The sequence below is a fragment of the Desulfovibrio sp. X2 genome (assembly GCF_000422205.1).
In the GTDB taxonomy this organism is placed as follows: domain Bacteria; phylum Desulfobacterota; class Desulfovibrionia; order Desulfovibrionales; family Desulfovibrionaceae; genus Alkalidesulfovibrio.
In genome coordinates, this window is record NZ_ATHV01000064.1 from 115344 (window position 1) to 338246 (window position 222903).

Below are 222903 nucleotides of genomic sequence, written 5' to 3' on the forward strand. Positions count from 1 at the left end.
CCGGATCAGCCATGAAAGCCCCCGAGACCGCCTCCGAGCCCCTTGAGCAGGCCGAAGCAGCCGGCCAGCATCATGTCGCCGCCGGGGTGCGGGAACTCCACGGGGAAGCCGGCCAACAGGTCGCGCTGCGGCCCGATGACCCAGGTGGAGGCAAAGCCGTTCGCCTCCTTCGGCAGGTCCAGGGTCATGCAGCCGTGCCCCTTGGCGTCGAAGACCTCGGCGAAGGTCAGCTCGCCCGTGCGGAAGCGCGTCAGATCCTCCCACAGGGCCGGGCCGTCCTTGATGCCCGTGTGCTGCTCGTACACGCCCCACATGCGGCCGCCGTGGACCAGGAAGGCGATGGTGTGCGAGTTGCCGATGTTCACGATGCAGCCGCCCTCAGCGTGCGCCCGGGCCTCGATCTCGGGCACCGCGAGCACGCCGAGCACCGCGGCCGGGCCGGAGTCCGCCACGGGACCGCCGCCGATGGCCCGCTGGACGGCGGACAGCCGCGTGAGCTCGGACGGGAGACGATGATAGATGAGCGCCTCGGGGCGCCCCTCGGCCTCGGTCAGGAAGCGCTGCCAGAGGCGGAAGCGCCCTTCCCTGTTGCTCTTGCCGGGGTGAAAGCCGTGGTCCTGGGCGCAGGCCACCACCATGTCCGGCTGCGCGAGCCCCGCTGCGGCCAGGAAGGCCCGCCAGAAACCCGCGTCGTAGTCGGCCAGCTGCACGGGCACGTGGCCCTCGGGCATGGTCTCGGAAAGGGTCACGCCCATCTTCTCGACCAGGGAGAGGTCGTCTCCCAGGGAGTAGGCCGCCTCCGGATGGGCCGCGGCCGGGAGTCCGGCAGCGAGGTGCGCCTTGAGCGCGCGGTAGAAGCCGCCGCCCATGTTCGTGCCGCAGAGGTAGACGGCGCGGCCCGCGGCGGTCATGGCGCTTATGCGCGCGGCCACGGCGCGGGCCGGTGCGGGCAGCACGAACTTGGGCCAGTTGTTCTGGACGAGCGACGGCTCGACGTAGAGCACGTCCTGGGTGCCGCTGCCGATGTCGAGGACGAGCGTGCGCGCGGTGGATGCAAAAGAGGAGGATGCGGACATGAGGATTCCCGTTGCTGACGTATTCTTAAAGTGTTCCTTCAATGGACGGAGCAGGTCAATGGATGCGCGCACCGAGCGGCACGTCGCGGTCCGGCTGCAGCAGGGCCACGCCGCCTCCCGCCTCGAGGCAGCCGAGCACCAGCACCTCGCTCGTGAAGCCCGCGATGCGCCGCGTGCCGAGGTTGGTGGCCGCGACAACCAGGCGGCCGACGAGATCCTCGGGCGCGTAGAGCGCGGTCAGCTGGGCGCTGCTCCTGCGCGTTCCGAAGTCGCCGAAGTCGATGGTCAGCTTGTAGGCGGGCTTCCTGGCCTCGGGGAAGGGCTCGGCGGCAGCGATGCGGCCGATGCGCATCTCGACCTTGAAAAAGTCCTCCGCGGCTATCTGCGGCGCCTGGTCCGTCTCCTTCGCATCGGCCATTGCGACCCTCCCGGCATGTCGGCGTGTTGTGCGAAGGTGTTGATGTAGTATAGGGAGGGAGTGCTGACAAGGCGGACCGAAACGTCCATGGAGATCCCTGCATGACCGAACTGCTCACCCTGCTCGCCCTGCTCGCGGCCCTTGCCGTGGTCATGGCCCTGTTCACGGCCGGGGTCAGCCACGCCATGCTCTGGTACGAGTGCCGGGGCACGCCGCACGAGAAACGCCTGCGCGACCTGGCGAAGGGCGGCGTGCGCGTCTGGCTGCTCGGGCGCATCGTCGTCTCGGCCGCGTGCCAGCTGTTCCTCTACGCCACCTACCCCCTGGGCTGGCTCGGCCGCCATGCCCCACCCGCCTTCGGCAAGGAGCCGGAGGCCGGACCGGACGAGCCCTGCATGCTGCTCGTGCACGGCCTCTACCACAACGCGGCGGCTTGGCTGCGCTTCGCCCCCCGCCTGCGCCGCGCGGGCTACAAGGACCTGCGCGCGGTCTGCTACGGAAGCTTCGCGCGCGGCTTCGACGAGGTGGCCGACGACGTGGCCGGACGGATACGGGAGATCGTGCGGGAGAACGGAGAAAGGCCGCTGCTGCTCATCGGCCACAGCCTGGGCGGACTCTTCGTGCGCCGGGCCCTGGCCGATCCCGGGATCGCCGCGGCCTGCCGCGCCGCCGTGACGCTCGGCAGCCCCCACCAGGGAAGCCGCCTCTCGGCCTTCGGCATCGGCCGTCTGGTGCGCGACCTGCATCCGAGCTCTGCGGCAATCCGGGCCATGCGGGAACTCCCCGGCGCGCGGGGCGTGCCCTGCCTGGCGCTCCGCTCACCCGCGGACGGCATGGTCGTGCCGCCCGAGGGGCTCGAGCCGCCCGAGGGAGCCGGGTTCGAGACGATCACCACCCCGCCCTGCGACCACATCCAGATGCTCTACCACCAAGGCGTGGCCGCCCTGGTCGCGGACTTCCTGCGCCGCGCGGCGCCCGCGCCGAGAAGCTGATCATCACCGAGCGGCCCGAGCGGCCCGCTGCCCGTCCCCGCTGTTCCAGCTAATCTATGATGCCGTGCAGCGGCCCGCCGGGAGCCGCCAGGGCGTCCACGCGCGCCTCGGCCTTTGGGTCGGGCGTGAGCTCGGGCGCGTGGTAGCTCTTCAGGCGCGCGTCGATGACCAGCGGCCCCTTGCAGCCCCAGTGCTTGCAATGGGTGGAGGAGGCGCCGCCGTAGATGTCCGTTGCCGGGTCCGAGCGGGTGAAGGTGACCCAGAGGAAGTTGTCCCAGTCCGCGGCCGTGAAATCCGCGTCGTCGCAGACCACCACCAGGGGAAGGCCGGAAAGGCCCTCCGTGGCGCCCAGCGCCTTGGCCAGGGACTGCAGCCGCGGATCGTGGCGGTCGCGCCCGGCTGTGTGCGGCGGCCCCTGGAGGACCACGATGCCTGCCGAGAAGACGCGTGCGGCGCCGAAGGGCTCGGGCACGGCGAAGCCCTCGGGCAGCCTCGCGGCGAGCTCGCGGCGCGGTTCGCCCGCGGCCGCCACGATGACCTTGGAGCCCTGGTTCAGGCTGATGCCCGAGTAGTCCAGCGTGTCCATGGTCGTGCGCGTCACGAAGTGCAGGTCGCGCGAAAGGTCGATACGCTCGAGCACGTGGGCCAGGAACTCCGGGATGTTGTGCGCCGAGAGGAGCCCCGAATCCTCGGCCGCGGCGATGAGCACATACTTGGAGAGCGAGGTCTGCGTGGAGCCGAGCAGCGCCATGGCCTGGGTCAGGAGCTCCTGGGGCTGGCGCGCCGCGGCATAGGGCACGTAGCGCTCGCTGCCCACGGCCAGGAGCAGCGGGTGCACGCCCGCCGCGTCCACGGCGTGCACCTCGCGCACGCCGGTGAAGACGGTGGGGATGAGGGCGCCGGTCAGCTCGTGGATGAACTCGCCGAAGACCGTGTCCTCCTGCGGCGGACGGCCCACGGTGGTGAAGGGCCAGACCGCGTCCGGGCGGCAGAGCACGCGCTCCACGGTCATCACCGGGAAGTCGTGCGTGAGGCTGTAGTAGCCCAGATGGTCGCCGAAAGGCCCCTCGGGCGCGGTGCGGTGCGGCTCGATGTAGCCCTGCAGGCAGAAGTCCGCCTCGGCCAGGACCGGCAGCATGCCCGGCCGCTTCACCATGCGCACGCGCCGCCCTCCGAGCAGACCGGCGAAGAGGATCTCGGGCATGCCCTCGGGCAGGGGCATGACCGCGGCCAGGGTCATGGCCGGGGGACCGCCCACGAAGACGTTCACCGGCAGCCTCTCCCCCCGGCGGATGGCCGCGGCGTGGTGCGGGCCGATGCCGCGGTGGATCTGGTAGTGCAGCCCCACCTCGCGGCCGGGCTCGAACTCGTTGCCGTCCAGCTGCACCCGGTACATGCCGAGGTTCGAGCCGCCGTAGCCGGGCCTGTCCGGGTCCTCGGTGTAGACCTGGGGCAGGGTCACGTAGGCCCCGCCGTCCATGGGCCAGGAGCGCAGCTTCGGCAGGGTGGAGAGATGCGCCTCTCCGGCCATGATCGGGCCGTCGGAGACGTTCTTCGGAAAGACGTGGGAGAGCGATGCGGGCAGGGAGGCGAGCTGCCAGGGCTTCTTCAGGAGCGGCCAGGGATCGGCCTTGAGGCGCATCAGCCGCTCCACGTTCGCCAGCGTGTCGCGGAAGATGTGGCGGATGCGCTGACGCGTGCCGAAGAGGTTGCCGACCATGGGGAAGGCGCAGCCCTTGACCTGCTCGAAGAGGATGGCCGGGCCGCCCGCGCGGTATGCGCGGCGCTGGATGATCCCGGCCTCGAGGTTCGCGTCCACGGGCTCGCGCAGCCGCACCAGCCATCCCTTGGCCTCCAGGTCGCGCAGGCACGTCCCGAGGTTCGCGTATCCCATAGTCCGCCTCCTTTGTCCCTGGTCGGGGAAAAGATGCTGGTAGCAACCTTGCAGGGAGGGGGTCAAGGCGCGGGTCAGGGGGCCGGGATGGCCCTGCGGCGTTCCGGCGGAGCCTTGTCCGGCGGGAAGTAGAGCAGGCGGCCACGGTCGGTGCGCCAATCGTCCGGGTCGATCAGGGCGATGCCGGAGGCGAGTCCCGGATCGCCGAAGCCCTGGGCCGCGCAGAGGAAGAGGGAGACGAAGGCCTTGGGATCCACCGGGACGATCTCGCTGTAGGGCCAGGAGGCCGGGTTCCCTGCCCAGGAGGCCACGTAGTCGAAGGCCTCGCGCAGGGAGCGGCCGTCCGGGGTGTGGAAATGCCAGAGATCCACGCCGACCGACCGTCCCATGTCCGCGAGGGCGAAGGCCGCCTGCAGGGTGAACAGCGTGTAGCGCAGCGACTTGGTACGGGAAAGCTCCAGGGGAAGGCTCCCGTCCGGCGCGATCTGCGCGGCCAGGCGTTCGGGCGCGCTCGTGCCGAGCACCCGCCGAGCCACGTCCGTACGCCCGGTGTAGAGGGCCATGGCCGCGACCTGGGCGTCGTACCACATGCCGTGGTTGTTCGTGGCCTCGGCCTCTTCCCTGCCCAAGGGGCTGTCCAGGAGCCAGTCGAGGAAGGCCGAGAACCAGGCGCGAAGCCCCGCCTCGTCCTCGGGAGTCCAGAAGGACGACCCGGCCAGCAGGCGCGCCGCGTCCACCACCGGGATGAAGAGGCGCGAGTCGATGATGCCGCTCTTGGTGCCGCGCGCGCCGCCGGGCACGCCCTGGGCGTAGTCGAAGTCGGGATTCATGCGCGTGGCCGGGTCGAGGAACCAGGCGCGCAGGAGCACGGCCGCGCGGTCTGCGTAGGCGTCGTTCCCGCCCAGGTACCAGGCCAGGGCCAGGGTGGAGACGGCATAGGACATCCTGCCCAGGCGCGCGGAGTCGTAGCCCTCCCCCCTGCTCTCGGGATTGGTCTTGCCGTCGCGCACGATCCAGGGCAGCCCGTTGGGCGAGGCGGGATCGGGCCAGCGATAGGGCCCGACGCTCATGTAGTCGTGCTTGTCGCCGCTCGGCGGGGTCTTCTGCTTGTCCACGACCGAGTACGGTCCGGCGCGCAGCGCCCTGTCCGCGTCCTCGAGCAGCGCCTCGTAGGCCGCCCGCGGCCCCCGGCCCGCGAGCAGTGCCGCGCGCGCCGCGGCAAGGCTGAGCGGAGGCAGGGAGATCGTCGCGGGCGGCTCGGCCGCAACGCAGAAGGCCCCGGCGAGCAGGACGAGCAGGACGAGCAGGAAAGATGCGAGAAACGTCGTGGCGAAACGGGGCATTTCTGTTCTCCGGGCGCGAACGGGCGGCAGGGCCGATTTGCATGTGTACACCGCCCGGGCGCGGAGTGGAATCCCGGTTCGGCCGTTTTCATACCATCGTGCGTTGCTTTTGTCCCGGCCGTGGGCTATCCGTACAGGCTGCACGGCGCGCGCAGTGCGCCGATCGAGCCCGAGGCCATGATGAAACTCTCCACGAAAAGCCGCTACGGCACGCGCCTGCTGCTGGACATCGCCCTGCACGGGGACGACGGCCCGGTGCGCATCCAGGACACGGCCGCGCGCCAGGACATCTCGGTGAAGTACCTGGAACGCATCGCCCAGATCCTGCGCAAGGGCGGTTTTCTCAAGAGCCGCCGCGGCAAGAAGGGCGGCCACGCCCTGGCCATGCCGCTCGAGGGGATCACGGTCGGTGCGGTGGTCAGGCTGCTCGAGGGCGACAGCCTCCTGGTGGAGTGCTCGGGCGCCTCGCCGAGCTGCACCATGGCCGAGACCTGCGTCACGCGCCTCGTCTGGCTGGAGGCGAGCCAGGCCATGTTCGAGCGCCTTGACTCCATCACCTTCGCCGATCTCGTGGCGCGCGGCAGGGACATGGCCTCCTGCGGGATGCCCCAGGACGCACTCCTCCCGGACCGATCCTGACGCACCCCCGGCAGGGTCCGGCCATCTCCTCGACCCGCTTCCAGATCGCACCAACAATACCCAATGATTCCAGGTGATAGGCCTGCCGTACGCCAGAATCCGCTTGCCTTTGGGCCTGCAACATGTGATGAATATCTATGAGTCGTCGGGCAGGCATCGACTATCACATAGGCCTGTGCGGCGGCCGGACAACGTGCGAAGTTTCATCCGGCACGAAAAAACGGAGGTGATGGATATGGCGAAAAAGGTTCTGATCATTGACGACGACCCGAGCATCGTGAGCTATCTCCAGGATATTCTGCAGGACGCCGGCTACGCCACGGCCGTTGCCACCAACGGTCTGGAGGCCATGGACAAGCTCGAGAGCGAGAAGCCGGACCTCATCACCCTGGATATCGAGATGCCCGAGATGTCCGGCCCCAAGTTCAACCGCGCCCTGACCAAGGACGGCAAGGCCAAGGGCGTGCCCATCATCGTGGTCACCGGCCACATGGGCCTCAAGTACACCATCCCCAACGCCGTCGCCGAGTTCGACAAGCCCTTCGACAAGGACGTGCTGGTCGGCAAGGTCCGCGAGATCATCGGCAAGTAGCCGCAGGCCTCGCGACCGGGCTGCACAGCCGGACTTCACGAGACTTCATATCAGATGCGAGCGGGGCGGCCCTTCGGCCGCCCCGTCCCGTTTTTGCCGCTGCGCGCGGCACCGCCCTCCCCTTCCGCACGGCGGACCGCCGGACCGCCTTCCCTAGCCCGACAGTCCCTCGAAGATGCGCTCGCCTTCGCCGCCCTCGCCCGTGCCGTTGTCCTTCGGCTGGATCTGGGCCATGTGCTCCACGGCATCGAGGTAGCTGTTCCAGTAGGCCAGGTAGAAGGCCAAGGCGCGGGAGAAGTCCCGGCCCACGAGGCCGTCCAGGAAGAGCTGGCTTATCTCGCGTTCGCGGAAGAGGACCATGTGCGAGAGCAGGAAGACGCGCCGCTCCTCGCGCGTCATGCGGCGCATGAGCCTTTTCAGGACCACGCGGGCGCGCGGCTGGTACATCCAGAAGTAGAGCAGGTCCAGGGCGTTGACGATGGCGATCTGCACCAGGTCGCCGCGCTCGAAGCCCACGGTGCGGAAGAACTCCTTGTCAGACTCGAGGAGCGCGGAGACGTCCTCCAGGGGATAGAGCAGCTCGAGCCGGGCGTAGAGGTCGAAGACCTGGTGCAGCTTGACCTCGTAGTCGAGGAACCGCATGCGCAAGAACTCCATCTTGTCGACCACGCCCTCGAGAATCCCGGCCACGGTGTCCGAGGCCAGCTTGGAGATGATTGCGGCGCACTTCTGCAGGATGAGGTCCACGCCCGGCACGCCCGCCATCAGCAGCAGATAGCCGAAGGCGTCGTTGAAGAGCAGCGAGAGCGGGATGGCGAACAGGCTGCGGAAGAGGTTGCCGATGATCGCGGTGCGCGGGAAGCCGCGCAGGTAGTTGTGTCCCGCCAGATACAGGCCGTTGACCAGCGAGACCACGGTGTAGAGCAGCAGCGCGTTCGAGCTCACGGTCACGCCCATGCCCCGCTGCAAAAGCTCGACCTTCACCAGGTATTCGAGCAGCGGCACGGAAAGCCCGGTGTAGAGCAGCGAATCCGCCAGCCTGTTCCAGCTCACGAGGCTGCTCCAGTGCACCAGGGAGGAGCGGTGGACGCCGCCGCAGCCGAGCACGGACTGGATGATGTTGCGCACTCCGGTGATGGCGAACCAGATGGGCGCCCCGAACCAGGCCAGCACCCACCAGCTCTGGCCCAGGTAGAAGGTCAGGAAGGCGGGAATGAAGCCGAGCAGGATCTTCAGGGTGATGACGAGCCGCGTGTTCATGTAGCTCAGGGGCACGCGGCGGCGGTCCTCCGTGCGGGGGAGCGCCGGGGTGCCCGAGGGGGCCGCCGCATCGTCCGGAGCCCGGCTGGGCGCTCCCGCCTCCCGGCCGTCGAGCGAGAAGCCGTGCCCCTCTTCCTGGACTCCGCCCACGGTACAGATGTTTCCGCCCTCGGCCGCGATGCGGTAGTCCGAGAGCACCCAGTCCGCGCGGCGCGCGAAACCGAGGGGCCGAAGCCCCGGGATGCGGCGCAGGAGCCCGAGCCAGGCGTCCATGCCCCGGCCGGAGGCGTGCTTGGGCAGATAGGTCTCCCGCCGCAGGGCCTGCACGCTGATGGGCAGGCTGCACAGCGCAGGGTTGTCCCTGGTCAGTCGCGACTGCACCCAGCGCGGCAGCGTCTCCTTGACCACCAGTCCCATGCCGGGCACGCGGCCGGACTGGCCGGTGGAGTCGGAACCGATGCACGAGCGCAGGTGCTTGTCGCTGTAGAAGGACTGCAGGGTGGGGATGTCGTAGAGGATGTCCACGAGCGCGGCACGGCGCGCGGCGCAGGCCTCGTCGTCCCCGGCGCACGAGAGGTCGTCGACGATGGCCATGATCAGGCGCTTGAGGCGGATGACGTTGCCGGTGTTCAGGGCGTCCTGCAGTTCCAGGATGCGTTCCGCGTCCAGTTCTCGGCCCAGGCTCTTGTTCTTGAGGTTCAGTATCTCCAGATGGGTGACGCCGCCCCCGCACGAATAGAGCAGCTCGAGCACGTCCTCGGCGCGCAGATAGGAGAGATTCAGCACCACGTTGGCCTTGGGGGGCAGCTCGCGCAGCCGCTCGAGCAGCCTGGGCGCGGGCAGGGTGAGCAGCGAGGGAACGTGCTCGCCCTCGGACGCCATGTCCGGAGCGGGCGAGAGGGAGGACTCGCCCCTGCGCAGATGGCGCTCGATGATCTCGTAGACCCCGAGGTGGTTCATGCGGCCGACCAGGGCCTCGATGCGCGCGGCCTCCTCGGGCGTGGCGCCCGCGTGCCGCTCGCGCAGCTCGGCCACGCGGCGCCGCATCAGCGGCAGCATGCGCTCCAGGATGCAGCGGCCGAGATGGTGGATGGAGACCTGCCCGGCGCCCACGAAGGCCCTGAACTCGGCCTCGCTCAAGGGCGGCAGGTCGATGCCGAGCTCTTCGGACAGGACGTTGCGGTCCTCGTCGTTGAAGCGCGCGAGCAGCCGCAGCACGTAGGCCTCGTGGTAGCGGCCGACCTCACGGCCCTCCTCCATGAGTTCCTGCACGGCGGGCAGGCCGAGAAAGTCGATGAAGCCCCTGGAGTTGCCGAAGCCGCGCGGCACCCAGATGAGCTTGGCGAACTTGTCGCGCAGGCGCACGTAGAACTCGATGCCCACGCGCACCTCGATGCCCATGATCTCGGCCGCGGCCAGGAGCTCCTTGGCCGCCTCCACGGGAACGTGGCTGTAGTAGATGACCGTGAGCGAACGCAGCCCCTTGATCCAGGCGTCCATGACCAGGTGCGTGGCGGACTTGCGGCCCTTGGTGTTCACGTCGTGGACGTGGTCGTCGAAGGAGACCTGGTTCCACTCCTCGGGCATCTCGATGAGATGGTACCTGCGCAGCTGTGCGCGCACGTCGCGCGGGCGTCCGGAGGTCACGAGGCGGAAGTCGCGGGCGAGCATGAGCTGCGTGGCCAGATCCTCGCCGCGGCTGCGGATGAGGTTCTTCATGATCTCGACCAGCACGCGCGCCGCGTTGACGCGCAGGCTGCCCCGCGAGGTGTAGAGCACCTCGTCGCGCAGCATGCGCAGGGCGCTCAGCCGGTCCTCGGCCTTGCCTATCTCGAGCGAGCCCAGGAGGTGGGCCACGGCGTGCGCGATGCGCAGCGCGCGCTGCGCGGCCATCTCCTTGATGCCGTGGGGGTGCATGTAGGGCGCCAGCCGCCGCCGCTGCCCCGGGATGTCCTCGCGCAGGACGACGTCCTGCACTATCCGCAGCAGTTCGTGGTCGCGCCTGTCGAAAAGCAGCGGGGAGACGCGGCCGGAGTGCGGCCGGGGGTCACGCTGCACGGCTGCGGCGCCGCCTGGTTCTCTTGTCATCATCGCGGTCCGGCACTATATCCTTTAACATGGCAGCCGAGGAGCACGGATGCGGACCTCCGCCGTCCGTGCCGGGCGTAACCTTTTCGTAACATTCGCGCCCATTAATTCACAATCAAAAAACACACCGGAAGTCGGCGCATGAACACCTACGTGATCCACCCCATCGTCATGGGCAGCAAGCTGTTCGACCAGGGCATGATGACCTACCAGCACGGATACGGCAGGCCGTTCGCCATCCCCATCTATGCCTGGTACCTCGAGGGCGGGGACAAGCGCGTGCTCGTGGACACGGGCGAGATGCAGCCCATCCGCTCCGAGGACCGGGAGCGGGCCGTGGGCGGCCGCATCTACACCTTCGAGGAAGGCCTCGCCCTGTACGGCCTCACGCCCGAGGACATCGACGTGGTCATCCACACCCACCTGCACAGCGACCACTGCGAGAACGACTACAAGTGCGTCAACGCGCAGATCTGGGTACACGAGAACGAGCTCGCGCGCATCCACGATCCCCACCCCCTCGATTACCGCTACAACGAGGAATACATCGAGGACGTGGAGGAGCGCGGACAGATCCGCGCGCTTTCGGGCGACGCGCAGATCCTGCCCGGGATACGCGTGGTGCACACCCCGGCGCATACGGACGGCGGCCTGACGGTGCTCGTGGACACGGCGCAGGGCGTGGCCGCCATCACCGGATTCTGCGTGATCAAGGAGAACCTCTTCCCGCCCAGGGAGGTCGCGGCCATGGAGATGGAGGTCATCCCTCCCGGCACCTGCGTCAATCCGTACGAGGCCTACGACGTGATGCTGAAGGTCAAGGGCATGGCCGACATCCTGATCCCCCTGCACGACCCGGGCTTCGCCTCGGGCGCGCCCATCCCCGGCCCGGCCTGAGCCCCGCCGGGGGGGGCAGCTCCTCCAGGCCTGAAAATCAGTGCGCCGCACGGGCCTTTCCGGCCTGTGCGGCGTCTCGCGACTTGCCCACGGCGACGGATGCGGCTTCGTTGCGTGGGCGGGCGGGGCTCAGGCCGTGGGAGCCAGCTCGGCGCCGCCCGCGGCCACGAGCCCGGCCCAGGCGCCGACGACCTGCGGGTCCCACTGCGTGCCCGCTCCGGCATTCAGGGTCGCCAGGGCGTCGGACACGGCCATGCCGTGGCGGTAGGCCCGGTTGGAGACCATGGCCTCGAAGCCGTCCGCCACGCTGACGATGCGCGAGAGGATGGGAATGTTCTCTCCGGTGAGTCCGTCCGGATAGCCGCGCCCGTCCATGCGCTCGTGATGGTGGTAGATGATCGGCAGGACCTCTTCCAGCGAGGCCACGCGGCTGACGATGTCGCGGCCGATGGTCGGATGGCGGCGCATGACCCCGAGCTCCTCGTCGGTCAACCCCTCGGGCTTGTTGAGCACGCTGTCCGGCACGCCGATCTTGCCCACGTCGTGCAGCAGTCCGGCCACGCGCAGGAGCTCCAGGTCGCGCGGGCCGAGGCCGCAGGCCTTGCCGAGGCGGAAGGCGTATTCGCCGACGCGCTCCGAATGGCCGCAGGTGTAGGGATCCTTCGCCTCCACCGCGCGCACGAACGAGGTGATGACGCCCATGCTGATGTCCTCGATCTGGCGGTGCTTCACGGTGCAGTCGAGGACCGCGGAGGCGTGCGAGGCGAGGAAGGTCAGCAGGCGCAGGTCGTTGACCGAATAGGCCCCTTCCGAGCCGCCGCGCATGAGCACCACGGCTCCCAGGCGGTGGGCTCCATTGGAGAGCGGCGCGATGAGCAGCGACATGTCCTCCAGGGAAGCGGGCAGCGAACGGCCGGAGGCGCGCACGGCGCGCAGACTGGCCGGGTCGATGAGCTTGGGCGCGTTGCGCTCCATGAGCCGCCGGGCCAGGGCGCCGCACCAGCCGAGCAGGCCGGGCGCCAGGGAGGTGCCGTTGCAGGAGACCGGGGCGCGGCCCGCGTAGGGCCCCTCGTCGGCAAAGTAGAAGGCCATGCCCTCCGGCGCGAAGGCCCCGCGCACCCGGACCAGGAACTCCCGGAGGAGATCGTCGAAATTCTTCTTTTCCTTGAGCGCCTCGCCCAGACCGAAGACGGCCATGAGCCCCGCACCGTCCGGCGCGGCGCCGCGCAGCCGCCGCTCCTGCAGCGCCTTGTCCACGCGGGCCATGAGGTCAGACACGTTGAAGGGCTTGAGCATGTAGTCCACGGCCCCGAGCTGCAGGCACTCCACGGCGTTCTCGATGCAGCCGTAGCCCGTGAGGAAGATGACCTCGACGTCGATCTCGCGGCGCTTGATCTCGCGCAGAAGATCCATGCCTCCCATCTCGGGCATGCGCATGTCCAGGACGGCGCAGTCGATGCCGCCGGTCTCGAGGATCGGCAGGGCGCGCCTGCCGTTGCCCGCGGTCAGCACCTCGTGCCCCCGGTCCGCCAGCGCCTCGCGGCAGACCTCCACGAGCGCGGGCTCGTCGTCCACCAGGAGTATGCGGCTGCCGATCATGCGTTCAGCTCTCCGGACATGGCGGCTGCATGGAAATGAAGGAAGATGCGGACAGAAGATACGCGTCCGACAAAATCGGACGGATGGTGACGAAAATCGGGCGCGCATCGCCACGTTGCAGGGCGCAAAGCGAATTTCTCCTGCATGTCGTAATGGCGATACCCAAATCCATTAGTATTGTCCAGATTGGCGGCCGAGGTCCATGATACTTTCTTTTTTTGCCGTCTTCCGGTAAAGAACCCGCGTATCCACGCCATCATCCAACGGGGAATCCTCTTGGCACGAATCGACACCGCCCAGGACCAGGTCGAAAGCGAAACCCTCAAGTCCCTGGTCACGGCCGTGGAAGGCCTCCCCTCCCCTCCCCCGGTCGCCGTATCCATCCTCTCCAAGGTTTCCTCCGACACGGACATGGAAGAGGTCTCGCGCTACGTCGCAGCGGACCCCGCCGTGGCGCTCAAGGTCCTGAAGCTCGCCAACTCGCCGGTCTACAACCGCCAGTCCAAGGTCGCGAGCCTGGAGAAGGCCATCGTCATCCTGGGCATCTCCGCGCTGAAGACCATCCTCCTCGGCTCCTTCATCCGCGAGTCCCTGCTCCACGAACGCAAGGCCGACGACCCCTTCCTGCAGGACTACTGGAAACACTCCCTGGCCTGTGCCGTGACCGCGCAGCTCCTGGCGGAGCGGCTCCGTCCCGAGGACAAGGAGGAGGCCTTCATCTGCGGCATGATGCACGACCTGGGCAAGGCCGTGCTCCTACTGCTCAGGCCCGAGACCTACGAGCGCATCCTGGAACTTTCCTCGCACACGGGCGACGACCTCTGCGACCTGGAGCGCATGGCCTTCCAGGCGGACCACGGCCTGGTCGGCAAGTGGCTGGCCGACGCCTGGGGACTGCCGACGCAGCTCGTGGAGGCGGCCTGGCTGCACCACCAGCCCGAGTCCCTGCCCGAGAAGCCGGGGGGCCGCGTCGGCATGCTCGGCATCGTCATGCTGGCCGACAGGCTCTGCCAGGACGTGATGATGGATTTCGGGGCCGCCGATCATCCGGCGGGCACCCTGGCCCTGGCCAAGCGGCTCGGGGTCAAGGAAGAAACGCTCGACAACGTCAGGCCGCTCATCGCCGAACGCTACGCCGCCCAGGCAGGCCTCTTCGACCTGAACGGCGACCAGTCGGCCTTCTACGCCGAGGCCCTGCAGCGCGCCAACGCCAAGCTCGTGAACATGGGGCTCGAGAAGACCCGCAAGAAATCCCTGCTCGCCCGCTCCCAGCGTCTTCTCGGCGCGTCCTCGCGCCTGGCCGCCGCCCTGTCCGGCGCGAGCACGGAGAAGAACATCGTCGACGCGGTGCAGCGCGAGGTCTTCCAGGGGCTCGGCACGCCCTGCGGCGCGCTCGTCCTGTTCGGGCCGGACGCCTCCTCGCGGGGACTCCTCTGGGACGGCCGGACAGTCCGCCGCTTCACCGCGGACAAGGGCAAGCGCATCGAGCTTCCCGGCTGCCCGGACGACATCACCGTGCTCCTCAACCACCGCCTGTCCGGCGGAAACGGCACGCGCGAGGCCATGGAGGAGAGGCTCGGCCAGGTGCTGGCCCTGCCCCTGGAATTTTCCGGCACCCACCTGGGCGACCTGCTGGCCGAGCTGCCCTGCGAGCCCGGCCTGCCCACGGGCGACCAGGACGTGGCGGGACTGCGCCAGATCGCGGGCCATCTCTCCGCCAACCTGCACCGCCTGCATCTCACCGCCCAGCTCGAGCGCCGGGCCGAGGACCTGAGCCAGGCCCTGGCCAAGCTCGGCCGCGCCAAGGAGAAGGCCCTGCAGGCCGAGCGCCTGGCCGCCGTGGGCCAGCTCGCCGCGGGGGCCGCGCACGAGATCAACAATCCGCTGTCCATCATCTACGCGCGCGCCCAGATCATGGAGCAGAAGGAGACGGACCAGCAGAAGAAGCGCAGCCTGCGTCAGATGTGCGACCAGATCGAGCGCATCACGGGCATCCTGCAGAACCTCATGGATTTCGCCCGCCCGGCTCCGCCGCGCCTGCAGGACATCTCGCTGAACGACGCCGTGGACAAGAGCCTCGGGCTTCTGCGCGACGGACTGTCCCAGGCCGGCATCCAGGTGGAGAAGAAACTCGCGCCCGACATGCCCATGGTCAAGGCCGACCCCACGCAGCTGCAGTCGCTCATCGTCAACCTGGCCATCAACGCCCAGCACGCCATGCAGGACAAGGGCGGGCAGCTGCGCGTGGCCACGCGGCTCGACGAGACCGGCCACCGCGCGATGCTCACGGTGCGCGACGACGGCCAGGGCATCCCCAAGGACATCCTCGGCCGCATCTTCGAACCCTTCTTCACCACCAAGGAGGCGGGCAAGGGCACGGGGCTCGGCCTGTCCATCTGCTACGGCATCGTGCAGAGCCACAACGGGACCATCGAGGTCAAGAGCGAGGAAGGCGCCTGGACCGAGGTCTGCGTCGCCTTTCCCCTCGATTCCGCGCTGGCGCGTCCGGCTCCCGCGCCGCGCAGTGAGGAGCCCGTTCGCCACGGTCCGGCGGACATCCTGGTCGTCGACGACGAGCAGCACATCCGCGACATCCTGGTGGAATCCCTGGAGGCCGCAGGTTTCCGCACCGACACCGCCACCGACGGCCATGAGGCCCTGGCACGCGTCGCGGAGCGTCCCTACCGCCTGATCCTCCTGGACATCGTCATGCCCAGGCGCGACGGCCTCTCCGTGCTCAAGGCCGTGACCTCGACCATCAAGGACACCCCGGTCATCGTGCTCACCGGCCTCGCAGGCCAGGACGAAATGCGCCGGGCCGTGGAGCTCGGGGCCGCGGCCTGCCTGCGCAAGCCCTTCCAGATGGACGCCCTGCTCGGCAAGGTGCGCGAGCTGCTCGGCCAGGGGACTACGGAACAGACCGCCGGGCAGGCCGCCCGCACGGGCAGGGACGCATGACCAAGGACCGCCTGCCCACGGCCGCGGCCCAGCACGCACGGGTCATCGCCATCGCCAGCGGCAAGGGCGGCGTGGGCAAGACCAGCGTGGCCGTGAACACGGCCGTGGCCCTGGCCGAGTCCGGACAGCGCGTCTGCCTGCTCGATGCGGACCTGGGCCTCGCCAACGTGGACATCCTGCTCGGCCTCTCGCCGGACAAGACCCTCGAAGACGTGCTCTTCGACGGCCTGCCGCTCGAGCGCGCCCTGGTCCCGGTCTGCCGCGGCCTGGACGTGCTGCCGGGCAGCTCCGGCGTGCAGCGCATGGCCAACCTCTCAGCCCAGGCGCGCACCCGCCTCGTGCGCGAGGTGGAAAAGCTCGCGGACTACGATTTCCTGATCGTCGACAACTCGCCCGGCATCAGCCCGCAGATCGTCTCCCTGTGCCTCGCCGCGCAGGAGGTGGTCGTGGTCACCACGCCCGAGGCCACCTCCGTGACCGACGCCTATGCGCTGATCAAGGTCATGAAGGGCCGGGGGCTCGCGCGGCGGCCGCTGCTGCTGGTCAACCGGGCGCGGGGCGAGGCCCAGGCGCGCCTCGTCTTCGAGAAGGTGGACCAGACGGCGCGCCGCTACCTGGGACAGGATTGCGCCTTCCTCGGCACCATCCTGGACGACCCGAGCATGGCCCGGGCGGCGGCCCTGCGCCGCCCCGTGTCCGACGTCTCGGCCGCCTCGCCCGCGACCACGGGCTTCCGCCATCTGGCGGCCACCCTGTCCGCGGCCAAGGGCCCCTACGCCCGGCCCGCGCGCGGCGCCTCGGCCTTCTTCCGCGATTTCCTGGTCAAGGCCTCGGAAGCCTCCCTGGCCCAGGAGCAGGCCCAGCCCTCGAAGACGCAGGGCGCGCTCGCGGCCCTGCGCCAGAGCCGCCCCCTCGAGCGGCTCGAGGCCATCGCCGGGCTCGTGGAGAACCTGCCGGGCGCGCGCGACCGCGACGAGGCCCTGGCCACATGGCAGCGCCTGCGCGACGAGGTCGCGGACCTGCGCACCTCCCTCACGCCCGCCCTGGCCGGAGTCCTCTCAGAGAACGAAGGCCGTGCCCAGCAGGGACCGCGCGGACGCGCGGCCATCCTCTGCGACGATCCTTCCATGCGCGAGGTCCTGGCCGAGATCGTCATCGAACTCGGGCTCATGCCCATCGACGCCCTGACCCCGCCGCCGATCCGCTCTCCCCTGCCGGGCCCGGCCCTGCTCCTGGCCTGCTGGGACGGCCCGCGCGAAACCCTGGAGAAATTCGTCCGCGACCACGGCGAGGCCCCCCTGGTGCTCATGGAGGGCTACCCCGGCAGCCGCGCGCAGAAAAGCGCAGCGGTACAGCGCGCCGCAGCCGTCGTCCGCCGCCCCTTCCGCATCGACGAGCTCAAGCGCGTCATCGCGCGTTTCTCCTCGGCCGCTCGCAACGCGGCGACCTGATCCGGAAAAAAGAAAAGGGCTGCGAACGCTTTGGCGATCGCAGCCCCGTGATCTTCGTGGCGGGCAATGCAGGACTCGAACCTGCGGCCTTTGGCTCCGGAGGCCAACGCTCTATCCACCTGAGCTAATTGCCCGAAGGGAAGTGGTTCTATGGCCTGGACGCCCGCTTGTCAAGACGGATTGCCGAGTCGGCGCCCCGGCCGCCTTGGCAAGCGGCGCGGGCTGTGTCAGAAGACGGGGTTCTGAAATCGCAGCCGAGGGTTACGCGTCCATGTACATCGCCCCCATCCATCCGCGCCCGGACGAGCCGCCCCTGCGACGCACGGCCAAGGGCGCGTTGCGCGCGCTGCTGCACCTGCCCGTACGGCTGCGCATGGCCCTCGATCCCGACTATCCCTGGCTCGTGGCCGGTGCTGTGCGCTTCCTGGAGGGATTCCTCACGCCGCAGATGCGCGTCTTCGAATGGGGCAGCGGCCGCAGCACGGTCTTCTTCGCCCGCCGCACGGCCTCGGTCGTGAGCGTGGAGCACAAGGCCAAGTGGCAGCGCCGCGTGGCGGCACGCCTCGTGGAACTCACGATCGCCAACGCGGACCTGCGCCTCGTGCCGCCCGCCGGGCCGGACATCCCGCCTTCGCCCTCTCCGTTGCGCCCCGCGCGCTGGACCAAACAGGGCATCGTCTCGGCCAAGCCGGAGTTCACGGCCTACGCGGACGCGATCCTCGCCTTCCCGGACGACGCCTTCGACCTCGTGAGCATCGACGGCCGGGCGCGCGTGGATTGCGCGGCCAATGCCCTGGACAAGCTCAGGCCCGGCGGCGTGCTCCTGCTGGACAACAGCGAATGGCCCAAGTACGCGCCGATCTTCGCCATGACCGAGGGGTGGGCGCGGCAGGCCTGGGCCAACGGCGTATGGGAAACCACGGTATTGCGCAAACCTGTTCCGTAAATTTCCGCCTTCGTATATCATCCTTTCAAGTCACCTTCTCCCGGGAGCGTCCAGTGAACACGCGCACCATCCTTCTCGCCGTCACCGGGGCCAGCGGCATGCCCTACGCCGTCCGCCTGGCCCGGGCCCTGGCGGCCGTTTCCCGGCTCAGCCTGCACGTCATCGTCTCGAACGCCGCCCGGCGCGTGCTGGAACTCGAAGCGCCGGGCAGCGAAAAAGCCATCCTCGATGCGGCCGACGTGGTCTACCGCGAGGACGAGTTCGCCGCCTCCCCGGCCAGCGGCTCGTGGCTGCACGACGGCATGGTCATATGCCCCTGCTCCATGAAGACCCTGGCCGCCGTGGCCACGGGCCTGGGGACCAATCTCGTGCACCGCGCGGCCGACGTGGCCCTGAAGGAGCGGCGCAGGCTCATCCTGGTGACGCGCGAGACGCCGCTCTCGCTCGTGCACATCGAGAACATGGCCGCGGCCACGCGCGCCGGAGCCACGATCATGCCCGCCTGTCCGGGCTTCTACTCGGGGGACTGCACAGTGGACGGGCTGGTGGACTTCATGGCCGCCCGCGTTCTCGACCATCTCGGCATTCCCCAGGACATCATGCACCCGTGGAACGGGTAAAGGAGCCGACCATGCCCACGAAGCTGACCTGGAACGGCCACTCCAACGTGCGCATCGCCTGCGAGGCGGCCGCGATCCTCATCGACCCCTTCTTCGAGGGCAATCCGACCGCCCCCATCCCGGCGTCCGAGGCAGGTCCCGCGGACGTGGTCTGCGTGACGCACGCGCACGGCGACCACCTCGGCTCGGCCCTGGCCGTCTGCCGTGCCACCGGCGCCACGCTCGTGGCCATGCCCGAGATCTGCGAGAAGCTCGTCGCGGACGGGCTGCCCGAGTCCCAGACGATCGGCATGAACATCGGCGGCACCGTGGAGCTCAAGGGCTGCCGCATCAAGATGGTCCAGGCGGTCCACTCCTCCCCCTTCGGTGCCCCGGCGGGCTTCATCCTGACCCTGCCCGACGGCCTGTGCTGCTACCACGCGGGCGACACCGGCCTGTTCTCGTCCATGGAGCTGTTTTCCGTCTTCCACACCATCCATCTGGCCCTCCTGCCCATCGACGGCCACTACAACATGGACGCCCGCCAGGCCGCCTATGCCTGCAGACTGCTCAAGTGCGGACGCGTAGTGCCCATCCATTGGGGAACCTTCCCCATCCTGGCCCAGGGCACCGGCGAATTCCGCGCCGCCCTGGAGGAACTTGCGCCCGACACAATGTTCACGGAGCTTCGGCCGGGCGAGAGCCTGTCCCTCCCCTCGCCCGGTCCGGCGGGCGACTGCGGCTGCGAATAGCCGGAAACGAAAAAGGGCGGCCCTTCTGGACCGCCCTTTTTCGTTTCTTTGACCCGCGTTGCCCGGGCCTACTGCTGCTTGTCGCCCTCGTGGCTTTCGAGCTCGGGGTTCTTGCCCTGGTTCTTTTCCAGGATCAGCTTGTAGGCCTCGAGAACGGAACGGGAGCTCAGGCCGCCGGTTCCGGTGTACGTACGCAGGAGCACGCACAGTTCCTGGTGGCCGTCGCCGTCGATGTCGGCGATGGCGTAGTCGACGACGGTACCTTTCAGGCGGCGCGTCTTCCAGATGAGCGAGAGCCCGGTGCCGTCCCAGTAGAGGGAATGGATCTCGCCGTAGGGGAAGTCGCGGTAGTTGGCGAAGTAGTCCGCCGCGGTGGAGATGTTGCGGCCGACGATGAGCTCCTTCTTCTTGGGATCGGCCAGCGAGGTCACGATCATGCGCATGGGCACCCAGTACGTGTTCTCGTTGGATGCCGAGTTGGGAGTGAGGCCCGCGACATGGTTGGCGTAGACGAAGCCCACAGGGGAGTTGGCGTATTCGTCGCCGGTCGTGGCGATCAGTTCGCCCGCGGAGGTGTTCACCCGAATCTTGTCCATGTCGTTGGCGACCAGGATCTTGTCGCCGTCGCTGGTGGGCAGATAGCCGAGGTCGAAGACGTTGCCATAGGCGGGGGTGAGGATGCGCGCGCCCTCCTCGATGCCGTCGCGGGTGACGATGGCCTGGTAGACCGGCGCGCCCAGCATGGCCGTGCCGGCCGCCCTCTGGCAGAGGAGCATGGGACGGTACGTGGGCGGCATCTGCACGGAGCTGAGGAACATGGGGATGTTGTCCTTGACCATGCTCAGCTTGCTGCCGTCGTACATGATGATGGCGGCCCAGGGAGTGCCGTCCCGCAGGGTGGTCGCGGAGGACGAGAACTCGTCCTGCAGGCCGGAGACCACGAGGGCCGGCTTGTTGTCGATGCCGCGCGGTACGAGGCTCAGGCGCAGGGTGCGCACGCGCCGCGGCAGGGGCAGGGTGGCCAGCTTCTCGAGCATCCCGGCCCGCTGCCGGTACACGGAGAGGCTCTCGTCGGCCAGCAGGGCGATCTTCACTTCGCCGCTGCCGTCCAGGTCGCCGATGACCATGCTCCTGGCCTGGACGGGCAGGGCCTGGCTCTTCCAGCGACCGGACTGGTCGGGATTGGCCTGATACTTGAAGTAGGGGTTGAGGAAGAAGTCCTGCTGCGAATCGCCCTGCTCTTCATTGAAGATCAGGCCGGGGTTCATCTGCTGTGCGGAGTTGTCGCCCAGCACCTGCGCCGGTTGCGCCGCGGCCTTGGGCTGCGAGCCCGGACGCTTGAAGATCTCGGCGTTGATCTCCTGGGCGATGGCCTCCATCTTGGGCGGGATGTCGTTCATCTTGACCGTGGCGCTCTTGGGCCAGCTCTTGCCTTCCTTGTCCATGACCCGGACATCGAGGCTCGTGCTGTCGCCGACCACGGTGACGGTTCCCCAGATCAGGTAGTCCACGCCGAGGGACTTGACGGAGTCGAGGGCCGCGTCCGGAGACGCGGGCATCGCCGCGCCCGAGGAATCCTTGAAGTTGAAGTGGCCGGGCCAGGTCAGGCGCGAGGCGAGCATGGTCTGGATGGCCGGGCCGAGATAGGCATACTTGTCCGGTCCGAGGACCTTGAACGGCAGAACGGAGAAGGTCTTGGCCGCGTCCTGCGCCCAGGCGGGCTGGCACAGGGCAAGCGCGGCCAGGAGCAGCAGCGCCGTCGTACGCACGAGTCTCATCTGCATTTTCCTCCAAAACACCCGAAAGACATTGAGGAGCGCGTCCCGGCCGTGCGATCACGTCCGGCCGCCTCCCGGGATGCCGTGCAATAGCAGGTTCCGTTTCGGAGTGCAAAGCCGTCGGTCGGTCAGGATATGCCTCAGCCCCCGGCGTGCAGGCTCTGCAGGGCGGCGTGGACGACGCGTGCCTTCTTGCGCCCGAGGCCGGGCACGGCGGCCAGATCCGCCTCCGAAGCGGCGAGCATCTCCTCGACGGATGCGAAATTGTCCCACAGGAGCTTGGCCGTCTTGGGGCCGATGCCCGGCAGGGAAAGCAGCTCGCTCTGCATGAGCCCGCTGCGCCTGGCTCTGCGCTGCCTGCCGATGACGAAGGCGTGGGCGGCGTCGCGCAGGCGCTGCAGGAAGAGCATCTCCGGGCTGCCCGGCCGCAGGGGGAGCGGATTCTTGCGACCCGGCAGGAATATCTGGTCGCCGAGCTCTCCGGCGCGTCGCCCGGCCTTGGCGATGGAGGCCAGGGCGAAGAGTCCCTCCTGCCCGGCCTCGGCCAGGGAACGGCGCACGGCCTCGAGCTGTCCGCGTCCGCCGTCGATCAGCACGAGATCCGGCCAGGGCGGACCGCTCACGAGCCTGCGCTCGGTCCACTGCCCGAGGGCGCGGTAGTCGTCGCCTCCCGTGTCGTCCAGGGCGTAGGCCCGGTTCTCGTTCCGTGCGGGCTCGCCTTGCAGGAAGACCACGTGCCCAGCGCGCGTGGCCTCGCCCTGCAGGTGCGACACGTCGACGCATTCGATGCGTCCGGGGGGCTCGGCCATGTGCAGGGCCCTGGCCAGGGCCTCGGCCAGGCCCGGCTGGTCCTGGCGCGGAGCGGCCTGGGCCGCGTTGCGCCTTGCCATGTCCAGAAGCTGCTTCTCCACTGTCGAACGCGGCGGCCGAAGGGATATCCCCGCCCCCCGGCGCTCGGCCAGGACCTGCTCCACGGTCTCGTCCTCTATGGGCCAAGGCAGCAGGACCAGACCGGGGATCAGGCGTTCGGGACCATAGAACTGCACCAGCGCGGCGGCCACGGCTTCCGGCCCGTCCTCGGGCCCGAGGTCGGGCCAGAAGAAGGTCTTCTGGCCTATCATCCTCCCCTGACGGACGAAGAGCAGGCAGAGTCCGAGGCCTCCGGCGGCGGGTGCCACGGCGGCCGCGTCCAGGTCCCCTCCCCCAGGCAGGACCGTGGCCTGGCGCTCCAGGGTGCGGCGCACGGCCCGCACCTGGTCGCGCAGGATGGCGGCCCGCTCGAAGGCCAGGGCTGCCGAGGCTTCGCGCATGCGTGCCTCGAGGTCTCGGATGAGCTCCTCGGAGCGCCCGCCGAGGAGCATCTCGACCTTCTCGACCAGGCCCGCGTATTCGTCCCGCGGCACGTCGTTGACGCAGGGAGCCAGGCACTGACCTATATAATGATAGAGGCAGGGGCGGACGCGGTTGTGCAGGGTGCGGTCGGTGCACTTGCGCAGGGGAAAGACGCGGCCGATGAGCCGCCAGGTCTCCTTGGCGTCCGTGGCGGAGGTGAACGGACCGAAGTAGGCCGCCCCGTCCCGCTCGGCCTTGCGGGCCACGGTCAGGCGCGGATAGTCCGTCTGCTTGGTGAGCTTGAAGAGGAGGTACTGCTTGTCGTCGCGCAGCAGGATGTTGTAGCGCGGCCGGTGCTTCTTGATCAGGCTGTTCTCGAGAAGCAGGGCCTCCTTCTCCGTGGCCGTCAGCAGGGTGTCTATGGACAGGACCCGGGCCATGAGCGCCCTGGTCTTGGGCGCAAGATCCTCCGGCGAACGGAAGTAGGAGGCCAGGCGGCGGCGCAGGCTCTTGGCCTTGCCCACATAGAGGATGCGGCCCTTGGCATCCTTCATGAGATAGACGCCCGCGGACTCGGAGAACTCGTCCGGGCGGAAGAGTGAACTCGGCGGCATGTCGGTTCTCTACCGTCAGGTGGCGGGAAAGGTCCAGCCCTCTGCCCCGTGCGTCGTGAGAGTCACGAATTTTTACAATCAGGTTACAGAAAATGACTGGGGTTCAGTTCTTTGTACCGTAAAAAAATCTTTACCCTACGTCAAAAAACGGATTGCCGAGACTCGGGGAAGGAGATAGAAGAGATCCCAACAAGGTGTTGGAGATTCTGCTGGATTCACGCCTTTCATACGAGAAAAAAGAAGGAAGGAAACCCAACCATGAAGAAGATCTTCGTGCTCTTCGCCCTGGCGGCGATGGTCCTTGGCGCGGCCGGTCTGGCCCACGCCCTGGACGTCAAGGCCAAGGGTCAGTTCATCGCCAACTACACCTACTGGTCCACCGCCAAGAACTTCAGGGACGGTGACAGCAACGCCAACACCATGCACAACAGCATGCAGCACCGTGCTCGTCTGTACATGGACTTCCGCGCCAACGAGAACGTGAACATGCAGGTCGCCTTCGAAATCGGCGACGTGACCTGGGGTAAGAGCGGCTCCGGCTCCGTGGGCGGCGACGTCTCGGCCGACGGCAAGTCCGTCGAGGTCAAGCGCGCCTACCTCGAGTTCAAGATGCCCGGCTACACCTCCCTGGTGACCACCGTGGGCACCATGGGCGCCGTCTTCCCGAGCTCCGGCTTCTTCGGCGGCTCGGCCATCTTCGACGACGACGTCACCGGCATCACCGTGGCCAACAAGTGAAACGACATGGTCTCCACCGTGTTCGGCTACTGGCGCCTGGACAACAATGAGGGCGGCGCCGCCGGCACCGACAAGACCACGATGAACACCGACGTGGACGCCGAGCTGCTCGCCATCCCCCTGACCTTCGATGGCGTCAAGCTCTCTCCGTTCTTCGCGCTGGTTGAATACGGCGCCAATTCCAAGGCCGGCTCCCTGAGCGTCAGCAACGTCACCTCCGTGCCCTCGGCCAACGGCCAGCATCTGGACGACCAGGGCACCATCTGGTACGCCGGTTCCGGCTTCAACATCTCCCTGCTCGATCCCTTCATGATCTACGCCGACTTCAACTACGGCTCCCTGAGCGCCAAGGACACCGAGTCCGAGCGCGCCGGCTGGCTGGCCGACCTGGCCGTGGAGTACAAGGGCCTGTCCTGGTTCACCCCGAGCGTGTTCGGCTGGTATTCCTCCGGTCTGTCCAGCGACCACTCCGATTCCGACGGCCGCATGCCTGTGGTCGACGGCTCCTGGACCGCCAGCACCATGTTCCACAACGGCGGCCGCATGCTGAACGACGACCGTGACGCCTTGGGACAGTTCGTCGGCTCCTGGGGCATCGGCCTCAAGCTGGCCCAGATGTCCTTCGTCAAGGACCTGAGCCACGACCTGAGCTTCTCGTACATCACCGGCACCAACGACAAGGACGCCCTGAAGACGACCTCCAGCTCGAACCCTGCCATGCTGTACGGCCGCGACCTGACCACCGAGGATCACGTCTACGCCATCGACCTGAACAACACCTACAAGCTGATGGAGAACCTCTCCGTCCTGGCCGACCTCGGCATCGCCGTGCCCGACCTGGACAAGGACACCTGGCGCTCCACCGTCGGCAACGACGCCGTGGAGAACCAGGCCACCATGTGGCGCGTGGCCACCGGCTTCGTGTACAACTTCTAGGCTCTCTCCCTGCCAACACCTTGAGCCGGGGCCGCAAGGCCCCGGCTTTTTTTGTACCTTCCTGCCGGGCGCGTCCCTTTTTTTCTTCGTGAGAGCGGCATGCGTGGAGAGGTCAAAAATTTTATACTCTTTGTCAAAAAACCATTGCACTCGCCAAGGCGCTTGTGTAGACAACTTTACAGTTTCGGCTGGCATGATCACAAAAAAGGAAGGAAGGTTTTAACCATGAAGAAGCTCTTCGTGCTCTTCGCCCTGGCGGCGATGGTCCTGGGCGCGGCCGGTCTGGCCCACGCCCTGGACGTCAAGGCCAAGGGTCAGTTCGTCGCCAACTACACCTACTGGACGAACTACAACAATCCGTTCCAGGACGGCAGCAGCAACGTCGACACCCAGCACAACAGCATGCAGCACCGCGCGCGTCTGTACATGGACTTCCGCGCCAACGAGAACGTGAACATGCAGGTCGCCTTCGAGATCGGCGACGTGACCTGGGGTAAGAGCGGCTCCGGCTCCATGGGCGGCGACGTCTCGGCCGACGGCAAGTCCGTCGAGGTCAAGCGCGCCTACCTCGAGTTCAAGATGCCCGGCTACACCTCCCTGATCACCACCGTGGGCACCATGGGCGCCGTCTTCCCGAGCTCCGGCTACTTCGGCGGCTCGGCCATCTTCGACGACGACATCACCGGCATCACCGTGGCCAACAAGTGGAACGACATGGTCTCCACCGTGTTCGGCTACTGGCGCCTGGACAACAAGGAAGGCGGCGCCGCCGGCACCGACAAGACCACGATGAACACCGACGTGGACGCCGAGCTGCTCGCCGTCCCCCTGACCTTCGACGGTGTCAAGGTCTCCCCGTTCGTCGCGCTGGTTGAGTACGGCGCCAACTCCAATGTCGCCGCCCTCACCACCTCCAACCTGTCGTCCATCGCCTCGGCCAACGGCCAGAACCTGGACGACCAGGGCACCGTCTGGTACGCCGGTTCCGGCTTCAACATCTCCCTGCTCGATCCCTTCATCATCTACGCCGACTTCAACTACGGCTCCCTGAGCGCCAAGGACACCAAGTCCGAGCGCGCCGGCTGGATCGCTGACGCGGCCGTGGAGTACAAGGGTCTGTCCTGGTTCACCCCGAGCGTGCTCGGCTGGTACGCCTCCGGCCTGTCCAGCAGCAGCTCCGATTCCGACGGCCGCATGCCTGTGGTCGACGGCTCCTGGATGGCCAGCAACATGCTGAACCCCGGTGGCCGCATGCTGAACGACGACTCCACCACCATCAACTACACCGGTACCTGGGGCCTCGGCTTCAAGCTGATGGACATCTCCTTCATGAAGGACCTGTCGCATGACATCGGCTTCGCCTGGTACACCGGCACCAACGACAAGGACGCCACCAAGGGCGGCGCCTTCGGCATGCAGTACGGCCACGACCTGACCACCAAGGACAACGTTTACGCCATCGACTTCAACAACACCTACAAGCTGATGGAAAACCTGTCCGTGCTGGCCGATCTCGGCATCGCCATCCCCGACTTCGACAAGGACACCTGGCGCTCCACCGCCGGTTCCGCCGTGGACAACCAGAAGACCATGTGGCGCGTGTCCACCGGCTTCGTCTACAACTTCTAGTTTCACACAGCCGCCGAAACACCGGCCGGGACCTTCGGGTCCCGGCCTTTTTTTTGCCGTCGGCAGGCCTCTTTCCCGCTCCCTGACGGCCCACGGCTCGACATTCGACGCCGCCTTGGCTATAGCCTTGCGCGAGGAAGGGCCGGTCTTTCGAGGACCGGTTCCCAACCCGGCCTTTTTGGAGAGACGCTGCACAATGCCCTGTCGTACAATTCGCCACAACGGCCCCGATTCCATAGCCGACATCCGCTGCTGGCTCGACGCCCGCCGCCGGACCGACGCCTCCGTCGAGAGCACGGTTCTCGAAATTCTCGCCGACGTCGCCCGCCGCGGCGACGAGGCCCTCGTCGAGCGCACCCGGCGCTTCGACTGCCCGGATTTCGACCTCGGGCGCCTGCGCGTGCCGGTCGAGGAGATCCGGGCGTCCCTCGCCCACATCCCGGCCGAGGACCGCGCCATACTCACTGAGGCGGCGGCCAACATCCGCTCCTTCCACGAGCGCCAGCTCCCCAACTCCTGGGTGCGCACCGATCCCGACGGCTCCATGCTCGGCCAGCTCGTGCGGCCGGTGGACCGCGCAGGCCTCTACGTGCCGGGCGGCAAGGGCGGCGAGACGCCGCTCATCTCGAGCCTGCTCATGAACGCCATTCCGGCCCAAGTGGCCGGAGTTTCGGGTGTGGCCGTGATCTCGCCGCCGCGCAAGGACGGGACGCTGAATCCTTACATCCTCGCCGCCGCGGCCCTGCTCGGCATCGACGAGGTCTACGCCGTGGGCTCTGCCTGGGGCGTGGCCGCGCTGGCTTACGGAACCCGGACCATTCCCTCCGTGGACGTCATCGCCGGGCCGGGCAACATCTTCGTGACCACGGCCAAGCGCCTGCTCATCGGCCGCGTGGGCATCGACATGATCGCCGGTCCCTCGGAGATCGCCATCCTGGCAGACGACTCCGCCCGCCCCGACTTCGTGGCCGCGGACATGCTCTCCCAGGCCGAGCACGACCCGCTCGCGGCGAGCATCCTGGTGACCACCTCCGAGGAGCTGGCCGCGGCCGTGCCTGCGGAACTCTCGCGCCAGCTCGCCGCCCTGCCGCGCGCGGACCTCGCCCGCACCTCGCTCAAGGAATGGGGCGGCATCGTCCTCATGCCGGACATGGACACCGCGCTTACGGTCATCAACCTCATCGCCCCGGAGCACCTGGAGCTCCTGACCCGTGATCCGCAGGCCCTGCTCGGCCGCATCCGCCACGCGGGCGCCATCTTCTCCGGCCACTACGCCCCGGAGCCCGTGGGCGACTACTTCGCCGGGCCGAACCACGTCCTGCCCACGCTCGGCACGGCCCGCTTCTCTTCCGCGCTCTCGGTGGAGACGTTCCTCAAGAAATCGAGCCTCATCGCCACGAGCAGAGAGTTCACCCTGGCCGCCGCGGACAAGATCGCCCGCCTGGCGCGCCTCGAGGGGCTGGAGGCCCATGCCCGCTCCGTGGAGATCAGGAAATAGTCCCGTTCACGCGCCCAATCGTGTAGAAGACTCCAAAGGACACATTCATGAAGATCGTCAGTAAGACAAACATTCCGGAGTACCCCCTCCTCTCCCGGGGCAAGGTACGCGACATCTACGCCGTGGGAGACGACGAACTGCTCATCGTGACCACCGACCGGCTCTCGGCCTTCGACGTCATCCTGCCCGACGCCATCCCCTTCAAGGGCGCCGTGCTGAACCAGATCACCCTGTTCTGGATGGAGCGCTTCAAGGACCTCGTGCCCAACCACGTGGTGGCCGACCGCATCGAACTCTTCCCCGAGAACCTGCGCGCTTACGCCGACGAGCTCGAAGGCCGCTCGGTGATCGTCAAGAAGGCCTCCCCGTTGCCCATCGAGTGCATCGTGCGCGGCTACATCACCGGCTCCGGCTGGAAGGACTACAAGAAGACGGGCAAGGTCAGCGGCCATGCCCTGCCCGAGGGGCTGCTCGAGTCCCAGGAACTGCCCGAGCCCCTGTTCACCCCCTCCACCAAGGCCGAGATCGGCGCGCACGACGAGAACATCACCGTCGACCGCGCGGGCGAGCTCATCGGCGGCGACGTGCTGCGCGAGGTGGAGCGCATCTCCCTCGAGATCTACCGCCAGGCGCGCAACTACGCCCGCAACTGCGGCATCATCATCGCCGACACCAAGTTCGAGTTCGGCATCAAGGGCGGCCAGCTGCTATGGATCGACGAGGCGCTGACCCCCGACTCCTCGCGCTTCTGGCCCATGGACGGCTACGAGCCGGGTCACGGCCAGCCGAGCTTCGACAAGCAGTTCGTGCGCGACTACCTGGAGGAGATCGGCTTCAACAAGCAGCCCCCGGCCCCCCATCTTCCGCCTGAGCTCGTCGAGAAGACCAGCCGGACTTACATGCGGATCTTCGAAATGCTGACCGGCTCCAAACTCAAGGTCTGATCCACCCAAGGAGGATACCCCATGCTCATGAAAGACAAGAAAGCCCTCATCTTCGGCGTGGCCAACGAGCGTTCCATCGCCTACGGCATCGCCCAGCAGTTCAAGGAGCAGGGGGCGAGGCTGGCCTTCAGCTACGCCAACGACGCCATCAGGAAGCGCATCGAGCCCATCAGCGAGGAGCTCGGCGGCGAGTTCATCGTGCAGTGCGACGTGCAGGACGATGCTGCCCTGGCCGCGACCGCTGCCGAGGTCAAGGAGAAGTGGGGCGACGTGGACGTGCTGGTGCACTCCGTGGCCTACGCCGACAGGAACGACCTGGCAGGCCGCTACATCGACACCAGCCGCGCGGGCTTCGCCCTGGCCATGGACGTCTCGGCCTACTCGCTCGTGTGCCTGTGCAAGGCCTTCGAGCCCCTGCTGCACGAGGACTCCACGGTCATGGCCATGACCTACCACGGCGCGCAGAAAGTGGTGACCAACTACAACGTCATGGGCGTGGCCAAGGCCGCTCTGGAAGCCTCGGTGCGCTACCTGGCCGTGGACCTGGGCGCCAAGGGCGTGCGCATCAACGCCATCAGCGCCGGTCCCATCAAGACCCTGGCCTCCAGCGGCATCTCGGGCTTCAAGACCATCCTGCACACCATCGAGGAGCGGGCCCCGCTGCGCCGCAACGTGACCATCGAGGACGTGGGCAAGACCGCCCTGTTCCTGTGCTCCGACCTGAGCCACGGCGTGACCGGCGAAGTGCTCTACGCGGACTCCGGCTACAACATCATGGGCATCTAGGCGACATGGATCAGATCCCCTTCGGCGCCCTCTCGCCGCAGCTCGAAGCCGACGCGGACGCGCTCCGCGCGGCCTTCGAGCGGGTGCTCCAAAGCGGCTGGTTCCTCTCCGGTCCCGAGGTTGCGGCCTTCGAGCAGGAGTTCTCGGCCTGGCTCGGCCTGCCCTGGGCCGTGTCCTGCGCCAACGGCACGGACGCCATCATCCTGACGCTCTCCGCCCTGAACCTGCCGCCCGAGAGCCGCGTCGTGCTGCCCGCCTTCACGGCCACGCCCTGCTACCACGCGGTGCTGGCCGCGGGCTGCATCCCGGTCTTCGCCGAGGTCGACGAGAGCTACTACACCATCGACCCCGAAAGCCTGCGCCGCCAGGCCGAGGCCACCGAGGCGCGGGCCGTGCTGGCCGTGCACCTCTACGGCCAGTCCTGCGACCTCGCGCCCATCGAAGCCGTGTGCCGGGAACAGGGACTCTTCCTCATCGAGGACTGCGCCCAGGCCCACGGCACCACGTACCAGGGCCGGGCCGCCGGGACCGTGGGCGACCTCGCGGCCTTCAGCTTCTACCCGACCAAGAACCTGGGCGCGCTCGGCGACGCCGGGGCGCTGGCCGGAAGGAGCGAGGAATGGCGAGACCGCGCCCGCCTGGTGCGGCAGTACGGCGAGAACCCGCGCTACGTGAGCGTCATGCCCGGCATGAACAGCCGCATGGACGAGCTGCAGGCGGCCTTCCTGCGCGTGCGCCTGGCCCGCCTCGAGGCATTGAACGCGGAGCGAAGGCTCCTCGCCGCGCGCTACAAGGCAGGCCTCGCGGATACCCCGCTCGTCCTGCCCGCGGAGCGCCCGGGCTGCAACCACGCCTTCCACCTCTTCGTCGTGCGCGTCCCCGGCGCGCGCGGCAAGCGGGAGGCCTTGGCCGAATTCCTGAAGGAGCGCGGCATCGGCACGGCGGTGCACTACCCCGTTCCCGGACACCGCCAGCCCATGTTCGGGCTCGGCCGAGCCGACGTGGACGGCGAGTTCTCCCTCGAGATCACCGAGCATCTGGCCGACGAGGTCCTGTCCCTGCCGCTCTGGCCGGGGTTGGGCGAGGCGGCCGTGGACCGGATCTGCGCCGCGGTGCGCGAGTTCTACGGGATGTAGCGCGAGGCGTCAGGCCCACGTCACGGCGGACTGGCCCGCGGGCAGAAGCCGTGATATGCTTTCGGGAAATCGCGGCACGGAGGTGTGCCCATGAAAGATCTGCTTCTGCTGGCCGCGCTCGTGGCCGTCTGGTGGCTTCTGGCCCGCTACGTCCTGCCCAAGTTCGGCATCCAGGGCTGAGCCTCCCTGCCGAGCTGCAGTCTGCAGCCCAAGGAGCCCCGGCAAAAGGACGCCCACGGCGTTGACAAGGGCAAGGAAAACGACTAACGACACCCCTTCCTTGCTCGCGCCCCTTCACGGCGCGGGCCGTAAGACCGCAAGGAGGATACCACATGCGTCATTACGAAACGCTTCTTCTGCTGAGCCCCGAGCTTGCCGCCGAGGCCCGCAAGGAAGTGCTCGATGCCCTGACCGGCATCATCGAACGGGAAAACGGCAAGATGCTCCTCACCGACGAGTGGGGCATGCGCGATCTGGCCTACCAGGTCAACAAGCAGTCGCGCGGCTTCTACGTCCGGCTTGAATATGCCGCCATCGGCAACTGCGTTGCCGAGCTCGAGCGCAACATCCGCATCATGGACGGCATCTTCAAGTTCATCACCGTCAAGCTGAACGACGAGTTCAAGCCCGAGGAGGCCTAGCCATGGCGTTCAAGAAACGGTTCACTCCCCGCAAGAAGTTCTGCCGCTTCTGCGCGGACAAGAAGCTTCCCCTGGACTACAAGCGCCCGGACATCCTGCGCGACTTCATCACCGAGCGCGGCAAGATCATCGCCCGCCGCATCACCGGCACCTGCGCCAAGTGCCAGCGCAAGCTGACCCGCGAGATCAAGCGCTCCCGGCAGATGTCCCTGCTGTACTACACCACCGTCCACGCCACCTACGTGCGTAAGCGGACCATCTAGGGGGAGGGATAGACATGCCCGTCCAGATCATTCTCAGGGCCGACGTGGACAATCTTGGCCGCGTTGGCGACTTGGTCAAAGTCAAGCCGGGCTTCGCCCGGAACTTCCTGCTCCCGCAGGGCCTGGCCATGATGGCCTCCCCCTCCAACCTCAAGCGCTTCGAGCTCGAGCGCAAGAAGCTCGAGGCCAAGATGGCGGGCATCCGCTCCGCCGCCCAGGCCGAGGGCGACAAGCTCTCCGGCGCCGCCGTCGAGCTGCGCGTGCGCGTGGGCGAGGGTGACAAGCTGTACGGCTCCGTGACCTCGGCCATGATCGCCGAGAAGCTCGCCGAGCAGGGCTTCGACATCGACAAGCGCCGTATTCTGCTCGAGGCCCCCATCCGGGCCCTGGGCGACTACGCCGTCCCCGTCAAGCTGCACCAGGACGTCAAGGTCGACGTCAGCGTGCGGGTGCTGCGTGAAGGCGGCATGTTCGACGAGGAAATCGCCGCCCCCGCCGGCGCCGCTTCCGACGCCGGTGAGGCCGAGGAGGTCGCAGCTGAGCCCGTCGCCGAGCAGGCCGAGTAGCCCCTCTTCCAAAGGGACTCGCGCCCCTGTCGAGCAGGAGGCCCCTGAGCGGGCCTCCGCCGATCTCCTGCGCAAAGTTCCCCCCCATGACCTCGAAGCCGAACAGGCGGTCCTGGGGGGGATTTTTCTCAACAACAAAGCCTTCCACAACATCGTCGAGATCCTCGACGAAGAAGATTTCTACTCCCCGGTCCACAAGACCATCTACAAGGCGTTCCTGGAGCTCGACCGCACCGGGAAGCCCATCGACCTGCTGACCGTAGCGGACATCCTCGACCGCGGCGAAGAGCTCGAGACCGTCGGCGGCCGCGCCTACCTGGGCGACCTGGCGGCCGGGATCGTGCCCTCGGCCAACGCCGAGTACTTCGCCCACCGCGTGCGCGACCTCTCCCTGCAGCGCAGCCTCATAAGCGTCGCAGCGGGCATCATCCAGGAGAGCTACCGCCGCGGCGCGGACGTCGAGAAGCTCATCGACGAGTCCGAGCAGTCCATCTTCCGCATCGCCGAGCGCCGCGCCACGGAGTCCTACTCCTCGAGCAAACAGCTGGTGGAGGCCGTCTTCGAGCAGCTGCAGCGCCGCGCCGAACGCCAGGACGTGATCACCGGCATCACCACCGGCTACACGCGCCTGAACGAATATCTCGCGGGCCTGCAGCCCTCGGACCTCGTGATCATCGCCGCCCGCCCCTCCATGGGCAAGACCGCCTTCGCGCTCAACCTGGCGCTGAACGCGGCCACCAAGGGGCTCGAGGAGACCGGCGTGGTCGTCTTCTCCCTGGAGATGAGCAAGGAGCAGCTCATGTCGCGCTTCCTGTGCATCCAGGGCGAGGTGGACCTGGCCCGCTTCCGCCGCGGCTTCCTGGACGACGGGGACTGGGCCAAGCTCTACGACGCCGCCCAGGTGCTCACGCGGGCGCCCATCTTCATCGACGACACCCCGGCGCTCTCCGTACTGGAGCTGCGCGCCCGCTGCCGCCGCCTGAAGAAGGAAAAGAATATCGGCATGATCATCGTGGACTACCTGCAGCTCATGCGCGCCAGCCGGAACATCGACTCGCGCGAGCAGGAGATCTCCGACATCTCGCGCAACCTGAAGGCCCTGGCCAAGGAGCTGCACGTCCCGGTGCTCGCGCTCTCGCAGCTCAACCGCAAGGTCGAGGAGCGCTCGAACCGCAGGCCCATGCTTTCGGACCTTCGCGAGTCCGGCGCCATCGAGCAGGACGCCGACGTGATCATGTTCATCTACCGCGACGAGGTCTACAACAAGGAATCGCCCAAGAAGGGCACGGCCGAGATCATCATCGGCAAGCAGCGCAACGGCCCGGTGGGCGAGGTCGAGCTGGCCTTCCTCGGGCAGTGCACCAAGTTCGGCGACCTCGCTTTCGTGCCCGAGCCCTCGGAATACGGCCATTCCGGCTGAAACGCCTGAAGGAGGCACCGGTGTTCTACGATCCCGCAGAAGGTCTTTCCCGGGACGAGCTCGACCGCCTGCAGACCGAGCGCCTGCGCGCGGTCGTCGCCCGCGCCGCGACCTCGCCCTTCTATGCCGCCCGCTTCGAGGAATGCGGCCTCACGCCGGATGACATCACCTGCCCGGCGGACATCGCCAAGGTGCCCCTGACCACCAAGCAGGACCTGCGCAGCAACTATCCCTACGGCCTGCTGACCGTGCCTGTGGACGACCTGGTGCGGCTGCACGCCTCCTCCGGCACCACGGGCTCGCCCACGGCCATCTTCTACACCAGGAAGGACCTCGCGACCTGGGCCTCGCTCATGGCGCGCTGCATGCACATGTGCGGCATGCGCCCCTCGGACGTCTTCCAGAACATGAGCGGCTACGGCCTCTTCACCGGGGGTCTGGGCATCCACTACGGAGCCGAGACCCTCGGCTGCCTGACCATCCCGGCGGGCGCGGGCAACTCGCGCCGCCAGATCAAGCTCATCCGCGACTTCTCGGTCACCGCGGTGCACATCATCCCCTCCTATGCGCTCCACTTCGCGGACTTCCTGCAGGCCGAAGGCATCGAGCCCGCCTCCCTGCCCATCCGCATCGCGCTCATCGGCGCGGAGCCGCACACCGAGGAGACCCGGCGGCGCATCGAGGGACTTTTCGGCTGCAAGGCCTTCAACTCCTACGGCCTCTCGGAGATGAACGGCCCGGGCGTGGCCTTCGAGTGCCCGGAGCAGTCCGGCATGCACCTGTGGGAAGACGCCTACATCGTGGAGATCCTGAATCCCCAGACGCTGGAGCCCGTGGCCGTGGGCGAGATCGGCGAGCTCGTGCTGACCACGCTCACGCGCGAGGGCATGCCCATACTTCGCTACCGCACGCGCGACCTGACCCGCTTCCTGCCGGGCGAATGCCCCTGCGGTCGGGTCCACCGGCGCATCGACCGCATCGCGGGTCGCTCGGACGACATGCTGATAATAAAGGGCGTGAACATCTACCCCATGCAGGTCGAGCAGATCCTCATGGGGCTGCCCGAGGTCGGCGGCAACTACCTCATCGAACTCAGCCGCGACGGCCACATGGACCAGTTCACGGTCAAGGTGGAGATCACGGACGAATTCTTCGTCGAGGATATGCGCGGCCTGAACGCGCTTCGCGGCCGCATCGTGGCCAAGCTGCGCGACGAGCTGCTGATCACCCCGCGCGTGGAGCTCGTGCAGCACGGCAGCCTGCCCGTGTCCGAGGGCAAGGCGGTGCGGGTGAACGACCTGCGGCCCAAGGAGTAGCGGGCCATGCAGGAATTCTACGCCATCCTCTTCCTGACGCTGCTCTTCCTGACGCTCGGGATGCACGTCTTCAGCCTGCCCGGCAACTGGACCATGCTCGGGCTCATGCTGCTGTGGCGCTGGGCCCATCCGGAGATGACCCAAGGCGTCGGCTTCTTCGTCCTCCTCGGACTCGTCGCCGGAGTCGGAGAGCTGGTGCAGTTCTTCACCCAGACCTATTCCGTGCGCCGCTTCGGCGGCTCCGGCCGGGGCAACTGGTCCTCCATTATCGGCTCGATCATCGGCGCCATCCTCGGCGCGCCGATCCTCTTCGGCCTCGGGGCCATTCCCGGCGCCTTCATCGGGGCCTACGTCGGCGGGCTCGCGGGCGAACTCTCCCTGCACAGGCCCTTTGCCGAAGCCCACCGCTCGGCCGTGGGCGCGCTCTTCGGCACGATCCTCGGCGTGGTCTCCAAGTTCGGCCTGGGCGTGCTCATGTTCTGGATGTGCGCCAAGGCCGTCTGGCCCGCATAGCGAACTTCCGCCATCAAACCGGAGAATAGACGATGTCTTCCGCCCCCTCTTCCGCTGCACTCGGCGCCAACGACTTCCCCGCCTACCGCGGGCGCATGGAATACGTCTGCCTCGGCTGCGGCCAGCGCTTCGGCGTGGACCGGCTCCTCTACACCTGCCCTTCGTGCGGCGACGTCTTCCTGCTTCAGGACACCGAGTTCGGCCGCCTGAAGGAGACCCCGGGCGCTGCCTGGCGCGAGATCTTCGACGCCCGCGCCGCGACCAAGCGCGACGCGCTGCGCGGCATCTTCCGCTTCTACGAGCTGACCGCGCCCGTGGTGGAGCCCGGGGACATCGTCTGGCTCGGCGAAGGCAACACGCCCATCGTCGAATCGAGCCCGGCGCTTCGCGCCCAGCTCGGCGGCCAGCGCATGGCCTTCAAGAACGACGGCCAGAACCCCTCGGCCTCGTTCAAGGACCGGGGCATGGCCTGCGCCTTCTCCTTCCTGCGTTCTCTCATGCGCGAGAAGCAGATGAAGAGCCTGCTCGCGGTCTGCGCCTCCACGGGCGACACCTCGGCCGCCGCCGCGCTCTACGCCTCCTACGTGGGCGGCGGCATCTCCTCCGTGGTCATCCTGCCCCAGGGCAAGGTCACCCCGCAGCAGCTGGCCCAGCCGCTTGGCAGCGGCGCCACCGTGCTGGAGGTGCCCGGCGTGTTCGACGACTGCATGAAGGTCGTGGAGTACCTGGCCGACAACTACGACGTGGCGCTGCTCAATTCCAAGAACGCCTGGCGCATCCTGGGCCAGGAGTCCTACGCCTTCGAGGTCGCGCAGTGGGCCGACTGGGATCTCTCGGGCCTGTGCGTCTTCGTGCCCATCGGCAACGCGGGCAACATTACGGCCATCATGTCCGGCTTCCTCAAGCTCTGCGAGCTCGGCATCATCGCCAGGCCACCGCGCATCTTCGGCGTGCAGTCGCACCATGCGGACCCGGTCTACCGCTACTACGCGCAGGAGCCGGGCGCGCGCACCTTCGCGCCGGTCACGGTGCAGGCCAGCGTGGCCCAGGCAGCCATGATCGGTTCGCCGGTCTCCTTCCCGCGCGTGCGCCATTTCGCCGAGAAGATCGAGAAGCTCGCGGGCCCGGGCTCGTTCCAGGTCGTGCAGGTCAGCGAGCAGGAGATCATCGAGGGCATGCTGCTGGCCAACCGCCACGGCCACATCTCCTGCACCCAGGGCGGCGAGTGCATGGCGGGACTGATCAAGGCCCGCGAACTGGGGCTCATCGACAAGGACGAGACCGCGGTGCTGGACGCCACGGCGCACATGCTCAAGTTCATCGGCTTCCAGGACATGTACTTCAGCGACGCCTTCCCGCCCGAGTTCGGCATCACGCCGAACAAGGAGCTGGCCAACGCGCCCGAGGCCGTGATCTCGGCCGAGGAGAAGGCGGCCCTCTCGCCCGCGGACTTCACGGTCAAGACCGCGGAGAACATCGTCAAACGGCTCGGCCTGGCCAGGAAGTAGCTCCGCAGCATGGCCCGCGCGCGCGCCGACCAGCTGGCCGCCGAGCAGGGGCTGGCTGAGACCCGGGAGCTTGCGGCCCGCCTGATCATGGCGGGCCGCGTCTTCCTCGAGGACGAGGACGGCAGGCGGACCCGGGTGGACAAGCCCGGGCAGCAGCTGAAGCCGGACGCCCTGCTCGTGCTCGAGGGCGGAAAGCGCTTCGTCAGCCGGGGCGGCCACAAGCTGCTCACGGCCATGGAGCATTTCGGGCTCACCGTCGCCGGGCTCGTCTGCCTGGACGCGGGCGCCTCCACCGGCGGCTTCACGGACTGCCTGCTGCAGCACGGCGCGGCGCGCGTCTACGCCGTGGACGTGGGCAAGGCACAGCTGCACGAGAAGCTTCTCGCCGACCCGCGCGTCGTCTCCATGGAAGGCGTCAACCTGCGCCTCGCGCCGCCGGACCTGCTGCCCGAGCCCGTGGACCTGATCACGGCCGACCTTTCCTTCATCTCCCTGACCAAGGTCCTGCCCGCCCTGCTCCCCCTGCTCGCGCCCAGCGGACGCATCGTGGCGCTCATAAAACCGCAGTTCGAGCTGCCTCCGGCCATGGTCGGCCACAAGGGCGTGGTGCGCGAGGAGTCCGCGCGCAGACAGGCCGTGGACGAAGTCACGGCCTTCTGTCGCGACGAGCTCGGCCTTGCGGTGCACGGCGTGGTGCCGTCGAGCATCAAGGGACCGCAGGGCAACCAGGAATACCTGGTGCTGCTGCAAAAGCCCGCCTAGCCCCGATCTCTCCGTCCGCCTTCAGAACGGCGTTCACCATTCGCCGCACGGACGTCGCCCGGCCTTGCCGCCGCCCGCGCCATTCGTTCAAAGGCCGCAAAAAGCCACGGAAAGCGTTGCCAGCCAGGCTGCGGCCTGATAGGTCCGCGCTCTGCGAGGTGAGAATCATGGGCGCCGGAGCGCTGATGTGTCTGTTGTCCGCGGTCTGCTACGGCTCCATGGCCGTGATGGTCAAACTGGCCTACGGGCTCGGGCTCGACGAGTGGCAGATGCTGCTCTGCCGCTTCATCTTCGGCTCGGCCTTCCTGGGGCTGTGGATCGCCCTGCGCGATCCGTCCGCCTTCCGCATCCGCCCCTCGCGCCTCGCGGCCATCGCCTGCGTGGGGGTCTTCATCTACACCGCGCAGAGCCTCTTCTTCTTCCGCGCCCTGCGCTACGTGCAGGCCTCGACCACGGCGCTCATCTTCTACGCCTATCCCGCCCTGGTCACCATCCTCTCGGCCTGCTTCCTGAGGCTCCGCCTCTCGCGGTCGCTCGTCTGCTCCGTGGTCCTGGTCTCGGGCGGCTGCGCCCTGGTCTTCGCGGACGCCTTCGCCCGCCGCGCGGATCCCACCGGCCTCCTCTACGCGATCCTGGCCACCTCGGTCTTCTCCGGCTACCTGCTGCTCTGTCAGCTGGTCATGCGCGACGTGCGCCCCCTGACCGCAACCTTCTACATGATCCTGTCCACCACGCTCGGCTTCTGCCTGCTGAAACCGCCCACGGCGCTGCTCGGCTTCTCCCTCCCGCAGATGGCCCTGGGCGCGGCCCTGGGTCTCGTGCCCACGGCCGTGGCCGTCTCGCTCCTCTTCGCGGCCATCGAACGGGTGGGCAGCGCCTACGCCTCGGTCTTCTCGTCCTTCGAGCCCGTGGCGACCATCCTCTTCGCCGCCCTGCTCCTGGGCGAGCCGCTCATCGCCTGGCAGATCGCGGGCACGGCGCTGATCCTTGCGGGCATCGCCCTGCCGAACCTCGTGCTCCGGCAGCAGACCAAGGCCCTGCGCAACAGCCGGACGGCCTGAACCACTCTTCCCTAGGCGTCCTCGCCGGAGGCGCCGAGCCCGGCCAGCATGCGGTCCAGGACCTGCAGATGGCGCTTCTCCTCGTCCGCCAGGGTGCGCAGCAGCCGCGCGGCCTCCTCCCCCTCGGCGCGCGCCGAGGCGCGCATGTAGAGATCCAGGGCCTGGGCCTCGAAGGCCATGGCGGTCTCGAGGACGTCCGCGGCGGGAGCGGGCATGGCGCACAGCCTTGCCGAGGCCTCCTGGGGCGCGAAGCCTCCCTCCACCGCGGCCGTGTCCGCGGCGCGGGCAAGCAGGGCGTCCTTGTCGAAGACGGGATCGTGCTCCCTGGCCAGGCGCAGGACCATGGCCTTGTGCCCCTCCTCGAAGCGGGCCAGCCGCTCGAAGGCCTCACGGGCCCCGGCGTCCGCGCTTTCGGCGCACATGGCGTAGAACGTGCCCAGGTTGGCCTCCATGGCGTAGGCCAGGGCAAGCACGTCCGCGGCCGAGGCGTCCTCGGGCAGGTATTCGAGTCCCTGCGCGGTGTCGCCCTCGGCCGCGGCACCCTGCCAGGCCGACATGCCGCCGAGGATGTTCAGGACCTCGTAGCCCTGTCCGGCGAGCAGCCCGGCGGCCGCCGCGCTGCGCTTGCCCGAGCGGCAGTAGACCATGGCGGGCCGGTCGCGCGGCACCTCGGACATGCGGTCCGCGAGCTCGGCCAGGGGCAGAAGCCTGGCGCCCGGCACGTGCTCCTCCTCGTATTCCCAGTCCTGGCGCACGTCGATCAGGCTGTACTGCCCGGCCTCATGTCCGCGCAGGTACTCCTGGGCCTCGGCGGGCGTCACGTCCGTGGGAGTCGTGGGGCGCGGGGCCATCCCCGCTGCGGTATCCTTGGATTCAGTCTTGGATTCGGGCATGGAAACTCTCCGTCACATTCCCTTGGTTGCGGTCGTCACCTCTCCCGTGCTATCGGGCACGTCGCACTTCAATGAAACGTCTACCCCAAATCACGGGCCGAGGCACCCCCTCATGAAGCCCCGTCCACTTCTCCGTCTCGGACTGCGCGAGGCCCTTCTGCTCCTCTTCGTGGCGCTGTGCCTGTCCGCGGGGCTGAACGCCGTGCGTCCGGACAACATTCCCTGGACCGAGCACTGGACCGACAAGAAGCTGCGCGAACTCGGGGACAAGGGAGTGGACGCGGCCCGGGCCAAGACGCTGTGGGCCGCGAAAAGCGCCCTCTTCGTCGACGCGCGCGACGCGGAGAGCTTCGCGCAGGGACACATCCCGGACGCCGAAAGCCTGCCCTACGACCCCTTCGACCCGACGGCCGAGCAGCGCATCCTGGCCCTGCCCAAGGACCGCTGGCTGGTCCTCTACTGCTCGTCCGCGAGCTGCCCGCTGTCCAAGCAGATGGCCGAGGCCCTGACCTTCAACGGCTACGACAAGGTGCTGGTCCTGGCAGGCGGCTACGACGCCTGGGTCAAGGAAGGCGGGCCGGTCGCGGGCAACGGGGGGAAGAAAAAATGACGCCGCGCGCGCTCCTGCGCATCGCCCTCGGCCTCGTCTTCATCGTGGCCAGCCTGGACAAGGCCCTGAATCCCCAGGCCTTCGCCTCCATCGTCTACGACTACCAGCTCGTCCCCGATCTGCTGGTCAATCCTCTGGCCCTGCTCCTGCCGTGGGTCGAGCTGCTCGCGGGCCTGTGCCTGGTCTTCGACATGCTCACGCTCGGCGCGTCCTTCCTCGCCTTCGGCCTGATGACGGTCTTCCTGGGGGCTCTTGGAATTAACGCCGCGCGCGGCCTGAGCGTGGCCTGCGGCTGCTTCTCCACCAAGACGGGCGGCGGAGGCGACAACCTCTGGTACCTGCTGCGCGACACGGGCCTGTTCGTGCTCTCGGCCCTGGTGCTGCGCCTGGAGTGGGCCCGCGCCCGCTCCAACATCCGCCTCTCCTGATCGCGCCCGGCTCCGGGCACTCTCTCCGATTCTTCGCTTTTTTCAGAGCCAGACGCTCGCGGCCATGGCCGCGGCGGGCAGCAGCGCGGCCAGCCATTCGGCCGCGCGGACCCGGCGCGCGGGCCGCCAGGCGGCGGGATCGTCGAGCCCCCGCGCGGCCACGGCCAGGGCCTGGGTCCAGGTGGCGCGCGAAAGGACCCTGACCAGTGCCAGGGGCACGAGCACGGCGCGCTCGCGCCAGGGACAGCCCGGCCAGCGCAGGGTGAGGGCGCGGGAGAGGTCGGCGGCCGACTGCAGGGCCAGGGGAATGAAGTGGAGCATCAGGGCCACGGCCAGGGCCGCCTCGAAGGAGCGCCTGCCGAGCACGGGCCGCAGATACCAGGCCAGGGCCACGCCGAGGCTGCGGGCCGAGGCCGCGAGCGCCAGGGCGAGGCCGAGGGCCAGCAGGACGCCGAGGCGAAGGCCCATCTCCCCGCCCGCCAGGAGCGCCGCATCGGGCGGGTGTCCGGCGAGCAGATCGAGCCCGGCCTTGATCGCGGCCCAGGGGAGGACGAAGAGGAGATAGCCGAGCCAGAGCCTGCGCCCGGGGCCTGTGAGCCCGCCGAGCGCGTGACAGGCGAGGAGCATGGCCGCGCCCAGGACGCAGAGCCCGGGAACGGGCAGCCGCCACATGAAAAGCCCCACCGCCACGGCGAAGAGAATCTTCGGCCGCGCGTCCAGGCGCAGCAGCGCCGCGCCCATCGGTCCGCGCGGCATGGGAGCCGCAAGGGCGAAGCCGCCCATCTATCCTTTTCCCACCTTCGGGGCTTCTCCCCCCTTCGGGCCCTCTCCCGCGTCCTGCTGCGCGTCCCAGGGCCGCACGCCGAGCCCTGCCTGCCAAGCGCAGGGAGGGCGCACGCCGAGGCCACGCAGGCGCGGGAAGACCTCCTCGGCCGTGCCGAAGGCGGCCTGCCGCCCGTCCGCGAGCACCAGCCAGCAGTCCGCGAGGTCCGCCAGGGGCTCGAGGTCGTGCACGGCAACCACCTGGGTCAGACCGGCCGCTCGCCCGGACGCCAGCAGCGCGCGCATCTCGCGCGCGCCGGGGTAGTCGAGCCCGGCAAAGGGCTCGTCGAGCAGCAGCAGGCGGGGCTTGCGCAACAGCGCCGCGGCCAGGCAGAGCTTGCGCTTCTGGCCGAAGGAAAGGGTCTGCACCGGGACATCGGGCGCGGCAAGCCCCAGGCGCGCGGCCAGGGCCAGGGCCTCCTCGCGGCGCGAGGCATCGAGGCCGAGCAGAAGGTCCTCCTCCACGGTCGAGCCGATGATGGCGAGGTCCGCCTCCTGGAAGACCATGGCCGAAGCCCTGCGCACGCCCGCGGACTCGCGCGCCGCGTCCAGCCCGGCGACGAGGAGGCTGCCCGCGCCCGGCTGCAGGATTCCCCCGAGCAGCGCCAGCAGCGTGGACTTGCCCGCGCCGTTGGCCCCGGCCAGGCCGAGGATGTCCCCCTCGCGAAGGCGCAGGGTCACGTCGCAAAGCCCCTTCCGCCCGCCCGCGTAGGCATAGCCGAGGCCTTCGGCCTCGACCGCGAATCGTCCGGACGGCGTCCCGGCCGCCATCACACGGCCTGCCCGGGCAGCAGCCCGCGGCGATGCATGAAGCGCCAGACCGCCACGGCCAGGACCAGCTTGACCAGATCCTGCAGGATGAAGGGAACGAAGCCGACGAGCAGGGCCTTTCCAATATCCGCGCCGAGCACGCGCATGAGGTTCAGCACGCCCAGGGCATAGATCACCGCGAGGCCCGCGAGGCCCGCGACGATGCCGCGCAGCCAGCCCGGACGGCCGCGCGCGGCCAGGCCGATCAGGGGCGCGGCCAGGAGATAGCCCGCAAGGTAGCCGCCCGTGGGGCCGAAGAGCACGGCCAGGCCGGACTTTCCGCCCGCGAACACGGGCAGCCCCACGAGCCCGCTGCCCACGAAGACGCACAGCGCCGCGAAGGCGTGGCGCGGACCGAGCACGAGGCCCGTGAGCAGGACGAAGAAGGGCTGCATGGTGAAGGGCACCGGGCCGAGGGGCAGGGAGAGGAAGGAGCCGACCGCGATGAGTGCGGCCATGAGGGCGGTCCAGACCAGCCGGTGCAGGGCGAAAAGGGTCGTCTCAGGCCTGTCGGGAATCTCTGGCATGGGAGCATCACCTCGGGAAGGCCGCGGCGCGGGCCGGAGAACCCGGCGCGCGGGGCCCGTCACACCGGCTCGTATCCCAGGGAGCGCAGGGCCGCAACCGCCCCGTCGGCAGGGCTGCCCGCGGTGGTCAGGTAGTTGCCGACCATGAGCCCGTCCGCGCCCGCGTCCAGCACCGCGCCGAGATCCTGGCCGAAGACCGTCTCCCGGCCGCCGCACACGCGCAGCACGGCCCGGGGCAGGATCATGCGCAAAAGGGCCACGATGGCCGAGGCCTCCAGGGGCGGGAGCGTCGGCCGCCCGGCGAGCCGGGTACCCGGGATGGGGGTGAGGAAGTTCACCGGCACGGAGCGCACGCCGAGCGAGGCCAGCAGGAGCCCAATCTCGGCGCGGTCCTCCCAGGACTCGCCCAGGCCGAAGAGTCCGCCGCAGCAGACCTCCATGTCCTGGGCCAGGGCGGCGCGGACCAGGGCCACGTCCTCTTCGTAGGCGTGGCTCGAGCAGATGTTGGGAAAGAAGGAGGCCGAGGTCTCCAGGTTGTGGTGCAGCCGCCGCATGCCCGCGCGGCGGAGCGCCTCGAGCTGCTCCGCCTCCAAAAGCCCCACGGAGACGTCCGCGTCCAGCCCCAGGTCGTGCACGCGGGTCACGGCCTCGACCAGCTCGGCGAATTCCCGGGGCGTGGGGCCGAGCCCGCTGGCCACGATGCCGAAGCGCCGCACGCCGGCTGCCTTGGCCTTGGCCGCCGCCTCGCACACGGCGTCGGCGCCGATGAAGGGGTAGACCGGCGCCTCCGTCTGGTGGCGCGCCGACTGGGCGCAGAAGGCGCAGTCCTCGGAACAGCGTCCGCTCTTGGCGTTGACGATGGCGCACAGCGAGACGCGTCGGCCGCGATGGCGATCCCGCACCTCGCGGGCCAGGGCCAGAAGGCGCCTGGGCTCGTCCCTGGCCGCCCGGACCAGGCGCGGCACGGCGTCCCGGCCGGGCGTTTCCCCGGCCAGGGCTCTATGATAGATCTTGTCGAGTCGCATGGATTTTCCTCAGGGAACCTGAAGTAGCCACTTTCCGGAATTGAGGCAAGGAGATAGGCATGTTTTCGGAGCAGACCGCCGCCCCTGGCGAAAACGGCGGCAGCCAGGGCGAGACGCTGCTGCAGGCCACGGACCACGACCGCGAGAACGTGCTCGGCCGCACGCTCGACTGGCCGGCCATGCCCGCGCCCTACAAGTCTTACGCGGCCGACGTCCCCACGGTTCCCCTGCCCCGCCCGGCCTCCTGGCCCGAGGCGGCCTGCGGCGAAATCTTCTGCGGCGCGGAGGCTGCCCCGAGCCGACCCGACGCGGCAACGGTCTCCACCCTGCTGCAGCTCGCCTGCGGCATCACGGCCTCGGTGCGCCGCGCCCTGGACGAATACCACCTGCGCGCCGACGCCTCGGCCGGGGCCCTCTACCCCTGCGAGCTCTATCTCGCCGCACGCGGCACGGCAGGACTGCCTGACGGGCTCTTCGCCTTCGCGCCCGAACGCCACGCCCTGCGCCTGCTGCGGCCGGGCGAAGTCCTGGCCGGGCAGGGACTTCGCGCCTGGCTCACGGTGATCCCGTTCCGCAACGCCTGGAAATACCGCTCCCGGGCGCTGCGCTACCTCTTTCTCGACAGCGGCCACGTGCTCGAGAACCTGTGCGGCGCGGCGCGCAGCCTGGGGCTTGCCTGCAGCGTGACGCGGCCCGCAGATCCCCCGGCCGTGGCCGACCTGCTCTGCGTCGATCCCGCGCGCGAACACTGCGTTGCGGAGATCGCCCTGGGCAGCGGCTGCCCCACCCTGGCTGAGTCCCTGCCCGCGCCGGGCTCGCCCCATCTGCCCCGGGCGAGCGCCGTCTCGCCGCGCGAGAAGGCCTACGAACTCGTGCACCAGGCGCTCGATCTGCCAGGCATGAATCCGGCGGACGCGGCAGCCCCCGGCGAGACGGCAACGCCAATCCGTTCCATTCCCGCTCTCTCCCTTCCCTTCGCCCAGGCGGTCCTCAAGCGGCGCAGCCGCCGCGCCTACACCCTCTCGCAGCTTCCGGCAGGCGCGCTCGCGGCCCTGACCGAGGCACTCTGCGGACCGGCTGGCCCGGACTGCGGCCTTGGCCTGCGGCTCCTGGTGCAGAACTGCCCCGATCGCCCCGACGGCGTCTGGCTGCTGGACCGGAGCCAGGGAGATACCCGCGGCGAACTCACCCGCCTCTCCGGGGAGAACGAGGACGCCCCGCACGCGCGCCTCGCCTCGGCCGCGCTCGGACAGGCCTGGATGGCCAAGGCCGGGGTGCTGGTCTGCTTCAGCGCCGACGTGCCCGCGGCCGAACGAACCTTCGGCCCGGGCGCGCTGCCGCAGCTGCTCCTGCAGGCCGGGCGCCTGGGGCAGCGCGTGTATCTCGCGGCGGAGGCCCTGGGAGTCGGGGCCTGCGGGGTGGGCGCGTTCTACGACCAGGAGGCAGCCGCGGCCCTCGGCCTCGATGCCGCCCAGGGCCAGGGAGAAAGGCTCCTCTACGTCGTGGCCTTCGGCCCCACGGCCGGTCACTGAGGCTTGCGTCCGACGAAGGCGGCCACGAAGCGCGGCGGATTCTCCCGGCGTCCCTCGAAGCCCGCGATGGGCTCGAAGTCCGCGAACAGGGTGCGCAGCTCGCCCTCGCGCAGCAGGAAGTCGGGGTTGGAGGGTTTGGTGGCGATCTCGAGATGGCGCCGGGTGAAGGTCTCGTAGACGATGATCCCGCCGGGCCTGAGCGCCGCCTTGATGGCCGGGATCAGGGGACGGTGCAGGTACTTGACCACCACGACGGCGGAATAGGCGTTCGCGGGCAGGACTGCCCCGGGCGCGCCCGATTCCAGGTCCGCGCGGCGCAACCGGACCGTCACCCCGGCCTCGCGCGCCCGGCCCGCGGCCACGGCCAGGGCCTCGTCCGACACGTCCACGCCCTCCACCTCGAAGCCGAGCTCGGCCAGGAAGACGGCGTTGCGCCCGCCGCCGCAGGCCAGGTCCAGGACCGGCCCGAGCACAGGATTTTGCGCCAGCAGCCCGACGTGCTCGCAGACGATCTCGGAAGGCTTGTCCACATACGTCTTCACGCGTTCCTCCGTCCCCGCCCATCTTGCCGACGCCTGCCGAATCGCCCGCCGAATCGCTTGGCGGTGAGCCCCTGGTTCATGCTACACCACTCCCATCACGGATCGCCACCCCAAACACGCACGCCCAGCCCAAGGAGCCGCCATGCGCAGTCTTCCGCCCCGTCTTCCCGTCCTCGCCTCCCTGCTCTGCGCCCTGCTCGCGCTCGTCGCCGGTCCCGGTACGGCGCGCGAGGCGCGGGCCGAGGAGACCTCCACCATCGTTCAGATCACGCTGCACCCGAACGCGGCCGTCTTGGAGGAACGCGTTCAGGCACCCGTGCAGAGCACCGCGCAGGGCCCGGCCGTGACCTTCTCCTTGCCCCGCGGGGCAGAACTCCAAGGGCTCAAGGTGGCGTCCCTGACGCCTGGGCTGGCCGTGACCGGCGTCACCTGGCAGGAGGCGCCGGGCGCCGACACGCCCCGCGTGACCGAGCTGCGGCGTCGCCTCGCACAGGCGGTGGCTGCGCGCGACGCGGCCAAGGCCGAGGCCGGAGCCCTTGCCGCCCAGGCCGACTTCTGGCGCGAGCTGCGCACGCAGGCCGCATCCGGCACCACGCCCGAAGGCGCGGCGAGGCTCGCCGCGGCCGTGGGCACGAACCTCGGTCCCCTGCTCGAACGCCTCTACGCCGCGCAGGCCGGACTCGAGGAGAAGGAGAAGGCGGTCAAGGCGGCCAGGGATGCGCTCGACGACGCCACCGGGAAAGAGCGGTCGGTCTGGCAGGTCCGCGTCGGCCTCTCGGGCGATGCGCAGAAGGCCGAGCTGGCCCTGGCCTATGCCGTGTCCGGCTGCGGCTGGAGTCCCGCCTATCGCCTGAACGCCCTGCCCGGCGCAAACGCCGTGGAGATCTCCTTCGAGGCCGTGGTGCGCCAGTCCACGGGCCGCACCTGGAACGCCCCCCTGCGCCTGGCCACGGTGCCGCCCCTGGTCCGGCTCGATCCGCCCGCCCTGCGCCCCTGGATCATCGCCCCGTGGCAGGAGCCCACGCCCAGACCCATGGCCGCACAGCGGGCCTTCAAGGCCGCCAACGCCGACACGGCCGCGGAGATGGCCGCGCCCGCCCCTGCGCCGCGTGAGGACTACGGCGCCTTTGCCGCCTACGACCTCGGCAGGCGCGTGGTCGAGCCCGGCGAGCCCGTGCGCCTGCCCGTGCGCGCGGAAAAGGCCAAGGCCGAGTTCGTGCACCTGCTGCGTCCCTCCGAGGGGCCGGAGTCCTACCTCAAGGCTGCGCTGACGCTCGAAGGCACCGCCCGCCTGCCCGAGGGCCCGGCCCTCTTCCAGGTGGACGGGGCCATGGTCGGAGAGGGAAACTTCGCCGTCCAGGGCAGCACGGCGGACGTCTTCTTCGGCACCGATCCCCTGGTGCGCTGCACCGCGACGCTGGAAAACAAGGGATCGGGCGAGTCCGGAATCTTCAAGAAGTCCCAGACCTACGTCTGGAAATGGCACCTCGTGGCGGAGAACAAACGCGACGCGCCGGTGCGCGCCGTGCTCGAGGAGCCCCTGCCCGTGGCGCGCGACGCACGCATAGAGCTCACGACCACGGCCGCGCCCGAGCCCACGCGGCGCGAGAAGGGCACGGTCGTATGGGAGCTGACGCTCCCGGCCAAGGGCACCTCCGCCGTGGACTGGCAGGTCTCGCTCAGCGCCCCGCCGGAGATGCGCCTCGACCTGGGCGGACGCTAGGTTTCGTCCGCGTCGCCCCGCGTTCCCGGGCTGTCTCCCGGCACGCTTTTCGCAGCCCATGCCTCGCCGGGGTCCGGGCGGTAATTGCTGCCGCCCGGACCCGCGCGGCGGCCACGGGACGTGGACGGAGCACGGGCGGATTCAGGATGCATCATAGACGAATCGTGGACGGAGCATGAGCCTGGAAGAGTGGGACGAATCCCTCGAGGACATCGACTACGCCGAGCTGACCCTGCGCGAGGCCGCGCGTGCCAAGGCACTGTCCGTCCTGCGCGCCAAGTGCTTCGGGGCTCTGGCCTCGCTCGGCGCAGGCGCGGGCGCCATGGAGGCATGGTACGCGGGGGCCGGGGCCAGGACGGCCTTCTACGACATCCTGACCGGCATGGTCGCGGTTCTCCTGGCCGGGTTCCTGGGCGGGCTCTTCGGCTCGCTGCTGCACGGCTTCCTGACCTGGCTCGGCCGGGGTGATCTCGAGGAGCAGGAGGACATCAACGATGCCGTGCTCATGGCCGGGACTGCGGGCGGATTCCTCGGCCTGCTCCTCGCCCTCCTTCTCTGGAACCTGCCCGACAGCCGTGCCCTGGTGGCCGCTGGCGCCGCGCTCGGCGCGTTCCTCGGCGCGCTGCCCGGCGAGACCGTGGGCATCATGCTGCGCATGATCATCGTGCACGAGCACATGGAACGCCAGGCCGCCCGCGAGGAGCGCCGGGTTCCGGCCGCGGCCGAGGCCTCCGGCCGGGACGGCTAGGAGCGGGTTCGCGCGGGCCGGCGAAGGCTGCGCCCTGCGGGTAGCACTTTACAGGAAAACGTGCCGGGCGTAGGTGTCTCTCAGACTGCCTTGAAAGGAGAGCCTGATGTGCACCAAATGCGGTTGCGGGCCCAAGAAGGAGTCCCGCTTCGAGAAGTTTCAGCATGAACACGGGCATGCGCACGATCATGACCACGATCACGGCCATGCGCACGGCCACGACCACGAGCACGTCCACAGCCATGCGCACGACCACGACGGCCATGTGCATGACCACGAGCATGCCCACCATCACGACCACTCCCACGACGACCACCACCATCACCACGACCATCTGCACGAGCACGGAGAGCACCACCATCACCACCACGAGGACGACTAGGCGGCGCGCTCTCCGAACCGGCAGGCGAGAGACGGCTCGGCCGGAAAATGAAAAAAGCGCGGACTTTCGTCCGCGCTTTTTTTGAAGGAACCAGGCACCCGGCAACAACCACTACCGCTGCTCCCTTTCGGGCCTGACGGGGTTCATGGCGCAACCGCCGCCTGGCTCCCTCGGAAATTTCCGCCTAAGCGTTCCGGGGACGGTCTTCATACGATCCGCCACCGGCCTTGTCAATGCCGCGTGCGTCCCGGCCGCCCGCGGCGCCCCCCGTCCTTCACTAGAACACGATGGTCTTGTTGCCGCTGACGATGACCCGGTCCTCCAGGTGCCAGGTCACGGCCCGGGCCAGGACCTGCCGCTCCAGGTCGCGGCCGACCTTGCCCAGCGCCTCCACGCTGTGGCGATGCCCCACGCGGATCACGTCCTGCTCGATGATCGGCCCGCAGTCCAGGTCCTCGGTCACGTAGTGGGCCGTGGCCCCGATGATCTTCACGCCCCGCTCGTAGGCCTGGCGGTACGGATCCGCGCCCATGAACGCGGGCAGGAAGGAGTGGTGGATGTTGATGATCCGATTCTCGAAGCGGGAGACGAAGTCCGGGGAGAGTATCTGCATGTAGCGCGCGAGCACTATCAGGTCCGCATCGGCGCACAGTTCGACCATGCGCGCCTCGGCCTCGGCCTTGGTCTCCTTGGTGACCGGCACGTAATGGTACGGGATGCCGAAGCGCTCCACGCTCTCGCGGTGGTCCGGATGGTTGGAGACGACCATGGCGACCTGCCCGGGCAGGTCGCCCCGCGCGAAGCGCCACAGAAGCTCCATGAGGCAGTGGTCCGAGCCGGAGACGAACACGGCCACGCGCTTCACGTCCGCCGCGTAGTCTATCTCCCAGTCCATGTCGTACGGCGTGCCGAGCACGTTGCCGAAGGCCTGCTCCAGGGCGGGCCGGGCCACGTCCAGATGCGGGGTCTGGAACTCCAGGCGCAGGTAGAGGGTGCCGCCCAGGGCCTTGGTGGCGTGCTGGTCCAGGGCCGTGATGTTCACGTTGTGCGAATAGAGAAAGCTGGTGATGGCAGCGATGATGCCGGGCCTGTCCGGACAGGTCACGCGCAGGCGGGCGATGGTCGAAGCGTCCATGAAGGCCTCCGGTCGCGGGATGAAAAAAGGGGCCGCAGCGTTCGGCTGCGGCCCCTGGTCTTGCTATGGCGGAGAGGGAGAGATTTGAACTCTCGACACCCGTTAAGGTGTACACGATTTCCAATCGTGCGCCTTCGGCCGCTCGGCCACCTCTCCGTGAAAACGGAGCCACTGGATAAACTACAACATCACCTTTGGCAAGCGCGGGATGCGCCTTTGCGCGATTTTTTTCCGCGACCGCCCCTTTGCGCGGGCATCCATGGGAGGGTCACTCGGGCAGGAGGTAGTCCGCATCGTCCGTGGACGGGCGGGGAGCGCCCTGCTCGCGCGGCAGGAACACGGCCAGGACAAGGCCCGGCTGCAGCCCGTGCACGCGGGCGGGCATGGCGGGCTTCCAGGCATGGAGCATGCCGCAGAGCACCACCAGGGTCCTGTCCGGGCGCGGCGCCTCGGCCGCCGTCCGGCCCGGCGCCCGGGCGTCGTCGGGCACGCCGGTGAGATAGCGCACGCCATAGTAGGCCATGGCCGTGTCCCAGACCACCTGGGCCTCGCAGAAGTGCTCGAAGCTCCCTCCGCCGTGTCCCTCGTGTCCGTGGGCCTCGTACATGCGCTTCAGGAAATCCTTGTACCCGGGGTCGATCACGCAGGCCACGGGCGGCAGTCCGGCGGCCTGGGCGGGCGTGAGCGAGGAGAAGCCCTTCTCCGCCACCTGCCGCGCGATCTCGCTGGGCACGTTCAGTCCGCGCATGGGAATCTTGTTGTCGCGGCAGAAGACGAAGATGGGCCGGTAGAGCTCCCAGGGCTCGCCCCAGTCGCGGGCGAAGGTCCGGCGCATGGCGTCCTCCCCCAGGGAACCGGCCACCCAGGCGTCGAGCGCGGTCTGGTCGGTGTGGGGGATCATCTCGAGCCCCACGGCGAGGGGGCGGCCGGTGGCGGCCAGCGCCTTGATGACCGCGAGCTGTCCGGCGTGGTCGGCGCGGGAATCATGGCGCTCGCCCAGAAAGACGACGTCCGCGTCGCGCAGGCCGAGCGCGGCCTCGTTCAGGGGAAGCTCGCGCCCGGAGGAGAGGTCGAGGACGGTGTCCGTGGCCGTGTCCGCCCCGTGTCCGCCGCAAGCGGCGAGGAATGCGGCTCCGAGCAGCGCCGCCAGGAGCAGCGCCGCGCGCATGATATTCCCCGCCTTCCCTGCCCTCACTGCGCCTCCGAGAGGGCCACGGAGAGCGAGGAGGAGGACGGCTCGAAGGTGCCCTTGAGTTCGTTCACGCCGTCCTTGAAGGCCAGATAGCTGTACTTGCCGTAGTGCGGAATCTTGCGCACCGCGTCCAGCAGGGCCTGCGGCGAGGCTCCCGCGGCCGGAAAAAAGCCCGCGGTGAAGCTGCCGTCGCGCGCGGGCGAGGGCAGGACCGTGAAGAGCGTGTCGGCGCCGCTGTTCGCGCCCGTGCCGGAGGTCACGCCGTTCATGCTGAAGGAGCCGGGGGAGAGCTTGAGCCCCGCGGGCAGCGAGCCCAGGCGCGCGCGCCAGGCGGCGGTCTCGGGATAGCCGCAGAAGAGCACGCTCTCTCCCCTGCCCACGTACGCGTCGGTCCGCTCCTCGCGCACCGGCACGTCGCCCCGGCGGCCGAGCGCCGTGAGCAGCGAGCCGCAGGCGTCGCGCCACTGCGAGGCGAAGGAGCGGCTGAGGACCACGACCAGCCGCCCTGCCCCGCGCACGCTGTTCACCGTGGGCGGCACCTCCTCGGGCGGGAGCAGCCTGAAGACGTCCGCGTCCGGGTCCACAGTCAGCCGCTTGGGCTGGCCCTGCACCTCCAGGGCGAAATTCTCGTGCTCGTCGTCCATGTCCACGGTCCGGCTCTCTGTCTTCTCCTGGCCGCCTGCCGTCGCCTGCACGCTCACGGGCAGCTCCAGGCTGTAGACCGGATTGCCCTGGGATATCTCTCCCTTCACCGTGTACTCGCCGTTCCTGCGGTGTACGCTCGGCCTGCCGAGCGTGAGGATGGGCGCGCCCGCGCGGTCGATCCACTGCGCGAAGAAGGTGCGGCTGTCCGCGTCGTTCCAGCCGGAGACGCGCTCGAAGGTCTCGCGGAAGTCGTCCCAGGTCACCGCCTTGAACATCCTCTCCCGGGCCAGCGTGCGCAGGCCTTTCCAGAAAGCCGCGTCGCCGATGTGGCGGCGGATCATGTGAAAGACGAACATGCCCTTGCCGTAGCCGATGACCTGGGAGGCGGGCGAATTGCGCGAACCGAAGGCCGAGAGGGGGAAGTCGCGCTCTCCGGCCGCCAGGCTCGCGTAGTCGCGCAGCACGCCCAGGCGGTAGTCGCGCGCGTCAGAGGGGGATTTGCGCTCGCGCGTCAGGTAGTCGGCCACGTAGGTGGCAAGCCCCTCGCTCCAGTTGCCCTCCTCCGGATCCACGAGCACGCCGTTGCCCCACCAGCAATGCGCGATCTCGTGCATCAGGCTCGTGTCCAGGATGAAGGGCAGGCGCAGGATGGAGCCGCCGAGCACCGTGTAGGAGGGGAAGCCGTAGCCGGTGGGGAAGAAGTTCTCCACCACGGCGAACTTCTCGAAGGGATAGGGGCCGAAGAGCTCGCGGTAGAAGTCGATGTCCCGGGCCGCGGTCTCGAGATAGCTGTTCATGAGGTCGCGGTCGCCCGAGGTGAAATAGGCGTAGACGTCCGTGTCCCCGCTGCGCGTGCGGCCGACCACGTAGCGCCCGGCGCACAGGGCCAGCCCCTCCACGGGCTTGTCGGCCTGCCAGGTGGAGATGCTGTCCTCCCCCTGGTCCTCGTGCCCCACGAGCCGCCCCTGTGTCACGGCGTACATGCCGCGCGGGGCGCGCACCGTGATGCGGAAGGCGCGCCTGTCGGCCTCGATCTCGGGATACCAGCCGCAGCCGGGCAGGAGGAAGGCACCCTTGTCCGTGATCGCGCCCTCGACACCCTGGCCGGGATTGTCCACGGACAGGGGCCGCGTGTCGAAGGCGTCGTTGAACACCGCGGAATAGGTCACCGCGACGGTGATGCGGCCGGTGCGGCGCTCGGGCGGCAGGTGCAGGTAGAGCATGTCCCCGTCCTGCACGAAGCGGGTCGCGCGGCCGTCGAGCGTGAGGCTCGAGACCTGCGCGTCGCCGGAGAGCGCGAGGAACAGGGACGATTCGTCCGTGATCTCCAGGCGCAGGGTGTCCACCGCCTCCAGGCGATGACCGGCCGGAAACAGGCGAACGGAAAGATCGTGGTCCGCGGAGACGACGTCCGCGGCCGCGGGCCGGGAGCAGCAGAAGACAAGGAGTGCCAGGCACAGGACCCGGCCGGAGATGGGCAAGCGCATCGTTTTCGATCCCGCACGGCTGTCGCTGCCGCGCACTTTGGACCACTATTGTACCCCAAATAGCGGGGAATGCAACGGGCTTGAGGATTTTCGACCCTTAGGCCGGGCGGCCGCAGGTTCCCCCTGCCCCGGCACAGCGCCGAGGCGTGGGCGGCGTTATCCGAAAAGCGGAACTCCCGCAAGAGGCTGCTTTCCGGCGCCAGGCAACGGTTCGCGGGCCATGAGGCCGGACAGGAAAAGAAGAATGCGCGCGGACGCCGCGCAGAAGCTCACGCGACGGCGGGCTTGCCTCCCGAGGCGCCGGGAAGCGGCAGCCGCACGAGGAAGGTCGCGCCCTCGCCGGGATGGGAGCGCACCGAGATCTCGCCCCTCAGATCCATGACGATGCGCTGGCAGATGGACAGGCCGAGTCCGGTGCCCCTGCCCGGGTCCTTGGTCGAATAGAAGGGATCGAAGATGCGCGACTGGTTCTCCTCGGCAATGCCCACGCCGTGGTCCTCGACCTCCAGGCAGACGTGGTCCTCCTCTGCGTAGAGGCGCAGCCGGACCTCGCCTCCCCTGGCCTCCTCCGCGTCCAGGGCGTTGTCCAGGAGCACCCCCAGGATCTCCTCGATCTCGGCCGGCGCGATGCGAAGCCGCGGCAGGTCAGCCCGGATGTCCACGAACACGCGCACGCCGAGCTGCTCCGCCTTCTCCCCGAGCCCCAGGACGACGGTGCGCACGGCCTCGCCCAGGTCCACGTCCCGCTTGCGCGTGTCCAGCGCGCCGCAGTACTTGAGGAGCTTCAGGGTGATCTCCTTGCAGCGGAGCCCCTGGCGATGGATGAGCTCGGCGCTCTTCATGAGCTCGCCCGCGCTCCCGCAGCACGCGGCCCCCTCGTCCTCCAGCAGCTCCCTGATCCAGCCAGCCGTGGTGACCATGACGTTGACCGGATTGTTGATCTCGTGCGCCACGCCCCGCGCCAGCACGCCGAGCGAGGCGAGCTTGGCCGTCTCGAGCATGCGGCGGCTCTGTTCCAGCCCCGACTTGCGGGCCAGGGCCGTGCGGATGGCCTTGTCCAGGGCGGCGATGTCGACCGGCTTCAGCAGGTAGTCGGCGGCGCCCCCCTTCATGCCCGTCACCGCGGACTCCACGCTGCCCTGGCCGGTGAGCAGGAGGACCTGCATCTCCGGCCGGGCCGCAAGGAAGTCCTCCAGGAGATCGAGCCCGCTGCGCCCGGGGAGCATCACGTCGAGCACGAGCACGTCGTACGGCTCCTCGGCCACCCGCTCCAGGGCGGTCTCGCCGTCGTAGCACGCCTGGGCCAGGTAGCCGCGCAGCGCCAGGCGTTCCACCAGGGCGTCCACGAACTCCCGCTCGTCGTCCACGCACAGGACCCGTGCGGCCATGCGCTACTTCCCCCGCTTGTCCTTCAACCCCTCGTCGACCATCAGCTGCTCGGCGTCGTCGAAGTCGCCGGCCTGGGCGAAGGTCGCCGCGACCATCATGTCTTCCATGCGCTTGCGGTAGGCGTTCTTGATGCTGAAGACCAGGGCGTCGATGTCCACGGGCTTCTTGTGGTACTCGAAGGCGCCGATGCGCGTGGCCTCCTCCTTGTCCTTGTCCGTGCCGTGGCCGGTGAGGATGATGACCTGGATGTTCGGCCGGTCGCGCTTCACGCGGCGCAGGACCTCCATGCCGTCGATGCCGGGCATGCGCAGGTCGAGGACGATGACGTCGGGCGGCTCCTTGTCCAGGAAGGCCAGGGCCTCCTCGCCGGAAAGGGCCACGTTCGAGCCGAGATCGCGGATCTGCAGGCGCTCGGCCAGGGTCCTCACGAAGTTCTCTTCGTCGTCCACGAGCAAGAGCTTGATCTTCTTCATATGCCACTCCTTTTCAGTTGACGTCCGACCCGGCGGCGCGGCTCAGGCGCAGGGAAAGCAGACCCTGGCCGAGGCGCTCGTCTCGGGCTCGAACGTTATGTCCTTCTCGGTGCAGGCGAGCAGGGAAGCGGCCCAGCCGTCCCCGCCGTCCTCTCCCTTGGCCGGTGCGAAGCGGATGAAGCCCCGTCCACCCTCGGAAGAAATGCTCAGGCGCACGACGGCGCCGCCGGGCAGGTGCTCGAGGCAGCAGTCCAGCGCCCGCAGGATGGGCCCGGCAAGGCAGGAGGGCGGCACAGAGGCGCGCAGCCCGCGCGCTCCGGCGTCCTCCAGGACGAAGGAGATCTTCTTGCCCCGGGCCTTGCGCCGCACCATCGTGAGGAGCAGGCGCAGCAGCGGCGCGGGCTCCACGGTCCGGCACATGGCCTCGGCGCCGAAACGCTTGAGCGCCTCGGCGAGGTCGCTGCCCAGTCCCACCTGCTCCTGCACCACGCGGCAGACGTCCTTCAGGCGGGCGCGCCTGGCCTCGGGCAGGGAGGCCTCGAGGCCGAGCAGGTCGTCCATGAGCCCCGAGTTCTCCTTGATCACGGCCAGGGCGTTCAGCATGTCGTGCATGGCCATGGCGATCAGGCGGCCCATGAGGGCCTCGCCGTCGGCCGGGGCAGGGTCGTTTCCGGTGTAGCGTTCCGTCATCGCCCTACCCGCCCTTGCCCGCCTTCTCCATGGCCTCGGCGATCTTGCCGAGCAGCGCGTCAATGGAGAGCGGTTTCATCATGTAGTCGAAGGCCCCCTGGCGCATGCCCTCCATGCCGTCCTTGGTCGAGCCGTGGCCGGTGAGCAGGATGACCTGGATTTCCGGATGGCGGACCTTCACGGCGCGCAGCACGTCGAGCCCCTTCATGCCCGGCATGAGCACGTCCAGGACCACGACGTCGGGCGGCTCCTCCTCGACCAGGCGGAGCGCCTCCTCCCCGTCCAGGGCCACGCGCGGGGAGAGCCCCCGCAGGGTCAGGCGCTCGGCCAGGGTGCCGATGAAATCCTCCTCGTCGTCCACGAGGAGTATCTTCCAGTTTTCCTTTGGCTGGCTCATATGCGCGCTCCCTCGGGCGGGGTCTTGGGCAGGAAGAGGGTGAAGGTCGTGCCCTGTCCGACCTTGGAGAGCACGGAGATGTCCCCGCCCAGGCGCTTGACGATCCCGTAGGTGATCGACAGGCCGAGCCCCGTGCCGGAGCCCTTCTTGGTGGTGAAGAAGGGCTCGAAGATGTGGCGCTGCGTCTCCTCGGACATGCCGCAGCCGTCGTCCTTGATGGACACGCCCACGGTCTCGATGTCCTTCTCCCAGGTGGTCACGGAGATGGCCCCGCCCTCGTTGACCGCGGCGAAGGCGTTGTTCAGGATGTTCAGGAAGACCTGCTGCAGCTGGCCGCGGTCCGAGGCGATGTGCGGCAGGTTCTCGCCCAGGTGCAGCCCCAGGACCACGTTGCGGTAGCTCGCCTCGCGCTCGAGGAAGCTCGCGGTCTCGCGAATGATCTCGTTGACGTCCAGCGTCTCGATGGCCACGTCCATCTGCCGCGCGAAGCCGAGCATGCGGTGGGTGATGGTCCGGCAGCGGCCCACGGCCTTGATGATCGCGTCGATGAGGCCGAGGAAGCGCTCGCGGTCCGGATAGTCCTTGCGCATGGCCAGGATGTCCTGCATGAGCCCGGCCTTCTCGTTGATGATCGCCAGCGGGTTGTTGACCTCATGGGCCACGCCCGCGGCCAGGCGGCCGATGGAGGACAGCTTCTGGGAGTGCTCCACCTGGCGGAAGGCCAGCTCACGGCGCTCGTCGCTCTCGCGCAGCCGCTCCACGAGGCTCGCGGTGATGCGGTAGGCCACGGCCAGGATGAGGATCACGCCGATGACGAAGACCACGGCCATGTCCGTGCGCAGCGAATGCCAGGTGCGCATGATGTCGCTCCTCGGCTTCACGACCATGAGCACGTAGTCCGTGTCCGGGATGTAGACGTAGGCCAGGAAGAGGCTGCGGCCCGAGGGGTCGGTCATGGTGCGCACCGTGGGCTCGAGGCTTTGCGGCGGCATGTCGAAGGGCAGCGGGTCCAGGACCTTGCCGTAGAACTTGGAGACCGTCTGCAGGACGCCCGAGCGGTTGACCAGGAAGGCGTCGGCCTCGGGCTCGAGCCCCATGGAGGCGATCAGGCGGTCGAACTGGCCGGTGTCGATGGTCGCGCGCAGCACCCAGGAGGTGCCGTCGTCCGCGAGATGCTGCACGGCCACGATGAAGTGCGGAAACTTGCGGAAGCCGAGGAAGATGTCGCTTATGTAGCGGCCCTTGAACTGGACCTCGTTGAACCAGGGCTGGTCAGTGTAGTCGCGGCCCTTCAGGCTGTACGGCCCGGCATAGGTCACCTGCACGCCGCCCGAGCCGATCAGTCCGAGGTCCACGAAGCCCTCGAACTTGTCCTTCATGACCTGGAAGATGCGGTTCAGGTTGCGGTCGTTCGCAAGGTCCTGGAAGGAATAGGCCGCCGCGATGAAGCTGACCGTGGAGGTGCGCTCGGCCAGGAAGAGCTCGAAGGAGTTCTTGGTCTTGTTGAGCATGGCGCGCAGCGGCGCCTGCACCTCGCGGTCGAGCGTGGCGTGGTACTGCTGCAGGTTGATCATGGTCATGGCCAGCAGCGGGACCACGGAGACCACGACCATGAGCAGCACGATCCTGCGCCTGAGAACGCCGTAGCGGGTGGGGGAGACCACGGCGTCCACTTCGCCCGCAAGCGCCCTGCCGCCCTGAGGTGCCTTGATTTCCTGCGTCACGACGCATCCCCCCTCGCGTAGAGGATGTCCCCGGGGGCGAGCTCACCGGCGAAAAGCCTCGCGAGCACGGCCTCCACGGGCCCCATGACCTGGTCAATGACCTCCACCCGCTTCCAGCGCAGGTAGTGGTAGTATTCTTCCTCTATTCCGTTGACCACGACAAGCCCGACCTCGTGGCGCAGGATGAAGTCGCACAGGCCGTCGGCCGAGGCGTGGTCCAGGAGCACGGTGTCGCGTCCCCTCTCCTCGCCGTCGTCGCCGCGGCGCAGCAGGAGGAGCTCCAGGGCCTGGTCGAAGCGCGGGGCCACGGCGTCGCCGAGCAGCGGAACGAGCACGTTGTTCCTAGCCATTGCGCCGTCCCTCGCGGGGTTCAGCCTGGCCGCGCGGCCTGCGCCGGGCGATCTCGGCCTGCTCGAGGACGTGCATGGGCAGGTGCGCGGGCAGGATGCGGGATTCCTGGCAGACCATGACCGCGTACTCGACCACGTTCTTCAGCTCGCGCACGTTGCCGGGCCAGGGATAGGCCACGAGCACGCGCAGGGCCTTGGGGGAAAATCCGGCCACGTTCTTGTGGAAGACTCCGGCGTATGTCTCCAGGAAATGCTGCAGCAGGTACTCCACGTCACCCTCGCGCTCGCGAAGCGCGGGCAGGTGCAGGCGCACAGCGGCCAGGCGGTGCAGGAGATCCTGGCGCAGCCTTCCCTCGCGCACCAGCTCCTCGGGCACGCGGTGCGTGGCGGCCAGCAGGCGCACGTCCACGCGCACGGGCGACTGCGCGCCCACGGGAGTGATCAGCTTCTCGTCCAGGAGGCGCAGAAGCTTCGCCTGCTGGGCCACGGGCAGGTCGGCCAGCTCGGCCACGTAGATCGTGCCGCCCGAGGCGGCCTGGATGCGGCCCACGGAGTCGGACTCGGCCCAGGGAAAGGCCCCCTTGCAGTGGCCGAAGAGTTCGGAGTCGAGCAGCTCCTCGGGCATGGGGCTCGTGTTCAGCCGCACGAAGGCCTCGCGCGCCCGGGCCGAGTGGGCATGCAGCGCCTCGGCGGCCAGGTCCTTGCCCGTGCCCGTCTCGCCGGTGATGAGCACCGGGGCCTCGCTCTGGGCGATGACCGGCAGCACGTCGAAGATGCGCTCCATCTCGCGGGAGCGCCCGAGCAGACGGCCGCCGCCGTGGCCCGCGGCCGAGGCCAGGCTCTTCTCCAGGTCCTTGACCCGGCCGAGGTCCTCGATGAGGAGGAGACGCAGGCCCTTCCCCCCGCCCAGGCACAGCGAGGTGATGCCCACGGGCAGACGCCTGCGGGAGGCTGTCAGCACGTCGCTCTCGCGGCGCATCACGGATGCTTCGCCATGCACGGGGCAGTCGCGGCCGCACAGCCCGCTGCGCACCACCTGGGCGCAGGGGAGCCCTTCCGCCCGTTCGCGGGAGAGGCCGCACAGGGCTTCCATGCGCTTGTTCAGGAAGCGCACGCGGTGCTCGGCGTCCACGACCATGAGGGCGTGGGGGAAGAGGTCGAAGGCCTCGAGCAGGACCGGTCCGCTCAAAACCTCCGCAAGGTCGCCGTGGACCCCGGAAAGGGAGGCGCTCTCCGGGACGTTTCCGGCGACACTTCCTGCGATTCGCGTGGACATGGCGTCTTCTCCTCCACCTTCGGCAGCAGGGACGATTCGGACGCCGCCCGGCGTTCCGCCCTCTCGGGGACGGACCGGACGGGACCCTTTCCGCCTAGTGGCCCCCGCCGCTGACGATGCCCGAGGCGGCCAGCAGCAGGACCAGGACCTCGGCCGCGGCGATGGCCGCGAACACGGGCTGCTTCTGCTTCAGGTAGGCCGGAATGAGCGGCACGAAACATATGATGGTCATGCCCGCGAGGATGGCGATGCCGACGAAGTTCAGGAAGTCGCCCGAGCCGACGAGGCTGACCCAGCCCCAGCCCTGGGGCACCTGCCCGACCTCGAGGTAGTTGTGCACCGGCGTGCGCCAGAGCTTGATCAGCTCCTCCAGCGGCACGTGGGGCGCGAGGATGCCGAAGACGTAGACGAGATAGGTCACGAGCATGATGGCCAAAGAGGCCCAGGCTCCGTAGAAGAGCATGTTGGCGTACTTGATCTGCTCGGGCGAAGTCTTGGAAGACATGGCGTTCTCCTTAGCGCGTGCGCGAATCGTTTCGTTCTGGAACACTGCCGACTGCGACAGCTAGATGCCGAGCCCCTTGAGGAAGGCCTTGCCGCCGGCCAGCAGCAGCACGCCGATGACCATGTAGCGGATGAACTTGGGCTTGGCCTTGGCCAGCAGGCGCACGCCGACGAAGGAGCCGAGCATCAGGCCGATGATCGAGGGAATGGCCATCAGCGGGATGACGCAGCCGTTGTTCAGGTAGACCCAGGCGGCCGAGGTGTCGGTGATGGAGAGCAGGAACTTGGAGGTGCCCACGGCGACCTTGAGCGGCGCGCCCATGAGCAGATTGAGCACGGGCACGTTGGCCCAGCCGGCGCCCAGGCCGAACATGCCGGCCATGATGCCGATGATGATGAAGAGCAGGAGGCCCGGCAGGGTGCGATGGGTCTTCCACTCGATGTCCTCGCCCGTGCCCTCGTCGCGGTAGAAGCCGTTCATGCCGAGCGCGAGGCCCACGGCATCCTGCGTGGTGACCACGGGGCGCGTGACGTTCTTGGAGAGCAGCAGCAGGCCGCAGATGAAGAGGATGGTGCCGCCCAGGCAGAGCTGGACCACGTTGGTGGGCAGGGCCAGGCCCATGAAGGCGCCGACGATGGCGCAGGCCGAGGCGATGAGGGCCACGGGCAGGGCCAGGCGCAGGCTGGCGAGATTTCGCCGCAAGAGGCCCGGACCGGCGGCCAGGGCTCCGGCCAGCGCGACCAGGAGGCCGGCGCCGCGCACGTAGTCCAGGTGGAAGGGGAAGAAGCCGCTGACGAGCGGCACGTAGAGCACGCCGCCTCCCACGCCCGCGAGCACGGCGATGATGCCGAGCACGAAGCAGAAGACGGAGAGCACCGCGGGCCAGAACCACCAGGGCTTAAGCGCGATGGCCTGTTCCGTGGCGGCCTGGGCCGCCTGCCCGGCCGCGTCGGTGGAGGCGTGGGCCAGGTGGGGAAGGAAGACCGCCAGGGCCGCCACACCCAGAAGCATGGCGGCGACAGTCGCCGTTGTTGCCGATCCGCTCGTCAGTTTCATTGCAGTCGCACTCCCTCAAGAAGATGTTTAGTCGGTTCCGCGGCCCTGCCGTGAGCCGCCCCTCCCGTGTGCGCGGCCCCCGGCTGCGGTGGCCGGTGTTCGCCTTGTTCCAATAAGAACAAACAAAACCCGTACCAACATAAACTCTGCTGAAATAATTGATGTTTCTAAAACAGATCAAAATGGTTAGCGGCAAATTATTGCCGCTGATCGGCAAATTCTTGCCGCGTACCGCGAGTCATGCTAGATTCGGTAACAACGCACGGATGAACCCCTCCCCGGAGGGCAGCCCGACGAGTCCTTGAAATCGCCCGCGCGGCCGCGAGGAATGCGGCCAAACGGCCTCAAGGCGGGCGAAAGGCGCATCCGGCAAAGGATCTGCCCATGACCACCCTGATGCGTGATCACAAGGACCGCAGCGGCAAAAATTTGCCGCTCGACTTGGACGACGACGCCCTCTCCGACCTGCTGCCGGGCGGCACGTCATTCCTCTTCAGGTCCGTGAACATGCGGGCGCTTCGCCGCGTGGCCGCCCAGGTGGCGGCCTCGGACGCGCCGGTGCTCATCGTCGGCGAGTCCGGCACCGGCAAGGAGCTCTTCGCCCGGCTCATCCACACCCTGTCCGGCAGGCGCAACAAGCCGTACGTGCCGGTCAACTGCGGCGTGCTCAAGGGCGAGCTCTTCGCGGACAAGTTCTTCGGCCACGAGCCCGGGGCCTTCACCGGCGCCAACCGGCTGCAGAAGGGCAGCTTCGAGCTGGCCGAGGACGGCACCCTCTTTCTCGACGAGGTGGGCGAGATCCCGCCACAGAACCAGGTGGACTTCCTGCGCGTGCTCGAGGAGAAGCGCTTCAAGCGGCTGGGCGGCGAGAAGGACATCGCATTCCGCGCGCGCATCGTGGCGGCGACGAACCGCCGCCTGCAGGACATGGTGCGCGACGGCACGTTCCGCGCGGACCTCTTCTACCGCCTGAACGTCATCCCCATCTCCGTGCCACCCCTGCGCGAACGGCGCGAGGAGATCGCGCCGCTCGCCGAGCATTTCATGGAGGTCTTCGGCCACCGCTACCACAAGAAGGATCTGATCCTGTCCGAGGACACCAAGAAGGTCCTCTACAACTACTCCTGGCCGGGCAACGTGCGCGAGCTCAAGAACCTCATCGAGCGCATCGTGCTCATGGCCGAGAGCGGGGTCGTGCGGCCCACGGACCTGCCGCTCGAGATGGACATGGAGGTCGCGGCCTCGGCCCTGGCCGACGGCCCGGCCAGCCTCTCCCTGGATGCAGCGGTCAAGGAGGCCGAGATAAGAGCCATCCGCCGCGCCTTCAAGGCCGCCGGGGGCAACAAGACCGAGACCGCGCGGCTGTTGCAGATCAGCCCGCGCACCCTGCGCCACAAGGTCAGCGCGTACGGGCTGAGGCTTTAGCGACGCCCGGCGACGGCCGGGAACGGAGGGAGGGGGGAGATGCAGGGAGTGCGCATCCTACTCGTGGACGACGAGCCGGAGTTCGTGGAGGTGGTGGGCAAGCGCCTTGCCCGGCGCGGGGCGGACGTGCGACGTGCCACCAGCGGCGGGGATGCCCTGGCCGAGGCGGCGCGCGAGGCGCCCGACGTGGCCGTCGTGGACCTGCGCATGCCGGGCATGGACGGGCTCGCGGTGCTGCGCGGGCTGCGCGCGGCGCACCCGGGGCTGCCGGTGATCCTGCTCACGGGCGACGCCTCGGACGGCATGGCGGCGGAGGGCAAGAAGCTCGGCGCGGCCGCCTGCCTGGTCAAGCCCGTCACCCTGGAGGAGCTGGCAGACGCCGTTCGCGCGGCCCGCGGAGGGGCGAAGGCCGGTCAGCCCACGGAGTGATTCCGGGTCATTCGCCCTGCCATCCGTTGGCCCGCAGCCGACTGTTCCCCTCTTCGTCATCGCAGCGCAGGGCCGCGCGGTCGAGCGCGGCCGAGGCCTTGGCGCCGAAGGCCTGGAAATCGAACGGCTTCGGCAGACAGTCGTCCGCCTCCACCTCGAGCAGGCAGCGCTCGCCCGGGGGCACAGGCCCCGCGTGCAGCACGAGGATGGCCATGCACCCCACGGGGTCCGGCTCTTCACGAATGGCACGGATGAGATCGGCCCCGGAGAGGCCCGCGAGGAGCATCTCCGTGACCAGGAGGTCGAAGTTTCCCGTCAGCGCGAGCTCCAGGGCTTCCTGCCCGGTGGCGACGCACCGTGCCCTTGCCCCCCAGCGCTCGACGAGAATCCGCGAAATGACGGCGTTGGCCGAATCGCTGTCCGCGATGAGAATGTTCTTTCCTTGAAGCATGCTGGCTCCGTCAGCAGTTCGCTGCCGGGCGCTGCGCGAATGCGGGAATCCCATGGGGGGAAGCTCGGGTTCCGGAACATTCGCGCGAAGGCCTCGGCAGTTTGCCCGCATGCGCGGGCACGGCGAGCTGTTCGCCCTGCTCTTCTGTCCTACTAGGCAGCGGCGAAATGGAAGTCAATATTTTTCAGACTGGGATGGTATATTAACTCATCGCTCGACACACCTTCCGCCGGGCGGCCAGGGGATGGCCGCGCGCGGACCGGCACCATGCACCGGCAAAGGAAAACCTGCAGCGGCGAACTTTCTCGCCTGCAACGGGCACGTCCTGAACGAAGGGGGAATGGAAGAGGAAATGCATAAAAAAACGGGCCGTGCCCCCGGCCTGGGGGAACGGCCCGTAGTACTTTCGTGGTGGGCTACCGGTGACTCGAACACCGAACCAACTGATTAAGAGTCAGCTGCTCTACCTATTGAGCTAGTAGCCCGTCGCCAAACGCGAGAGACGTATCTAGAGAGACGCGGCTCATTTGTCAAGCGCAATTGAGAGAAAAGTTGCGAATTGTTTTTCGAGCCAGCATTTACGGGGGTTCCCGCTTCTGCTAATCTTCGCGTCAGACCGTGCCGTGCGGCCTCCAGCGGGCGCCCGGCGCTTCCAAGGAACGAAAATGCCCCGCACTCCGCACGCATCCGTCTTCCGCACCCTTCTCATCACCATCCTCCTGCTCCTGGGAATCCGGGCCGCACCGGCAGGCGCGCAGACCCTGCTGCAGCCTCCGGCAGGCGCGGCCGACAAGAACCCCGTGCGCGTGGAGACGGCCTACTACGCCCTCCCGGCGGCCGGGACTCCCGGCCGGGGCCATTTCCCGGCGGGGGCATCCGGGCTGCTCGTGGTCACCCTGACCCCGGAGAAGGACTGGTACTTCTACGCCAACGATCCCGGCCCCCTCGGACAGCCCACGCGCATCGCCGCGGCCACCGCAGCGGGTCCGCTGCCTTTCGCCACGCTCTACCCCGAGGGCCGCGGCAAGCCCGATCCCTTCGGCTCGGGCCAGACCGTGCGCGTCCACGAGAAGGCCACGCGCTTCTTCATCCCCCTGCCCGCGGGCATGACGGAACCCGTGCGCCTCACGATCTCCATGCTCATGTGCTCGCACACGCGCTGCCTGCCACTCTCGTTCACGCAGAGCGTGGCGCCCTCCCCTGCCCGGCCCGAGCCCGCAACGGCCCAGCCCTGGTGGAAGGATGCTCTTTCCGCGAAGCCGGGAACCGCACCCGCCTCCGGCACGACATCACTGGAAGGCACGACTGGCCCGGTCCCCGTCGGGGCGACCCCGGGGGCAGGAGGAGCCAAGCTCGGCCCCACGCCCTACTCCCCGCGATTCATCGAGCCGGTCATGGAGGTCACGGGGCTCTTCAAGGCCGCGCTGCTGGCCTTCCTGGCGGGCCTCGTGCTGAACCTCATGCCCTGCGTCCTGCCCGTGGCCAGCCTGAAGCTCAAGGGGCTGCTCTCCGGCTGCACGCGCGAGAGCCACCCGAACCCGGTGCGCTGCTTCCGCACCTTCAACCTCTACTTCGCCCTGGGCGTGATCACCTACTTCCTCTTCCTGGCCGGACTGCTGGCCTCGCTCGACCTGGCCTGGGGGCAGATCTTCCAGAACCCGCGCACGGTCCTGGCCCTGGTGGTCATCGTCTTCGCTCTCTCCCTCTCGCTCTTCGGCGTCTTCACCCTGCCGATAGTGGACCTCAAGGCCCCGGCGGGCGGCGGGCCGCAGTCGCGCGCCTCGTCCTTCTTCGCGGGCTGCCTGGCCACGCTCCTGGCCACGCCCTGCTCCGGCCCCTTCCTCGGCGGCGTGCTGGCCTGGACGCTCATGCAGCCGACGCAGGTCGTGGCCGTCGTCTTCGCCTGCATCGGCCTGGGCATGGCCTCGCCCTATCTCCTCATGTGCGCCAGGCCGCACATGCTCTTCATCTTCAACCTGCCCGGCCGCTGGACCCTGTTCGTGGAGAAGCTGGCCGGATTCTTCCTGGCCGGAACGGCGGTCTACCTCCTGGGAACCTTGCCCGCATGGTCGCTCGAGCGCGCCGTCATCCTGCTTCTGATCACGGCCTTCGCGGCCTGGATGTGGGGAAGCTGGACCTCGCTCTCCCATCCCCTGCGCCACAGGATCTCCGTGCGGCTGGCCGCCGTGGCCCTGGTCGCCGCGGCCTGGGTCTGGGCCGCCCATCCGCCCGTTCCGGACGCGGGCTGGCAGCGCTACGAGCCCGCCGCCTTCGAGCAGATGCTGGGCAAGGAGCCCATGCTCGTGGACTTCACGGCGGACTGGTGCCCGAACTGCAAGTTCCTGGAATTGACGGTGCTGACCGAGGAGAACATGGCGCGCTGGAAGCGGCTCTACGGCCTGCGCTTCGTGAAGGTGGACCTGACGCGCTCCGACCCGGCCGCTGAGGCGCTGCTGGAAGCCATGGACAGCCGCTCCATCCCGGTGGTCGCGCTCTTTCCCGCGAGCGGGCAGGCGCGCTCGCCCCTGGTGCTGCGCGACTTGTTCACATCGGCCACGCTGGAAAAGGCCCTAGAGAAGGAATTCGCGCGGCGCCCCGAAACGACCGAGGCGCCCGCAAAGATGCACTCAGGGGTGCAGCCGGGGACGCAGCCCGCGGCGCAGTAGGCCGCCCGGGCTACTCCAGGCAGATGATGGAGTAGTCCGAGCCGGTGATGCACTCGCCGCCGCGCGGCGTGACCACGAAGGTGTTCTCCACGCCGACCATGCCCAGGCCGGGCACGCCGAACTTGGGCTCGAGCGCCACCACCTGGTTCTCCTCCAGCGGCTCGTCGAAGCCGTCCGCGATGACCGGCCAGCCGTCCACGGCCAGGCCGATGCCGTGGCCCACGAACTTGACGGTGTTCGGCGCCAGGGCCATGAAGCCCTCGCTGAGCCCCTCCCTGGCCGCCCAGTCCGTGCAGTGCAGGTACAGCTCGCTCGGCGTGGCGCCGGGGCGCAGGTTCTCGGCCAGCCACTCCTGCACGGCCACGCAGAAGTCGTGGCCGCGCCGGGCCTCGTCCGTGATGGAGGATTCGGGCCCTGCCCAGAAGACCTGGGTCTTGTCCGTGATGTAGCCCTCGAGCGCGAAGCCGCAGTCCACGGCCAGGGGCTGCCTCTCCTTCCAGATCGTCCCGCGGTACCCCATGAAGGGCAGGGCCGGATGCTCGCCGCGCAGTCCCAGCGGGCCGTCGAAGGCGCTCGGATAGTTGCCCGAGTCGCCCGCCGAGACGTGGCCCAGGAAGATCTCCTCGCCGAAGGCGTTCATGCGCATGTGCCCCATGTGGCCGAGCTCGAAGAAGACCTGCCAGGTGGCGAGGCTGATCTCGCGCTCGTTCATGCCGGGGCGGATGCGCTGCGGCAGCAGCTCGTGCAGGGCCTTGTGGTGGCGCGCGCCGCACAGCCGCATCTTGTCCAGCTCCCAGGCGCTCTTCACGCCGCGCGCCCGGGCCAGGATGCCGTCACCGGAGAGGAAGGCCGTCTCGGAGAGGTTCTTCTGCAGCGAGTCGGCCAGGTTCCAGGGCAGTCCCCCCTTCTCCGCCGCGATCACGGTGCTCAGGGGGCAGCCCGCCTCGGCGGCCAGGCGGGGAATGTCGCGGTAGGAACGGAACTCCACGATGTTCGCCATGGGCGATTCGAGCCGCGCCCGCTCGCTTCCGCGGCGCAGGAAGAGCACCGGGTCGCCCTGGCGCGGCAGCCAGAAGACGCCCTGGGTGAGCGTGCCGGAGAGCCAGTAGATGTTGGTCTTGGTGAAGGCGAAAAGCCCACCGGCCTCGGGCATGGAGACCTCGAGAAGATCGCGGCAGCGCGCCCAGCGGGCGGTGATTTCCTCGAGCGGGATTCTTTCCAATGCTTCGAACATCGTGTAGTGCTCCGAACGAACGTATCGTGAAGGGGTAATGATGTTTCCGCCAAAGGATACCGAGCTAACCCCCCTGCTGGCCTCAGTCAAGACGATCGCCGTGGTCGGGGCCAACGACAGGCCCGGCAGGCCGGTGGACAGGATCGGCCGCTATCTCATCGGTGCGGGGTTCACGGTCTATCCCGTGCACCCCAAGCGCACGGGCGTCTGGGGACTCACCACATACCAGGACCTGGGCTCCCTGCCCGGCCCGGTGGACATGGTCAACCTGTTCCGCGCCTCGGAGCACTGCGCGGCCCACGCCCGCGAGGTGCTGGCCATGCCCGTGCTGCCGCGCTGCTTCTGGATGCAGCAGGGCGTCTTCAGCCCGGAAGCCCGCGCCCTGCTCGAACCCAAGGGCGTGATGGTCATCGAGGACCTCTGCCTGATGGTCGAGCACCGCAGGCTCCTCGAACAGATACTGGACCCTCGTTTCTCCGGATAGGACCATGCAGAACGTATTCACCTGCAAGCGGTGCGGCCACTGCTGCCACGGCAGCGGCGGCATCATCCTCATGCGCAAGGACGTCGCCCGTCTGGCCGCCCACTTCTCCATGGAGGCCCCGGCCTTCCTGGCCGCCTACGCCGAGGAGAAGGCGGGGCGCGAGCGCCTGCGCTGCTCGGACGACGGCTACTGCATCTTCTACGACCACGGGCTCAAGGGCTGCGGCGCGCACGAGGCCCGGCCGGACGTCTGCCGGGCCTGGCCCTTCTTCGCGGGCAATCTGCTCGACGAGACGAGCTTCGACATGGTTGCCGTGGACTGTCGCGGCATCCTCCGCGAAGCCGGGCACGAGGCCTTCCGCGACGCCGGACTGGCCTACGTGCGTGAGCACGCGCTCGGCCGGGGCCGCGAGGACGGAGAAGACCTCCCCGGCGCGCTGCGCTTCGCCATGGTCGCGGGCGGCGGCGCGGGAAACGACGGCACGGGCGGAGACGACGGGAACGGCGCATGACCCTGACCGAGTGCTACCGCATCCTCATGGTGGAACAGGGCGCCACGCTCGAGACCATCAAGACCAGCTACCGCCGCCTGGCCTTCAAGCTTCACCCGGACCTGAACCCCGACGACCCGGAGGCCTCGCGCAAGTTCCAGCGCCTGAACGAGGCCTACGTCGTCCTCACGCGCAGCGCCGAGCAGGGAGCCGGCCCGGGCGGCCCCGCGTCCGGCGCCCGCGCACGCAGGCGGCAGAGGCCCTCCGAGCCCGCGGGCAACGCCCGGCAGGCCGACGAGGCCTACGCCCGCGAGGCGGCGCGCGACGTCTTCGAGAAGAAGCGGCAGGCAGAGACGCGCAGCGAGACCAGGACCGAATTCTCGGCCGGGAGCGCGCGCTTCGAGTTCCGCCAGGAGGAGGTGCTGCGCGACATCCTGCGCGACCCCTTCGCGCGCAAGGTCTTCGAGGACATCTACGCACAGGTGCGCAAGGGCACGGGCCAGCCGCCCAAGAAGCTGCAGCGTCGCGCCCTGGAGCTGGCCTGGGGCGGCCGCAAGGTCACGCTCGACCTCTCGCAGGGCATCTTCGGCGGCATCAAGTCCTGGTTCAGGGGCCAGCTCGACGACGAGCACACGGCCTACCTCCCCCCGGGAAGCCTCCTGCCCGGCCGCACCGTGCGCCTCAAGGTCCGCCTGGGGCTGTCCGGCGAAGAAAAGCAGATCGAGGTCCGCCTGCCCGTGGATTTCGTGCCCGGCAAGCCCATCCGCCTGAAGGAGCTCGGCCGCCACCTGGGTCCCTTCAAGGGCGACCTCTACCTCCGCCTCCTGCCCAAATAGCCCCTTTTCATCCCCCAAAAGGCGCCGCGGTCCGTGTCGCCGCCCTTTTCCACCGGCCCCGTCGCAGGACGGCCGCGCAGGGACGTCGTTCCGAGGAACGGCTCAGCTCTTGAGCGTCCCGTCCATGAGCAGGTGGGAGACGTATCCGGCGACGGCGGCCAGGTAGTAGGGCAGGAAGCGGTGCCAGTCCGGCCCCAGGAAGCGCGAATCGAAGAGGTAGGGCGGCAGGAGCAGGAGCGGCAGGGGCACGACCAGGGCGGCCCACCAGGTGTGGGTCCAGCCCCGGTGCTGCCCCACGGCCGGGAGCATGGCGAAGAGCCCGAGCAGCGCGGCCCAGACGTAGCGGCCGAAGGCGATGAGCCCGAGGTCGCCGATGAAGAGCGCGCCGTAAAAGAGGTGCTGCCCCTTGGAATCGGTGTCCACGTCCGGAAAGAGCGCGGCCAGGGCGGCGATGGCCAGGAGCACCGCGGCCTTCTCGAAGCCGGGCCAGTAGACGCCCGCCCAGAAGAGGATGCCGAGCCCCCCGGCCGCCAGGATCAGGCCGCCCGCGAGATGGGTCTTGTACCCCGGCATGCGCCGCCCGTCAGGAGACCTTCGAGCCCGGCGCGACCGAACCCGAGGCCGTGAGCAGCTCCATGCCCGCCTCGGTGCGCACGGCCAGGATCATGCCCTGGGACTCGTGGCCGCGAAGCTTCCTCGGCTTCAGGTTCGCCACCAGCACCACCTGCCGCCCGGCCAGATCCTCGGGCGTGAAGAACTCGGCCAGCCCGGCCACGACCTGGCGTGGCCGCTCCTCGCCGAGGTCCACCTGCACCAGGAGCAGGCGGTCGGCGTCCGGATGGCGCTCGACGCTCGTCACATGGCCCACGCGCAGGTCGAGCTTCTGGAAGTCCGGGAACTCGATCTCGCCCGGCGCCTCGGCCGGAGCCTTGGCGGAGGCGTCTGCCTTGGCCTTGGGCCCGGCGGCGGGCTTGGCGGCCTCGGCTTCCTTGGCGACCTTGCCCTTTCCGCCCATTTCGCCCTTGGCGGACGTCGGGCAGGCGGCCGCGTCGTCGGCGGCGGGCAGCTCGATGCGCGGGAAGAGCGTGGAGGCCTGGGCCAGGACGTTGCCGGGCTTGAGCAGGCCCCAGGCGTCGGCCTCGTCTGTCAGGCCGGGCGTCCCCATGACGCCGAGCTGCTCGAGCATCTGCCCGGCAGCCTGGGGCATGACCGGCACGAGGCAGGCCGCGACCTTGCGCATGCACTCGAGCATCCCGTACATGACCTCGGCCAGCCGCTCGGTCTTGCCCTCCTTGAAGAGCGCCCAGGGCGCCTGCGCGTCCACGTACTTGTTCAGGCCGCGCACGAGCTCCCACAGACTCTCGAGCGCCTGGGAGAAGTTGCACTCCCCGAAGAGGCGCACGAAGTTGCCCACGGCGTTGGCGGCCAGCCCGCGCAGGTCCTCGTCGCCCGAGGCGTCCTGCGGCGCGGGCACGCGGCTTCCGAAGTACTTGCCCGCCATGGACAGGGTGCGGTTGAAGAGGTTGCCCAGGTCGTTTGCCAGGTCCGAGTTGCGCCGCGCCACGAGCGCCTCCTCGGAAAAGGAGGCGTCGTTGCCGAAGCGCATCTCGCGCAGCAGGAAATAGCGGAAGGTATCCAGGCCGTACTTCCAGGACATGTCCAGCGGCTTGACCACGTTGCCCAGCGACTTGGACATCTTGGTCTCCTTGACCAGCCAGTAGCCGTGCACGTTCAGGTGCTTGTACGGCTCGATGCCCGCAGCCTTGAGCATGGTCGGCCAGAACACGGCGTGGGGCTTCAGGATGTCCTTGGCAACGAGGTGCTGCACCGCGGGCCAGTAGCGGCCGAACTTCTCGCCGTCCGGCCAGTCCACGGCCGTGAGGTAGTTCACCAGGGCGTCGAACCAGACGTAGCAGACGTAGTCCGTGTCGAAGGGCAGCTCGATGCCCCAGGTGAGGCGCGACTTGGGCCGGGAGATGCACAGGTCCTCGAGCACGCCCATCTCGAGCATGCTCACGACCTCGGAGCGGTAGCGCTCGGGCCGGATGAAGTCCGGATTGGCCTTGATGTGGTCCAAGAGCCAGCCCTGGTACTTGGACATGCGGAAGAAGTAGTTCTTCTCGGCGATGTACTCGGGCTTGGTCTTGTGGTCCGGGCACAGGCCGTCCACCAGCTCCTTCTCGGTCAGGAAGCGCTCGCAGCCCGTGCAGTAGTGGCCGCCGTACTCGCCGAAGTAGATGTCGCCCGCGTCGTAGATCTGCTGCAGGAGCTTCTGCACCACGCGCACGTGGCGCGGCTCCGTGGTGCGGATGAAGTCGTCGTTGCTGATGGACAGCTCCGGCCACAGCGCCCTGAAGTGGCCGCTGATCTCGTCCACGTAGGCCCTGGGCGTGAGCCCGCTCTTCTCCGCGGCCTGCACGATCTTGTCGCCGTGCTCGTCCGTGCCGGTCAGGAAGTAGGCGTCCCGGCCCATGGCCCTGTTGAAGCGGGCCATGCAGTCGGCCACGGTGGTGGTGTAGGCGTGTCCCAGGTGGGGCACGGCGTTGACGTAGTAAATGGGCGTGGTGATGTAGAAACGCTCCACGGATGACTCCTCGTCGTATGCGCTGATGCTCGCGTATGCTGGATGGCTGAGGGCCGCGCGGGCGGCCCGGTAAAAATCAGGACTCGGCCTTGTTGCCGCCTCCGCCCTTGCGTCCGCCGCGGCGCCGGGGACGCCGTCCGCGTCCGCCGCGGCCCTGACCCGGCCTGCGCTCGCCCTGCTGCTCGCCGGGCTTGTCTCCGCCCTGCCTGTCGCCCTGACGGTCGGCCTGACGGTCGGGCTGACGGTCGGCCGAATGCTCGGACTGGCCCTCGCCCTGTCCCTCGGACTGGCGGTCGCCCTGGCGGCCTCCCTGACGGTCGGGCCCCCTGCGTCCCGAATCCTCCCGCGGCTGGCGGGGAGGACGGGGCTCGCGCCCTTCGCCGCCCGCAGGCTGCGCCTCGGCGCCCCCCTCGGTCCCGGCGCCCGCTCCGGACTCGGTTCTGGGCTCGGCCTTGGGTTCGGAGGAGGCGGCGGGCGCCCCGCTCCCCTGCCCGGGGGATTCGCCGCCCGGCTCGCTCCGGCTGCTGATCTCGATCCACTCGTCGAGCGTCATCTCGCGCTCCTCTCCCTCCTCCGTGAGCACGGCCAGCGTCTCGCGGAAGAAGTTGGAGCGCAGGACCTTGACCATGCCGATGGAGGTGCGGAAGCGGCGGCCGATGCGCGGACAGCGGCGCTGGAACTCCTCGTAGTTGTGCTGTTCGTAGCCCAGACAGCACAGCAGGCGGCCGCAGATGCCGGAAATCTTGGTCGGGTTCAGGAACAGGTTCTGCTCCTTGGCCATCTTGATGGTCACGGGGTCGAACTTGCGCAGGAAGCGGCGGCAGCAGCAGAGCTGGCCGCAATTGCCCACGGCGCCGATCATCTGCGTCTCGTGGCGCACGCCGATCTGCCGCAGCTCGATGCGGGTGCGGTACTCGCGCACCAGATCCTTGACCAGTTCGCGGAAGTCCACCCGGCCGGGCGCGGTGAAATAGAAGATGACCTTGCTCTTGTCGAAGAAGACCTCGACCTCGACGAGCTTCATGTCCAGCCCGCGCTCGGAGATGCGCTCGCGGCAGAAGCGGTGCGCCTGGCGGGCCAGCGCGTCGTTTTCGTCCTGCTGCGCGAAATCCGCGTCGGTCGCTGGTCCGAAGATGGGCTTCATCTGCTCCGGATCGCACTGCGGCGGAACGTCGTCCTGGATCGAGGCCACGCGGGCGAGACCTCGTCCCTGCTCCGTCTCCACGACGACCGCGTCGCCGAGCGCGAGGGCGTAGCCGCCGTCGTCGAAATAATAAACCTGACCGTAATCCTTGAACTTGACCCCGACCGTGCGGCTCATTCTGTGGTCCTTGGCGATCCTTGGCAGTAGTCGCCCCTGCAAAAGGCCGGGGCGAAAGTGGATCAGCATAGACAAAAGCCCGCAAAACTTCAATTCCGCCAGCCCCTGTGCGACTTGCTTTTCCAGACACGGGGCGGTAGACCCCACGTGACGTTCCGGCCTGGGGGGGTGACGCGGACGTCCCTCTCCCCTGACCGCATTCTCCTGCTATCCGCGCTTTTCGAGGCCGACATGACACGGACGCGCGCCCGCACCGCCCTGCCCAGAACCTTCTGGCGCTTCTTTCTGCCCATGCTCTGCGTGATGGCGGCGGCCTTCGTCACAGCTTCGGCCGTGACGTACGTCAAGGGCCTCAGGGTCTTCCGCGACATCCACGCCCGCACCGCCGTGGCCCTGCTCGCCGGCACGACCTCGGGCATGGAGCACCTGCACCAGGACATCGACGAATTCCGCCGCACGCGCCTTCAGTCCTTCCAGACCTCTCTCGCAGACCGTGCCACGCAGTACAGGGACATCTGCGCCATCTACCGCCGGGAAGCGCTGGCTGGACGCATGACGGCGGCCCAGGCCAGGGAGGAAGCGCTGCGAAGCGTCGCATTGCCGCCCGCGCCCTTCGCCCGGGCCGATCTCCTGGTCTTCGAGGCGGACGACGCCGGCGACTGGCGGCTCCTGGCCTCGTCCCTGCCCGCTTCGCACATTTCCCGGAGCTTCCTCTCCAAGCTCGACCGGGCCCTGGACGATGCAGGCTCCGTTCCCGTCTTCGAATACGCCACCTCTGCCTTCTCGTCGCCGGACTCCATCCGTCCTGCCCTGGCCTCCGCCGTGCGCGTCGCACAGTGGGGCTGGCTCGTGGTCAGCCTCGCGCCCCTGGACGTCTACAAGTACGAAGTCGCGGACGCGCAGGCCAAGGCGGCCAGAGACTACGCCCGCTATCTCCAGGAAATATCTGCAGGATCCGGCGGCGAGCTGACCGTCTTCGGGGAGCAGTGCGACGTCATGGCCTCCACGAGTCCCGACCCGGGCAGCAAGGAATACCTCCTGGACTCCGGCCCCTGGCATGCGCGCTGCAGGGAGATCATCGCCGCCGCGGCGAGGCAGACGGCCCCGTTCGTCCCCGCGCACGGCGAGCTTCCGGGCGACGGGGCCTTCCCGCAAAGCGTCTTCTGGACCGTGCGACTGCCCGGAGGCAACCAGTACGCCGTCTTCTCCATGCCCTCCTCGCGCCTCGCCGCCCAGGTCTCCGGGTTCGTGGACACCCTGACAGTGACCGGCCTCACGGCCGTCGGGGTGCTCGGGCTCGCCCTGGCCCTGCTCCTGGCGAACCTGCTCAAGCCGGTGAACTCCCTGTCCAACGCCTACCGCCGCCTCAAGGCAGGCGACTTCACGGTGCGCGCGGACGAGAACCTGCGCGGAGAGATCGGCGACCTCTGCCTGCAGTTCAACGGCATGGTCCGCTCGCTGCAGGAGCTCATGCAGACCGAGCAGCTGCGCCAGGTAGAGCTCGACGAGATCAACCGCACCCTGGAGAGCCAGGTCCGCCTGCGCACCGAGGCCCTGGCCAACAAGGCCAGCGAGCTGGAGGAGGCCAACCGCCGCCTGCAGGAGATGGACACCCTGAAGACCAACTTCCTGCAGAACGTCTCGCACGAGTTGCGCACGCCGCTGACCGCCGTCCTCGGCTTCGCCAAACTCATCCACAAGGACTTCGCGCGCCACTTCGCCGCCCTGGCGCAGGGCAACCCCGCCCTTTCCGAACGCGGCGAGCGCATCCTGCGCAACCTCTCGATCATCATCAGCGAGGGCGAGCGGCTGACCAGGCTCATCAACGACGTGCTCGACCTGGCCAAGATCGAGTCCGGCCGCATGGACTGGCAGGACGATGTCTTCGACCTGAGCGGCCTGCTCGCGGACGTGGCCGCGACCTTCCAGGCCCGCGCCCAGGACTCGGGAGTGGCGCTCAAGCTCGAGCTGCCCGAAAGCCTGCCCGCCGTGCGCGCGGACAAGGACCGCATGACCCAGGTCCTGATCAACCTCCTGGACAATTCCTTCAAGTTCACCTCCAAGGGCGCGGTGACTCTCTTCGCCACGGACGCGGGCGGAGAGGTCACGGTCCGCGTAACCGACACCGGAGTCGGCATCCCGCCGGAAGAACTGGACAAGGTTTTCGACAAGTTCCACCAGACCATGCGCCGCGACACCCTGCGCGACAAGCCGCCGGGCACGGGCCTCGGCCTGGCCATCTGCAGGCAGATCGTCGCGCACTACGGCGGCGAGCTCACGGCCGCCTCCACGCCGGGGACGGGCACGACCATGACCATGACCCTGCCCGCGGCCAGGAAGTCAATATAATGCCCCAACCCCTCGTCTTTTTTTCTCTTTACCGTCGAGGAATGAATGGATACGATCGCGCCCATTCCTGACTCCGGGACCATTCCCGGGCGCCCCACGCCAGGCCTGCGAAGGAGAAGATGATGTCTGGAACGATTCTGGTGGTCGACGACGAGGTGCACATCCGCATGCTCCTCGAGCAGACGCTCGAGGAACTCGAGGACGACTTCGGCGTCGACATCCTCACCGCAGGCGACGGTGTCGAGGGCATGGGCATCATCTCCCGGGAAAAACCGAACGTCGTCTTTCTCGACATCATGATGCCGAAGATGAACGGCTACGAGGTCTGTCGCCAGGTGCGCAGCGACCCGGCCCTTTCCGGGGTCAAGATCGTGCTGCTCACGGCCAAGGGGCAGGAGGCGGACAGAAAGCACGGCCTGGACGCCGGCGCCTGCATGTACCTGACCAAGCCCTTCGATCCCGACAAGGTTCTCGAAGTCGCCAAGGAGCTTCTCCGGGGATGAGGCCCGACACCTCCCGGATGCTTTCCCTCAAGCGTCTCCTCAAGCCCGCGCGCGTCCGTCCCCTGATGGACGGCGCCCTGGCCCTGGCCCCCAAGGGCACCCGCATGGCCGTCTTCGAGCAGGCGGGAGCCTTCATCTGGTCGGGCGAGGAGGCGGGCCTGGCGGCGCCGAGCGAGGATCCCACCCTCTGCGTGCCGCTGTGCTGGGACAACGCGCAGCGAGGCAAGCTCTGCTTCTATGCGCCGAGCGGAACCTCGCCGCGCGAGCTGGCGGGACTGGGCGACCTGGCCGAGCTCCTGCGACGCGCCCTGGAGGAGCTGCTCCTCTCGGAATGCGGACGGCGCAGCATGACCGCCGAGACCCTGGACAAGTACCGCGAGATCGAGCTCCTGCACCAGGCCACGCAGCACCTGAACACCTCGCTGCGCCTGCGCGACGTGACCCGCGCCTTCATCATGGAGTGCCGCAGGGGCGCCATCCCAGCGGAGATGGGCATGGTCTTCATCACCGAGTCGCGCAGCGGCAGCGGTCATCACGTGGACTCCTTCGGCCCGGCCTCCGAAGCGGCCCTGCACAACGTGCGCACGAGCCGCCTCTACCGGGAGGCCATGGGACGCAGCTGCGGCGAGATCGTCAACGAACTCACCCTGGATCCGCGCTGGGACAACGAGGTCCCCTCGCTGAACTCGCTGCTCGTCATCCCCCTCGTCTCCCCGAATCTTCTCGTGGGCTCGCTGGTCCTGGCCTCGACCAAATCCGGCGCCTTCGAAGCCGCGCATCTGAAGCGCATGACCACCATCGCCGCGGCAGCGGCGACCTCCATGGGCAACGCCTACCACTACGAAGGCACGCGCGTGCTCATGGACGCCCTGCTCCAGGCCCTGGCGGCGGCCATCGACGCCCGGGACCCCATGACGGCGGGCCATTCCCTGCGCGTGGCCAGCCTCTCCGTGGCCTTGGCGCGGCAGATGAACGGACAGGACGGCCCCTTCGCCCAGATCGCCTTCAGCGACACGGAGCTGCACGAGATATTCTACGCCGGACTGCTGCACGACGTGGGCAAGATCGGCGTGCGCGAGGAGGTGCTGACCAAGAACCGGCGGCTCTCCGGCCGCAACATGGACATCATCGCCATCCGCCTGGCCCTGCACGGGGCCATGAGCGAGGGGGACTGGCGCGCGGATTTCGAGCGCCTGGAACGCATCAACGCCGCCCCCTCCCTCTCTGAGGAGGACGCGACCTTCGTCAGGGGGCTCGGCAACCACCGCGTCGGCTCGCCGCAGTACGCCATGCCGCTCCTCACCCCCGCAGAGATGGAAGCCCTGCTCATCCCCTCGGGCAACCTGACCTGCGAGGAGCGCCGCGAGATCGAGCGCCATCCGGAGAAGAGCTTCCGCATCCTGCAGCACATCCCCTTCACCGAGAACTACAAGAATCTCCTGACCATCATCCAGCAGCACCACGAACGGCTGGACGGCTCCGGCTACCCCAAGGGGCTCCGCCGGGAAGCGATCTGCACGCAGGCGCGCATCCTGGCCGTGACGGACATCTACGACGCCATCACCCAGGCCCGCCACTACAAGCCCGCGCAGCCGCGCGACGCGGCCCTGGCCATCCTGCGCGAGGAGGCCGAGAGAGGCCGCATCGACCACGAAATGGTCGAGCTCTTCTGCACCTGCATCGAGGAGATCACCGCGCAGGCGGACGCCCTCGGCGCGGCGCTGAAGGACGGCTCGGCCGCCGGACTGCGCGGCCACCTGCCCGCCTTCCGGGCCGATGAACGAAAGGGACTCGGTCTATTCGGAAGCGCCTGAGGGGAAGGAGGCGCCGATGCCGACCACGACGAGCCCGGCCTTGTCCGCCATGGCCAGCGCCTCGTCGCGGTCGAAGAAGAGGCTCCGGCCGGCCTCCACGGCCAGGCAGCCCGCCTGAAGCCGCGCAAGGAGCTCGATGGTGCGCAGGCCCACGGAAGGCAGGTCGACCCGCTCCTCCTGGCCCGGCTTGAAGACCTTGACCACCACGGCGCCCGGCCCGGCCAGGGTGCAGCCGCGCTCCACGGCCACGTCCGTGCCCTCCAGCGCCTCCACCGCGACGACCACCTGCTTGCGGACCACGATGGTCTGGCCGATGTCCATCTCGCCGATGCGCTTGGCCATGGGCCAGCCGAAGCGGATGTCCGCCCACTCCTCCTCGCTCGGCGAGCGGCGCGTGAGCACGCCCTCGGGCGTGAGCAGCCCCGGCACCACCTCGTGCGCCCGAACCACCTGGAAGCCCTCGGCCTCGAGCTCCTCCGCCACGGCCCGGAGCAGGGCGTCGTCGCCCTTGCCTGCCAAACGGAAGAGCAGCTTGGCTGCGCGCAGGTCCGGCCGGATATCGAGCGCCCGCGCCTTGTTCACGCTCCCGGCCATGATCACCCGGCGCGCGCCCTGGGCGCGGAAGAAGGCTATGAGCTTGCCGAGCTGGCCGAGGCGCAGCTCCTGGTAGGCGTCCACGCGGGACGCGAGGGAGGGGTCCGTGTTGCGGGGAAAACCCACCGCGGCCACGCGGCAGCCCTCCGCCCTGGCGCCCTCGGCGACCAGGAACGGGAACTGCCCGCCGCCCGCGATGATTCCGACCGTCTCGGCCATGTGCCCGGAACTCCGGCTACTCGTCGGAGTCGCCGTCGTTGACGTCGCCGTCCTCGGCCGGCAGGCCGTTGGTCCCGGTGCGCGCGGACGGGGTGACGCCGCGCGGGCTGTTCTTGACGAACTCCACGAGCTTCATGACCTGCGGCACGTGGCCCAGGCTCTCCTGGACCTCCTCGAGCGCCTCCTCGCGGATCATGTCCGAGCGGAAGATCTTGCGGTAGGCCCGCTTGAGCGCGGTGATCGTGTCGCGGTCGAAGCCGCGGCGACGCAGCCCGATCTTGTTCAGACCGTGCAGCTTGGCGCGCACGCCCGTGGCGATGGTGTAGGGCGGGATGTCCTGCCCGAAGCCACCCATGGCGCCCAGGAAGGCGAACTCGCCGATGCGCACGAACTGGTGCACGCCGCTCATGCCGCTGACGATGGCGCCGTCGCCGATGGTCACGTGGCCGGCGAGGCTCGACGCGTTGGACATGATGACGTTGTCGCCGAGGATGCAGTCGTGGGCGATGTGCACGTAGGCCATGAGCAGGCAGCGCGAGCCGATGACGGTCTTGCCGTGGCCCTGGACCGTGCCGCGGTGGATGGTCACGAACTCGCGCACGATGTTGCCGTCGCCCATCTCCACCCACGTCTCCTCGCCCTTGAAGCCGAGGTGCTGCGGCTCGCCGCCGATGATGGCGTAGGAGTGGATGTGGTTGTTGGCGCCCATGCGGGTGTACGGCTTCACCTGGGCGAAGGCCTCGAGGACGGTGCCGTCGCCGATGACGACGTTGTCCCCGACCATGCAGTAGGGGCCCACGACCACGTCGGCGCCGAGCTTGGCGCCGGGATGGATGCGGGCGGTTTCGTCGATGCTGGTAGCCACTAGATATCCCCCCTGCTCACAAGGGCGGCGGAAAGGGCCGCCTCGGTCACGACTTCGCCGTCGACCAGGGCGGTTCCGCGCATCTTGAAGAGCTGGAATTTGCGTTTGAGTTCGTCCAGGCGAAGCACGATCTGGTCGCCGGGCACCACGGGGCGCCTGAACTTGACCTTCTCGATGCCCGTGAACATGAAGATCTTGTCGGTCATGTCGAGGTCGAAGCTGCGGAAGACGAGGATGCCTCCGGCCTGCGCCAGGGCCTCGATCTGGAGCACGCCCGGCATGACCGGCAGGCCGGGGAAGTGTCCCTGGAAATACGGCTCGTTGATGGTCACGTTCTTGATGGCCTCGAGCGATTCGCCAGGGGTGCAGGCCACCACCCGGTCCACGAGCAGGAACGGGTAGCGATGCGGGATGTACTGCATGATCTGCCGGACATCGATGGGAAGCGTGTTTGCGTTCTCAACCGTCATTGTCGTCTGTCCCTCGCTTGCGCAATTCGGAAATTTCCTTCTCCAGCGCGTTCACGCGCTTGACCAGTTCCGGAAGCTTCGGCAGGAGAACGGCGTTGCGCAGGAACGCGCCGTGGTCGTAGGCCGGAGAGCCGCTGACGCGCGCCCCGGCGGGCAGGCTCTGCCCCACTCCGGACTGCGCGCCCACGATGGCGCCGTCGCCGATCTCCAGGTGCCCCACCACCCCGACCTGCCCCGCCAGGATCACGCCGCGACCGATGGTCGTGCTGCCCGAAACGCCGACCTGGGCGACCAGGATGGAGTGCTCGCCGATGCGCACGTTGTGCGCGATCTGGCAGAGATTGTCGACCTTGGCCCCGCTCCTGATCTCCGTGGTCCCGAGCGAACCGCGGTCCACGGTGGCGTTGGCGCCGACCTCCACGCCGTCCCCGATGACCACGGGACCGATCTGGGGCACCTTGACCAGTCCCTCCGGCCCCTGCGCATAGCCGAAGCCGTCCGAACCGAGCACGGCGCCGGGATGGCAGATGACGCCTCGGCCGAGCTTGACCCCGGCCATGAGCGTCACGCCGGGGTAGAGCGTGGTCCCTTCGCCGATCTCGCACTCCTCGCCTACGTAGCAGTGGGGGAAGATGCGCGCCCCGGCCGCGACACGGCTGCGCGGGCCCACGAAGGCGAAGGGATAGACCACGGCCTCGGGCGAGACCGAGGCCTCCTCGTGCACGAAGGCCAGCGGGCTCGTCCCGGATCCCTGGCAGCCCTGCGGCGGCGCGAAGAGCGTGGCGATGCGGGCCAGGCTCAGGTAGGGATTGTCCGAGACGAGCGCGCAGGGCACGTCACCGGCGTGCTTCTCGGACACGATGACGCAGCCCGCCTGCGTGGTCTTCAGCGCAGGGGCATACTTGGGGTTGGCCAGAAAGCTCAACTCGTCGGGGGACGCCTTCTCCAGGGTGTTGACCCCCTGGATCTCGCGATCCTGCCCGACGAGCCGAAGCCCGAACCGAGAGGCCAGCTCGGACAATGTGATGCGCATACGCCTACTTCTTGTTTTTCCAGGCCGTGTTCAGCGCGGAGATGACGTCGTTGGTCACGTCGACGGAATCGTCGTAGTAGAGCACGTTGTTCAGCGGCCCGGCAGCGTCCAGGATGACCGTGAACTTGTTGCGCTTGGCGTAGTCTTTGACCACGTCGGAGAGCATCTCGAGCACCGGGGTGGTGGCCTCCTGCTCGTCGGACTTCATCCGGCGCTGGTAGGCCATGACCGTGTCCTGGTAGTCGCGCACGCGGCGCTTGAAGGCCATCTCCTTGTCCTGACGGGCCTCGGGAGTCATGGCCATGCTCTGCTTCTGCATGTCGTCGCGCATCTTCTCGATGTCGCCCTTCTGCTTCTCGATGTCGGCCTTCATCTTCTCGAACTTGGCCTGGAGGGTCTTCTGCACCGCCATGCCGGGCTCGGACTTCTCGACGACCGACTTCAGGTTGACCACGCCGATCTTGAGCCCTTCGGCAAAGGCCGGGGCCTGCAGGGCCAGGAGGCAGAAGAGTGCAAGGCCGATGACTTTGCGCATACCATATACTCCTTGATTGTTTGACTCGTACGTCGTTAGTGCGTTCCGGGCGCCTAGAAGGCGCCGCCGATCTTGAATTCGATGCGGCCGGTGCTGGAACTGTGGCTCAGCTTGTCCAGCGGATAGCCGTACTCGATGCGCAGCGGGCCGAAGGGGGAGTTCCAGCGCATGCCCAGGCCCACGCTCTTGTACATGCCGAGCGGCAGATTGGAGCCGCCTTCCTGCTTGGTGTCGTAGAAGAACGACTGGCCGTCGTCCCAGGCGTTGCCCATGTCGAAGAAGGTCAGGCCCCAGATGTTGAGTTCCTTGGCGATGGGGAAGAAGTACTCCACGTTGAAGAAGAGCTCCTTGTTGCCGCCGATGCGGTCGTCCGAGGCCGCGTCGCGCGGGGAGATCTTGTTGCCCGAGTAGCCGCGCACGGTGTCGATGCCGCCGAGGTAGAAGCGCTCCCAGGGCGGGACGTCGTCACCGTTGACGTTCTCGCCCACGTAGCCGATCTGGCCGTGAACGTGGAAGATGGTGCCGGCGAAAAGCTTCGTGAACCAGTGGCTGCTGTAGACGTACTTGACGAAGCTCGTGGTGCCGCCGAGCGGACCGCCGTCATAGTACATGTTGACCTTGTTGACCGTGCCCTTGGTGGGCATGAAGTTGTCGTCCGTGGTGTCGCGGGTCGCGCCGACGTCCACGGTGCTCGACCAGTTGACGCCCTTGAATTCCTTGAGCAGCGCCGCCGAATCGTCGTCGATGTCGTAGATGTCGAAGCGTTCGAGGGAGTAGCCGGCGGACACCCTCGTGTACTCGCCGATGGGATAGGACACGCCCGTGCGGCCGCCGATGGTGGACTGCTCGTAGTCGTCCCAGTTGTACTTGCGCAGGTAGATGGAGTTGGACCACGACCACTTGGTGTCGTTGACGCTCGGGTTGATGAAGGTGACGGTCGAGTTCTGGCTCACGCCGCCCAGCGTGCCGGAGACGGCCAGGGTGTAGCCCCGCCCGAAGAGGTTCTTCTCCTGCACCGTGGCGCCCACGAAGAACTGATCCACGCTCGAGTAGCCCACGCCCGCGCTGACGCTGCCGGTGGGCTTCTCCTCGACCTTGACCTTGAGGTCCATGAGCGCCGGATCTCCGGTGGGCACGGTCTCGATGTCAACGGTCTTGAAGTAGCCGAGCTTGTTCAGTCGCTCCGAGGAGCGCGAGAGTTTCTGGCCCGAGAACTTGTCCCCGTCGCCGAGCAGCATCTCGCGCCTGATGACGTTCTCGCGCGTCTTGGAGTTGCCTTCCACGAGCACGCGGCGGATGTATACTTTCTGTTCCTTCTGGATTTCGTAGGTGATGTTGATGCGCTTGGCGTCGCGGTCGACCTCGGACTGGACTTCGGTCTTGGCGAAGGCGTAGCCGAAGTTGGCGTAGAACTCGTTCAATCTGTGCAGGTCGTCGCGCAGCACTGAGCGGTCGAAATAATCGTCGTCCTTGGCGAGGTCGTCGAGCTTGGTGTGCTCGAGGAGCTTCTCCTTGGGCTCGATGAGGTCGCCCTCGATGTTCACGGTGCCGACCTTGTAGCGGTCGCCCTCCTCCACCGTGAAGGTGATGTAGATGCCGTCTTCCTTGTACTCCACCGTGGGCGGCGCTACCTTGGCGTCGATGAAGCCGCGGTTGGCGTAGTAGGCCTCGAGCACTGCGGCGTCACGATCGAGCATCTCCTCTTTCAGGATGCCCGAACCCGTGATCCAGGAGAACATGCCGCGCTCGGACAGGGCCAGCTCGCCCTTCAGGTCGTCCTCGTCGAGCTGGTGGGCGCCCTTGATGGTGATCTTGCGGATGTAGAGCTTCTGGCCCTCCTTGACGTCGAGGACCAAGCGGGCCGTGCCCTTCTGCGATTCGTCGAGGTGGTAGGTGACCTCGGCCAGATAGTAGCCCTTGCTCTTGTACAGGGCGCGGATCTTGTTCAGGTCGTCGGAGAGGATCTTCAGGTTCAGGACCGAACCGGTCTTGGTGCCCATGACCTCGAGTATGTCGCTGTCGGAGACGGCGTCCGTGCCCTGCACGCTGATGGCAGCGATGCGCGGCTTCTCCTGGACCTTGAAGATGACCTTCTTGCCCTCGGGCTCGTCCTGGACCTCGATCTTCACGTCGTCGAAGTAGCCGAGGTTGAAGACCTCGCGCAGGTCGTTGTTGGCCGTCTGGGGATCGTAGATGTCGCCCTTCTGCATCTTCACGCGCATGAGCACCACGTCGGGATCGAGGTACTTGAGCCCCTCGACCGTGACCTCGGCGATCACGTCCTTGTGCATGAGGGCCATGCGCACGTGCTGCGCGGCCTCTTCGACGGCCGGCAGGACGTTGATCAATCCCTTCTTGGTCACGGAAACGGTCTGATCGGGCTTGGCGCCGAAGCCGTCCACGATGCGCAGATCCAGGTTCAGGGTGTCCCCGATCTGGGAGAACGTCCCGTAGACCGCGTCCTGGGCCTTGGCCAGCAGGGTCAGCTCGCGGATGGTCTTGTCGTCGAAGGTGGTCGCGCCCTTGGACTTGACGAGGTTCGCGGTCTCGTCCTGGGAGACGACCTCGAAACCCTGCTCCTTGAGCTTGTCGCTGAGGAGCTTGGGCAGGCTGTCGCGCATGTAGGCCAGGTCGGGCCCGGCGTTGACCGCGAAGGGCAGGATGAGCAGCCGCGGCGCGTCGACGCCCGGCGCGGAGCCGAGGGCCGATGGCTGGGCGCACAGGGTGGACGGAGCGAAGGATGCGGCGAGCAGCGAAAAGGCGAGCAGCAGCGCGCGAGCGGGATTAGATCGGGCAGGGAGTGTGGGCATTGAGCTCTCCGGCGTGCAGTTCCAGTTGCCTGTCCATCTTGCTGGCCAGTTCCAGGTTGTGCGTCACAACGACCAGCGTCATATCGAGTTCACGGTTGAGTTGCAAAAGCATGTCCCCCACACTGCGGCCGGTGGCCTCGTCGAGGCTGCCGGTAGGCTCGTCGGCCAGGAGCACCTTCGGGCTCAGCAGGACGGCGCGCGCGATGGCTGCCCTCTGGCGCTCCCCTCCGGAGAGCGTGGTCACGGCGAAATCGGCACGCTGGGACAACCCCACGTGGGCGAGGGCCTCCTCGGCCATGCGGCGGGCCTCCTTCCAGGGCAGGTCGGCGATCAGGCCGGGCATGGCGACGTTTTCCAGGGTACTGAATTCCGGGAGCAGATGATGCTGCTGAAAGACGAACCCGAGCTCGCGGTTGCGGAAAGCGGCCCGCTGCCCGGTGGAAAGTCCGGCTAAATCTCTCCCCTCGAAAACGATCTCTCCCCGCGAAGGGGTATCGAGAGTTCCCAAAAGATGCAAGAGTGTCGTCTTGCCAGAGCCAGAGGCGCCCAAGATGGCGAGGGCCTCTCCGCGAAAGATTTTCGCCTCGATGTTGCGCAGGACGTGCACGGTCTCGGTCGGTCCGGCGAACTCCTTGACCACGCCGCGCAGCTCGTACAGGGGCTCGCGCAGGCTATTCATAGCGCAGGGCCTCCGTGGGGTTCAGGGAGGAGGCGCGCTTGGCCGGATAGAGGGTGGCCAGGAAGCAGAGCAGGAACGAGGCCAGGCCGATGATCACGAGGTCCCAGGTCTCCAGCCGGATGGGCAGGTAGTCCACGGGGTAGACGTTCTTCGGCAGCTTGATGAACTCGTACTTCCGCAGCAGGAAGGCCACGGGAAGCCCCAGGCCGAAGCCGAGCACGGTGCCCACGGCGCCGATGATCGTCCCCTGGAGCATGAATATCTTTCTGATGCGCGACTCGGACAGGCCGAGCGACATGAGCACCGCAATGTCCCGGGTCTTCTTCATGACCAGCATGACCAAGGTGGTGACGATGCTGAAGGAGCCGACGAGCACGATGAGCGCGAGGATGATGAACATGGCCGTCTTCTCGAGCTTCATGGCCGCGAAGAGGTTGGCGTTCATCTCCATCCAGGTGCGCACCCACAGCGGGTACTCGATGATCGAGCGGATGGCGTCGCCCACGCTCGCGGCCTGGTCGAGATCCTTCAGGCGCACCTCGAGGCCGGTGACCAGGTCGCCGTCGATGCCGAGCAGGTCCTGGGCCGCGGACTTGGAGACGTAGACCAGGGAGGAATCGTACTCGTACATTCCGGTGCGGAAGATGCCGACCACGGTGAAGAACTTGATCTTGGGCGTGAAGCCTGCCGCGGACTTCTCGCCCGTGGGCGAGAGCAGGCTCACGCGGGCGCCGAGGTGCAGGCCCAGGCGTTCGGCCAGCTCGCGGCCGACGACGACGCCGGGGAACGGCCCCCCCTGGTCGAGGTCGTAGAGCGATCCGGCGACCATGTCCTTCTGGATGGCGAAGACCTTGGCCGCGCTCTTGGGCTCTATGCCGCGCAGGATGACGCCCTTGACCCCGCTGTTGTTGGACAGCATGACCTCGGCGTAGACGAAGGGCGTGACGGCATCCACTCCCGGGACCTTGGCGATCTTTTCGGCCACGTCCTGATAGTCCTTGATGGCGCCCCGGAAGCTGCCGACGATGACGTGCGAGGTGACGCCGACGATCTTTTCCCTCAGGTCGTGGGAGAAGCCGTTCATGACCCCCATGACCACGATCAGGGAGGCCACGCCGAGGCAGACCCCGAGCACGGCGAAGAGGCTGATGAGGGAGATGAAGGCCTGGCGCCTGAGCGACAGCAGGTAGCGCAGGGCGATGAAGAGCTCGAACCGTCCGGTCTTCATGCGGGCGCCCCGCAAAAAAGGCGGAAATCCCCGAACAACCGGATTCCCGCCGCCAGGCGCGCCCGTAAGGGCTTCAGATCGATGGTCTGCTGCAACCAAGCCTCGTCAGGATACGCGAAACATCTGCGGATCATACACAAACACACGGCCGCAAACACACGGCGCCTTGTAGCACCAAGCATGTCCGAGGGCCAGCCCAAAATGGACGGCCTCGGCGCACGTCGGCGGCCCCTCCCGTGCCTAGGATTCGGGGCGCAGGAGGGGAAAGAGAATGACCTCGCGGATGGAGGCCGAGTCCGTGAGCAGCATGACCAGCCGGTCGATGCCGATGCCCTGCCCGGCCGCCGGGGGCATGCCGTATTCCAGGGCGCGCACGTAGTCCTCGTCCATGTAGTGGGCTTCCTCGTCGCCCGCCTCCTTCTCCCTGACCTGCTCCATGAACCGGCTGCGCTGGTCCACGGGGTCGTTCAGCTCGGAGAAGGCGTTGGACATTTCGCGGCCGGTGATGAACAGCTCGAAGCGGTCCGTGACCTCCGGGTTCTGCTCGTTGCGGCGCGAGAGCGGAGAGATGTCCGTGGGATAGCTGTAGATGAAAGTCGGCTGGATGAGCTTGGGCTCCACGTGCATGTCGAAGAGCTTGGCCTGGACCTTGCCCAGACGATCGCCCGAGTAGACCTTCTCGCCCTTCTCCGTGACGTACTTCTTGACCGCGTCGAAATCGTTGTAGAACTCCGGCGTGAGCCCGCCGATCTTCTCCAGCGACTCGTGGAAGGTCAGGCGCTGCCAGGTGCCCGCGGTCAGGTCGACCTCCTGCCCCTGGTAGGTGATGCGCGTGGTGCCGCAGACCTCCTGGGCCAGGTGGGCGAAGAGGTTCTCGGTCAGGTCCATGAGGTCGCGGAAGGTGGCGTAGGCCCAGTAGAACTCACACATGGTGAATTCCGGGTTGTGCTGCGTGGAGATGCCCTCGTTGCGGAACTGGCGGCCGATCTCGTAGACCCGCTCGAAGCCGCCCACGAGCAGGCGCTTGAGGTACAGCTCGGGCGCGATGCGCATGAACAGGCGCATGTCGAGCGTGTTGTGGTGCGTGACGAAGGGCTTGGCCGTGGCGCCGCCGGGAATGGACTGCAGGATGGGGGTCTCGACCTCCATGAAGCCCTTGGCGTCGAGGAAGCGGCGCATCTCGGAGACGATCTTCGTGCGCTTGCGGAAGATCTCGGCCGCGCGCGGCGTGACGATGAGGTCCACGTAGCGCTGGCGGTAGCGGGTCTCCACGTTGGTCAGGCCGTGGTACTTCTCGGGCAGGGGGCGCATGGACTTGGTGAGCAGGTCCAGCTCCTCGGACTTGAGCGTCAGCTCGCCCGTCTTGGTCCGGAAAAGCCCGCCGCGCACGCGCACGATGTCGCCCACGTCGAGCTTCTTGAAGACGCTGTACGCGGCCTCGCCGAGGTCGTCCCGCTGGGCGTAGACCTGGATACGGCCGGTGGAGTCCTGCAGGTGGAAGAAGGCGGCCTTGCCGAAGGAGCGCAGCGAGACGATGCGGCCCGCCAGGGCGAAACGCTCGGCGAGCGTCTCCAGCTCCTCGGCCGGGGTCTCGTTGTACGTCTCCCAGATGCGGCCGACGTCGGTGTCCTTCCGTTTGTCGTTGGGAAACAGGGAGACGCCGTCGTCCTCGAGCAGGACGGCCTTCTCCACGCGTCCCTTGATGACTTCGTTGAGTTCGTCCTTGGCGGCCAGGGCCTGCAGCATGGGCTGGAAGCGCTCGACCGTGGGCGACTTGACCTTGAGCTTAATGGGCTTCGGCGACTTGCCGGTGCTGTCGTTCAACTGAGAACTCCAATGGTGTATCGGTGAACCCGCCTTGGGTATGCGCATTCGATCCCAACGTCAAGACTGGCGGGATGCGAAGGCTGAAGGGCAAAAAAAGTCGCCCCGGCACTTGACGTTGGGGGCCGGATTTGAGTAAAGGCTTTCCTCCGCGAGCACGGATGTTCCCCGGTAGCTCAATCGGCAGAGCGGATGACTGTTAATCATTAGGTTGGGTGTTCGAGTCACCCCCGGGGAGCCACGAAAATCCAAGGCTGGTGAGGGTTAAATACCTCACCGGCCTTTTTCGTTGCTTACCCAAAATTGCCACTTCCTACCCGAATCGGCCGCACCCCGCGACCGTTCCGCGCCCTGGGCGTTTCGGGGGGCAGGAATCGCCGCTTCCCGATTCGGATTTGACCCAGGTCAAGGACAGCCCTTTCGCCGGATGCTAGCGGATGGCCGAGGAGTACTGTCTATGACCGCATCCATGCTCGCCACCACCCTCTTCTCCCTGCTCGTCTTCGCTGCGCACTGCCTTCGCGGCGGCGCCTGGGGCGCGACGGCCGCCCTCGCTGTCCTCGCGGCCGCCCTGTTCACGCGCCGTGCCTGGCTGCGCTGGCCCGCGGCGGCGGCGCTCGGCCTCGGGGCCTTCGTCCTGGCCGCCGCCGCGCGCGACATGCTCCTCTTCCGCCTGGCCGCCGGTCTGCCCTGGCTGCGCATGGTCCTGATCATGGCGGCGGTGATCGCCGCCTCCCTCCTGGCCCTCGGCCTGCTCCTGGGCCCGGCGGGAGGGCGCTGGTTCTCGCGCGACCGGGAATGGTCCGCGCCGCGCGGCGCGGCGGCCGTGATCTGCGCGGCCCTGCTCGGCATCGCCCGGGCCAAGAGCCCCTTCCCGGTGCTCCTGGCCGACCGCTTCCTGCCCGGCTCGGGCTGGATCGAGATCGCGGCCGTGGCGGCCTACGCCTCCTTCGTCGCGGGGCTCGTCCGGGAGCCCAGGGCCGCGGCGCGGCTGCGCCCCCGCATCTGGGGCCTCTTCTCGGCCGTCTTCTTCGCCCAGCTCGTGCTCGGCCTTGTCGGCGTGCCGCACATGCTCATGACCGGGCGCCTGCACCTGCCCGTTCCCGCGCTCATCGTGGCCGGGCCGCTCTATCGCGGCGACGGCCTGTTCATGCCCATCCTCTTCGCCTCCTCGGTGCTGCTCCTGGGGCCTGCCTGGTGCAGCTGGTTGTGCTACATCGGCGCCTGGGACGGCAACGCCGCGCTGCTCTCCGGGAAGAAGCCGAGGAGTCTGCCGGGCCGACTGCTGTGGCTCGGCCGGGGCGGCTCGCTCGTCCTCGCCGCGGGTGCGGCGCTCGGCCTTCGCGCCGCCGGGGTCCAGCCGCTCGCGGCCCTGGTCCCGGCCGCGCTTTTCGGCCTCGCTGGGCTCTACCTCATGCTCTTCACCTCGCGCCGCCTGGGCTACATGGTCCACTGCACCACCTTCTGCCCCATGGGCCTCGTGGGCAATCTGCTCGGCCGCCTCTCACCCTGGCGGATGCGCATCGCCGAGGGCTGCACGCAATGCGGGGCGTGTTCCCGCACCTGCCGCTACGGCGCCCTCGGTCCGGCCGATCTGGCCCGAGGCAGGCCCGGGCTTTCCTGCACGCTGTGCGGCGACTGCCTGCCCGCCTGCCGCGAGCAGCACCTGGGCTACACGCTTCCCGGCGTCGCCGCGCCGCGGGCGCGGGCCGCGTTCCTGGCCCTGGCCGTGGCCCTGCACGCGGTTTTCCTGGCAGTCGCGCGGATTTGACCCAAGTCAATGTACTTGGGGGAAAACCGCCCTACCCTCTTTCTCGTGAATGATGTTATGAAACCACGTTGGAGGACACCATGAAGACGATCAACATTTTCGAGCAGGGAACCTTCAAGCCCCAGGGCTTCGGCAAGCTTTTGGTGCACGACTCCCCCTATTTCCGCATCCTGAACTTCAACTTCGAGCCCGGGCAGGAGCTGCCCGTGCACAACCACGACGTGGAGGGCCAGCTCTCCATCCTGGTGGTGGAAGGCGAGGGCGAGTTCCTGGGCAAGGACGGGGCGGCGATCCCGGCCAAGGCGGGCGACGTGCTCATCGCGGACATCGCGGAGCCGCACGGCATCCGCGCGGCCACGCGCATGCGCGTCATGGTCACCATCGCCCCCACGCTCTAACGCGAACGGCTCAGACTGACAGGAGAATTCATTGAAGGCGAACGTGGAAATTCCCAAGGGCGCCATCATGCAGCGCGGGGGCAAGGTGCTGGGCGTCAAGCCCCGCACCCCCCTCGGCATGATGGGCGCGGACGAGCTGGAGCGGATGGCCGCGGTCATCCGACGCTTCGAGATCCCCTACGTCAAGCTGACCTCGGGCCAGCGCTTCCTGCTCTCCGGGCTCCCGCCCGAGGACATGGAGGCGGCCCGCGGGATGCTCGGCGACATGGCCGGATTCACGCCGCACTACGTGCAGGCCTGCCCGGGCACGGACGTCTGCGAGTTCGGCCTGCGCGACTCCATGGAGGTGGGCCGCCGCCTGGAGGAGCTGCTCGTCTCCCTTGACCTGCCCGCCAAGGTCAAGGCCGGGGTCTCCGGCTGCCCGCGCTGCTGCGGCGAGAGCATGGTGCGCGACCTGGGCCTCGTCGGCCGCCGTTCCGGCTGGACCCTCGTCTTCGGCGGCAACGCGGGTATCGCCCCGCGCGTGGGCGACGTGCTGGCGGACAAGCTCTCGGACGAGGAAGCGCTTGACCTCGCCGCCCGTGTGCTTCATATTTATATAGACAAAGCCCCCAAGAAAATCAGAACTGCCCGTTTCGTGGAACGCATGGGACTCGACGCCTTGAAACGGGAATGTGGATTGTGAACGACGCAAGCATGCCCCCGCCTCCTCCGCCGCCCAGGGCGGCCGGGGAGGCTCACAAATACTTCCAGGACCTGTGCGGCCCGCCGGACTGCCCCCGTTGCGGCACGGCGCAGAGCTACGCGCTGAAGGGCGGCCGCCTGCGTTGTTCCGGCTGCGGCTACACCTACCACCGCTTCTCGCTGCGCTTCATCAACCGCGGCGGCCTGCCGGCGGAGTACTGGCACGCAATCCTGCACTACTTCGAGCAGGGCCTGCCCCCGCGCGAGGCGGCAGAACGGCTGAGCCTGACCTATCCCACGGTGTTCAAGGCCTACTCCACCATCAGGCTGGCCGTGACCGCGGCCTCGGACGACGGCCGCCGCCTGCTCGACGACAAGGGGGACGCCCTGCGCTTCTGCCCCGGGGTGAACGTGGAGGAGGACCGGCCGCTGTGCCTCACCTGCCGCTCTCCGGTCCTCGGCGTGCGCGAGAACGGCAACGGCGCCCATCTCCGGGTCATCCCGCGCCTCAAGGCCCAGGCGGTATTCACCATGCCGCTCGAGCTCAAGACCTGGCGCACCCTGGTCTTCTCCGGCCCCATGCAGGAGTGGGACGGACTCATCTTCTGCTGCTGCCGCACGGCCCGCAGCCTGTTCCAGGCCAAGTTCACGCAAGGCCCCCTGCGCATGGAGGAGACGGGCTTCTACGCCTTCGCCGAGCAGTGGTTCGCCCGCTACCACTGCCTCGCGCCCGAGACCTCCCTGCCCTACCTGAAGGAGATGGAGCTGCGCTACAACCTGCGCGGCGATTCCCTCTACCCGGTCCTCTCCGACGCGCTGTGCGCCCTGGTGTCAAAACGCGCACACTGATTTTCTAATCCCACCTCCCGTCTTTTTTCCGTATTCTCGCCATACTCAGTCATGAACTCTTGACCAGCGCCCCGGCCACGGCCGGGAGAAAGGAGACCTCTATGGCGCCCCGCGCGTGGCTCAAGCCCCTCGTTCTCGTCCTCGTCGGCGTGGTGGTGGCTTTCCCGCTGTTCATCGGCACCATGCGGGCCATGGCCGTGACCTCCACGCCCGAGTTCTGCGGCTCGTGCCACGAGATCTCGCCCGCGGTCTCGCAGTGGCGGACATCCCCGCACGCGGCCAACAGCCGCGGCCTGCAGGCGCGCTGCATGGACTGCCACCTGCCGCGTCCCGAGGACACCGCCTCCTTCTTCATCATGAAGACCTACCACGGGCTCAAGGACGTCACCGCCCACGTGCTGCACGGGGCGGACGCCTACGACGCCCAGGAAGCGCGCGAAAACGTCTGGCGGACCATGGACAACGAGAACTGTCTGAAGTGCCACAAGGACATTCTCTACATACCGACGAGCCGCGGCGCCATGCTCGCGCACAGAAGCGTCCTCTACCCCCGCCCCGGGGAGAAGGAGCGGCGCTGCACAGACTGTCACTACAGGCTGGTCCACGAGGAGAGGGCCGCCTACGCCAACGGAAGGGACCGGCTTCCCTACCAGGCCCGTGGCCTGCGTTCGGCCGCCGTTCTGAGCGTGCAGTAACCCATGCGGAAAGGAGGAAGGACAATGTCATCCGGAACGTGGCCCAAAGTGATGCTCCTGGTTGCAGGGCTTGCCCTGGCCTGCGCGGGCGTGGCCTTTGCCCAGGCCCAGGCGCAGGGCAACGGGAGCAGGAACTTCTCCAAGCCCAAGGAATTCCGCATAGCGCGGGGCATGTCCGAACAGGCGGTGGCCTGCATCGAATGCCACAAGGCGACCACGCCCGGCATCTTCTCGGACTGGGCCATGAGCCGTCACGCCTCGGCCAACATCAGCTGCCTGGACTGCCACCTGGCGCAGCCGGGCGACAAGGACGTGGCCACCGAGCATGCCAAGTACTACTCGCGCAGCGACATGCCCTACGGCAAGAAGCAGTACGAGGTGCCCATCGCCACCGTGGTCACGCCCAAGGACTGCTCGCGCTGCCACCCCGACGAGGTCGAGCAGTACTCGCGCAGCAAGCATGCCCACACCCTGGAGATCCTCTGGAAGATCGACCCCTGGCTGAACCAGGGCTTCAACTCGGAAAACGAGCGCAAGACCGGCTGCTGGACCTGCCACGGAACCATCATCTCGGTGAAGGACGGCAAGATCGATCCCAAGAGCTGGCCGAACGTGGGCGTGGGCCGGGTGAACCTCGACGGCTCGCTCGGCAGCTGCACCTCCTGCCACACCAGGCACCGCTTCGCCGTGTCCGAGGCGCGCAAGCCCGAGGCCTGCGGCCAGTGCCACCTCGGCCCCGACCACCCGCAGATGGAGATCTACGCCGAGTCCAAGCACGGCGCGATCTACACCGCCTTCAAGAGCACCTACAACTTCGACGCCGCTCCCGGCACCTGGACCGCGGGCGTGGACTACCGCACGCCTACCTGCGCCGCCTGCCACATGTCCGGCTCCGGCAAGGTCCTGACCACGCACGACGTCACCGAGCGGCTCTCCTGGGAGCTGCAGGCGCCCACCACCGTGCGGCCGCAGGACTTCAAGCCCTTCCCGGCCAAGATCGACTGGCAGACGGCGCGCAAGAACATGCAGCAGATCTGCAGCCAGTGCCACAGCGACGCCTGGATCAACGACCACTACAAGGACATGGACAAGACGGTGGAAGAGTACGACACCGTCTACTTCAAGCCGGTCAAGGCCAAGCTCGACGAGCTGTATTCGAAGGGTCTCCTGTCCGACAAGGACCTCTTCGACGAGGCGCTGGAGTGGGAGTACTACGAGTTGTGGCACCACGAGGGCAGGCGGGCGCGCATGGGCTCGGCCATGATGGCCCCGGACTACGCCTGGTGGCACGGCTTCTACGAGTGCAAGCACCATCTCGTGACCTTCATGCAGGAGGCCGAGCACCTGATCTCCACGGGCCAGAAGGCCTACCTCCAGAAGCCCTTCCCGAACGCCACGGGCGACCCGAACAAGCCCGCGATCCTGTTCGAGAAGAAGCAGCAGTAGCCCAAGGGCCGCAGGCCTGAAGACGACGAACGCCCCCGCGCATGATGCGCGGGGGCGTTTTTCGTTGCCGGGGAGGTCCTTCGCCGTTCAGGAAAGGGCGCGCAGGCGCTCCAGGATGTCCTTGGGCACGGTCACGGGGCCGCGCGGCAGGAGGCCGGGCACGAACAGGGGCAGGAGGTCGCGCGCGGCGCAGGGTGCAGGCGCGGGCAGGAAGCCCGCGGCTCGGCCGAGCCAGCCGACCACCGCCTCGGGCGCGACGCCCGCCTCGCGCAGGGCGGCCAGGGTAAGGCTGGCATGGCGCTTGGCGAGCCGCTCGCCCTCCTCGTCCACGAGCAGCGGGACGTGCAGGAACTCAGGCGGGACGTGGCCGAGCAGCCGAAAGAGCCGCACCTGGCCGGGAGTGGAGTCGAGCAGATCCTCGCCGCGCACCACCTGGGTCACGCCCATGGCCGCGTCGTCCACGACCACGGCGAGCTGGTAGGCCCAGACGTGGTCCGAGCGGCGCACGGCGAAGTCGCCGAGCCCGGCGGGCGAGAGGCAGAGCTCGCCGCGCGCGAGGTCCACGAAGCGTTCCTCGCCGCCTTCTCCCGGCGGACAGCGCAGCCGCAGGGCCGGACGGCGGCCAAAGGCCTCGCGCGCACGGCATTCCTCCTCCGAGAGACCGGCGCAGGTGCCGGGATAGGCGGGACCCGCCTCGCCCGCGTGCGGAGCCGAGGCCAGGGCGCGCAGCTCCTTGCGCGTGCAGTAGCAGGGATAGACGAGCCCTTCGGCCCGAAGCCGCGCCACGGCTTCCTCGTACAGATGGGAGCGCCCGCTCTGGACGTAGGGCGCGTGCGGCCCGCCCTTGTCGGGTCCCTCGTCCCAGTCCAGGACGAGCCAGGAGAGGTCGCGCAGGATGGCCTGCGCGAACTCGGGACGCGAGCGCTGCGGGTCCAGGTCCTCCATGCGCAGGACCATCTGCCCTCCCCGGCTCCGGCAGGCGAGCCAGGCCAGGAGGAAGGACCAGGCGTTGCCCAGGTGGATGAAGCCCGTGGGGCTCGGCGCGAAGCGGCCCCTGGGGAGCTTCGCGCCGTTTCCGCTCGTGTTCGTCATGGGGATGGGGCTTGGGCAGGCCGGGCCGCAGCGGCCCGGCCGGGACGGCTACTTGTAGAAGACCTTGATGGTGTTGGTGTGGATGCGCGACTGGCCCGCCGAAGGCTGGCCCGAGGTGATGATCACGTTCTCGCCGGACGTGAAGAGCGGGCTCTTGCTCACCCAACTCTGGGCGCGCTCGAGGTGGCTCTCGAGGGAGGTGTCCGCCAGCCGCGGCCGCACGCCCCAGAAGAAGTTCAGGTAGCGCTGCACGGGCTTGCTCGTGGTCAGGGCGTAGATGGGGTGCGCGGGACGGCGGCTGGAGAGCAGCCGCGCCGTGGCCCCGCTGGTGGAGTGGGCCACCAGGGCCGAGCTGTCCGCCGTCTCGGCCAGGAGGCAGGCGGAATAGGCCATGTACTTGACGAGGTTCTTCTCCTTGCGCGGCGCGTAGGGGCCCTGCACCCGCTCGAGGAAGTACGCCTCCGCGTTCTTGGCGATGTCGCGGATGAAGGCCGTTGCCTCCACCGGATGCTGGCCCACCGCCGTCTCCTCGGAGAGCATCATGCAGTCCGCGCCGTCGAGCACGGCGTTGGCCACGTCCGTGGCCTCGGCCCGCGTCGGCACGGGGTTGTTGACCATGGAGAGGAGCATCTGCGTGGCCACGATGCAGCCCTTCTGGGCGTGGCGGCAGGCGCGGATGATCTTCTTCTGGATCACCGGGACCTCGGAGAGCGGGCATTCGAGCCCCAGGTCGCCGCGCGCCACCATGACCGCGTCTGCGAGCTCGAGGATGGACTCGATGTTCTCCACCGCGTTCTGGCGCTCGATCTTGGCCACCACAGGGACCCACAGCCCGTGCCTGGCGATCTCCTCCTTGATGTCCTCGATGTCCTTGCGCGACTGGACGAAGGAGATGGCGAAGGCGTCGATGCCGATCTCGAGCCCCTCGTGCAGGTCCACGCGGTCCTTGTCCGTGAGCGCGGGCAGGGGGTGGGACTTGCCGGGGAAGGCGATGCCCTTGTGCGAGGTCAGGAGGCCCGAGTTGTGCGCGCGCAGGAGGAAGCGCCTGTCCGGCTCCAGGACCTCCTCCACGTCGAACTGGAGCATGCCGTCGGAGAGCGTCACGGGCATGCCCTCGGAGAGGCCCTTCAGGACCTCGGGCACGTCCACGGTGATGAAGGCGCAGGCGTCGCCGCGGGGCATCTCGCCGGTCAGGGCCAACTCCACCAGGCAGGTCTTCTCGATGGTCAGGGGCGAGCCCTGGACCTCGCCGATGCGGATCTTGGGGCCGCAGAGGTCGCCGAGCACGGTCAGGGGCACGCCCATCTCGTCCTCGATCTGGCGGATCATCTGGACCACGGGGATGAATTTCTCGGCCGTGGAGTGGGAGAAGTTGAGGCGGAAGATGCGCACGCCGTTCTCGGCCATGGCGCGCATGATCGTGCTGTCAGTCGACGAGGGGCCGAGCGTGGCCACTATCCTGGTCCGCATGGGGTCCATCTTCATCCTCCGAAAAAGCTTTCCGAAAACTGTTTCGCGCCGGATGCGCGTTCACGTCGTGTCAGTCAGCTTGCCTAGCATACTTCCCGCACGAATTCACCTCCCGGCCGCGACGATAAAATACCTTGCCCGCCCTTCCGGTTGCGGTAGTATCGTCAGGCTGCGGGGTCTTTTCCCTCGAAGGCACCCGCCTCAACGCCGCAGACCGCCCCCTGAGGAGAAACGACGAAATGCTGCGCCATCCGCTCATTACCGGCATCGCCCTGGCCGTCGTCCTGGCGGGCACCCTTTGCCTTTCCGCGCCCGCCCCGGCCGCGTCCTGGGACTGGCTCGCAAGGTCCAAGGATGCGCCCGACACCGAAATCATGCATTCCGAACGCCAGGACTTCCACGTCCAGGTCGTGGCCGAGGGGCTCCAAAGCCCCTGGGGCATGGCCTTCCTGCCGGACGGCCGCATCCTGGTCACGGAACGGGCGGGCAGAATCCGCGTCGTCGAAGAGGGCGGGCTCCGGCCGGGGGCGCTCTCCGGGGTGCCCGAGGTGGATGCGCGCGGCGAGGGCGGGCTGCTCGACATCGCCCTGCATCCGGATTTCGCGCGCAACCACCAGCTCTTCCTGACCTACGTCGCCCCCACGCCGAAGGGGAGCATGACCCGCGTGGCACGCTACCGACTCACGGACGAGGGGCTCGCGGACGAAAAGATCATCTTTCCGGGCGCGCCCGACGGCAACAGGCACATACACTTCGGCAGCAGGCTGCTCTTCCTCCCGGACGGGACGCTCCTCGTGACCATCGGCGACCGGGGACAGGGACGCCGGGCCCAGGACCTCATGGACCTGAACGGCAAGACCCTGCGCCTTTCCGACGACGGAGGCGTGCCCCAGGACAACCCCTTCGTCGGCAGAAAGGATGCCCGGCCGGAGATCTATACATACGGCAACCGCAATTCCCAGGGCATGGCCATCCATCCCGTGTTGGGCATGGTCGTGCAGACCGAGCACGGCCCCTCGGGCTTCGACGGCCCGGGCGGCGGGGACGAGATCAACATCGTCAAGCCCGGGGCAAACTACGGCTGGCCCCTGGTCCATCACACGCAGACCAGGCCGGGCACGCTGGCACCCGTGCTCGAATACACGCCCGCCGTGGCCCCCTCGGGGGCCTGCTTCTCCCGCGGCGGCCTCCTTCCCGGCTGGACGAACGACTTCTTCTTCGCCTGCCTGGTAGGAGAACGGCTCGTGCGCGTGCGTTTTTCAGGTCAAAAGGTCACCGAGCAGGAGGTCCTGCTCAAGGGCGTGTACGGCCGCCTGCGGGACGTGGCGAGCGGACCGGACGGAGCGCTCTACGTCCTGACCTCGTCCACGGACGCCTACGGGCCGGGGCGCAAGGGCGGCGACCGGCTGCTGCGGCTCGCTCCCGCACCCTAGGCTTCCTCGCGGAAGGTCCCGGAAATATGGGGCCTCGACATTCAGCCAAGTCCCCAGGAGGTCCCGATGTCCCCATCCACTACGTTCGTCCCCGCCCGGCAGCTGGCCGAGCGCCTAGCGGCAGAGCCCAAACTGCCCGTGCTCTGCCTGCTGCCGCCCGAGGTCCACGCCGCCAAGCGCCTGCCCGGCGCGGCCTGCACCTGCGTCTACGAGGTCATCTTCCCCCAGTTGGTGGCCAAGGCAGCGCCCGATCCCGCGCGCACCGTGGCCGTGTACGGCGCGGGCGAGGGCTCGCGCGACAGCCATGCCGCAGCGGCCAAGCTCGCGGCCCTCGGCTACGGGGACGTGCTCGTCCTGGAAGGCGGGATCGAAGCCTGGGAGCGCGCCGGACTGCCGCTGGAAGGCGGCGCGGCCGCCGTGCCGCTCGTCGACGCGGCGGTGCTGCAGCCCGTGCCCGGAACCTACCGCCTGCGGCCCGGGGAGTGCTCCCTGGAATGGGTGGGCCGCAACCGCAAGAACCGCCATCACGGCTCCGCCGCCATCGAGTCGGGCGAGCTGGTCTTCGAGCCCGAGACCATGCGCGGCACGGTGCGGGTAGACATGACCTCCCTGCGCAACCATGACCTCGAGGATCCCGAGCTGAACACGCTGCTCGTCACGCACCTGAGCTCCGAGGACTTCTTCCTCACCGCCCTCTTCCCCAAGGCCAGGCTCGAGATCACGGACACTGTCCCCCTGCCCTCGGCCACGCCGGGCACGCCCAACCGGCAGGTCCACGCCCGCCTCGAACTGCGCGGCGTGACCCGCCCCCTCTGCTTTCCCGCGACGTTCGCGCGCACGGACGAGGGGCTGCTCACGGCCGAGGCCCACTTCGACCTCGACCGCACGCTCTGGGGCGCGGACTACGGCTCAGGCAGGCTCTACCGCTTCCTCGGCTACCACCTGGTCTACGACGACGTCTCCGTGTCGGTCAGCCTGAACGCGGAGCTCGTCACCCCTTGAGCCTTGGCCCGGGCCGGGCTAAGGCACGGGGGAGGACGAATTCCGCAAACCGCATCCAGGAGCAGGCACACACCGCATGAGGCAGCTTCCCGATCCCATCTCCCTGGCCCGGACCCTGGTCCGAACGGACACGAGCAATCCCCCCGGCAACGAGGAACCCGCGGCGCACCTGCTCGGCGGCCTCCTCGAGGAGGCCGGGTTCTCGGTGCGCTATCCCGGGTTCGCACCCGGCCGCACGAACGTGGTGGCCGAGCTTCCCGGCGCCGACATGGACGGCTGCCTCTGCCTCTCGGGCCACATGGACACCGTGCCCGCGGGACAGGGGACGTGGTCGCGCCCGCCCTTCTCCGGCGAGCTGGCCGAGGGCAGGCTCTGGGGCCGGGGCAGCGCGGACATGAAGGGCGGCGTGGCCGCCCTGGTCTCGGCCGCCGTGCGCGTTGCCGCACGCGCCGCAAGAAGCGGCAGGCCGCTCGCGCGCGGCCTGCGCGTGGTGCTCTCGGCGGGCGAGGAGACCGGCCTGGACGGCGCGAAGTTTCTGGAGACGCAGCCGGGGCTGCTCGGACGGGCCGGGGCGGTCGTCGTGGCCGAGCCCACGGACTGCCGCCTGCTGCTCGGCCACAAGGGCGTGCTCTGGCTGGACGGGACGAGCCTCGGCCGCTCGGCCCACGGCTCCATGCCCGAGCAGGGCGACAACGCCCTGTACAAGGCCTGCGAGGCCGCGCTCAAGCTGCGCGACGCCTTCGCGGAGGCGACGCAGAGCGCCGACCATCCGGTCATGGGACGCCCGACGCTCTCCGTGAACACGCTGCGCGCGGGCGGGAAGATAAACGTGGTGCCCGCCCGGGCCGAGCTGGAGGTGGACATCCGCCTGACCCCGGGGCTTTCCGGCCTCGCGCTCATGGGGCGGCTGCAGGAGACGGCCGGGGAGCTCTGCGAGCTCAGGCTGCGCGACTGCCACGGCCCGGCCTGGACCGAGCCGGACCATCCCTTCGCCCTGGAGGCGGCCGAGGCCGCGAAACGCGCCACGGGCGCCGCGCATCCGCCCGCAGCGGCCCCCTACTTCACGGACGGCTCGGTGCTCGCCCGCGCCTATCCGGGCGCCGGGCTGGTGCTCTTCGGTCCCGGCGCGCCCTCCGCCTGCCATACCACGGACGAATCCTGCCCCGTGGAGCAGATCGCCACGGCCGCGACCTTCTACGAAGATCTCGCAGCGGCCTGGTGCCGCCCCTGAAGGGCCTGCCGGAAGGCAGCTACAAGGTAGCTCGGATCTTCCGATCGCTTCGGACAAGAAAACGGCCGGGAGGCAAAACCTCCCGGCCGTTTTCCGAATTCACGCGAATTCGCGCGGATCTGCGCTATTCCCAAGAGATGCACTGTGCGGGGCAGGTATCGATGGCCTCCTGGATCTCCTCCTCGGAGTTGCCGTCGGGATTGGTCACGTAAGCCTTGCCGATGGACTCGTTGAAGGCGAAGGTGTTGGGAGCGAGCTCCACGCAGGTCTCGCAACCGATGCAGGCGTCCTCGTCGATGACGACATTCTTGCCCATCACAAAACCTCCTAAGGTTATAGTCTCTCGCGTAAAGATGCCAGAACTCCCGGCGGAAGGCGAGTTCTTTCCTCCACCCGGCGGGAAGTTATTCCTCCCAGGAGATGCACTGCACAGGACAGGTGTCGATGGCCTCCTGGACGTCTTCCTCGCTGCTGGCGTCCGGATCGGTCACGTAGGCCTTGCTCGTGGATTCGTTGAAGGAGAAGGTGCTCGGCGCTATTTCCACGCAGCTTTCGCAGCCGATGCAGGTCTCTTCATCGATGATGACCATCTTTCCCATGATAAACCTCCTGAAAATAAAGACTTTTTAGGCCAGCACAGTTTGCCTTTGTTCCAGCATATCACCATTTCGGGTGATGACAACATCCTTCACCGGAACATGCGAGCCGGCAAGCTGTGCGGCACGGTGCACGAGGCCGGAAAGCCCGGTGCAGCACGGCACCTCCATACGCAGCACGGTCACGCTCCTGACCCCGCCGTGCTCGAAGATCTCCGTGAACTTTGCCAGGTAGGCCTCCACGTCGTCGAACTTGGGGCAGCCGATCATGACCACCTTGCCCGCCAGCACGTTCGGGTTGAAGCCGGCCAGGGCCACGGGCGCGCAGTCCGCGGCCACGACCAGGTCGGCGCCGCGCAGGAAGGGCGCGTTCGGCGGCACGAGCTTGATCTTCACCGGCCAGTGCGAGAGGGCGGAGGCAGGGGCCGGGACCTCCTCCTCGTCACCGCCCATGCAGGCGCAGGGGCCGGACGCGGCGGCACGGGGCTTCATCTGCATCATGGCCGAGCCCGGGCAGCCGCAGCCGAACGTCGGCTTCTCCTCGGCTTCCTCGGCGTTCATGCGGGCCACGTGGGCATGGGCCGCCGCCTCGTCGAAATCCTCGGCCTCGCGCTCGATGACGCGCAGCGCGCCCTGGGGGCAATGGCCGAGGCAGGCGCCCAGGCCGTCGCAGTAGATGTCCTTCACGATGCGCGCCTTGCCGTCCACGATGGCCAGGGCGCCCTCGGCGCAGGAAGGGATGCAGGCGCCGCAGCCGTCGCAGCGTTCCTCGTCTATCTCGATGATCTTGCGAAGCACTTTCGTCTCGGTCATTTTTTCTCTCCTTGTCGTCAGCCTCGACCCACATATAGCGACTGCACGCCCGCGCGCCATTGACCCAAGTCAATCTCCCCGCTTTTTTTCAAAAAAGATGTCTCCTCCTGAGGCGTGCTGCGTATCGACGGCGTTCTCCGTTGTCCATGTCGCTCGGACCGTTCGCGGAAATCCGGCGGCTGCGTTTTTTCCAACGGCAAAAGGCGCGCTCCCTTGCGGGAGCGCGCCTGGCTATGGAGGAGGCGGAATGCGGAAGGCGTGCCTTACCCGAGGATGGCCTTCAGGTCCTCGTCGGGCGTGGTGATGGGCATGATGTTGTAGTTCTTGACCAGCACGTCCAGGACGTTCGGGGTCAGGAACGCGGGCAGGGAGGGCCCGAGGCGGATGTTTTTGATGCCGAGGTAGAACAGCGTCAGCAGGATGGCCACGGCCTTCTGCTCGTACCAGGAGAGCACCATGGAGAGCGGCAGGTCGTTGACCCCGCAGTCGAAGGCATTGGCCAGGGCCACGGCGATCTGGATGGCCGAGTAGGCGTCGTTGCACTGGCCCACGTCCAGCAGGCGCGGGATGCCGCCGATGTCGCCGAGCTGCTTGTCGAAGAAGCGGAACTTGCCGCAGGCCAGCGTCAGGACCACGGTGTCCTTGGGCGTCTTCTCCACGAACTCGGTGTAGTAGTTGCGGCCGGGCTTGGCGCCGTCGCAGCCCGCGACCAGGAAGAAGCGCTTGATGGCCCCGCTCTTCACGGCCTCCACGACCTTGTCGGCCACGGAGAGGATGGCGTTGCGGGCGAAGCCGGTCATGATCGTGCCCCGGTCCACGTCCTCGGGGAAGCCGGGCATGTCCAGCGCCTTGGCGATCACCGGGCCGAAGTCCTTGCTGCCGTCGGCCTTCTCGCCGATGTGCTGCGCGCCCGGCCAGGCGACGAGGCCCGAGGTGAAGATGTTGTCCATGTACTCTTTGCGCGGGCGCTGGATGCAGTTGGTGGTCATCAGGATGGCGCCCGGGAAGTCGGCGAACTCCTTCTGCTGATTCTGCCAGGCCGTGCCGTAGTGGCCGAAGAAGTGCGGGTGCTTCTTGAGCTCGGGGTAGCCGTGGCAGGGCAGCATCTCACCGTGGGTGTAGACGGAGATGCCCTTGCCGGCGGTCTGCTCGAGGAGCATCTGCAGGTCCTTCAGGTCGTGGCCGGAGACCACGATGGCCTTGCCCTTCTTGTAGCCGAGGGGCACGGTGGTAGGCACCGGATGGCCGTAGGTGCCGGTGTTGCCCGCGTCCAGGAGCTCCATGGTGCGCAGGTTGATGCGGCCGCACTCGAGCACCAGGCCGACCCAGTCCTCGAGGGAGATGTCGTTGCGCTCGGTGGCGGCCAGCCCCTTCTGCATGAAGGCGTAGACCTCGTCGTCCTCCTGGCCCAGGATGGCGGCATGGTCGGCGTAGGCGGCCACGCCCTTCAGCCCGTAGATCAGGGTCTGCTTGAGGGCCTTGATGTCGGGGTTCAGCTCGGGATCCTTCTCGATGCCGTGGGCCTCGCCCTGGGCGACCATTCCGGCCACGTCGGCGGCCGGGACGAAGGTGGCGGAACCGGCGGGAATCTGTCCGCCCGCGGCCTTGACCTTGGCGGCCAGGGCATCGCGCCTGGTCACGGTCTCGCGGCAGAGTTCGGCCAGACGCTCGGTGTCGAAATCGACGTTGGTCAGCGTGGAAAAGGTGGCCTTGGCCATGAAGTGGCCGAGCGAGGGCTCGTAGACGCCCTTCTCTCGGGCGGCCAGGGCCACATGGGACAGGCCTTTCTGGAGGTAGACCAGAAGATCCTGCATGGCCGCGACGTCCGGCTGCTTGCCGCACACGCCGACCTTGGTGCAACCCGTTCCGGCCGCGGTCTGCTCGCATTGGTAACAAAACATGATGAACCTCCTTGCTGATTCGGGAAGTGTGGTTTCCTTGCTCGTTGGGGCCACATTGCCCCGGAGTGGGGATTCACACCTTGACTTAGATCAACTTGGAGGGTTTTTTCAAAAAAAATCTTCGGGGCAACGAAATGACACAGACGGATCTGGTTCGCGCCATCGACTTCTTCAACGGACTGCCCGACGCGCAGGCCGCCGCGCTCTCGGCCATCGCCCACACGGAGCGGGCCCCGCGGGGCAAGGAGATATTCCGCGAGGGGGAGGAGGCGGCGGGCCTCTACGGGGTGCTCGAGGGCCGGGTCAAGATCGCCAAGCTCTCGCCCACGGGCAAGGAGCAGATCCTGCACATACTCGGCCCGGGCGAGCTCTTCGCCGAAGTGCCGGTCTTCGCGGGCAAGAGCTACCCGGCCACGGCCGCGGCGGTGGACGACTCGCGCCTGCTCTTCATACCGCGCCGGGCGTTCCGCGACATGCTGGCCGGTGATCCGGACCTGGCCATGGGCATGCTGGCCATCCTCTCCACGAGGCTTCGCGAGTTCGCGCGCAAGATCGAGGCGCTCTCGCTCAAGGAGGTGCCGGAGCGCCTGGCGGCGCACCTCCTGCTGCTGCGCGGCGAGCAGGACAGCGACAGGCTGCGCCTTGACCTGCCCAAGGGCCAGCTCGCCGCCCTGCTCGGCACCATCCCGGAGACGCTCTCGCGCGTGCTCAAGAAGATGGCCGAGGCGGGCTACATACGCGTGGAAGGCAGCCAGGTGACCGTTGCCGACACGGACGGGCTCTCCGCCCTGGCCCAGGGGCTGGAGCGGCTCTAGTCCGGGACGCCGCCCTGGCGCCCTAGTCCCTGCGCAGCGTCTCCACGAGCTCGTCCAGGCTCTCGGAGGATTTCTCGAGCGCTCTCAGGGCGTGGCCGCAAGCCTCCATGCTCTCCGCCGTCTCCCGGGCGATGACGCTCACGTCGTCCACGGCGCGGGTGATCTGCTCGCTGGCCGCGGACTGCTCCTCCGAGGCCGCCGCGATGGAGCTGACCTGCTGCGAGGAGGCGCCCACGATCTCCACGATGGAGCGCAGCGAGACCCCGGCCTCCTCGGCCAGGGAGACGGCGCCGTCCACGGAACGCGCCGCGACCTCGACCTCCGAGACGCTGCGCCTCGCCCCCTCCTGGATGGAGGAGACGGCCGCGCCGACCTCCTTGGTGGCGACCATGGTCTTCTCGGCCAGCTTGCGCACCTCGTCCGCGACCACGGCGAAGCCGCGCCCGGCGTCACCGGCCCGCGCGGCCTCGATGGCGGCGTTCAGCGCCAACAGGTTGGTCTGGTCCGCGATGTCCGAGATCACGGACATGATGCGGCCGATGCCCTCGGCCTGCGCTCCCAGACCGTCTATGACTTCCTTCACGGTCCCGGTGTGGCGCTTCACGTCCATGACCGCCTCCACCACCCGTCCCACCACGGCCGAGCCGTCGTCCGCGCGCGTCCCGGCGGCGTCTGCGCTCTGGGCGGCCTTGGCCGCGTTGCCTGCCACCTCGAGCACCGTGGCGTTCATCTGCTCCATGGCCGTGGCCACCTCGGTCGTGCGGTCGCGCTGGCGCTCGGTGCCCCCGGCCACCTGCTCGATGCGCTCGGACAGGCTCCCGGTCGCCTCGCCCAGATCGCGGGCCACGCCCGAAAGACGCTGCGCGGCCTCCAGGAGTCCGGCGCGCCGGGCCTCCTGCGCGCGTTGACGCTCGGCTTCCGCCTCGGCCAGCGCAGCCTCGGCCCGCGCCTTCTCGGACTCCGCCTTGGCCTGGCTCGACCGCGCCTTCTCCACGCCGGCCTTGATGGTGCGGGCCATGGAGGCAATGGCCGCATGCACGCCGTGCGCGCGGGAGACGTCGATGCCGTCGGCCGCGTCGAGCTCTCCTCTCGCGATGCGCGCCGTGAGCCGCTCGAGGTCGTCGGGCTCTGCCCCGAGGCGGCGCCCGAGCTGGCGCACGACCATCAGGCAGCCGATCCCGGCGAGAACGGCGGTGACGAGCAGCAGGGCGAACTGCAACCTGTTCGTGTCCTGCAGAGAGGCGGACAGTTTCCGGCTCGTCTGCTGCGCCTCCTGGCGCAGCTCCTCGACCAGGGGGTCGATCATTCCGGCCGTGGCCTCGGTCCTGGCGTCGAACTCCTTCATGATCGCGTTGCCAGCGTCGATTCCCTGCGAGACATAGGCCGCGGCCATGCGCCTGCCCATCTCGTGCAGCTCGTGCAGGGAGGTCCGAAGCTTCCCGATCCGGTCGAGCATCTCCCGGTCGCCCTCGTCGCGCGCGATGGCCTCGATCTTCGAGGCGGCATCGTCGAAGTCCTGCACGGACTTCTCCGCCTCCTCGTAGCCGCCGTCGTCGTGCGTCGCGGAGACGTCGGTGAGGAACTGCTGCACGTTCACTGCGTCGAGCTTCATGCGGTCGGCAAGGACGATCTGCCGGATGTTCTCGTCCGTCAGCCGCGAAAGCTCCCCGCCCGCCTTGCCGATGGACCAGGACATGATGCCCGCGGCGCAGGCCATGAGCGCCAGGACGAAGACGACGAGACCGCTGATGCGCATCCCTACTGTGAGACGCATATGATTTTCCCCCCTTGCGTGATGTCCAGAGGATGTACCGGAATTTATCCGGATTGATTAGATCAGGATATTGCCGGTGCCCAGAATGATAGTACGCCCATACACGGAGACAAGTATTTTTCAGTCCGCGCCGGAGTGCCGCGCGCCGCAGGCGCCTTGCCTTCGGATATGCGAGCGGGTATGTCTGTCCCGCCTTCACGGCAAGGAGGTTTCATGGCCCAAGACGACGCCACGCAAGCATTTCTGGACAGTCTGCCCGAGGTGAAGCCCGGCGAGAGCTTCCGCTTCGCCTGCCACCCGGGCGTGAAATGCTTCAACGCCTGCTGCGGCGACCTGACACTGATGCTCACGCCCTTCGACGTCATGCGCCTGCGCCGCAACCTCGCCCTGTCCAGCCGCGAGTTCCTGGCCTCCCTGGCCGATGTGAGCGTGGCCCCGGACACGGGGTTCCCGTTGCTCAGGCTGCGCATGACCGACGCCCCGGGCAAGCCCTGCCCCTTCGTGCGCCGCGAGGGCTGCTCCGTCTACCCGGACCGGCCCGGGGCCTGCCGCACCTACCCCATCGGCCGCGCCTCGCGCCTCGACGCCGAGGGCGGCATCATCGAGCAGTTCTTCCTGGTGCGCGAGCCGCACTGCAAGGGCTTTGACGAGGACAAGGACTGGACGCCCGGGGAGTGGCTCTCCGACCAGGGGCTCAAGATCTACAACGCGGCCAACGACCGCTACGTGCGGCTCCTGGCGCGGCAGAAGAAGAGCGGCGCGGCCATCGACCACAAAAAGGCCACCATGGTTCTCATGGCCCTCTACCAACTGGACAATTTCCGGTCTTTCGTGAAAGACATGGGCCTGTTCAAACGGCTGGACGTGGACGCCGAACGCCAGGAAAAGGTGCTTGCGGAAGACGAGGCGGCGCTGGACTTCGCCCTGGACTGGGTGGAGCTGGCGCTCTTCGGAGACGCAGAAGGCCTGAGCCGCAAGGGGTAGCCGGGCGGCACACCGAACCGTAACGCGGCCGGCGTATCGTCCGGCCGCGCACACAGCCTGAACGCAAAGCCTGCAAGGAGCCATGCAATGCGCCGTATCGTACGCCTTCTCGCGCCGCTGTGCCTGATCCTGGCCCTTTCCGCATGCGGACTGACCGACCGCGGCGGTCCGTGGTGGGAGCCCGAGGACCACCCCTACCAGATCGACCCGACGACGAACGTGCAGGCCGAGCTCCCGGCCGGCGACTACCTGACCGTGATCGTTCCGCTCAAGCGCAACGAGCCCGTGTCCGAGCAGCCCGACTACAACCCGCGCCTCATGCACTTCGCGGGCTTCCGCTTCAGCCCGCCCACCAAGCGCGAATACGACGAAGGCAAGAACGGCCAGTTCATCTTCTCCTTCATCACCCTGGAGGCGGGCGATTCGGAGGTGGTCATCCACCGTCTGGGCCCGGACAAGAAGCCCGCGCCGGTGGTCTATGCCAAGCTCTCCGTGAAGGTCGTGAACGGCGACTAGCTTCCACCGCATGAACGGCCCCACAGCGGGGCCCGCGGCGCGCCCGGCGCCCCTTCGGGGGACCGGGCGCGCCTCTGTTTCCGATTCCTGCCCGGCTCCGGCGCGCGGCTGCGCGGACGGCTACCGGCCGGTGCTCGGGCTGCGGATGAGCCGCGGCCGAAGCCCGGCCGACGTTCACGCAAAGCATTGGGGAAGTCGGCGCGGAATCCGCGACGAAACCGGAGGCGGAGGCGAAAATGCGAGGCGGGTGCGGCAGAGGGGGCGTGAGCGGAGCGGAGAAGTGAAAACCTCCGCCCGGCCAGCCGGGGAGGCCGACCGGGCGGAGGGGCTGTTATGCGCCAGCATTGGCGCATGACAGGAGGGGGTAATGGAGACTTACCCCCTCCCGTCGACAAAATCCACAAAAAAGCTTCGGACCCCGAAGACTTTTTTTCATCGAATGCGCGGTCTTAGTGCCGCAACAAGATATCGGAGATCATGTCGGGAGCGTCCGCTGCGAAGCCGCCGCGCAGGGCGCGCGGCAGGGAGGGAAAAAAGTCGGGCCGCCGTCCGGGTGCGCTTCCCCCGTGCGCCCGGACGACGGCCCTTTGAGACACCATGGCGGTCGAGAGACCGAAGCTATGGTGTGAATGCTACGCTGCCGGGGTCGGCTTCCCCCTCGCTGTCATAGGCCCATGCCCCGACGCGGCTGCGTCGGCCGGTCCCGCCGCGGACTGCCCGCGAACGGCCGGATATGTTCTGCGATACCGAAACCGGCAGCATAATCTCGTGGCGCGATTTCGCGCTGTCAAAGAACCCGGCTGAGATCCGCGAACCCCTGGTTTCTGTCGGAGCGCCCCCCCAGGCACTCCTGGACGAACCTGCACAGGGATCCCGATCCAGCCTCCCCCAGGTAGCGGTCCCGCTCTTTTCCCCCATGGTAGAGCAGGAAGGTCGGCGTTCCGAGGACGTTGAACCTGCTGCGTGCCGCAGGCATTTCGTCCTCTCCGAGGATCACGACCTGAAGCCGCTCCCCGAACCGTTCCGCCACCATGCCCAGGGCTTCCAGCTGCTTCGCGGCCCTCTCCCTGCTCCCCAGGCAGGCTACGAGCACCGGCGTCGCGCCGTCCGAATCCTGAGCCGTGCTGTCAATCCCCCAAGAGACATCGGGCATGAAAATCATCCCCCCCTCGCACTCTGAAATAGCAACCGGTGTGCCAATCCGCATGGCAACTGCGACATTTTTGAAATAGTCAAAGAATTTATCACGTTATAAAAACAGAAAGTACAATGGCTATGCCACGATAGGCATAGAAAACATGTGACATGGCACATATGCGTGCCAGCGCACATGTGTGTCATGTCACATGTACGATCAGCGGGAGACGATGCGCAGTTCGTCGAGTTTGCGGTAGAGCGTGCGGCGGGAGATGCCGAGCAGGCGGGCGGCCTTGGCCTTGTTCCAGTCGGTGCGGGCCAGGGCGTCGAGGAAGTCCGCGCGGCCGAGGTCGGCGGGTCTGCGTGCTCCCTCCCCCGAAACGGCCGCCGCATCGCCCGCTGTGCCGAAGAGCGCGCGAGGCTGGTTCGTGCCGTGGGCGAAGTCGGCCAGCTCCTGAGGCAGATCGTCCACCACCACCCTGCTGCCCCGGCTGAGCAGCGCGGCATGCTCGAGGGAGTGCTTGAGCTCGCGCACGTTGCCCGGCCAGGGATAGCGCATGAACAGGGCCAGGGCGGCCTCGTCCAGGCCGTCCAGGGACTTGCCGAAGGACTTGGCGAAATGGCGCAGGAAGTGGTCCGCCAGCAGGGGGACGTCCTCCTTGCGCTCACGCAAGGGGGGCAGGCGCACGACGACGACCTTCAGGCGGTAGTAGAGATCCTCGCGGAACTGGCCTTGGCGGACCTTGTCCAGGAGGTCCACGTTGGTCGCCGCGACCACGCGCACGTCGGCGCGGTAGGTGCGGTTGTCGCCCACGCGCTCGAACTCCTTGCGCTCGAGCCCCCGCAGCAGCTTCAGCTGGATGCGCGGCGAGATGTCGCCGATCTCGTCCAGGAAGATGGTCCCGCCCTCGGCGGCCTGAAAGCGTCCGGCCTTGTCCGAGACCGCGCCGGTGAAGGCCCCTTTGACATGGCCGAAGAGCTCGCTCTCGAGCAGGCTCTCGGACAGGGCCGAGCAGTTGACCTTGACGAGCGGCCCCTTGGCGCGGGGGCCGCCGTAGTGCAGCGCGTCCACCACCAGCTCCTTGCCCGTGCCCGACTCGCCGAGCACGAGGACCGTGGTGTCCACGGCCGCGAGCTGCTCGAGCAGGCCGTACACGGCCTGCATCTGCGGGCTCTTGCCGATGATGTTCTGGAAGCGGTGGCGCTCGGAGAGCTTGCGCTCCAGGTCGTCCAGGCGCGTGATGTCGCGCACCACGACCACGGCGCCGGAAAAGGTCCCCTGGTGGTCGAGCAGCGGCGAGGAGTTGGCCACCAGCACGCGCGGCAGGTCGTCCTGCAGGCAGTCGATGCGGAACTCGCTGACCCCCTCGCGGGAGCGCAGGGTCTGGCGCACGACCTCCATCAGGGCCAGGCGCCAGGACTCCTGCCCCTCGGCCAGGCTGCGCCCGGGCTCGAGCGGCTCGCCGCCGCCGAGCATGTTCCGCGCGGCCTTGTTGGTGCGCACGATGTGGAAATCCTGGTCCACGGTCAGGATGCCGTCGGGGATGCTCTGGAAGACCGCCTCGAGGTTCAGGCGCAGGCTTTCCTTCTCGGAAGTCACCTGCAGAAGCGCCTCCTCGGCCACGCGGCGGGTGGTGATGTCGCGGCCCACGGCCTGGTACTCGGCCACGGCTCCGTCCTCGCCGAACAGGGCGCGCACGTTCCACTGCAGCCAGCGGGTGCGGCCGCCCGAGTCGAGCACGCGCTGCTCGAGGCTGCCGGTCGGCGCCTTGCCGGTCAGGCCGGAGAGGGAGAGGCGGATGCGGGAACGATCGGAGACCGGAGCGAGCTCGAAGAAGCTCTGCGGAAGGGGCTCCCCGGCGCCGAAGAGCCGGCTGAAGGCCTGGTTGGCGAACGTCAGCGAGCCGTCGGGCAGGAAACGGCACACGGGCTCGCTCTGTCCCTCCACGATCTCGCGATACAGCGCCTCGTCCGACGCCTTGCTGTACTCCGCCATGTGCTCAAGCTCCGGCCGCACGTGAACCCCCTCGGCTGCCGCGCCCCACGCCGCACTGCCTACCCGATGCGGCGATGCGGCGCAAGGACAGGAGTGCCGGGGCGGAGAGCCCCCGATGGACTTCAAGGGGAATATCGTCTATGAAACTTCTCTTCATCCGCCCCAGGCGCACGCCCGGCCTCCCGCGCCGACACGGCCGCGCCCCCGGGGACGAGCCATTCTTCACCCAAGGACGACGAACGCTATGGACACCAAGAAGGCCCTGCTGACCATCGACGGCAAGACCCTCGAGCTGCCCCTCCTCGAAGGAACGGAAGGAGAGCGGGCCATCGACATCACCTCCCTGCGCAGGGAGACGGGCCTCATCACCTACGATCCGGGCTTCGCCAACACGGGCTCCTGCCGGAGCAAGATCACCTTCGTGGACGGCGAGAAAGGCATCCTGCGCTACCGAGGCTACCCCATCGAGGAGCTGGCCGAGCACAGCTCGTTCATCGAGACGGCCATGCTGCTCATCTTCGGCGAGCTGCCCACGCAGCCCGAGCGCGCCGCGTTCCGCGACATGCTTTCCGCCCAGGAGCTCCTGCACGAGGACCTGCTGCACCACTTCGAGGGCTTCCCGCCCTACGGCCAGCCCATGTCCATCCTCTCGGCGGTCATCAACTCGTTCGCCAGCTACTACCCGGACCTCCTGGACATCCAGACCGACGAGGAGTTCCGCCTGGCCGTGGCCAAGATCATCTCCAAGGTGCGGACCATCTCGGCCTTCGCCTACAGGAAATCGATGGGCCGCCCCTTCATGTATCCCGATCCGAACCGCAGCTACTGCTCGAACTTCCTGCACATGATGTTCTCCATCCCCTACAAGGAGTTCGAGCCGACCCGCGCCCAGATCAAGGCCCTCTCGCTCTTCCTGGTCATGCACGCGGACCACGAGCAGAACTGCTCCTGCTCCACGGTGCGCATGGTCTGCTCATCGCAGGCCAACCTCTTCGCCTCCATCGCGGCGGGCATCTGCGCTCTGTGGGGCAGGCTGCACGGCGGGGCCAACGCGGCCGTCATCGAGATGCTCGAGAACATCAACGCCGGCCGCCTCACGGTCAAGGACTACATCGAGAAGGTGAAGCGCCGCGAGATGCGGCTCATGGGCTTCGGCCACCGCGTCTACAAGAGCTTCGACCCGCGCGCCAAGATCCTCAAGAAGGCCGCGCACAAGCTGCTGCACGACCAGGACATGACCGGCGACCCGCTGATCGAGATCGCCCAGGAGCTCGAGGCCACGGCCATGTCCGACGACTTCTTCATCGAACGCAGCCTCTATCCCAACGTGGACTTCTACTCCGGCATCATCCTGCGCACCCTGGGCATCCCGGTGAGCATGTACCCGGTCATGTTCGCCATCGGCCGCATGCCGGGCTGGATCGCCCACTGGTACGAGGAGTCGCGCGCAGGCGGCAAGATCCACCGCCCCCGCCAGGTCTACATGGGCCCGGCGGAGCGCAAGTACCGCTCCATCGAGGAGCGCTAACCCGCCTCCCCTTCAGGAAGGCTTCCTGCACGACGAAGCCGCGCGGTTCCATGAGCCGCGCGGCTTTTTTTCGCGTTCCGGCCCCGGCGGCCGGGAGATATGCGGTCGTCCTCAAAGCGCCGTGCGCACGGCGGCGAAATCGTCCTCCCCGTGTCCCGCCTCCGCGGCCCGCGCGAAGACCTCGCGCGCCGCGCGCAGGGAGGGCGCGGCCGCGTTCACGGCGTCGGCCTGCTGCACGGCGAAGGTCAGGTCCTTCAGCATGTGCTTGAGCGGGAACTGCACGGGGTATTCCCCCTGCACGAGCATGTCGCGCTTGAGCTGGAAGAGCCCGCAGGAGAGCGGCCCGGCCAGCACGACCTCGAGCATGGACTCCACGGAGAGGCCGCCCTTCTCACCCAGCGCGAGCATCTCGCCGAGCCCTTCCATCATCACGGCCAGGAGCTGGTTCACGGCCAGCTTCATCATCGTGCCCGCCCCCGCGGGGCCGCAGTGCACGACCTTCCAGCCCATGGTCAGGAGCAGCGGCTCCCAGCGCTCCACGGCCACATCCTCACCGCCCGCCAGAATGACCAGCGAGCCGTCCTGGGCCGGTTTCTTGGAGCCGGAGACCGGGGCGTCGATGAAAGTGCAGTCCAGCGCGGCCAGCCGGGCGGCGAGCGCCGTGGTGTAGGCCACGGAGACGGTGCTCATGTTGATGAGCGTCTTGCCCCGAAGCCCGTCCTCCCCGACGCCGTGGGGGCCGAAGAGCATGGCGTCGCAGGCTTCCGGGCCGGTGAGCATGGTGATGAGGGCGTCCGCGCCCGCCGCGCACTCCGCCGGGGTGGCCGCCACGGCCACGTTCAGGCGCTCGAGCTCGGCCACCTGGCGGGGCGTGCGGTTGTAGACGGTCACGTCGTATCCCTTGCGGGCCACGTTGGCGCTCATGGCCTGGCCCATGATCCCAAGACCGAAGAATCCGACTCGCATTCCGCTCCTCCTTGCCGCCGACTTTTTTTTCTGCGAAACAGTACCATACCGATTTCCTTCTGATAACCCCTGAAAAAGAGGTCCGGCCGCAATGCATTGGCTCTCCGTGGACACCCTGGCCGCCCTGCTGACCCTGACGGCGCTCGAGATCGTCCTCGGAATGGACAACATCGTCTTCGTCGTGGTCGTCACCAGCCGCCTGCCCCAGGGCCGCCGCGAGACGGCGCGCAGGCTCGGCATGGCCATGGCCATGCTCACCCGGCTGGCCCTGCTCTTCGCCATCAGCCGCATCATGCGGCTTTCCTCCCCGCTCTTCTCGGTCCTTCACCACGCCGTGACCGCGCGCGACCTCGTGCTCCTGCTCGGCGGGCTCTTCCTGCTCTACAAGGGCACGGCCGAGATCCACGACAAGCTCGAGGGCGAGAACGGCTCCGAGCCGAGGGCGGGCCGGGGCAGACTGGGCACGGCCGGGGCGGTGGCGCAGATCGCGATCCTGGACATCGTCTTCTCCCTGGACTCGGTGATCACGGCCGTGGGCATGGCCCGCGACCTGTGGGTCATGTCCGCGGCCATCGTCGCGGCCGTGGCGGTCATGCTCTTCTTCGCCCGCGTCGTGAGCGACTTCGTCTCGAACCACCCGACGCTGCAGATGCTGGCCTTCGCCTTCCTGCTGCTGGTCGGCGTCTTCCTGGTGGCCGAAGGGCTCGGCCAGCACATCGACCGCGCCTACATCTACTTCGCCATGGCCTTCTCGCTCTTCGTGGAGACCCTGAACATACGGATGCGCAGAAAACGGGAAAACGGCTCCCATGGCCGTGGCGCGGGACGGAGCCGGCGCCGCGGCGGTCGTTGACTGCGCCGCGCGCCTCTGCGATAGCTCTGCCTGGAGACCATACCGTGTCGGAGAACCTGCCGCCCTGCCCCGAAAGCCCCAACTGCGTCTCGAGCCAGGAGACGAGGCCCGAGAGGCGCGTCGCGCCCATCGCCTTCGCCTGCCCGGCCGGGGAGGCCGCCATGGCCCTGCGCAAGGCCGTCGAGGCGACGCGCGGGCTGCTCGTCGTTTCCAACGAGGAGGAACTGCGGGCGCAGTACCGCAGCAGGCTCGGCTTCGTGGACGACGTGCGATGCATCGTCGATGCCTCCTCCGGCCTGATCCACATACGCTCCGCCTCGCGCCTGGGATGGTGGGATCTCGGCGTCAACCGGCGGCGCGTGGAGCGGATCAGACGGGAGTTCGCGCGTATCGCGCCTTCGGCCGACCAAACCGCAACCGGGAAAAAGGACGCGAAATGAAATCCTTCCGCAAGGAACTGTGGTTCGAGATACCCAAACGCCGGGCCTTCATAAACATCACCGGACAGTGCGAGGAGGCCCTCGCCGAGTCCGGCATCAAGGAAGGCCTGATGCTGGTCAACGCCATGCACATCACGGCCAGCGTGTTCATCAACGACGACGAGCCCGGACTGCACCAGGACTACGAGGACTGGCTCGAGGAGCTGGCGCCGCACGAGCCCGTCGCGCACTACCGGCACAACCGCACCGGCGAGGACAACGGCGACGCGCACCTCAAGCGCCAGGTCATGGGCCGCGAGGTGGTCGTGGCCGTGACCGAGGGCAAGCTCGACTTCGGCACCTGGGAGCGCATCTTCTACGGCGAGTTCGACGGCAGACGCAGGAAAAGGGTGCTGATCAAGATCATCGGCAGCTAGCCGCGCCGCACACGCCGAACGCAACAACGCGACAAACGCGACGGACCGGCCTGAACGGCCGGTCGGCAGAACCGGCGCGCCCCGGGGCATTCGCCGCACTCCGCGGCCTGCCCGGGGCGCGCAGGACTTTCACGCCGCAATTCGGAGCGGATATTCCGTGCGACGCAGCGCCCGGGCCCTCGACCAACGAGGGCCGACCACGGCCTGAACGCGCCGTCCACCACACGAGGAGAGAGAATCGTGGCCTTCGATTTCGACCGCATCATCGAGCGCAGGGGAACGGATTGCGAGAAGTGGGACGGGCTCGCCGGACTTTTCGGCGTCGACGGGCCGGACGTGCTGCCCCTGTGGGTGGCGGACATGGACTTCGCCGCGCCGCCCGCGGTGGTCGAGGCCCTCTGCGCGCGCGCAGCGCACGGCGTGTACGGCTACACGGCCATGCTTCCGCAGTTCTTCGCGGCCACGGCCTCCTGGATGCGCCGCCGCCACGGCTGGGAGGTGGAGCCCGAATGGATACGCTATGCCCCGGGCGTGGTGGCGGGACTCTCCATGTGCATCCAGGCCCTGACCGAGCCGGGCGACAAGGTCCTCTTCCAGTCGCCGGTCTATCCGCCCATCTTCCTGAGCATAGAGCGCAACGGCCGCGTTCCGGTGAACAACCGGCTGGCGATACGGGAGGACGGAAAGGGGCGGCACTACGAGATGGACTTCGACGACCTCGAGAAGAAACTCGCCTCCGGCGTGAAGCTGGCCGTGCTGTGCAGCCCGCACAACCCCGCAGGCCGCGTCTGGCGCAACGACGAGCTCTCCCGCTTCGTCGAGCTCTGCCTGCGCCACGGCGCGACGCCCGTGTCCGACGAGATCCACCACGACCTCGTCTTCGCGCCGCACAGGCACACGGTGCTGGCCGCGCTCTCGCCCGAGGCGGCCGACGCCTGCGTGGTCTGCTGCGCGCCGAGCAAGACCTTCAACATCGCAGGGCTGCAGACCTCCAACGTGATCATCAAGAACCCCGAAATCCGCACGCGCTTCATGCGGGCCCAGGCGGCCAACGCGGTCTTCGACCCCAACCCCTTCGGGGTGGAGGCGCTGAAGGCCGCCTACACCGAGGGCGAGCCCTGGCTCGATGCCTTGCTGGCCTACCTCACGGCCAACCTCGACCATCTGCGCTCCCGCCTCGCGGCCGAGCTGCCCGGCGTCACCCTCTTCCCGGCAGAGGCCATGCACCTGGCCTGGATAGACTGCTCCGGCCTCGGGCTTTCGGACCAGGAGCTGGAGAAGAAGCTCCTGCACGAAGCAAGGCTCGTGCTGAACATGGGGCCTCGGTTCGGGCCGGGCGGCGAGGGCTTCGTGCGGCTCAACTTCGCCTGCCCCCGCGCCACCCTCGACGCGGGCATCGACCGCTTCGTGCGCGCCCTAGGCTAGACGCCCGGCCCTGTGCCCAGATCGACCCGTCCCGCAAAGAAGGCGCGCGCCGTGTCCGCCGTGCGGGAGAGGGCCTCGACCACGCGGGGATCGAACTGTCCGCCCGCGCAGCGCGCCACCTCGGCCAGTGCCTCGTCGAAGGTGAGCGGCGCGCGGTAGGCGCGCGCCTGGAGCATGGCGGAGAGGGAATCCGCCACCGCGATGATGCGCGCGCCGAGCGGAACGGCCTCCCCGGCCAGTCCGTGGGGATAGCCCCGCCCGTCGTAGCGCTCGTGGTGGTGCAGGATCATCTCCGCGACCCCGGCCGCGCGCAGGCAGCCCACCGGCTGCACGATGGCGTGGCCGGTCACGGGATGCAGGCGCACCAGGGCCCATTCATCGGGCGTGAGCGGCCCGGGCTTGCGCAGCACGGCGTCGGGCAGACCGATCTTGCCTATGTCGTGCAGGTGCCCGGCCACGTGCACGGCCTGCACCATCGCGGCGGAAAGCCCCATGCTCCCGGCCAGGAGCTCGGAAAGCACGGCGACCTCGTCGGAATGCTCGCGCGTGAAGCTGTCGCGCGCGTCGATGGCCGCGCCCAGCGCCTCGGCCATCTCGTGCAGCGGAAGCATGGACTGCGCGCAACCGGATCCGCCGCAGCCGCCGTCGCCCCGGCACGGCTGTACCTTCGCGGCGGGACATCCCCCGCCCTGGCCTCCGGCCGCTGCGAGCGCCCGGACTATGATCCTCGGTTCCATCGTCCCCTCCCTTCGTGTCGCGGCATCGCCCCCGCGTCCAGGTCCGCCTCACCGGCCTGTTCGGACTTTCGGCCTGACCGGTCTGATGCACCAGTCGCTTGATACCGCCGCGCAGAGTGAAAGCGTTGCTGCACAGCGTCTTTTAATGAAAATGATTTTCATGGTCAACAAAAATCGCCCCCCTTGTTTCACACCGGCCGCATGCGGTATCAGAAAGTCCTCACGGAGGACGCACGACATGCCGACAGCCCCCGCCTTTCCCCCCGCCCTGTTCGCATTCTTCCGGGAACTTCGCACGAACAACGCCCGGCCCTGGTTCCAGGCCAACAAGACGCGCTACGAGCGTGACGTGCTGGCCCCTTGCCTGGCCTTCGTGCAGGCAATGACGGCGCCGCTCGCGCGCGTGAGTCCCTGGCTCGCGGCCGACGCGCGCGTGGGGGGCACGCTGTTCCGCATCTACCGCGACGTGCGTTTTTCCGCGGACAAGTCGCCCTACAAGCTGCACGCGGGGCTCTGGTTCTACCACCGCACGGCCGGGCGCAGCTCCGACGCGCCGGGCTTCTACGTGCACCTCGAGCCGGACGGGGTCCTCCTGGCGCTCGGCTCCTACCAGCCCAGGCCGCCCGCGCTGGCCGCCATCCGCCAGGCCGTGGCGGACGATCCCGACGCATGGTTCGCGGCCCGGGACCGAGCGGCGCGCGTCCCCTGGTCCCTGGCGGGCGAGGTCCTGAAACGGACGCCCAAGGGCTTTTCCCCGGACCATCCGGCAGCCGCGGACATCAAGCGCAAGGACTTCTACGTTGTCGCGCCGCTTTCCGAGGACGAGGCCTGCGCTCCGGACTTTCTCGAGCAATGCCTGGCCCTGGGCGAGAAAGCCAAGCCCCTCGGCGGCTTCCTGGCATCCGCCCTGAATCTCCCCTGGTAACCGGGCTTCCCGACTTCCCGCGAAGTGCATCCACGGCAGCCCGCGAGCGCCTTGCCTTACGCCCTAAATCCGTCTAAGAGCACGCGGATACGTGCGGCTACGTTCTGTTTCGGTTCAAAGACTCACGACGGCGGATATTCGATGAGCAAGACTGTTCTTTCGTTCGGGCTCACGCCCGGTGACATTGCCATGGGCTGTGGCGGCTCCGTGACCCTGCTCACTGACCAGGGCTGGAACGGCGTGAACATCTTCTGCGCCTACTCGGGCGAGAACCTGAACACGCTGGCCAAGGAAGCGCGCCTGGCCGCACGCCTGCTCGGCGTGTCCGAAGTCGGCTTCCTGCTCGTCGATCCGGGCGCCGAGATGTTCGGCCGCGAGGCGGTGCTCAGGGCCGCCCACCTCATCCGCAAGCACAAGCCCGACCTCATCTTCACATTTTCTTCCCAGGATCCCTCCCCGGACCGCACCGGGCTCTCCTGCTGCGTGCGCGCCGCCGTGCAGGCGGCCTCCGCGGCCACGCCTGAGATCGAGGGCACCCCGCACCAGGTGCAGACCGTGTTCGGGTACGAGATCGCGCCGCCGCTGTGCCGCTTCGGCCACGCGGTGAACATCACCGAGACCGTGGGCCGCAAGATGGACGCCATCAACTGCTACGAGACCCTGATCGGCCGCAAGGTCGAGGAGGCCATGCAGGGGCTGGCCCGCTACCGCGGCCGCATGAGCGACGCCGGGGAATTCGCGGAGGTCTTCGAGATCCTGCACGGCGAGCACGACCCCTTCCACGACTGGCGCGACGACTAGCCGGAACCTTCGGGCAGGACTGCCTGGCCTGGCTGGCGCCTGACTCGCGAAAGACTGGTGAAAGAAGACCGGCTGCGTCGGTCCACGAAGAGAAACGACAAGGGGGAGCCGCGGCGCGCGCCGCGGCTCCCCCTTGTCGTTTCCGGCGCCCAGGCCAGTCGAAGTCTATTCCGAGACCTGGATGCCGTAGGCCTTGAGCTTGCGGTAGAGGGAGGAGCGGTCGAGCCCCACCAGATCCGCCAGGCGGCTGATGTTGCCGCCGCACTCCTGGAGCTTGACCTCCAGGAAACGCGCCTCGAACAGAGCGCGGGCGGTCTTCAGATCCGAGGTGGAACCGAGCCCGGCGAGGTCCATCCCCCCGAGGTCCACGTCGGCGGCCGCGGCACCGGCCACGGCGATCTCCGGCGGCAGGTCCGCGGCCTGCACCTCCCGGCCGCCGTACATGATCAGCATGCGCTCGGTGAAGTTGCGCAGCTCGCGCACGTTGCCCGGCCAGCGGTAGGCCATGAGCACGGCCAGGGCGCCCGGCGAGAAGATCACGGGCTTGAAGCCGTGCTCGCGCGCGAAGCCGGCCATGAACTCCTCCATGAGCATGGGGATGTCCTCGCTGCGCTCGCGCAGCGGGGGCAGGATCAGGGGAAAGACCTTGAGCCGGTAGTAGAGGTCCTCGCGGAAGCGGCCCGCCGCGATCTCCTGCGGCAGATCCTTGTTCGTGGCGGCGATGACGCGCACGTCCACGGTGATGGTCTTGCGGCCGCCGACCCGCTCGAAGCGCTGCTCCTGCAGGATGCGCAGGATCTTGGCCTGGGTCTTCATGCTCATGTCGCCGATCTCGTCGAGCAGCAGCGTGCCGCCGTCCGCCAGCTCGAACTTGCCCTCGGCCGCGCGGTCCGCACCCGTGAAGGCGCCCTTCTCGTGGCCGAAGAGCTCGGACTCGATGAGCTCCTCCGGAATGGCGGCGCAGTTGACCGCGACCAAGGGCTTGCCCGATCTGCGGCTCTGGGCGTGGACCATGCGCGCCACGATCTCCTTGCCCGTGCCGTTCTCGCCCGTGATGAGCACCCAGGCGTCCGTGGGCGCCACGCGGGATATCTGCTCAGCAAGACGCGTGATGACGGGCGAGCTGCCCGTGAGATTCTGCGAGAGGTCGGACGAGATGCGCGCCCGAAGCGCCGTGTTCTCGCGCCGGAGCTGCCGGAACTCCAGGGCCTTGGCGGCCGTGATGACGACTTTCTCCAGGGACAGGGGCTTCTCGATGAAGTCGAAGGCCCCCTTCTTGATGGCGTTCACCGCGGTCTCGATGCTGCCGTGGCCCGAGATCATGATCACTGGCAGGTCGGGCTGGTCGGCGCGCAGGGATTCCAGGGCCTCCAGGCCGTCCATGCCGGGCAGCCAGATGTCCAGGAAGACCAGGTCCGGCACGTGCCCGGCGGCGAGCTCGAGCGCCTTTTCCGCGCTCTCGGCCTCGGCCACCTCGTAGCCTTCGTCCTCGAGGATGCCGCGCAGGGAGTAGCGGATGCCCTCCTCGTCGTCGACCACGAGGACAAGGCTCATACCGGGGTTCCCTTCTGCCCCATGGCCGTGTCGACGGCATCCAGGACCTTGTTCGAGCGCGCGGGATCGCCGATGTGCCCGACCCAGACCTCGACCAGGGTCACGCCGCCCTTCTTGGGCCTGAGCGAGACGCGGAAGTCCGTGCCGTCGTCGAATTCGGAGTAGATGGAGAGATGGCTGCCGCCGTCCTCCTCGCTCACCTTCTTCTCGTCGAGCACATGCAGGTGCATGGAGGCGATGGCCTGGCGCACGGCCTGCTGCACGCGCTCCACCGAGCCGGTGTAGTCGCGCGCCGTGTAGCCGCGATAGGCCATGGCCCCTGTGCCGCCCACCGCGCCCGCGGCGACGAGGCCGCAGCCGGAGGCGGCAAGGGCGAGCACCAGGCAAAGGGCGACGCAGGCCGCCGACAGCAGGGTCGGCAGCGTCCTCGTCCGTGGGAAACGTTTCATGGTGATCATCTCGGGGGGAATATCCTACGCGCTCGTGAACTGGAACCCCTTGCGGAACAATTCGAGGCAGACGTCGACCATTTCCGCGTCGTAGAGCTTGCCCCTGTTGCGCTGGATCTCGCCCAGGGCCCGCTCGATGCCGAGCGCCGCGCGGTACGGCCGATGGGAGGACATGGCCTCCACCACGTCTGCCACGCAGATGATCCGCGCCTCGGGCAGGATATCCTCGCCCGAGAGGCCGTTCGGGTAGCCGCTGCCGTCGATGCGCTCGTGGTGCTGCAGCACGAAGTCGGCCACGGCCCAGGGGAACGGCACTTCCTTCAGGATGTCGTAGCCCACCTCGGAGTGGGTCTTCACGAGTCCCATCTCCATGTTCGTCAGCCGCGCGGGCTTGGCCAGGATCTCCGCCGGGACGTAGATCTTGCCGATGTCGTGCAGCAGTCCGGCCACCCGGATGCCCTCGACGCGCTCCTCGTCGAAGCCGAGCTCGTGGGCGATGGCGCAGGCGAGCTGCGTGACGCGCTGCTGATGCCCCGCGGTGTAGGGGTCGCGCTTCTCCGAGGTGATGGCCAGGGCGTTGACCGTCTGCTTGAGGGTCAGCTGAAGCTGGCGCACGCTGTCCTTCAGCTTCTGCTCGGCGCGACGGCGCTCGGAGACGTCGCGCACCACCAGGACCGTGCCCTGGGCCCCGCCGTCGCCGCGCGCGATGAGCGAAATGTTGAGCTGCACGGGGATCTTCTCGCCCCCCCTCGTCACCAGGATGAGGTCGCCGTCGAGCTCGCCCCGCTGCTCGCCGCGCAGCGCCTGGCCCGCGATGTCCAGATGGAGGTCGCCGGTCTGCTCGTCCACGATGTGCACCACGGCGTCCAGCTCCCGGCCCACGGCGCGGTTGTCCTCGAAGCCGAGCAGGCGTCGCGCGGCCGGGTTCAGGAAGGTCACGGAACCGCGCGCGTCCGTGGCCACCACCCCGTCGCCGATGCTGTGCAGCGTCGTGGTCAGCCAGCGCTCGTGGTCGCGCACGCGCCGGTCCATGTCGTGCTTGTAGAGCGCCATCTCGATGTTGATGGACAGCTCGCGGTCCTCGAAGGGCTTGATGATGTAGCCGAAGGGATCGGTGACCTTGGCCCGCTGCAGGGTGGTCTCGTCCGCGTAGGCGGTGAGGTAGATGATGGGGATGTGCATCTCGGCGCTGATCATGCCCGCGGCCTCGATGCCGTCCATGGGCCCCTCGAGCATGATGTCCATGAGGATGAGGTCGGGCCTCAGTTCGCGCGCGGACGAGACCGCCGCCTCGCCGGAAGCGACCTGGCGGACAACGTCGTAGCCCATGCTGCGCAAACGGCTCTGGATGTCCAGGGCCACGATGGCCTCGTCCTCGACGATCATGATGCGCACGCGCGGGGATGGTGTCAAAGCGCCGCCCCCTCCTCCCGGGCCACGGATGCTTCGCTCCAGACGGGATGTCGTCTCATGTCGCTGCCTATCCTTTTCCGAATATATGCTCAAGTGCTTCGCCGAGGTCGGGATGCCTGAAGACGTACCCTTCGGCCCGCAGGCGCGCGGGTGAGACGAACTGCCCGGAGAGGAGCATCCCGTCCGCCATCTCGCCGAGCAGGAGCCTCAAGGCGAAGGCCGGGACGCGCAGGAAGGCGGGCCGCCCGAGGGCGCGCGCCAGCGTCCGGGTGAAGGCGGCGTTGTCCGCGGGATCGGGAGCGGCCAGGTTGTAAGGGCCCGAGGCGCTCTCGCGACCGAGGAGAAAGAGGATGGCGCCCACCTCGTCCTCGATGTGGATCCAGGGGAATCCCTGCGTGCCGCTGCCGAGCTCTCCGCCGAGGCCGAGCCTGAACGGCGGCAGGATCTTCTGCAGCGCGCCCCCTTCCGGGGCCAGGACGGCGGCGGTGCGCACGATCACCCGGCGCACGCCCAGCTCCTCCACCGAGGCGGTGGACGGCTCCCAGGCCTTGCAGACCTCGGCCAGAAAGCCTTCGCCCGCCGGGTCTGACTCGTCCGCCGGGGGCAGACCGCGCGGGCCGTAATAGCCCACGCCCGAGGCCTGCACGAGGACCCTGGGCCGCCTCTTGGCGCGGCGGATGGCCTCGGCCACGGCATGGCCCGCGTCGACGCGGCTGTCCAGGATGCGCTTCTTGCGGGAGGCGGTCCAGCGGCCCGCGGCAATGTTCGCGCCCGCCAGGTTGATGACCGCGTCCGCGCCGTCCACGAGCTGGCTCCAGTCCCGTGCCGTGCGCCCGTCCCAAAGGGCGGCGCTGGCGCGTCCGTCGAAGAGGTCGCGGACCTTGGACACCGAGCGCGTCAGGACCACGACCTCGGCGCCGTCCGCGAGCAGCGACTCCGTCAGGCGGCGGCCGATGAGTCCGGTGCCGCCCGTGATGACGACCCTCATCGCGGCCCTCTGTCCTCGGTTGGAGGATATCTTTCCATGGGACGTAAATAGCCCCTTTCGGATTCGCTGTCACGGATTCCGATGCGGGGAAGCGATGCAGCGCGGGCTCTGCGGGGTTCAGGCCAGGGGGAGCTCGATGACGAAGACGGTGCCGTTCGGCTCGTTCGGGCGCACGCGCAAAAAGCCGTGGTGATCGCTGACGATGGAGCGGGCGATGGTCAGGCCGAGGCCGGTGCCGCCCTTCTTGCGCGAGAAATAGGGCTCGAAGATGCGCGAGCGCTCCTCCTCGCTGAGCCCTGGGCCGTCGTCGCGCACCTCGACCACGACCAGGCGGAGGATGGGGTCGTGGAAGGCCGAGACCTCCACGTGTCCCCGGCCCTGCAGGGCCTCGGCCGCGTTGCCGAGCAGGTTCAGGAGCACGCGGCGCATGCCCTCGGCGTCGAAGGAGAGGCGCGGCAGGTCCGCGGCCGCGTCGAGCGACCAGGCGATGCCGGTGTGGCTCGTGGAGAAGACCGCGACGACCTCTTCCAGGAGCGGACGCAGGTTGCCGGGGCGCAGGACCATCTCGGGCAGCTTGGCGAAGGCCGAGAACTCCTGCACCATCTCCTGCATGTGCTCCACCTGGCGCACGATGAGCCGGGTGGATTCCCGGAACACGGGGTCCTCGATCTCCGGGCCGAAGCGCTTCTCCAGGCGCTGCGCCGAGAGCTTGATGGGCGTGAGGGGGTTCTTGATCTCGTGCGCGATGCGCCGCGCGACCTCGCGCCAGGCGGCCACGCGCTGCATCTTCTCGAGCTCGGTGATGTCCTCGATGAGCGCCACGAGCCCCGCCCGGCCGCCGTCCGGCAGCCTGAGCTCCACGACGTTGATGAGCAGTTTCATCTCCCGCGAGCCGAGGGAGATGAGCGACTGCTCCTGCCACTGCCCCCCGGGCTGCGTCGCGGGGATGTCGATGAGGCGCTGCATGAGCCTTCTGTGCTCGCCGACCAGCCCTTCCAGGGGCGGACGGCCGATGAGGGAGCGGGCGTCCAGGCCGAGCATGGACTCGGCCGCGCGGTTGACCGTGTTCACACGGCCCTCGCTGTCCAGTGAGACGACCGCCGCGGTGATGTTGTTGAGCAGGGCCTCGATGTAGGAGCCGCGCGCCTCGAGCTCCATGTTCTGCTGGTTCAGGCGCTGGTTGGCCTGGGTCAGCCGCTCCTGGCTCTCCTGCAGGTCCTCGGCCATGCGGTTGAAGGACTGGACCAGGAAACCGAGCTCGTCCGTGGACTTGTCCTCCAGGCGCACGGAGAGGTCTCCGCGCGCGATGCGCTGCGTGCCCACGGCCAGGGCCTGCACGGGCGCGGAAATCTCCTTGGCCAGGCGGAAGCCGAACCAGACCGAGCCCAGGATGATGCTGCCGGTCATGAGCCCCATGGTCAGGTAGAGGGCCGCCTTGAGCGGGCTCTTCAGCGCCCTGAGCTTCTTGTACTCCTCCACGCCGTTCACGACCCGGTCCATCTTGGCCAGCATGCCGGCCCCGAGCCCCTCGCCGAGCACGAGGTAGCCGGTGTGCCCCTTGTCCACGGCGAGCACGGCCACGACGACGTCCTGGCCCGGCCCGGAGAGGAGGTTCGAGACGTAGCCCCTCCCCTCGGCCAGGGCCTTCCAGTCGATGGAGGCGCGGAACTCGCGCCAGGGGCCCTCGAAGTCCGGGTCCTGATGCCAGTTCTGCTCGCGCCTGTCCGGGGTGAGCACGCCGATGAGGCCGAGCCCGAGCTGGTCCTTCTTCTCGCCCAGGAACTGGTCCATGCCGCTGCCGCCCCAGGTGTAGCGGCGGGCGCGGATGTCGGCCTCTATGCTGCGGGCCACGAGCAGGGGACGCTCGCGCAGGATGGCGTAGATGTCCTGGCCGAGCCCGAGCGACTGCTCCATGGAGCCCTCGATCTTGGACTGGAACCAGTAGTCGATGCCGGTGCGCACGTACTGCACGGCCACGACGAACATGAGCAGCGTCGGCACCAGGGTGAGGACCATGAAGGACAGCACGAGGCGCGTTCGCAGCCGCGAGCCGAGCACCCGGCGCTTGCGGTCCAGGAGCAGCTTCACGACGTTGCGCACGACGACGAAGAGGATGACCGCGAGGAGGACGAAGTTGAAGTTGAAGATGGGCAGGAAAAGATAGGAATCGAGGCCGATGTACTTGAGCTCGCCCCAGGTCAGGGCCACGATGAGCAGGGCGCCCAGGGCGGCCAGCCAGAGTTCGCGCTGGCGGCGCTTGCGCTCCTGCGTGGGGATGTCGCTCACGCGGATGGGCTCGCCGTTCTGGCCCATGTCGCCCTGCGGCGCGTCGTTTCGCCTGTCCTGACGTTTCGCCATGGGCCCTCACCCGCTCTAGTAGGCGAATTCCAGGCGGTAGGTGGTGGGCGGGATGACGTCCCAGGACCAGAAGAAGAGCGTGGTCCGAAGCCAGGTGGGCACGTCCTTGCGCGCAAGGCGCATCTCGAAGTCGAGCAGGTAGTCGTGGCCGCGTTCGAGCACGCTCCACGGCGCCATGTCGAGCTCCACGTCGCTCCACAGCTTCTCTATCAGGGGAGCCAAAGAGGGACCGCGCAGGATCTTCTCCACGCCGGGACGGGAGGCGTGGAACTGACGGCTCAGCGCGTCGTAGCCGACGAGCCCCACGAGCTCCTTGTGGGCCACAGTGGCGTCGGCCCAGGCCGTGCGCTTGCGCTTGAGCGTCACCTGGACCACGAGGCCGAGCTCGCCGCCGTTGGCGAGCTCCTCCTCGACGCGCGAGATGTCGTCGATGTGCAGGCCGAAGCGCACGCTCACGGACTGGGCGTTGTTGGCCAGGAGGAAGCGGTCGAGGATCAGGTGCTGCGCCCGGGCAGGCGCTGGATGGAGCAGCAGCGCCGCGCACAAAAACGGCAGCAGCGCTAGCAAGAACCGGCGCGAGGCCGGAAGGGAGTGAAGGATTCGTGATATCTGCATCGGTCGTCCGCCGGGCGCCTGTGAACCTACGTGAAGCCCAGAGCTTTGACAACTCGCCGCGCCGAAGCTAGTCTCCCCCACCCTGCGGTCGCGCCCTGCGAAGGGTCCCGGCCGGAAACACCGCCCCGAACGCCCGGCACGTCCATGAAGCGCATCACCGTCATCGCCGTCGGACGGCTCAAGACCTCCTGGTGGAAGGAGGCCGCCGCCCATTACGAGAAGCTCGTCTCGCGCCACTTCCGCATCGAGGCGGTGGAACTCAAGGACGCGCCCGCCAAGCTGCCGCCCGAGGAGCGCGTGCGCCTGGAGGGCGAGGCCATCCTGGCGAGGCTCCCCGAGCGCAGCGCCGTGGTCTGCCTGGACGAGCGCGGCCGCACCATGCCCTCGGTCGGCTTCGCGGACTTCCTGCGCGACGTGGTGGAGGGCGGCGAGGAGCCCGTCTTCGTGCTCGGCGGCCCCTACGGCCTGGCCGAGGCCGTGCGCGCCCGCGCCCGCGGCCTGCTGGCGCTCGGCCCCATGACCCTGCCGCACGAGCTGGCCCGCGTGGTCCTCTACGAGCAGATCTGGCGCGCCGTGTCCATCTGGCGGGGCATCCCCTACCACAACGCATGAGCTGCGCCGCGCCGTGCCGCCCGGGCCCGTCCCTTTGACCGGGGCCCCGGGCTGTGGCATGTCCCGGACAGTACGAAATTCCTGGGAGCAAACGAGATGATCGATCCCGACTACCTGACCCGGATCAGGGAATACATGGAGAGCGGCAGGCTCGAAGCCGAGTTCGCGGACGCCTCGGAAGAACGGCGCTACGCCATCCTCGACTTCCTCGAGCAGCTGATGGACCTGGCCGAGCTGGCGGACAAGACGGCCACCCGCGTCATCTTCAAGGACAGCTACCTGGAGATGGCCTCGGGCGTGAAGCTCCAGAAGTAGCGCTCCTGGCGCCCTTCCCCGGCCTCAACGGCATAGGCCGCGCACTCCGAGGCCCGCCAGCCCTGCACCGGCCCGTCCGGCGGCGGCCCGCCCGCCATGACCACGCAGACCCCGCCCGGCGCGAGCAGCGTGCGCGCCACCTCGAGATATTCGCGCCAGGGCATGAAGGCGCGCGAGACGACGAGATCCGCGCCGCGAAGCCCCTCGGGCAGTTCCTCGGCCCGGCAGCGCTCGACGTGGGTGCGCGGCAGGGAGAGCCTGGCCAGGGCCACGCCCAGGAACAGGGCCCGCTTTTCCCTCGGCTCCACCATGTGGTACTCTCCCTCCTGCCAGAAGAGGCGCAGCGGAATGCCGGGCAGTCCGGCGCCTGCGCCGAGGTCCAGGCAGAGCGGGTTCGCGGGCAGCAGGGGATGTCCCGCGAGGAAGTCGGCCAGGTGCCAGGAGTCGGCCGCGAGTTCGGACAGGGCGCGGCGCCAGTCGCGCGCGCCCACGAGGTTCATGCGCGCGCTCCACTGCATGAGCAGGCCCAGGTAGAGGGCGAGCCCGGCCGCCTCGCCCCCGGACGGCTCGCGGCCGAGGGCGCGCATGGCGGCGGCGGTTTCGGCGGCCGACGGGGCGATTTGCTGAACGCCCGAAGCGGGCTTGGGCTGTTTGCGCGCCATGGCGATTCCCCTTGAAAGGCGGGCTGGAATCCACTATTCCGCTCGCACGGCAATGTTATGATCGGGCATCAGGTCCGAAAATGCCGCGAGACGGCCGGGACCACGACGGCCCCCGCCGCAGCCCCGGGCTTCCGGGGCGTCCGGACGGCCAGATGCCTAACCGATAGACCAGTCAAGGAGCAAGCGAAAGTGAGCGACGCGAAGAAGACGGCCCTCCTCTTCCCGGGCCAGGGATCCCAGGAAAAAGGCATGGGCCGCGCCATCGCCGAGGCCGACGCCGAGGCCATGGAACTGTGGGTGAAGGCGGAGAAGATTTCCGGCGCCGAGCTGCGCGCCGTCTACTGGGAGGGCGAGGAGGCCGACATGGCGCAGACGCGCTGGCTGCAGCCCGCCCTGACCGTGGTCAACCTGAGCGTCTTCCTGGGCCTTGCCGGTCGCGTGGCGCCGCTGTGCGCCGCGGGCCATTCGCTGGGCGAGTTCGCCGCCCTGGCCGCGTCCCGGGCCCTGTCCATCGACGCCGTGCTCACGCTCGTTTCCCTGCGCGGCCGCCTGATGTCCGAGGCGGGCGACGGCACCGGCGCCATGGCCGCCCTGCTCAAGGTCGACCAGTCGGGCGCCGAGGAGCTCGTGGCCGCCGCGCGCGAGTCCACGGGCAAGGAGCTGCGCATCGCCAACTACAACACCCCGGCCCAGTTCGTCATTTCCGGTCACCGCGACGCGGTCGAGGCCGCCTCCGCCCTGGCCAAGGAGAGGAAGGCCCGCGCAGTGCCCCTGGCCGTGTCCGGCGCCTTCCACTCCCCGCTCATGGCCGAAGCCGCTGCCGAGTTCGAGAAGGCCCTGGCCAAGATCGACGTGCGCGACGCAGCCTTCCCGCTGGTCATGAACGCCACGGGCGCGCCGGTGCAGGCGGCCGCGGAGATCCGCGCCTGCGTGGCCAGGCAGATGACCTCCTCGGTCTTCTGGACCCAGGGCGTGCGCGCCATGTGGGAGCTCGGCGCGCGCAGCTTCGTGGAGTGCGGCCCCAAGGGCGTGCTCACGCGCATGCTCTCGCCCATCCTCGACCCCATCGTCACGGCGGTCGCGGGCGAGACGCCCTACACCAGCGGCTTCTGCGCCGATCCCGAGCAGATAGAGACGCGCATCGCGGAGATTTCCGACGGCGGGGAGGCCTAGTCCATGCGCGCCACGACCTTTCTGAGCGAAGCCCTCTCCCGCGCCCTTTCCGGCCTCGGACTGGCCCTGCCCGAGCGCGTGAGCATTGAGCCGCCCAAGGACAAGAAGTTCGGCGACCTGGCCTGCAACGCGGCCATGCTCCTGACCAAGGAGGCCAAGATGCCGCCGCGCGCCCTGGCCGAGAAGATCGCCGCGGCGCTCGAGGAGAGCGAGGCGGACGTGGCCAAGGCCGACGTGGCCGGGCCGGGCTTCCTGAACGTGACCTTCACGCCCGGCTTCTGGCAGCGCACCGTATCCGACGTGCGCGCGGCAAACGGCGAGTACGGCCGCTCGGCCATGGGCGCTGGCCGCAAGGTCCAGGTCGAGTTCGTCTCGGCCAACCCCACCGGCCCCCTGCACATCGGCCACGGCCGCGGCGCCGCCATCGGCGACTCGGTGGCGCGCATCCTCCGCTTCACCGGCCACGACGTGACCACGGAATACTACATCAACGACGCCGGGCTCCAGATGCGCCTGCTCGGCGCCTCCATCTTCCGCCGCTACCAGCAGCTCTTCGACCCCGACCTGCCGATGCTCGACGAGGGCTACAAGGGCGACTACATCATCGACCACGCCCGCGTGATGCAGGAAAAGCACGGCCGCGCGCTCCTCGACATGCCCGAGGAGGAGGCCAGGGAAATCTGCTACCAGTACGGCATGGACGCCATCATGGCGGGCATCCGGAAGGACATGGACGACTTCCGCGTGCACCACGACGTCTTCTTCTCCGAGAAGTCGCTGCACGCCGCGGGCAAGGTGCAGGAGGCCTTCGACTTCCTCACCGAGCGCGGCCTCATCTACGAGCAGGAGGGCGCGCTGTGGTTCGCCACCACGCGCTTCGGCGACGACAAGGACCGCGTGCTCAGGAAGTCCTCCGGCGCCCTGACCTACTTCGCGGCGGACATCGCCTACCATCTGGACAAGTTCCGGCGCGGCTTCGACCTCGTCGTGGACGTCTGGGGAGCGGACCACCACGGCTACATCCCGCGCATGAAGGCGGCGGTGCAGGCCATGGGCAAGGATCCCGAGCAGCTGCAGGTCATCCTGGTGCAGCTCGTGAACCTCCTGCGCGGCGGCCAGCAGGTGGCCATGTCCACCCGCTCCGGCGAGTTCGAGGAGCTCTCGGCCGTGGTGCGCGAGGTGGGCACGGACAGCTCCCGCTTCACCTTCCTCTCCCGCAAGTCGGACAGCAAGCTCGACTTCGACCTGGAGCTCGTGAAGCAGCAGTCCATGGACAACCCGGTCTACTACGTGCAGTACGCCTTCGCCCGCATCTCCTCCGTGGGCCGCAAGGCCGCCGAAGAAGGCATCGCGATCGACGCGGCCGGGGCCGACCTCGCCCTGCTCGACACCGAGGCGGACCTCGACCTGCTCAAGTGCCTGGAACGCTGGCCCGACATCGCGGAGGTCGCGGCCCGGACCCTCTCGCCGCACCACGTGAGCTACTACCTGCAGGAACTGGCCGGGCTGCTGCACCGCTACTACTCGGTCAACAAGGTCCTGGACGCCGCAGCCCCGGCCCTGACCGGCGCCCGCTTCGCCCTGCTCGAAGCGGTCGCCGCAACCATCAAGAGCGGCCTGGCGCTGCTCGGCGTCGAGGCCCCGGAGCGCATGTAGCATGTCGCAGGACAAGGCCAAGAAGAACGGCAACGGCGGGGAGAACGGCAAGGCCCCCCGCCGCGCGCTGACCATCGAGCTGGGCTTGGGCAAGGCCACGGCGCTCGGCGTGCTTGCCATCTTCGTCGTCGCCTGGGCCTTCGCGCTGGGCGTGATCATCGGCCGCGGCTACAAGCCCGAGAAGGCCGTGCCCGAGATCGCGCGCATCATGCCCACGCCGCCGCCTCCCGCGTCCGAGGGCGACACCGGCGTGCTCAAGCCGGAAGAGCTCCATTACATGGATTCCCTGACCAAGACCCCGGTCATGCCGCCCAAGGCGGCCGAGGCCGTGCAGGACTCCCACCGGGCCGAGCAGCAGAAGGCCGCGCAGCGGGCGCAGCAGAAGGCCGAGCAGAAGGCCGAACAGCAGAAGCCCGAGCCCCGGAAGACGACCACGCCGAGCATGGTCGCCCGGGTCGAGCCCGCGCCCACGGCCAGGAAGGAAGCCCCCGCGGCGCAGCAGAAGGCGCCCGCCCCGGCCCCGAAGCAGCCCCAGAAGCAGGCCGAGAAGCAGGCCCCGCAGACACAGGCCGCGGCCGAGGGGCGTTTCTCCTACATCTACCAGGTGGCCTCGTTCACGGACAAGACCCAGGCCGAGGCCATGGTCAAGCGCGTGAAGTCCACCGGACTCTGGGCCCAGACCGAGAGCACCGAGATCAAGGGCAAGACCTGGCACAGGGTCATCGTGCAGTTCCGCGGCACGCCCGACGAGACGAACGAGATGAAGTCCCGCCTGGGCAAGATCGGCATCACGCGCGTGATCATGCGCAGCAAGTCCCCGCTCTAGCCGCCGGATAGCCATACAACACACGGTACGCTCAAAACGTACATGCGGTTTCCGACGGGTGCATCCCGTTCATGCGCCCGCCGGGGACGCCCCCCGGCCCCTCCCTCCGGCCTTGCGCACCTGCCCTCCTCCGTTTAGAACACAGGCAACCGGCAATCGACCGCGCCGGACGTTCCGCGGGCGCCCAAAGGGGACCCGCTGACGTCCGGCGGACACCCCGCGACCGCAGCGTTCCAGGCGCGCGCCCGCGAAACCATCAGCCGCCCGCGGGCGAGCCCGCGCGACACGCCATGCCCCACGACCGAAACGATCCCATGTCCGGCACCGCGCCCCACACAGGGAACGACGACATGAGCGACGCCGAGCGCCCCTGGTTTGCCCACTACGATCCCGAGGTGCCCCACCACCTCGACTACGAGGACATCCCCCTCTTCACCTGGCTCGACCGCTCGGCCGACGCGCACCCCGACCGCACGGCGGTCATCTTCAAGAACACCACCCTGCGCTACGGCGAACTCAGGCGGCTGGCCGAGGTCATGGCCCACAACCTGCGGGAGCGCGGAGTGCGCCGGGGCGACCGCGTGGCCCTCATGCTGCCCAACCTGCCCCAGACCGTCATCGCCTACTGGGCGGTGCTCAAGGCAGGGGCCGTGGTGGTCATGGTCAATCCGCTGTCCATGGAACACGAGCTCGTGCACCAGATCCCGGACTCCGGCTCGCGGCACATGATCACCCTGGACCTGCTCTGGCCCAAGATCGCGCCGCTGCGCGACACGCTCGGGCTCGACACGATCCACGTCACGACCATCCCCGACGCCCTCTCCTTTCCCATGGACTGGCTGGCGCGCATAAAGCTCTGGCGCGAGAAGAAGCACGTGCACGTGCCCTACGACGGCAAGGCCACGGTGCGCTGGCGCGACCTCGTGAAGAGCAGCGGGCGCTACTCGGCCCCGAACATCCTGCCCCACACGGACCTGGCGCTCCTGCAGTACACGGGCGGCACCACGGGCCGGGCCAAGGGGTGCATGATCACCCACGCCAACCTGAACGCCAACGTCACCCAGATCCAGGGCATCCTGCACGCCGTGGGCCAGCATTCCGAGGTCTTCCTCGGCGTCCTGCCCTACTTCCACGTCTACGGCCTCACGGTCTGCCTGAACTTTCCCATCTCCGTGGGCGCCACCCTGGTGCCCTTCGCCCGCTTCGACCCGCGCGACGTGCTCGCGACGGTCAACCGCGTGCGTCCGACCATCTTCCCCGGCGCGCCGAGCGTGTACCTGGCGCTCATGCAGCAAAAGGAGTTCGCCGAGGCGGACTGGAGCGCGCTGCGCTACTGCGTCTCCGGCTCCGCGCCCATGCCCCACGAGCTCCTGCGCCGCTTCAAGGAGATCACCGGCGCGGAGATCCTCGAAGGCTACGGCCTGACCGAGGCCTCGCCCGTGACGCACCTGAATCCGCTGAACGGAGTGCGCAAGGAGGGCTCCATAGGCCTGCCCTTCCCGGACACGGACTCGCGCGTGGTGGACATGGACGGCGGGGGGCCCGAGCCCCTGCCGGCGGGCAAGGCGGGCGAGCTGGTCATCCGCGGGCCGCAGGTCATGAAGGGGTACTGGAACAGGCCGGACGAGACCGCCTCGACGCTCAGGAACGGCTGGCTGTACACCGGCGACATCGCGGTCATGGACGAGGAAGGCTACTTCAGCATCGTGGACCGCAAGAAGGACATGATCCTGGTCGGCGGCTACAACGTCTACCCGCGCGAGATCGACGAGGTCCTCTACGCGCACCCCAAGATCAAGGAAGCCGTGGCCGTGGGCATCCCCCACCGCACGCGCGGCGAGGCCATCAAGGCCTTCATCGTGCCCCACGAGGGCGAGGAGCTCACCCGCCACGAGGTCATCGCCTGGTGCAGGGAGAAGCTCGCGAGCTACAAAGTCCCGCGCGACGTGGAGTTCCGCGACGAGCTGCCCAAGACCCTGGTCGGCAAGGTGCTGCGGCGCGCGCTGCGCGACGAGGAAGTCGCCAGACGCGAGAAGAGCGGGGACTGAGAACCGTTCAGGAAACGGAGGCTACGGGCAGCGGCCGTACCAGAGGTCTATGGCCGGACAGGCCGAACGGCCGGGCAGCGTGCAGGTCGCCGCGGACGTGCCGAGCCCGGTCAGCTTCCCGCCCCGGATGGCGCACAGCGCCCTGGCCTCGCCCTCTGCCGTGCCGTCCAGATAGCCCGTGATCTTGCGCCCTCCGTAGGGGCACTCGCCCCGGAAGAAGGCCCACTCCTCGCACTGCCTGTTGTCCTCGAAGAGACAGACGCCGTACTGTCCGCCGTCGCCGCGCGTGCGGATGACGAGACGGCCGCCGTGCTCGGCGCAGTAGACCGAGGCCGGGTTGGCGATCCCGAGCGGGGACTCCTGCGGCGCGGGCCGGGCCGAAGTCTGCGCGGATGTCTGGGCGGATGTCCGGCCGGATGTATTGCCTGATGTCTGGGCGGATGTATTGGCGGCGGTCGTGCCCTGTCCGGCTCCGCAGGCGGCGGCAAGGCAGAGGGCCGCAGCGAGCAGGACGAGGCGTGCGGCGTGCAAACGAAGGCGCGTCATGGCGTGCTCCCCGGTTGTCACGGCCCGGGGCGCGCCCGGGCCGCAGGGTGTCCGGCGGCGTAAAAATCAGGCCTGAAGCAGCTCTTCCAGGGCGGCGCGGATGCCGTTCTTGTCGAGCCCGGTCTCGGCGCGCAGCTCCTTCTGGGTGCCGTGCTCCACGAAGTGGTCCGGCAGGCCGAGGCGCTTCACCCGCACCGAGGACAGATCGCCCTTGTCCGCGAGGAGCTCCAGCACGGCCGAGCCGAAGCCCCCGGCCAGGGCGTTCTCCTCCACGGTCAGTATCTTCGGGAAACGCGCGGCCAGGGCGAGGATGGCCTCCTCGTCGAGGGGCTTCACGAAGCGGGCGTTGAAGACCGCGACCTTCTTTCCGGCGGCCTGCTCCAGCTCCTCGGCGGCCTCGAGGGAGGGATGCACGCGGCTGCCCGCGGCCAGGATGCAGGCGTCCGCGAAATCCTCGCCGTCGCGCAGGAGCTCGCCCTTGCCCAGGGGCAGGACGCGCATGGGGCCGGAGATGTCCGCACCCACGCCCACGCCGCGCGGGTAGCGCACGGCCACCGGGCCTTCGTGGGCCAGGGCCGTGGCCAGCATGTCGCGTAGCTCGGCCTCGTCCTTGGGGGCCATGACCACCATGTTCGGCACGTGGCGCAGATAGGAGAGGTCGAAGACGCCGTGGTGCGTGGCCCCGTCCTCGCCCACCAGGCCGCCTCGGTCCAGGCAGAGGGTCACGGGCAGGTTCTGCAGGCAGACGTCGTGCACGATCTGGTCGTAGGAGCGCTGCAGGAAGGTGGAGTAGATGGCCACCACGGGCCTGTACCCCTCCTTGGCCAGCCCCGCCGCGAAGGTCACGGCGTGCTGCTCGCAGATGCCCACGTCCACGAAGCGGTCGGGGAACTCGTCGGCGAAGCGGGAGAGCCCGGTGCCCTCGGGCATGGCCGCGGTGATGGCCACGATGCGCTTCTCGCGCGCGGCCAGCTCGCACAGGGCCCGGCCGAAGACCTCGGTGTAGGACGGCAGGGAGCAGCCCGCGAACTTCACGGCCTTGCCCGTCTCGGGCTCGAAGCAGCCCACGCCGTGGAAATAGCTCGGGTTGCTCTCGGCGGGCTCGTAGCCCTTGCCCTTCTTGGTCAGCACGTGGACCAGGGTGGGGCCGGAGAGCTCCTTCACCTGCTCGAAGACGCTGATCATCTCGCGCAGGTCGTGGCCGTCGATGGGGCCGAGGTAGTTGAAGCCGAAGGACTGGAACAACGTGCCCGGGGTGAAGAAATGCTTGAAGGAATCCTCGCCGCGCCGGGCCAGGGCGGCAAGCTCCTCGCCGATGCGGCCGAAGGTGCGCAGCCGCTGCTCCACGTCCTTCTTCAGGCGCATCATCCACGGCGTGGAGAGGTTGCGCGAGAGGAAGGAGGAGAGCGCGCCCACGTTCTTGGAGATGGACATCTCGTTGTCGTTGAGCACGACGATGAGGTCGCGCTCCATGCCGCCCGCCTGGTTCAGCCCCTCGTAGGCCAGCCCGGCCGTCATGGAGCCGTCGCCGATGACCGCGAGCACCTTGTTGCGCCCGCCCGAGAGGTCGCGCGCCACGGCCATGCCGAGCGCAGCGGAGATGGAGGTGGAGGAGTGTCCCACGCCGAAATGGTCGTAGAGCGGGCTCTCCTCGGGCCGCGGGAAGCCGGACAGGCCGCCGTGGCGGCGCAGGGTGGCGAAGCGCGAGCGCCTGCCGGTGAGGATCTTGTGGGCGTAGGCCTGGTGTCCCACGTCCCAGACGAAGCGGTCGTTCTGGGGATCGAAGACATTGTAAAGGGCGAGGGTCAGCTCGACCACGCCGAGCCCGGGCGCGAGATGCCCGCCCGTGTGCGACACGGTGTCGATGATCAGCGCCCGGATCTCCTCGGCCAGCCGGGAAAGATCCTCCACGGAGAGGTCGCGCACGCCCTGGGGCAGGGCCACACTGTCCAGGAGCGGCTTCTTGGGCGCAGCGGGCCTGCCCGGGGCCTGCCCGGCGGGCTGTCCGCCGCCTTGCGCAACGGGCCGGACGGCGGCCGGACGGGCGGCGGGCTTCTTCTGCGGTTGCTCCGCCGCGGCGGCGGTCCCCATCTTGTTCAAAGCCTTGCTCACTGCACACGCTCCACGATGTACCGGGTCAGGCGGCGCAGAAAATCCGCGCGCGGCCCGTGAAAGGTCTCGAGGCAGGAGAGTGCGGCGGCCACCCGCTCCTCGGCCAGGCAGCGGCTGCGGTCCAGTCCCACGAGGCTCGGGTAGGTGTGCTTGCCCTGGGCCTCGTCGCTGCCCACGGGCTTGCCCAGCGCCTTCTCGTCGCCCACCACGTCCAGGATGTCGTCCACGATCTGGAACGCCGCGCCGAGATGGATGCCGAAGTCGCGCGCCAGGATGCGGCGCTCCTCGTCCGCTCCGGCCAGGACCGCGCCGGACTCGCAGGCCGCGCGGATGAGCGCGCCGGTCTTCATGGCGTGCATGCCCGAGAGCTGCGAAAGCTCGATGTCCGCGGCACCGGTGTACTCCATGTCCAGGGCCTGGCCGCCGACCATGCCGCCCGCGCCCGCGGCCACGGCCAGCAGCCGGGCGGCGTCGAGCACCCGTCCCGCCGGGATCTCCCGGGCGCTCTCGAACATGCAGGTGAAGGCCTCGGTGAGCAGGCCGTCTCCGGCCAGGATGGCCGTGGCCTCGCCGAAGACCTTGTGGTTCGAGGGCTTGCCGCGCCGAAGATCGTCGTCGTCCATGGCGGGCAGGTCGTCGTGGATCAGGGAATAGGTGTGGATCAGCTCGAAGGCGCAGGCGAAGGGCATGGCCGCCTCGACGCGCCCGCCGCACAGCTCGGTGAAGATCAGGCAGAGCACGGGACGCAGCCGCTTGCCGCCCGCGGCCAGGCTGTAGTCCATGGCCTCGCGCAGGCGCGGGGGAATCTTGCGCCCGGCCAGGCAGCCGGCCAGCCAGGTCTCGACCCTGGCCGCTTCCTGGGCCAGTTCCTCTTTCACGGAAAGCGTCACTCCCCTACCCCTCCTGCGCCCTCGGCCCCGGCCGAGTCGGCGTTTGCGAAATCCTTGAGCAGGCCGTCCTGGTAGATGCGCACCTCGTTCCTGGCCGCGTCCAGCTGTTCGCGGCAGGCCTTGGCCAGGGCCAGCCCCTCCTTGTACAGGGCCACGCCCTGCTCAAGGGGCAGCTCGCCCTGCTCCAGACGCTCGACGATGGCGCCGAGCCGCTCCAGGCGCTTCTCGAAATTCTCCGCGTTCTCGCTCATAGGTCCCCGATCCTCGTGTCTTTCCCGCGGGCGCGGCCTATTGCGCGGCCTGCCGCGTGTCGGAGGCTTTCTCCATGAGCGGCAGCGGGTCCACGCACCGGCCCTGCAGGCAGAGGCCGAAATGCAGATGCGGGCCGGTCACCCGGCCGGTGGCCCCGACCAGGCCCACGGCCTGTCCCCGGTCCACGACCTCGCCCTCGCGGACGAGCACCTTGGACAGATGGAAATACATGCTCACCACGCCCTCGCCGTGGTCCACGTAGACGCTTCGCCCCGCGAAGTAGTGCTCGCCGACCAGCACGACCCTGCCGGCGGCCACGGCATCGACACTCTGACCCTGGGGCGCGTGAAAGTCCACCCCTCTGTGGGGGGAGCGCGGCTTGCCGTTCAGCACGCGCCTGAGCCCGTAGACGCTGCCCGTGGAGCCGGGCACCGGCCGGACCAGGGGCAGGCTCCACAGGCGGCTGCGGGTCATGGTCGCCAGGGCCTCGTGCACCGCCTCGTGCTCGCGCTCGATGCGCGCCATGACCGATGAGGGCGGGCTGACCATCTTCTTGGGCAGGGTCAACGCCTCCACCGGGTAGTCGCGCTCCACCACGCTCACCTGGGCGCGCAGGGAGAAGGCCTTGGTCCCCTCCACGCCCGAAACCTCGATGCTCTGCACGCCCGCCGTGTCCTTGCCCACGTCCGTGCCGAGCAGGGCCTCGCCCAGCCAGCCGTCCCGGGCCTGGCGCACGTCCAGCGGCACCTCCTCGCCGAGCCAGCGCACGTGCACCGCCTCGAGCGGCGCGCGCGAGACGAGGCTCACCAGGAAGGGCTCGCCCAGGCCGATTCTGTCCGGTGCCTCCAGCACGGGCTGCGCACGGGCGGCGCTCGGCGCGCAGCAGAGCGTGCCGAGCAGCAGAAGGAAGGCGCAGAGAAAGGATGAAAAGCCGGTCAAGCGGCAGCGCGAAATGATCATGATTCCCGTCCGGTCGTGTCTTCGTCCCCCGAATCGTCCGCGGGCGCAACCACGGCCGCGACCTCGCCGTGCTGCACGCGGATGTCCAGCATCTCACCCGGCGCCACGTCGTCCGGCGCGCGCAGGAAGCGGCCGGTGCGCCGCACGCGCACGAGGCCGTAGCCGCGCGCGAGCGGCGCCTCGGGGCTTGCGGCGCGAAGGCGCGTCGCGAGTCCGTCGAGCGCCGCCTCGCGACCGGAGAGCCACGTCGCGGTCCCGCGCGCAAGGCGCTGGGAGAGGACCGAAAGCCGCTCCTCGCGGCGCTCCGTCTCCTGCGGCCCGAAGGCGCGCAGAAGCCGCGCGGCCAGGGCCTCCTGCGCGCCCGCGCGCGCGGCGAGAAATCCGTTCGCGGCCCTGGGCAGCCGCTGCTCGAGCTCGGCGAAGCGCTCGGCCAGCCGCTCGAGTGTCCGCGCGGGCGAGAGCCAGTAGAGCGCCCGCCGAAGCTCGGCATAGCGCCGTTCGCGCTCGGCCAGGAACGTGCCGCCCGTGGCCGTGAGGGCCTGCACGGCCTCGTCCAGGCGCTGCGCCAGCACCCGGCGCGGCGTCCACAACCCCTGCGCGGCGTGCGTGGGCGTGGCCGCGCGGCGGTCGGCCACCAGGTCCGCGATGGTCACGTCCACCTCGTGGCCCACGCCGCTCACCACGGGCAGGGTGCAGCGATGGACGGCGTCGGCCACCTCGCGCGTGTTGAAGGCCCAAAGATCCTCGAGCGAGCCGCCGCCGCGCAGCAGGCAGACCACTTCGGCCCAGCCCTCGTCCGCGGCCCGGTCCAGGGCGCGGGCGATCTGCGCGGGCGCCTGCTCGCCCTGCACGAGCACGGGCAGGATGCGTATCTCGGCCCCGGCCCCGCCCTCGGAGGCGATGCGCAGGAAGTCGCGCACAGCGGCCCCGCCCGGCGCGGTGATCAGCACCACGCGGCGCGGGTCGTGCGGCACGCGCATCTTGCGCTCCTCGTCGAAATACCCGAGCCCCGCGAGCTCGCGCTTCAGCGCCTCGAAGGCCACGGCGAGCCGCCCCACGCCCTGCTCCTCCACGAGCTCGGCCACCAGCTGATAGGCACCGCGCGGCGGGTAGACGGTCAGCCGCCCGGCCACGAGCACGGAGAGCCCGTCCGCAAGATTTGCGGGCCCGGCCTCGCAGACCTCGCCGGTCAGGGGGTGGATGCCGCCCGGGCGCGCGGCCTCGCGCGTCTGGCGGAACCAGACCACGGAGAGCACGGACTCGGCGTCCTTGAGCGTGAAATAGGTGTGTCCGGAGCCCGGCCGGGCCAGGTTGGCGATCTCGCCGCGCACCCAGACCAGGGGGAAGTTGCCCTCCACCACGTCGCGCAGGGCCTGGGTCAGTTCGCGGACCGTGAAGACGTGCGCCATGCGCGCCCCTCTCCGGCTCAGGGCCGGAGCATGACCCTGCCGATGACCTCGGCCAGGTCGGCCGTGTCGAAAGGCTTGCTGATGTAGTCGTTCATGCCCGCCTGCAGGAAGCGGTCGCGGTCGCCCTTCATGGCGTAGGCTGTCAGGGCGATGATGGGCACGTTCGGATCGAAGGCGCCGCTCGCGTCCGAGCGGATGAGGCGCGTGGCCTCCACGCCGTCGAGCTCGGGCATCTGGATGTCCATGAGCACGAGGTCGAAGGGGCCGCGACGCGTGAGAGCGGAAAGGGCCTCCTTGCCGCTTGAGGCGCAGACCACCTGATGGCCCTCCATCTCCAGGGCGCGGCGGGCGAAGACCTGGTTCACGCGGTTGTCCTCGGCCAGGAGGATGCGCAGGGACGGCAGCTTGATCCCGCCGAGCGCCGCCCCGGTGCCCGCGGCCAGGGGCGCGGGCCGGGCCAGCTCGAAGGCCGCGGTGAAGAAGAAGGTCGAGCCTTTTCCGGGCTCGCTCTCCACCCAGATCTCGCCGCCCATGAGGTCCACGAGGCGCTTGCAGATGGCGAGCCCGAGGCCCGCGCCCTGGTAGCGCCGCGAAAAGGAGGTGTCGGCCTGGGCGAAGGAGTCGAAGATGGAGGCCTGCAGCCCTTTCTCGATGCCGCAGCCCGTGTCGCGCACCTCGAAGAGCAGGCAGGCGCGGTTCTCGTGGTCGTCCGGGCAGGGCCAGGGCTTGGCCTCTATCTCCACCGCTCCGCTCTCCGTGAACTTGATGGCGTTGCCCACGAGATTGGCCAGCACCTGGCGCAGCCGCACCGGGTCTCCGTAGAGCTCCTGAGGCGTCTCGAGCGACTTCACGTAGCGCAGCTCCAGCCCCTTGGCCCGGCTCTCTATGGAGAACATGCGGGCCGTGGTGGAGAGCACCCGGTCGAGGTCGAAGAGCTCGGGCACGAGGCCCATCATGCCGGATTCGATCTTGGTGATGTCCAAAATGTCGTTGATGATCGTCAGCAGGTTGCGGCCGGAGTCGCGCACCATGCGCAGGTTCTCGCGCTGCACGTCCGTGAGCTCGGTCTTCAGCGTCAGCTCCAGGAGCCCCAGGATGCCGTTCAGCGGCGTGCGCATCTCGTGGCTCATGTTGGCCAGGAAGCGGTTCTTGGCGCGCGACGCCTCCTCGGCCTCGCGCCGGGCGCTGTCCAGCTCCTGCTCCAGGCGCTGCTGTTCGGTGAAGTCCACCAGGGCGCAGTGGTAGAGAAACTCGCCTTCCGCGGCGTCGGGCGGCAGGACCGTGGTGTGCATGCGCACGACCCGGTCCGCGGGGCCCGTCAGGGTCAGCACCTCCAGGGTCGGCCGCTCGCGCAGGCCCGCCGCCGCCAGATGGGCGGCGAGGCGCTCGCGGTCGCCCGCCACCAGGAGTTCGTCGAAGCGCCTGCCGATCAGCTCGGCGCCGGGGAGTCCGAGCAGCGCCGCCGCCTCGCGGCAGACGTCCCGTATCCTGCCCCCGGCCGAGAGCAGGACGAGGCCCACGGGCGCGTGCTCGAACACCGCCCGCGCCAGATCGACGCGCCGTCCGGACTCCTTCTCCACTGCGCTCTCCTATTCTCCCGGCCGCGCGAGCCCCCAGGACTTCCAGACGTCCGCCCTGAATTCGGCGAAGGCCTGGGCGAAGCCATCCAGGGGCAGTTCGGTCTTGGTGCCGGTCTTGCGGCACTTGGCTTCGATGACGCCGCGCTCGAGCCCCTTGCCGCCCAGCACGAGCTGGATGGGCAGGCCGATCAGGTCGGCATCCTTGAACTTCACGCCGGGGCGCTCGTCGCGGTCGTCGAGCAGCACCTGCAGGCTCGCGGCCTCGAGCTCGCGGCAGAGGTCCTCGGCCCGCGCGGCCACGGCCGCGTCCTTGCCCGCGAGGGCGATCAGCGCGACCTCGAAGGGCGCGATGGTCGGGGGCATCATGAGGCCGTCGTCGTCGTGGTTCTGCTCGATGGCCGCGGCCACGATGCGCGAGACGCCGATGCCGTAGCAGCCCATGACCATGACCCGTTCCTTGCCGTCCTCGTCGAGGAAGGTGGCGTTCATGGCCTTGGAGTACTTGAGGCCCAGCTTGAAGACGTGGCCGACCTCGATGCCCTTGGTCAGCGTCAGGGCCGTGCGGCAGCGGGGGCAGAGGTCGCCCTCGGTGACGCTGCGCAGGTCCGCGAAGAGGTCCACCTTCGCGTCGCGGGCGAGGTCCACGTCCACGAGGTGGGCGTCGGCCGCGTTTGCCCCGGCCACGAGGCCGGTGGCGCCGCACAGCTCGCGGTCCGCGACCAGGCGCGAGACGGAAAGGCCGACCGGCCCGGCGAAGCCCACGGGGGCCTTGGTCCAGGCCTCGACCTGCTCCGGGGTGGCGAGCCGCACGTCGGTCGCGCCCAGGGCGTTCTTCAGCTTGATCTCGTTCAGCTCGCGGTCGCCGCGCACCAGGGCGGCCACGGCCGCGCCGTCCACGTCGAAGAGCAGCGTCTTGAGTATCTTCGCGGCGGGCAGGCCGAGGAAGGCGGCCACCTCCTCCACCGTGTGCTGCCCGGGCGTGGGCACCAGGCGGTGCGGCGGGCAGGGCTCGGCGGCGGACGCCTCGGCGCAGACGGCCTCGGCCTTCTCCAGGTTGGCCGCGTAGTCGCAGCCCTCGGCCGTGCAGGCCGCGATGGTGTCCTCGCCGGTGGCGGCCAGGACCATGAATTCGTGCGAGAAGTTGCCGCCGATGGAGCCGCTGTCCGCCTCAACGGCCTTGAAGCGCAGCCCCAGGCGGCGGAAGGCGCGGGTGTAGGCGTCGTACATCCCCTTGTAGGAGACGTCCGCGCCCGCGTCGTCGCGGTCGAAGGAGTAGGCGTCCTTCATCACGAACTCGCGGCAGCGCATGAGGCCGAAGCGGGGCCTGATCTCGTCGCGGAACTTGGTTTGCACCTGGAAGAGGTTCAGGGGCAGCTGCCTGTAGGAGCGGACCTCGTTGCGCACGAGGTCGGTGATGACCTCCTCGTGCGTGGGACCGAGGCAGAACTCGGAGTCCTTGCGGTCATGGAAGCGCAGCAGCTCCTTGCCGTAGAACTCCCAGCGGCCGGTCTCCTTCCAGAGTTCGGAGGGCTGGACCATGGGCAGCAGGACCTCCTGGGCGCCCGCGCGGACCATCTCCTCGCGCACGATGTCCGCCACCTTGTTCAGGGCGCGCAGTCCCAGGGGCAGGAAGGTGTAGATGCCGCTGGTGAGCTGGCGGATGTAGCCGGCGCGGGCGAGCAGCTTGTGGCTGACCACCTCGGCGTCGCGGGGCGCCTCCTTGAGCGTGGGGGCGTAGAGCCTGCTGAAACGCATGAATGTCTCCTCGAGAATACCGCGTTAGATGCCGCTTTGTGTCCGTTCTTCCAGAAATCTGTCGAGCTCCGCCATGAATCCGGCCAGCAGGTCGTCGAAGGAGCCGCGCAGGCTCTTCACGACCTCGCCCTTGCGGAAGACCACCGCCTTGCCGCGTCCGCCCGCCACGCCGATGTCGGCCTCGCGGGCCTCGCCCGGGCCGTTGACCACGCAGCCCATGACCGCGACCTTGAAGACCTCGGGCACGGTGCGCAGCCGCTCCTCCACGGCCGAGGCCAGGGCGATGAGGTCTATCTCCGTGCGGCCGCAGGTGGGGCAGGAAATTATCTCCGGCCCGCGCGCCCGGATGTTCAGCGAGCGCAAGATCTCCCAGGCCACGTCCATCTCGGCCACCGGGTCGTGCGTCAGCGAGACGCGCAGCGTGTCGCCGATGCCGTCCGCGAGCAGCACGCCGAGCCCCACAGCCGACTTCACCGAGCCGCGAAGCAGGGTCCCGGCCTCGGTCACGCCTATGTGCAGCGGGTAGTCCGCGCGCGAGGACATGAGCCGGTAGGCGGCGATGGTGTCCGTGACCGAGGAGGACTTGAGCGAGATCTTTATCTCCGAGAAGCCCCGCCTCTCGAGCATGGCCACGTGGCCGAGCGCGCTCTCCACCATGGCCTCGGGCGTGGGGCCGCCGAAGCGGGCGAGGAGCGTCTTCTCCACCGAGCCGGAATTCACGCCGATGCGGATGGGCAGGCCGTGCGCGCGCGCCGCGGCCACCACGCGGTCCACCTTTTCCTCGCCGCCGATGTTGCCGGGGTTGATGCGCAGCCCCTTGACCCCGGCCTCCGCGGCCATGACCGCCAGGCGGTGGTCGAAGTGGATGTCCGCGACCAGGGGCACGTCGGTGGCGGCCACGATCTCGGCCAGGGCCTCGGCGGCCTGCTCGTCGATCACGGCCAGACGCACGATCTCGCAGCCGGCCGCGGCGAGGCGGGCGATCTGCGCCAGGGTGGCGGGCACGTCGCGCGTGTCGGTGTTGCACATCGACTGCACGCGTATGGGGTTGTCTCCGCCGATCAGATAGGGCCCGAGACGGACGGCTCGCGTGGGGCGACGGGTGGGAGCGGTGATAAGCATGGCCTCCGGGCTCGAATCACGCAATTTATGAGCCGTTGACCATAGCCGAAAACAAGCGCCAAGCCAAGTCCGCGCTCACGGTGCCGGTGCCTTCGCCGCATCGCCCGGAAGCGGCGCCGGGGCGGGCTGCCCGGCTTCCGCGTAGGGCACGAAGCCCAGGATGGTGCGCGGGTAGGTGTCCGTGGCCAGGAGAAAGCCCTTGCCCGGCAGCACGGCCAGCCCCTCCCAGTTGCGCGGCTCGGCCGCGGGCACGAGGTCCACGGGGGCGACGTTTGCGCGCTCGATGCCCTTCGGGCCGAGCTGCAGGCAGACCAGTCGCTCCACGGCCACGCCCGGGCCGGGGTCCTCGCCCGCGGCGGGCTTCAGCATGTCGCGCTCGCCCGGCCAGAGGTAGTTGATGACCCAGAAGCGACCCTGCGCGTCCGGGCGGCTCGCGTCGGTCAGGCGGTATTCCAGGGGCGCCAGCGGCAAGGTGCCGCGCGGCGCGAGGTCCGGCCCGAAGAGCCAGGCCTTGGGCGCGGGATTCACGTTGCGCCCGTTGGCCTCGTAGAAGGCGGCGATCTTCGTGCCGTCGAAGACCAGGGCCTCCACGCCCATATTGCGCAGGTTCACCTCCAGCGGCACCTCGGCCAGGGTCCCGGGCAGGATGCGCAGGGTGCGGCCCCCGGCGTCCAGCTCGGCCCTGACCAGCCGGCCGTGCATGCGCGGCGCGAGCGCGAAGTCGCCGTGCGACTCCACGGAGAGCACGGCCTCGCGCGCCGAGAGGAAGACGATGGACTCGAAGCCCTCGAAGCCGGGCACGAGGCCGCGCAGGTCAGCGCCCCGGACCTCGATCTCGCGCGGCCGGACCGGGGCGGGCGTCCTTCCCGCCAGGGCGTCGGCCACGGCCCGCTCCACCTCGGCGCGGGGGATGGCGAAGAGCACGCCGGGCTGCCCGGGCGCGCGCCAGTCCGGATACTGCGGCAGGAGCACCAGCTCGTCGCCGCGCCAGTCCATGCCCGATATCTCGGCCGAGCGTTCGGCGGCGGGCCCGGCCAGGGGGATTTCGTGGACCGGGACGGCCTGTCCCGCGCGGGCCGCGAGCGGCAGCAGGAGCACGGCGAGCAGCAGGAGCGGGAACACGGGGCGACGGGAATGCGGCAGACGTTTCGTCATGGCTAGAAATACCCCAGGGCGCGCAGCTCGGCCATGCGCGCCTCCTTGTCCGCGTCGCGGCCGGAGCGCTCGCCCCCGTCCGCGACATGGGTGCAGGGAGCGCAGCCGAGCGAGCGGTACCCCTCGTCGTAGAGGCTGCAATAGGGCAGCCGGGCCTGCATGATGTACGCCCAGACGTCCATCTCGCTCCAGGCCAGGATAGGATGGCCGCGCAGGTGGTCCGGGGCGGTGCGGGGCTCGAGCGGGCCGAGCCCGGCGCGGGCCGCGTGCTCGTCGTGGCGAAGCCCGGTGAGCAGCAGCGTGAGACCCAGGCCGCGCACCGAGGCGAGCAGGGGCTCGATCTTGCGCGCGCGGCAGCAGGCCTCGCGGCCGTCCCCGGGCCCCACGACACAGCCGGGCGCGGGCCGGGCGATCACCAGCCGCGCGCCGAAGGACGCGGCCATCTCGTCGCGCAGCCGCGTGACCTCGGGAAACTTGAGCCCGGTGTCCAGGGAGAGAGCCAGGAGGGGCGCGTCACCGGCGCGTCCGCCCCGTTCCTCGCGCAGGGCGCGGCGCCAGAGGTCCAGGACCACGCTCGAGTCCTTGCCGCCGGTGAAGGCCACGGCCGTGCGCGCGGGATCGTGCTCCCGGGCGAGGGTGCGCAGGAAGGCGAGGCTTCCGGCCACGAGCTCGTCCAGCGACTTTTGCGCCGAATCGCCTTTCCCTTGCCCCTGTCCGGAAATGTGCGCTACAGAAGAATCGGAGTCTTTTCGTTTCAGGGTCACCGCTTCAACCTTCACGAGGCCGTCATGCTCGAAACCATCCGCACGCTCATCCTCTCCAACGACACCTGTGCGCTGGCCACCGCATCCGACAACCAGCCCCACTGCTCGCTCATGTCCTACCTGCCCTCGGCCGACGTCGGAGAACTCTATCTCCTGACGTCGCGAAGCACCAAGAAGTACCGCAACTGCCTGCGCAATCCAAGCGTCTCCCTGCTCATCGACACGAGGTCCCGCAACGCGAACAGCGCCTGGGCCGTGTCCGCCCTGACGCTCGAGGGCGAGAGCCGCCAGCCCGCCACGAACGAGGAGCGCGAGCGCATCAAGCAGGAGATGGTGGAACGCCTGCCCCACCTGGCCAGGCTCGCGGGCCATCCGGACTCGGAAGTGCTCATCGTGCGCCTGCGCTCGGCCCTGCTCCTGGACGGCGTGGAGAACTCCCATTTCGAGGCGCTTTGAAATTTTTTTTCAGGGACGGCAAAGAAAATCGCTTGACGAAGGAGAGCAGCCTGCGTAGATACCTCTCCTCCGATGCGCCCGTAGCTCAGCTGGATAGAGTAGCAGACTACGAATCTGTTGGTCGCACGTTCGAATCGTGCCGGGCGCGCCAGAAAATACCGAGGGATCGGCTGGAATCACCAGCCGGTCCCTCTTTTGCTTTTGCGGCGATGCCGCGCTCTCCGAGGGGAGCGACCCGTGCCCGGAAGCCGCCCTTCCCTCCCCACCCCCTGCCGCTTCTGCGCGCCCCCCCTGGGCCGATCGCCTCAGGGGCATGGCCAATGGCCTGACCGCGGGTCGGCCGTCCTCGGGTGCTTGAAAACTCCCTTCCCGGCATGACAAAACAGGATGAAGGAGATGCGAGGGCATCCTCGATGCAGGCAGGAGACTTTCTCGCCGAAAAGAGCATATTCCCCTCGATCCCGGCTGAGTGCCCGATTTCGCGCCCGTTCTTCCGACCGGCCTTTCGCGAACACGGAGAGCCCCCGGCGAGGCAGGCGATGACGGCCGGGACCTTCAAATCTCAAAACGGCAGCAGGAGGCGCCGCACATGAACGACGAAGACACGAAAGCATCCGCCGACAAGACCCCGGGCCCCAGAAGAGCCCTCGACCATCTGCGGTTCCATAGCCCGTACGGCCACCTCGGCTCCGTTTTCGGCAACGACTGGTTCGCGCTGAAGGCCGAGGCGTTCGCCAGATTTTTCGGCACGCCCCTCTTCCTGGTGGCCCAGACGGTCATCGTCGGCATCTGGATACTCCTGAACGTCGTCGGCCCATACAAGTTCGACGTCTACCCGTTCATCCTCCTGAACCTGGCCTTCAGCCTCCAGGCCGCCTACGCGGCCCCGCTCATCCTCCTGGCGCAGACGCGGCAGGCCGACAGGGACAAGGCGCATGCCGAAGCGGACGCCCAGCACAGGGAGGATCTCGCCAACTCCATGGAAAAACGCCAGATGCAGATGTCCGTCCAGGCCGATCAGCTCTTGGAACTGCTGCGGCAGAACACCCAACTCACGGAGATGGTGAAGGACCTCAGCCAGCGCATCGAGGAGCTGACCCTCGAGATGCACGACAGGGTCGTAAAGCAGGAGTAGCGGCTCCCGGCTCCTCGCGCCGGGCCCAGGGCCTGCGCACCGGCAGCGTGGCCGCCGCCCGCCCGCTCAGAGGGCTTCCTTCTGGGGCGGCCCGGGCGACGCACCGGGTTCGACAGGCGTCAGGTCCTCCAGAGAGGACGGACCGGTCAGGACGAGCTTGCTGAATTTCCTGTATTCCCTGGTGGCGAAGAAGAACTCTCCGGTTCCGATATCCTTGCCGTTGATATTCAGCTTGGCGGAGAGCTTCGCGAAATTCGTCGGGTCCCGGAGCTCGAATCCGCTGATGAGCGCTTTGAATTCGTGCCTGCCGTTCCCGTCCGTGATGGTCATCGGGACGTTATCCTCGAGGATGGACAGCACGAGCACCTTCTGTCCGGAATGCTCGCCGTATCCGTCCACCTTGTAGCAGACAGGGCCCTCGACCTTGGCGTGGCGAAACAGCGTATCGCCGCGATAGCAGTGCGAGACGTCGCCCGACTTCAGCCTGTCTTTCTCGAGCCCTGTCCACGAATCGACGACCAGCTTGGCCGCCTCCTTGAATTCCGGGTTCTCGGAGCCGACGCCCGAGAGCGTCTCGCTTTGGCCGTCGTAGACGGCGCCGCGCGCGCCCATCCTGCCGGCGCGGTCCGTCAGGAAGGCCACGGATGGAAACGGCCCCAGATCTTCCCACATGGGGATCTTCCGTCCCAGCACGTGGGGCTGCGGTTCGGGGGCCACCCGCCAGAAGAGGGAGTTTTCGCCGTACGCCTCCACCGAGTAGACGACGGGCTCTGCCCATCTGAAGAACTTCTTCGCCTTCAGCCCCTCGGTCGAGACCGACACGGTGCCGGAGTCCGGTCCGTAGGAGACGGGGATGGGCTCGGTGATGGGCGTCACCGTTCCGGAGTACTGGACCATGTAGGGCGGCTCATGGCGGGAGGTCGAGCACGCGGCCAGTGCGCCGGACAGGAGAAGGAACGAAAGAAGGAGCGGAAACGTGCGCACCGGTCACCTCGACAGATTCTTATCGGCCCCTCTGATAGACCAGCCTATCGTTCTTCGCAAGCCGGAGCATAGCCTCTCCCGCTGGGGATTCCGGGCGGATGACAGCATAGCGGCAGGCGGGGCGGCGCGTGCGCGGGGTATCTCGAGCAGCACGCTCGGCACGAGTTTCTCCCCTTCTCTGTCTATGGACAGATGGCTGCTCAGCCCGCCCGGGCCGTCAGCAGGAACACAGTGAAATCGCGCACCACCTTGTCCGCGCCGGGCTTGGTCACGGTGGCGGCGGTCGTGTCGCGCACGTCGGCGAAGCCCGCGGCCTCGAGCATCGCGCGCAGCTCGGCGCGCTCGAAGCCGTCGTGCATGACGCCCGTGGCGTCGTCGTGGAACAGGCCGTGCTCGGAGTCCAGGTCGGCCAGGCAGATGCTGCCGCCGGGCGCGAGCGCCGGACGCAGCCGGGCGAGGAGCCCCGGGACGTCCTCCACGTGGTGCAGGACCATGCTGCTCACGATGAGGTCGTAGCGGCCGGGCACGGCCTCGCCCCGGGAGACGTCCACGAGCGCGGTGCGGACGTTCCCGATCCCGAGTTCCGCGACCTTTTCCTCGAGCCGGGCGAGCATGCCGGGCGAACTGTCCAGGCCGGTCACGCTGCCCACGTGGGGCTGCAGGCGCAGGGTCAAAAGCCCCGTGCCGCAGCCGAAGTCGAGGACATCCATGGACGGCGCGAGCGCCACGGCCTCGCGCACGGCCCGGGCCACGTCGTCGGCCAGCTTCACACGGGCCGGGACCTCGTCCCAGGCCGCGGCTTCCTTGTCGAAATCCTTCTTCGCGTTCTGCATCGTCTTCTCCCTGCTCTCTTCCGGGATGGTTCCCGGCATGGCCGCGCGGGCCCGGCAAGCGGATCCCGTGGCATCGCAGGGGAATAGCAGGGCCCGGCGGCAGCGGCAAGCGATCCGCGCGCCGGGTGCGGCATGTGCGAGCCTACCGGCGCGACCGTATTGACGATCCATGCCGGCTCGGGAATAAAGGTGGCGGACGAGGGACGGCCGCGGGCCGCTTCGGCGGTGCGGGCCATCCGGCGAGAAGCATCGGGCGAGAACCATCCGGCCGAAACCATCCGGCCCCGAACATCCGGGGCCCGAACATCCGGAAAACACCCAGCGGAGACCATGCATGGACGACAAGCGGACATTCAGCCCGGAAGAGCTGGCGCGCAACGACGGCAGCGAGGGGAAGCCCGTCTACGTCGCCGTGGACGGCAAGGTCGTTGACCTGAGCGAGAGCAAGCTGTGGAAGAACGGCAGGCACATGAACCGCCACACCGCGGGTGGGAACATGAGCGAGGAGATCAAGGCCGCGCCGCACGGACCGGAGCTTTTGGAACGCTTCCCTCAGATAGGGGTCATGCAGGAGGAGGGGCAGGCCGCCCCGAAAAAACGGGAGACGAAGCAGAACGAGGCGGACGACCAAGGACTCCCTGCCATCGTGCGCCGCTTCCCCATCCTCAAGCGCCATCCGCACCCCATGACCGTGCACTTCCCCATAGTCTTCTCCCTGGCGGCCGCGGGCTTCACCCTGCTCTACCTGCTCACCGGGGCCAAGACCTTCGACGCGGGCGCGCTCGACTGCCTGGGCGCCAACGTGCTCTTCACGCCCGTGGCCATCTTCACCGGCCTGGCCACCTGGCGCTTCAACTACGGCACGCGCTTCATCCGGCCCGTGCTGGTCAAGCTGGTGCTCTCCCCCCTGCTCTTCCTGGCGTCGCTCTCGGCCTTCATCTGGCGGCTCGGCGTGCCGGACATCCTGGAGGCGGGCGCACCGGGCCATCTCACGTACGTCTGGCTCGTCCTGGCCCTGGCTCCGGTGGTCTCGATCATCGGCTGGTTCGGAGCGGGACTGACCTTCCCGTCCGAGAAGTAGCGGGGGGCCGGGCGCTCCCCGGCCCGCGGCGCAGGCCCCGGCGTCAGCCGCGCGGCGGCAGGCTGTACAGGTCCTGGTAGTAGCGCATGTCGCGCGTTCCCCGGGCGATGGCCTCGCGCATGCGGCCGTCGCGGCTCTTGGATGAGCCCTTCAGGGGGACGTGCACGTGGCGGACCATCTCTCCGTGGCGGAAGGACACTCGCCACCATTCGGTTCCGGCGTCGGCACCGGGGGCAGGATTGAGGCGACAGCAGGAGATGAGGTCCACGGCTTCCTCCTTGGCGGCAGCGTGCTCTGGCCCGACTGGCCAGGAGATAAAAGCACGCGGATACGTATCGCTCTATTATTTTTTCCCCGCGCCTACGCATGGTGCCATCCCCTCTTGGCAAGAGGCATGCCCTTTGTGCCGATCAGGTTTCCTCACGGCAAAGAATCATTGCAAAAAACCCCTGCATGGGTGAACATCGTTCCATCAGCCACGAATGTCCCGGCACCGGGCCTACTCCAAAAGGGGAAGCTCACATGAGCGGGTGTCTGTCGGAATTGCGCAAGTTCGTCGCCCCTGAGTTCGTCTTCGGCCAGGGGGCAAGCGAGCTGACGGCCCGCTATGCCCTGAATTTCGAGGCCAGACGCGTGCTGCTCGTCTCGGACCCCGGCATCATGGAAGCGGGCTGGACCGCAAAGGTGGCAGACAACCTGCGCGGCGCGGGGGTGGAGTCGGTGCTGTTCGACGCCGTATCCGCGAACCCGCGCGACACGGAGGTCATGGCCGGGGCCGACGTCTACCGCGGCCGCCGCTGCGAGGCCATCGTGGCCGTGGGCGGCGGCAGCGCCATGGACTGCGCCAAGGGCATCGGCGTGGTCACCACCAACAAGGCCCACATCCTCTCGCTCGAGGGGGTGGACAAGGTCCCGGTGCCCGGGCCGCCGCTCATCTGCCTGCCCACCACCGCGGGCAGCGCGGCCGAAGTCTCCCAGTTCGCCATCATCACCGACACCACGCGCAAGGTGAAGATCGCCATCGTCAGCAAGACCATGATCCCGGACACGGCGCTGCTCGATCCGGAGCTGACCGCGAGCATGCCGCCCTACCTCACCGCATGCACCGGCCTGGACGCCCTGACCCACGCCATAGAGGCCTACGTCTCCAACGCCAGCTTCGCCATCACCGACCATTTCGCCCTGGCCTCCATGCGCCGCGTGGCCGCGAACCTGCTGCAGGCCATAGCGAAGCCGCAGGATCTGACCGCGCGCAGCGAGATGCTCCTGGCGAGCCTCGAGGCCGGGCTGGCCTTTTCCAACGCCATCCTGGGCGCGGTCCACGCCATGGCCCACTCCCTGGGCGGCCTGTTCAACCTGCCGCACGGCGAATGCAACGCCCTGCTCCTGCCCCACGTGGTGGGCTACAACTTCTCCGCCTGCCCGAAACGATTCAGGGACGTGGGCGAGGCGCTCGGGCTGTCCCTGACCGGCCTTCCGGACGAGGAAGCGCGCGCGGTGCTCGTTGCAGGCATCGAGGAGATCAGGCGGGCCGCGGGCGTCACGCGGACGCTCTCGGACATCGGCGTGCGCCGCTCCGATCTCGCCCAGCTCGCGGCCAACGCGGCCTGCGATCCGTGCCTGCTCACGAACCCGCGCAAGGCCTCGGCGAAGGACCTCGAACGCATCTATGAAGAAGCGCTCTGATCGCCCAGCGGAAAACGATCGCCTGAGGCTCATCGGGCTCGGGGAACGCTCCCTGCACAAGAGCTATTTCCCCGAGCTCAAGAAACGGCTCGAGGAGCTCGAACGCTTCCGTGCCCTGCTCGACAATTCGAGCGACATGCTCTTCCTGGTGGATGCGGCCAGCGGCCGCATAGAGGACGCCAACGAGACGGCCTGCGCCCGCTTGGGCCGCACGCGCGCCGAGCTGCTGCGCATGACCATGGGCGACATATCCGAGGGCGCGGGCGGCGGATTCTGCCTGCAGCCGCGCGCGGACCGGGAGGCCCCGTTCGAGACCGCCTTCCACACCTCCTCCATGGAACTCATCCCGGTGGAGATGACCTTCAACTTCACCCGCGAGGCCGAGGGGGCCGATGACACGACGGCGGAAGGACAGGACGAGCTGCGCCACTGCGTCATCGTGGCCCGCGACGTCACCAGGCGCAAGGCCATGGAGGACGCCCTTCGCCTGACCCAGCACACCATGGACTCGAGCAACACGCCCATCTTCTGGCTGCGCCAGGACGGCAGCCTGACCTACGTCAACGAGGCCGCCTGCCGCCATCTGGGCTACACGCGCGCCGAACTGCTGGCCCTGAACCTCGACGAGATCGATCCCGACCGTCCGGTCCATCACTGGGGCGAAGGCGAGTGGAACAGGATGCGCGCCATGGGCAGGCGCACCTTCGAAGCGCGGCACAGGCGCAAGGACGGCAGCATCGTCCCTGTGGAGGTGCAGTCCGACCCCGTGTCCTTCGCGGGGGAGGAGTACCACTGCGCCTTCGTCACGGACATCACCGAGCGCAAGCAGGCCGAGCAGCGCCTGCAGGACTCCCTGCGCGAGAAGGAGACCCTGCTCAAGGAGGTCCACCACCGCGTCAAGAACAACCTGCAGATCGTGGTCAGCCTGCTGAACCTGCAGATGCGCGACCTCACTGACCAGACGATCCTCGAGCCGCTGCGCGAGAGCGCGAGCCGCGTTGCGGCCATGGCCCTGGTGCACGAACAGATATACCGCAGCGACACGCTCTCGCGCGTGGCCCTGGACGACTACCTGGGACGGCTGGCCACGCAGATACTGAAGACCTTCAAGAGCGCCACGGTGGTGAGCCTCGAGGTGCGGATCCCCTCCGTGGACGTGAGCCTGGACAAGGCCATTCCCCTGGGCCTTCTGGTCAACGAGGTGCTCACGAACTCCCTCAAGCACGGCTTCGTCGGACGGGACACGGGCGCCATCACCATCCGGCTCGCCGTGCGCGGCGGCATCATACGCCTGACCATGTCCGACGACGGCGTGGGACTGCCGCGCGGGATCAGGCCAGACAGACTCAGCAGCCTGGGACTGCAGCTCGTCTTCAGCCTGGCCCGGCAGCTGGACGGAAGCATCGCCCTCAAGCGTTCGGGCGGCACGACGTTCTCCCTCACCTTCCCCGCCGAGGTCGACGCCTCGTTCTGATCCCCCGCCCTTCCCCGGGCCTCTCCTTCCTCTCGACAACCGGCGGCCCTGTCTCTATATCCTGCCCACGGATCGTCGAAACGGCCGCCGGATCGTGACGGACGTTCCGGTCCCCCGCTCCCGCGCGCACGCGGGAAGTGCATCGTGCAACGCCTTTGCTGGAGGATTTCATGCGGCACATCCCTGCCCGACTTGCTTCGCTCACGTCCATCGTCGTCCCGGCCGTGGCCCTGGCCCTGGCCCTGCTCGCCTTCCCCGGCCCGGCCAAGGCCCAGAGCGGCATTCGCCTGAACTCCCTGGGCAGCAACATCTTCGAGGTCGCCGACCTGGAGCTCGACAAGTCCGCGGGCTACGAGTGGAAGTATTCCGTGGAGCCCGCAGGCGCCGTCCGGCTGGCCGACCAGTCGCTCAAATGCCCGGGCGGCGTGAACAACGCCTGCCAGCTGGGCATGCTCTTCGCGGTGGAGAAGCGCGTGCCCTCCATCCTCACCCTGCGCTACGTGAAGCCCGGCGGCGCGACCATGAAGACCATCCGCCTGAGCGTGACCTTCCTGCCCGAGGGATCGAGCGTGATCAAGGAACTGCCCTAGCCCGCCGCTCCCCGGTCACCGTCCGAAAAAACCGCGCGAGAAGCGCGGCCGACATGCCCCCACCCTGGTCTTCGCCGTAATTCTGCGCTAGGATGGGGGTATGTCGTATTTTCCAAAGGACGGGCCATGACCACGAGCCCCTTCGGCCATGTGCGCATTCCCTTCAAGCGCATCCATCTCGAGCTGACCAACGTCTGCGACTTCAACTGCCTGTTCTGCCCGAAGTCCCTGATGACGCGCGGATACGGCTACATGGACGAGGCGCTCGCGCGCCGGGCCATCGACGAGATCAGCCGAAAGGGGCTGGCCGAGAAGATCACCTTTCACGTCATGGGCGAGCCCACCCTGCACCCGAAGTTCTTCGACATCCTCGCCTACGCCCGGGACGCGGGCATGCCCGTGGGGCTGACCACGAACGGCGGCGGCCTGGGCGGCGAGGCCGGAAAGCGGCTGCTCGACTACGAGCTCAAGCAGGTGGACGTCTCGCTGCAGACCCCGGACGAGGAATCCTTCAAGCTGCGCAGGGCGGGCCGCCTGGACTTCGACGGGTTCCTCACCGGCATCGTGGACTTCTTCGCGGCCTACAGGGAGCGCTGGCCGGAGACGATCTTCAAGTTCCGCTTCCTGAACACCACCTTCCGGCCGAAATCGATCGAGGAGAGGCAGGGCCCCATGCGGGTCATCTCGTCGACGCAGGAGCTGCGCGACACCTTCTCCGCGTGGGTCGAGCGCATCTACGAACTCATGGACCTGGGGGCGGAGGAGCGCAGGACAGCGCTCGACCGGCTCCGAAAGCTCAAGTCCTGGAAATGGAACGTGGTCGAGATCCTGCCGAACACCTTCTTCGAGACCTACATGCTCGGGGACTGGGGCAACGCCTTTTCGGACGACGCGGTGCGCGAGGCCTGGGCAGGCTACTGCTTCGGCATGCGCGACCACTTCGCCGTGCTCTGGAACGGCGACGTGGTCCTGTGCTGCATCGACTTCGACGGCAAGACCCGGGTCGGCAGCATCGCGGACAGGAGCATCGAGGACGTGCTGAAGAGCCCGGCCCTGGGCAAGGTGATGGCGGGCTTCAGGCGCTTCCGCCCGGTGCTGCCCGCCTGCCGCCGCTGCCTGGGCGCGCGCTCGGCGCTCTCCTGGCTGGTCAAGCCGTTCCTGCAGGTGGGCGGGCTCTCGCTGCTCAAGCCCTATTTTCACAAGAAGAGCAGGCTGTTCGACGACACGAAGGCGGCCTCCTAGACCGCCCGTGACATACCCAAGACGGCGCATACCCAAGGAGGATGCCATGCGTATCGCAGCCCTTACCCTCGTCCTGGCCCTGTTCGGCCTCACCGCCGTGGCCCTGGCCCAGATAGGCGACCCCGCCGCGGGCGAGGCCGTGGCCAAGCGCTGCACCTGCCACACGGCCAAGCACGACCTCGACGGAAAGAGCGCCGACTGGATCGCGCAGAAGATGCGCGACTACAGGAACGGCCAGGGCACGCCCTACTCCATGGTGGTGATGTCCAAGAACCTCACCGACCAGCAGATCAACGACGTGGCCAGCTACTTCGCGTCGCAGCCCAAGCCCTAGCAGGGCAGGCTCCCCCGCTCCCGAGGGGCCGTCCGGCTCGGCGTCCGATTGCCGACGCCGGGCGGCCCTGCCGGACGGACCTGGCGACCGCCCCCCCTCGCCGGGGCCTGCCTGCCGTGCCCTGGCACGCTTCGTGCTTCGGCAGCCCCCATGCGCGAGACGATCCAGAATCTGCCGCCCGCCCCGCCGCTCTCCGAGCTCTGCGCGCGCCTCCTGCACCGTCCGGCGCTCGGCGCGCCGCTGCTCGCGGACGAGGACTATTCCGACCGCCCCCTCCTGGCCGAGATGGAACGCCTGGCCGCTCCGGGAACCGAGATCGCGGACAGCGACCTCCTGCGGCTGCTGGCGAAATTCTTCCACGCCTACGTGCACGACTCGGCCGCGCAGAGCGTCCCGCTTCCCGCGCTCGGCCTGCTCTTCGACCAGTTCCACAACCGCCGCCGGGGCGCGGAAAGCCTGGACGGGCGGGACGAACTGCGCGCCCGCCTGCTGTGCCGCGGCTTCGCCCTGTGCATGGTGGCGGACCTGCCCAAGAGCGCCCACATCCTGCGCGAAATACTGCGCGTTCCCCTGCCTGCGCCGCGGGAGAAAGGCACCCCGTTCCTGGGCCTGGACATCGGCACGGGCACGGGCGTGCTCATGCTGGCCATGTACCTGGCCGCCCGGCGCGCAGGCTACGCGAACATCCGCCTGGTGGGCGTGGAGCGCGACCGGCCGACCTGGGAGCGCACCGCCGCCTTCTGCAGGGGCCTCGGCATCGGGCTCGCCCTGCTCGGCGACGCCAAGGCGCCCGAGACGTACGCGGCCCTGCCCGAGGGAAAGCTCTCCTTCGTCTGCAACGAGACCCTGCCGAGCCTGGGCCGCCGCCTGTGGAAAGAGGATTTCGTGCCCATCGGCCAGGCCATGCTCAAAGCCCTGGGCGAGCGGCTGGACGGGACGCGCCACTTCCCTGCCGCGCTCTGGGCGCACGACGGCCGGGGCTTTGCCGTGCGCCTCGCGCCGGACAACGGCTTCAATCCGGAGGCCTCGGTGCCCCTTACCCTCCTGCGCGCCGCGGCCATAGAGATGGGCGGCGCGCCCGTGCCGCTCGACCGCATCGGCGAGCCCTTCGCCTCCCTGATCCATCCGGACTGGCTGCCCCGACTCGCGCATCGCTGGTAACTTTACAGTCCGCCCTTCTCTCTGCTATTCGCGCTCCCTCACACATGGAACCGGACTAGCGCCGAACCGGAGCGAATGCGACATGACCGCCCGCGAACTCATTCCCTATCTCGTCGGCCCCGTCATCTGCGGCCTCATCGGCTGGGTGACCAACTGGCTGGCCGTGAAGATGCTCTTCCACCCCCGCCTGCCCCTGCGCATCGGCCCCCTGACCATCCAGGGCGTCTTCCCCAAGCGGCAGGAGGCCCTGGCCGCGCGGCTCGGCGCGCTCATCGAGCGCGAGCTGGTGAACATGGAGGAGATAGCGGACGCGCTGCGCCAGCAGGATCTGGCCGCGCGCTTCCGCGGCACGATCGAGCAGGAGGTCGAGCGCATCCTCACGGAGCGTCTGGTGCAGGCCGTGCCCATGGCGGGCATGTTCCTGACCGGAGCGGTGCTCGACAAGGTCAAGAACATCATCGTCCCGGAGATCGAGAAGCTGATCCCGCTCTTCGTGGACAAGGCGGCGGCCGAACTGACGGCCTGCTACGACGTGGAGTGCGTGGTCCGGGAGAAGGTGGCGGCCTTCCCGGTGGAGAAGCTGGAGGAGATCCTCTTCGCCATCATGCGCAGCGAGTTCCGTTTCATCGAACTCACCGGCGGCGTGCTCGGCTTCCTCATCGGCGCGGTCCAGTCCCTGGGGCTCTGGCTGCTGCGCTAGGCCCGGCGGCCGCTGCGCGCGGCCGAAAGTCGTCCGGCCGCCCGGGGACCACGAACGAGTCGTGATCGCCCGGACGGCCGCGCAAAACGACGGGGCCCCCCTCGATCCGCTAGAACTTCTTCCCGGCGCTGTTCAGGGACTTCTTGAGCTCGCCCAGGGCCGAGTCCACCCCCTTCCTCAGCTCGCCCAGGGCATCCGCTCCGCCGCGGCGCAGCAGGTCGAGCCTGTAGCGCGCGTTCTCCAGAAGCTCCCTGGCCTGTCCCAGGTTGCGCTCGTAGGCAGACCTGGCATCCTGCGGCAGCGAGCCCGCCTGCTTCAGGTAGGCGCCCATGCGGCCGCGCAGCTCGTCGAACTGCTCCGTGGCCTTGCGCACCGCGTCGCGGCGCTCGAGCCAGGCCTTGCCCTTGCCCTTGTCCAGGGCCTCGGTGGTCCTGCGCAGCTCCTCGCCGGGCAGGAAGACGGGCACGGTGCGCGGGGGAATGGGCACCGCCTCGCCGGTGGAGGGGTTGCGGCCGGTGCGCGCGGCGCGATTGCGCACCGCGAAGGTGCCGAAGGGGCGCAGAACGACCTTTTCGCCGCTCGCCAGAGCGATGCCGATCTCCTCGAGGATCGCCTCGTAGCACTGCTCTGCCTGACGGTTGGTTTCGAGCCCGGCGCGCGTCTTCATGTATGCGGTAAGATAGTCTTTCGCCATGGGAGCCTCCCGGCTTGACGTTCGGTAAAAAGGAGTTACCTATTGCCTTCAATAACACAGCCCGCAGGGTTTTTCCACGCCCCGCGCGCAAAAAGGCGGGAAAAATGAACGATTGCTACGAAAAATTGCAGCAGACGCTGGAACAGTGCGAGTCCTGGCCGTGCGACTACTGCTTCAAGTTCATCGTGCCGACGCCGCATCTTCCCGTGCTTCTTGAGCTTTTCCAAGGCTTCGAGGTCAGCACGCGCGAAAGCGCAAACGGCCGCTACACGAGCATCACGGCCAACGCCAGCATGGAGGAAGCCACCGCGGTGGTGGCGGTCTACCGTCAGGCCGCGACCATTCCCGGCGTCATCAGCCTCTAGTCCTCCAGGCCGTCCCCCCGGCTTGGCCAGCGAAATCCGCAAGCAATCCGAGGCCCCGGTTCACGGGGCCTTCTTTCTTCCCTCCCCGCAACATCACTTGGCGCCCCCGGCCGCCTGCCCGGCCGCCTGGCGGTAGAAGCCGCGCGCATCCGAGAGCAGCGCGGCGCGGGCCGCGGCGTGCGTGTACATCATGTGCCCGCCGTCGTAGTAGTCCGTGGTCAGGTTCCTGCCGAGCCCGCCCGGAAGGAAGAGGTGGCCGATGGTATGGCGCGCCGCGAAATAGGGCGTGGCCAGGTCGTAGCGGCCCATGGCCCAGAAGACCTTCAGGTGCGGGTTCAGCACCAGGGCGCGGCGCAGCGCCCGCGAGACGTCCACGAAGCCCTGTCCGTCGTCCAGCCCGCTCTGGAAGTCCCAGGCGCTGTTCACCTTGCCGGACAGCGGCTCGTAGATCATGTCCGAGGAGAACTTCAGCTCCTCGCGCAGATAGGCGTTGACGGCCCCGGCGAACGGACCGGAGAGGGAGTCGAGCGAGGGGTCGTAGGTCGGCCAGGGCGAGGCGGGGTCAGGGTCCGGTCCGGTCACCGTGGTGTCCATGCGTCCGAGCACGAGTCCCTTGTCGCGCAGAAGCTCCTTGCAGAACCGCCCCGGCCCCACGCGACCGTGCAGTCGGGACACCAGCTCCTCGGGCAGCCCGGTGTACTCCGCCTCCCGCTTGAAGACCGCGTCGCGCTCGGCCGCGGGCGCCTCCTCCCCCTCGTAGAGCACGCGCAGGAAATCGTGCGTGCAGAAGGATTCGACCTCGGCCAGCAGCTGCGGAAGCGGCAGGGCCTGTAGCCGCGCGGAGAGCCGCCCGTGCTTCCAGGCCGTGGCCGCATAGGTCGGCAGGGCCACCACGTAGGGCAGGTCGTTTCCTTCCGTCCGCAGGACCGTGGCGTAGTCGAGGATGGGTGAGAGCAGCACGAGGCCCGAGAGCTCCGCGCCGTACGCCTCGTAGAGATGGGCCGAGAGGGCCGCGGCGCGCAGCGTGCCGTAGCTCTCGCCTGCCAGGAACTTGGGCGAGAGCCAGCGGTTGTTGCGCGACAGCCACAGGCGGACGAACTCGCCCATGGAGGAGAGGTCCTGCTTCACGCCCCAGAACTTGCGCTCGGCCGCGGCATCGTCCGGAATGCCGCGCGAGAAGCCCGTGCCCACGGGGTCCACGAAGACGAGGTCGGTGAAGGCGAGCCACGTCTCGGGGTTGTCCGCGAGGCGGGCCGGGGGCGGGGGGGCCGAGCCGTCGCCCGGCAGGACCACGCGGCGCGGGCCGAGCACGCCGAGGTGCAGCCAGACCGAGGAGGAACCCGGGCCGCCGTTGAAGGCGAAGGTCACGGGACGGTCGGCCGGGCGCGCGCCGTCGAGGACGTAGGAGACGGAAAAGATGCGCGCCTTGGCCTTCTGCCCGGGCAGATCCACGTTCAGGAAGCACGCCGTGGCCGTATAGCGCAGCTTGCCCGCGGGCGTGTCCACCACGTGGTGGGTGACGGAGCGCGTCTCCTCGGGCAGGGCGGACTGGGCCTCGCCCTTGGCGGAACCGCCCTGCTCCGCCTTGTCGGCGTGGCCGCCCGGAGCGGCCTCGGCGGCCGAACCCTCGACAGGAGCGGCGAAGAGGCACAGGGCGATGAGGAAGGCGACGAGCAGGACCACGACGGGCAGGGCGAAGGGCGCGTCCGGACGGCGCGGCATGGCTGTTCTCCTTGGGGCCGCGTCCGGATGGACGGGCGTTGCATGAGCAGGCGCTTCATGGCGGATGTTCTGCACGGACCGGAGGTTCCCGTCCGGCAGGAAGGACAAGGCGTGTCGGTGGACATGCCTTCAGTATGTGCCGCGAAACAGCGGCGATGGCAAGGCGGGGGTGGCGAGCGGATGCTGACCGGACAGCGGTCAGGAGGCGGCTCCGGAGAGGATGGCGAGGGACGACGAGCAGCCCAGGCGGTCGGCCCCGGCCTCGAGCATGGCCCTGGCGTCCTCGAAGGTGCGGATGCCGCCCGAGGCCTTGACCGACACGTCCGGCCCGACCACGGCGCGCAGGAGTTCGACGTCCCCGACCGTGGCGCCGCCAGGGCCGAAGCCCGTGGAGGTCTTGACGAAGGCCGCGCCAGCCGCCTTGGCCAGGGCGGCCCCGATGATCTTCTCGTCGCGCGAGAGCGCGGCGGTCTCGAGGATGACCTTGACCGCGAAGGGAGCGGCCGCCGCGACCACGGCCCCGATGTCCCGGGCCACGGCCGCGTGATCGCGGCCGCGAAGCGCGGCGAGGTTCACGACCATGTCCAGCTCGCGCGCCCCGGCGCCCACGGCCGCCAGGGCCTGGGACACCTTCTCGGACGTGGGCTCGAGCCCGGTGGGAAAGCCCACCACGGCCGCGACCAGCACCGGGCTGCCCGCAAGGAGCTTCGCGGCCCGGGCCACGTGCACGGGATAGACGCAGACCGCCTTGAAGCCGTGTTCGAGCGCCTCGCGGCAGAGCTTCTCGATGGCCGCGGGCGAGGCCGAGAGGTCGAGCAGGGTGTGGTCGATACGGGCCGCGAGCGCGCGCGGGGTGAGGTCCTTCTGGTCCATGCCCTCTCCTTACGCGCCGCGCCGTGCCTTGCCAAGCGGGGTCGATGTGATATGCTCCGGACAGCCGTGGCCTGTGCCGCGGCGACTTGCGGAAAAAACGAACCACCCGCCGGAGGTTTCCATGCGGTCCTTCACTGCCACCGTTTCCGCGCGCGTTCCCGCCTGGGCGCGCTTCCTCGCCGTCGCCATGCTGGCGCTCGCCTGCGTCTCCTGCGCCCAGAAGCTCACCCTCTTCCCGGACTACACCGAGCCGCTGCAGGAATTCACCCTGCAGGGCGAGGGACAGGACAAGGTGCTGCTCGTTCCCGTGCGCGGCTTCATCGGCGAGGAGCCGGACAAGGGGGTCTTCGTCACCCGGCCCTCCACGGTGCAGGAGGTCGCCTCGCAGCTTCAGAAGGCGGAAAAGGACAAGGACGTGAAGGCCGTGATCCTGGTGGTCGACTCGCCGGGCGGATCGACCACGGCCTCGGACATCGTCTACCACGAGCTCGCGCAGTTCAAGGCGAAGACCGGCGACAAGGTCGTCTCCTGCATGATGGGGCTCGCGGCCTCGGGCGGCTATTACGTCTCGCTCGCGGCCGACCGCATCGTGGCCCATCCGACCACGATCACGGGTTCCGTGGGGACCATCTTCCTGCAGCCGCGCATCTCCGGGCTCATGGACAAGATCGGCGTGGAGGTCGAGGCCTACAAGTCCGGCAAGGAGAAGGACATGGGCTCGCCCTTCCGCCCCGCCACGGCCGAGGAGAAGAAGCTCTTCCAGGAGCTCATCGACGACATGAACTCGCGCTTCCTGGCCCTGGTCAAGGACCGCCGCCATCTGACGGACGAACAGCTGGCCTTCGTCGCCGACGCGCACGTCATGACCGCCTCGCAGGCCAAGGCCGCCGGGCTCGTGGACTCCATCGGCTTCATGCAGGACGCCATCGCCCAGGCCAAGTCGCTCGCCGGGCTGCCCGAGGACGCCAGGGTCGTGGCCTACCGCCGCACCGCCTACGCCGACGACAGCATCTACAACCCGGCCACCTCCTCGGTTCCGACCGGAAACATGAAGCTCGTGGACCTCGGCGCGGCGCAGGCCGCCCTGTCCATGCGGCCGGGCTTCTACTGGCTCTGGCTGCCCGAGACGCGCTAGCTCGGACCGCGCACCACACGAAGCACCACACGGCGCACCACACGGCGCGAAGCGAAGCGAGGAGCCGCATGGGAATCTTTTCCAAGGACGATCCGAAGAACGACCCCAAAGACAACCCCAAGGGCGAACCCAAAAGCGGGCCCAAGAGCGGGAAGAAGCACCAGGCGCACGCGGGCAAAGGAGCGGGCAAGGGCGCGGCCGAGGCGGCAGGCGGGGACGACGAGTGGTTCATCCCCGAGGAGAGCCGCACCTACCTGGAGAAGCTCTTCGCCGGGCTGCGCTCGCCCGTGGCGCTTTGGCTCTTCACCAAGAAGGGACTGAACGACGAGTACAACGAGTTCACGCACAAGTTCACCCGCGACCTCGCCCGTCTCACGGACAAGATCGAGATCACCGAGTTCGACCTCGGCGACACGGAGGCGAAGGAGCGGGGCATCGAGGAATCGCCCACCCTGCTCGTGGCCCCGGACCGCTACGACATCCGTTTCACCGGCGCGCCCGCGGGCGAGGAAGGCCGCTCCCTCATCGAGGCCGTCGTCCTCTGCTCGCTCGGCGAGAGCGGCCTGCGCAAGACCTCGCGCGACCTGCTCGCCGAGCTGGACGAGAAGCGCCAAGTGCGCGTCTTCGTCAGCCCCACCTGCCCCTACTGCCCGGGCCAGGTGGGCACGGCCGTGCGCACGGCCGTGGAGCGGCCGGAGCTCATAAGCGTGCAGGTGGTGGAGATCACCGAGAACCAGGGGCTCGCCCGGCGCTTCAACGTGGGCAGCGTGCCGCATACCGTGATCAACGACACCCTGCCCGTGCTGGGCCTCGAGCCCGAGGAGCGCTTCGTGGTCGAGCTGACCTCGCTCACCCCGGCCGAGGAGCTGCTGCTCTCGATCGGCCGCAAGGGCACAGGGGCGCCCGGAGGCCAGGAGGCCGTGGAGCGCGACGTGGTCATCGTGGGCGGCGGCCCGGCCGGGCTCACCGCGGCCATCTACGCCGAACGCGCCGGGCTGCGCTCCGTGGTGCTCGAGAAGAAGACCGTGGGCGGCCAGATCGCGGTCACGCCCATTGTGGAGAACTATCCCGGGATCATCGCCACGGCGGGCGGCAAGCTCGTGGAGCTCCTCTCCCAGCACGCGCGGGAGTACGTGGACATCCACGAGTTCGAGGAGGTCACGGAGATCAAGGTCGGCCGCAGCGTGGAAGTGGTCACGCCGCGCGCCCTGTACCGCTGCCGGGCGCTGATCCTGGCCACGGGCGCGCAGTGGAAGATGCTCGGCGTGCCCGGCGAGAAGGAATTCTACGGCAACGGCGTGTCGCACTGCGCCACCTGCGACGCCGCGCTCTACAAGGGCGGCAAGGTGGCCGTGGTGGGCGGCGGCAACACCGCCCTGACCGACGCGCTGTATCTCAGGAACCTCGGCGTGGACGTGACCATCGTGCACCGCCGCGCGGCCTTCCGGGCCCAGGAGTACCTGCAGAAGTCCGTGCAGCGCGAGTCCGTCCCCGTGCTCTGGAACACCCGGGTCACGTCCATGATGGGCAAGGAGAAGTTCGAGGGCCTGCGCCTGGAGAACACCCTGAGCGGCGAGACGAGCGAATTTTCGTGCGACGGGGTCTTCCTGGCCATCGGCGAGCGCTCCAACACGGTGCTGGCGCGCCAGGTCGGCCTCAGGATCGACGAGGACGGCAACATCGACGTGGACCGCGCCATGCGCACGAGCATCCCGCGCGTCTACGCGGCGGGCGACGTGACCGGCGGCCTCCGCCAGATCGTCACGGCCGTGGGCGCGGGCGCCACGGCGGCCATGACCGCCTTCGAGGACCTGAAACGCTTCGAGACCGAGGAGCAGGAGGCGGAAAGCGCACCGGCCTGAACGGAGACGGCGCCCTCCGAACCACGAGGACCACGGGGTCCGCAAGGCCCCCCAAGGAAAGACGAACGATGATCGAGGCCTATTCCTTCGGCTCCATGACCGTGGACGGCCGCGTCCTGCGGCGCGACCTGCTGCTCGTGGGCGGACGGGTTGTCGAGAACTGGTGGCGCGGCGAGGGGCATCTGCTGACCATCGGCGACCTCGGCGCGATCCTCGATGCGCCGGGCCCCTTGCCCGAGGTGCTGGTCGTCGGCACCGGCGCCCAGGGCGTCATGCGGCTGGCAAAGGGGCTGGCCGAGGAGCTTGGGGCGCGCGGCATGGAACTCGTGGCCGAGCCCACGGGCCAGGCGTGGAAGACCTACGATTCCCTGCTCCGGGCCGGACGCTCCGTGGCCGGGGCCTTCCACCTCACCTGCTGAGCGGCTCGGCCGCGCCGTCCTCGGCCCTGACCCCACGCGGACAGCCGGATAGCCCGCTCCTCGCGCGAACCGGCGCCGGTCGGCCCCGAGAGGAGCCCTCCACGCGATGGGGGCCGTCCCTCATCGAGCAGCGTTTCGATCTCGCTCGGGACTGAAGACGAAACAAGGCCGCGCGGCGTTCCGCGCGGCCTTGCCGCTTTCCTCGGTATCCACCGCCCGCTAGGACTGCATTTCCTCGATGAGTTCCTTGAGCTTCCCGGCCTGCTCGGCCAGGTTCTGGATGGCCTCGGAGGCCTGGATCATGCCCTGGCTGGTCTCGGCCGTGATCTGGCTGATGTCCTCGATGGCCCGGCTGATCTCCTCGCTGGCCGCGGACTGCTGCTCCGCCGCCGTGGCGATGGAGCGCACGCCGTCCGTGGTCCCGCCCACGAAGCTGACGATCTCCTTCAGCGCCTGGCCCGAGGCGTTGGCGAGGCCGGTGGCGTCCTCGATGGTCTTGCCCGCCTCCTCCACGCTCTGGATGCTGCGCCGCGCCCCGCCCTGGATGGCGTCGATGGACTGGCCCACCTCCTTGGTCGCGGCCATGGTCTTCTCGGCCAGCTTGCGCACCTCGTCGGCCACCACGGCGAAGCCGCGCCCGGCGTCTCCCGCCCGCGCCGCCTCGATCGCCGCGTTCAGCGCCAGGAGGTTGGTCTGGTCCGCGATGTCCGAAATGACGTCGAGGATGCGGCTGATGTCCTCGGCCTGCTTGCCCAGGCCCTGCATCTCGCCCTTGAGCGACTGGGCCTGCTCGTAGACGCGCTGGATGGCCTCCACGGCCCGGGCCACGACACTGGCCCCTTCGTTCGCCTTGGCACTGGCCTGGTCGGCGGTCTCCGCGGCCTTGCCGGAATTCTGCGCCACCTCGAGCACCGTGGCGTTCATCTCCTCCATGGCCGTGGCCGTCTCCGCGGTGCGGCGGCTCTGCACCTCCGCGCCCCGGCTCACGCTGTCCACCTGCCCGGCCAGGGCGGTGGCCGCATCGGCCACGGTCTCGGCCACGCCCCGGGCATCCGCCGCCACGTGGGTCAGCCGCGCCAGAAGCTCCTTGACCTTCCCTTCCTGCTCCCTGGCCGCGGCCAGGGCGTCCTCGGCCTGCTCCTTGGCGCGCGCGGCCTCCTCGCCCTTGCCCTTGGTCTCGAGCATCTTGCCGCGCAGGTTGCCGACCATGGACTCGATGGCGTCCTTCATCTCGCCGACCTCGGCCACGGAATCGCAGGCGCAGACCGCGTCCAGGTCGCCCTCGGCCACCTTCTCGGCGTAGCTCTTGACCCTGAGCAGCGGGCCGATCACGGCCCTGTTCGCGATGAGCCAGCCCACGACGATGCACAGCGCGAGGATAGCGGCGCTCACCCCGCCCGCCCTGAGCTCGGCGGCGGCGATATCCTGCTTGGCCCCGGCCAGGCTGTAGGTGATCTTGAACGCGCCGTGGCGCTCGCCCACCTTCCAGCCCTCCTTGATCCCGCCCGTAATGTCGCGCGCGCCCCTGGGGTCGCCGTGGCAGGTCAGGCATTCCTTGGTCAGCTTGATGGAGCGGTAGTAGGTCACCGCGTCGTCGCTCACGATCAGCTTCTCGCCGATGTCCTTATCCCGGAACTCCTCGAGCACGGCCCTCTCCGCGGGCGTGGGCTCGTCGCGAGGATTGCGCGGGCTGATCTTGGGCACCCGGAAGGTGTAGCCGGCCTTCTCGGCCTGCATCTCGGCCATCTGGATGGCCGTGATAACCGGAATGGCCTCGATGATCTGGTCGGGGGGAATCTGGTCGAAGGGCTTGATGACGCCGAGCTCGAGCTTCTGGGCCATCTTCTCGCGCGCGGCCTCGGCCATGAGCACGATGGCCTTGCTCTTCTGGGTAATGGCCTCGATGCTCTGCCGCTTGATGGTCCGGTTCTCGAAGACCCCGGCGGCCACGGCCACCAGGAACGGCCCGAGCGCTGCGATGAGCAGGATCTTCCACTTGAGGCTCAGCTTCTTGAACATGCTCTGCCCCCGGTCACACGCCCCGGCCGTGCGACCCGGCGAGCGCCATCTGCGTCACGGCCGGGGACGATCCTCCGGCCGCGGGATAAGGGGACCCCCGGCAAGATGCGGCGCCGGGGATAATCCCCATCCCCCCGCGGATATTTCTACGCAGGAAGCAGAGCCGGACAATTATAGTTTGTCATGAGGAAGCGGGGGCGGGGCACCCGGGCGGCTGCCCCAGCAGAGGCCTCTACACGGCGAGAAGCCCGGCGTAGAGCGCGGCGTGGTCCGCGACCATGCGCGGCAGGGAGAAGCGGGCCCGGCCGTGGGCGAAGACGCCGACGCGCGCGCGGCGAAGGTCCGACGGCGCCGCCAGGATCCGTGAGGCCCGCTCGGCCATGCCCCGCCAGTCGCCCGGCCGCACGAGAAAGCCGCTTTTGCCGTCCACTATCTGCTCCACGATGCCGCCCACGGCGAAGGAGAGCGTGGGCAGTCCCTCCGCCATGGCCTCGAGCACGATGAGCGGATGGTTGTCCGCCAAGGTGGGATAGAGCATGAGGTCGGCCGCGCGCATGAGCCGGGAGAGCCGCTCGGGCGGCAGGTAGGGCAGGCGCAGCAGGCCGTCCTCGCGGGCCACCTCCTCGCCCCCGGCCTGCACGAAAAGCGTGCCCGGCAGCCTCTGCGCCACGGCGGCGCGAAGCTCGGCCCAGCGGTGGCCGCCCTTGTACTGCGCCGCCTCGGCGCCGTGCGCCGCGAACAGGACCACGCGCGCGTCGTGCTCGATGCCGAAGGCGCGGCGGGCCTCGGCCCGCTCGGCCGGGCCGGGCGGGCTCGCGGGAAAGGGGACGCCGTTCGGCAGCACCCGGATGGCGAGCCCGTCCCCCAGGGATTCGAGGAACGGCGCGGCAAGGTCGCGCATCCAGCGCGAGGGCGCGAGCAGGAGGGGCGAGAGCCCGGCCAGGGCGGAAAGCTGCGCGGCCCGACGCGCCGTGCTGTCCGGGAAACCGCGCGGGCAGGGATCGGGGCAGCCCGAGTCGAGCCCGGCGCAGCCCAGGGGATAGGGGCAGCCGCCCGTGAACAGGCGGCAGTCGTGCAGCGTGAGGACGGCGCGCCCTCCCGCCCCGGCGCGGCCGAGGGCCGCGAGCAGCCCCGCCCAGTCGAGGCTCGCGTGCAGGTGGACGAGGGATCCGGCGGCGGCCGCCTCCGCGGCCTCCTGCGCCCCCGGACGCTCGGCCAGGCGGGCCGCGCCCGCCTCGCTCTCGGCCAGCTCGAAGGTGCGGCGGCACCTGGCGCCCTGCGCGGCGATTCCCCCGCAGAGGAGGTCTGCCACGCGCGCCGCGCCGCCCCTGGATTCCAGGAGGCTGTGCTGGACGATGCAAACCCCGGCGGGCAGGGAGGCGCTCACGAGAACTCCAGGAAACCCTGCTTCAGCGCCCAGAGCACCAGGGCCTCGGCCTCCTCGGCCGGGAGCGAAAGCCGCTTTGCCGCGCGCAGCGAAAGCTCCGCCCCCTCCAGGGGCGCGCGGGCCAGGACCAGCAGTCCGTGCAGCCGCTCCGGCGTCACGACGTGGCTCACGCCCGCGTAGATGAGCGGATGCTCCTGGCCGCGCCAGGCGGCCTCGCCCGAGCGGCTGCGGCGGATCGTCAGGCCCGAGAGCCCGGAGCGCGTGGGATGCCCGGCAAAGGCGCGGGCGAAGTGCGGCTGCAGGGGGTGTTCGCCCGCGGGATTTCCAGCGGGCTCTTCCCACAGCCGCTCCCAGAGCGAGAGGTGCCCGCGGACCACGCCGTCCCAGGTAAAGCGTTCCTCGATCCGGGCGCGGGCAGCGGCGCCCATGCGCGCCCTGAGATCCGCGTCGCACGCGAGCCGCACGAGCCCGTCGGCCAGGGCGGCAACGTCCACGGCCGTACGCTGGGCCAGGAGCAGATGGTACTGGTTGTCCGCCACCAGGCGGGAGAGGGCGTCCACCCCGGCGGTGTCCGAGGGGCCCACCGTGGGCGCGAGCAGCCCGGTCTCGCCGTGGACCACGATGTCCCGGTAGCCGTCCCAGTCCGAGGCCAGCACCGGCAGGCCGCTGGCCCCGGCCTCGAGCAGGGTCAGGCCGAAGGTCTCCTGGCAGTTGTCCGAGGGGCTTACGAGCACGTCGGCCGCGGCCAGGAGCCGCAGCTTGCGGTCCTGTGCGGGCTTCAGCACCACGGAGAGGCGAAGCCCCAGGTTCGCGGCCAGGGCGCGCACGATGCGCACGATCTCGTCGTCCTCCTCCGCCCACCCCGCCAGGACCAGATGCGCGGCGGCCTGCGCGAGGCCGCTCGCGAAGGCCCGCTGGAAGGCGCGCAGGAGCGGCAGGAGGTCCATCTTGGAATGATGTTCGAGCCGCCCGAGGGCCAGGAAGACCGTCTCGCCCTCCCCTGCGCCGATCTCGGCGCGGGCCGCGGCGCGCGCCTCGGGCGTGGCAGGGCGCAGCGCGGAGGCGTCCACGCCGAGGGGGATGAGCTCCAGGCGCGGGTCCGGCAGCCGCGCGGGGTCGAGCCCGAGCCCCCGGCGCAGGTCGTCCAGCATGGCCCGCACCGTGGCCCGCCCGGCCGTGGAGGTGCAGACGACGGCGTCGCGCGGGCAGACGCCCGGCCAGAAGTGCTGCGCGAAGGCGAGCGGGGTGTCCGAACGCGACAGCGAATGGATGCCCCCGGTCACGGGGAAGCGCTCGGGCGCGTGCAGGCTGCGCAGCCGCGCAAGGTGCGGCTGGGAGAGCAGGCAGTCCGAGAGGTGGAAGCAGTGGTAGCGCGTCGTCTGGAGCATTTGCGGGAGCTCCAGGCGGTGCAGCACGGCCACGCGGCCCGAGGCCACGAGGTCCGGGAAGTCGCGCGAGAGGTCGCGGCGCAGCACCCCGGCCACGGTCTCGCTCGGGGGAAAGAAATGGTAGGCGGCAAAGGGATCGGCCGCGAGCAGGGCCTTCAGGAAGGCGGCGTTGGCCACCTTGCGGCCCATGACGTCGCCGCCCTCGTAGAACGGATCGAGTGTTCCGAATATCCCGGTTTCGCGCATGGACGGGATAGGACACGAAGCGGCCCTCCCTGTCAATTCGGCGTTTCGGGTCACGGCGGCCGGTCGCGGAACTGGGCAAGCTTTTCCTACCGGCAGCCAGAAGATTGGCAGGAGACGGCAGCAATAAATCCTGTTTTTTCGGATAGAAAAGACTTCCACCAAGTGGCCCGCCTCTTGCATTGCCCCCAGCGGGAATCCCCCAAGAGACGACAGGAGACGGGAAATGCAACGTGGCGAACAGCCTGAGCTGATGTGGGGACTCGGCCTGACCGGCCAAGAGGAGAAGATCATCCGTGCCGCGGCCGGAAAGGGCTTCCCCCTGCGCGTGTGGAACGAGACGGAGATTCCGGGCGGAAACCCCGGCGAGCGTCAGGAGCCTTTCCTGATCTGGATACCGCAGCGCGTGTGGCAGGCCATGCGGCCCGAGACGCGCGAGTTCTACGAGGGATGGGAAGAGCCGCAGCGCGTGCTCATCCTCGAGGAGGACGCGGACGAGATGGAGTTCGAGCATCTCGTGAAGCGCGGCTTCCTCACCGCCGTGCGCGCTCCCCTGAGCAAGACGGGCGTGCAGGAGGTGCTGCACCGCGCCAACGAGATCAGGAGCCTGTACGCGGACATCTTCCGCATGACCCGCGAGATCTTCCTCGAGCGGGAACTCCTGGCCCGCAAGACCGACCAGCTCCTGTTCCTCAACCAGATCTTGACGCGGGCCACTGAATCGCTCGACGCGGGCACCATCCTGGCCAATGCGCGCGAGGACATGAACACCCTCTTCCCGGTCAGCGCCGTGCAGGCCGCCCTGTGGACCACCACCGAGGGCGACGCCGTGGGCGCGCACCTGCTGCTCTGCCCCCTGTCCAAGGGCGGGAACCGCGAGGCCTGGGTCGAATATTTCCTGGAGAACGCCGCCAAGCTCGCGGCCACCCCGGTCAAGGACTTCCAGGTGGAGCTCTTGCCCGGCTACCCCGAGGACGGCGAGCTTTCCGCGCCCGAGGCCGGACGGACCATCCTCCTGCCGTTGCGCTCGGGCTTCGAGTACTTCGGCTGCCTGGCCCTCACCGCGGCCGAGAAGCCGAACCTGGCCAAGGACCAGATCCAGACCGTGCGCGCCGCGGTCAACCATTTGGCGCTGGCCCTGCGCAACGCCATGATCTACTCCCAGGTCAAGACGCGCGCCGAGTACGACGGCCTGACCCGCATCCACAACCGCTCGAGCTTCGACGAGCGGCTCCTGGAGGAGCTGAAGCGCCACCAGCGCTACCGCCACCCGCTCTCGCTCCTGCTGCTGGACCTGGACCACTTCAAGTCCATCAACGACGACCACGGCCACAAGGCGGGCGACGCGGTGCTGCGCACCATCGGCCGCATCCTCTCGCAGAACCTGCGCGCCACGGACTTCTCCGCCCGCTACGGAGGCGAGGAGTTCGTCGTGCTCCTGCCCCAGACCAACGAGGACGAGGCCTGGCTCCTGGCCGACCGCCTGCGCGCCGAGATCGCGCGCCAGTCCTTCACCTTCCAGGGCAAGACCTTCGGCGTGACCACGAGCATCGGCGTGGCCTCCATGAAGCCCGGCGCCCTGGCCAAGGTCCGCGACCTGGTGCAGGAGGCGGACACGGCGCTGTACATGGCCAAGTCCGCGGGCCGGAACATGGTCTGCCTCTCCGAGCATTGCGACGGCACCCACGTGCGCCAGTAGCCGCCCGGCAACCCCGCCGACGGCCGCCGCGGCGGCGGCCCGGCGAAAGAGACACCCCAGGCCCCGGACACTGTCCGGGGCTTTTTTTCGGCCCGCAGGGCGCATTGTCGGCCTTCGGGAAATGGGCTAGAAAAAACGTAACCGGCTCGCCTCACGGACGAATCGCAGGCCGCTCACAAAAGGCGGCGAAGCGTCCCGGCAGGCCGGGGGAGCCACCTCCGGCACGCCCGAGGGGAAGCAGCGGCCCGGCGCCGGACCGGGCAAAGGAAGGACGAGCAGACATGGAAGCCCAGGCCGAAGCGCAAACCAACGCGCAAACCGAAGCGCGGATCGAGGCACCCGAGAAATCGCCCGAGGAGCCGACAGCCGACCGGGTACGCGGGGCCCTGCTCGAGGGCATCCGCAACAGGAACGAGCCCCGCGTCGCGGCCCTGCTGCCCGTCGTGCTGGACGAGTTCCCCGGCTACGAGCCCTCGCCCCTGGAGGTCCAGGACATCTACGCCCTGGCCCTGAACCTTCTGCCCCCGCGCTACGCGCAGAGCTTCTCCTTCGTCATCCGCGAGGAAGTGAGCGACGACGACATCCGCGAGCAGCTGCGCGCAGCCGCGGAGCGGGTGCGCACCCACCCGAAGGCCGACCAGTACTGAGCCCGCCGCCCTCCCCGGCCGGGCTCCTGCGGGATCGTCAAGGGACGTGCGCTCGCCGCCGCGACGTGCTATCATCCATCCTCACGACCCACACCGCAAAGGGAGGCGCTCCATGACCGACACCGCCACGTCCGTCGAACTGTGCATCGTCGGGGCCGGACCGGCCGGAATCTCCGCGGCCATCTACGCGGGCCGCGCCGGGATATCCGCCGCGCTCATCGGCTGCACGCCCAAGTTCGCGGGCGACTACGAGATCGACAACTACTTCGGCTTCCCCGAGACCATCACCGGCCGCGAGCTCGAGGAACGCGGGCTGCGCCAGGCCGCACGCTTCGGCATTGCGGCCGAGTGCCGGCAGGTGCTGAACGTGCACGCCCAGGAGAACGGCCGCTTCGAGATCCGCACGGCCGACCGCGCCATCGACGCCTGCGCCCTGATCCTGGCCACGGGCGTGACCCGCGGCCATCCGAACATCCCGGGACTTGCGGACTTCGAGGGCAAGGGCGTGTCCTACTGCGTGAGCTGCGACGGCTATTTCGTGCGCGGCAAGCCCGTGGTCGTGGTCGGCGAGGGCAATTTCGCGGCCAACCAGGCCCTGGACCTGCTGACCTACACCCACCAGGTCACCCTCTGCCTGCACGGCAAGCCCTCGGGCATGGACGCCGGATTCACCGAACGCCTGGCCCGCGAGGGGATTTCCGTGGTCGGCCAAGCCGTGGCGAAGCTCGAGGGCGGCTCCGGGCTCGAGCGCGTGGTCCTGAGCGACGGCACCGCCCTGCCCGCCTTCGGCCTCTTCGTGGCCATGGGCGAGGCCAGCAGCGGCGACTTCGCCCAGACCCTTGGCCTCGTGCGCGAGGGCAACTTCATCGCCGTGGACCGCGAGCAGACGACCAACGTGCCTGGCGTCTTCGCCGCGGGCGACTGCACGGGCGGCTTCCTGCAGATCAGCAAGGCCGTGGGCGAAGGGGCGGTCGCCGCACGCTCGGCCATCGCCTACGTCAAGAAGCAGTGCCGCAAGGACCCGGCCGGGGCCGCGGCCAAGGGTTCTTGACATGGGCCGCTTCCGGGTATAAGTAGGCCGACTTCGCATGACATCGGATGGTGTCATGGGCCAATAGCTCAGTTGGCAGAGCCACCGGCTCATAACCGGTTCGTCCCAGGTTCGAATCCTGGTTGGCCCACCACTTGAAAGGGAACGTGTTGAACGCCGCGTCGTTTGAGACTCAGAGCCGGGCCGACAGGGCCGTCAGAATACCGAAGGTGCTTCCCGAGGGCCATCGCCCCGGCAAGCACCTTCGCATTTTGAAGGGATGATGAAGGCACAGGAAATCATCCGCCGCATCGAACGGTCGGCTCCGCTCCATCTCCAGGAAGACTGGGACAAGAGCGGGGTACAGATCGCAGGAGACAGGGAGGACGTGCATCGTCTGGCCCTGAGCCTGGACCCCACCCCCGCCTTCGTCACCGCCGCCCTCGCCTGGGGCGCGGACTTCCTCTTAAGCCACCACCCCCTGACCCTCGCCCCGAGGCTGCCCGCGGCGCACGACTCCTACCGCGAGACGCTGCGCCTCGTGCTCTGCTCCGGGGCCTGGCTCTACGCCGCCCACACCTCCCTGGACAGCATGACCGGCGGACCGGTGAGCTGGCTGGCGGACGAGCTTTCCCTGCGAAACCTCGCGCCGCTCGTGCCCTCTGCGGCCGATCCGGCCGTGGGGCTGGGCTTCGTGGGCGACCTGCCCGAGCCCGAGGACGCGAAAGGCTTCCTTGCCCGACTGCAGGGGCTCACGGGGCGCGGCTTCGCCACGCTGTGCGGCCCCGAGGCCGGACGCGACGGGGGAAGCATCCGCCGCGTGGCCTGCTGTCCGGGCTCCGGGGCCTCGCTCATGGAGCGCGCCGCGGCGGTTCACGCCGACGTCTTCGTGACCGGCGACGTCAAGTACCACCAGGCCCAGGAAGCCCCCCTGCCCGTCGTGGACGTGGGGCATTTCTGCCTGGAGGAGGAAATGATGCGGCGCCTGTGCGCCGCCATGGCCGACGATCTCGGCGCCCTGGGCGTCGAGGTGCGCTTTTTCCCGGGCGTCGAGCCGATCAGGCTGCTTTCGGGCGGCCCGCGCGGCGTCCGAAACGGGGACTGACGCCCCGCAGAACGTTGTTTACCAAGCGTCCACGGGCCCGAGTCCCGCCGGACGGAAGCGAACGAGGGAGAGCATGTACCAGAAACAGATCGAACAGCTTGTCATCCTCCAGCACATCGACCAGGAGATCCTGGTCCTCGAAAAGGAGCTGGAGCTGGCGCCCCAGGAGCTCGCCGAGCTCGAGAGCCGCCACCAGGCCGAACTGGACCAGCAGAACCAGGTCCGCGAGAAGATCGAATTCCTCAAGGCCCAGCAGAAGCGCCTCGGCTCCGAGATCGAAGAGGATTCCCTCAAGATCAAGAAGAGCAAGAACAAGCTGATGATGGCCTCCAACACGCGCGAATACCACGCCATGATGCGCGAGATGGACAACATGGAGAAGCTGAACAGGCTTCGCGAGGAAGAGCACGTGACCCTGACCGAGGAGCTGTCCCGGCAGGAGGAGGCCCTCTCCGACCTGCTCAAGGGCGCGGAAAGCCTCTCCGAGGAGCTGGCGGGCAAGCGCGAGAACCTCGACAAGCGCCTCTCCAAGGCCAACGACCAGCTGGCCAAGTTCCAGAAGGACCGCTCCGCGGCGGGCAAGATCATCCCCGCGCCGATCCTGGCCCGCTACGAGTTCATCCGCTCGCGCCTGCGCACCCCGGTCATCGTGCCCGTGCAGGACGGCATCTGCTCCGGCTGCCACATCTCCATCCCGCCCCAGACCTACAACGAGCTGCAGCGCGGCAAGCAGATCCACAGCTGCCCCAACTGCCAGCGTCTGATCTACTGGGAGCATCACCTGCCCAAGTCGGCCCTGGAGAAGCTGCCCGGCGCCACCAAGACCGCCGACGTGCCCGTGCCGGACAACACCCCGATCGCCGCGCCGTCCAAGGTCACGATCGACTAGCGTGATGTCCGCAAAATACGCAAAGCCGTATTTTGCGGAAGATCGCTGCGCCGAAAACGTGGTTTTCGGCTTACTCACGCCGCCGTCGGCGGCGGAACCGTGCATTCGCCCGGTTCATGTGTCGTGTACGACCACTGTGTAGCGTATCGACCTTTTTCATGGACGCGACACGGGCACGCTCCCGCCGCCGCGCCGTCCGGCCCGCATCGCGGGGTGCATGGACAGGCGCGCGGCCGGGCGTTACTCTTTATCAGAGAGCCTCCCGCCTCCGGGCGGGTGCAGATATCTGGAGTCGGACGAGCCGCCGCCGCGAACGCGAGTTCGGGGAGGAAAGTCCGGGCTCCGCAGGGCAGGACGCTGGGCAACTCCCAGGGGGAGCGATCCCCGGAAAGCGCCACAGAAAACAGACCGCCCGGTTCGCCGGGTAAGGGTGAAAAGGTGGGGCAAGAGCCCACCAGCGGGCGTGGCGACACGTCCGGCTAGGCAAGCCCCGTCCGGAGAAAGGCCAAATAGGAGCGCGCTCGAGGTCGGCCCGACCGAAGCGCTCGGGTAGGCTGCTCGAGGCGCGGAGCAATCCGCGCCCTAGAGGAATGGCGGCATAGAACAGAACCCGGCTTACGGTCCGGCTCCAGGTTTCGCGCGGCGCGGCGGGCACTGTCCGCCGCGCCGCATTTTTCTCCTCTCTCCGTCGGAAAAACACCTGCCGCGCGCAGGGCTCGGCAGGCGAGACATCCCGCGGCTTGACCCCGGCCGGGGTTTGCCGCATGGTGCGCGCATGTCACTGTGGTCCATCATCCTCGCGGCGGGCAGCGGCTCTCGGCTGGCCGCGGCCGGTCTTTCCGTGCGCAAGCAGTTCCTGCACTACCGCGGGGCGCCGCTCTTCTGGCATTCGGCGCGCACCCTCTCCCGCCTGCCCGAGCTTTCCGGCATCGTGCTCGTCTTTCCGGCCGAGGCGCTGGACGAGAGCGAGGACATGCTGCGCGACCTGGCCTCCCGCGAGCCGCTGGACGTGCCGCTGCGCGCCGTGGCCGGAGGGGCCAGGAGGCAGGACTCCGTGGCCGCGGGCCTGGCCGCGCTGCCGCGCGACGCCCGCGCCGTGCTCGTGCACGACGCGGCCCGCCCCTTCCTGAGCGTGGCCCTGGCCGCGCGCCTGGCCGACGCCCTGTCGGACGGAGCGCGCGCCGCCATCCCCGGCCTCGCCGTGACGGACACCATCAAGATCGTCACCCCGGACGGCACGGTGGCGGACACGCCCGAGCGCGCCTTTCTCCGCGCCGTGCAGACGCCGCAGGCCTTCGACCTGGCGCTTCTGCGCTCGGCCCACACCCGGGCCGAGGCCGAGGGCTGGGACGTGACCGACGACGCCATGCTCGTGGAACGGCTCGGCGAGCCGGTCCTGGTCATCGAGGGCGAGCCGGGCAACGTCAAGATCACCACCCCCGAGGACCTGCTCCTGCTGGCCCCGCGCCCGGGGGAATCGGGCGAATTCGCCCCACAGGAGGATCCGCGCATGCGGACAACGGAGCACCCCACTCCCGAGACGGACGGCGCGGCCGCCGAGGCCAAGGGCCGCGCGCGCATGCCCGTGCGCCAGGCCGTGACCGGCTTCGGCTACGACGTGCACAAGTTCGGCCCGGGCAGGCCCTTCGTGCTCGGCACCGTGCCCTTTCCCGGCGCGCCGGAGATCGTGGCCCACTCGGACGGCGACGTCCTGCTGCACGCGCTCATGGACGCCATCCTCGGCTGCATGGGCAAGGGCGACATCGGCAAGCTCTTTCCGGACAGCGACGCCTCCTTCGACAACGCCTCCTCGGCCGTGCTCCTCGACGAGGTGCTGGAGCTCGCGCGCTCCAAGGGCTACGAGCTGGTGCACGCGGACCTGACCGTGATCTCGCAGATTCCCAAGGTCGGCCCGCACCGCGAGCGCATCCAGGAGGCCGTGGCCCGCCTGCTGGGGCTGCCGCCCGAACGCGTGGGCATCAAGGCGACCACCGAGGAAGGCCTCGGCTTCACGGGCGAGAAGAAGGGCATCAAGTGCGTGGCCGTGGTCACGGCCCTGCTTCCGGCCCGCTGAGCCCAGCGCCCTGAACCGCCGCCCGGCCGCCCTCTCCGCCGGGCTTGCGCGCCGCGCCGCATCACGGTAACAGGAGCGCTCCCGTTTCACGCGCCGCAGCGCTGCCGGGCCCCCGGGCCGGACGCTTCCGGCGCATCGAACCAATCGCGACCCATCGGAGCCACCATGCAGCTCTACAATACGCTCACCCGCAGCAAGGAAGCCTTCACCCCGGCGCAGCCCGGCCGTGTCGGCATGTACGTCTGCGGCATCACGGCCTACGACTTCTGCCACATCGGCCACGCCCGCTCGTCCGTGGTCTTCGACGTGCTCGTGCGCTACCTGCGCCGCACCGGGCTCGACGTGACCTTCGTGCGCAACTTCACGGACATCGACGACAAGATCATCAAGCGCGCCAACGAGGAGGGCTCCACCTCCGAGGAAGTGGCCGAGCGCAACATCCGCTATTTCTACGAGGACATGGACCGGCTGAACATCCTGCGCGCGGACATCGAGCCGCGCTGCACGGAGCACGTGCCGGAGATGATCTCGCTCACCGGGCGCCTCATCGAGAAGGGCCACGCCTACCCCACCCCCTCGGGCGACGTGTACTTCCGCGTGCGTTCCTTCAAGGACTACGGCAAGCTCTCGGGCCGCGACGTCGAGGAGCTGGAGGCCGGGGCGCGCATCGCTCCGGGCGAGGAGAAGGAAGACCCGCTGGACTTCGCCCTGTGGAAGGCCGCCAAGCCCGGCGAGCCCTCCTGGGACAGCCCCTGGGGCAAGGGACGGCCCGGCTGGCACATCGAGTGCTCGGCCATGAGCGAGAAGCACCTGCACCTGCCGCTCGACATCCACGGCGGCGGCCAGGACCTCATCTTCCCGCACCACGAGAACGAGGTGGCCCAGACCGAGGCCGCGCTCGGCAAGCCGTTCTCCCGCTTCTGGGTGCACAACGGCTTCGTGCAGATCAACCACGAGAAGATGTCCAAGTCGCTCGGCAACTTCTTCACCATCCGCGAGATCCTGGCCAAGTTCCTGCCCGAGGTCCTGCGCTTCTTCCTCCTGACCATGCACTACAGAAGCCCGCTGGACTTCTCGGACGAGGCCATGGAGGAGGCGGAAAAGGGGCTTCGCCGCATCTACGCCGGACTGGAGCAGGTGCGGGCGGCCGTGGCCGCGCCCGTGGAGTGGAAGAAGGGGCCGCTGCCCAAGGAGATCGTCGAGGAGCTCGACGCCGTCGCCGCCAAGTGGACCGAGGCCATGGAGGACGACCTGAACACGGCCGCGGCCATCGGCCACGTCTTCGGCCTGGTGCGCCTCGCGGGCCGCGTGCTGGAGAACAAGGGCTGGCGGAAGCTCGAGGGCGGCAAGGCCTTCTTCGAGAAGGCGCTCGGCCTGATGGAAGGCTGGGGCGAAGTGCTCGGCCTCTTCGGCCGGGAGCCCGCCGAATTCCTCGCCGAGCTCCGCGCGAGCCGCGCCGCGCGCAAGGGCATCGACCCCGACAAGGTGATCGCCCTGCTCGCCGAGCGCGCCGCTGCCCGCACGAACAAGGATTTCGCCCGCTCGGACGGCGTACGCGACGAGCTCGCCGCCATGGGCGTCGAAGTCAAGGACACGCCCCAGGGACAGACCTGGGACGTGGCGTAGCCACCCGGACCATTTTGCGCGCACGGGCCGGACGCCTCGCACAGGCGTCCGGTCCGGCCCGCCGCCCGCCTGACCACGCCGTTTCGCAACGATTCACCAGGGCCCTTCCCTCCCCCTCGGGCCCGTCCGGCAGCACATGAAGATCGAAACCACTCCCCTGCTTCTGCGTCGCCTCATCCAGACCGTCTTTCTCGGGCTCAGCGTCCTCGTCTGGGTAGAGCTCTACCGTTTCTGCCTCTGGGCCGTGGGGCTCGGCACCCCGGCCGCGCGGCCCTCGGCCCAGGAGGCCTTCCTGCCCATCAGCGCGCTATTGGGCCTCAAGCGCCTCGTGCTCACCGGCCGGTACGACCCGGTGCATCCGGCCGGGCTCACCTTCCTCATCGCGGCCCTGCTCACGGCCTTCCTGCTGCGCCGGGGATTCTGCGCCTTCGTCTGCCCGCTGGGGCTGCTCTCGGATCTCTGTTCCGCGCTCGGCAGGAAGCTCGGGCTGGAACGCCGCGTGCCGCGCCGCCTGGACAAGACCCTGCGCGGCCTCAAGTTCATCTTCCTCGCGCTCTGCCTGTCCCTCTTCCTGCTCGTGGGCGGGAGCAACATGCAGGGCTTCATGATGAGCCCCTTCAACATCACGGCGGACGCGCACCTGCTGCTCTTCTTCCTCTCACCCTCGGGCACGGTGCTCACGGTCGCGGCGGCCCTGGCCGCCGTCTCGCTCGTGGCGCGCAACGCCTGGTGCCGCTGGCTCTGCCCCTACGGCGCGCTGCTCGGCCTCGCGGCCGTTCTCGGCCCCACGCGCGTGCGCCGCGAGGACGACGCCTGCACCCGCTGCGGCCGCTGCGAACGCGCCTGCCCCTCCGCCATCCGCATCCGCGAGAAGGCGGAGATGAAGGGGCCGGAGTGCTTCGGCTGCGCGCAGTGCGTGGGCGCATGCCCGGAAAAGGGCGCCATCGCCCTGCGCGCGGCGGGCAGGCCCATCCCCTGGCGCATGGCCGGGGCTGCCGTGTGCGTGGTGCTGGTGGGATTCTGCGTGGTCGCGGCCCTCTCCGGGCACTGGACCACCAGGCTTCCCGCGGTCATGCTCAAGGCCTTCTACGCCAGGGCGTTCATGGGGGCGTAGGGCCCGCAGGCACGTCGTTCACGGCTTCGTCCCCGGCTTCGGCCCCGGCCCCGGCCGCAGGCCTCAGATGTCCTCGTCGAAGAAGAGCTTCCAGGCCGACTTGTAGGCCACGATCTCGCGCACTTCGGGCGGCAGGCCGGCCATGAAGTGCCGCTCGTTGGCGGCCTTCTCCGGCAGGTCGTCCATGCGGTCGCCGCCGATGTCGAAGGCGGCCACGAAGTGCCAGGGGTAGGCCGAGACGAGGTCCACCCATTCCTTCTTCACCCCTCCGTTCTCGCGGTCCCAGACGTGGGCCTGGTGCTCGCCGCTCACGGGATACTTGGCGTCCGGCGTGCCGAAGGCGAGGTCGAAGTAGATGTTCGGGTGGTTCTCGATGAGCTTGCGCACGAACTGCGGACCGTAGTCCCTCGCCCTGTCCGAGAAGCGGATCTGGGCCAGATGGCACCAGATGACCTTGGCCCCCGGGTAGGCGGAAAGCATCTTCTCCAGGGGCGGCAGGAGCTGGTCCTCGATCTCGTAGTGGATCTGGAACGACAGCCCCGTGCGCTCGGAAAAGGCGAACAATGTCTTGCCCGCGGGCGAGTCAATGGGGATGTTCACGTCGCGGAACATCTCGCCGCGCTTGTACTCCCGGGGCGAGGGGTAGTGGCGGAACTCGAACTCCCCGAGCAGCGGATAGCCGTCCTCCACCGCCTTTTTCATGGTCACGTCCAGGAAGCGCTCCGGCTCCTCGGTCCAGGCGGGATAGATGCCTGCCGTGGTCACGGGCAGATAGCGCCAGGGATCGGCCGCCACCAGTCGCCGCACGTCGTCGCTCCAGAGGGTGCCGTGCTTCTCGTACTCCTTCTTGCCGATCTGCGGCGAGAAGGCCACCAGGGCCACGCCGTTGTCGTCCATCTGCCGCGCGAAGCGCGGCATGTCGAGCTTCTTCGGCGTGTAGCTCGACTCCACGTCTATGATCGGCACCTGGCCCGAGGCCTTGATGGCCGCGATGCGCTTGCGCCACATGGCCTTGAGCGCGGAGATGTCGAAGGGCACGGGGGCCAGCGGCGCGTCGTCCAGCCCCACGTCTCCGGGCAGCGGCCCGAACTCCTGCCCGGATGCGGCGTGCGGCGCGCAAAGCGCGGCGGAAAACGCGAAGACGACGAGGAAGACGACGGGGAAGGCGGCCGAAACGCGGCGGGAAACGGACCTGGCGGAACGTGCGGGCTGCATCGCTGGCGATCCTTTGCCGCGAGAAGCGGCGCTTGGAGGACGATTCCCCTTCCCTAGCGGAAGCCGGGACAGGCCGCAATCGGAGCGTGATCGGCCTGAGAGGTCAGGCGCCGCAGCTGCGGCCGAGCAGCTCCATGTAGTCGAGCTCCATTGCCACCATCTCGGAATCCCCTTTGCGCAGCCACTCGGAGAGCCAGGCGAAGCGGGAGGCGAGGATGGCCGCGGGAAGGAGCGGACGCAGGCTCGCGGGCAGGAGTCCCTCGGCGGCCAGGCGGCGCAGCATGGCCGCGCCCGCGCCGCGGCGGAAGGTGTCCGGATTCTCGATGCCCAGGCAGCCGAGCGTGTTGGCGATGTCGTAGAGCGCGTGGCGCAAGCCCGCGAATTCCCAGTCGATGACCGCGAGGATGCGGCCGCCGCGCCAGACGGCGTTTTGCGGGTGCAGGTCGCCGTGGCAGAGGACGCGCGGAAGCTCCGGCTCCTGGTCGAGGAAGGGCCGGACGGCAACGGCCAGGGCGGCCGCGCGGACGTGGATGTCCGGGGCATGGCGGCGCACGTCCGAAAGGAGCTTGTCCACGTACGCGGCCGGGGAGAATGCGCCCAGATCCTCCGGCATGGTCCCCATGTCCCCGGAAGCCGATGCCGCCTGCGCGGCCCGAGCGAGACGCGCAAGGACGTCCGCCAGCTCCTCGCCCGGCAGGTCCTGCGCGGTGTAGCCTGGCGCGTCCAGCGGCTCGCCCGCGACAAAGGGAGAGATCTGCCATAGCGCGCCCCCGTCTCCGTCGTCGCGCGCGACGTATCTGCCGCCGTTGAATCCGTCGGTGAATCCGGCTGTGAATCCGTCGGCGCACGGCCTGTAGGCGCAGGCCTGCGCAAGCCCGGCCGCCGCAAGCGCGGCCAGCAGGCGCCCTAGAGCCTCGCGCCGCGCGGCCTGCCCGGGCGCAATGCGCTCGAGCACCCACAGCCCCCCGCCCGCATCCTCCACCACGCGCCGCGCGATGCAGCGCTCCGGGCTGCCGGGGATGAAGAGGTCCGGCCGCTCGCGGCCGAACCCGAGATTCCAGGGGGCGAGAGGATCGTTCATGCGCGTCGTGCCCTTCCCGCGTCTTCATGCCTCGACACGAGGGCGGAGGAGTTCGCCGATCATGCAGGCGGCTCAAAAAGCGTCAGATGCAAGGCGCACAAAAAATCCGAGTCCGAAGCGTATCATGACATACGCGAGGGCTCGGATTTCTTGCAGCAACGCGGCAGACGGTGCTTCTTCAGCGGTCCGCGCCTAGCAGTCTTCCTTGGCGATGGTGCGCCGCAGCCACTCCTTGATCTCCTCGGTGGGCTCGAGGATGCCGCGCACCCGGCCGCGCTGCGTGTAGAAGCCTTCGAGGTACTTCTCGGGCACCTTCTTCTCGCACAGGGTCTCGCTGCCCCACTTGTTCATCTTCATGAGCACGGCCTTGGGCTCCGGGCCCCAGGTGTCGATGACGAAGTAGATGGAGTATTCGTCGGACAGGGTCACGGGACGGCGCAGGTCGTCGCGGTAGTTGTTGTTGCCCCATTCCAGGTAGCGCGTCACCGCGTCCTCCTGGATCATGTCCCATTCGACCTCGTCCAGCCATGCCTTGCAGTTGCCTTCGGCCATGCGACCCTCCTGTTTCTCGATGTGGCCCCACTTTACGCCAGATGCGGCCCCGGTATCAAGTCGCTCGCGGGGTTCAGCCTTCCTCGCCGGGGGCGTCGGACGTGCTTGACGGCATGTCGGACTCGCCCTTTCGGGCGTGCGCGGCCTTGGTCCGGGCCGCGGCCCTGTCCGTGGCGGCGCGGCCGGAGCCGAAGAGCGCGGCCTGGAAGTCCGAGAGGCGCTTCACGCCCTTCTTGCCCGAGCCCGGGTGCATGATGGGCCCGTAGCCGAGCCGCTTGGCCTGCTTGTAGCGGATCTCGTGGCCCTGGCAGGGGCGGATCTGCCCGTTCAGGTCCACCTCGCCCCAGAAGACCGCGCCCTCGGGCAGGGGCAGGTCATAGTGGGACGAGAGCACCGCGGCCACGAGGCCGAGGTCGAGCCCGGGCTCGGAGAGCGTGAGCCCGCCGCCGATCTTGGCGTAGATGTCCGACTGGCCGAAGTTGAGCTTCAGGTGCTTTTCCAGCACCGCGAGCAGCAGGTGCAGCCGGTTGGCCGGAAAGCCCATGGCCGCGCGGCGCGGGATGGAGAGGAAGGACTGTCCGGCCAGGGCCTGGACCTCCACGGCGAAGGGCTTCTGCCCGTCCATGGCCATGACCACGGCCGTGCCGGAGAGCGAGGCGTCGCGCGCGCCGAGGAAGAACGTCGAGGGGTCGGGCACCACGGCGAGCCCCTGCTCGCCCATGCTGAAGACGATGAGCTCGTCCGAGGGGCCGAAGCGGTTCTTGAGCACGCGCAGGATGCGGAAGACGTGGCGGCGGTCGCCCTCGAGATAGAGCACCGTGTCCACCATGTGCTCCATGAGCTTCGGCCCCGCGATCTGGCCGTCCTTGGTCACGTGGCCGACCAGCACCAGGGCCGTGTCGCCCTTCTTGGCCTCCTCCACCAGCTGCGCGGACACGGCGCGCACCTGCGAGACGCTGCCGGGCAGTCCGTCCGCGAGCGAGGAGGCCATGGTCTGCACCGAGTCGATGACCGCGAGCGCGGGCTTGTCCGCGCGCATGGCGGCCGCGGCCTCGTCCGCGCTGTTGGAGGCCAGCGCCAGGAGCGAGGGCGCGAGCGTGCCCAGGCGCTCCGCCCTGCCCTTCAGCTGCGGCAGGGACTCCTCGCCCGTGACGTAGAGCACGCGCTGGTCCTGGTCCGCGATGAGGCCGCAGAGCTGCAGCAGGAAGGTGGACTTGCCGATGCCCGGCTCACCGCCGAGCAGGATGGCCCCGCCCGGCACGAGCCCCTTGCCCAGGAAGCGGTCGAGCTCGGCCATGCCCGTGGGCCTGGCCGCGTGCGGCGAGGCGTCGAGCCCGGCCAGGGACTGCGCCTTGCCCGGGGCGAGCGGCGCGGCGCCCTTGCCCTTGGCGGGCGCGGCCACGACCTCCTCGGTCAGGCAGTTCCACTCCTTGCAGGTGGGGCACTGCCCGGCCCAGCGCGTGGACTGCGCCCCGCAGGACGTGCAGACGTAGATGGTGCGCGTCTTCATGAAGCCTCGACGGTTTTTCGGGGTCGGTCCCGGAAAGAGAAGACGGGCCTGCGGCCCGTCCTGATCGGCGACAAACCCCATTTCCTGGGCCGCTCAAAAAGCGCCGGATGCAAGGCGCAAGAGAAATTCAATCCCGACGCGTAGTCTTACCTACGCGAGGGGTTGAATTTTTCGCGGCAACGCAGCAGACGACGCTTTTTCAGCGGCCCAGGGTCAATTTTTGCCCTGGTCCTGCACGTCGATGACCTTGACCCCGTACTCGGCCACGTCCTTGGGCGGGTCGAAGAACACGGCCATGAAGGGCGTGCCCGCTCCGGTCTCGAGGTTGCTGTTGTTGTTCAGCACGCCCACCTCGTTGCCCAGGCCCGCCTCGATCTCGGCGCGCGAGAGCACCTGGAGCTGGAAATAGGAGAGGATGTTGCCGCACAGGAGCTGGCGCGAGGTCAGGGCCTTGCCCTTGGCGTCGAACAGCGTGACCTCGATCTTGACGAATTCCTTGGGCGTCTCGAACTGGTTCACGGCCTTGCCCTCGATGACGAAGAGCTGCCCGGCCTTCTCGTTGTTGACGTAGTACTGGCGGACGTTCTCGAGCACGATGTGCTTGACCTTGGAGACGGCCTCGCCCTGCTCCGCCGTGGCGGCGGTCTTGCCGCCGGTGAACCTGGCGAGCAGGCCGGAATACCAGAGCCCGGCGCCCGCGCCCGCGAGCAGCAGGAGCACCACGGCCAGGATCACGACGCGCTTGCGGCCGCCGCCCGCCCCGGCCTTCTTCTTGGCCTTGGCCGGCTTCTTGCCCGCGTCGCCGAAATCGAAGGAGAGGTCGTCGTCCCCGCCGGTCAGGCCGGAAAAGGCGTCGTCGCCGGAACGTCCGGAGGCCGAGGCCTCCTCGTCACCGGCGTTCAGGAGATCGTCCAGGTCCTCGTCGCCCGGCGCGTGGACGTGGAAGACCTGGGCGCACTGCGAGCAGCGCACCTTCGCCCCCTCCGCGGGGATCTTCTCGTCCGGGAGGTTGTACTTGGCGTTGCATTTGGGGCACTGGACGATCATTTCCTCACCTTGGTCCGCATGTCGGCCTGCACTCTGGCCCCCGCGTTCAGCTTCTGAAAACCACCTCGGCCACGTAGGGCAGCTCGCGGTACTGCTCCGCCCAGTCCAGACCGTAGCCCACTACGAAACCTTCATTCAGCGTAAAGCCGGGAAAGTCAACCGTGACCGGGACCTCGCGGCGTTCCCGCTTGTCGATCAGGGCGGCCAGGGCCAGGGACTTGGGACCCCGGTTGCCGAGCACGCCCATGAGGTATTCCATGGACCTGCCGCTGTCCACGATGTCCTCGACCACGAGCACGTGCTTGCCGTCCACGGGCACGTCCATGTCCTTGCGGAAGACCACGCGGCCGCTGCTGCACGTCCCCGTGCCGTAGCTGGCGAGCTGCAGGAAGTCCAGCTCCGGGGCGCAGGTCAGATGGCGCACGAGGTCCGCGAAGAAGGGGAAGGCGCCCTTGAGCACGCAGACGGCGACCAGGGGCTCCCCGGCGTAGCGGGCGCTGATCTCCGCGCCGAGCTCGGCCGTGCGCCTCGCTATCTGCTCGGCGGAGAGGACGGTCTTCAGGTCGTGGGGGTCGAGGGCCTCGCGCCCGCATGCGGGCCGCACGGGGCTCATGCGCCCGCCTCCGCGGGCTGCGGCGCCTCCACGCCCGTCTCGATGAGCATGGCGGTCTCGTCGCAGTCAGGGAACTTGGGACAGTTCAGGCAGTCGGTCCAGACCTTCTGCGGCAGGTCGTTCTTCTCCACCTGGCGGTAGCCCAGGCGGGTGAAGAAGGCGACCTCGTAGGTCAGGGCGAAGACGCGGCGCAGTCCGAGCTCGCGCGCCTCGTCCAGGCAGGCGGTGACCAGGGCGCGGCCGATGCCGTGGCCCCTGTGCGCCTCGGCCACGGCCAGGGAACGGATCTCGGCCAGGTCCTCCCAGCAGATGGACAGGGCGCAGCAGCCGAGGAGCTCGCCGTTCTCGTTCTCGGCCACGTAGAAGTCGCGCAGGGCGGCGTAGACGCTGCTGTAGGAGCGCGCCAGGAGCTGGCCCCGCTGCGCGCAGCCGTAGAGCAGCTTGTGGATGTACTTGACGTCGGCCATGCGGGCCTTGCGGACGGTCACGCTCACTTGGTCCCTCCGGCCATGGCGTCGTCCACGACCTTGCGCAGCACCTCGGGCTCCACGTAGCCCTCGTGGTCCATCACCTGGCGGCCGGTCTTGTCGTAGACCACGACGCGGGGAATGCCGCTGACGCGAAAGCCGGTGATCACGTCCTGGCTGCCGTGGTAGACGGCGTAGTTGAGCTTGCGCTGGGCCGTGAAGGCGGCCAGGGCCGAGGTGTCCTGATCCAGGGACACGGCCATGAGGTACATCTTGGACGCGGGCACGTCGCTGCGCAGCTTCATGAGGTTCGGGACCTCCATGACGCAGGGCGGGCACCACGTGGCCCAGAAGACGAGGACCACGACCTGCCCCTTGTGCTGGGACACGGTCGAGAGGACGCCGTTGTAGTCGATGGGCGTGAAGGGCCTGTCCGCGGAGACGCCCGCCTGGGCGGCGGAGACGTTGCCGGGGACGGCCGCGAAGGCCGCGGCGCAGAGAAGCGCGGCAAGGCAGCAAAGAGCGATGGTGCGTTTGAACATGTTTTCCTCGATAGCGGGAGTATCATGCCTTTCTACGGCATTCCCGAAACAATGACAAAGGCCGGGCGACGGACGTCCGGGCAAGTCACCCTAGACCGACTCCCTGGACAGCTCCTTGGCGAGACGCACGGCGGACACGGCGTCCGTGGAGCAGCCGTCCGCGCCGATGCTCTTGGCGAAGGCCTCGGTGACCACGGCCCCGCCGATCATGACGCGGGCGGAGACGCCCTCCTCGCGCACCAGGCGCACGGTGTCCTCCATGCGCACCATGGTCGTGGTCATGAGCGCCGAGAGCCCGATGAGCTTCGCGCCGTGCTCCTTGGCCGCGTCCACGATGGCGCGGGCGGGCACGTCCTTGCCCAGGTCGATGACCTCGAAGCCGTGGTTCTTGAGCATCAGGCAGACGATGTTCTTGCCGATGTCGTGGATGTCGCCCTCCACCGTGGCCATGACGATCCTCGGGCGCGCGGCCGCGGCCTGCTCCTTGGCGAGGAGCGGCTCGAGGCGCGCCATGGCCCGCTGCATGGTCTCCGCGGAGAGGAGCAGCTGGGGCAGGAAGTATTCCTTGCGCTCGTACTTGTCGCCCACCTCCATGATCCCGGGGATGAGCTCCTCGTTGACCAGGGCGAAGGGCGCGCGGCCCTTGGCGAGCTCGGCCTCCACGAGGTCCAGCACGGCGTCGCGCGCCCCGGCCACCACGGCGTCACGCGCCGTGGACACGGCCTTGGACGCGCCGCCCGAGCCGCCCGCGGCCGCGCCGCCCTCGCCGGGCTTCCAGCCGGCGTAGCCCGCGATGAAGTTCGCGGCCTGGGCGTCGCGCGCGAGCAGCACCTCGGCCGCGGCGTGCGCCTCGCGCAGGCGCGACGAGCTCGGGTTGGCGATGAACGAGGTGAGCCCGGCGGCCAGGCACATGGCCAGGAAGGTGGAGTTCACCAGCTCGCGCGCGGGCAGGCCGAAGGAGATGTTGGACAGCCCCATGGTCGTGGCCAGGCCGAGCCTCTCCGTGCAGTGGCGGACGGTCTCGAGGCAGGCCAGGGCGGACTCGGGCTTGGAGGAGACGGTCAGCACCAGGGCGTCCACCACGATCAGGCGGCGCGGGATGCCGAGCGCTTCGGCCTTCTCCACCAGCGCCTCGACGATGCGGATGCGGTCCGCCGCCGTGACCGGCAGCTTGCGCCCCTCGAGCGGCAGCAGGATGAAGGGCGCGCCGAGGCGCGCGCACAGCGGTCCCAGCTCCTCCATGCGTCCCGGCTCGCCGGAGATGGAGTTGAGCAGCGGGGAGCCCGGGTAGTCCCACAGGCACTCGGTCACGGCCTCGATCTTGGTCGAGTCCAGGCACAGGGGCAGCGGGAAGCGCGAGAGGAGCGTGCGCGAGAGCGCGGGCAGAAGCTCCTCCTCCTTGACCATGGGAGCGCCCACGTTGACGTCGAGCACGCCCGCGCCGAGCTCGATCTGCTCGTGGGCCAGCATCTGGGCGTAGGTGAAGTCCCCGGCCTGCAGCTCGGCGGTCAGGCGCTCCTTGCCCGTGGGGTTGATGCGCTCGCCGATGCACACGGCCGCGTGCCCCCGGCCGAGCGGCACGGAGCGGGCGCGCGAGGTGAGCACCGTGGCAGCCGGGCGGGCCGGGACGTTTGGCGTGTGGCCGAGCCCGGCAACGGCCCCGGCCAGGGCGCGGATGTGGTCCGGCGTGGTGCCGCAGCAGCCGCCCGTGATCTTCACGCCGGGCTCGGCCGCGAGCTCGGCCGTGCGGGCCGCGAACTCGTCCGGACCGAGGCGGAAGACGGTGCGGCCGTCAACCAGCTCGGGCAGTCCCGCGTTGGGCTGTACGTGCAGCGGAGTCTCCAGCCGCTCCTGCATGGCGCGCACGGTGGAAAGCATCTCCACCGGCCCGGCGGAGCAGTTCACGCCCACGACGTCCACGCCGAGGTTCTGCATGGTGTCCAGGAAGGTCAGCGGCGAGGAGCCGGTCAGGGAGGCCGCGCCCTCGAAGGTCATGGAGACGAGCACGGGCAGGTCGCAGACCGCGCGCGCGGCCACGACCACGGCCTTGGCCTCGGCGAGGTCGAAGTGCGTCTCGGCCTTGATCAGGTCGCAGCCGCCCGCGACCAGGCCGCGGATCTGAAGCGTGAAGATCTCCACCAGCTCGCGGAAGGAGAGCGGCCCGAGCGGGCGCACGAAGAGCCCCGTGGGGCCGACGCTGCCCGCCACGAAGACGCGGTCCCCGGCGACCTCGCGGGTCAGGGAGGCCATGCGGCGGTTGAAATCCGTGACGTCCACCCCGAGGCCGAGCTTGGGCCCGGTGCCGCCGAAGGTGTTCGTGGTCAGGATGCGGGCACCGGCAGCCAGGTAGTCGGCGTGGGCGCCCTTGATGACCTCGGGCTTCTCGAGGCCCCAGAGTTCCGGGGACATGCCCGCGGGCAGGCCGCGGGACATGAGCAGCGTTCCGTAGCCGCCGTCACAGACGAGGATCGATCCGTCCTTGAGGGCCGTTCTGAAATCGGGCACAGTGGATACTCCTGAAGATTTCGGCGGCCCGGCGCGGGCCGGGCACGCGCGCCAGTTGATGTACTGAAAAACATTGAAAGAGACAAATAAAAACTCTATATCTACAGATTCCACGAACAGCCGCAAGGCTCATCGGAGAAACGCATTGCGGGACGACGACCAAGACACGAAGACGCGGGCAGCCAAGGCCGGGAAGAAGAAGACCACCCGGAAGAAGCCCGCTTCCGGCGCTTCCCGCCACGCCGGGGACGTCCGCAAGGACGCCGCCGGGACCGGTCCTGCGCCCGACGAAAAATCGCCCGAGCTCCTGTCTCCCGAGGACGTCTCCGAGGAGACGGACGAGATGGCGGACGTGGACCTGGACGCCCTGGACGACGAGGACATCGTGCTGGAAGGCGCGGAGGACGAGGACGGCCAAGAGCCGGACCTCTCCTCGCTCGGTTCCGACGCCGAGGGTCCCGACGATTCCGACGACTCCGGCGATTCCGACGAGGCCGACGGCAACGGCAACGGCGGGAAGCGGAACGGACGTCCGTCGCGCGCCGCCTACCTGCCCTCCACGCGCGGCCGCGGCACGGACGCCCTGCACCTCTATCTGCGCGAGGTCTCGCGCTTCCCCATGCTGAAGCCCGAGGAGGAGACCGCCCTGGCCCGGGCCGTGCGCGACCACGGCGACCAGGACGCCGCCTTCCGCCTCGTGACCTCCCACCTGCGCCTGGTGGTCAAGATCGCCATGGATTTCCAGCGCCGCTGGATGCAGAACGTGCTCGACCTCATCCAGGAGGGCAACGTCGGCCTCATGCGCGCGGTGCAGAAGTTCGACCCCGAGAAGGGCATCAAGTTTTCCTACTACGCCGCCTTCTGGATCAAGGCCTACATCCTGAAATTCATCATGGACAACTGGCGCCTGGTCAAGATCGGCACCACCCAGACCCAGAGAAAGCTCTTCTACAACCTGGGCAAGGAGCGCCAGCGGCTCGTCTCCCTGGGCTTCGACCCCACGACCACGGCGCTGTCCGAGGCGCTCGGCGTCTCGCCCGAGGACATCACCCAGATGGACCAGCGCCTGGCGCGCGGGGACATGTCCCTGGACGTGACGCTCGGCGACGACACCACGGCCACGCGCCTCGACTTCCTGCCCGCCCTCGGCCCCGGCGTGGAGGAGACGCTTGCCGACGACGAGGTCGCGGGGCTGCTCGAACGGCACGTGCAGGACCTCGTGCCCGAACTGTCGGACAAGGAACGGGACATCCTGGAGCACCGCCTGCTCACGGACGACCCGGTGACCCTGCGCGAGATCGGCGAGAAGTACGGCATCACGCGGGAGCGCGTGCGCCAGCTCGAGTCCCGACTGCTGGACAAGCTGCGCGCGCACCTCTCGAAGAGGATTCCCGACTTCTCGCCCGAATGGATCCGCAAGGAAGAGTAGCCCGGGAAGCCACGCCATGAGCAGCCCTCTCAAGCAATTCCGCGACGTCGCGGCCCGCCTCGCCGCCCCTCTGCCCCGCCCGGCCTTCTACACCGGCTACGCCATGGAGCTCGAGGGCGCCCGCACGGCCTTCTTCGAGGAGCCGCTGCTGCGCCGCCTGCGGGACGACTCGCTGACCTTTCTCTACGACGATTTCGGCTTCGGCATCGAGCACTCGAAGACCGTGGCCGTGGAGGCAGCGGCCATCGTGGCCGCCGAGACGGCCTCCCACGGGCGCGAGGAATCGCGCCGCATGGTCCTCATGGCGCTCCTGGCCGGTCTCCTGCACGACGCCACGCGCCTGGAGCAGGACGCGGCCGCGCGCGCGGCCGACCTCTCCCTCTCCGTGCTGGCCTCCTATGCCCTCGCGGACGAGGAGCGGGAGATGATCGCCGGGGCCATCGCGGCCCACGAGACGCCCACCGGCTGGACGCCGCCCGCCGACCCGCGCGCCGCCCTGCTCGCCGGGGCACTGTACGACGCCGATAAATTCCGTTATGGGCCCGACGTCTACGTGACCTCCCTCTGGGAGCACTGCGACTACGAGGAACTTCCCCTGTCCGACGCCCCCCATTGCCTCGCTCTGGCCGAAAAGCGCATTCCGGCGCTTCGCGGCACCTTCCGAACCAATCCGGGACGCCTCCATGGAGAAAGCTTCCTTGCGGTGGGCCAACGCCTCCTGCCCGTTCTCGCCGGGGAGCTCGAAAGCTTCCTGGCCGAAGCGGAGGCGACCAAGGACTCTTCACCCGCAACCAGGCGCGCCAGAACATGATGCTTCCTGACACCACAGGCCGCGTGCGCGGCAATGCCACGGCTCCCCTCGTCCTCACCGTCATCCTCGCGGCGCTGCTCGCGGGCTGCGCGGCCCGCCAGCCCCAGGCCGGAGGCGAAGGGCACAAGCCCGTGCAGTGGACCATGACCGAGGACGGGGCCTCCATCTACTACTACATGCTCTACCTCGACGAGCGCGGCCAGGGCCACTTCGCGAACGCCCAGGCGGCGCTCGACAAGGCCATCGAGCTCGATCCCTCGTCCCGGCTCTACGAGGAGGCCGCCGAGTTCCAGTGGCGGCTCGGCCACCCGGCCGAGGCCCGGGAGTACATCAAGAAGGCCCTGGCGAAGAATCCCGATGACCGCCTGATGGTCATGCGCCTGGCCGACTCCTACGCCGCCGAGCGGCGCTTCGACGACGCCATGGGCACCCTGCAGGACTGGCTGCGCACCCACCCGGGCGACGCCACCGCGCTCCTGCGCATGGCCGACATCCAGGTCGAGGCCCGCCGCTACCCCGAGGCGCTGCAGACCCTCGCCTCCATCCAGGCCAAGGACAAGGGGCCGGAGACGAGCTACCTCGAGGCCAAGGCCTACGCGGGGCTCGGCAAGCGCCGCAAGGCCATCGACATCCTGAAGAAGCTGTCCGACAAGTACCAGGACAACGTGCTCTACACCGCGGAGCTGGCCTACCAGTACGAGCTGGCCAAGGACTACGTGGCCGCGGAGGAGACCTACTCGCGCATCCTGGAGATGGGCGAGGCGGGCGAGGAGGTCTGGCTCAGGCTCATTTCGCTGAACCTGAAGCTCAACAACCCCGAGCGGGCCATGACCCTGGTCCAGGAAGGGCCGCAGACCCCGGACTTCGTCATGGAGGCCGCGCGCACCTTCCTCTCCGAGGGCTTCCCGGAGGAGGCGGCGCAGCTCCTCGAGCCCCTGACGCACGAGAAGGACGTCGATCCCAAGCTCTACTTCTACCTTGCCCTGCTCTCCTACGAGAACGGCAAGAACCCGCAGAAGGCCCTGGACTACCTGGACAAGATCCCGGCCGACAACGAGCTGGCCGGACAGGCCATGGGCTTCAAGGCGCGCATGCTCGTCCTCCTCGGCAAGAGCGACGAGGCCATGCGCCTGGTGCGCCAGGGCAAGCGCGACTACCCCGAGATCAAGGACTTCTGGGACATCCAGGCCATGATCCTCGAGGACCGCGGCCAGCTCGACGAGGCCAAGGCCGTGATCGACCAGGCGCTCTCGCAGTGGCCCGGCGACGCGGGGCTGCTCTACCACCTCGGTCTTCTGCAGCAGCGCATGGGCAAACCGGACGCGGCCATCGCGACCATGGAACGCATCATCGCCGACGATCCGACCAACGCCGACGCGCTGAACTTCGTGGGCTACCTCCTGGCCGACCAGGACCGCGACCTCGAGCGCGCCCTGGTGCTGGTCAAGGAGGCCCTGGACCAGAAGCCGGGCAGCGGCTACATCGTCGACTCCCTGGCCTGGGTCTACTTCCACATGGGCAAGCTGCCCGAGGCCTTCGACTCCATCAAGCAGGCGGTCGAGCTGACGCCGGGGGACCCCACCATCTGGGAGCACTACGGCGACATCGCCGCGGCCATGGGCAAGCGCGCCGAGGCCCGCAAGGCCTACCGGAAGTCCCTGGACCTGGGCCACGACAAGCCCGAGACCATCAGACAGAAGCTCGACAAGCTGGAGAAGGCCCCCGCGCCGGAGAAGCAATGATGCCGCGCACGCTCCGCGCCGCCCTGATCCTCCTCTGCTGTCTGGGCGCCGCAGCCTGCGCCGTCCGCCGCGCCGGTCCGCCGCCCGATCCCTCGCAGGTCTGGGCCGCCTACCTCGCGCGCGAGAAGCAGCTGCAGGCCGCGCCGCCCGAGATCCAGCTCAGGGCCAGCCTCTGGTACACCACGCCCAAGCGCTCGAACCGCACCCTGGTCAACCTCTGGGGGAGCCTCGACGGCCCCCTGCGCGTGGACCTCAACGCGTCCATGGGCGCGTCCATCGGGCTCTTCCGCGAGGACGACGCGGGCTGGACCGCCTACTATCCCCAGTCGAACGAGGCCTTCGTCTCCGTCTCCGCGAACGGGACGGCGAGCGGTTTCGCGAACGGACACGAGGGCGCCGGAAGCGGCGTGCTCGGCGCGCGCGTGCCCTTCAGCCTGCACGACGTGGCCCGGCTGCTCACGGGCAGGGTGCTGCCGCTGACCGGGAGCACGGCGCGCTCCGCCGCGCCGGGCGAGGACGGCCTCACCGTCTTCACCCTCGATGCCTCTGCCGCGGCCAAGAGCCTGACGCTCGATCCCGACGGCAGGCCGGTGGCGCTCTCCGGCGGCACCACCGAGCCGTGGTCCATCGCCTTCAAGGACTACGGCGACCCGGTGGCGGACCTGCCGGGCGAGGTCGTCATGGACCTGTCCGAGGGGCGCTTCGCGAGGCTGATCCTCAAGTCCTTCTCGCGTCCGGCCAAGCCCTGGACCGAAAGCGCCATGCGCCTGGAGATCCCGCCGGACGTCGTCGTGAAGCCTGCCCAACCCTGATTTTCCCTGGAAATTTTCCTCCCTTCGGTGTACGTGCAGAGTCTCGGCAACAACAGAGGTCAGCGACGATGAAATCCCCTGCCCCAGGTCTTTTCGGCACCCTCCTTCTCGGCCTGCGCGTCCTTGCGAGCGAGCTCTCGTGGATCGTCGTGCGCGTCATGCGCCGCGCGGAGATGCGCCAGCTCGAGAAGCGCCTGGATCAGGAACGCACCACGCTGACGGGACTCGCGTCCGGCGGCGAGCCCCGCGCGCCCGAGCGCGAGCTCTCCGAGAAGCAGATCGCCTTCCTCGAGGAGGAGATCGACTTCCTCGCGCGCGAGATGGCGGCCAAGCGCGCCGACATGGTCGCCCGGCGCACCGCGGCCTGGGGCCTGGAATAATACCGGCGGCCGAACAGGAATCGAGGATGACGACACAGAGCATGGAGACGATTTTCGTAGCTTCCGACCACGGCGGATTCGAGCTGAAGAAGTCCGTGGTCGGCCACCTCGCCGCCAAGGGCCGCGACGTCCGGGACCTGGGCCCGGAAACGGCGGAATCCACCGACTACCCCCTCCATGCCGCCGCGCTCTGCAAGAGCGTGCTGGCCACCCCCGGCAGCCTCGGCATCCTCATCTGCGGCACCGGCATCGGCATGTCCATCACCGCGAACCGCTTCGCGGGCATCCGCGCCGCCCTGTGCCACAACGAATTCACCGCCCGCATGACCCGCGCCCACAACGACGCCAACGTGCTCTGCCTGGGCGAACGCGTGCTGGGCAAAGGCCTTGCGCTGGACATCGTGGACGTCTTCGTGACGTCCGCGTTCGAGGGCGAACGGCACAAGCGCCGCATCGACCTCATCGAGGAGATCGCGGCCGGACGCTAGGCCGCGCCTCTCCCGCGCCCGCCCGCCCGTTGCGTTCGGGGGAAGGGCGCGGGGACATCCCTACCTTAAATGGAAGGACCAACATGGACACCACCGCGCTCGTCAACGTCGTCAAAGGCCTGGTCATGGACGCCCCCCGCAAGGCCAACTCGGGCCATTCCGGCGGGGCCATGTCCTCCGCGGACTACGCCGTCATCCTTTTCAGCGAGTTCCTGAAATACAACCCGGACGACCCGACCTGGGCCGACCGCGACCGCTTCGTGCTCTCCGCGGGCCACGAGTCCGCCCTGCTCTACAGCCTGCTGCACCTGGCGGGCTTCCTCCCCATGGAGGAGCTGAAGAACTTCCGCCAGTTCGGCTCCAAGACCCCGGGCCACCCCGAGTGCGACCTGACCCCGGGCGTGGAGGCCACCACCGGCCCCCTCGGCCAGGGCTTCGCCATGGCCGTGGGCATGGCCGCTGCGGAGGCCCACCAGCGCGCCGTGCTGGGCGAGGACGTCTGCAACCACTACGTCTACGCCCTGGCTTCCGACGGCGACATGCAGGAGCCCATCTCCTTCGGCGCCTCGAGCCTGGCCGCGGTCTGGGGCCTGGGCCACCTGATCGTCTACTTCGACGCAAACAGCGCCCAGCTCGCCGGCCCGACCTCGCGCGCGGACGCCACCGACTACCGCGCGGTCTACGAGGGCAACGGCTGGCACGTCATCGAGATCGACGGCAACGACCACGCCCAGATCCGTCAGGCCATCCGCGACGGCCAGGCCGAGACCGGACGGCCCACGCTGATCATCGGCCACTCGCTCATCGCCAAGGGCTCGGTTTCCATGGAAGGCAGCTTCAAGACCCACGGCGAGCCCCTGCCGCCCGAGGAGATCGCGGCCACCAAGAAGGCCCTGGGCCTGCCGCCGGACGAGACCTTCCGGTGCCCGGCCGAGGCCGTGTCCGCCTTCCAGGAGCGCTTCCCGCAGCTGCGCGCCGCGGTCCACGCCTGGCAGGCCGGACTCGAGGCCAAGCTCGCGAACGATCCCGACTTCCGCAGCGCCTGGAACGTCTGCACGCGCGAGCGCGAGAGCCTGACCTTCAAGTGGCCCTCGTTCAAGCCGGGCGAGAAGATGGCCACGCGCAAGGCCTGGGGCTCCTGCCTCGATACGCTCGTCGAACAGCTGCCCAACTTCGTGGGCGGCTCGGCCGACCTCGACCCCTCCAACCAGACGGCGGGGTTCCGCGACACCGTGGGCATCTTCGACAAGGACAACCAGGCCGGGCGCGGCATGTGCTTCGGCGTGCGCGAGTTCCCCATGGGCGCCATCGCCAACGGCATCGCCCTGCACGGCGGACTCATCCCCTTCACGGCCACCTTCCTGACCTTCTCGGACTACATGCGCAACTCCGTGCGCATGTCCGCGCTGCAGAAGCTCGGCGTGCTGCACGTCTACACCCACGACTCGTTCTACCTCGGCGAGGACGGCCCCACGCACCAGTCCATCGAGCACGTGGCCAGCCTGCGCCTGATCCCGGACCTCTTCGTCCTGCGTCCGGCCGACGCCCATGAGACGGCGGCCTGCCTCGAGATCGCGCTCACGCGCGGCGAAGGGCCCTGCTGCCTGTGCCTGACGCGCCAGGGGCTGCCGACCATGGACCCGGCCAAGCTGCCCGCGCTGAAGGACGGTCCGAAAAAGGGCGGCTACGTGCTCTCCGACTGCGAGGGCACGCCCGACGTGATCATCATCGCCACCGGCTCCGAGGTTTCGCTGGCCGTCGAGGCCGCGTCGCAGCTCGAGGGCCTCAAGACGCGCATCGTCTCCATGCCCTGCGTGGAGCTCTTCGAGAAGCAGGACGCCGCCTACAAGGCCTCGGTCATTCCGGACGGCGCCAGGCTCTACGTCGCGGCCGAGGCCGGACGTCCCGAAGGCTGGTACCGCTACGTGGGCAAGGACGGACTCATCCTCGGCATCGACCACTTCGGCCACAGCGCCCCGGGCAACGTCCTGGCCGAGAAGTACGGCTTCACCCCCGCGAACCTGGCCCGACTGATCCGCGAGCGCCTCGCCTAAACCTGCCCCAAGGAGTCCGACGAACATGGAAGCCCCGACAAAGAACCTGGCCCTCGATCTCGTGCGCGTGACCGAGGCCGCCGCCCTCGCCTCGGCCCGCTGGCTGGGCAGGGGTGACAAGGAGTCCGGCGACAAAGCCGCCGTGGACGCCATGCGCAAGAGCTTCGCCGCCCTGGACATCCAGGGCACGGTGATCATCGGCGAGGGCGAGAAGGACGACGCGCCGATGCTCTACAACGGGGAAAAGCTCGGCAGCGGCACCGGCGCCCGCGTGGACGTGGCCGTGGACCCGGTCGAAGGCACCAACCTCCTGGCCTACGGCCGCCCCAACGCCATCTCCGTGGTCGGCGTGGCGCCCGCGGGCGCGATGTTCAACCCCGGGCCGAGCTTCTACATGAAGAAGCTGGTGGCGCCCTGGGAGGCCCGCAACGCCATCGACATCGAGGCCCCGGTCAAGGACAACCTGCTGAAGATCAGCAAGGCGCTCGGCAAGGACGTGGACGACCTCACGGTCTTTATCCTGGACAAGCCGCGCCACGCCAAGATCATCCAGGAGATCCGCGCCGCGGGCGCGCGCATCGCCCTGCACACGGACGGCGACATCACCGGCTCGCTCATGGCCGTGGACCCGCGCAACGAGATCGACGTGATGATGGGCACGGGCGGCACGCCCGAGGGCGTGCTCTCGGCCGTGGCCATCCGCATCATGGGCGGCGCCATGCAGGCCAAGCTCGACCCGCAGAAGGCCGACGAGAAGGCCGCGATCATCGAGGCCGGCATCGACACGCGGCCGGTCTACTCGGTCACCGATCTGGTCAAGAGCGACGACCTCTTCTTCGCGGCCACGGGCATCACCGGCGGGTCGTTCCTCGGCGCGGTGAAGTTCTCCGGACGCGGCGCGACCACGCACTCCCTGTCCATGCGCGGCCTGACCGGCACGGTGCGCTACATCGACGCGGTGCATGACTTCACCCGGCTGATGAAGGTCTCCAACGTCCCCTACGATTAGAAAGACCAGAAAGCGTACGCGACCGGAACGGTCCGGACGTTCTGCGGCCCGCGCCCCGACCACTCGTCAGGGGCGCGGGCCGCTCGATTTTCAGCCGCCGCCGTCCAGGTTGATTTCAGCCGGGCCTTCCAGTAGGCTCGCAACGAATCCGTAACATCCCCCCTGAACCAGGCGCGGCACAGCCCATGGACACCACGACCGGCATCCTCGTCTTCACCGAGCACCCGCAGTCCGGCTCCATCCTCGCCGCCGTCCTGCGCAAGCTCGGCTTCTCCCGCATCTTCGTCTCCGCCTCCCCCACGGAGGCCGTGAAGACCCTGGCCACCGGAGGCACGGGGCTCGTGGTCGTGGACCACGCCCCGGGCTCCTCGCAGTCCGTGTGGCTGATAAAGGCCCTGCGCGACGCGGAGCGTTTCCGTGCCCTGCCCCTGCTGATCCTGGCCGAGCCCGGCGAAAAGGGCCTGACCGCCTTCGCGGCCAAGGACCCGCACTGCGTCTTCGTGGCCAAGCCCCTGGCGGCCAAGGCCTTTGCCGCGGGCGTGGTCGAGCTTCTGTCCGGCCGCCCGGGCGAGCAGCGCACGGCAGCGCCGCGCCAGGCCGCCGCGGCACCGGCCGGGATGCCCGGCAGCGCGAAGGGCGGCCCGGCAGGCAGCCCAACAGGCAGCATTGACGGGCTGGACCCGGCGCACGCGGGCGTGGCCGACATCGCCCGGCTCATCCAGGAGGAGCGCCCTGCGGACGCCGCCGCCCTGGCCGAGGCCATGCTCGAGAAGGACGGCCCGCGGCCCGAGATATGCCTCGGTCTGGCCCTGGCCCGGCAGATACTGGGCGACGCCGCAGCGGCCATGGCCGCCGTGCACATGGTCACCCCGGCGGATGCCGACGCCCCCGCGCCCGCGGCCGAAAAACCGGAGTCCGACAGGAAGCTGCACGGCGTCTGGTCCACCCTGCCCCCGGCTGAACGGCGGCAGAAGGCCTTCGAGCATTTCACGCCCACGCACGACAAGCGCAGCGCCTTCCGCCTCTTCGTCCCGGACTGGGGGCTCGGCATCGCGGGACAGGCCGCGCGGCTGCAGGTGGTGGACCTGTCCTTCGGCGGCATCTGCTTCGAGGCCCCGCGTCCGCCGCTGGAACGCGGCGCGACGCTCACGGCGGACGTCTACCAGGGCCAGGAGAAGGTCCTCGGCGGCGTGTCGCTCACGGTGCTGCGCGTGGAATCCGAGGTCGTAGGCTGCAAATTCGGGGAACTGGACCGGCGCCAGGAGACCCTCCTCAACCAGAAGCTGCGCGAGGAGCAGACCAAGGGCGCCCCCGCGACCAGCGATACGGACAGGACGGGCAAGGGCGAGAAGAAGGTCATCAAGCTTTCGTTCTAGCGTTCTCTCCGCGCCCTCCCGCCAACGCCTCCCGCCAACGAAAAGGCCGCCCCGAGGCGGCCTTTCGCGTTCCGGATTTCCAGCTCCGGCGCTACTTGATCGCGTCCAGCCGTTCGAGCAGCTTCTCCAGCTTCGGCCGGGCGTTGATGTCGTAGACCTCGATGGAGCGGATGATGCCCTTCTTGTCCACGATGATCTCGGCGCGATCGGCCGTGCCGTTGCTGCGCAGCACGCCGTACTTCGCGGCCGTGGCGCCCTGGGGGTGGAAGTCCGAGCCCACGGGGAACCAGACCCCGCCCATCTCCCTGGTCCAGGCGAAGAGCGAGGGCACGTTGTCCGAGCTGATGCCGATGATCACGGCGCCGCGCTTCTCGATCTCCTCGCGCCCCAGGTTGTAGGCGGGCCACTGCGCCGAGCAGACCGGCGTGAAGGCCGCGGGCACGAAGGAGATGACCACGATCTTGCGGCCCCTGAACTGCGAGAGGCTGACCGTGCCGCCCATGATCGAGGGCAGGGTGAAGTCCGGCGCCGGCTCGCCCACGTGCACCTTGAGGGTGCTGTCCGTGGGCTTGAGGTGGCCGGGGTCGTAGATCTCTTCCTTGTTCACGTGGCCCGTCGCCTGGGCCGCGGCGGGCCCGGCGGCAAGACAGCACAGGCACAGGGCCAGGAGGCACACGGGGCCGAAAAACGCGCGCAGCAGTCGATTCATCTTTTCTTCCTTTCTCACTTGTCGGCGTCCATCGCGGCGCGCAGCGTCTTCAGGAACTGCGCCTCGTCGTCGAAGCGCCCTTCCTGCTCGAAGACCACCACCGGCTTCTCGCCCTTCTTGCGCGGATTGCGCACCAGCACATAGGACGGCGTGCCCGGCTCGCCCATGCACTTGTGCACGGCGTAGTCGGCGTCCGTGCTCATGGGCAGGGTCAGCTTGTACTTGTCGCGGAAGAGCTTGACCTCGAAGGGCGTGTTGCCCATGCCCACGGCCAGGATCTTGAGCCTGTCGCGCAGCGCCCCGCGGCTGACCTCGAGGAACAGCTTCTCGAGGTCCGGCGCCTCGGCCTGGCAGTGCGGGCAGTAGGCGTTGAAGAGCTGCACCAGCACGTAGGGGGAGTGCACGTCCTCGATGTGGAACGTCTTGGCGTCGGCCGGAATGCCGAGGTAGGCGGCCGCGCCCGGCCCCTGGGGCTCGGCGATGGCCATCTCCGGCAGGGGGCTGCCCGCCGGGGGCAGGGCCAGGGCAGGCGCGGCGCACAGGACGGACAGGAGCGTGAGGGCGAGGAACGCGGGGATGGCGGGGAGTCGTCTAGCCATAGGAGTGCATCACCTTGTCGAGGGTTTGAAGATCGGGAACGCGCGTGGCCAGAGGCTCGCCCCGCATGGTCGGCAGCCTGGAGGCGAAGGGCTCGATCTCGTCGTTGCGCCAGAGCACGCCGATGGGAATGGTCTCGCCCATCTCGAAGGCCTTGTTCATGGCGGCCTGCCAGTCCGTGGGGTCGTGCTCCTCGTCGAGCTTCCGCACCCGCTCCTTGTACCAGGCGTAGGTGTTCAGCTTGTTGAAGGAGACGCAGGGCTGGAACACGTCCACCAGGGAGAAGCCCGGATGGCGCACGGCGGCCTCTATGAGCCCGGCGAGATGGTCGATCTCGCCCGCGAAGCCCCGCGCCACGAAGCCCGCGCGCATGGCCACGGCCACGCCCACGGGATTGAAGGGCATGGAGGGCGCGCCGAAGGGCTGGGCCTTGGTCTTCATGCCCAAAAGGCTCGTGGGGCTGGCCTGGCCCTTGGTCAGGCCGTAGATCTGGTTGTCGTGGGCCACCAGGGTGATGTCCATGTTGCGGCGCACGGCGGCCAGGAAGTGGTTGCCGCCCTCGCCGTAGGAGCAGCCGTCGCCTGACTCGGCGATGACCGTGAGCTTCGGGTTGGCCATCTTGATGGCCTGGGCAGGCGGCAGGGCGCGGCCGTGCAGGCCGTTGAAAGCGTTGCAGCGCAGGTAGTGCGGGGCCTTGGCCGCCTGGCCGATGCCCGAGACCAGGCAGACCTGGTGCGGGGCCAGCCCGAGCCCCGCGAGCGCCTTCTTCATCGCCTTGAGGATGGAGAAGTTGCCGCAGCCCGGGCACCACGCGGTCTCGAACTCGCCGTAATCGTCTGTCGTGACCATCTCGCCTCCCTCAGGCCAGCTCGCGCAGCCCGGCCAGGATGTACTCGGCGGTGAAGGGCAGGCCGTCGTAGCGCAGGAGCAGCCTGTCCGTCCTGTAGCCGCTCTCGCGTTCGATGAGCTTCGCGAACTGCCCGCCGTAGTTGCCCTCCACGCAGACCACCTCTCCCGCCTTCTCGAAGAAGGGCATGAAGTGGGCCGGGTTCAGCGGGTAGACCTGGGAGAAGTGCAGCACGGCCGAGCGCCTGCCCTCGTCGCGCAGCCGCGAGGCGGCCTCGAGCGCCGCGCCCCGCGTGGAGCCCCAGCAGACGAGAAGCAGTTCCGGAGCCGCGTCGCCCGTGTACTCGGGCGGCTCGATCTCCGCGAACAGTCCGCAGAGCTTCATGTTGCGCTTGTTGTTCATGCGCACGCGCACGGCGTGGTCCTCGGTGATGTGCCCGTCCGGCGTGTGCTCGTCCGAATCCACCACCACCAGGGCCTCGGAGAGGCCGGGCACGGCCCGCTCCGAGACGCCGCTCTCCGGGTTCCAGGCGAAGCGCTCGTAGGACGCGGGGTCCTCGGGCGCGAGCACCGGCCCGGGCAGCTCCGGCAGGGCGGAGAGGTCGAAGGGCTCCACGGCCCGGGCGCAATCCGCCTGGTACTGGTCCGTGAGCACGAAGACCGGCCCCTGCCACTTCTCGGCCAGGCCGAAGGCCCTGTGCGTGAGGGAGAAGCACTGCTCCACCGAGCCGGGAGCGAGGATCGCGCGGGGGAATTCGCCGTGTCCGGCATGGAGGACCAGGTTCAGGTCCGCCTGCTCGGTGCGCGTGGGCAGGCCCGTGGCCGGTCCCGGCCGCATGGCCACGACCACCACCAGGGGCTGCTCGATCATCCCGCACAGCGAGATGCCCTCGCACATCAGCGACAACCCGCCGCCCGAGGTCGCGGTCATGGCCCTGGCCCCCGCGTAAGAGGCGCCGAGCGCCATGTTCACGGCCGCCAGCTCGTCCTCCGCCTGCTCCACGACCACGCCGGTCTCCGCGCTGTGGGCGATGAGGCCGAGAACCACGGAGGTGGCCGGGGTCATGGGATAGAAGGAGCAGAACGAGCAGCCCGCGGCCATGGCGCCGAGCGCCACGGCCTCGTTGCCGTTCATGGTCAGGCGGCCGCGCCTGCCCTCGGCCGGCTCGGGGCATTCGAAGAGCGAGCCCTGCTTGTCCTTCCAGGCGAAGGCGCGGCGCAGGATCTCCACGTTCTCGGCCACCACCTCATCGCCCTTCTTGTGGAAGGTGTCGGCCATGAGCTCCTCGAGCAGCCCCATGTCCAGACAGATGGCCGAGGCCAGGATGCCGAGCGCCACGGTGTTCTCGTACAGGGGCTTGTCCGCCAGTTCGCGCCAGGGCACGCGGAAGACGCGCGGCCAGTCCACGCCCATGTCGTCTCCCGCCACGACCACGGCGCGGGGCGAGAGCTTCTCGCGGAAGAGATGGTAGGTCTCGGGCGCCAGGCAGACGAGCACGTCCACCTCCTCGCGCGGAGCGAGGATCTCGCCGGGACCGAAGCGGATGCGGTATGTGTTGTGCCCCCCGCGGACGCGCGAGAGGTAGTCCTGCTGGACGTTGATGGAGTAGCCCGAACGGACCAGGGCCTTGGCCGCGAGGCTGCCGACCGTGACCAGCCCCTGCCCCGCCTCGCCGCCGATGCAGATGTTGACGTCGGACATGGCTCCGACTCCTCCCTGCGGCGCGGCGGCCGCTCGGCCGCCGCGGCTCTCCGGGGAGCGGGCGGCCGCTCCCCGGGGAATGCGCGATCAGGCCTGAGTGTCCGCCGCGGCAGGCCAGGTGAAGACCCGGGTGGCCAGCTCCTTGTCGAGCATGTAGAGGGCGCTTCCGTCGCCCACCAGCTCGAGCTTGTTGACCACGTCGGAAAAGCTCGCCTCCTCCTCCACCTGCTCGGCCACGAACCACTGCAGGAAATTGCTCGTGGCGTGGTCCTTGTGCTTCACGGCCGTGTCCACCAGGGCGTTGATGCGCGCCGTGACCTCGCCCTCGTGCGCGAGGCCGGTCTTCAGGGCGTCCAGCACGGACTTCCATTCGGAAGGCGGCGCATCGACCGTCTGCAGCACGGCATGGCCGCCGCGCTCATTGACATAGTCGAACATCTTCATGGCGTGGAACAACTCCTCGCCGCTCTGGTTCTTCATCCAGCCCGCGAAGCCCGCGAGCCCCTTGGAGGCGAACCACGAACTCATGGAGAGGTAGAGGTAGCCGGACCAGAACTCCCACTTGATCTGATCGTTGATGGCCTTTTCGATGTCCTTGTGCAGCATGGGTCACTCCTTCATTGTGTACCAAGCGCGCGTCCGCGGGGCTGCGACGCCGCCCCCCCCGGCGCCCCCGGCGCATCTCCCGAGCGTTTCGGGGTATGCGCGGCGGGAAGGCCCGGAAAAGATCTATGCGGACGGACTCCTTGCTTAACTAGAAACCACTTCCCGCGATTTTTCGCAAGGGGAAAGGCCTTGCGCACGGCCCGGCCCCTGGGCGCCGGGCCATGAAAAAGGGCGGCGGCTCCGCACTGGAAGCCGCCGCCCGATGGTTCAGGCGAAATGCTGCGCCGGAGCGCCTATTCCATGCCCATGCGCTTCTTGATCGCGGGCATGGCGGTCTTGATGAGATCCTGCAGGGCATCCTGCAGGATGTCGGAGCTGTTGCTGCTGCCCGGCGTGGTGGTCTTGCTCACGTTGCTGTAGAGATTCTCCTCGTAGACCTTGGTGCCGCCGCGCGTGAGCACCACGTTCACGGCCATGCGCGCGGAGTAGTCGGTGAGGCTGGACTCCTTGAGCCAGATATCCTTGATCGTGCCCGTGAGCTTGTACTCGGTGTCGGAGTTGAAGTCCTGCTCGCTCCAGTTCATGGCGCAGCCGGTCTTCTTCAGCTCCTCGAAGAAGGCCTTGCTGACCCACTCGCCCACCGGCTGCACGGAATAGTAGTACGTGCCGTCGGACTTCTGGCCGATCATGTCCTTGCCGCGGGCGTCCGCGAACTTGATCACCGTCACCGAACCGTTGCAGGTTCCGGCCTCGCTGACGGGCTTGTACTTGAGGTTGACCATGTTGGCCGTGCTGCATCCGGCAAGGACCAGGGCCAAGCCCAGAACGCACAGAACCCTGTAGACAGTACGCATGATCGTATTCTCCTTACGTTTCGTCGCCTCACGGCATCCCACGCTCGACCTCTTAGCAAAGAGCCCCGCTCTTGGACAGTCCCAACTTGCGCTTCGCATATCCCTACCCGCCAGGTCAAAAAAAGTCGCCCCATCCCCTTCCGCATGCGGGACAAGGGTGCTATCCTTCCACTTCCGCCACGCGCGGAGGGCCTACCCGGCACATCATTCAGGAGGACAAGCCATGTGGGAATACACCGATAAGGTCCGCGAACACTTTCTGCACCCGCGCAACGTGGGCGAGATTCCCGACGCCAACGCGGTGGGCGAGGTCGGCAGCCTGGCCTGCGGCGACGCGCTCAAGCTCCACCTCAAGATAAACGACCAGGGCGTCATCGAGGACGCCCGCTTCCAGACCTTCGGCTGCGCCAGCGCCATCGCCTCGAGCTCCATGCTCACGGAGATGCTCAAGGGCAAGACCGTGGAGCAGGCCAAGAAGATCAGCAACCGCGACATCGCCAACATGCTCGGCGGCCTGCCCAAGGAGAAGATGCACTGCTCCGTCATGGGCCAGGAGGCGCTCGAGGTCGCGCTCAAGAACTATTTCGGCGAGCCCGTGGAGGCCGAGGTGCCCGAGGGCGAGCTGGTCTGCAAGTGCTTCGGCGTCACGGACGAGCAGATCCGCCACGCCATCCGCGAGAACGACCTGAAGACGGTCGAGGACATCACCAACTACACCAAGGCGGGCGGCGGCTGCGGCGACTGCCTGGAGCGGCTGGGCGAGATCCTGGCCGAGGAGCGCGGACAGCAGAAGCCCGCTGCCAAGGCGCCCGTGCAGGAAAAGAAGCTGACCAACCTGCAGCGCATGCAGCTGGTGACCAAGGTCGTGGACGAGGAGATCCGCCCGACCCTGCGCAAGGACGGCGGCGACATCGAGCTTCTGGACATCGACGGCGCCACGGTCCTGGTGGCCCTGCGCGGCGCCTGCACCGGCTGCCCGTCCAGCAGGCTGACGCTGAAGAACCTCGTCGAACAGCGGCTGCGCGACGCCGTGGACCCGGCCATCGTGGTCAAGCAGGGCTAGGAGGCGGCCATGAGCAAAGAGATCTATCTGGACAACAACGCCACCACGCGCGTGGCGGACGAAGTCTTCGAGGAGATGCTGCCCTTCTTCAGGGACATGTACGGCAACCCCTCCAGCATGCACGCCTTCGGCGGGCAGGTGGGCCGCCACATCACCCAGGCGCGCGAGCGCGCGGCCGCGACGCTCGGCTGCCTGCCGACCGAGATCATCTTCACCTCGTGCGGCTCCGAGGGCGACAACACGGCCATCAACTCCGCGCTGACCGCCCAGCCCGACAAGCGCCACGTCATCACCACCAAGGTCGAGCATCCGGCCGTGCTCTCCTACTGCAAGCACCTGGAGACGCGCGGCTACGACGTGACCTACCTCGGCGTGGACAAGGAGGGGAACCTCTCCCTGGACGAATTCCGCGACTCGCTGCGCGACGACACGGCCATCGTCTCGGTGATGTACGCCAACAACGAGACCGGCGTGGTCTTCCCCATCCCCGAGATCGCGGCCATCTGCCGCGAGCGCGGCGTGACCATGCACACGGACGCGGTGCAGGCCGTGGGCAAGGTGCCCATCAACCTGGCCGAGCTGCCCGTGGACTATCTGGTCCTCTCCGGCCACAAGCTGCACGCGCCCAAGGGCGTGGGCGTGCTCTACGTGCGCCGCGGCACGCCCTACCGCCCCTTCCTCATCGGCGGGCACCAGGAGCGCGGCCGCCGCGCGGGCACGGAGAACACGGCCTCCATCGTGGCCCTCGGCAAGGCCATGGAGCTGGCCGGGGCCAACATCGGCGACGAGAACACCCGCGTGAAGGCGCTGCGCGACAAGCTCGAGAAGGGACTCCTCGAGACCATTCCCGAGGCACGGCGCAACGGCGCCAAGGAGCCGCGCCTGCCCAACACGCTGAACATCTCCTTCAAGTACATCGAGGGCGAGGCCATCCTGCTCATGCTCGACCAGTACGAGATCTGCGCCTCCTCGGGCTCCGCCTGCACCTCGGGCAGCCTCGAGCCGTCGCACGTGCTGCGCGCCATGGGCGTGCCCTTCACCTTCGCCCACGGCTCGGTGCGCTTCTCGCTCTCGCGCTACACCACCGAGGACGAGATCGACACCGTGCTGCGCGAGATGCCGCCGATCATCGAGCGGCTGCGCCAGATGTCCCCCTTCAGGGGCGACGAGGACGAGGCGGCCCTGGCCGCGGGTGCGCACTCCTGCGCCTGCAGCACGGACGACTACTAGCCGGACGGCGATCCCAGAGGTCCGCAAAAGACGAGGACGAGGCGCATGAACATCCACGAGAACATGCTCGAGATCATCGGGAAAACGCCCATGGTCCGGCTCGGCCGCATGGCGGCCGGGCTGCCGGGCGTCGTGGTCGGCAAGCTCGAATGCATGAACCCCTGCTCGTCCGTGAAGGACCGCATCGGCGAGGCCATGCTGCGCGCGGCCGAGCGGGACGGGCGCCTCGCGCCCGGCGGCACCGTGGTCGAGCCGACCTCGGGCAACACCGGCATCGGCCTGGCCTTCGCCGCCGCGGTCATGGGGTACAAGGTCATCCTGACCATGCCGGAGTCCATGAGCATCGAGCGGCGCAAGATGCTCGCGGGGCTCGGGGCCGAGCTCGTGCTCACCCCGGCCGCCAAGGGCATGAAGGGGGCCATCGACAAGGCCGAGGAGCTGACCGCCGAGCTCGGCGCCTTCATGCCCATGCAGTTCGCCAACCCGGCCAACCCGGAGATCCACCGCCGGACCACGGCCGAGGAGATCTGGCGCGACACGGACGGCAAGGTGGACTTCTTCGTGGCGGGCGTTGGCACGGGCGGCACGCTGACCGGCGTGGGCGAGTTCCTGAAGGAGCAGAAGCCCCAGGCGCGGATCGTGGCCGTGGAGCCCGACGCCTCGCCCGTGCTCTCGGGCGGGCAGCCCGGGCCGCACACCATCCAGGGCATCGGCGCGGGCTTCGTGCCGAAGGTGTTGAAGACCGAGCTGATCGACGAGATCGTGCGCGTGAAGGGCGACGACGCCATGGCCACGGCGCGCCGCCTGATGCGCGAGGAAGGCATCGTCTGCGGCATCTCGAGCGGCGCCAACGCCTGGGCCGCCATGCAGATCGCCGCGCGGCCCGAGAACGAGGGCAAGCTCGTGGTCTTCGTGGTCTGCGACACGGGCGAGCGCTACCTCTCCACGCCGCTTTTCGACAACGACTGATCCGCCGCGCGCCCCGCGCGGCACCGACACGGACACGACGGACATGAAGGACACGACCAAGGACGGCGCGGGCATAGGCGTCGCCCCAAAGGCAGGCGCCGCGAAGAACGGCAACGGGAGCAACGGCTACGGCCCGGCCATCGAGCGGGTGGCCACCTCGCTGTGCGATCCCTGCTCCTACGAGGGCGTCTACCATCAGCCGCAGCACGAGCAGCCCATGCCCTCGCTCGCGGCCCTCGAGGACATCATGGAGCGGCTGAAGGCCGTGCTCTTCCCGGGCTACTTCGGCGACTCCGAGATCAGGCCCGAGACCATGCGCTTCCACATCGGCGCGCACCTGGACGCCATCAGCCGCCTGCTCTGCGAGCAGATCAAGCGCGGCTTCTGCTTCGTCTGCCCGCGCGACGAGACGCACCGCACCTGCGAGGAGTGCGAGCAGCGCGCCCACAGCATGTCCGTGCGCTTCCTGGAGCAGCTGCCTGAGATCCGCCGCCTGCTGGCCACGGACGTGGACGCGGCGTTCCGCGGCGACCCGGCGGCCAAGAGCCCGGGCGAGACCATCTTCTGCTACCCCTCGATCATGGCGCTGACGCACCACCGCGTGGCGCACGAGCTGCACAAGCTCGGCGTGTCCATCATCCCGCGCATCATCACGGAGATGGCCCACTCGCGCACGGGCATCGACATCCACCCGGGCGCGCAGATCGGCGAGCACTTCTTCATCGACCACGGCACCGGCGTGGTCATCGGCGAGACCTGCGTCATCGGCAACGGCGTGCGCCTCTACCAGGGCGTCACCCTCGGGGCCAAGTCCTTCCCCAAGGACGACACCGGCATGCTGGTCAAGGGACAGCCGCGCCACCCCGTGGTCGAGGACGACGTGACCATCTACTCCGGCGCCACCATCCTCGGCCGCGTGACGCTGGGCAAGGGCGCGGTCATCGGCGGCAACGTCTGGCTCATGCGCTCCGTGCCCGCCGGGTCCAGGGTCATGCAGCCCCCGGGACAGCGCGAGGCCTACGTGGAAGGGCTGGACATCTAGTCTTCCTCCCCGACGACTCGAAAGGCCCCGGTCGCGCTGCGCGTCCGGGGCCTTTTTTCATCCTGAAACAGGTCATAATTACGGATGGTTGCCTTTTCGAAAAAGCGGTCCTAGAAGAGAAATGAGGGAAAACCCCCGAACCGAAATGAGGAGGTGCGCCATGTCGAGCTTCACCGAGGCCGATCTGCCGGTCAGCATCGATCACGAGGAATGGGTCACCCTGTCCGGCGGCACGACCGTCCGCTTCGAGACCAACGGCGAGGCCAAGGACATCTACCTGCACGGCGAATTCACGCCGGTCATCCAGCTCTTCCCGGACTGCGAGTACTGCTTCGAGGACAACGGCAAGACGTACCGTCTCCGGGCCATGTTCGAGGACCGCCTGGTCGTCGAGCGGGCCTGATCCGGGGCTGCCCCCCGGCCCGTGCCCTTGCCGGACGCCGCCTGGAGGGAGGCGCGCGTCCGGCCCGTCTCACCTGCTCCACCTGCCTAGCGCCTTCCGGCGCCCGCGCTGTGCCTGTAGGCCGACTGACAGGTGACCGCTGTAACCCTATCGGAGAGCTACCCGGCCCGCGTGGCCGCGAAGAACCTGTTGCGTTCCTTTTCCCTGGCGATGGTCGTCTCGCGGCCGTGGCCCGGGTAGACCTCGGTGGCGTCGGGCAGGAGGAAGAGGCGTTCCGCGATGGTGCGCACCAGGAGATCGCCGTCGCCGAAGGCGTGGTCCGTACGGCCCACTGTGCCGCGAAACAGCGTGTCGCCGGTGAAGAGCGACTCCATGGCCGGGAAGTAGAAGCAGAGGCTGCCCGGCGAGTGGCCCGGCACCTCTATGGCCAGGCAGGGCTGGCCGAGCACGGTCAGCCGTCCGGGCGCCAGGGGGGTGAAGTCGAAGTCGCGCACGCGCGGCAGGCCCCACTTGCCGCCCCGGGTCAGGGGCTCGTCCCCGATCGCCAAATCCTTGTCGCTGGCGAGGACTGCCGTGCCGTCCGCGCCGCACGCGTCCAGGAGGTCGGCCACGCCGAGCACGTGGTCGACGTGCAGGTGGGTCAGCAGGATGCTCTCGAGGCTGAAACCGAAACGGCGCAGGTACTCGACCACGGACTCGGGCGCGAGGCCGGGGTCGATGACCGAGGCCGTCCGCGTCGCCTTGTCCGCGATGACGTAGCAGTTGTTGGCCAGGGGGCCGAGGATGAAGGAATGGAGGATCATCGTCTTTTTCCGTGCTGGCACGGGCTCTGCAGGTCCCGTGCCGGAAGTGTTCGCGAAATGGACGCGCGGCCCGAGGCCGCGCACCCGGAGGTCCTAGCCCATGATCGCCCTGCTCGGCAACTGCCAGACCGAATTCCTCGCGACCGCCCTCGGCGCCAAGGGGATCGACGCCCGCCACTTCTGGCAGGCCTCGCCCTCCACCCTGCTGCGCTCGCCCGGCCGCGTGCCCGGCGAACTCTCCCGCTTCCTGGACGCGCCGGACCTCGGTCAGCATCTTGACGGCCGCGAGCTGACGCACCAGTTCCTGGGCCTGCCGCCGGACCGGCTCCAGGGCCGCTCCCGCCCCGAACTCCTGGTGGTCAACCTGTTCCACGAGGCCGAGCCCCTGTTCGCCCACCGCGAGGAGGGCTGGGCCTTCCACGTGAACGGACAGGCCATGGCCGGGAGCCGGGAGTTCGACGCCTGGATGCGGGCGCACTGCGTGCTCCTGAAGAGCGATCCCTTGAGCTATTTCCAGCGCTTCGGCGGCTGGCTCGCCAGGCTGCGCGAGGCATGTCCGGGCACGCCCGTGCTCGTCCTCTCCCGCCTCGGCCACCACCCGGCCTTCGGGCCCGAGCCCTTCTCCTACCTCGCGGCCTGGGAGCAGGCCTGGCAGGAGGCCGGACAGGCCTTGCGCGAGTTCACGGCCTCGCTTCCCGGCTGCCATCTGATCGAGCTCGACCGGGTGCTGGGCGGCCTCATGGCGGAGGAGGGCAAGGCGGCCATCGAGGCCCACTGCCCCTTCCTCAAGGTGGAGACGGCGGACGAGGCGCCCGGAGACGCGGCGGCGATGCCGCGCCAGAGGCTGCGCCGCGATCTGGAGCACGTGGCCGACATGTGGCCGCGCCTCGCGGACAAGGTGCTGGATTTCCTGCGCCTGGGCCGCGTGGAGTATGCGCCCCACGAGACGGTGCCCGCGGCCTGGGCCCGGCCGCACGTGCCGGAACGGCTCGACGACGAGGCGCGGGTGCGGCTCATGAACACCGGGTCGAACTACGACGCCGCGCGCGCCGTGGCCTCGTTCTTCCAGGAGCCGGAGCGCGACTTCTCCGGCATGCTCTGCGCTCACGGCCTGGCCATGCCCGTGTGCCACAACCTGCTGCACATGGTGCGCGCCTATGCGCGGCTCAGGAAGAGCCGCGGACTCGCGCCGTGGTGCGCGGCGCAGCTGCACAAGATAGCGGCCTTCACGGCCAACGGCCCGGCCTTCCAGACGCGCTACGCCAAGGCCCTGGCGGCCCTTGCGCGCGGCGACTTCTCCCAGGCGGCGTAGGCCGAGGCCAGGCAAGGCCAAGCCGAGGTCAAGCCGACGGGCCGGTCGTCAGACCGTCAGGCAGGTCCAGCCGCCCTGCAGCATCTTGCTGAAGGGCTCGCCCACGTAGAGCACGTTGATGCCGAGCTGGGCCAGCCAGTCGGAGACGCCGTAGCGGTCCGCGCAGGCCTTGCAGGCCCAGAGCTCCACCCCGGCCGCGGCCAGGTTCTCGAGCTCGGCGGAGACCTCGGCGTTCTCGCTCAGCAGCCTGGCCGACGGCCCCCAGACGATGAGCCGCACCTCGTCCCACCAGCCCTTGAGCTTGGCGTTCAGGGCGTACATCAGGACCATGTTGCGCGCCGCCTCCGGATCGCCCGTGACCCAGACCAGGCCGAGCCGTCTCGTGTCCATGGTGAACCTCCTCTTCTAAGCATCGCAGGAGGATACGGCAGGCGGCACGGCCGTGCAAGAAAGACCGCCGGTATTGCCGATTCCTCGCCAATATCATTGACCTCTCCCCTGCTCCCTGCGACACATATGCACGGACGACCGCAAGCCGTCCGTGATTCACGAGTCCCGCTTGATGCCCGGCACGCGGCCGGGTTGGCGCGGACGGAGGAGGAGCTTTCGTGCAGCAGGAGACCTCACGCCCCAGGGTGGTCATTCTCGGCGCGGGATTCGCGGGGCTCTGGGCAGCCAGGGCGCTGGCCGGAAAGGACTGCGACGTGCTGGTGGTGGACCGCAACAACTACCACACCTTCCAGCCCCTTCTCTACCAGGTGGCCGCGGCCGAGCTCGAGTCCGAGCAGATCGCCTCGCCCGTGCGCGGCATCTTCCGGGGGGCGGGCAACGTCTCCTTCGCCATGTCCGAGGTGTGCGGCCTGGACCACGGCCACAAGCTCCTGCTCACGGACAACGGCGAGATCCCCTACGACCGCCTGGTCGTGGCCGTGGGCAGCGTGACCAACTTCTTCGGCGTGCCCGGGGCCGAGACCAACGCCTTCCGCCTCAAGAGCCTCGAGCAGTCCATCTTCCTGCGCAACCACATCATGGACTGCTTCGAGCGCGCCGCGCGCAGTACCGAGCCCGCGGAGCAGCGAAACCTCCTGACCTTCGGCGTGGTCGGCGGCGGCCCCACGGGCGTGGAGTTCGCCGGGGCCATGTCCGAGCTCATCCGCGGCCCCCTGGCCAAGGACTATCCCCCGCTCATCGCGGGCCAGGCGCGCGTGGTCCTCTTCGAGGCGCTGCAGGCCATCCTGCCCGGCTTCCCGGACCACCTGCGCGAGGCCGCGCTGATCGCCCTGCGCGACAAGGGCGTGCAGGTCTTCCTGGGCGCCCAGGTGGCCGAGGTGGGCGAGGACTCGCTGCGCCTCACGGACGGCAGCAACTTCCTGACGCGCACCGTGGTCTGGACCGCCGGGGTCCGGGCGCACCCCGTGGCAGCGGCCATGAACCTGCCCTTGGCGAAAAGCGGCCGCGTGCTGGTGGACGAGTTCCTGCGCGTGCGGGACATGGAGGACGTGCTGGCCATAGGCGACGTCTGCCAGATCCAGGGAAAGACGGAGGACGTGAAGCCCCTGCCCATGACCGCCCAGGTGGCCACGCAGCAGGGAAAACACGTGGCCAGGACCATCCTGCGCGAGATGAAGGGCAAAAAGCCCAAGCCGTTCCGCTTCAACGACAAGGGCAGCATGGCGGCCATCGGCCGCAACTCCGCGGTGGTCAAACTGCGGCGGCAGAGCTTCACCGGCTTTCCGGCGTGGCTCCTCTGGCTCGCGGTCCACCTCCTCTCGCTCCTGGGATTCCGCAACCGCGTGCAGGTCCTGGTCAACTGGGCCTGGGACTACTTCTTCTTCGAGCGCGCCGCCCGCATCATCCTGCCCCGCCCCGCCCTGTGGGACCGCACGGGACTCGACCTGGGCCGGGTCGGAGGCAAGGACGAGGGGGACGCGTCCACGGCGAAGGCGGAGGCGCCCAAGCCGGACGCGGCAGGCAGGCCCCCCGGCTAGCATCCCTCCCACGCGGCACGAAAAAGGCCCCCTGCCATGCGGCAGGGGGCCTTGTCATTTCTTTCGAAGCGGCTGTTGCCTAGTGCATCTGCCCCTGTTCCTCGGGCTCGCCCTTGGCCAGGGTGGAGGCCAGGGGAACCATGTCGTCGAGGTCGCAGAAGATGGGCCGCTCGCCCTCGGTGGTGAGCAGGGCGCGGCGCAGGACCTCGTCCATGTTCTCCACGGGGATGAGCTCGAGGTCGCGCTTGATCTCAGCGGGCACGTCCTCCAGGTCCTTCTCGTTGTCGCGCGGGATGAGCACGGTCTTGATCTGCCCGCGGTGCGCGGCCAGGAGCTTCTGGCGCAGGCCGCCGATGGGCAGCACGCGGCCGCGCAGGGTGATCTCGCCGGTCATGGCCAGATCGTCGCGCACCGGGCGGTTCAGCAGGGCCGAGACGATGGCCGTGCACAGGGTGATGCCCGCGGAGGGGCCGTCCTTGGGGATGGCGCCCTCGGGCACGTGCACGTGGATGTCGATGTCCTTGTAGAAGTCCTTGCGCAGGCCGAAGAGGTCCGAGCGCGAGCGCACGTAGGAGAAGGCCGCCTTGGCCGACTCCTGCATGACGTCGCCGAGCTTGCCTGTGGTCTCCACCTTGCCCGTGCCGGGCATGATCGAGACCTCGACCATGAGCAGGTCGCCGCCGAGCTCGGTGTAGGCCAGGCCGTTGACCACGCCGACGAGGGGCTTCTCCTCCTTCTCGCCGTAGCGGTGCTTGGGCACGCCCAGGAACTCGTGCAGCTTGTCCGCGCCGACCTCGATGAGCATCTCCCTGTCGTTCTTCTCGACCAGGGTGCGCGCCGCCTTGCGGCAGATGGTGGCCAGCTCGCGCTCCAGGTTGCGCACGCCCGCCTCGCGGGTGTAGCGGCGGATGACCTCGAGCAGCGACTCCTCGGGCAGCGTCAGGTTCTCGGTCTTGAGCCCGTGGCGCTCGATCTGCTTGGGCAGCAGGAAGCTCTCGGCGATCTGCTTCTTCTCCGTCTCCAGGTAGCCGGGCAGCTGGATGATCTCCATGCGGTCCTGCAGCGGCAGGGGGATGGAGTGCAGCGTGTTGGCCGTGGTGATGAAGAAGATCTTGGACAGGTCGTAGTCGAGATCCAGGTAGTGGTCGCCGAAGGCGTAGTTCTGCTCCGGGTCGAGCACTTCCAGCAGGGCGGCCGAGGGGTCGCCGCGGAAGTCCATGCTCATCTTGTCGATCTCGTCCAGAATGAAGACCGGGTTGTTGTACTTCACGCGCTTGAGCGACTGGATGATCTTGCCCGGCAGCGCGCCCACATAGGTGCGGCGGTGTCCGCGGATCTCGGCCTCGTCGCGCACGCCGCCCAGCGACAGGCGCACGAAGGGCCTGTCCGTGGCGCGGGCGATGGACTTGGCGAGCGAGGTCTTGCCCACGCCCGGAGGGCCCACGAAGCAGAGGATGGGGCCGCGCATCTTCTCCACGAGGCTCTGCACGGCCAGATGCTCCAGGATGCGCTCCTTGGGCTTGTCCAGGCCGTAGTGGTCCTCGTTCAGGATGGTGCGGGCCTTCTCGATGTCGATGGCCGTTTCCTTGACCTCGTTCCAGGGCAGGTCGAGGATCCAGTCCACGTAGTTGCGCACCACCGTGTACTCGGCGGAGCTGGAGGGAATCTGCTTGAGCTTCTTGATCTCGCGCAGCCCCTTCTCGCGGGCCTCCTCGGGCATGCTCTTGGCCTTCATGGCCGCCTCGAGTTCCTCGGCCTCGGCCACGGGGTCGTCCTCGCGCCCCATCTCCTTGTGGATGGCCTTGAGCTGCTCGTTTAAATAGTAGTCCTTCTGGTTCTGCTCCATCTGGTGCTTCACCCGGCCCTTGATCTTCTTCTCCAGGGACGAGATCTCGATCTCGGTCTCGAGGAGGCGGTAGACCTCTTCCAGGCGGGTGATCGGGTCGGGCTCCTCCAGCACTTCCTGCTTCTTGGCGAAGTCGACCTTCAGGTGGGGCATCACGGAGTCGGCCAGGCGGCCGGGCAGGCTCACCGAGGAGAGCGCCATGACGGTCTCCTGGGCCAGCTTCTTGTTCACCTTGGCGTAGGACTCCAGCGACTCCTGCACCGCGCGCACCAGGGCGCGCGACGAGCTGTCCTCGCGCTCGTCCTCCTCCACGGCCTGCACCGTGGCCAGCAGGTATTCGTCGTTCGTGGCCAGGGAATCGGGCTTGTTGTCCCAGCGGGCGCGGTACAGTCCCTCGAAGAGGACCTTGATGGTGCCGTCGGGCAGGCGCAGAAGCTGCAGGATCTTGCTCACCGTGCCCATGGTGTACAGATCCTCGCCCTCGGGCTTCTCCTTCTCGGGATTCTTCTGGGTGACGAGGAAGATCTTCTTGTCGTAGCGCGTCAGCGCGTTCTCGATGGCCTTGATGCTCGCCTCCCGGCCCACGAACAGGGGCACGATGGAGCGCGGGAACATGACCACCTCGCGCAGGGACATCATAGGTATGGTGAGACTGGAGGGGGCGGCCCCGGCGGGTCCGGAGTAAAGGCTGCTCATGCTCTCTCCTTGGGGGAGAAACCCCTGAAAAGAAACCCGGGAACCGGCCGGACGGAAAATCCGGCCGGTCCGGGGAATAGAGACAAGTGTAAAGCAGGCGGCACGATTGTCAACGAATGACGCCCGCGCCCGAGGAGACGTCCGCGGATCAGGCGGAGCGGGCCTCCTGCTGGTGGAAGAACAGCAGCGGCTCCTGGCCGTCCTCCACGACCGCCTTGTTGACCACGCACTCCTTGACGTTGGTGAGCGAGGGCAGGCGGTACATGATGTCGAGCATCACGCTCTCGAGGACGTTGCGAAGTCCCCGCGCGCCGGTCTTGCGCTCGATGGCCTGCCGGGCCACGGCGCGAAGCGCGTTCTGGGTGAAGCGCAGCTTGACCTTGTCCAGCTCGAAGAGCTTGGCGTACTGCTTGGTGAGCGCGTTCTTCGGCTCGGTCAGGATGCGCACGAGGTCGTCCTCGGCCAGGTCCTCGAGCGAGGTGACCACGGGGACACGGCCCACGAACTCGGGGATCATGCCGAACTTGATCAGGTCGTTCGGGTGCACGTCCACGAGCAGCGCGGAGAGGTCGTCCTCGCGCCGCTTCTCGACCTTGGCGCCGAAGCCCATGGAGCTTCCGGCCTGGCGGTTGGCGATGATCTTCTCCAGCCCGATGAAGGCGCCGCCCATGATGAACAGGATGTTCGTCGTGTCGATGCGGATGAACTCCTGCTGCGGGTGCTTGCGGCCGCCCTTGGGGGGGATGTTGGCCTCGGTGCCCTCGATGATCTTGAGCAGCGCCTGCTGCACGCCCTCGCCCGAGACGTCGCGGGTGATGGAGGGCGAGTCGGACTTGCGCGCGATCTTGTCGATCTCGTCGATGTAGACGATGCCGCGCTGCGCGGACTCGATGTCGTAGTCCGCGTTCTGCAGCAGCTGCACGAGGATGTTCTCCACGTCTTCGCCCACGTAGCCCGCCTCGGTCAGGGTGGTGGCGTCGGCGATGGCGAAGGGCACCTTGAGCACGCGGGCGAGCGTCTGGGCGAGCAGCGTCTTGCCGCAGCCCGTGGGGCCCACGAGGAGGATGTTGGACTTGTCGATCTCGACCTCGTCACCCACGCGCTCGGCGTAGAAGACGCGCTTGTAGTGGTTGTGCACGGCCACGGAGAGGATGCGCTTGGCGCGGTCCTGGCCGATGACGTACTCGTCGAGCAGGGCCTTGATCTCGGCGGGAGGGAGGAGCTGGCCTTCCTCGCGCTCCTCGGTGACGCTCTCCTGGGCGATGATCTCGTTGCACAGGGAGACGCACTCGTCGCAGATGTAGACGTCCGGTCCGGCGATGAGGCGCTGCACGTCCTCCTGGTTCTTGCCGCAGAAGGAGCAGCGCAGGTCGCCGTTCCTGCCGTTCTTGTTGTTGGCCATGTGTCTCGCGGTCCTCTCTGTCGTTGGACTGTCGTTGCCTGTCAGGCCGGGTCGGATTTCGTCCGACCGGGCCCGGAATTATTTGTTCCCGTCGCCCTTCGTCGAGTCCTGGCGCGAAACGAGAACGCTGTCAATTATACCGTATTCCTTGGCCTCGTCGGCACGCATGAAGTAGTCGCGCTCGGTGTCGGCCGCGACCTTGTCCAGGGGCTTGCCAGTGTGGTCGGCCATGATCTGGTTCAGCTCCGACTTCATGCGCAGGATCTCGCGGGCGTGGATCTCCACGTCCGTGGCCTGGCCGGAGAAGCCGCCCATGGGCTGGTGGATCATGATGCGCGAGTGCGGCAGGGCGTAGCGCATGCCCGGAGCGCCCGCGGCCAGGAGCAGCGCGCCCATGCTGGCGGCCTGCCCGAGGCAGAGGGTGGCCACCGGGGCGGAGATGTACTGCATGGTGTCGTAGATGGCCATGCCCGCGGTCACGGAGCCGCCCGGGGAGTTGATGTAGACGTTGATCTCCTTCTCCGGGTTCTCGGACTCGAGAAACAGGAGCTGGGCGCAGATGAGGCTCGACACGTCGTCCGTGATGGGCGTGCCCAGGAGGATGATGCGGTCCTTCAGCAGCCGCGAATAGATATCATAGGCGCGCTCCGTGCGGCCGGTGGTCTCGATGACCATGGGGATCATCTGAGCGTGTGGCATGAAATACTCCTTCGGAAAGGTGGCTATGGGATCACTCGGGAGGGGGAAAAGCCGTTTCCGCGTTCGGTCACGGTGAAAACCTACCGTGTTCCCCCGGCAAGCTCAAGCGAGTTTCTGCCGACTCATCATGTAATGCAAGTCACGCGCCGGTCAAGACCGGGCGCATGAAATAGCGGCCCTTCGGCGCCAAGGGCGGGCGCCGGAGGGACGAAAAAGCCGCCCGGACGGGAAAATCCGTCCGGGCGGCGCGTCGTCGTCGGATATCGGCGGACCGGGCGCCTAGGCGGACTCTCCGGACTCGGCCTTCTCGGCCTCGGGGGCCTTGGGAGCGACCTCGGCAACCTCGGCGGCCTCGTAGATCAGCTCCATGGCCTTGTCGGCCAGCAGGCGGTCCTTGACCAGCACATGCATGCCGGTCTGCTCATAGTACTGCTTGATGCTCTCGAAGTCCTGGCCGGACTGGGCGGCGACCTTGCGGATCTCGGCCTCGACCTCCTGCGGGGAGACGGTGAGGCCTTCCTTGTTGGCCACGGCCATGAGGAAGACCTGCACGCGGGAGGCCTGCTCGGCGGTCTCCTTGTACTCCTCGCGCAGCTGCTCCACGGTCTTGCCGGTGGACTCCAGGCTCTTGCCCTTGCGCTCCAGGCGACCGATATGCTCGGAAAGGAGGTTGCTCACGGTGCGGTCGACCAGGGAGGGCGGCAGGGGAATCTCCATGCCCTCGATGATGTCGTCCAGGAGCTTCTTCTCGGCCACGGAGCGGTTGAGCTGGGTGCGGGAGGCCTCGTAGGAGTTGCGGATGGCGCCGCGCAGGGCGTCGTAGGTCTCGTAGCCGCCGGCCTTCTTGGCCAGCTCGTCGTCCGCGGGGGGCAGCACCTTCTCCTTGATGGACTTCAGGTGCACGTGCATCTCGACGGTCTTTCCGGCCAGGTCGGTGTTCAGGAAGTCGTCGGGGAAGGTGATCTGCCCCTGGGTCTTCTCGCCGGACTCGACGGTCTTGACCAGCTCCTCGAAGGACTCGAGCGCCTGGCCCTTGCCGAGGTCGAGCTGGAAATTCTGGGCGCGCAGCCCCTCGAAGGCCTTGTCCTGGCCCATGGCGGCGAAGTCGATGACGACCACGTCGCCGTCCTGCGCCTTGCGCTTCTCCTCGACGTCCTTCAGCTCCGCGAGGTTGCCGCGGATGCGCTCGATGACCTGGTCGACCTCGGCCTCGTCGACGACCACGGACTCCTGCTCCACCTTGCGGCCGCGGTACTGCGGCAGATCCAGGGCAGGCGGGACCTCGAAGGAGAAGGTGTAGGAGTAGTCCTCGTCCTTGGCCATCTCGCCCGCGGGATCGACATTGATGCCGGAGACCGGGGAGAGCTTGAGCTCGGACATGATCTCGTTCAGCTGGTAGTTCACCAGATCCTGCGTGGCCTCGGCCAGGATCTGCTTCTTGTACTTGGTGCCGACCACGCTCATGGGCACCTTGCCCTTGCGGAAGCCCTTCATCTCGGTGGTGCGGGTGTAGATGGCGGTGGTCGCGGCCAGGGCCGCGTTGACTTCCTCGGCGCTCACGCTGACGGTGATCTTCTTCTCGACCGGGGACAGGTCTTCGACTTTGTATTCCATGCTCTCGCTCCTTATTCTGAAAACCCCGGCTTGGGGCGAATGTCCGGCGGAAATGAAGCCCTATACGTACCGCGCCGGGGGCTGTCAATCGCCCCGGCCGGGCCGGGCGGACAGGGGCGCGGGGCCCGGGGGCTGAATGATGCGGTCCGGCGGGACGTCGCGGGAGGGTCTGGTGCGAGAGGCGGGACTCGAACCCGCAAGGCAAAGCCGCCAGATCCTAAGTCTGGTGCGTCTACCAATTCCGCCACTCTCGCACGCGGGCACCTTCGGGGGCATGCCCATTTCACACACAGGGGACCACCTGTCAACCTGGGCGCCCCCAAACGCCCGCCCGGACGCGGGTTCCCGCCCCTGCGCGGCCGCCTCAGCCGCGCGCCCGGCTCTTGGCGGAACCCTTGGCGGCCCCCTTGCCGGAACCGGCCATGGCGTCCAGCTTGTCCAGGAGCTCGGCCGCGTCGCGCGCGAGGAGGACGACCACGGGCCCGGGGAAGTCGCCCGAGGTGTCTATGAGAGCGTCGGGGAGGGCGTCGGCCGGAGAGTCGGCGCCCCCGGCGGAACGCGGCACGTCCGCTTCCGGGCCGTGCCCTGCCGCGCGCAGGGCGTTCAGGGTGTTCCAGTCCAGGTCGTCGTCCCGGCCGCGCGGCTCGTCGCCGTCCATGCCGTGGTCCACGGCCGAGACCCTGAGCCCGGCCGCGTCCAGCCCCTTCAGGGTGTTCTCGGCCAGGCGCAGGGTGAGGGCCCAGGACAGGCCCCCCTCCCCTTCCCCGGCCGCCGCGGCGGCCGCGGTCAGGCGCACGCCGAGTTCCGGCGCAGCGCCGTAACGCGGACAGCCGGGCAGGAGCACATGGCCGTCCAGGGAAGAGGTGATGCCGCCGTCGAAGGCCGCCACCTGCGCGGGCCGCGTGGCCCAGGGCAGGGCCGCGGCCATGTTGCCGCCGAAGCGCGGCAGCAGGCCCGCGGCGAAGGGCCGCTCGGCCAGCCTGCGCCCGGTGTCGGCAAGCTCCTCCAGTATCTCGGCCCGCGCCCGGGCCTGCACGAGCGGCGCCGCGTGGTTCAGCGGGCCGGGCCCCCGTCCCACGCGGTAGGAGGCGCGAAGCCCGAGGTTCAGGAAGCCCTGCGCCTCGGTCACGGCGCGCGTGAGCTCCATGCCGCGCGCCAGGTTCGCGGCGATGGCCGCGGACAGGGAGCAGCCCGTGCCGTGCACGTTTTTCGTGTCCACCTTGGGCTGGATCAGCGGGATGGGCTCCTGTCCGCGCACGGCCAGCCAGTCCGTGACCGCGGCGAAGTCCTCGAAATGGCCGCCCTTGAGCAGCACGGCCGCGGGCCCCAGGTCGAGCAGGCGGCGGCAGGCCTCGAAGCAGTCCTCGCGCGTGCGGATGTCCATGCCCACCAGAAGCTCGGCCTCGTGGCGGTTGGGGGTGAAGAGCGCGGCCAGGGGGGCCATCTTCGTCTTCAAGGCCTCCACGGCGTCCGGCTGCAGCAGGCGGTGTCCGCTGGTGGCCACGCAGACCGGGTCCACGACCAACGGGCCGCCCCAGGCCTTGAGCAGCGGGGCGATCGCGGCGATGATGCCGTGCGAGAAGAGCATGCCGGTCTTGGCGGCGTCGATGGAAAGGTCGTCCAGCACGGCGGAGAGCTGCAGGGCCACGAACTCCGGCTCGGGCGCGTGGATGCCCGAGACCCCCAGCGAGTTCTGCGCCGTCAGGGCGGTGATCACGCTGGCGCCGTACACGCCGTTCATGGCGAAGGCCTTCAGGTCCGCCTGTATTCCCGCGCCGCCGCCGGAATCGGACCCGGCCACGGTCAGGGCCTGGGGATTCCTGATCATGCTTCCTCCCTGTTCGCTTGCCGGTTCTCTCCCCCGCTCTCCCCGCCGCCGTCTCCATCTTCCATATCGTCCGCCACGTCGTCCGCCGCGTCGTCCACGCTGCGCAGCGCCCCCGGCCTGAGCCCGGAGCGGGCCATGACCAGGAGGCCGCACAGCGTCGTGGGCACCACCTGGATCATGTGCAGCACCAGGGCCGCGGCCAGGGCCGGGCCCTTGGGCACGCCGAAGAGGCCGAGTCCGAAGACGATGGAGGCCTCGAAGACCCCGATGGCGCCCGGGGACGAGGGCACGGCCATGCCCAGCGCGCCGATGACGAAGACGGCCAGTATCTGGCCGGGCGCGAGGGGCAGGTCCGCCAGCCAGGCCAGGACGAGGTACTGGCTCAGGAAATAGGTCGCCCAGACGAGGATGGTCAGGACGGCCAGGCGCGCGAAGAAGCCGAGCGAGAGCTTCGCGCCGAGCTGGTGCAGGAGCTCCGAGGCGAAGAGGCGCAGCCGCTCGAAGGGCACGAGGCGGAGCAGCGCGGTGCCGAGCCCCGGCCAGACGCGCAGCGCGCCGATGACGAGCCAGGCGCAGCCCACGGCCGCGAGCCCGGGCCAGATGGGCAGCCTCGAAGAGGCCGCGCCGAGGCTCACCGCGGCCAGGCAGAAGATGAGGTTGACGTCGAAGAAGCGCTCCCAGAAGACCAGCCCGAGTCCCTTGGCCGCCGAAAAGCCGCAGTGCCTGCTCAGGTAGGCGGCCTTGGCCACCTCGCCGAGCTTGGCGGGAAAGACGTTGTTGAGCCCCAGTCCGAGCGCCGTGGCCTTGGCCCCGGCGTAGACGGAGAGCCCCGGGCCGCAGAGGTAGCGCAGGCGAAGCCCCGGCACGCCCAGGATGGCGACCATGTAGAGGATGATCAGGCCGACGCGCCAGGGGCTGTAGCCGGCCACGGCGCGCGTGAGCGCCGCGAAGTCGGCGCCCCACACGGCGTAGAGCACGCAGGCCGCAACCAAGGCCAGCTTGAGCAGGAAGACCAGGACCTTTCGCATGTCTCTCCA

Annotated in this window: 205 protein-coding genes, 7 tRNA genes and 2 other RNA genes (1 of these 214 cut by a window edge); 107 read left to right on the top strand and 107 right to left on the bottom strand. The window is 68.6% G+C overall.

From position 1 onward, the window contains the following. The 3 genes in view from DSX2_RS14615 to DSX2_RS14625 are tightly spaced (at most 55 nt apart) and all read right to left on the bottom strand, a layout consistent with a single transcriptional unit that may run on beyond the window. Nucleotides 1-13, bottom strand: the 5' portion of a protein-coding gene (locus DSX2_RS14615; RefSeq protein ID WP_020881770.1) for a phosphotransferase family protein. It extends 1109 nt beyond the left edge of the window; the window shows 13 of its 1122 coding nt (coding positions 1-13); it begins with the start codon at nt 11-13; the stop codon falls past the left edge of the window. Further along, nucleotides 6-1076, bottom strand: coding sequence for a DUF1786 domain-containing protein (locus tag DSX2_RS14620; RefSeq protein ID WP_020881771.1), 1071 nt, complete (start codon nt 1074-1076; stop codon nt 6-8). The genes DSX2_RS14615 and DSX2_RS14620 overlap by 8 nt, the downstream gene beginning before the upstream one ends. A 55-nt stretch (nt 1077-1131) precedes the next feature. Next, nucleotides 1132-1494, bottom strand: coding sequence for a tRNA-binding protein (locus tag DSX2_RS14625; protein WP_020881772.1), 363 nt, complete (start codon nt 1492-1494; stop codon nt 1132-1134). 101 nt (nt 1495-1595) lie between these two features. On the opposite strand from DSX2_RS14625, the gene DSX2_RS14630 reads away from it, so the two are divergent. Continuing rightward, the gene (locus DSX2_RS14630) at nt 1596-2486 is read left to right on the top strand and encodes a triacylglycerol lipase (protein WP_020881773.1); all 891 of its coding nucleotides are present in this window, start codon (nt 1596-1598) and stop codon (nt 2484-2486) included. A gap of 49 nt (nt 2487-2535) precedes the next feature. Here DSX2_RS14630 and DSX2_RS14635 read toward each other — a convergent pair whose 3' ends face one another. Both DSX2_RS14635 and DSX2_RS14640 read right to left on the bottom strand, forming a co-directional pair. After that, complete coding sequence (locus tag DSX2_RS14635; RefSeq protein WP_020881774.1) at nt 2536-4380, bottom strand: UbiD family decarboxylase; 1845 nt, start codon at nt 4378-4380, stop codon at nt 2536-2538. A 74-nt stretch (nt 4381-4454) separates the two neighbouring features. Beyond that, entirely contained in the window at nt 4455-5723 is a 1269-nt protein-coding gene (locus DSX2_RS14640; RefSeq protein WP_020881775.1) for an alginate lyase family protein, read from the bottom strand. A gap of 180 nt (nt 5724-5903) precedes the next feature. Here DSX2_RS14640 and DSX2_RS14645 point away from each other — a divergent pair, with 180 nt between their 5' ends. Then, nucleotides 5904-6362: an Rrf2 family transcriptional regulator gene (locus DSX2_RS14645; RefSeq protein WP_020881776.1), complete on the top strand. Its 459-nt coding sequence runs from the start codon at nt 5904-5906 to the stop codon at nt 6360-6362. Nucleotides 6363-6597: 235 nt separating this feature from the next. After that, complete coding sequence (locus DSX2_RS14650; protein WP_020881777.1) at nt 6598-6954, top strand: response regulator; 357 nt, start codon at nt 6598-6600, stop codon at nt 6952-6954. A gap of 153 nt (nt 6955-7107) precedes the next feature. On the opposite strand, the gene DSX2_RS14655 is transcribed toward DSX2_RS14650, so the two are convergent. Further along, the gene (locus DSX2_RS14655; RefSeq protein ID WP_020881778.1) at nt 7108-10272 is read right to left on the bottom strand and encodes a hypothetical protein; all 3165 of its coding nucleotides are present in this window, start codon (nt 10270-10272) and stop codon (nt 7108-7110) included. 171 nt (nt 10273-10443) lie between these two features. Between DSX2_RS14655 and DSX2_RS14660 the strand changes: the two genes are divergently transcribed. Then, nucleotides 10444-11199: an N-acyl homoserine lactonase family protein gene (locus DSX2_RS14660; protein ID WP_020881779.1), complete on the top strand. Its 756-nt coding sequence runs from the start codon at nt 10444-10446 to the stop codon at nt 11197-11199. Nucleotides 11200-11328: 129 nt separating this feature from the next. On the opposite strand, the gene DSX2_RS14665 is transcribed toward DSX2_RS14660, so the two are convergent. Then, on the bottom strand, nt 11329-12798 hold the full coding sequence (locus DSX2_RS14665; RefSeq protein ID WP_020881780.1) for an HD domain-containing phosphohydrolase: 1470 nt from the start codon (nt 12796-12798) through the stop codon (nt 11329-11331). 276 nt (nt 12799-13074) lie between these two features. Between DSX2_RS14665 and DSX2_RS14670 the strand changes: the two genes are divergently transcribed. Both DSX2_RS14670 and DSX2_RS14675 read left to right on the top strand, forming a co-directional pair. Next, nucleotides 13075-15756 carry an HDOD domain-containing protein gene (locus DSX2_RS14670; protein ID WP_020881781.1) on the top strand — a complete coding sequence of 894 codons (2682 nt, stop codon included), beginning with the start codon at nt 13075-13077 and terminating at the stop codon, nt 15754-15756. Beyond that, complete coding sequence (locus tag DSX2_RS14675; protein WP_020881782.1) at nt 15753-17207, top strand: MinD/ParA family protein; 1455 nt, start codon at nt 15753-15755, stop codon at nt 17205-17207. Before DSX2_RS14670 ends, DSX2_RS14675 begins: the two co-directional genes overlap by 4 nt. Before the next feature lie 57 nt (nt 17208-17264). Here DSX2_RS14675 and DSX2_RS14680 read toward each other — a convergent pair. Further along, a tRNA-Arg gene (locus tag DSX2_RS14680) sits at nt 17265-17341 on the bottom strand. A 137-nt stretch (nt 17342-17478) separates the two neighbouring features. On the opposite strand from DSX2_RS14680, the gene DSX2_RS14685 reads away from it, so the two are divergent. Genes DSX2_RS14685 through DSX2_RS14695 form a run of 3 tightly spaced genes read left to right on the top strand, consistent with a single transcriptional unit; the run spans nt 17479 to nt 19504 of the window. Then, nucleotides 17479-18153, top strand: a complete 675-nt coding sequence (locus tag DSX2_RS14685; RefSeq protein WP_020881783.1) for a class I SAM-dependent methyltransferase — start codon at nt 17479-17481, stop codon at nt 18151-18153. Between the two features lie 53 nt (nt 18154-18206). Further along, nucleotides 18207-18773: a UbiX family flavin prenyltransferase gene (locus tag DSX2_RS14690; protein WP_020881784.1), complete on the top strand. Its 567-nt coding sequence runs from the start codon at nt 18207-18209 to the stop codon at nt 18771-18773. Nucleotides 18774-18784: 11 nt separating this feature from the next. Further along, nucleotides 18785-19504: a metal-dependent hydrolase gene (locus DSX2_RS14695; protein ID WP_020881785.1), complete on the top strand. Its 720-nt coding sequence runs from the start codon at nt 18785-18787 to the stop codon at nt 19502-19504. A 68-nt stretch (nt 19505-19572) separates the two neighbouring features. Here the strand turns inward: DSX2_RS14695 and DSX2_RS14700 are convergent, their stop codons facing one another. Both DSX2_RS14700 and uvrC read right to left on the bottom strand, forming a co-directional pair. Further along, the gene (locus tag DSX2_RS14700) at nt 19573-21282 is read right to left on the bottom strand and encodes a hypothetical protein (RefSeq protein ID WP_020881786.1); all 1710 of its coding nucleotides are present in this window, start codon (nt 21280-21282) and stop codon (nt 19573-19575) included. A 140-nt stretch (nt 21283-21422) separates the two neighbouring features. Next, nucleotides 21423-23228, bottom strand: a complete 1806-nt coding sequence (gene uvrC / locus DSX2_RS14705; RefSeq protein ID WP_020881787.1) for an excinuclease ABC subunit UvrC — start codon at nt 23226-23228, stop codon at nt 21423-21425. 258 nt (nt 23229-23486) lie between these two features. Here uvrC and DSX2_RS18860 point away from each other — a divergent pair, with 258 nt between their 5' ends. From DSX2_RS18860 to DSX2_RS14780, 16 genes are all read left to right on the top strand, one after another. Continuing rightward, complete coding sequence (locus DSX2_RS18860; RefSeq protein WP_020881788.1) at nt 23487-23966, top strand: hypothetical protein; 480 nt, start codon at nt 23487-23489, stop codon at nt 23964-23966. 6 nt (nt 23967-23972) lie between these two features. Next, entirely contained in the window at nt 23973-24902 is a 930-nt protein-coding gene (locus DSX2_RS14710; RefSeq protein ID WP_020881789.1) for an outer membrane homotrimeric porin, read from the top strand. 225 nt (nt 24903-25127) lie between these two features. Continuing rightward, nucleotides 25128-26531 carry an outer membrane homotrimeric porin gene (locus DSX2_RS14715; RefSeq protein WP_020881790.1) on the top strand — a complete coding sequence of 468 codons (1404 nt, stop codon included), beginning with the start codon at nt 25128-25130 and terminating at the stop codon, nt 26529-26531. A 196-nt stretch (nt 26532-26727) separates the two neighbouring features. Then, nucleotides 26728-28029 (top strand): histidinol dehydrogenase, encoded by a 1302-nt coding sequence (hisD, locus tag DSX2_RS14720; protein WP_020881791.1) that lies wholly within the window; start codon nt 26728-26730, stop codon nt 28027-28029. Between the two features lie 47 nt (nt 28030-28076). Continuing rightward, a complete protein-coding gene (locus tag DSX2_RS14725) occupies nt 28077-28973 on the top strand; it encodes a phosphoribosylaminoimidazolesuccinocarboxamide synthase (protein ID WP_020881792.1) in 897 nt (298 codons plus the stop codon). 21 nt (nt 28974-28994) lie between these two features. Beyond that, entirely contained in the window at nt 28995-29759 is a 765-nt protein-coding gene (locus DSX2_RS14730) for an enoyl-ACP reductase (protein ID WP_020881793.1), read from the top strand. 5 nt (nt 29760-29764) lie between these two features. Continuing rightward, a complete protein-coding gene (locus DSX2_RS14735; RefSeq protein ID WP_020881794.1) occupies nt 29765-30895 on the top strand; it encodes a DegT/DnrJ/EryC1/StrS aminotransferase family protein in 1131 nt (376 codons plus the stop codon). A 332-nt stretch (nt 30896-31227) separates the two neighbouring features. Next, on the top strand, nt 31228-31536 hold the full coding sequence (gene rpsF, locus DSX2_RS14740; protein ID WP_020881795.1) for a 30S ribosomal protein S6: 309 nt from the start codon (nt 31228-31230) through the stop codon (nt 31534-31536). Nucleotides 31537-31538: 2 nt separating this feature from the next. Next, complete coding sequence (gene rpsR / locus DSX2_RS14745; RefSeq protein WP_020881796.1) at nt 31539-31799, top strand: 30S ribosomal protein S18; 261 nt, start codon at nt 31539-31541, stop codon at nt 31797-31799. 14 nt (nt 31800-31813) lie between these two features. Next, a complete protein-coding gene (rplI, locus tag DSX2_RS14750) occupies nt 31814-32365 on the top strand; it encodes a 50S ribosomal protein L9 (protein WP_020881797.1) in 552 nt (183 codons plus the stop codon). Then, nucleotides 32316-33785 (top strand): replicative DNA helicase, encoded by a 1470-nt coding sequence (dnaB, locus tag DSX2_RS14755; RefSeq protein WP_020881798.1) that lies wholly within the window; start codon nt 32316-32318, stop codon nt 33783-33785. Before rplI ends, dnaB begins: the two co-directional genes overlap by 50 nt. 20 nt (nt 33786-33805) lie before the next feature. Beyond that, a complete protein-coding gene (locus tag DSX2_RS14760) occupies nt 33806-35101 on the top strand; it encodes a phenylacetate--CoA ligase family protein (RefSeq protein ID WP_020881799.1) in 1296 nt (431 codons plus the stop codon). A gap of 6 nt (nt 35102-35107) precedes the next feature. Then, nucleotides 35108-35614 carry a DUF456 domain-containing protein gene (locus tag DSX2_RS14765; protein WP_020881800.1) on the top strand — a complete coding sequence of 169 codons (507 nt, stop codon included), beginning with the start codon at nt 35108-35110 and terminating at the stop codon, nt 35612-35614. Between the two features lie 32 nt (nt 35615-35646). Beyond that, the gene (thrC, locus tag DSX2_RS14770) at nt 35647-37122 is read left to right on the top strand and encodes a threonine synthase (protein WP_020881801.1); all 1476 of its coding nucleotides are present in this window, start codon (nt 35647-35649) and stop codon (nt 37120-37122) included. Between the two features lie 9 nt (nt 37123-37131). Next, nucleotides 37132-37884, top strand: coding sequence for a TlyA family RNA methyltransferase (locus DSX2_RS14775; protein WP_020881802.1), 753 nt, complete (start codon nt 37132-37134; stop codon nt 37882-37884). Nucleotides 37885-38069: 185 nt separating this feature from the next. Continuing rightward, entirely contained in the window at nt 38070-38945 is an 876-nt protein-coding gene (locus DSX2_RS14780; protein WP_236615128.1) for a DMT family transporter, read from the top strand. Between the two features lie 11 nt (nt 38946-38956). Here DSX2_RS14780 and DSX2_RS14785 read toward each other — a convergent pair whose 3' ends face one another. Further along, complete coding sequence (locus DSX2_RS14785) at nt 38957-39838, bottom strand: rhodanese-like domain-containing protein (RefSeq protein ID WP_020881804.1); 882 nt, start codon at nt 39836-39838, stop codon at nt 38957-38959. 112 nt (nt 39839-39950) lie between these two features. Here DSX2_RS14785 and DSX2_RS14790 point away from each other — a divergent pair, with 112 nt between their 5' ends. Then, nucleotides 39951-40448, top strand: a complete 498-nt coding sequence (locus tag DSX2_RS14790) for a rhodanese-like domain-containing protein (protein ID WP_020881805.1) — start codon at nt 39951-39953, stop codon at nt 40446-40448. Beyond that, complete coding sequence (locus DSX2_RS14795) at nt 40445-40876, top strand: MauE/DoxX family redox-associated membrane protein (RefSeq protein WP_020881806.1); 432 nt, start codon at nt 40445-40447, stop codon at nt 40874-40876. Before DSX2_RS14790 ends, DSX2_RS14795 begins: the two co-directional genes overlap by 4 nt. A 42-nt stretch (nt 40877-40918) precedes the next feature. On the opposite strand, the gene DSX2_RS14800 is transcribed toward DSX2_RS14795, so the two are convergent. The 4 genes from DSX2_RS14800 to bioB are packed head-to-tail and all read right to left on the bottom strand — an operon-like array spanning nt 40919 to nt 44060. Further along, nucleotides 40919-41659 carry a hypothetical protein gene (locus DSX2_RS14800; RefSeq protein ID WP_020881807.1) on the bottom strand — a complete coding sequence of 247 codons (741 nt, stop codon included), beginning with the start codon at nt 41657-41659 and terminating at the stop codon, nt 40919-40921. Then, nucleotides 41660-42469 (bottom strand): energy-coupling factor ABC transporter ATP-binding protein, encoded by an 810-nt coding sequence (locus tag DSX2_RS14805; RefSeq protein WP_020881808.1) that lies wholly within the window; start codon nt 42467-42469, stop codon nt 41660-41662. Next, entirely contained in the window at nt 42469-43035 is a 567-nt protein-coding gene (locus DSX2_RS14810; protein ID WP_020881809.1) for a biotin transporter BioY, read from the bottom strand. The genes DSX2_RS14805 and DSX2_RS14810 overlap by 1 nt, the downstream gene beginning before the upstream one ends. 59 nt (nt 43036-43094) lie before the next feature. Beyond that, nucleotides 43095-44060, bottom strand: a complete 966-nt coding sequence (gene bioB, locus DSX2_RS14815) for a biotin synthase BioB (protein ID WP_020881810.1) — start codon at nt 44058-44060, stop codon at nt 43095-43097. Nucleotides 44061-44119: 59 nt separating this feature from the next. Here bioB and DSX2_RS14820 point away from each other — a divergent pair, with 59 nt between their 5' ends. Then, nucleotides 44120-45592, top strand: coding sequence for a SagB family peptide dehydrogenase (locus DSX2_RS14820; RefSeq protein WP_020881811.1), 1473 nt, complete (start codon nt 44120-44122; stop codon nt 45590-45592). On the opposite strand, the gene DSX2_RS14825 is transcribed toward DSX2_RS14820, so the two are convergent. Next, the gene (locus DSX2_RS14825; RefSeq protein ID WP_020881812.1) at nt 45586-46134 is read right to left on the bottom strand and encodes a bifunctional 2-polyprenyl-6-hydroxyphenol methylase/3-demethylubiquinol 3-O-methyltransferase UbiG; all 549 of its coding nucleotides are present in this window, start codon (nt 46132-46134) and stop codon (nt 45586-45588) included. The two genes, DSX2_RS14820 and DSX2_RS14825, sit on opposite strands and share 7 nt — an antisense overlap. A gap of 142 nt (nt 46135-46276) precedes the next feature. Between DSX2_RS14825 and DSX2_RS14830 the strand changes: the two genes are divergently transcribed. From DSX2_RS14830 to DSX2_RS14840, 3 genes are all read left to right on the top strand, one after another. After that, nucleotides 46277-47857 carry a DUF4139 domain-containing protein gene (locus tag DSX2_RS14830; protein ID WP_020881813.1) on the top strand — a complete coding sequence of 527 codons (1581 nt, stop codon included), beginning with the start codon at nt 46277-46279 and terminating at the stop codon, nt 47855-47857. Between the two features lie 175 nt (nt 47858-48032). After that, nucleotides 48033-48605: a hypothetical protein gene (locus tag DSX2_RS14835; protein WP_020881814.1), complete on the top strand. Its 573-nt coding sequence runs from the start codon at nt 48033-48035 to the stop codon at nt 48603-48605. A gap of 164 nt (nt 48606-48769) precedes the next feature. Further along, nucleotides 48770-49072: a hypothetical protein gene (locus DSX2_RS14840; RefSeq protein WP_052014807.1), complete on the top strand. Its 303-nt coding sequence runs from the start codon at nt 48770-48772 to the stop codon at nt 49070-49072. On the opposite strand, the gene ffs is transcribed toward DSX2_RS14840, so the two are convergent. The 14 genes from ffs to DSX2_RS14905 form a co-directional block, all read right to left on the bottom strand. Then, an RNA gene (ffs, locus tag DSX2_RS18100) (signal recognition particle sRNA small type) lies at nt 49066-49161 on the bottom strand. The genes DSX2_RS14840 and ffs overlap by 7 nt on opposite strands. Before the next feature lie 103 nt (nt 49162-49264). Further along, nucleotides 49265-50122 carry a formyltetrahydrofolate deformylase gene (gene purU / locus DSX2_RS14845; protein WP_020881816.1) on the bottom strand — a complete coding sequence of 286 codons (858 nt, stop codon included), beginning with the start codon at nt 50120-50122 and terminating at the stop codon, nt 49265-49267. A 66-nt stretch (nt 50123-50188) separates the two neighbouring features. Beyond that, nucleotides 50189-50278, bottom strand: a tRNA-Ser gene (locus DSX2_RS14850). Nucleotides 50279-50390: 112 nt separating this feature from the next. Further along, complete coding sequence (locus DSX2_RS14855) at nt 50391-51290, bottom strand: ChaN family lipoprotein (protein WP_020881817.1); 900 nt, start codon at nt 51288-51290, stop codon at nt 50391-50393. Nucleotides 51291-51313: 23 nt separating this feature from the next. Beyond that, the gene (locus tag DSX2_RS14860; RefSeq protein WP_020881818.1) at nt 51314-53446 is read right to left on the bottom strand and encodes a M1 family metallopeptidase; all 2133 of its coding nucleotides are present in this window, start codon (nt 53444-53446) and stop codon (nt 51314-51316) included. 269 nt (nt 53447-53715) lie between these two features. After that, nucleotides 53716-54834: a sensor histidine kinase gene (locus DSX2_RS14865; protein ID WP_020881819.1), complete on the bottom strand. Its 1119-nt coding sequence runs from the start codon at nt 54832-54834 to the stop codon at nt 53716-53718. A 3-nt stretch (nt 54835-54837) separates the two neighbouring features. After that, nucleotides 54838-55308: a response regulator gene (locus tag DSX2_RS14870; protein WP_020881820.1), complete on the bottom strand. Its 471-nt coding sequence runs from the start codon at nt 55306-55308 to the stop codon at nt 54838-54840. Nucleotides 55309-55350: 42 nt separating this feature from the next. After that, nucleotides 55351-55998 carry a HAMP domain-containing histidine kinase gene (locus DSX2_RS14875; protein WP_020881821.1) on the bottom strand — a complete coding sequence of 216 codons (648 nt, stop codon included), beginning with the start codon at nt 55996-55998 and terminating at the stop codon, nt 55351-55353. 4 nt (nt 55999-56002) lie between these two features. Continuing rightward, nucleotides 56003-56395 carry a response regulator gene (locus DSX2_RS14880; RefSeq protein ID WP_020881822.1) on the bottom strand — a complete coding sequence of 131 codons (393 nt, stop codon included), beginning with the start codon at nt 56393-56395 and terminating at the stop codon, nt 56003-56005. Continuing rightward, on the bottom strand, nt 56392-58119 hold the full coding sequence (locus DSX2_RS14885) for a PAS domain-containing sensor histidine kinase (RefSeq protein ID WP_020881823.1): 1728 nt from the start codon (nt 58117-58119) through the stop codon (nt 56392-56394). The genes DSX2_RS14880 and DSX2_RS14885 overlap by 4 nt, the downstream gene beginning before the upstream one ends. Further along, nucleotides 58116-58469, bottom strand: coding sequence for a hypothetical protein (locus DSX2_RS14890; protein ID WP_020881824.1), 354 nt, complete (start codon nt 58467-58469; stop codon nt 58116-58118). Before DSX2_RS14890 ends, DSX2_RS14885 begins: the two co-directional genes overlap by 4 nt. Then, a complete protein-coding gene (locus tag DSX2_RS14895; RefSeq protein ID WP_020881825.1) occupies nt 58462-59745 on the bottom strand; it encodes a sigma 54-interacting transcriptional regulator in 1284 nt (427 codons plus the stop codon). The genes DSX2_RS14890 and DSX2_RS14895 overlap by 8 nt, the downstream gene beginning before the upstream one ends. A 94-nt stretch (nt 59746-59839) precedes the next feature. Then, complete coding sequence (locus DSX2_RS14900) at nt 59840-60250, bottom strand: hypothetical protein (protein ID WP_020881826.1); 411 nt, start codon at nt 60248-60250, stop codon at nt 59840-59842. A gap of 60 nt (nt 60251-60310) precedes the next feature. Then, nucleotides 60311-61306 carry a sulfite exporter TauE/SafE family protein gene (locus DSX2_RS14905; protein ID WP_020881827.1) on the bottom strand — a complete coding sequence of 332 codons (996 nt, stop codon included), beginning with the start codon at nt 61304-61306 and terminating at the stop codon, nt 60311-60313. 384 nt (nt 61307-61690) lie between these two features. Here DSX2_RS14905 and DSX2_RS14910 point away from each other — a divergent pair, with 384 nt between their 5' ends. Beyond that, nucleotides 61691-62731 carry a sigma-54-dependent Fis family transcriptional regulator gene (locus tag DSX2_RS14910; protein ID WP_020881828.1) on the top strand — a complete coding sequence of 347 codons (1041 nt, stop codon included), beginning with the start codon at nt 61691-61693 and terminating at the stop codon, nt 62729-62731. Nucleotides 62732-62770: 39 nt separating this feature from the next. Next, on the top strand, nt 62771-63160 hold the full coding sequence (locus tag DSX2_RS14915) for a response regulator (RefSeq protein ID WP_020881829.1): 390 nt from the start codon (nt 62771-62773) through the stop codon (nt 63158-63160). A gap of 7 nt (nt 63161-63167) precedes the next feature. Here DSX2_RS14915 and DSX2_RS14920 read toward each other — a convergent pair whose 3' ends face one another. After that, nucleotides 63168-63611, bottom strand: coding sequence for a response regulator (locus DSX2_RS14920; RefSeq protein WP_020881830.1), 444 nt, complete (start codon nt 63609-63611; stop codon nt 63168-63170). Nucleotides 63612-64020: 409 nt separating this feature from the next. After that, nucleotides 64021-64096: transfer RNA gene (locus tag DSX2_RS14925), tRNA-Lys, on the bottom strand. 180 nt (nt 64097-64276) lie between these two features. On the opposite strand from DSX2_RS14925, the gene DSX2_RS14930 reads away from it, so the two are divergent. Continuing rightward, on the top strand, nt 64277-66277 hold the full coding sequence (locus tag DSX2_RS14930; protein ID WP_020881831.1) for a cytochrome c biogenesis protein CcdA: 2001 nt from the start codon (nt 64277-64279) through the stop codon (nt 66275-66277). 10 nt (nt 66278-66287) lie between these two features. On the opposite strand, the gene DSX2_RS14935 is transcribed toward DSX2_RS14930, so the two are convergent. Further along, nucleotides 66288-67511, bottom strand: coding sequence for a Xaa-Pro peptidase family protein (locus DSX2_RS14935; protein WP_020881832.1), 1224 nt, complete (start codon nt 67509-67511; stop codon nt 66288-66290). A gap of 37 nt (nt 67512-67548) precedes the next feature. On the opposite strand from DSX2_RS14935, the gene DSX2_RS14940 reads away from it, so the two are divergent. From DSX2_RS14940 to DSX2_RS14950, 3 genes are read left to right on the top strand one after another with little or no spacing between them, the layout of a single operon-like run. Then, nucleotides 67549-67995 (top strand): CoA-binding protein, encoded by a 447-nt coding sequence (locus tag DSX2_RS14940; protein ID WP_052014808.1) that lies wholly within the window; start codon nt 67549-67551, stop codon nt 67993-67995. 4 nt (nt 67996-67999) lie between these two features. Then, on the top strand, nt 68000-68506 hold the full coding sequence (locus DSX2_RS14945) for a YkgJ family cysteine cluster protein (RefSeq protein ID WP_020881834.1): 507 nt from the start codon (nt 68000-68002) through the stop codon (nt 68504-68506). Then, nucleotides 68503-69321 carry a J domain-containing protein gene (locus DSX2_RS14950; protein ID WP_020881835.1) on the top strand — a complete coding sequence of 273 codons (819 nt, stop codon included), beginning with the start codon at nt 68503-68505 and terminating at the stop codon, nt 69319-69321. Before DSX2_RS14945 ends, DSX2_RS14950 begins: the two co-directional genes overlap by 4 nt. 102 nt (nt 69322-69423) lie before the next feature. Here the strand turns inward: DSX2_RS14950 and DSX2_RS14955 are convergent, their stop codons facing one another. The 3 genes from DSX2_RS14955 to ricT all read right to left on the bottom strand — a co-directional run bounded on the left by DSX2_RS14955 (nt 69424) and on the right by ricT (nt 73226). Continuing rightward, the gene (locus DSX2_RS14955; RefSeq protein ID WP_020881836.1) at nt 69424-69894 is read right to left on the bottom strand and encodes a metal-dependent hydrolase; all 471 of its coding nucleotides are present in this window, start codon (nt 69892-69894) and stop codon (nt 69424-69426) included. Nucleotides 69895-69904: 10 nt separating this feature from the next. Beyond that, nucleotides 69905-71905, bottom strand: coding sequence for a methionine--tRNA ligase (metG, locus tag DSX2_RS14960; protein ID WP_020881837.1), 2001 nt, complete (start codon nt 71903-71905; stop codon nt 69905-69907). A 76-nt stretch (nt 71906-71981) separates the two neighbouring features. Beyond that, nucleotides 71982-73226 (bottom strand): regulatory iron-sulfur-containing complex subunit RicT, encoded by a 1245-nt coding sequence (ricT, locus tag DSX2_RS14965; RefSeq protein WP_020881838.1) that lies wholly within the window; start codon nt 73224-73226, stop codon nt 71982-71984. A 231-nt stretch (nt 73227-73457) separates the two neighbouring features. On the opposite strand from ricT, the gene DSX2_RS18415 reads away from it, so the two are divergent. From DSX2_RS18415 to DSX2_RS18920, 3 genes are all read left to right on the top strand, one after another. Next, a complete protein-coding gene (locus DSX2_RS18415; RefSeq protein ID WP_020881839.1) occupies nt 73458-75575 on the top strand; it encodes an ATP-binding protein in 2118 nt (705 codons plus the stop codon). A gap of 122 nt (nt 75576-75697) precedes the next feature. Then, complete coding sequence (locus DSX2_RS14975; RefSeq protein WP_020881840.1) at nt 75698-76078, top strand: response regulator transcription factor; 381 nt, start codon at nt 75698-75700, stop codon at nt 76076-76078. Beyond that, nucleotides 76075-77892 carry an HD domain-containing phosphohydrolase gene (locus DSX2_RS18920; protein WP_020881841.1) on the top strand — a complete coding sequence of 606 codons (1818 nt, stop codon included), beginning with the start codon at nt 76075-76077 and terminating at the stop codon, nt 77890-77892. The genes DSX2_RS14975 and DSX2_RS18920 overlap by 4 nt, the downstream gene beginning before the upstream one ends. On the opposite strand, the gene DSX2_RS14985 is transcribed toward DSX2_RS18920, so the two are convergent. The 9 genes from DSX2_RS14985 to lysS form a co-directional block, all read right to left on the bottom strand. After that, nucleotides 77875-78705 (bottom strand): LpxI family protein, encoded by an 831-nt coding sequence (locus tag DSX2_RS14985; RefSeq protein ID WP_020881842.1) that lies wholly within the window; start codon nt 78703-78705, stop codon nt 77875-77877. The genes DSX2_RS18920 and DSX2_RS14985 overlap by 18 nt on opposite strands. A gap of 16 nt (nt 78706-78721) precedes the next feature. After that, the gene (gene lpxA, locus DSX2_RS14990; protein ID WP_020881843.1) at nt 78722-79570 is read right to left on the bottom strand and encodes an acyl-ACP--UDP-N-acetylglucosamine O-acyltransferase; all 849 of its coding nucleotides are present in this window, start codon (nt 79568-79570) and stop codon (nt 78722-78724) included. Next, entirely contained in the window at nt 79570-80040 is a 471-nt protein-coding gene (gene fabZ, locus DSX2_RS14995) for a 3-hydroxyacyl-ACP dehydratase FabZ (protein ID WP_020881844.1), read from the bottom strand. The genes lpxA and fabZ overlap by 1 nt, the downstream gene beginning before the upstream one ends. Next, the gene (lpxD, locus tag DSX2_RS15000; protein ID WP_020881845.1) at nt 80030-81073 is read right to left on the bottom strand and encodes a UDP-3-O-(3-hydroxymyristoyl)glucosamine N-acyltransferase; all 1044 of its coding nucleotides are present in this window, start codon (nt 81071-81073) and stop codon (nt 80030-80032) included. The genes fabZ and lpxD overlap by 11 nt, the downstream gene beginning before the upstream one ends. A gap of 4 nt (nt 81074-81077) precedes the next feature. Beyond that, nucleotides 81078-81608 (bottom strand): OmpH family outer membrane protein, encoded by a 531-nt coding sequence (locus tag DSX2_RS15005; protein WP_020881846.1) that lies wholly within the window; start codon nt 81606-81608, stop codon nt 81078-81080. A 53-nt stretch (nt 81609-81661) separates the two neighbouring features. Beyond that, the gene (bamA, locus tag DSX2_RS15010) at nt 81662-84418 is read right to left on the bottom strand and encodes an outer membrane protein assembly factor BamA (protein ID WP_020881847.1); all 2757 of its coding nucleotides are present in this window, start codon (nt 84416-84418) and stop codon (nt 81662-81664) included. Next, nucleotides 84393-85097: an ABC transporter ATP-binding protein gene (locus DSX2_RS15015; protein ID WP_020881848.1), complete on the bottom strand. Its 705-nt coding sequence runs from the start codon at nt 85095-85097 to the stop codon at nt 84393-84395. Before DSX2_RS15015 ends, bamA begins: the two co-directional genes overlap by 26 nt. After that, the gene (locus tag DSX2_RS15020; RefSeq protein WP_020881849.1) at nt 85090-86325 is read right to left on the bottom strand and encodes a lipoprotein-releasing ABC transporter permease subunit; all 1236 of its coding nucleotides are present in this window, start codon (nt 86323-86325) and stop codon (nt 85090-85092) included. The genes DSX2_RS15015 and DSX2_RS15020 overlap by 8 nt, the downstream gene beginning before the upstream one ends. 240 nt (nt 86326-86565) lie before the next feature. Further along, on the bottom strand, nt 86566-88071 hold the full coding sequence (gene lysS, locus DSX2_RS15025) for a lysine--tRNA ligase (protein WP_035042944.1): 1506 nt from the start codon (nt 88069-88071) through the stop codon (nt 86566-86568). A 243-nt stretch (nt 88072-88314) separates the two neighbouring features. Between lysS and DSX2_RS15030 the strand changes: the two genes are divergently transcribed. The 7 genes from DSX2_RS15030 (at nt 88315) to DSX2_RS15060 (ending at nt 93992) form a co-directional block, all read left to right on the top strand. Then, nucleotides 88315-88390, top strand: a tRNA-Asn gene (locus DSX2_RS15030). A gap of 216 nt (nt 88391-88606) precedes the next feature. Further along, a complete protein-coding gene (locus DSX2_RS15035; RefSeq protein ID WP_020881851.1) occupies nt 88607-89920 on the top strand; it encodes a 4Fe-4S binding protein in 1314 nt (437 codons plus the stop codon). Between the two features lie 80 nt (nt 89921-90000). After that, nucleotides 90001-90318 carry a cupin domain-containing protein gene (locus DSX2_RS15040; protein ID WP_020881852.1) on the top strand — a complete coding sequence of 106 codons (318 nt, stop codon included), beginning with the start codon at nt 90001-90003 and terminating at the stop codon, nt 90316-90318. Between the two features lie 31 nt (nt 90319-90349). Continuing rightward, nucleotides 90350-91003, top strand: a complete 654-nt coding sequence (locus DSX2_RS15045) for a nitrite and sulfite reductase 4Fe-4S region (RefSeq protein WP_020881853.1) — start codon at nt 90350-90352, stop codon at nt 91001-91003. 11 nt (nt 91004-91014) lie between these two features. Further along, entirely contained in the window at nt 91015-91851 is an 837-nt protein-coding gene (locus DSX2_RS15050) for a transposase (RefSeq protein ID WP_152512975.1), read from the top strand. Nucleotides 91852-91952: 101 nt separating this feature from the next. After that, nucleotides 91953-92546, top strand: coding sequence for a NapC/NirT family cytochrome c (locus DSX2_RS15055; RefSeq protein WP_020881855.1), 594 nt, complete (start codon nt 91953-91955; stop codon nt 92544-92546). 24 nt (nt 92547-92570) lie between these two features. Next, entirely contained in the window at nt 92571-93992 is a 1422-nt protein-coding gene (locus tag DSX2_RS15060) for a multiheme c-type cytochrome (RefSeq protein WP_020881856.1), read from the top strand. Nucleotides 93993-94079: 87 nt separating this feature from the next. On the opposite strand, the gene gluQRS is transcribed toward DSX2_RS15060, so the two are convergent. Next, a complete protein-coding gene (gene gluQRS / locus DSX2_RS15065; protein ID WP_020881857.1) occupies nt 94080-95084 on the bottom strand; it encodes a tRNA glutamyl-Q(34) synthetase GluQRS in 1005 nt (334 codons plus the stop codon). A 48-nt stretch (nt 95085-95132) separates the two neighbouring features. Beyond that, on the bottom strand, nt 95133-96554 hold the full coding sequence (pyk, locus tag DSX2_RS15070) for a pyruvate kinase (RefSeq protein WP_035042954.1): 1422 nt from the start codon (nt 96552-96554) through the stop codon (nt 95133-95135). 239 nt (nt 96555-96793) lie between these two features. Here pyk and DSX2_RS15075 point away from each other — a divergent pair, with 239 nt between their 5' ends. The 3 genes from DSX2_RS15075 to DSX2_RS15085 all read left to right on the top strand — a co-directional run bounded on the left by DSX2_RS15075 (nt 96794) and on the right by DSX2_RS15085 (nt 100220). Then, the gene (locus DSX2_RS15075; RefSeq protein WP_020881859.1) at nt 96794-97987 is read left to right on the top strand and encodes a PQQ-dependent sugar dehydrogenase; all 1194 of its coding nucleotides are present in this window, start codon (nt 96794-96796) and stop codon (nt 97985-97987) included. 66 nt (nt 97988-98053) lie between these two features. Continuing rightward, on the top strand, nt 98054-98989 hold the full coding sequence (locus tag DSX2_RS15080) for a YceI family protein (protein ID WP_020881860.1): 936 nt from the start codon (nt 98054-98056) through the stop codon (nt 98987-98989). A gap of 76 nt (nt 98990-99065) precedes the next feature. Continuing rightward, the gene (locus DSX2_RS15085; RefSeq protein ID WP_020881861.1) at nt 99066-100220 is read left to right on the top strand and encodes a M20 family metallopeptidase; all 1155 of its coding nucleotides are present in this window, start codon (nt 99066-99068) and stop codon (nt 100218-100220) included. Nucleotides 100221-100344: 124 nt separating this feature from the next. Here the strand turns inward: DSX2_RS15085 and DSX2_RS15090 are convergent, their stop codons facing one another. From DSX2_RS15090 to hcp, 4 genes are all read right to left on the bottom strand, one after another. Next, nucleotides 100345-100536, bottom strand: coding sequence for a ferredoxin (locus tag DSX2_RS15090; RefSeq protein WP_020881862.1), 192 nt, complete (start codon nt 100534-100536; stop codon nt 100345-100347). An 88-nt stretch (nt 100537-100624) separates the two neighbouring features. Next, nucleotides 100625-100819 (bottom strand): ferredoxin, encoded by a 195-nt coding sequence (locus tag DSX2_RS15095; RefSeq protein WP_020881863.1) that lies wholly within the window; start codon nt 100817-100819, stop codon nt 100625-100627. Nucleotides 100820-100846: 27 nt separating this feature from the next. Continuing rightward, nucleotides 100847-101629: an ATP-binding protein gene (locus DSX2_RS15100; protein ID WP_020881864.1), complete on the bottom strand. Its 783-nt coding sequence runs from the start codon at nt 101627-101629 to the stop codon at nt 100847-100849. Nucleotides 101630-101892: 263 nt separating this feature from the next. Then, nucleotides 101893-103530: a hydroxylamine reductase gene (gene hcp, locus DSX2_RS15105; protein WP_020881865.1), complete on the bottom strand. Its 1638-nt coding sequence runs from the start codon at nt 103528-103530 to the stop codon at nt 101893-101895. Between the two features lie 134 nt (nt 103531-103664). Between hcp and DSX2_RS15110 the strand changes: the two genes are divergently transcribed. After that, nucleotides 103665-104345 (top strand): Crp/Fnr family transcriptional regulator, encoded by a 681-nt coding sequence (locus tag DSX2_RS15110; protein ID WP_020881866.1) that lies wholly within the window; start codon nt 103665-103667, stop codon nt 104343-104345. Nucleotides 104346-104367: 22 nt separating this feature from the next. On the opposite strand, the gene DSX2_RS15115 is transcribed toward DSX2_RS15110, so the two are convergent. Further along, the gene (locus DSX2_RS15115; RefSeq protein WP_020881867.1) at nt 104368-106119 is read right to left on the bottom strand and encodes a methyl-accepting chemotaxis protein; all 1752 of its coding nucleotides are present in this window, start codon (nt 106117-106119) and stop codon (nt 104368-104370) included. Between the two features lie 213 nt (nt 106120-106332). Here DSX2_RS15115 and DSX2_RS15120 point away from each other — a divergent pair, with 213 nt between their 5' ends. Together DSX2_RS15120 and DSX2_RS15125 are read left to right on the top strand one after the other, a co-directional pair. Then, complete coding sequence (locus DSX2_RS15120; protein WP_020881868.1) at nt 106333-107103, top strand: YkgJ family cysteine cluster protein; 771 nt, start codon at nt 106333-106335, stop codon at nt 107101-107103. An 87-nt stretch (nt 107104-107190) separates the two neighbouring features. Further along, nucleotides 107191-107619 (top strand): hypothetical protein, encoded by a 429-nt coding sequence (locus DSX2_RS15125; protein WP_020881869.1) that lies wholly within the window; start codon nt 107191-107193, stop codon nt 107617-107619. A 787-nt stretch (nt 107620-108406) separates the two neighbouring features. On the opposite strand, the gene DSX2_RS15130 is transcribed toward DSX2_RS15125, so the two are convergent. Beyond that, nucleotides 108407-108781 (bottom strand): thioredoxin family protein, encoded by a 375-nt coding sequence (locus DSX2_RS15130; RefSeq protein WP_020881870.1) that lies wholly within the window; start codon nt 108779-108781, stop codon nt 108407-108409. Nucleotides 108782-108973: 192 nt separating this feature from the next. Then, nucleotides 108974-110752, bottom strand: a complete 1779-nt coding sequence (locus tag DSX2_RS15135; protein ID WP_020881871.1) for a sigma-54-dependent Fis family transcriptional regulator — start codon at nt 110750-110752, stop codon at nt 108974-108976. 244 nt (nt 110753-110996) lie between these two features. On the opposite strand from DSX2_RS15135, the gene DSX2_RS15140 reads away from it, so the two are divergent. Then, a complete protein-coding gene (locus DSX2_RS15140; protein ID WP_020881872.1) occupies nt 110997-112280 on the top strand; it encodes a citrate synthase in 1284 nt (427 codons plus the stop codon). A 111-nt stretch (nt 112281-112391) separates the two neighbouring features. Here DSX2_RS15140 and DSX2_RS15145 read toward each other — a convergent pair whose 3' ends face one another. Next, nucleotides 112392-113417, bottom strand: a complete 1026-nt coding sequence (locus DSX2_RS15145; protein WP_152512976.1) for an NAD(P)-dependent oxidoreductase — start codon at nt 113415-113417, stop codon at nt 112392-112394. Here DSX2_RS15145 and DSX2_RS15150 point away from each other — a divergent pair. From DSX2_RS15150 to DSX2_RS15165, 4 genes are all read left to right on the top strand, one after another. Then, a complete protein-coding gene (locus DSX2_RS15150) occupies nt 113338-114099 on the top strand; it encodes a TerC family protein (protein WP_020881874.1) in 762 nt (253 codons plus the stop codon). The two genes, DSX2_RS15145 and DSX2_RS15150, sit on opposite strands and share 80 nt — an antisense overlap. Nucleotides 114100-114143: 44 nt before the next feature. Then, nucleotides 114144-114539: a DUF1499 domain-containing protein gene (locus DSX2_RS15155; protein WP_020881875.1), complete on the top strand. Its 396-nt coding sequence runs from the start codon at nt 114144-114146 to the stop codon at nt 114537-114539. Then, nucleotides 114536-114955, top strand: a complete 420-nt coding sequence (locus tag DSX2_RS15160; protein ID WP_020881876.1) for a secondary thiamine-phosphate synthase enzyme YjbQ — start codon at nt 114536-114538, stop codon at nt 114953-114955. The genes DSX2_RS15155 and DSX2_RS15160 overlap by 4 nt, the downstream gene beginning before the upstream one ends. 240 nt (nt 114956-115195) lie before the next feature. Then, nucleotides 115196-116380 carry a MalY/PatB family protein gene (locus DSX2_RS15165; RefSeq protein ID WP_020881877.1) on the top strand — a complete coding sequence of 395 codons (1185 nt, stop codon included), beginning with the start codon at nt 115196-115198 and terminating at the stop codon, nt 116378-116380. On the opposite strand, the gene DSX2_RS15170 is transcribed toward DSX2_RS15165, so the two are convergent. Further along, the gene (locus DSX2_RS15170; protein ID WP_020881878.1) at nt 116377-117117 is read right to left on the bottom strand and encodes an HD-GYP domain-containing protein; all 741 of its coding nucleotides are present in this window, start codon (nt 117115-117117) and stop codon (nt 116377-116379) included. The two genes, DSX2_RS15165 and DSX2_RS15170, sit on opposite strands and share 4 nt — an antisense overlap. Before the next feature lie 238 nt (nt 117118-117355). On the opposite strand from DSX2_RS15170, the gene DSX2_RS18635 reads away from it, so the two are divergent. Together DSX2_RS18635 and DSX2_RS15180 are read left to right on the top strand one after the other, a co-directional pair. Continuing rightward, on the top strand, nt 117356-118042 hold the full coding sequence (locus tag DSX2_RS18635; RefSeq protein WP_020881879.1) for a DUF2461 domain-containing protein: 687 nt from the start codon (nt 117356-117358) through the stop codon (nt 118040-118042). Between the two features lie 141 nt (nt 118043-118183). Next, entirely contained in the window at nt 118184-118843 is a 660-nt protein-coding gene (locus tag DSX2_RS15180; RefSeq protein ID WP_020881880.1) for a PIG-L deacetylase family protein, read from the top strand. Nucleotides 118844-119008: 165 nt separating this feature from the next. Here DSX2_RS15180 and DSX2_RS15185 read toward each other — a convergent pair whose 3' ends face one another. From DSX2_RS15185 to DSX2_RS15210, 6 genes are all read right to left on the bottom strand, one after another. Beyond that, a complete protein-coding gene (locus tag DSX2_RS15185) occupies nt 119009-120397 on the bottom strand; it encodes a sigma-54 dependent transcriptional regulator (RefSeq protein ID WP_020881881.1) in 1389 nt (462 codons plus the stop codon). Next, the gene (locus DSX2_RS15190) at nt 120394-120846 is read right to left on the bottom strand and encodes a DUF3568 family protein (RefSeq protein ID WP_020881882.1); all 453 of its coding nucleotides are present in this window, start codon (nt 120844-120846) and stop codon (nt 120394-120396) included. Before DSX2_RS15190 ends, DSX2_RS15185 begins: the two co-directional genes overlap by 4 nt. 24 nt (nt 120847-120870) lie before the next feature. Beyond that, complete coding sequence (locus tag DSX2_RS15195) at nt 120871-122232, bottom strand: HD domain-containing phosphohydrolase (RefSeq protein ID WP_035042968.1); 1362 nt, start codon at nt 122230-122232, stop codon at nt 120871-120873. A gap of 94 nt (nt 122233-122326) precedes the next feature. Continuing rightward, entirely contained in the window at nt 122327-123247 is a 921-nt protein-coding gene (locus tag DSX2_RS15200) for a TIGR01777 family oxidoreductase (RefSeq protein ID WP_020881884.1), read from the bottom strand. Nucleotides 123248-123364: 117 nt separating this feature from the next. Continuing rightward, a complete protein-coding gene (locus tag DSX2_RS15205) occupies nt 123365-125605 on the bottom strand; it encodes a PAS domain-containing sensor histidine kinase (RefSeq protein ID WP_020881885.1) in 2241 nt (746 codons plus the stop codon). A gap of 15 nt (nt 125606-125620) precedes the next feature. Then, complete coding sequence (locus DSX2_RS15210; RefSeq protein WP_020881886.1) at nt 125621-126220, bottom strand: DUF4390 domain-containing protein; 600 nt, start codon at nt 126218-126220, stop codon at nt 125621-125623. 144 nt (nt 126221-126364) lie between these two features. Between DSX2_RS15210 and DSX2_RS15215 the strand changes: the two genes are divergently transcribed. Both DSX2_RS15215 and DSX2_RS15220 read left to right on the top strand, forming a co-directional pair. Next, nucleotides 126365-126832, top strand: coding sequence for a 23S rRNA (pseudouridine(1915)-N(3))-methyltransferase RlmH (locus DSX2_RS15215; protein WP_020881887.1), 468 nt, complete (start codon nt 126365-126367; stop codon nt 126830-126832). Nucleotides 126833-126928: 96 nt separating this feature from the next. Next, on the top strand, nt 126929-127147 hold the full coding sequence (locus DSX2_RS15220; protein WP_020881888.1) for a hypothetical protein: 219 nt from the start codon (nt 126929-126931) through the stop codon (nt 127145-127147). Here DSX2_RS15220 and DSX2_RS15225 read toward each other — a convergent pair. Then, entirely contained in the window at nt 127108-127809 is a 702-nt protein-coding gene (locus DSX2_RS15225; RefSeq protein ID WP_020881889.1) for a 16S rRNA (guanine(527)-N(7))-methyltransferase RsmG, read from the bottom strand. The two genes, DSX2_RS15220 and DSX2_RS15225, sit on opposite strands and share 40 nt — an antisense overlap. Before the next feature lie 189 nt (nt 127810-127998). Here DSX2_RS15225 and DSX2_RS15230 point away from each other — a divergent pair, with 189 nt between their 5' ends. The 4 genes from DSX2_RS15230 to DSX2_RS15245 all read left to right on the top strand — a co-directional run bounded on the left by DSX2_RS15230 (nt 127999) and on the right by DSX2_RS15245 (nt 133512). Then, nucleotides 127999-128982, top strand: coding sequence for an ACP S-malonyltransferase (locus tag DSX2_RS15230; RefSeq protein WP_020881890.1), 984 nt, complete (start codon nt 127999-128001; stop codon nt 128980-128982). A gap of 3 nt (nt 128983-128985) precedes the next feature. After that, entirely contained in the window at nt 128986-130638 is a 1653-nt protein-coding gene (gene argS / locus DSX2_RS15235) for an arginine--tRNA ligase (protein ID WP_020881891.1), read from the top strand. 1 nt (nt 130639) lies between these two features. Then, nucleotides 130640-131464 carry an SPOR domain-containing protein gene (locus tag DSX2_RS15240; RefSeq protein ID WP_020881892.1) on the top strand — a complete coding sequence of 275 codons (825 nt, stop codon included), beginning with the start codon at nt 130640-130642 and terminating at the stop codon, nt 131462-131464. Between the two features lie 350 nt (nt 131465-131814). Further along, the gene (locus DSX2_RS15245) at nt 131815-133512 is read left to right on the top strand and encodes a long-chain fatty acid--CoA ligase (RefSeq protein WP_035042806.1); all 1698 of its coding nucleotides are present in this window, start codon (nt 131815-131817) and stop codon (nt 133510-133512) included. A gap of 21 nt (nt 133513-133533) precedes the next feature. Here DSX2_RS15245 and DSX2_RS15250 read toward each other — a convergent pair whose 3' ends face one another. The 11 genes from DSX2_RS15250 to DSX2_RS15300 all read right to left on the bottom strand — a co-directional run bounded on the left by DSX2_RS15250 (nt 133534) and on the right by DSX2_RS15300 (nt 145958). Next, a complete protein-coding gene (locus tag DSX2_RS15250) occupies nt 133534-134058 on the bottom strand; it encodes a DUF333 domain-containing protein (protein ID WP_020881894.1) in 525 nt (174 codons plus the stop codon). Between the two features lie 66 nt (nt 134059-134124). Continuing rightward, nucleotides 134125-136170 carry a 1-deoxy-D-xylulose-5-phosphate synthase gene (dxs, locus tag DSX2_RS15255; RefSeq protein ID WP_020881895.1) on the bottom strand — a complete coding sequence of 682 codons (2046 nt, stop codon included), beginning with the start codon at nt 136168-136170 and terminating at the stop codon, nt 134125-134127. Continuing rightward, nucleotides 136167-137060 carry a polyprenyl synthetase family protein gene (locus DSX2_RS15260; protein WP_020881896.1) on the bottom strand — a complete coding sequence of 298 codons (894 nt, stop codon included), beginning with the start codon at nt 137058-137060 and terminating at the stop codon, nt 136167-136169. Before DSX2_RS15260 ends, dxs begins: the two co-directional genes overlap by 4 nt. Continuing rightward, a complete protein-coding gene (xseB, locus tag DSX2_RS15265) occupies nt 137057-137311 on the bottom strand; it encodes an exodeoxyribonuclease VII small subunit (protein WP_020881897.1) in 255 nt (84 codons plus the stop codon). Before xseB ends, DSX2_RS15260 begins: the two co-directional genes overlap by 4 nt. 37 nt (nt 137312-137348) lie before the next feature. After that, on the bottom strand, nt 137349-138272 hold the full coding sequence (locus DSX2_RS15270; RefSeq protein ID WP_020881898.1) for a M23 family metallopeptidase: 924 nt from the start codon (nt 138270-138272) through the stop codon (nt 137349-137351). Continuing rightward, the gene (xseA, locus tag DSX2_RS15275; RefSeq protein WP_020881899.1) at nt 138269-139681 is read right to left on the bottom strand and encodes an exodeoxyribonuclease VII large subunit; all 1413 of its coding nucleotides are present in this window, start codon (nt 139679-139681) and stop codon (nt 138269-138271) included. The genes DSX2_RS15270 and xseA overlap by 4 nt, the downstream gene beginning before the upstream one ends. Before the next feature lie 17 nt (nt 139682-139698). Beyond that, nucleotides 139699-141261: an ATP-binding protein gene (locus DSX2_RS15280; RefSeq protein ID WP_020881900.1), complete on the bottom strand. Its 1563-nt coding sequence runs from the start codon at nt 141259-141261 to the stop codon at nt 139699-139701. A gap of 9 nt (nt 141262-141270) precedes the next feature. Further along, a complete protein-coding gene (locus tag DSX2_RS15285; protein WP_020881901.1) occupies nt 141271-143016 on the bottom strand; it encodes a proline--tRNA ligase in 1746 nt (581 codons plus the stop codon). A gap of 24 nt (nt 143017-143040) precedes the next feature. Then, nucleotides 143041-144138, bottom strand: coding sequence for a flavodoxin-dependent (E)-4-hydroxy-3-methylbut-2-enyl-diphosphate synthase (ispG, locus tag DSX2_RS15290; protein ID WP_020881902.1), 1098 nt, complete (start codon nt 144136-144138; stop codon nt 143041-143043). A gap of 75 nt (nt 144139-144213) precedes the next feature. Then, nucleotides 144214-145293: a hypothetical protein gene (locus tag DSX2_RS15295; protein WP_020881903.1), complete on the bottom strand. Its 1080-nt coding sequence runs from the start codon at nt 145291-145293 to the stop codon at nt 144214-144216. Nucleotides 145294-145295: 2 nt separating this feature from the next. Then, nucleotides 145296-145958 carry a phosphoadenosine phosphosulfate reductase family protein gene (locus tag DSX2_RS15300; protein ID WP_020881904.1) on the bottom strand — a complete coding sequence of 221 codons (663 nt, stop codon included), beginning with the start codon at nt 145956-145958 and terminating at the stop codon, nt 145296-145298. 123 nt (nt 145959-146081) lie between these two features. On the opposite strand from DSX2_RS15300, the gene DSX2_RS15305 reads away from it, so the two are divergent. The 3 genes from DSX2_RS15305 to DSX2_RS15315 all read left to right on the top strand — a co-directional run bounded on the left by DSX2_RS15305 (nt 146082) and on the right by DSX2_RS15315 (nt 147648). Next, on the top strand, nt 146082-146513 hold the full coding sequence (locus DSX2_RS15305; RefSeq protein ID WP_020881905.1) for a pyridoxamine 5'-phosphate oxidase family protein: 432 nt from the start codon (nt 146082-146084) through the stop codon (nt 146511-146513). Nucleotides 146514-146587: 74 nt separating this feature from the next. Then, nucleotides 146588-146664, top strand: a tRNA-Arg gene (locus tag DSX2_RS15310). 438 nt (nt 146665-147102) lie between these two features. After that, nucleotides 147103-147648, top strand: coding sequence for a DUF1003 domain-containing protein (locus tag DSX2_RS15315; protein WP_020881906.1), 546 nt, complete (start codon nt 147103-147105; stop codon nt 147646-147648). Between the two features lie 66 nt (nt 147649-147714). Here DSX2_RS15315 and DSX2_RS15320 read toward each other — a convergent pair whose 3' ends face one another. Continuing rightward, the gene (locus DSX2_RS15320) at nt 147715-148632 is read right to left on the bottom strand and encodes a hypothetical protein (RefSeq protein WP_020881907.1); all 918 of its coding nucleotides are present in this window, start codon (nt 148630-148632) and stop codon (nt 147715-147717) included. A 200-nt stretch (nt 148633-148832) separates the two neighbouring features. Further along, the gene (locus DSX2_RS15325) at nt 148833-149465 is read right to left on the bottom strand and encodes a class I SAM-dependent methyltransferase (protein WP_020881908.1); all 633 of its coding nucleotides are present in this window, start codon (nt 149463-149465) and stop codon (nt 148833-148835) included. 334 nt (nt 149466-149799) lie between these two features. On the opposite strand from DSX2_RS15325, the gene DSX2_RS15330 reads away from it, so the two are divergent. Continuing rightward, nucleotides 149800-150546: a DUF2231 domain-containing protein gene (locus tag DSX2_RS15330; RefSeq protein WP_020881909.1), complete on the top strand. Its 747-nt coding sequence runs from the start codon at nt 149800-149802 to the stop codon at nt 150544-150546. A 43-nt stretch (nt 150547-150589) separates the two neighbouring features. Here DSX2_RS15330 and DSX2_RS15335 read toward each other — a convergent pair whose 3' ends face one another. Next, nucleotides 150590-150814: a hypothetical protein gene (locus DSX2_RS15335; RefSeq protein WP_020881910.1), complete on the bottom strand. Its 225-nt coding sequence runs from the start codon at nt 150812-150814 to the stop codon at nt 150590-150592. Between the two features lie 254 nt (nt 150815-151068). Between DSX2_RS15335 and ercA the strand changes: the two genes are divergently transcribed. The 7 genes from ercA (at nt 151069) to DSX2_RS15370 (ending at nt 157733) form a co-directional block, all read left to right on the top strand. Then, nucleotides 151069-152232 carry an alcohol dehydrogenase-like regulatory protein ErcA gene (gene ercA, locus DSX2_RS15340; RefSeq protein WP_020881911.1) on the top strand — a complete coding sequence of 388 codons (1164 nt, stop codon included), beginning with the start codon at nt 151069-151071 and terminating at the stop codon, nt 152230-152232. Beyond that, nucleotides 152216-153706, top strand: coding sequence for a sensor histidine kinase (locus tag DSX2_RS17760; RefSeq protein WP_020881912.1), 1491 nt, complete (start codon nt 152216-152218; stop codon nt 153704-153706). The genes ercA and DSX2_RS17760 overlap by 17 nt, the downstream gene beginning before the upstream one ends. 170 nt (nt 153707-153876) lie before the next feature. Then, nucleotides 153877-154296, top strand: a complete 420-nt coding sequence (locus DSX2_RS15350) for a hypothetical protein (RefSeq protein WP_020881913.1) — start codon at nt 153877-153879, stop codon at nt 154294-154296. A 126-nt stretch (nt 154297-154422) separates the two neighbouring features. Continuing rightward, the gene (locus tag DSX2_RS15355; protein ID WP_020881914.1) at nt 154423-155538 is read left to right on the top strand and encodes a radical SAM/SPASM domain-containing protein; all 1116 of its coding nucleotides are present in this window, start codon (nt 154423-154425) and stop codon (nt 155536-155538) included. 46 nt (nt 155539-155584) lie between these two features. Continuing rightward, nucleotides 155585-155872, top strand: coding sequence for a hypothetical protein (locus tag DSX2_RS15360; protein WP_020881915.1), 288 nt, complete (start codon nt 155585-155587; stop codon nt 155870-155872). Nucleotides 155873-156022: 150 nt separating this feature from the next. Continuing rightward, the gene (locus tag DSX2_RS15365; RefSeq protein ID WP_020881916.1) at nt 156023-157033 is read left to right on the top strand and encodes a hypothetical protein; all 1011 of its coding nucleotides are present in this window, start codon (nt 156023-156025) and stop codon (nt 157031-157033) included. 82 nt (nt 157034-157115) lie between these two features. Beyond that, nucleotides 157116-157733: a DUF445 domain-containing protein gene (locus tag DSX2_RS15370; RefSeq protein WP_020881917.1), complete on the top strand. Its 618-nt coding sequence runs from the start codon at nt 157116-157118 to the stop codon at nt 157731-157733. 109 nt (nt 157734-157842) lie between these two features. Here DSX2_RS15370 and DSX2_RS18910 read toward each other — a convergent pair whose 3' ends face one another. Beyond that, nucleotides 157843-158427: an HU family DNA-binding protein gene (locus DSX2_RS18910; RefSeq protein WP_020881918.1), complete on the bottom strand. Its 585-nt coding sequence runs from the start codon at nt 158425-158427 to the stop codon at nt 157843-157845. Between the two features lie 104 nt (nt 158428-158531). Here DSX2_RS18910 and DSX2_RS15380 point away from each other — a divergent pair, with 104 nt between their 5' ends. After that, nucleotides 158532-158792 (top strand): DUF493 family protein, encoded by a 261-nt coding sequence (locus DSX2_RS15380; protein ID WP_020881919.1) that lies wholly within the window; start codon nt 158532-158534, stop codon nt 158790-158792. A gap of 93 nt (nt 158793-158885) precedes the next feature. On the opposite strand, the gene DSX2_RS15385 is transcribed toward DSX2_RS15380, so the two are convergent. Next, a complete protein-coding gene (locus DSX2_RS15385) occupies nt 158886-160514 on the bottom strand; it encodes a S10 family peptidase (protein ID WP_020881920.1) in 1629 nt (542 codons plus the stop codon). Between the two features lie 198 nt (nt 160515-160712). Then, the gene (gene deoC / locus DSX2_RS15390; protein ID WP_020881921.1) at nt 160713-161387 is read right to left on the bottom strand and encodes a deoxyribose-phosphate aldolase; all 675 of its coding nucleotides are present in this window, start codon (nt 161385-161387) and stop codon (nt 160713-160715) included. A gap of 121 nt (nt 161388-161508) precedes the next feature. Here deoC and sppA point away from each other — a divergent pair, with 121 nt between their 5' ends. The 3 genes from sppA (at nt 161509) to DSX2_RS15405 (ending at nt 164803) form a co-directional block, all read left to right on the top strand. Further along, on the top strand, nt 161509-162522 hold the full coding sequence (gene sppA / locus DSX2_RS15395) for a signal peptide peptidase SppA (protein WP_020881922.1): 1014 nt from the start codon (nt 161509-161511) through the stop codon (nt 162520-162522). A 68-nt stretch (nt 162523-162590) separates the two neighbouring features. After that, nucleotides 162591-164384 (top strand): FAD-dependent oxidoreductase, encoded by a 1794-nt coding sequence (locus DSX2_RS15400; RefSeq protein ID WP_020881923.1) that lies wholly within the window; start codon nt 162591-162593, stop codon nt 164382-164384. A gap of 68 nt (nt 164385-164452) precedes the next feature. Beyond that, nucleotides 164453-164803, top strand: a complete 351-nt coding sequence (locus DSX2_RS15405) for an MTH938/NDUFAF3 family protein (RefSeq protein ID WP_020881924.1) — start codon at nt 164453-164455, stop codon at nt 164801-164803. 219 nt (nt 164804-165022) lie between these two features. Here the strand turns inward: DSX2_RS15405 and DSX2_RS15410 are convergent, their stop codons facing one another. The 3 genes from DSX2_RS15410 to DSX2_RS15420 form a co-directional block, all read right to left on the bottom strand. After that, nucleotides 165023-166822, bottom strand: coding sequence for a methyl-accepting chemotaxis protein (locus DSX2_RS15410; RefSeq protein WP_020881925.1), 1800 nt, complete (start codon nt 166820-166822; stop codon nt 165023-165025). 232 nt (nt 166823-167054) lie between these two features. Further along, a complete protein-coding gene (locus DSX2_RS15415) occupies nt 167055-168209 on the bottom strand; it encodes a glycosyltransferase (protein ID WP_020881926.1) in 1155 nt (384 codons plus the stop codon). After that, entirely contained in the window at nt 168206-169843 is a 1638-nt protein-coding gene (locus tag DSX2_RS15420; protein WP_020881927.1) for a glycosyltransferase family 4 protein, read from the bottom strand. The genes DSX2_RS15415 and DSX2_RS15420 overlap by 4 nt, the downstream gene beginning before the upstream one ends. Nucleotides 169844-170066: 223 nt before the next feature. Between DSX2_RS15420 and DSX2_RS15425 the strand changes: the two genes are divergently transcribed. From DSX2_RS15425 to DSX2_RS15465, 10 genes are all read left to right on the top strand, one after another. Beyond that, on the top strand, nt 170067-171539 hold the full coding sequence (locus DSX2_RS15425) for a GGDEF domain-containing protein (protein ID WP_020881928.1): 1473 nt from the start codon (nt 170067-170069) through the stop codon (nt 171537-171539). A 281-nt stretch (nt 171540-171820) separates the two neighbouring features. Further along, nucleotides 171821-172186: a late competence development ComFB family protein gene (locus DSX2_RS15430; RefSeq protein WP_020881929.1), complete on the top strand. Its 366-nt coding sequence runs from the start codon at nt 171821-171823 to the stop codon at nt 172184-172186. Nucleotides 172187-172298: 112 nt separating this feature from the next. Continuing rightward, nucleotides 172299-173237, top strand: coding sequence for an NAD(P)/FAD-dependent oxidoreductase (locus tag DSX2_RS15435; RefSeq protein ID WP_020881930.1), 939 nt, complete (start codon nt 172299-172301; stop codon nt 173235-173237). Nucleotides 173238-173294: 57 nt separating this feature from the next. Then, nucleotides 173295-173370: transfer RNA gene (locus tag DSX2_RS15440), tRNA-Ile, on the top strand. 129 nt (nt 173371-173499) lie between these two features. Beyond that, entirely contained in the window at nt 173500-174321 is an 822-nt protein-coding gene (locus DSX2_RS15445; protein WP_020881931.1) for a Nif3-like dinuclear metal center hexameric protein, read from the top strand. A gap of 73 nt (nt 174322-174394) precedes the next feature. Continuing rightward, the gene (locus tag DSX2_RS15450) at nt 174395-175210 is read left to right on the top strand and encodes a zinc ribbon domain-containing protein (protein WP_020881932.1); all 816 of its coding nucleotides are present in this window, start codon (nt 174395-174397) and stop codon (nt 175208-175210) included. A gap of 288 nt (nt 175211-175498) precedes the next feature. Then, an RNA gene (rnpB, locus tag DSX2_RS17765) (RNase P RNA component class A) lies at nt 175499-175844 on the top strand. Nucleotides 175845-175985: 141 nt separating this feature from the next. Beyond that, nucleotides 175986-177284 (top strand): 2-C-methyl-D-erythritol 4-phosphate cytidylyltransferase, encoded by a 1299-nt coding sequence (gene ispD / locus DSX2_RS15455; protein WP_020881933.1) that lies wholly within the window; start codon nt 175986-175988, stop codon nt 177282-177284. Between the two features lie 165 nt (nt 177285-177449). Then, a complete protein-coding gene (gene cysS, locus DSX2_RS15460; protein WP_020881934.1) occupies nt 177450-178910 on the top strand; it encodes a cysteine--tRNA ligase in 1461 nt (486 codons plus the stop codon). Between the two features lie 136 nt (nt 178911-179046). Beyond that, a complete protein-coding gene (locus tag DSX2_RS15465) occupies nt 179047-180024 on the top strand; it encodes a 4Fe-4S binding protein (RefSeq protein WP_020881935.1) in 978 nt (325 codons plus the stop codon). Between the two features lie 63 nt (nt 180025-180087). Here DSX2_RS15465 and DSX2_RS15470 read toward each other — a convergent pair whose 3' ends face one another. From DSX2_RS15470 to DSX2_RS15510, 9 genes are all read right to left on the bottom strand, one after another. Beyond that, nucleotides 180088-181239 (bottom strand): amidohydrolase family protein, encoded by a 1152-nt coding sequence (locus DSX2_RS15470; protein WP_020881936.1) that lies wholly within the window; start codon nt 181237-181239, stop codon nt 180088-180090. 103 nt (nt 181240-181342) lie between these two features. Continuing rightward, nucleotides 181343-182320, bottom strand: coding sequence for a phosphotransferase (locus DSX2_RS15475; RefSeq protein ID WP_020881937.1), 978 nt, complete (start codon nt 182318-182320; stop codon nt 181343-181345). A 192-nt stretch (nt 182321-182512) separates the two neighbouring features. After that, the gene (locus tag DSX2_RS15480; RefSeq protein WP_020881938.1) at nt 182513-182872 is read right to left on the bottom strand and encodes a DVU0772 family protein; all 360 of its coding nucleotides are present in this window, start codon (nt 182870-182872) and stop codon (nt 182513-182515) included. Between the two features lie 73 nt (nt 182873-182945). After that, nucleotides 182946-184382: a DNA repair protein RadA gene (gene radA / locus DSX2_RS15485; protein WP_020881939.1), complete on the bottom strand. Its 1437-nt coding sequence runs from the start codon at nt 184380-184382 to the stop codon at nt 182946-182948. A 213-nt stretch (nt 184383-184595) separates the two neighbouring features. Next, nucleotides 184596-185429: a DUF3426 domain-containing protein gene (locus DSX2_RS15490; protein ID WP_020881940.1), complete on the bottom strand. Its 834-nt coding sequence runs from the start codon at nt 185427-185429 to the stop codon at nt 184596-184598. A 46-nt stretch (nt 185430-185475) separates the two neighbouring features. After that, nucleotides 185476-186042, bottom strand: coding sequence for a hypoxanthine phosphoribosyltransferase (gene hpt, locus DSX2_RS15495; protein ID WP_020881941.1), 567 nt, complete (start codon nt 186040-186042; stop codon nt 185476-185478). Further along, a complete protein-coding gene (locus tag DSX2_RS15500; protein WP_020881942.1) occupies nt 186039-186536 on the bottom strand; it encodes an N-acetyltransferase in 498 nt (165 codons plus the stop codon). The genes hpt and DSX2_RS15500 overlap by 4 nt, the downstream gene beginning before the upstream one ends. Then, nucleotides 186533-187051 (bottom strand): TlpA disulfide reductase family protein, encoded by a 519-nt coding sequence (locus DSX2_RS15505; RefSeq protein ID WP_020881943.1) that lies wholly within the window; start codon nt 187049-187051, stop codon nt 186533-186535. The genes DSX2_RS15500 and DSX2_RS15505 overlap by 4 nt, the downstream gene beginning before the upstream one ends. Nucleotides 187052-187141: 90 nt before the next feature. Continuing rightward, on the bottom strand, nt 187142-189556 hold the full coding sequence (locus tag DSX2_RS15510; protein WP_020881944.1) for a homocysteine S-methyltransferase family protein: 2415 nt from the start codon (nt 189554-189556) through the stop codon (nt 187142-187144). Between the two features lie 343 nt (nt 189557-189899). On the opposite strand from DSX2_RS15510, the gene DSX2_RS15515 reads away from it, so the two are divergent. From DSX2_RS15515 to DSX2_RS15555, 9 genes are all read left to right on the top strand, one after another. Beyond that, the gene (locus DSX2_RS15515; RefSeq protein ID WP_084486679.1) at nt 189900-190985 is read left to right on the top strand and encodes an RNA polymerase sigma factor RpoD/SigA; all 1086 of its coding nucleotides are present in this window, start codon (nt 189900-189902) and stop codon (nt 190983-190985) included. Nucleotides 190986-191001: 16 nt separating this feature from the next. Further along, nucleotides 191002-191796 carry a hypothetical protein gene (locus DSX2_RS15520; protein WP_020881946.1) on the top strand — a complete coding sequence of 265 codons (795 nt, stop codon included), beginning with the start codon at nt 191002-191004 and terminating at the stop codon, nt 191794-191796. Further along, complete coding sequence (locus tag DSX2_RS15525) at nt 191793-193538, top strand: tetratricopeptide repeat protein (RefSeq protein ID WP_020881947.1); 1746 nt, start codon at nt 191793-191795, stop codon at nt 193536-193538. The genes DSX2_RS15520 and DSX2_RS15525 overlap by 4 nt, the downstream gene beginning before the upstream one ends. Further along, entirely contained in the window at nt 193538-194350 is an 813-nt protein-coding gene (locus tag DSX2_RS15530; protein WP_152512979.1) for a hypothetical protein, read from the top strand. The genes DSX2_RS15525 and DSX2_RS15530 overlap by 1 nt, the downstream gene beginning before the upstream one ends. 68 nt (nt 194351-194418) lie before the next feature. Then, nucleotides 194419-194730 (top strand): hypothetical protein, encoded by a 312-nt coding sequence (locus DSX2_RS15535; RefSeq protein ID WP_020881949.1) that lies wholly within the window; start codon nt 194419-194421, stop codon nt 194728-194730. Nucleotides 194731-194756: 26 nt separating this feature from the next. Beyond that, nucleotides 194757-195218, top strand: a complete 462-nt coding sequence (gene rpiB / locus DSX2_RS15540; protein ID WP_020881950.1) for a ribose 5-phosphate isomerase B — start codon at nt 194757-194759, stop codon at nt 195216-195218. Nucleotides 195219-195301: 83 nt separating this feature from the next. After that, nucleotides 195302-197272, top strand: coding sequence for a transketolase (gene tkt / locus DSX2_RS15545; RefSeq protein ID WP_020881951.1), 1971 nt, complete (start codon nt 195302-195304; stop codon nt 197270-197272). 25 nt (nt 197273-197297) lie between these two features. Next, nucleotides 197298-198281, top strand: coding sequence for a class II fructose-bisphosphatase (gene glpX / locus DSX2_RS15550; protein WP_020881952.1), 984 nt, complete (start codon nt 197298-197300; stop codon nt 198279-198281). Between the two features lie 185 nt (nt 198282-198466). Then, complete coding sequence (locus tag DSX2_RS15555; RefSeq protein WP_020881953.1) at nt 198467-199657, top strand: PilZ domain-containing protein; 1191 nt, start codon at nt 198467-198469, stop codon at nt 199655-199657. Between the two features lie 91 nt (nt 199658-199748). Here DSX2_RS15555 and DSX2_RS15560 read toward each other — a convergent pair whose 3' ends face one another. The 6 genes from DSX2_RS15560 to DSX2_RS15585 all read right to left on the bottom strand — a co-directional run bounded on the left by DSX2_RS15560 (nt 199749) and on the right by DSX2_RS15585 (nt 204971). Next, nucleotides 199749-200366, bottom strand: a complete 618-nt coding sequence (locus DSX2_RS15560; RefSeq protein ID WP_020881954.1) for a redoxin domain-containing protein — start codon at nt 200364-200366, stop codon at nt 199749-199751. A 14-nt stretch (nt 200367-200380) separates the two neighbouring features. Continuing rightward, the gene (locus DSX2_RS15565; protein WP_020881955.1) at nt 200381-200965 is read right to left on the bottom strand and encodes a peroxiredoxin; all 585 of its coding nucleotides are present in this window, start codon (nt 200963-200965) and stop codon (nt 200381-200383) included. Then, entirely contained in the window at nt 200958-201812 is an 855-nt protein-coding gene (locus DSX2_RS15570; RefSeq protein ID WP_020881956.1) for a thiamine pyrophosphate-dependent enzyme, read from the bottom strand. The genes DSX2_RS15565 and DSX2_RS15570 overlap by 8 nt, the downstream gene beginning before the upstream one ends. Before the next feature lie 10 nt (nt 201813-201822). Continuing rightward, nucleotides 201823-203511: a 2-oxoacid:acceptor oxidoreductase subunit alpha gene (locus tag DSX2_RS15575; RefSeq protein WP_020881957.1), complete on the bottom strand. Its 1689-nt coding sequence runs from the start codon at nt 203509-203511 to the stop codon at nt 201823-201825. An 87-nt stretch (nt 203512-203598) separates the two neighbouring features. Beyond that, on the bottom strand, nt 203599-204117 hold the full coding sequence (locus DSX2_RS15580) for a ferritin (protein WP_020881958.1): 519 nt from the start codon (nt 204115-204117) through the stop codon (nt 203599-203601). Between the two features lie 293 nt (nt 204118-204410). Continuing rightward, a complete protein-coding gene (locus tag DSX2_RS15585; RefSeq protein ID WP_020881959.1) occupies nt 204411-204971 on the bottom strand; it encodes a hypothetical protein in 561 nt (186 codons plus the stop codon). A 223-nt stretch (nt 204972-205194) separates the two neighbouring features. On the opposite strand from DSX2_RS15585, the gene nifU reads away from it, so the two are divergent. The 5 genes from nifU (at nt 205195) to DSX2_RS15610 (ending at nt 209678) form a co-directional block, all read left to right on the top strand. Next, complete coding sequence (gene nifU, locus DSX2_RS15590) at nt 205195-206034, top strand: Fe-S cluster assembly protein NifU (protein WP_020881960.1); 840 nt, start codon at nt 205195-205197, stop codon at nt 206032-206034. A gap of 9 nt (nt 206035-206043) precedes the next feature. Further along, nucleotides 206044-207264: a cysteine desulfurase NifS gene (gene nifS / locus DSX2_RS15595; RefSeq protein WP_020881961.1), complete on the top strand. Its 1221-nt coding sequence runs from the start codon at nt 206044-206046 to the stop codon at nt 207262-207264. A gap of 45 nt (nt 207265-207309) precedes the next feature. After that, the gene (gene cysK / locus DSX2_RS15600) at nt 207310-208233 is read left to right on the top strand and encodes a cysteine synthase A (RefSeq protein WP_020881962.1); all 924 of its coding nucleotides are present in this window, start codon (nt 207310-207312) and stop codon (nt 208231-208233) included. A gap of 43 nt (nt 208234-208276) precedes the next feature. Continuing rightward, nucleotides 208277-209275: a serine O-acetyltransferase gene (locus tag DSX2_RS15605; RefSeq protein WP_020881963.1), complete on the top strand. Its 999-nt coding sequence runs from the start codon at nt 208277-208279 to the stop codon at nt 209273-209275. 160 nt (nt 209276-209435) lie between these two features. Further along, nucleotides 209436-209678: a hypothetical protein gene (locus tag DSX2_RS15610; protein ID WP_020881964.1), complete on the top strand. Its 243-nt coding sequence runs from the start codon at nt 209436-209438 to the stop codon at nt 209676-209678. 158 nt (nt 209679-209836) lie between these two features. Here DSX2_RS15610 and DSX2_RS15615 read toward each other — a convergent pair whose 3' ends face one another. After that, on the bottom strand, nt 209837-210481 hold the full coding sequence (locus DSX2_RS15615) for an MBL fold metallo-hydrolase (RefSeq protein WP_020881965.1): 645 nt from the start codon (nt 210479-210481) through the stop codon (nt 209837-209839). A 100-nt stretch (nt 210482-210581) separates the two neighbouring features. On the opposite strand from DSX2_RS15615, the gene DSX2_RS15620 reads away from it, so the two are divergent. Beyond that, nucleotides 210582-211793: a hypothetical protein gene (locus DSX2_RS15620; RefSeq protein WP_020881966.1), complete on the top strand. Its 1212-nt coding sequence runs from the start codon at nt 210582-210584 to the stop codon at nt 211791-211793. A 48-nt stretch (nt 211794-211841) separates the two neighbouring features. Here the strand turns inward: DSX2_RS15620 and DSX2_RS15625 are convergent, their stop codons facing one another. Next, complete coding sequence (locus tag DSX2_RS15625; RefSeq protein ID WP_020881967.1) at nt 211842-212183, bottom strand: DsrE family protein; 342 nt, start codon at nt 212181-212183, stop codon at nt 211842-211844. 218 nt (nt 212184-212401) lie between these two features. On the opposite strand from DSX2_RS15625, the gene DSX2_RS15630 reads away from it, so the two are divergent. Next, on the top strand, nt 212402-213781 hold the full coding sequence (locus DSX2_RS15630; RefSeq protein ID WP_020881968.1) for an NAD(P)/FAD-dependent oxidoreductase: 1380 nt from the start codon (nt 212402-212404) through the stop codon (nt 213779-213781). A 79-nt stretch (nt 213782-213860) separates the two neighbouring features. On the opposite strand, the gene lon is transcribed toward DSX2_RS15630, so the two are convergent. The 7 genes from lon to DSX2_RS15665 all read right to left on the bottom strand — a co-directional run bounded on the left by lon (nt 213861) and on the right by DSX2_RS15665 (nt 222894). Continuing rightward, nucleotides 213861-216323: an endopeptidase La gene (gene lon, locus DSX2_RS15635; RefSeq protein ID WP_020881969.1), complete on the bottom strand. Its 2463-nt coding sequence runs from the start codon at nt 216321-216323 to the stop codon at nt 213861-213863. Nucleotides 216324-216471: 148 nt separating this feature from the next. Further along, nucleotides 216472-217725, bottom strand: a complete 1254-nt coding sequence (gene clpX, locus DSX2_RS15640) for an ATP-dependent Clp protease ATP-binding subunit ClpX (RefSeq protein WP_020881970.1) — start codon at nt 217723-217725, stop codon at nt 216472-216474. A gap of 78 nt (nt 217726-217803) precedes the next feature. Further along, nucleotides 217804-218424: an ATP-dependent Clp endopeptidase proteolytic subunit ClpP gene (gene clpP / locus DSX2_RS15645; protein WP_020881971.1), complete on the bottom strand. Its 621-nt coding sequence runs from the start codon at nt 218422-218424 to the stop codon at nt 217804-217806. A 279-nt stretch (nt 218425-218703) separates the two neighbouring features. Further along, complete coding sequence (tig, locus tag DSX2_RS15650) at nt 218704-220038, bottom strand: trigger factor (RefSeq protein ID WP_020881972.1); 1335 nt, start codon at nt 220036-220038, stop codon at nt 218704-218706. Between the two features lie 170 nt (nt 220039-220208). Further along, nucleotides 220209-220292 (bottom strand) — tRNA-Leu (locus DSX2_RS15655). Between the two features lie 110 nt (nt 220293-220402). Further along, entirely contained in the window at nt 220403-221866 is a 1464-nt protein-coding gene (thiD, locus tag DSX2_RS15660) for a bifunctional hydroxymethylpyrimidine kinase/phosphomethylpyrimidine kinase (RefSeq protein ID WP_020881973.1), read from the bottom strand. Then, nucleotides 221863-222894, bottom strand: coding sequence for a lysylphosphatidylglycerol synthase transmembrane domain-containing protein (locus DSX2_RS15665; RefSeq protein WP_020881974.1), 1032 nt, complete (start codon nt 222892-222894; stop codon nt 221863-221865). Before DSX2_RS15665 ends, thiD begins: the two co-directional genes overlap by 4 nt. Between the last annotated feature and the right edge of the window lie 9 nt (nt 222895-222903).

What these genes read in the sequence shown, in the direction of transcription:
- DSX2_RS14620 (WP_020881771.1), bottom strand. Translation starts at nt 1,076, where the DNA reads ATGTCCGCATCCTCCTCTTTTGCATCCACCGCGCGCACGCTCGTCCTC.
- DSX2_RS14625 (WP_020881772.1), bottom strand. Translation starts at nt 1,494, where the DNA reads ATGGCCGATGCGAAGGAGACGGACCAGGCGCCGCAGATAGCCGCGGAG.
- DSX2_RS14630 (WP_020881773.1), top strand. Translation starts at nt 1,596, where the DNA reads ATGACCGAACTGCTCACCCTGCTCGCCCTGCTCGCGGCCCTTGCCGTG.
- DSX2_RS14635 (WP_020881774.1), bottom strand. Translation starts at nt 4,380, where the DNA reads ATGGGATACGCGAACCTCGGGACGTGCCTGCGCGACCTGGAGGCCAAG.
- DSX2_RS14640 (WP_020881775.1), bottom strand. Translation starts at nt 5,723, where the DNA reads ATGCCCCGTTTCGCCACGACGTTTCTCGCATCTTTCCTGCTCGTCCTG.
- DSX2_RS14645 (WP_020881776.1), top strand. Translation starts at nt 5,904, where the DNA reads ATGAAACTCTCCACGAAAAGCCGCTACGGCACGCGCCTGCTGCTGGAC.
- DSX2_RS14650 (WP_020881777.1), top strand. Translation starts at nt 6,598, where the DNA reads ATGGCGAAAAAGGTTCTGATCATTGACGACGACCCGAGCATCGTGAGC.
- DSX2_RS14660 (WP_020881779.1), top strand. Translation starts at nt 10,444, where the DNA reads ATGAACACCTACGTGATCCACCCCATCGTCATGGGCAGCAAGCTGTTC.
- DSX2_RS14665 (WP_020881780.1), bottom strand. Translation starts at nt 12,798, where the DNA reads ATGATCGGCAGCCGCATACTCCTGGTGGACGACGAGCCCGCGCTCGTG.
- DSX2_RS14675 (WP_020881782.1), top strand. Translation starts at nt 15,753, where the DNA reads ATGACCAAGGACCGCCTGCCCACGGCCGCGGCCCAGCACGCACGGGTC.
- DSX2_RS14685 (WP_020881783.1), top strand. Translation starts at nt 17,479, where the DNA reads ATGTACATCGCCCCCATCCATCCGCGCCCGGACGAGCCGCCCCTGCGA.
- DSX2_RS14695 (WP_020881785.1), top strand. Translation starts at nt 18,785, where the DNA reads ATGCCCACGAAGCTGACCTGGAACGGCCACTCCAACGTGCGCATCGCC.
- DSX2_RS14700 (WP_020881786.1), bottom strand. Translation starts at nt 21,282, where the DNA reads ATGAGACTCGTGCGTACGACGGCGCTGCTGCTCCTGGCCGCGCTTGCC.
- uvrC (WP_020881787.1), bottom strand. Translation starts at nt 23,228, where the DNA reads ATGCCGCCGAGTTCACTCTTCCGCCCGGACGAGTTCTCCGAGTCCGCG.
- DSX2_RS18860 (WP_020881788.1), top strand. Translation starts at nt 23,487, where the DNA reads ATGAAGAAGATCTTCGTGCTCTTCGCCCTGGCGGCGATGGTCCTTGGC.
- DSX2_RS14710 (WP_020881789.1), top strand. Translation starts at nt 23,973, where the DNA reads ATGGTCTCCACCGTGTTCGGCTACTGGCGCCTGGACAACAATGAGGGC.
- DSX2_RS14715 (WP_020881790.1), top strand. Translation starts at nt 25,128, where the DNA reads ATGAAGAAGCTCTTCGTGCTCTTCGCCCTGGCGGCGATGGTCCTGGGC.
- hisD (WP_020881791.1), top strand. Translation starts at nt 26,728, where the DNA reads ATGCCCTGTCGTACAATTCGCCACAACGGCCCCGATTCCATAGCCGAC.
- DSX2_RS14725 (WP_020881792.1), top strand. Translation starts at nt 28,077, where the DNA reads ATGAAGATCGTCAGTAAGACAAACATTCCGGAGTACCCCCTCCTCTCC.
- DSX2_RS14730 (WP_020881793.1), top strand. Translation starts at nt 28,995, where the DNA reads ATGCTCATGAAAGACAAGAAAGCCCTCATCTTCGGCGTGGCCAACGAG.
- DSX2_RS14735 (WP_020881794.1), top strand. Translation starts at nt 29,765, where the DNA reads ATGGATCAGATCCCCTTCGGCGCCCTCTCGCCGCAGCTCGAAGCCGAC.
- rpsF (WP_020881795.1), top strand. Translation starts at nt 31,228, where the DNA reads ATGCGTCATTACGAAACGCTTCTTCTGCTGAGCCCCGAGCTTGCCGCC.
- rpsR (WP_020881796.1), top strand. Translation starts at nt 31,539, where the DNA reads ATGGCGTTCAAGAAACGGTTCACTCCCCGCAAGAAGTTCTGCCGCTTC.
- rplI (WP_020881797.1), top strand. Translation starts at nt 31,814, where the DNA reads ATGCCCGTCCAGATCATTCTCAGGGCCGACGTGGACAATCTTGGCCGC.
- DSX2_RS14765 (WP_020881800.1), top strand. Translation starts at nt 35,108, where the DNA reads ATGCAGGAATTCTACGCCATCCTCTTCCTGACGCTGCTCTTCCTGACG.
- thrC (WP_020881801.1), top strand. Translation starts at nt 35,647, where the DNA reads ATGTCTTCCGCCCCCTCTTCCGCTGCACTCGGCGCCAACGACTTCCCC.
- DSX2_RS14775 (WP_020881802.1), top strand. Translation starts at nt 37,132, where the DNA reads ATGGCCCGCGCGCGCGCCGACCAGCTGGCCGCCGAGCAGGGGCTGGCT.
- DSX2_RS14780 (WP_236615128.1), top strand. Translation starts at nt 38,070, where the DNA reads ATGTGTCTGTTGTCCGCGGTCTGCTACGGCTCCATGGCCGTGATGGTC.
- DSX2_RS14785 (WP_020881804.1), bottom strand. Translation starts at nt 39,838, where the DNA reads ATGCCCGAATCCAAGACTGAATCCAAGGATACCGCAGCGGGGATGGCC.
- DSX2_RS14790 (WP_020881805.1), top strand. Translation starts at nt 39,951, where the DNA reads ATGAAGCCCCGTCCACTTCTCCGTCTCGGACTGCGCGAGGCCCTTCTG.
- DSX2_RS14795 (WP_020881806.1), top strand. Translation starts at nt 40,445, where the DNA reads ATGACGCCGCGCGCGCTCCTGCGCATCGCCCTCGGCCTCGTCTTCATC.
- DSX2_RS14800 (WP_020881807.1), bottom strand. Translation starts at nt 41,659, where the DNA reads ATGGGCGGCTTCGCCCTTGCGGCTCCCATGCCGCGCGGACCGATGGGC.
- DSX2_RS14805 (WP_020881808.1), bottom strand. Translation starts at nt 42,469, where the DNA reads ATGGCGGCCGGGACGCCGTCCGGACGATTCGCGGTCGAGGCCGAAGGC.
- DSX2_RS14810 (WP_020881809.1), bottom strand. Translation starts at nt 43,035, where the DNA reads ATGCCAGAGATTCCCGACAGGCCTGAGACGACCCTTTTCGCCCTGCAC.
- bioB (WP_020881810.1), bottom strand. Translation starts at nt 44,060, where the DNA reads ATGCGACTCGACAAGATCTATCATAGAGCCCTGGCCGGGGAAACGCCC.
- DSX2_RS14820 (WP_020881811.1), top strand. Translation starts at nt 44,120, where the DNA reads ATGTTTTCGGAGCAGACCGCCGCCCCTGGCGAAAACGGCGGCAGCCAG.
- DSX2_RS14830 (WP_020881813.1), top strand. Translation starts at nt 46,277, where the DNA reads ATGCGCAGTCTTCCGCCCCGTCTTCCCGTCCTCGCCTCCCTGCTCTGC.
- DSX2_RS14835 (WP_020881814.1), top strand. Translation starts at nt 48,033, where the DNA reads ATGAGCCTGGAAGAGTGGGACGAATCCCTCGAGGACATCGACTACGCC.
- DSX2_RS14840 (WP_052014807.1), top strand. Translation starts at nt 48,770, where the DNA reads ATGAACACGGGCATGCGCACGATCATGACCACGATCACGGCCATGCGC.
- purU (WP_020881816.1), bottom strand. Translation starts at nt 50,122, where the DNA reads ATGGACGCTTCGACCATCGCCCGCCTGCGCGTGACCTGTCCGGACAGG.
- DSX2_RS14855 (WP_020881817.1), bottom strand. Translation starts at nt 51,290, where the DNA reads ATGCGCGCGGCGCTGCTCCTGGCGGCGCTGCTCGGAGCCGCATTCCTC.
- DSX2_RS14860 (WP_020881818.1), bottom strand. Translation starts at nt 53,446, where the DNA reads ATGCGCTTGCCCATCTCCGGCCGGGTCCTGTGCCTGGCACTCCTTGTC.
- DSX2_RS14865 (WP_020881819.1), bottom strand. Translation starts at nt 54,834, where the DNA reads ATGGCCGCACGGGTCCTGTGCGTGGACGACGAGCGGGAGTTCGTGGAC.
- DSX2_RS14870 (WP_020881820.1), bottom strand. Translation starts at nt 55,308, where the DNA reads ATGAAGAAGATCAAGCTCTTGCTCGTGGACGACGAAGAGAACTTCGTG.
- DSX2_RS14875 (WP_020881821.1), bottom strand. Translation starts at nt 55,998, where the DNA reads ATGACGGAACGCTACACCGGAAACGACCCTGCCCCGGCCGACGGCGAG.
- DSX2_RS14880 (WP_020881822.1), bottom strand. Translation starts at nt 56,395, where the DNA reads ATGAGCCAGCCAAAGGAAAACTGGAAGATACTCCTCGTGGACGACGAG.
- DSX2_RS14890 (WP_020881824.1), bottom strand. Translation starts at nt 58,469, where the DNA reads ATGGCTAGGAACAACGTGCTCGTTCCGCTGCTCGGCGACGCCGTGGCC.
- DSX2_RS14895 (WP_020881825.1), bottom strand. Translation starts at nt 59,745, where the DNA reads ATGTCCACGCGAATCGCAGGAAGTGTCGCCGGAAACGTCCCGGAGAGC.
- DSX2_RS14900 (WP_020881826.1), bottom strand. Translation starts at nt 60,250, where the DNA reads ATGTCTTCCAAGACTTCGCCCGAGCAGATCAAGTACGCCAACATGCTC.
- DSX2_RS14905 (WP_020881827.1), bottom strand. Translation starts at nt 61,306, where the DNA reads ATGAAACTGACGAGCGGATCGGCAACAACGGCGACTGTCGCCGCCATG.
- DSX2_RS14910 (WP_020881828.1), top strand. Translation starts at nt 61,691, where the DNA reads ATGACCACCCTGATGCGTGATCACAAGGACCGCAGCGGCAAAAATTTG.
- DSX2_RS14915 (WP_020881829.1), top strand. Translation starts at nt 62,771, where the DNA reads ATGCAGGGAGTGCGCATCCTACTCGTGGACGACGAGCCGGAGTTCGTG.
- DSX2_RS14920 (WP_020881830.1), bottom strand. Translation starts at nt 63,611, where the DNA reads ATGCTTCAAGGAAAGAACATTCTCATCGCGGACAGCGATTCGGCCAAC.
- DSX2_RS14930 (WP_020881831.1), top strand. Translation starts at nt 64,277, where the DNA reads ATGCCCCGCACTCCGCACGCATCCGTCTTCCGCACCCTTCTCATCACC.
- DSX2_RS14935 (WP_020881832.1), bottom strand. Translation starts at nt 67,511, where the DNA reads ATGTTCGAAGCATTGGAAAGAATCCCGCTCGAGGAAATCACCGCCCGC.
- DSX2_RS14940 (WP_052014808.1), top strand. Translation starts at nt 67,549, where the DNA reads ATGATGTTTCCGCCAAAGGATACCGAGCTAACCCCCCTGCTGGCCTCA.
- DSX2_RS14945 (WP_020881834.1), top strand. Translation starts at nt 68,000, where the DNA reads ATGCAGAACGTATTCACCTGCAAGCGGTGCGGCCACTGCTGCCACGGC.
- DSX2_RS14950 (WP_020881835.1), top strand. Translation starts at nt 68,503, where the DNA reads ATGACCCTGACCGAGTGCTACCGCATCCTCATGGTGGAACAGGGCGCC.
- DSX2_RS14955 (WP_020881836.1), bottom strand. Translation starts at nt 69,894, where the DNA reads ATGCCGGGGTACAAGACCCATCTCGCGGGCGGCCTGATCCTGGCGGCC.
- ricT (WP_020881838.1), bottom strand. Translation starts at nt 73,226, where the DNA reads ATGAGCCGCACGGTCGGGGTCAAGTTCAAGGATTACGGTCAGGTTTAT.
- DSX2_RS18415 (WP_020881839.1), top strand. Translation starts at nt 73,458, where the DNA reads ATGACACGGACGCGCGCCCGCACCGCCCTGCCCAGAACCTTCTGGCGC.
- DSX2_RS14975 (WP_020881840.1), top strand. Translation starts at nt 75,698, where the DNA reads ATGTCTGGAACGATTCTGGTGGTCGACGACGAGGTGCACATCCGCATG.
- DSX2_RS18920 (WP_020881841.1), top strand. Translation starts at nt 76,075, where the DNA reads ATGAGGCCCGACACCTCCCGGATGCTTTCCCTCAAGCGTCTCCTCAAG.
- DSX2_RS14985 (WP_020881842.1), bottom strand. Translation starts at nt 78,705, where the DNA reads ATGGCCGAGACGGTCGGAATCATCGCGGGCGGCGGGCAGTTCCCGTTC.
- fabZ (WP_020881844.1), bottom strand. Translation starts at nt 80,040, where the DNA reads ATGACGGTTGAGAACGCAAACACGCTTCCCATCGATGTCCGGCAGATC.
- lpxD (WP_020881845.1), bottom strand. Translation starts at nt 81,073, where the DNA reads ATGCGCATCACATTGTCCGAGCTGGCCTCTCGGTTCGGGCTTCGGCTC.
- DSX2_RS15005 (WP_020881846.1), bottom strand. Translation starts at nt 81,608, where the DNA reads ATGCGCAAAGTCATCGGCCTTGCACTCTTCTGCCTCCTGGCCCTGCAG.
- bamA (WP_020881847.1), bottom strand. Translation starts at nt 84,418, where the DNA reads ATGCCCACACTCCCTGCCCGATCTAATCCCGCTCGCGCGCTGCTGCTC.
- DSX2_RS15015 (WP_020881848.1), bottom strand. Translation starts at nt 85,097, where the DNA reads ATGAATAGCCTGCGCGAGCCCCTGTACGAGCTGCGCGGCGTGGTCAAG.
- DSX2_RS15020 (WP_020881849.1), bottom strand. Translation starts at nt 86,325, where the DNA reads ATGAAGACCGGACGGTTCGAGCTCTTCATCGCCCTGCGCTACCTGCTG.
- lysS (WP_035042944.1), bottom strand. Translation starts at nt 88,071, where the DNA reads ATGCTGCAGGCCCTGGCCGCCAAGGACGAACTCAACGAAGTCATCAAG.
- DSX2_RS15035 (WP_020881851.1), top strand. Translation starts at nt 88,607, where the DNA reads ATGACCGCATCCATGCTCGCCACCACCCTCTTCTCCCTGCTCGTCTTC.
- DSX2_RS15040 (WP_020881852.1), top strand. Translation starts at nt 90,001, where the DNA reads ATGAAGACGATCAACATTTTCGAGCAGGGAACCTTCAAGCCCCAGGGC.
- DSX2_RS15050 (WP_152512975.1), top strand. Translation starts at nt 91,015, where the DNA reads ATGCCCCCGCCTCCTCCGCCGCCCAGGGCGGCCGGGGAGGCTCACAAA.
- DSX2_RS15055 (WP_020881855.1), top strand. Translation starts at nt 91,953, where the DNA reads ATGGCGCCCCGCGCGTGGCTCAAGCCCCTCGTTCTCGTCCTCGTCGGC.
- DSX2_RS15060 (WP_020881856.1), top strand. Translation starts at nt 92,571, where the DNA reads ATGTCATCCGGAACGTGGCCCAAAGTGATGCTCCTGGTTGCAGGGCTT.
- gluQRS (WP_020881857.1), bottom strand. Translation starts at nt 95,084, where the DNA reads ATGACGAACACGAGCGGAAACGGCGCGAAGCTCCCCAGGGGCCGCTTC.
- pyk (WP_035042954.1), bottom strand. Translation starts at nt 96,554, where the DNA reads ATGCGGACCAGGATAGTGGCCACGCTCGGCCCCTCGTCGACTGACAGC.
- DSX2_RS15075 (WP_020881859.1), top strand. Translation starts at nt 96,794, where the DNA reads ATGCTGCGCCATCCGCTCATTACCGGCATCGCCCTGGCCGTCGTCCTG.
- DSX2_RS15080 (WP_020881860.1), top strand. Translation starts at nt 98,054, where the DNA reads ATGTCCCCATCCACTACGTTCGTCCCCGCCCGGCAGCTGGCCGAGCGC.
- DSX2_RS15085 (WP_020881861.1), top strand. Translation starts at nt 99,066, where the DNA reads ATGAGGCAGCTTCCCGATCCCATCTCCCTGGCCCGGACCCTGGTCCGA.
- DSX2_RS15090 (WP_020881862.1), bottom strand. Translation starts at nt 100,536, where the DNA reads ATGGGCAAGAATGTCGTCATCGACGAGGACGCCTGCATCGGTTGCGAG.
- DSX2_RS15095 (WP_020881863.1), bottom strand. Translation starts at nt 100,819, where the DNA reads ATGGGAAAGATGGTCATCATCGATGAAGAGACCTGCATCGGCTGCGAA.
- DSX2_RS15100 (WP_020881864.1), bottom strand. Translation starts at nt 101,629, where the DNA reads ATGACCGAGACGAAAGTGCTTCGCAAGATCATCGAGATAGACGAGGAA.
- hcp (WP_020881865.1), bottom strand. Translation starts at nt 103,530, where the DNA reads ATGTTTTGTTACCAATGCGAGCAGACCGCGGCCGGAACGGGTTGCACC.
- DSX2_RS15110 (WP_020881866.1), top strand. Translation starts at nt 103,665, where the DNA reads ATGACACAGACGGATCTGGTTCGCGCCATCGACTTCTTCAACGGACTG.
- DSX2_RS15115 (WP_020881867.1), bottom strand. Translation starts at nt 106,119, where the DNA reads ATGCGTCTCACAGTAGGGATGCGCATCAGCGGTCTCGTCGTCTTCGTC.
- DSX2_RS15120 (WP_020881868.1), top strand. Translation starts at nt 106,333, where the DNA reads ATGGCCCAAGACGACGCCACGCAAGCATTTCTGGACAGTCTGCCCGAG.
- DSX2_RS15125 (WP_020881869.1), top strand. Translation starts at nt 107,191, where the DNA reads ATGCGCCGTATCGTACGCCTTCTCGCGCCGCTGTGCCTGATCCTGGCC.
- DSX2_RS15130 (WP_020881870.1), bottom strand. Translation starts at nt 108,781, where the DNA reads ATGATTTTCATGCCCGATGTCTCTTGGGGGATTGACAGCACGGCTCAG.
- DSX2_RS15135 (WP_020881871.1), bottom strand. Translation starts at nt 110,752, where the DNA reads ATGGCGGAGTACAGCAAGGCGTCGGACGAGGCGCTGTATCGCGAGATC.
- DSX2_RS15140 (WP_020881872.1), top strand. Translation starts at nt 110,997, where the DNA reads ATGGACACCAAGAAGGCCCTGCTGACCATCGACGGCAAGACCCTCGAG.
- DSX2_RS15150 (WP_020881874.1), top strand. Translation starts at nt 113,338, where the DNA reads ATGCATTGGCTCTCCGTGGACACCCTGGCCGCCCTGCTGACCCTGACG.
- DSX2_RS15145 (WP_152512976.1), bottom strand. Translation starts at nt 113,417, where the DNA reads ATGTTGTCCATTCCGAGGACGATCTCGAGCGCCGTCAGGGTCAGCAGG.
- DSX2_RS15160 (WP_020881876.1), top strand. Translation starts at nt 114,536, where the DNA reads ATGAAATCCTTCCGCAAGGAACTGTGGTTCGAGATACCCAAACGCCGG.
- DSX2_RS15170 (WP_020881878.1), bottom strand. Translation starts at nt 117,117, where the DNA reads ATGGAACCGAGGATCATAGTCCGGGCGCTCGCAGCGGCCGGAGGCCAG.
- DSX2_RS18635 (WP_020881879.1), top strand. Translation starts at nt 117,356, where the DNA reads ATGCCGACAGCCCCCGCCTTTCCCCCCGCCCTGTTCGCATTCTTCCGG.
- DSX2_RS15180 (WP_020881880.1), top strand. Translation starts at nt 118,184, where the DNA reads ATGAGCAAGACTGTTCTTTCGTTCGGGCTCACGCCCGGTGACATTGCC.
- DSX2_RS15185 (WP_020881881.1), bottom strand. Translation starts at nt 120,397, where the DNA reads ATGAGCCTTGTCCTCGTGGTCGACGACGAGGAGGGCATCCGCTACTCC.
- DSX2_RS15190 (WP_020881882.1), bottom strand. Translation starts at nt 120,846, where the DNA reads ATGAAACGTTTCCCACGGACGAGGACGCTGCCGACCCTGCTGTCGGCG.
- DSX2_RS15195 (WP_035042968.1), bottom strand. Translation starts at nt 122,232, where the DNA reads ATGATCGTCGAGGACGAGGCCATCGTGGCCCTGGACATCCAGAGCCGT.
- DSX2_RS15200 (WP_020881884.1), bottom strand. Translation starts at nt 123,247, where the DNA reads ATGAGGGTCGTCATCACGGGCGGCACCGGACTCATCGGCCGCCGCCTG.
- DSX2_RS15205 (WP_020881885.1), bottom strand. Translation starts at nt 125,605, where the DNA reads ATGGCGAAACGTCAGGACAGGCGAAACGACGCGCCGCAGGGCGACATG.
- DSX2_RS15210 (WP_020881886.1), bottom strand. Translation starts at nt 126,220, where the DNA reads ATGCAGATATCACGAATCCTTCACTCCCTTCCGGCCTCGCGCCGGTTC.
- DSX2_RS15215 (WP_020881887.1), top strand. Translation starts at nt 126,365, where the DNA reads ATGAAGCGCATCACCGTCATCGCCGTCGGACGGCTCAAGACCTCCTGG.
- DSX2_RS15220 (WP_020881888.1), top strand. Translation starts at nt 126,929, where the DNA reads ATGATCGATCCCGACTACCTGACCCGGATCAGGGAATACATGGAGAGC.
- DSX2_RS15225 (WP_020881889.1), bottom strand. Translation starts at nt 127,809, where the DNA reads ATGGCGCGCAAACAGCCCAAGCCCGCTTCGGGCGTTCAGCAAATCGCC.
- argS (WP_020881891.1), top strand. Translation starts at nt 128,986, where the DNA reads ATGCGCGCCACGACCTTTCTGAGCGAAGCCCTCTCCCGCGCCCTTTCC.
- DSX2_RS15240 (WP_020881892.1), top strand. Translation starts at nt 130,640, where the DNA reads ATGTCGCAGGACAAGGCCAAGAAGAACGGCAACGGCGGGGAGAACGGC.
- DSX2_RS15245 (WP_035042806.1), top strand. Translation starts at nt 131,815, where the DNA reads ATGAGCGACGCCGAGCGCCCCTGGTTTGCCCACTACGATCCCGAGGTG.
- DSX2_RS15250 (WP_020881894.1), bottom strand. Translation starts at nt 134,058, where the DNA reads ATGACGCGCCTTCGTTTGCACGCCGCACGCCTCGTCCTGCTCGCTGCG.
- xseB (WP_020881897.1), bottom strand. Translation starts at nt 137,311, where the DNA reads ATGAGCGAGAACGCGGAGAATTTCGAGAAGCGCCTGGAGCGGCTCGGC.
- DSX2_RS15270 (WP_020881898.1), bottom strand. Translation starts at nt 138,272, where the DNA reads ATGATCATTTCGCGCTGCCGCTTGACCGGCTTTTCATCCTTTCTCTGC.
- xseA (WP_020881899.1), bottom strand. Translation starts at nt 139,681, where the DNA reads ATGGCGCACGTCTTCACGGTCCGCGAACTGACCCAGGCCCTGCGCGAC.
- DSX2_RS15285 (WP_020881901.1), bottom strand. Translation starts at nt 143,016, where the DNA reads ATGCGTTTCAGCAGGCTCTACGCCCCCACGCTCAAGGAGGCGCCCCGC.
- ispG (WP_020881902.1), bottom strand. Translation starts at nt 144,138, where the DNA reads ATGCTTATCACCGCTCCCACCCGTCGCCCCACGCGAGCCGTCCGTCTC.
- DSX2_RS15295 (WP_020881903.1), bottom strand. Translation starts at nt 145,293, where the DNA reads ATGACGAAACGTCTGCCGCATTCCCGTCGCCCCGTGTTCCCGCTCCTG.
- DSX2_RS15305 (WP_020881905.1), top strand. Translation starts at nt 146,082, where the DNA reads ATGCTCGAAACCATCCGCACGCTCATCCTCTCCAACGACACCTGTGCG.
- DSX2_RS15315 (WP_020881906.1), top strand. Translation starts at nt 147,103, where the DNA reads ATGAACGACGAAGACACGAAAGCATCCGCCGACAAGACCCCGGGCCCC.
- DSX2_RS15325 (WP_020881908.1), bottom strand. Translation starts at nt 149,465, where the DNA reads ATGCAGAACGCGAAGAAGGATTTCGACAAGGAAGCCGCGGCCTGGGAC.
- DSX2_RS15330 (WP_020881909.1), top strand. Translation starts at nt 149,800, where the DNA reads ATGGACGACAAGCGGACATTCAGCCCGGAAGAGCTGGCGCGCAACGAC.
- ercA (WP_020881911.1), top strand. Translation starts at nt 151,069, where the DNA reads ATGAGCGGGTGTCTGTCGGAATTGCGCAAGTTCGTCGCCCCTGAGTTC.
- DSX2_RS17760 (WP_020881912.1), top strand. Translation starts at nt 152,216, where the DNA reads ATGAAGAAGCGCTCTGATCGCCCAGCGGAAAACGATCGCCTGAGGCTC.
- DSX2_RS15350 (WP_020881913.1), top strand. Translation starts at nt 153,877, where the DNA reads ATGCGGCACATCCCTGCCCGACTTGCTTCGCTCACGTCCATCGTCGTC.
- DSX2_RS15355 (WP_020881914.1), top strand. Translation starts at nt 154,423, where the DNA reads ATGACCACGAGCCCCTTCGGCCATGTGCGCATTCCCTTCAAGCGCATC.
- DSX2_RS15360 (WP_020881915.1), top strand. Translation starts at nt 155,585, where the DNA reads ATGCGTATCGCAGCCCTTACCCTCGTCCTGGCCCTGTTCGGCCTCACC.
- DSX2_RS15365 (WP_020881916.1), top strand. Translation starts at nt 156,023, where the DNA reads ATGCGCGAGACGATCCAGAATCTGCCGCCCGCCCCGCCGCTCTCCGAG.
- DSX2_RS15370 (WP_020881917.1), top strand. Translation starts at nt 157,116, where the DNA reads ATGACCGCCCGCGAACTCATTCCCTATCTCGTCGGCCCCGTCATCTGC.
- DSX2_RS18910 (WP_020881918.1), bottom strand. Translation starts at nt 158,427, where the DNA reads ATGGCGAAAGACTATCTTACCGCATACATGAAGACGCGCGCCGGGCTC.
- DSX2_RS15380 (WP_020881919.1), top strand. Translation starts at nt 158,532, where the DNA reads ATGAACGATTGCTACGAAAAATTGCAGCAGACGCTGGAACAGTGCGAG.
- DSX2_RS15385 (WP_020881920.1), bottom strand. Translation starts at nt 160,514, where the DNA reads ATGCCGCGCCGTCCGGACGCGCCCTTCGCCCTGCCCGTCGTGGTCCTG.
- deoC (WP_020881921.1), bottom strand. Translation starts at nt 161,387, where the DNA reads ATGGACCAGAAGGACCTCACCCCGCGCGCGCTCGCGGCCCGTATCGAC.
- sppA (WP_020881922.1), top strand. Translation starts at nt 161,509, where the DNA reads ATGCGGTCCTTCACTGCCACCGTTTCCGCGCGCGTTCCCGCCTGGGCG.
- DSX2_RS15400 (WP_020881923.1), top strand. Translation starts at nt 162,591, where the DNA reads ATGGGAATCTTTTCCAAGGACGATCCGAAGAACGACCCCAAAGACAAC.
- DSX2_RS15405 (WP_020881924.1), top strand. Translation starts at nt 164,453, where the DNA reads ATGATCGAGGCCTATTCCTTCGGCTCCATGACCGTGGACGGCCGCGTC.
- DSX2_RS15410 (WP_020881925.1), bottom strand. Translation starts at nt 166,822, where the DNA reads ATGTTCAAGAAGCTGAGCCTCAAGTGGAAGATCCTGCTCATCGCAGCG.
- DSX2_RS15420 (WP_020881927.1), bottom strand. Translation starts at nt 169,843, where the DNA reads ATGCGCGAAACCGGGATATTCGGAACACTCGATCCGTTCTACGAGGGC.
- DSX2_RS15425 (WP_020881928.1), top strand. Translation starts at nt 170,067, where the DNA reads ATGCAACGTGGCGAACAGCCTGAGCTGATGTGGGGACTCGGCCTGACC.
- DSX2_RS15430 (WP_020881929.1), top strand. Translation starts at nt 171,821, where the DNA reads ATGGAAGCCCAGGCCGAAGCGCAAACCAACGCGCAAACCGAAGCGCGG.
- DSX2_RS15435 (WP_020881930.1), top strand. Translation starts at nt 172,299, where the DNA reads ATGACCGACACCGCCACGTCCGTCGAACTGTGCATCGTCGGGGCCGGA.
- DSX2_RS15445 (WP_020881931.1), top strand. Translation starts at nt 173,500, where the DNA reads ATGAAGGCACAGGAAATCATCCGCCGCATCGAACGGTCGGCTCCGCTC.
- DSX2_RS15450 (WP_020881932.1), top strand. Translation starts at nt 174,395, where the DNA reads ATGTACCAGAAACAGATCGAACAGCTTGTCATCCTCCAGCACATCGAC.
- ispD (WP_020881933.1), top strand. Translation starts at nt 175,986, where the DNA reads ATGTCACTGTGGTCCATCATCCTCGCGGCGGGCAGCGGCTCTCGGCTG.
- cysS (WP_020881934.1), top strand. Translation starts at nt 177,450, where the DNA reads ATGCAGCTCTACAATACGCTCACCCGCAGCAAGGAAGCCTTCACCCCG.
- DSX2_RS15465 (WP_020881935.1), top strand. Translation starts at nt 179,047, where the DNA reads ATGAAGATCGAAACCACTCCCCTGCTTCTGCGTCGCCTCATCCAGACC.
- DSX2_RS15470 (WP_020881936.1), bottom strand. Translation starts at nt 181,239, where the DNA reads ATGCAGCCCGCACGTTCCGCCAGGTCCGTTTCCCGCCGCGTTTCGGCC.
- DSX2_RS15475 (WP_020881937.1), bottom strand. Translation starts at nt 182,320, where the DNA reads ATGAACGATCCTCTCGCCCCCTGGAATCTCGGGTTCGGCCGCGAGCGG.
- DSX2_RS15480 (WP_020881938.1), bottom strand. Translation starts at nt 182,872, where the DNA reads ATGGCCGAAGGCAACTGCAAGGCATGGCTGGACGAGGTCGAATGGGAC.
- radA (WP_020881939.1), bottom strand. Translation starts at nt 184,382, where the DNA reads ATGAAGACGCGCACCATCTACGTCTGCACGTCCTGCGGGGCGCAGTCC.
- DSX2_RS15490 (WP_020881940.1), bottom strand. Translation starts at nt 185,429, where the DNA reads ATGATCGTCCAGTGCCCCAAATGCAACGCCAAGTACAACCTCCCGGAC.
- hpt (WP_020881941.1), bottom strand. Translation starts at nt 186,042, where the DNA reads ATGAGCCCCGTGCGGCCCGCATGCGGGCGCGAGGCCCTCGACCCCCAC.
- DSX2_RS15505 (WP_020881943.1), bottom strand. Translation starts at nt 187,051, where the DNA reads ATGTTCAAACGCACCATCGCTCTTTGCTGCCTTGCCGCGCTTCTCTGC.
- DSX2_RS15515 (WP_084486679.1), top strand. Translation starts at nt 189,900, where the DNA reads ATGGCGGACGTGGACCTGGACGCCCTGGACGACGAGGACATCGTGCTG.
- DSX2_RS15520 (WP_020881946.1), top strand. Translation starts at nt 191,002, where the DNA reads ATGAGCAGCCCTCTCAAGCAATTCCGCGACGTCGCGGCCCGCCTCGCC.
- DSX2_RS15525 (WP_020881947.1), top strand. Translation starts at nt 191,793, where the DNA reads ATGATGCTTCCTGACACCACAGGCCGCGTGCGCGGCAATGCCACGGCT.
- DSX2_RS15530 (WP_152512979.1), top strand. Translation starts at nt 193,538, where the DNA reads ATGCCGCGCACGCTCCGCGCCGCCCTGATCCTCCTCTGCTGTCTGGGC.
- DSX2_RS15535 (WP_020881949.1), top strand. Translation starts at nt 194,419, where the DNA reads ATGAAATCCCCTGCCCCAGGTCTTTTCGGCACCCTCCTTCTCGGCCTG.
- rpiB (WP_020881950.1), top strand. Translation starts at nt 194,757, where the DNA reads ATGACGACACAGAGCATGGAGACGATTTTCGTAGCTTCCGACCACGGC.
- tkt (WP_020881951.1), top strand. Translation starts at nt 195,302, where the DNA reads ATGGACACCACCGCGCTCGTCAACGTCGTCAAAGGCCTGGTCATGGAC.
- glpX (WP_020881952.1), top strand. Translation starts at nt 197,298, where the DNA reads ATGGAAGCCCCGACAAAGAACCTGGCCCTCGATCTCGTGCGCGTGACC.
- DSX2_RS15555 (WP_020881953.1), top strand. Translation starts at nt 198,467, where the DNA reads ATGGACACCACGACCGGCATCCTCGTCTTCACCGAGCACCCGCAGTCC.
- DSX2_RS15560 (WP_020881954.1), bottom strand. Translation starts at nt 200,366, where the DNA reads ATGAATCGACTGCTGCGCGCGTTTTTCGGCCCCGTGTGCCTCCTGGCC.
- DSX2_RS15565 (WP_020881955.1), bottom strand. Translation starts at nt 200,965, where the DNA reads ATGGCTAGACGACTCCCCGCCATCCCCGCGTTCCTCGCCCTCACGCTC.
- DSX2_RS15570 (WP_020881956.1), bottom strand. Translation starts at nt 201,812, where the DNA reads ATGGTCACGACAGACGATTACGGCGAGTTCGAGACCGCGTGGTGCCCG.
- DSX2_RS15575 (WP_020881957.1), bottom strand. Translation starts at nt 203,511, where the DNA reads ATGTCCGACGTCAACATCTGCATCGGCGGCGAGGCGGGGCAGGGGCTG.
- DSX2_RS15580 (WP_020881958.1), bottom strand. Translation starts at nt 204,117, where the DNA reads ATGCTGCACAAGGACATCGAAAAGGCCATCAACGATCAGATCAAGTGG.
- DSX2_RS15585 (WP_020881959.1), bottom strand. Translation starts at nt 204,971, where the DNA reads ATGCGTACTGTCTACAGGGTTCTGTGCGTTCTGGGCTTGGCCCTGGTC.
- nifU (WP_020881960.1), top strand. Translation starts at nt 205,195, where the DNA reads ATGTGGGAATACACCGATAAGGTCCGCGAACACTTTCTGCACCCGCGC.
- nifS (WP_020881961.1), top strand. Translation starts at nt 206,044, where the DNA reads ATGAGCAAAGAGATCTATCTGGACAACAACGCCACCACGCGCGTGGCG.
- cysK (WP_020881962.1), top strand. Translation starts at nt 207,310, where the DNA reads ATGAACATCCACGAGAACATGCTCGAGATCATCGGGAAAACGCCCATG.
- DSX2_RS15605 (WP_020881963.1), top strand. Translation starts at nt 208,277, where the DNA reads ATGAAGGACACGACCAAGGACGGCGCGGGCATAGGCGTCGCCCCAAAG.
- DSX2_RS15610 (WP_020881964.1), top strand. Translation starts at nt 209,436, where the DNA reads ATGTCGAGCTTCACCGAGGCCGATCTGCCGGTCAGCATCGATCACGAG.
- DSX2_RS15615 (WP_020881965.1), bottom strand. Translation starts at nt 210,481, where the DNA reads ATGATCCTCCATTCCTTCATCCTCGGCCCCCTGGCCAACAACTGCTAC.
- DSX2_RS15620 (WP_020881966.1), top strand. Translation starts at nt 210,582, where the DNA reads ATGATCGCCCTGCTCGGCAACTGCCAGACCGAATTCCTCGCGACCGCC.
- DSX2_RS15625 (WP_020881967.1), bottom strand. Translation starts at nt 212,183, where the DNA reads ATGGACACGAGACGGCTCGGCCTGGTCTGGGTCACGGGCGATCCGGAG.
- lon (WP_020881969.1), bottom strand. Translation starts at nt 216,323, where the DNA reads ATGAGCAGCCTTTACTCCGGACCCGCCGGGGCCGCCCCCTCCAGTCTC.
- clpX (WP_020881970.1), bottom strand. Translation starts at nt 217,725, where the DNA reads ATGGCCAACAACAAGAACGGCAGGAACGGCGACCTGCGCTGCTCCTTC.
- clpP (WP_020881971.1), bottom strand. Translation starts at nt 218,424, where the DNA reads ATGCCACACGCTCAGATGATCCCCATGGTCATCGAGACCACCGGCCGC.
- tig (WP_020881972.1), bottom strand. Translation starts at nt 220,038, where the DNA reads ATGGAATACAAAGTCGAAGACCTGTCCCCGGTCGAGAAGAAGATCACC.
- thiD (WP_020881973.1), bottom strand. Translation starts at nt 221,866, where the DNA reads ATGATCAGGAATCCCCAGGCCCTGACCGTGGCCGGGTCCGATTCCGGC.
- DSX2_RS15665 (WP_020881974.1), bottom strand. Translation starts at nt 222,894, where the DNA reads ATGCGAAAGGTCCTGGTCTTCCTGCTCAAGCTGGCCTTGGTTGCGGCC.